Raw genomic sequence first — 181,473 nt, 5'->3', positions numbered from 1 at the left:
TCGGCGCAGAGCCGCGCCTCGGCCTCCTGCAACGCGCGGTGGGACGCGGCAAAGGCGGCCCGCGGGTGCAGCACCAGGACCAAGGCGTACTCCGGTTGCAGCTGGCGCACGATGTAGCTCTTGCGGTGGGCGCGCACCGTGATCTGGCGCGACACCCCCAGGCGCGAGCCTGCGACCTCGGCCAGCACGATCTGCCAGTGGGCCGCGGTCACCTTCACATCGTAGGGCTCGAGCCCGCCGGCGTAGTCGATGGTCTCCCCCTCGAAATCCACGAGCGCGGCGGCGTGAGCGCCCGGGATCGCGCACAGGAGATCCTCGAGGATCGACGTGAAGGAGGACGGCGCCTGGTCACGTGGAAGCCGGCGTCGGGCCCGGTTGCGACCTCCGTTGCGCGAGGTGGTCATGGCTCGATCCGCACGAGCTCGAGCAGCGCGTCGACGGGCCCCGCGAACTTCGGCTCGCGCCGTGCCACCTCGAGCAACCTCGACTGGGCGGCGCGCGCGCGGTCCGCCACGACCTCGTCGCGCACAAGGCCGCGCCGCTCCTCGACAGGCACCACCTGCGCCGGGATGCGCTCGAGGAGCATGATGACATGCACGCCGAAGGCCGATTTGATCGGTGCGGTGAGATCGCCGCGCGCGACGAGGGACGCGGCCGCGCGGGAGAAAGCGGGGTCAAACTGCTGCGGCTCCGGCGTGAGCACGCGGCCCGCCTCCGTCACCGGCGCGAGCGCCTGCGCCACGACCTCGAAGCCCTCGGCGGGGACGCCCTTCGCGGCGCTGATGAACACCTCTGCAGCCGGATCGGGGGGCGGTTGCGGTGTCCCCGCGGCGCGGGGCGGCTCGGTGCGCTGAGCGACCTCGCGCGAAGACGACACGGCCGTCCGGATGGCGTCGGCGATCGCCTTCGCCTTGTCACGGGTGGCCTCGCCAGCGTCTTCCGAGAGCTTCACGACGGCGTGCACGGTGCGGTACCCCTCGGGACGATCGAGATCGAGCCAGTGGCGCTCGGTGGCGACGCGCAGCTCGTCGTCGGTCACCGGGCCGGCGTTCGCCGCCTCTTCTTTCAGGCCGTGGAGCATGCGACGGGCGAGCACCAGGCTGATCTCGCGCTGCACGTCGGGCTCCTGTTCGAGGCCGCGGGCTCGTGCCTCGGCGGCCCAGAGCGCGTCGCGGACAGCCGCGTCCCGGGCCTGCGCAGGCGGGAGCTGCTGCGCCGCCGCGATGCGAGCTACCGAGTCGACGGCGACGTCGCTCGCGCCCACGCGGGCCGCCACGTCGGGCGGCAGCGGCGCCGCCCCCCTCGCGGACGTCGATAGAGCAGCCCAGGCCGCACACGCGCACAGGCACGCGACGGCCGCGATCGCTCGGCGCCCGGGGCTCACGCGCTACCCCCGCGGGGACGAAGGATCTCCGTGGACGCCTTGAGCGAGAGGCCGCCGATCACGAGGAGGTAGATCGCCTTGAAATCCTGGCGATCACCGAGCGCGTGAACCCCGAAGGCAAAGGAGAACGCTGCGGCGACGAGGAGCAGGACCGCGAACACATCGACTGCGCGGGACACGCCCATGAGTGTAACGCGATTTGATGGGGAACCGGCGGGGATGCGGGACACCAAGGAGCGGCAGCCGGGAGGCCACGGCCGCGCCCCTCGCTCATCGCAGCGTCATCGCGACCGCCCCCAGGACGGCAAAGACGATCAGGACCACCAGGTGCCGAACGGCTCGGTGGGGGAGCCGCCGTGCGCCGGCCGTGTGCCGGCGGCCACGGGCCACCGCGACGCCGGACGCCGCCGTGATCAGCCCGACAGCGCAGGCCACCGCGACGGCCTGGGCCAAGAGGGCGCGGTCCGGGTCCCGGACGCGCCACGCGAGCACGAGGATCGCGAGGCTCACGAGCGCGCCGAACGCGACGATCGCCGTCGCGAGCGGAGGAAGGTGGGCTCGGGCCTGCAGGAGAGGGGCGTCCGGTTCCGGCTCCGGCTGGCGCCGCACATCCCAGCGATCGCGCCAGGAAAGCGCGAAGATGCCCCAGGCGATCGCGCCGATCGCCGCGCGGACCGGGTCGAGGCGGGAGGGCTGAAGGGAAGGAGAAGCCAGCAGCCAGGTCAGCGTGACCAGCGCGAGGAAGACGGAGATGCCGAGGTGCCGCGCGAGCCGGCGGTGCGTGGCGGCGAGCAGCGGCGCAGCGACGCCGCACAGGAAGGCGAGCGCGGCGGCGATGCTGGCGAACACCGGCGCGCCACGACCGAAGCCCGCAGGCGCGACCGTGATCATCCAGGCGACGACCGCGGCGAGCAACGCCTGCGGGGCGCGCCCGCCGCCCAGACCCAGGTCGAAGCGCGCCGGCCCCGGCAGCGGCGCCTCCGGGCGGTTCGAGCCCGACGCCTCGTCGACCTCGCGCGTAAACGAACCGCCGCGATCGACGGCGGCCGACGCGGTGGACTCCTCCTCGCGCGGAGCGCCGATCGAGATGGCGCCGGGGGCATCCGTGCTCATGAGCGAGCGCTAGGCCAGGTTTCTCAGGAGGTTGCCCACGGGCAGCACGTCCGGCGCTGGCGCAGCCGCGCCAGCTTCGTCGGTTGCGCTCCCCTCTTCCCGGGCGACCTCGAGCCCGAGCCGCTTCCAAAGGCCCGTGTCGAAGAGGTGGCTCGGGCGCACATTGCCGAGGGCGGCGAGCATGCTCTGCCGCGTCCCGGGGTGACGCGCGTCGAGCTCCGCGAGGAGCTGGCTCACCGCCTTGCGCTGGAGGTTCTCCTGGGACCCGCACAGGTCGCAGGGGATGATCGGGAACCGCTCCTCGGCGGCGAACGCGGCGAGCTCGGCCTCGGCGCAGTAGATCAGCGGACGGATCACGATGTTGTCGCCGTCGTCGGAGATGAGCTTCGGCGGCATCGATTTCAGCTGACCCGCGAAGATCAGGTTCAGGAGCAGCGTCGTCACGGCGTCGTCACGGTGGTGGCCGAGGGCGATCTTCGAGCAGCCGAGCTCGCGCGCGATGCGGTACAGGATGCCCCGGCGCAGGCGGGAGCAGAGGGAGCAGTACGTCTTGTTCTCGGGGATCTTCTCGGTGACGATCGAGTAGGTGTCCTCGGAGATCATCCGGAACTCGTGGCCGCCCGCCGCCATGTAGTCGGTGAGGAGGTGTCCCGGGTAGCCAGGGTGCCCCTGGTCGATGTTGACCGCGATCACGCTGAACCGGACCGGCGCGCGCCGCGCGAGGTCGACGAGGAGCGCGTGCATTGCGTAGCTGTCCTTGCCCCCCGAGACAGCACAGAGGATCCGATCGCCGTCGGCGATCATGTCGAAGTCGGTGATGGCGCGCCCCATGGCGCGCGCGAGCTTGCGGCGGAGTTGCACGGTTTAGCCGGTGAAGCCTTCGATGAGGCGGAGGAAGGTAAGCACGCCGTGGCCCGTCCCGCCCTTGGAGAAGATGCCGTACGGCTTGCTCGCCATGGAGGGGCCGGCGATGTCCACGTGAATCCAGGGGACGTCTCCCACGAACTCGCGCAGGAACAAGGCCGCGGTGATGGCCCCTCCCCAGCGGTCGGCCGTGTGCTTGATGTCGGCCCAGTCGCTCTTGAGGCCGTCGCGGAGCTCTTCGATGAGCGGGAGCTGCCACATCGACTCGCCCGCGGCCTTCGCGGCGCTCCGCAGGCGCTCCGCGACCTCCTCGCGGTTCGAGAAGAAGCCCGACACGGTCGGCCCGAGGGCCACGACGCACGCGCCCGTGAGGGTCGCGTTGTCGACGATGAGGTCCGGCTTCAGCGCGCGCGCATAGGCGAGGCAGTCGGCGAGGACCAGGCGCCCCTCCGCGTCGGTGTTGATGATCTCGACCGTCCTGCCATCCAGAGAGCCGAAGATGTCGCCGGGCCGGTATGCCGCGCCGTCGGGCATGTTCTCTGCCGCGCCGATGACGCCGTGCACCTCGACGTTCGGCTTGGCGGCCGCGACGGCGGCCATCAGCGCGATCACGTTCGCGGCGCCGCCCATGTCGCCCTTCATTTCTTCCATGCCCTGAGCCGGCTTGATGCAGAGCCCGCCGCTGTCGAAGGTCAGCCCCTTGCCCACGAAGACCAGCCTCCCCTTCGGCTTCCCGGAAGGAGCGTAGACCATGTGCACAAGCCGGGGGTCCCTCGCGCTCCCCTGCCCCACCGCCATGATGAGCTTCATGCCCCGCTTGATGAGCGCGGCCTTGTCGAGCACCGTCACCTTGAGCTGGTGCTGCTTGCCCACGTCCACCGCGACACGCGCGAGCGCCTCCGGATAAACCTCGTTCGGCGGCTCGTTGACGAGGTCGCGCGCGACGCAGATCGCCTCCCCGACCTGCTGGCCGAGCGCGACGGCATCGCGCGCCGCCTTGCCCACCTTGCCCTCGATGACCACGGTGCCGCGCGAGAGCTCGACCTTGGGCCGACGATCACCCGTGAAGTAGCGGGTGAACCGGTACGCCCCGAGCACGAGCCCCTCCGCGGCGGCCCGCTCCGCGCGCTCGACGCCGGGGGGCACCACGACCGCGACGCTCTCGGCGCGCACGCCGTTCGCGAAGCGCGCTCCCTTCGCCGCGAGCAGCCTGCACTCGACGTCGGTGACCTTGCCCGACCCGAGCCCGAGCAGCAGCACCCGGCCGGGCTTCAACGCGCCGTGCGTCGCGAAATCGATGCTCTGATCCCTCTTCCCCGTGAAGTCGTCACGCTTGACCTGGTGGGTCACCGACTCGCCCAGCGCCGCCACGAGCCTCGCCAGCACGCCCTCACCCGTCGATGCGCCTTCGGGCACGCCGATGACGACGACGTCGACGGCGATGCTCAGCGGATCGGACGAGGCGAGGTTCAATTTGATCGGCATGCGGTCTCCTGAGCCCGGGATGTGGAGGGTGTCCAGCGCGGCATCTAATCACGAAGGGCTAACCCCGTCGACGTGGACGATGCCCGCGGGCGGTCGGCCCGAGGTGCGGGCGGGAGAGCGCTCCCGCTCCCGGGCGCGCGGTCCCGCTCCCGCCGCGCGGTCCCACAACGGTCCTGCGCGGTTCCGCGTGGTTCCGCGCAGGCTTAGCGCTCGGTGGCGCGCCGTCGGAGCGCCGAGCGCAGCGCTGACCGCCGGACTGCGGGTCCGAGGAGGCCCGGCGCGAGCGTCGGATCGAGGGGCGTCAGCGCGCCGACCTGTAGATCTGGATCACGCCGGCGAGGAGCTGCAGCGCCTCGGCGCGTGGGCGCTGGAACGCGTTGCGCCCCATGATCGACCCGAAGGAGCCGCCCGCGGCCATCTCGCGCACCTCCTCGAGGACGGCATCGGTCGCCTTGGACTCGCCGCCGGAGAAGATCACCACGCGCTTGCCGCCGAAGGTCGCCTGCACGACGTGCCGGGTCCGGTCGGCGAGTGTCTGGATGGGAATGCTGTATTTCTCGTACATCTTTTTCGCCTCCTCCTGCTCGATATGAGCCGTCGGCGGCTTGACCTTGATGATGTGTGCGCCGAGCTGAGCCGCGATCGTCGCCGCATAGGCGCAGACATCGATCGCCGTCTCGCCCTGCTTCGACAGCCCGGCGCCGCGCGGATAGCTCCAGACGATGACGACCAGACCTCTTCGCTTGGCCTCGAGGGTGATCTCGCGAAGATCCTCGTACATCCTGTTTCTCGCGCCGGACCCAGGGTAGATCGTGTAGCCGACGCCGACGCAGCCGAGGCGGAGCGCGTCCTCGACCGAGCCGGTCACCGCCGACACGGGCTGCTCCACCTTCGCCAGCGTGTCGCTGTTGTTCAGCTTCAGGATCAGCGGGACCTGCCCCGCGAACCTGGCCGCGCCCGCCTCCAGCGACCCGAGCGGCGCCGCATAGGCGTTGCACCCGGCGTCGATCGCGAGCTGAAAGTGGTAGTCGGGGTCGTAGGCCTCGGGGTTGGGAGCGAACGATCGCACCGGACCGTGCTCGAAGCCCTGGTCCACGGGCAGGATCACCAGCTTTCCGGTGCCCGCGAGCGCGCCATGGTTGAGCAGCCTGACGAGGTTCGTCAGCGTGCCTGGGTTCTCGGAGGCATACCAGGAGAGGATCTGCTCTACACGGGTGGTGAGGGCCATGAATCACTCCGTCGAGGATGCTGCTGCGCCGGGAGCGCGTGACCCGCCTGGGGCGTGGACTCCCCCGCCCTGCCCGCGGCTCCGTGTCTCGGGGTGCTCGGACGAGCGGGCTCGGGCCGCATCTTCAGGACTTGGACGAACGTATCGAGCCCAACGCGCGGGCGGTCCAGCGCTCCGAGGATGTTGTACGAAGGCATCGGATACGCAATTCTCGAAACTGCGCCGGTCCGCCTCGGGGGCCACAGCGGCGGACGCGAGCGCGAGCACGTGGCGGGGCGGTAACGTCCTCGCCGACAACGCGGAGGGATCATGTCGGACCAACGGGATCTGAGCTGGAAGCCGCCGGAGGCGCCGTCGCGCATCGGGATCACGCTCGAGACGTACATCCTCGAAGGAATGCTCGGGTTCCCCGCGGCGACAGGGGCGTTCACCTCCCTCCTGAACCAGTTCGGCCTGGTGGCGAAGCTCGTGACGTCCAAGGTCCGGCGGGCCGGCCTCGCCAACGTGCTCGGATACACGGGACAGACCAACGTCCAGGGCGAGGTCGTGCAGAAGCTCGACGAGGTCGCCAACGAGACGCTGCTCAGCGTGCTCGGAAGGCGCGGGCACTGCGCGGCCGTGGTGAGCGAGGAGCTCGGTGAAATGAGGCTCCTCTGCACGGACCCACGGGCCAAGTACATCGTCGTCGTGGACCCGCTCGACGGCTCGTCCAACATCGACGTGAACATCTCGATCGGCACGATCTTCGGTGTGCTCCGGAAGAGCGACGCAAAGATGGGCGCCGATCCCTCGGATTTCCTCCGCCCCGGCCGCGATCTGGTCGCGGCCGGCTACGTGCTCTACGGCTCGTCGACCCTGCTCGTCATCACGACCGGCCTCGGCGGCGTGCACGGCTTCACCTACGACCCGACCGTGGGAGAGTTCTTTCTCTCTCACGAGAACATCCGGATCCCCGAGCGCGGCTCGACGTACTCCATCAATGAAGGCCACAGCGCGCGATGGCCGGAGAGCGTGCGCCGCTGGAACGCGTGGATCAAGGAGGACAGCAAGCACGAGGGGCGGCCGTACGGCGCACGCTATGTGGGATCGCTGGTCGCGGACGCGCACCGGACGCTGCTCAAGGGCGGGATCTTCGCGTACCCCGCCGATCGAAGCGGCCAGGGAAAGCTGCGGCTGCTCTACGAGGCGAACCCGTTCGCGTTCATCTTCGAGGCCGCGGGCGGAAAGGCGAGCACAGGGGCCGAGCGCATCCTCGACAGGGTCCCGAGGTCGCTCCACGAGCGCGTGCCGCTCGTCCTCGGCTCGCCCCGCGACGTCGAAGATTTCGAGCAATTTGTGCGCGGCGAGGGCTGAGGCTGCGAGAGAAGGACGCCGCCCTCACCGCCACGAGCCGCAGCGCGGGGGGCCACCCGCGGGTCAGACCCCCTGCGCGTCCGCTCCCCAGATCACCTTGTGGAGCTGGACCTGCACCCGGACGCGGAGGCCGTCGTCGAGCACCCACTGGACGAGCTCCTTCGGCGACAGCTTGCCCCAGACGCACGAGGCGAGCAGCGTCACGCCGCGCGCGTCGAGGCGCCGCTCGCGGATGGTTTCCCGCATCCACGTATAGTCCGCCCGATCGGCGAGCACGAACTTGATCTCGTCGCGCGGCGTGAGGTGATCCAGGTTCGACCAGCGGTTCCGGTGGGATTCCCCCGAGCCAGGTGCCTTCAGGTCCATGATCTTGTGCACGCGCGGATCGACGCGCGACACGTCTGCCTCGCCGCTGGTCTCGACGAGGACCGTCCGGCCCGCGTCGCAGAGCTCCGCGAGGAGCGGGAACGACCCGGGCTGAAGGAGAGGCTCGCCCCCCGTGAGCTCGACGAGCGGCGTGCCGAGGGCCAGCGCGCGCTCCAGGACCTCGCCGCGGCGGATCCGCTTGCCGCCGTAGAAGGCCTGCGCCGTGTCGCACCAGGCGCAGCGCAGGTTGCAGCCGGTGAGCCGGACGAAGGTGCACGGCAGCCCGGCGAACGTCGATTCGCCCTGCACGCTGGCGTAGATTTCGTGGACGACGAGGGTGTCTTCTTTCAAGGAAGCGACGCCTCCGAGGAGCCTCGGTCGGCCTCGGCGGCGCCGCGCCGCCGGCGACCCGAGGTGGGGCGGAAGCTTTGGCCGCGCCGAGCGCGCAACGCAAGCGGCTCGGGGCGCTCAGCTGGAGATGACGCTGACCTCGCCCGCCGCCACCGCCCGGAGGATGCCGTCCGCGCCGCGGACGAGCAGGTGTCCCTCCGGATCGATCCCCGCCGCGACGCCGACCACACCCGCGACCTCGACGCGCCGGCCGCGCAGCCAGTCCATCCGGGCGAGATCCTCCGCGAAGGGCGCGAGCTCTCCTGCCTCGAACCTCGCCGCCGCGTCGCCGATCGCCTGGAGCAGCTCCGCGGCGAGGAGCTCGCGCGGGACGTCGGCGATCCCGAGCATCGCGAGCGACGTGGCCCGCGCCGACAGATCCGGCGGGAAGCTCGACGCATGGACGTTGAGCCCGACGCCGACGATCACGCTGCTCACGGACTCGCCGCGCAGCTGGGCCTCGACGAGGATCCCCGCCAGCTTGCGGCCCCCGGCGAGCACGTCGTTGGGCCACTTGAGCCGGACCTCGACGACGGGGCCGTCGGCCGACGCGCCGCGGGACGGAAGAGGCGCGAGCCGCCGCTCGATGACGGACGCGACGGCGAGCCCCATGACGAGCGCGATGGGGGCCACGCGGCTCGCCGGCAGGCTCGGGCGCAACACCACCGACAGGTAGAGGTTCTCGCCGGGCGGAGAGTGCCAGGAGCGCCCGCCGCGCCCCCGACCCTGCGTCTGCGCGTCGGCCAGAAACGCAGCCCCGTGCGGGGCGCCGGCAGCGGCCGCGCTCCGCGCGTCGTCGTTCGTCGACGCGGTCTCGGCCGCCACGGCCAGCGGCTTCCCGAACGACGCGCCCAGCCGCGAGAGCTCGCGCTCGATCGCCTCCCCGTCGAGCCGCCTCACAGCGAGAGATCCAGCGCGATGTCGGCGGCGCGCGCCGAATGCGTCAGCGCCCCGACGCTGATGACGTCGATGCCTGCCGCGACGAGCTCGGGGATGCGCTCCAGCGTGATGCCGCCTGAGACCTCGAGGAGAGGCCGGCCGTGCTGCGCCGACCGCACGCGCGCGGACGCGACCTTGACGTCGGCCAGCGTGAAGTTGTCGAGCATGATGATGTCGGCGCCGGCGGCCAGCGCCTGATCGAGCTCCTGCAGCGAGGCGACCTCGACCTCGACCTTCGTCGTGTGCGGGGCGCGCGCCCGCGCGCGGGCGATGGCGGTCGCGATGCCGCCCGCCGCGACGATGTGGTTGTCCTTGATGAGCACGGCGCTCCCCAGGCTGTCGCGGTGGTTGTGCGCGCCGCCGACGCGCACCGCGTAGCGCTCCAGCCCGCGGAGACCGGGCGTCGTCTTGCGGGTGTCGGTGATGCGCACGCCCGACCCGGTCGGGATCGCCTCGGCGTAGCGACGCGCCTCGGAGGCGACGCCGCTCATCCGCTGCGCGAGGTTGAGCGCGGTGCGCTCCGCGCTGAGGAGCGAGCGCGCGCGGCCACGCACCGCCCACAGCACGGTGCCGGCGCCGACGGCCGTGCCGTCCGCGACGAGCACCTCGCCCTCCACCTGCCGATCCAGGCGCTGGAAGACGCGCAGGAACACGTCGCCCCCGCACGCGACGAGCGGCTTGCGCGCGACCGCCTTCGCGGTCGCGCGCGCGGAAGCCTCGACACACGCCTCGGTGGTGAGATCACCCCCCGCGAGGTCTTCTTCCAGAGAGCGATCGATCAGGGCATCGAGCAACGGCGCAGCCAGCACAGGCATCTCCTCGGCGCCGCTCCCACGCGGCGCTCCCAGGTATACTCGGTCCCGCACGCGCGCATCAGCGCTGTCGCGCCCACACGAACCCCGACAACGCATCGCGTCACCACAGCTCCTTGCAGGGGCACGTGCATGCTGGAGCGTTCGACCTCAGCCGTAGGGGCGCCCTGGACGGGACGCGGGCGGGAATGGATGGGGCTTGCGGCGCCGAAAAGCAGGGCGGATCGCGATCATCGCGACGCTGTGTCGCACAAATGGGGCTGACGTTCGTCTACCAGCCTGTGAGACTCTCCGAGCAACTCCAGCGCCCTCAACGGAGATCGATGCGTCCGCAGGCAGGCCAGGTCATCAACAACAAGTACCGACTCGTGCGCCTCATCGGCGATGGCGGCATGGGGAGCGTCTACGAAGCCCGCCACGAGGTGCTGGGGACGACGGTCGCCCTCAAGTTTCTCCACCCCGAGCTGTCCCGCCGCTCCGGCCTCGTGCAGCGCTTCCTTCAGGAGGCGCGCGTCTCCGCGCAGATCCAGAGCGCGCACGTGGTTCGCGTCAGCGACGTCGACCAGACGGCGTCCGGCCTGGCGTTCATCGTGATGGAGTACCTGGAGGGGAAGACGCTCCAGACCCTCTACGAGGAGCTCTACCGCGCAGGCGTCCGTCTCGGGTACCCCGACGCGCTCGAGTACACGATGCAGATGCTCGAGGGCGTCGAGGCCGCCCATCGCGCGGGCGTCGTCCACCGGGACCTCAAGCCGGACAACGTGATCATCACGAAGACGGCCAAGGGAGAGCCGCTCATCAAGCTGCTCGACTTCGGCATCGCCAAGCTGAAGGTCACGGGGGAGCTCGATCGCGGGCTGACGCGCCCCGGCGTGATCATGGGCACCCCCGAGTACATGGCGCCCGAGCAGGCCTACTCGGCGGACTCCGTCGACGCGCGCGCCGACATCTTCTCGCTGGGGGTCATCATCTTCGAGATGCTGGCCGGCCGCCGGCCGGTCGGCGGCGATGAGCCGCAGCAGATCGCGGGGGCCTACCTCTCGGGCCAGATCTCGCGGCTCTCCGACCTGGCGCCGGAGCTCGCGCCCGGCCTCTGCGCCGCCGTCCACCGCGCCATGGCGGCCTCGCCGCCGGATCGCTTCGCGACCACCGCCGAGTTCCGCAGCGCCCTGGAGCCGTTCGCCCGGGCCGCCCGCGCCCCGTCGGCGCTCACCCCTGCGCCGTCCGAGGTCAGCATGGCGCGGTCGTCCGGGGCCGCCCTGGCAGCAGCCCTCGCAGCGCCCGGCATGCTCACGCCCTCCGCGGCGGCGCCCGCGACCAACGCGATGGGGGACGGTCGCACCAGCTCCGTTCCCAAGACGATTCCGCCGGAGGACGGCGGCGCGCAGCACGCGTCGAGCGGCCCCCCGGGCGGTCTCGGGCCCTCGACCCCCATGGGCGGCTTCTCCTCGGATGCCCGTGGTTCCTCGGCGTCGGCTCCAGGGTTCACGCCGAGGCCAGAGCCCGCCTCAGGCCCGTACTTCGCCCAAGGGGGCTATCCCCAGATCGCGCAGCCGGCGACCGTGAGCGCCGCCCCCTACGCTCCCCCCCAGGGGGTGCCTGCCACGAGCCACGAGCCGGGACCGTTCGATGCGTCGCCGCGCCCGGGAGGGACGGCGGTCGGAGGCGCGCCGTTCATGGACAGGAGCGGGGTCCCGGGCGGCGGATTCAACGGCGGTCCAGCGCCAGGGTATGGCGGTGCGTATGGCGGCGGCGCGCAGGGCTACATCCCTGGGACGGCGCCGATGGATCCGCTGCCGAGGATCTCGCAGAGCGCGTCGGCGCACGGCGCGCAGCGGCCCGCACGACGCGGGACTTCGCTGTTCGCCATCCTGCTGCTCGCCACGGGGATCACGGGAGCCGTCGTCGGCGGTCTGTACATCGCCAACGAGCTGAGCCGGAAGGAGCAGGCCGACGTGGGGCCGGCCCTGCCGACCCTCCAGCCGGCCAACACGGTGCCTTCGGATCCGAGCCCGCCCGCGACGACGCCCACCGCCGTGACGCCCCCGGCGGTGACGCCGCCTCCTGTTGAGCCGCCCGTGGTCGCCAAACCTCAGCCCCGGCCGACCACGACGGCGAAGCCGCCGGCGCCGCCGAGCACGACGGGAGCGCCGACGACCACGACGGCGCCGACGACGCGCCCCAGCGGGACGACGATCATCCCCCAGCTTCCCTGGGTCATCCCGTCGACGCTGCCGCCGTTCCCGTTCCCCGCGCCGACCAGCGCACAGCCGCCGGCCAACCCCCAGCCGAACACGACGAGCCCGCCAACGACGAGCCCGCCGACGACGAACCCGACCACCACCACGCCGCCGGACAGGCCTCGACGACGCGTGATCATCGTACCCAACAACTGACGCGCCCGACGCGTACGGTAGGTAGGATGCGATCTCGATGAGCAACCAGAATAGCGGTCCGCCGCCGGGATGGCCTGCGCCCCCGAGCGGCATGTACGGCCCTGGCAAGACCGTGCCCGGCGAGCCTCCGCTCGCAGGGCTCAACTCGCCGCAGGGCGCCTTTCCCGTGCCGCCCGGCACCGCGCCGCATGATCCGAACGCCGCTGGCGCAGCCGTCCCGCGGACCCTCGTCGAAGGCGGGACCAACAGCGCGCCCCCCGGAACGCCCGGCCCTTACGGCGCTCCCGCAGGCCCTTACGGCGCGCCGCCGCCCGGAGCACCCGGCCCGTACGGCCCCGGTGCGACAGCGAATTACGGCGGCCCTCCTGGAGCTGGGAGCGCTTACGGGCAGCCGCCCCAACCTCCCAGCCCGTACGGCGGCTCGCCGTTCGGGGCCCCGAGTGGCCTTGGAGCCGGCGGACCGCCGGGCTTTCATGCCGGCGGCGCTCCCCAGCCGCCGGGTGGCGGCGCGCTGTACCCGGCGCCGATCCCCGCACGGCCTCGCGCGAAGAGCTCCGGCCCGACGCTCGCGCTGATCGGGATCGGCGCGTTCGTGCTCATCGGAGGGCTGACGACCGCCTTCTTCGTGATCCGCAGCCGAGGGTCGTCCGAAGATGCCGCAGCGCTGACGCCCATCGAGGCGCCCCCGGCGCCTGCGTCGGTCGCCGGCGATCCGGCGCCTCCCCCGCCGACGGCCGCCACCCCCGCGGCGACCGCGCCGCAGCCGCCCGCGGCGGAGCCGGCCCCCGTGGCAGCCCCGAAGCCGACGGCGCAAACACAACCCAAGCCGACGGCGACGACCCCTGCACCTACCGCCACGGCGACGACCCCTGCGCCTAGCGCCACAGCGACGACCCCGACGCCCACCGCCACGGCGACGACCCCTGCACCCACCGCCACGGCGACGACCCCAGCGCCGACCCCTTCCACGTCCTCGACGGGTCGTCGAAGGATCGTCCTGCCAGGCAGCCACTGAGCTGTCCTGCGCCGCCCGCTGTGCCGCTCGCAGCGGCGCGGCGGGTCCGTGCCGAGGTTGCACGAGCCCGCTTGACAGGGCGGTCACGGTGATCAGGTTCCGATGCCATGAGCAAATCCGGGACCGCCGCCGTGCTTTCTTTCCTTATTCCGGGCGTTGGACAGCTCTACAACGGCGCGTTCCTGCGCTGCATTTTCTGGCTGATCGTCACCCCCGGCCTGTGGATCGGCTCGGGCGGCTGGCTCGGCTGGATCTGCCACGTGATCTCCGCCTACACCGCGTACCAGTACGCGAAGCGCGCCGGCGGCTGAGCCGCGCTCCCCGGGACGGCGCGCCGGTTCGCGCGGCGCGCCCGCTCAGGTAGCCTTCGCGAAGATCCGCTTCAGCACCTCGCCCGTCGCCGTCGGCTGACGCGCCACCTCGCGCGGGGTGCCCTCCGCCACGATGCGCCCGCCGCCGGCGCCGCCCTCCGGGCCGAGCTCCACCACGTGATCCGCGCACGCGATGACCGCCGGGTGGTGCTCGATGATCACCAGCGTGTCGCCGCGCTCGACGAGGCGATCGAGCACGCGGACCAGGCGCGTCACGTCCGCCAGATGCAAGCCGGTCGTGGGCTCGTCGAGCACATACAGCGTGGGCTTCGGCCGCGCGCCGGCCGTCAGCTCCGCCGCGAGCTTGAGACGCTGGGCTTCGCCGCCCGAGAGCGTGTGCGAACCCTGGCCGATGTGGAGATAGCCCACGCCGAGATCGCACATCGTCGAGAGCGGGGCGCGGATCTTCGGGTGGGCCGCGAAGACCTCGACGGCCTCCTCCGCGGTGAGATCCAGGAGCTCGCCGACGGACAGGCCGAGGTAGCGCACGTCGAGCGTCGCCGGCTCGAAGCGCGCGCCGCCGCACGCCTCGCAAGGCGTGGTCACGTCCGGCAAGAACGACATCTCATGCGCGATGACGCCCTGCCCCTCGCACGCGGGGCACCGCCCGCCGGAGGCCGTGTTGAAGGAGAACCGCGCAGGGCCGTAGCCGCGCACCTGCGCGTCGGGGCAGGCAGCGTAGAGCTTGCGGACCTCGTCCCAGACGCCAAGGAACGTCGCGGGGATCGAGCGCGGCGTCCGCCCGATGGGCGACTGATCGACGGCCACCGCCCGCAGGATGCCCTTCGGCAGCCGCAGCGCCTTGTGCGGGCCCGGCTCGGGGGCCTCCAGCTTCAGCGCGCGGCGCGCGGCGGGGTAGAGCACCTTCTGGATCAGCGTGCTCTTCCCCGAGCCGGACACGCCGGCGATCACCGTCATCCGCCCCGCGGGGATGCGGAGCGTGTCCCCCTGGAGGTTGTGCGCGCGGGCGCCGAGGAGCTCGATCTGCTCGCGCACCTGAGGGCGCGCCGGGCGCGCGCTGAGCAGCGCGTCCTCGCCGGCGAGCGCTCGGGCGGTCGGCGAGTCGGGGTTCGTGAGCACCGCGCGCGACGGCCCCGCCGCGACGATCCGGCCGCCTTTGCGCCCGCCCGAGGGGCCGAGGTCGATCAGGTGATCCGCCGCGCGGATCGTGTCGGCGTCGTGCTCCACCATGAGCACGGTGCTCCCCATGCTGGCGAGCCTCCGGAGGTTGCCGAGCAGCCGGTCGGTGTCGCGCGGGTGCAGGCCGATGGTCGGCTCGTCGAGGACGTACAGCGCCCCGGTGAGGCCGCTGCCGAGCTGCGCCGCGAGCCGCAGGCGCTGCATCTCGCCGCCCGAGAGGGTGGCCGCGCGCCGATCGAGCGTGAGGTAGCCGAGGCCCACCTCGCAGACGAAGTCGAGCCGGCGGCAGAGCTCCTTGTGCGGCGCCTCGGCGATCAGCGCGCGGTCGCCCGTGAACTGTAGCCCCCTCGCCCACGCGGCCGCGGCCGCGACCGAGCGGCCCGACGCCTGGTGGTAACGCTCTCCGGCGAGCCGGACCGCGCGCGGGATCGGCGCGAGGCGCGAGCCGCCGCAGTCCTCGCACGGGTCGGGCGTCGCGAGCGCGTCGTCGTCGAAGTCCGAGGCGCCCGTCCCCTCGCACGACGCGCAGCGGCCCTGCTTCGTGTTGAAGGAGAACCAGCGAGGATCGAGCTCCGGGACACCGACACCGCAGCGCGGGCACGTGCGCGTCGTGGAGAGCAGCTGCTCTCCGCCTCGGCCGCCGACGAGCTTGACCGCGCCGCGACCGAACGAGAGGGCGCGATCGAAGAGGGCGCGATCCAGCCCGTCCATGCGCCCCTCGTACATCACGAGATCGATCGAGTGCTCGCGGCGCTTGTCGAGGCGAGGAGGGCTGTCGGTCGCGCACGGCTCGCCGTCGGCGAGCGCGCGGGTGATGCCGGCCCGGGCGGCGGCGGTGAAGACGTCGAGGTACGTCCCCTTGCGCGCCACGACGGCGGGGGCGAGGAGCGTCCGCGCGCCGCGCGTCGAGACGAGCGAGCGGTAGACCTCGTCCGGCGATCGCGCCTCGATCGGCACGTCGCAGTCCGGGCAGCGCGCCTCGCCGACCTTGGCGTAGAGCAGCCGCAGGTAGTGCGCGATCTCGGTCACGGTCGCGACGGTCGAGTTGGCGCCGGAGCGCGTGGTGCGCTGCTCGAGCGCGATCGAGGGGGGGACGCCGGTGACGCGATCGACGTCCGGCCGCGGCAGCGTGGGGAGGAACTGGCGCGCGTAGGGGGTCAGCGTCTCGAGGAAGCGCCGCTGCCCCTCGGCGAAGACCACGTCGAACGCGAGCGTGCTCTTGCCAGAGCCGCTCGGGCCGGTGACGACGACGATCTCGCCGTGCGGGATCACGGTCGAGACCTCGGCGAGGTTGTGCTCGCGGGCGCCCTCGACCTCGATCCGCCCCCGGTCGAGCGACGCGCGCGCGAGGCCGCCGCCGCGCTTGCCGGGCTTCGGGGCCGCAGGGGCCGCCGCCGTACCGCGCCGCGGACGCCGAGCGCCGCCGTCGCCCCGCTGCGCGAACCACTCCGCCAGCGAGACGCCGGTCCGCGTCGCCGTCCTGGCCACCGCCTCGGGCGTCCCCTCGGCGACGACGCTCCCGCCCTCGCTGCCCGCGCCCGGGCCGAGATCGACGACCCAATCCGCCGCGGCGATGACGTCGAGATCGTGATCGACGACGATCACGGACGCGCCCTCGGCCACGAGCACGGAGAGCGCGGCGTTGAGGTGCGTCACCTCCTCGGGGTGAAGGCCGGCGCTCGGCTCGTCGAGGAGGAAGAGCGCGCCCGCGCAGGGCTCGCCGAGCGCGCGCGCGATCTTCAGCCGCTGCGCCTCACCGCCGGAGAGCGTCGAGAGCGGCTGGCCGAGCGTGAGGTAGCCGAGGCCGAGCTGCTTGAGCGGCGCGAGCGCCCGCCGGACCGCGGGCTGCCCCATGAAGACCTCGAACGCCTCGTCGATCGAGAGGTCGAGCACGTCGGCGACCGAGCGGCCGTCGAGCTTCACCTCGAGCACCTCGTCGCGGAACCGCTTGCCCTTGCAGGTCGGGCAGGTCAGCGACACGTCGGCGAGGAACTGCATCTCGATCGTCTCGCTCCCCTCGCCCGCGCACGCCTCGCAGCGCCCGAGCGCGACGTTGAACGAGAAGTGGCCGGGCCCGAGATCCCGCGCCGACGCCTCCGGTTGCTCGGCGAAGAGCGCGCGGATCCGGTTCCACGCGCCGGTGTAGGTGGCAGGGTTGCCCCGCGAGGTGCGCCCCAGCGGCGCCTGGTCGACGAGCGTGACGGTGCGGATGTCGGCCGTGCCCTCGATGCGCCTGTACAGGCCGGGCGCCTCGACGTCCTTGTAGCCGCGCGCCCTCGCGACGTGCCGGTAGAGCACGTCGTTCACCAGCGTGCTCTTGCCCGAGCCGCTCGGCCCCGTGATCGCCACGACGACGCCGAGCGGCACGTCGACCGTGACGTCGCGGAGGTTGTTCTCGCGAGCGCCGTGGATCGTGATCTTCCCGCTCGGCGCCCGGCGCTCCGCGCGCGCCGGCGCCAGCGGGCCGCGCGCGGCGAGCCCGTCGGGCGGGCCGTCGAAGGTGACGCGCCCGCCCTGCTTGCCCGCGCCGGGGCCGAGCTCGACGACGCGATCGCTCGCCCGGACGACGAGGGGCTCGTGCTCGATGACGAGCACGGCGTTGCCGCGATCGGCGAGCTCGCGCATGGCCGCGATGAGCGGCGGGATGTCCGTCGGGTGCAGCCCGACCGTCGGCTCGTCGAGCACGAAGAGCGCGCCCGTCAGCGACGTGCCGAGCGCCGCGGTGAGCGCGACGCGCTGCGCTTCGCCGCCGGAGAGCGTACGCGCCTGGCGGGCGAGCGAGAGGTAGCCCAGCCCGACCCGCTCGAGGTACCCGAGCCGCGCGATGAGCTCGCGGCGCGCCATCTCCCCCTGGCCCGTCTGGGGGCGCTCGGCCTCGAGGCGCGCGCGGGCGTCGCGGAGCTCGAGCTCGTGCCAGGCGGCGAGATCCAGGCCGCCGACGCGGTAGAGGAGCGACTCGGGGGAGAGCCGCTTGCCGTTGCACGCGACGCACACGTCGTAGGTGCGGTAGCGCGCGAGCAGCACGCGGACGTGCATCTTGTACGTGCGCGTCTCGAGCCAGCGGAACCAGGCCTTCACCCCGGGGTACTTCCCCTGCGTCCATGAGCCCTCCCCCTCGAGCACGAGCGCGCGCTGCGCGTCGGAGAGGTCGCGCCACGGCTTGTCGGTGCGGATGCCCTTCCGCTCGCAGAACGCGCGGAGCAGCTTCCGCTCCCACGTCGTCGAGCGGCCGTTCCAGGGCCGGATCACGCCGCCCGCGATCGACTTCGAGGCGTCCGGGATCACCTTGTCGTAATCGATGCCGAGCGTGCGGCCAAAGCCGCGGCACGAGGGGCACGCGCCGGTCGGGGACTGGTACGAGAACAGCCCGGGGCGCGGCGGATCGAAGGCGCGCGCGCACGAGGGGCAGGCGAGCCCGCGCACGAGCCGGAGCCGCGTGGGCCCCGCCCCTTGGCCGACCTGCTCGTCGGCCTTGCGCTGCAGGTGGAGCGAGGCGTCGCCCCCGCTGCCCTTCCACGCCTCCTCGATGGCGGCGCCGAGGCGCCGGCGCTCCCGGGGGGCGACCCGGACGCGATCGACGATGACCTCGACCTTGTCGACGCCGCTCATCGCCTCGGACGGCGCCACGGTGTCGATGTCGCGCGCCTCGCCGCGGACGAGGAGGCGCCGGTAGCCGGCGGCGAGCAGCGACTCGCGCACGTCGAGGAACCGCTCGGTTCCGGCGACCGGGATCGGGTACGTGACGAGCGCGGTCGCCCCCTCGTGCGCGCTCGCGGCGAGGTCGGCCGCGCGCGCCGGATCGGTCCGCGCCGCCGGCACCTCGCAGGACGGGCAGACAGGCACCGCCTCGCGCGCGAAGAGCGCGCAGAAATACGGCTCGAGGTCGGCCATCGTGGCGACGGTCGACCGCGAGCTCTTGACCGGCGCGCGTCGATCGACGGCGACGCCGGCCGCCACCGGCTCGAGCGCGTCGATCGGCGGCCGCTCGAGCCGCTCGAGGAACTGGCGAGCGTACGGGCTGAAGCTCTCGACGAACCGGCGCTGTCCCTCGGAATAGAGCGTATCGAGCGCGAGCGACGATTTGCCGGCACCCGAGACGCCGGCGATGGCCACGAGCTCGCCGGGCCGGAAATCGAGGTCGATGCCCTGGAGGTTGTGCGTGCGGGCGCCGCGGAGAGAGATCGAGTGCATAGGAGGCGCGGTAGGGTGAACCCGCGGGGACGCCGTCCGGAGTGGACACGCCCGCGTGAAAACCGCGAGTGTTTAGCCCCCTTTCAGCCCATCGTCGCGGACGATCGTACGAGGGGGGCGCGCCGACCGAGCGCGCCGCAGCATTGCGTTCTGCGCCGTCGAATTATCAGGGCACGTGGCGAGGGACCCGGGGGCGGGTGCGCACGACGCTCGGGCGCGCCCGGCAGGCGCTGCGGCTAGCCGTTGACGAGGACGATCGAGAGGTAGCCGTAGTCGTTGCTGGTCCAGTTCGGGCTGAAGGTCTGGCCGCACATCCCGATGTTGTACGTGCCCGCGGCGAGGCCGGTGATGACGGCGCTGAGCCCGAAGGAGACGCGGGTCTCCGCGGGAAGCCGGCCGCCGGCCATACCGAGGCCGACCGCCTGGACCTCGTCGAGCACCGTGCCAGACGGCCCGGAACGAACCCGCTGGTAGCACATGTAGAGCTTGAGGGTGTCCGCGGGCGAGCCGTCTGTGCCCAGGTACCGATGCGCGGTCGCGTAGATGGACTGGCTCGTCGACGAGACCGCCACCGACGCTGTCGGTCCGAAAAAGTCGACAGGCTTCCCGGCCGGCAGGGAGGAGTACGGACCGACGCCCTGGACCGTCAACGTCAGCACGACCCCCTGGGGCCCGGTCGGACCAGCAGGACCGGTAAACCCGCGTGGTCCCTGCGGACCGGTAGGGCCCACTGGTCCCTGCGGGCCGGTAGGGCCCACGGATCCCTGCGGGCCGGTAGGGCCCGCTGGTCCTATCGAACCGGCAGGACCCGCTGGTCCCATCGGACCGATCGGCCCCTCTGGCCCGAGCGGGCCCATTGGCCCCTCCGGTCCCATCGCGCCCACAGGGCCTTCTGGTCCCCTCGGGCCCATCGGCCCCTCCGGTCCCATCGCGCCCACCGGGCCTTCTGGTCCCCTCGGGCCCATCGGCCCCTCCGGTCCCATCGCGCCCACAGGGCCTTCTGGTCCCCTCGGGCCCATCGGCCCCTCCGGCCCCATCGCGCCCTCCGGCCCCTCTGGTCCCCTCGGGCCCTCCGGTCCGGTCGCGCCCGCCGGGCCCTCCGGCCCGATCGGACCCACCAGGCCCTCTGGTCCCATCGGACCTGCTGGCCCCGTGGGCCCGATGGGACCTGCGGGCCCTGCCGCGCCCTCCGGCCCTCTAGGGCCAGCCGCGCCTTCCGGCCCCGTGGGCCCGATGGGACCTGCGGCGCCCGTTGGCCCGACCGCTCCAGGCGGCCCGGCCGGCCCTGTCGGACCCGCAGCACCCGCAGGGCCGGTCGCACCGACCCTCCCCTCCGGGCCCGTAGGTCCAGGCGGGCCTGCTACGCCGGCAGGACCGATCGGCCCAGGCAGCCCTTGCGGTCCCTGAAGCCCCGCCGGCGAGCCGACCCACTCGCCGTTCTCGTCGATCACGAGGACGCCGTTCACGATGACCCCGCGTTCGCCGAGCACCAGCGTGTTGCCGCTCGTGGTGTTCACCGTGACCGAGGTCGGCGTGATGTCGCCGTTCACATTGCCGGCGAGCAGCGCATACGGAACGCTCGCGACCGTCGCGCGTGGCTCCAGCTCGACATCGTCACCGACGGTGATGCCGAGGTACCGCTCGGCGCCGTCGAAGATCGCTCCCTCGAACGGGACGATCGAGCCGAGGCGCACCGAGAAGAAGCCGTCCTCGAACGTGATCGAGTGGACCTCGCTCCACAAGGGCGTCGAAGCGTCGCGCTCGTCGTAAAGGGCGAACACGACATCGAGCGTCGCGCTGATGGGCGCGTCGCGCTCGTCGTAGAGCCGGCCTTGATGGGTGATGGTCGCCGGAACCGCCGCAGCCGCGGTCCCTGCGCCCATGACCGCGCCCGCCGCCAGGGCGGATGCCGTCATGCATCGCGCGATCATCGACGTCCGCATCACCAGCTCCTCGTCATGGCAAGCTCCCGTTGGCTCCGATGAGCCCTCCTCGCATCCGAACCTTGGGTGAGGTCGACGTGCCCTGGTTCTGCGTCGGCTGGCCGAGCGTGAACACCATGCGGTAGCGCGAGTTCCTCGCGACCTCGCCGGCCGTCACCGTCTCGGTCGCCCCGAGGCGCCTGGGAGTCTGCGTGCCCCCGCCCCGCCCGTCGCCGCCCTGCCCATCGCCGCCGCCCCGCCCGTCGCCGCCCTGCCCATCGCCGCCGCCCTGCCCATCGCCGCCGCCCCGCCCGTCGCCGCCTTGCCCGTCGCCGCCCCACCCCCCATCGCCGCCCACGGTGCCGCCATCCGCGGCGACGCCGCAGCTGCAGCTGCACGCGGGGAGCAGCGCAGAGCTGACCACGATCGCCCCGAGCCAGGCCGAAAAGCGCAGTCCGCGATTCACTGAGTCCTCCAGGCCGACGGCAGGTCGTGCGAAAGGACCATTGGACGAGCGGCGGCGATCGGCGTCAAGCGATGACGCCGCCACCGCAGCGGGACGCGCCGCGCGAAGCGGCGCGCAGCCGCGGGGCGCTCGCGCCGCCCCGTGAAGCGGTGTGGACAGGCGGCGGCGCGCGCGCTATGCGGCCGCGTGAGCCGCGCTGGCAAAGAGAAGGAGCGAGAGGGGGAGAAGCTCATCGTGCGCAACAAGCGCGCGACGTTCGACTACACCCTCGACGATCGGTTCGAGGCAGGGTTGGTGCTGCTCGGCAGCGAGGTGAAGATGCTCCGCGAAGGCGCGGCCGAGCTCACCGACAGCTGGTGCGCCATCGAGAACGGAGAGGCGTTCCTGAAGGGGGTCAACATCCCCGTGATGCCCGGCGCCGCCTTCGGGCACGAGGCGAAGCGCCCGCGCAAGCTGCTGCTGCACGAGAGCGAGATCGAGACGATCCGCAAGAGCGTGGAGCGGGAGGGCATGACCGTGATCGCGACCCGCCTCTATTTCAAGCACGGCCGCGTGAAGGTCGAGATCGCCCTCGCGAAGGGGAAGAAGACCGTCGACAAGCGCGAGAGCCTGAAAGAGAAGGACGCCGCCCGTGAAGCCCGCGCGGCGATCGAGCGGGCCCGCGGCGGCGCCGCCCGCGGGCGGAGCGCCGGGCTGCGGAGGCCGGAATGACATCGCACCTCACCTGGTCCAAGGGCGGCGAGGCGGAGCTCGTCGAGCTCGACGGCGATCGCGTGCGGCTCCACTCGACCGCCTCCTCGGCGCCCGGAGCGCGCGTGGAAGGCTCGCTGCAAGCGACGGGGACGGCGATCCGCGTGAAGGTCGCCCGGTGCCGCCTGCGCACACCCACCGAGCCCAACGGCGCAGCGCCCGGTGAGCGAACCTACGAGCTCGAAGGCCGGCTCATCGATGCGACGCGCGAGGTCCGCGCCGAGCTGGCGCGGCTCGTCGGCGGCGAACGTACGGGCTGAGCCACGACGATCCGTCCAGCAGCGAACGCCACGCCGTTCTGCAGGGGCAACGCGGCGTGGCTCGTCCGGCGGCCAGAGTTGCGATGGCTCAGCGCGACCCATACGCTGGCTTTCTATGAAAATTACGTCGCGCCCTCGTGTAATTCTGCGCCGCTGCTCGACGTATGACGTTGCGAAGATCCGCAGCATCGTGCGCAGCGGTCTCGAAGAGCTCTCGCTCCGCCCGCATGGCCGGACGCTCATCAAGCCCAACGTCGTCGCGTCGGGCGCGCACTTTCCGCACGCGTACACGCGGCCCGAGTTCGTCGAGGGGGTGATCGGCGCGCTCAAGGATCGCGACGACGGGCGCGTGAGAGAGCTCGCCGTCGGGGAGCGGTGCGGCATCACGCTCCCGACCCGCATGACGTACGAGAGCGCCGGCTATTACCCGATGTTCCGCCGGACCGGGGTCAAGCACTACCACTTCGAGGAAGAGCAGCAGGTCGAGATCCCGCTCACGCACGAGGGCCGGCTGCGCGACTACGTGTTCACGCCGGAGCCCGTCGCGAAGGCCGACTTCTTCGTGAACTGCCCCAAGTTCAAATCGCACCCCTGGACCACGGTGACCTTCTCGATGAAGAACTACATCGGGATCCAGGACGATCGGCACAGGCTCATCGATCACGATCACCGGCTGAACGAGAAGGTCGCCGACCTCCAGTACATCGTGCAGCCGCAGTTCATCGCGATCGACGCCATCACCGCCGGCGAGGGCCGGATGCTCACGCCCTCGCCGTTCGACCTGGGCCTCATCATCATGGGGAACAACCAGGTCGCGTTCGACTCGGTCTGCTGCCAGATCATCGGCGTCGATCCGAGGAGCGTCGAGCACATCCGCCTGGCGTCGGAGCGCGGCTTCGGCCCGATGGATCTCGGCGACATCGAGATCGCGGGGGACGTGACGCTCGAGGAGGCGAAGCACAAGGCCAAGGGGTTCAAGGTGGGCCTCGTCCGCGTCGAGAAGTACTTCGAGGGCACGAACATCACGGCCTACGCGGGCTCGCCGCCCGAGCCCGAGCGCACCGACTACTGCTGGGGCGGCTGTCCAGGGGCCATCGAGGAGGCGATCGAGATCCTGCGCGAGTACGACAAGGAGTGCGACGCGAAGATGCCGCGGATGCACGTCGTGTTCGGCGCCTACGACGGCCCCATCGACGCGAAGCCGGGCGAGAAGGTGATCTTCATCGGCGACTGCGCGACGTACAAAGGGAAGATCGGCGATCAGCTGGTCAGCATCGAGAGCCTGTACCGGGAGCGGAGCGCGCGGGACCCCTACACAGCGAAGCACGACGACGTCCTCGCGAAGATGGTGAAGGTGACGACCAAGCTCGCGATGGCCCGGAACGAGACCACCCTCCGGCTCGAGGGCTGCCCCGTGAGCGTGGCGGAGCAGGTGCTCACGCTGGTCACGCTGGGCAAGACGAAGAACCCCTACTTCGCCCCCGACCAGCTGCTCGACTTCAACAAGGCGTACGTCGCCTGGCGCGGGGCCTCGCTCGCGAAGCGGCTCGCCGGCAAGCCCTACCAGGTCCACGGCGCCTGCCCGCGCGGCGAAGCGGCGCCCGAGCTCCCGTCCGAGCCGCCTAGCCCGCCGGACGCAGAGTGAGATCGAAGAGGACGTCGAGCTCGTCCCGCACCTTGAAGGCGCCGAGCGGCCCCTTGACCTCCCGCACGCCGAGCGCAGCCATCGACAGCTGACAGGTGCCCGTCACCCCGATCGCTCCGTCGCCGCGATCGCGCGAGGAGAGCCGCGCCACCAGGGCGGCGCTCCCCGAGGCGACCTGGACGCGCACCTCGGCGCGGTCACGCGTGGCCCCCGAGGCGCGCACCTCCACGATCTCGGTCCCCGCGAGCACCTCGCCGCGCAGGCGCCGCTCGATGTCGCCGCGATCTCCCGCGGAGAGCGCGTCGGGATCGACGCGATCGCCGCGCAGGACCCCCGCGACGGAGAGCCTGGCCACGGGGATCTCGAGCTCGGCGGTCCATGACTCGCCGTCGAGACGCGCCCGACCGCGCAGCTCGGACGCCGTGATCTCGAGGTCGTGCGCCAGGCGCGCGAGCATCCCCACGGCTCGGGTGTGGATCGTCAGGCGGGACGCGTTCGGATCGAGGTGCAGCGCGCTCATCGGATGGAGCTCCTTTTCGTCGTCATGCAAGGGCGCGCCGGTCAGCGGCGCTTGGAGCGGCGGGGGCCGTCGGGCACGAGCACGTAGCGGCTCGACGACGGCTCGGGCTGCCGGAGGAGCTCGGCCCGGAGCAGCGCCTCCGCGAGCCGCGCCTCGATGACCTCGTCCGTGACGCCTGGCTCGAGGGTCACCACCGCGGCCTGGATGTCGCGCGCCAAGGCGTCGAACTCCGCGCTGTCGAAGGCGTAGATGTCGTCGGGGAACAAGAGCGCGAGCGGCTTCCGCTCCACGGCCGTGTTCGTCAGCGCCGCGAGGTCGCTCTCGACGATGAGCATGACGCGAGCCCGCAGGCACATCCCCCTGCAGCGCGCCGCCAGCGCCTCGGACGAGCCGACGAGCAGGACCGATCGAGGCGCGTTGACCGCCTTGGTGGCCTCGTCGTCCCCGTGCTCCTGAGTCATTCCCCGAAGAGTACGTGAACGAGCGGATGAAGCCATCCCTCTTGCGCCGCTCGCGCCATCGCCGTGAACGTCAAGCAGCCGGTCGGGGCAAGGCGAGCTGAGCCCCGCCGCCCCGGCCCGCGCGCTATTCCCTGCAGCGAGCCGCCGCGGCGAGCGCGAGGACGAGGGCGCTCGACGCGAGCAGGGCGGCGCTCGCGGGCTGCCCGAGCCCGAGCGGCGACGGGCCGCCGAGGAGGTTGACGGCGCTGCCCCGGGGCAACAGTGCGCCGATCACTCCGGCCGAGCCACCGAGCAGGAGATCGACCGCGAGCGGCACGAAGCGACCGACGCCGCGCCGGAAAAAGGTCGCGCCGAGCGAGAACCAGCCAGCGTAGGCGGCTCCGGTGAGCGCGCCGATCCACCCACTGACGAGCATGTCTCGGACGAATGGCGCAGCGCCGGGACCATGGGCGACGGCGACGACGACGGCGGCGAGCAGCGCTCCCACGAGGGCGGAAGCGAGGGCCGTGGCCAGGGCGATGCCGAGCGCGACATGGTGGGACGGGGCGCCGAAGCGGGCCACCGGCCAGGCCGCGTCGCGCAGCGTTGTGCGATCGGCGGCGTCGGCGGCGAGGGCGAAGATCGTGAGCGGCGTGGCGAGGCGGAACGTGGAGAGCAGCGCCCGGTCCACGGCCCCGGAAGACCCGAACGCGACCTCGATGACCGCGGCCGCGAGCGCGAGCGCGGCGCCGAGCCCGAACGCCAGCAGCGGACGCCGCGCGCGGAGGCGGCTCAGGGTCATCTCCATCCCGAGGCGGACGGCCGTCAGCGCGGGCCCGCCCCGCTCGGCCCCTCCTTCCGCGGGAGGCAGCGGCCGCGCAGCGGCGCTCGATGCGCTCTCACCCACCATCGTGGCGTCCTGTCTCCGTGGCGCGCGGCGAACCGTCGGCCCCCGGCGGGTTGGCCCCGATCCGTCCGCCGAAAGCGGCATCACCGGGCGCCGACAGCGGCTCGCCAGCGGGCGTGGGCGGGCCGTCCGACGGCCGGCTGGGCGGCGCTGCCGGGCCGGGCGGCGCCGGTGCGTCGAAGGCCGCCACGGCGAACGGCCCCTGGGGCGCGCCCGGCAGCGGGGCAGCGCCCTCGATCGCAGGTGCGCCGAAGGGCCGGCGCGAGCGAACGGCGGCCAGATGCAGCGCGGTCGCCGCCCGCACGTCGTGCATCGACGGGGGCGGCGAGGAGATCGCGATGAGCGTGACGTCCTCCCTCGCGGCCGCATCCAGGATCGCGAGCGCGGCCGCATCCCTGTCCGCGGCCCGGATCCGCAGCGTCGACGACGCCTCCGCCGGCCCCTGCTCCCATGCGCCCGCGCGCACGGCGGGAGCGCACGCGAGCGCCGCGGCGAGCGCGCGAGCGCCGGGCGCGTCGGGCGCCCGCTCGTGGACGAGCACGTGGATCTCGACCTCGGGCCGCCCCGCATCCGGTGGGGCCGCGCCCGGGGCGGCGGCGAGGCGCTCGCCGGCGCCGGGCTCGGTTCGCGCGATGACGCCGCGATCGAGCACGTGGATGCGGTCGGCGAGGGAGATCGCGTCGACGGTCGAGGACGTGACGAGCACGACGCAGGCGCCAGCTGCCGCGAGGGCGCGCAGGCGCTCTCGGACCGGCTCCGGAGACGGCACGGCGACGTCGGCGAACGGCTCGACGAGGCAGAGCAGGAGCGGCCGCGGCACCCCGAGGGCAAGCGACAGCTCGACCGCCCGGGCCTCGGAGAAGCTCAGCGAGGCGGCGCGGCGGGCGAGGAGCGGCGCCACGCCGAGCGGCTCGAGGAGCGCCGCGGCGCCGATCGCGGGCGCGCCGCGGGCCCGGAGCGCGACCGATACGCAGGACGCCACCGACGCGCCGTCGGGCAGCTCGGGCGTGGCGGCAAGGACGCCGATCTGCGCCCGCGTCGCCGCGCTCCGGCGCGGGTCGCGCCCCGCCACGAGGACGCGGCCGGCGAGGGGCGCCGCGCGCCCTGCGAGCACCTCCGCGAGGGCGAGCGTCCCGTCCTCCGGGGCGCCGAGCACCGCGTGCACGCCCGGGCCGAGCACCAACGACAGGCCGGAGAGGCCCCCGCGAGGGCGCCCTTTCTCGCCGGCGCCGTCGCGCGCGCGCACGCCCTCGAGCACCACGACGGGCGCGTCCGGGCTCATCCTGCAGGGCCTCCGGCCGAGCGGGCCGCAAAGGAGAGGAACGCGCCGAGCGCTCCCGGGATCGACCACCTCGAGTCGCCGGCGAGATCGGCGAGCCCCCAGGGGACGAGGGTCAGCGCCAGGAACAGGGCGCGCCCCCGCGCCCCGGCGACGCGGCCGCTCGCCGCGGCGAGGCCGCCGAGCGTCACACCGGAGACCACGCCGAACAGGGCGAGCGCGGCGCCGAACGCGAGGTGCTGGAGGCCGAGCAGCAGCGAGCCGGAGAGGAGCGCCGCGAGCACCGAGAGCGCGGCCAGCGGGAGCGCGACGACGCGCGCGACCTCGAGCATCGCGGCGAGGCTGCGGACGCCGTGGAGCACGGCCCGCGAGATCCCCCGCGCGGCGGCGAGCGCCTCGATGCCGTCGCGGCGGTCGGCCCCCGGGCGATCGTGCGCCGCCGCGAGGGCGATGGGGCCAGCGGCCGCCCACGCGAGCCCGCGCGCCGCGGATCCGAGCAGCCCCTCCAGCGAGGTCGTCCCGTCGTCCAGCCGGAGCACGAGCGCCGTGACGCCGCACCCCAGCGAGATGAGCGCCGCCATGGCGAGGCCGAGCCGCCCGCCGCGCGCGCCGCGGAGCTGCGCGCAGCCGAGCGCCACGGCTGCGCGCAGCGAGCGCCGCGCAGCCGCGCGCCGCCGCGCGGGATCGTCCGGACGCTTGCTCGGCGCGTCGCGCGGTTCGGGGTCGTGCGGGCTGGTCATCGGAGGGAGCGCGCGGACGGCGCGGGGCGGCGACGCGCGCTGCTAGCGCTGCCCTTCCAGGCGCCCGGGCGCAAGGCGAATGTGCCACGGGCCGGAGCGCGCCGCCGGAATGTGGTGCCGCCGCGCGCCAGCGCCAGCCGTCGCGACTGCGTTGCGACCGCGAGCCCCGGCGCGCGCCGCGCGGGGCCGAGGGGCCTCAGTCGTACGAGAGCCCGCGGCGCCCCTTGTGCTTGCGCTTGCGCTCCTTGTCGGCGACGCCGATCTTGCCCCACTCGTAGGTGATTCGGCGGCGGAAGGCGCCCAGCGCATCGCCGCCGTACAGGAAGAGCTCGCGCGGCGAGTCCGTCTCGCCGATCGTTGGCTCCCAGAGATCCGACGGGACGAACGCGAGCAGCGCCGGCGCGCTCATGCGCATCCGGGCGACGAGGAGCCCGCACGTCGTCCCGTCGCCCGGGCGCGCCCGCTTCGCGCGCTTGGCGCGGCTGCGCGGCGCCCCGTTCACCCCGGCCGGCCGCGCGCAGCCGCCGCCGAGCACGAGCTCTTCGTTGCCCCGGGGGTGCCAGGTCCACGTGCGGTCCACGCTGAACGCCCCCGCGGCCGACCCGGCCCGGGGCGCGTTGCGCGCCTCCTCCGGCGCGAGCTCCGCGAGCTGCGCCGCCGCGCGCGGGTCGACCAGCGGCTCCAGCCGGAGCGGACGATCGCGCGTCACATCGAGCACCACCTCGAAGCTGTTCACCTCGCCGGCGCAGCAGCGGACGCCGACCTCGGGGCGGCGCGTGTCCGGCTTGGCGCCGCGCCCGTGGGCGCATCGCCCGACGAGCTCGCCCGCCGGCCCGTTGCCTCCGCGCAGCGTGACGAGCCCCGGCTTGCCGCTGTCCCGCTGCCACTGGCTCGATGTCCAGGTCCATACGCCGCCATGGAGATCGTGCACCCCGAACGCGCTCACGCACCCGGCGTTCACCCCGTTGGGCGTCAGGACCCGGCTCTGGCCGGTCGCGCAGACCGGCGCCTTGTACGTGTCGCCGTACTCGTACGTGGTGTTGTCCGGCCCCTTGCAGGCCCGCTCGATCTCGAGCTCCGTGCAGAGGCGCTTGCCCTGCGCCTCGCACAGCGCGCGCGCCTCGTCCTGCGCGATGTTCGTGCTCGGGATCGCGCCGACCTCGTTGGGGTACGAGAAGATGTCGATGTAGAAGCCGTGCATCACGACCTGCGCGCCCGCCATCTCCTCGTCGGCGATGCGCGGCAGCCGGTCCGGCGGCGTGCCCGCGATGAGCACGCCCTTCGGGATCCACGCCATGCCGGGGCGCGGCTCCGGCTCGTTCTGGCTCACGTCCCAGGGCGGGGCGGCGTCGAGATCGGCGTCCGCGCCCGGCGGGGCGCCGCCGCGATCGCAGCCGGGAGAGGCCGCGAGGAGGCCGGCGAGCGAGGCGGCGGCGGCGAGGGCCTTCCCCCCCGGCGCGCGGCCCGGTGCGCGGCCCAATGCGCGGCCCAATGCGCGGCCCAATGCGCGGCCCAATGCGCGGCCCAATGCGCGGACTGAGCGCTGCTCGCCGAGGCCCACGGGCTCACTCGGCGTCGCGCTCGCGGAGGTTCAGCTCCTTCATCTTGAGCTGGAGCCCCTTGCGCGAGATCTTGAGGAGCCGCGCGGCGTGGGTGACGTTGCCGTGCGTCTGCTTGAGGGCGCGCTCGATGAGGTCGCGCTCGAGCTTGCTCATCGCCGCCTTCACCTGCTCCTTGAGGCCGTCGGGCGTCGACGGCGCGGCGGAGGTGTCCACGGCAGCGGCCGCGAGCGGCAGCGACGCGCCGGGCAGAGGCGCGGCGCCGCTGCGGATCTCCTCCGGCAGGTCGTCGAGGCGGATGCGCGCGCCGTCGGCGAAGAGCAGCGCCCGCTCGACGACGTTCTCGAGCTCGCGGATGTTGCCCGGCCAGGCGTGCGAGGCCAGGCGCTCGAGCGCCTCGGGCTCGATGCCCTCGATGCTCTTCTTGAGGCGCGCGTTGAACTTCGCGACGAAGTGGGCGCAGAGGTGGGGGATGTCGCTCCTCCGGTCGCGCAGCGCGGGGAGCGCGATCGGGACGACGTTGAGCCGGTAGAAGAGGTCTTCCCGGAACGTGCCCGCCGCGATCTCCCGCTTGAGGTCGCGGTTGGTCGCGGCGACGAGCCGGACGTCGACGTGGATGGTCTTGATGCCCCCGACCCGCTCGAACTCGCTCTCCTGCAGGACGCGCAGGAGCTTCACCTGCATCTCGTTCGGGATCTCGCCGATCTCGTCGAGGAAGAGCGTCCCGCCGGAGGCGAGCTCGAAGCGCCCCGGCTTGGAGGCGACCGCGCCGGTGAAGGCCCCGCGCTCGTAGCCGAAGAGCTCCGACTCCATGAGGTCCTTCGGGATGGCCGCGCAGTTGACCTTGATGAACGGCCGGTCGCGGCGGCTGGAGTTCTCGTGCAGCGCCCGCGCGACGAGCTCCTTCCCGGTGCCGCTCTCGCCGCTGATGAGCACCGTGGTCGGCGTGTCGGCGACCCGCTCGAGGATCGCATAGAGCTCCTGGATGGGCGGGCTCTCGCCGATGATGCCGAACCGGTCGGAGCCCCCCCGGGGCAGCGCCGCGGAGACGTCCCGCGTCGCGTCCGCGCTCGCGAGATCGCGGGTGCGGAGCGCCTTCTTCACGACGACGCGCACCTCGTTCTGATCGAACGGCTTCGTGATGTAGTCGAACGCGCCCGTCTTGAGCGCCTCGACGGCGTTGTCCACGGTCCCGTGCGCCGTGAGCAGCACCACAGGCCGCGACGGGTCGTCGCGGAGCGCGGCGCGGAGCAGGTCCATGCCGTCGACCTTGGGCATCCGGAGATCGGTGATGACCAGGTCGATGTGGTGCTCCTTCAGGAACGCGAGCCCCTCCTCGCCATCTTCGGCGGTGTGGACCTCGTAGCCATCCCGGCCGAGCTGGGCGCTGAGGACGCGCCGGAGGTTCGCCTCGTCATCCACGACGAGGATCTGCTTCTTTTCGGGGAGCATCACCGGGCGAGACTAGCAGAACCGGAAACCAAGCAAGCGCCGGGACCGTCCCTCGACGCTCCAGTCGGCCGCGTCGCCCGCCCTCGCGCCGCGCAGGCGCGAGGGCGGCGCTCCTGCCCCGTTCCCCTGCCCGCCGCTTCGCCCGGCGTTCGCCACGCCGGTCGCCAGGCCGAACGCATTGCCTCGAGGTCGGCAATGATTCCTTTTTCTCGCTGCCGGCGAAGCGGATCAGTATGCTGCGGCCACTTCTCGCGGAGGGCGGCTCGGATGCGTGTGTCTCGGACTTGGCTGGTCGGTCTCGGCGCGGGGATATTCCTCGCCGCGGGGTTGGCCTTAGCAGGAGATCCGGCCATCGAGTACCCCGAGTGCTACCGCACGGCGACCGCCGCCGACCTCGAAGGCGCCAAGGGGGCGCACAAGGCCGCCACGCAGTTCTACGAGCGCGCTGACTACGATCGCGCCATCCAGTACTGGAAGGACGCTTACCAGCTCGACTGCTCGGCGCACGGCGTGCTGATCAACATCGCCAACGCCTACGAGAAGAAGGGCGAGCGGGGCGAGGCGATCACGGCGCTGGAGACGTACCTGGCCCGCACGCCGGACGCGAGCGACGCGCAGACGATCCAGGACAAGATCCAGAACCTCAAGAACGCCCTCCGGCCGGCGCCGAGCGCCAGCGCGAGCGCGTCCGCGTCGGCGCCGCCGGTGCTCCCGACGGCCCCCACCGCCTCGGCGATCCCGGACCGCCCCAAGGAGGAGCCTCCGCCGCAGCCTCCCTACGGCTATACGCCGTGGGTCGCGACGGGCGCCGGCGTCGTCACGCTGCTGGTCGGCGGGATCCTGACCTCGAGCGGCTTCGCCGATATCGGCGCCGCCGAGGACCGTTGCCCGTCGCGCCAGGGCTGCACGCAGGACACGGCCAAGCAGGGCAATCGGGGGCGCACGCACGCGACCGTCGGCGGCGTGCTCCTCGGGTTGGGCGCCGCCGGCGTCGCCGGTGGCCTCATCTGGGAGCTCGGGTTCAACCAGCCGTGGCCCAGCAAGATCCAGCTGACGCCGGTCGCTGGACCAGGCGCGGCCGGGCTCGGCATGGCCGGCCGCTTCTGAGGGCCTGCTCCCTGGCGAGCCGTCGCCTCCTGCTGGGCGCGACGGCGGCGTGACCGGGCGCACCGGCCGCGCGCCACGGCGAGAAGGCTGAGGCTGGCGAGCGAGCGCCGCCCCGCGAGCGGGCGCTCACGGGCGCATCGTCTACTCTCCTGTCGTGCGTTTCAGCTCCTACGCCCGCTCGCCCCTGACTCGGCGCCGTCTGAACAGGATCGCGCTCCCCTGCGCGCTGCTCGCCGCGCTCACGGGTACGATGACGGCGGTGCTCGCCGATGGCGGTGCCCCTGCGCCCGCGATCTCGCGGGTCGGCCGTCTCCTCGTGCCCACGGCCGTCGCGGCGCCCGCCGCGCCCACCGCTCCCTCCTCTCCCCCCAGCGTCGCGATCCTCGCGACGCCTCCGGGAGCGTCCCGGACCACGCTCCACATCGCGCCGGTCGGCGGCGCCAAGGCCGGTCCAGCGCTCGCCACGCTCCAGCACCTGAGCGACGCCGTGGTCCGGGCCCGCGTCGTCCCGCGAACGCGGCTCGTGGTCGCGACCGCCGAGACGAGCCCGTCCCGCGACCGCTCGTTCAACGCGACCCTCTTCCGGATCCAGCCGGGCGCAGAGCCCGTCGCGCTCTGCGACGGCGTGGTCCACGCGAGCCGCCCGCTCGTCACCGCCGCGGGGCGCGTCTTCGTCTCGCGCGGCGTCGCCGGCCAGGAGCCGCAGCCCGACAACGACCCCGCGCAGCTCCGGGTCGACGCGCTCACCATCGACGAGGTCGACCTCGCCACCGGCGCGATCCGCACCGTGCACCGACACACGGGCCACCTCGCCTTCCTCGCCGGCGAGTGGAAGGGCGAGCTCGTCCTCTACCGCGTCTCCCCGGCGTCGGCCGACATCGTCCTCGTGGACCCCGACTCCGGCGCGGCGCGGGTGATCGCCCCGTCGATCCCGCCGTTCGCTCGGGATTTCTCGATCGACGCCGCGGCGGGCGCGCTCGTGTTCCAGGAGCGGCACGAGACCGACCCCGGCACGTGGGTCATCGATCGGCTCGATCTCACCTATGGCAAGCGCACCCGGCTCGAGGCGAGCGCGAGCCACGGCCTCGCACCGTACGCCTGGCCGGGCGGAGGGCTCGCGTACACGCCCGAGCGCGCCACCGGCTTATTCGTCATCGGCGCGCGCGCCACGGTCCGCAGCCCGCTCGGCCCCGGCATCGACGCCATCCAGGCCGTCTCGCAGGACGCGGCGTGGGTGGCGGCGCTGCACACGAACCCGTCCGCGTTCGCCGTCCCCTTCGCGATCCGCGTGGAGAGCGGCGAGGTCGCCACGATCCCTGCGCCCCCCGGAGCGCGCATCGCCGTCGCCGGCTTCACCTCCGCGAAGGAGGAGCCGTGACGGGCCGCCTTCTCCTGATCCCCGCGGCGCTCTCCGCGGCCGCGCTGGTCGCGCCGGCCGCGCGCGCCGCGTACTGCCCCTGCTTCACGGCGTCGAGCGCGTACAACGATCGCGGCTGCGCGATCGAGGCCGTGCCCGGGATCAACCCCTCCGTCGCGGAGTGGAACGCCATCTTCGACCGCGTCTCGCGGGGCCCCGCGGGCTGGGGCGACGCCGGTCCGGCGGCGTTCAACCTCGGTCAGGGCTGCGATCTGCCCGAGGCGCGGCGCGACGTTCCCGCCACGTTCCCCTGCGAGCTGATCAAGGCGATCGCCATGCAGGAGTCGGGGTGGCAGCAGTTCTGCGCGCCGGACCGGCCCATGGACCAGGCGGGGGGGAGCTCGAGGACGATCATCTCCTTCGACTGCGGCTACGGCGCCTCGCAGATCACGAGCGGCATGCGGAGCGGCGACAGCCCGGATTTCGATCCGCGCCGCGTGGCCGCGGAGCCGACCTACAACGCGGCCACCGGCACCCAGATCCTGGCCATGAAGTGGAGGGCCACGCGCTGCATCGGCGACCGGCAACCCGCGTTCATCGAGCACTGGTACAGCGCCGTGTGGGCCTACAACGGGCTCGCGTACGTCAACAACCCGAACAACCCCAACTACGACGCGGGCCGCGGCGTCTACGACCCGGCGATCGGCGGCGCCGTTCCGTACCAGGAGCGGGTGTTCGGCTGGATGGAGCACACCGGGGGACGGTGGGAGAAGACCGAGGTCGCCTACCCTGACCTGGGCGAGATCGGCGGCACAGGCGCGCCGCCGGCGCTCGCCGATCCCCGCTGCGCGTCGCCGACGGACTGCACGCGCAAGCGTCCCCTCCATCTCACGCGCTGCGCGGACGACGGCGGCGAGACGGGCGGCGGCGGCGGCACAGGCGGCGATGGCGGCGCAGGCAGCGGCGGCGGTCGAGGCGGGAGCGGCGGTGAAGGCGGCGGCACGGGCGGCCGCGGCGGCGCAGACGGGAGCGGCGGCGGCGCCGGTGACGCCGGCGGCGCGCCCATCACGACCGCAGGGCACGGAGGCGCTGACGGCCCGCTGGGCGACGACGACGACGAGTCGACCTCGACGACGGTCGGCGTCTACGGCCGATGCTCCTGCGACGCGCCCGGGAACGGCGCGGCCGCTGGCGCGCTGTCCTGGCTCTCGCTCGGCGCCGGAGCGCTCGCGGTCGCGTGGCGCCGGAGGCTTCCGAGGCGACGCCGCGCGGACTAACCTCGCCATCCATGCCGCCTCCGCTGGGATCCGAGCACATCGCGGCGTGGGCTGCCCGGCGCCGCCTCGCCTTCACCGCGCACCCTGACGAGGCCTGGTTCCGCCGCTGGGAGCCCTACGACACGATCGCGCCCCCCTCCGCCTACCTGTCCGCGTGCACGTGGACGGCGAACCCCGGGCACGCGGTGATCGCCGAGCCCTGGTACGCCGAGGGCGAAAGCGAGCCCCTCGAGCGGACGCTGCTCGGCTTCGCGGCGCACCCGGCGCTCCAGCGCCGCGCCTCGATGCGCGTCGGCGAGCACTTCCTGACGCGCGTCGCCTTCATCGAGAGCGCTCCCCCGCCCCGGGTCACCCTCGACGATGCGCTCTGGGACGCCCACGTGACGACCTTCGCCGCCTCCCAGCGCGAGGCCGCAGGCGCGTTCCATCCGCGGCTGCGCAAGCTCCTCGCCCGCCGCGGCTTCCAGGGCCACCTCGAGCTCCGCCCTGGCGGGCTCGTCGTTCACTGCGCCGGCCTGCGGCCCATCCCCGAGCACTACGAGCGGCTGCTCGGCGTCGTGCGCGAGCTCGTCAACGCGGCGATCCCGCACGCCTGAGCGCGCGCGAACGCGGCGATCGCGACGCCCGCGAGCGCCCGCAGGGGCGGGGCCGGCCCGGCCCGGCCTGCCGACCAGCCCTGTCGACGCGTCCGCCGCGCCGTTCTAGGCTCCCCGATCATGGCCAAGGTCCTGGTCGTCGAGGATGAGCCGGCCATCGCCGAGTCGATCGCCTACTTCCTGCGCCGCGACGGGTTCGCGGCCACCGTCGCCACCACGCTCGCGGCCGCGGAGCGGGAGATCGACAACGCCGACCTCATCATCCTCGATCTCATGCTCCCCGACGGCAGCGGCTTCGACCTGATCGGCCAGGCGCGGCGGAGCGCGGCGCGCGCCGCGATCATCGTCCTGTCGAGCCGCGACGGCGAGGCCGACCGCGTCGCCGCGCTCGAGACCGGCGCCGACGACTACGTCACCAAGCCGTTCTCACCGCGGGAGATCGTGGCGCGGGTGCGGGCCGTCCTGCGCCGGGCCGCGCGGCCCTCGCCGTCCGCCGCCGCGCCGGCGCCGCTGCCGCTCGTCGTCGACGAGGCCACGCGGCGCGCGTACGTGAGCGGCCAGAAGGTCGACCTCACCCGCGTCGAGTTCGATCTGCTCGCCTGCATGCTCGCCGCGCCGGGCAGGGTCTTCACGCGCGCGCAGCTCATCGATCGCGTCTGGGGCGACGGGTTCGCGATCACCGACCGGACCATCGACTCGCACGTGAAGGGGCTCCGGAAGAAGGTCGTCGAGGCCGGCGGCGACGCCGACCTCATCGAGACGGTGCGCGGCGTCGGCTACCGCGTCGCGGACAAGCCGGGCCCCGCGGAAGGCGGCGGTTGACGCGTGCTGCGCCTCGTCGTCACCGCGGCGGCGGCGGTCTCGCTCATCCTGCTCGTCGCGCTGTTCGCCTCCCGCCTCGTCCGCGCCCGGACGGCGGGGATGAGCATCCGGATGCAGATCTTCATCGCGCTCGGCGGCATCGTGGGCGCGTTCGCGTTCGGGCTCGGGCTGCTCGTCATCGATCGCATCGAGGCGCGCGCGACGCTGCTCGCCGAGGGCAGCGCGCGCGACGAGGCGGCCGCGTTCGCCGCCGTGGCCGCGATGGAGATGGAGGTGCGCGGCGTCGATCTCGCGGCCGTGCGCGCGCTCGACGGCGAGGCCGAGGGCCCGACCGCCCAGAGCATCGCGCTGCTCGATCCCGAGGGCCGCGTGCTCCGGGCGCGCGGCGCCTCGCCGGGGGAGCCCGGGACCGTCTTCGTGACCGCGCCCATCGAGGTCGGCGGCCAGCGCGTCGGCAGCGTGCAGGTCGTGAAGCCGACGATCGTCGTGCAGCGCATGGTCGCCGACTTCGCCCCGCCGATCCTCGTGATCAGCACGGTGCTCGGCGCCGCGGCCGCGATCTCGTCGTTCCTGATCGGCCGCACCATCGCGACCCCGATCGAGGCGCTCACCGAGTTCGCGGTGCGCGTGAGCGAGGGCGAGGTGCGCGCGGCGACGCCGCCCGCCCAGGGCCGCGAGGTCCAGCGGCTGACGCGCGCCATCGACTCGATGCGGCGCCAGATCGAGGGCCGCCCCTTCGTCGAGACGTTCGCCGCGGATCTCTCGCACGAGCTCAAGAACCCCGTCGCCGCGATCCGCGCGAGCGCCGAGGTGCTCTCCGAGGGCGCGCTCGACGACCCCGAGGAGGCCGCCCGCTTCGTCGCGCGCATCCGCGAGGCGACCACGCGGATCGAGGCGCTCCTCGGGGAGCTCCTGTCGCTCGCGCGCCTCGAGGCGCGCGGCGTGGAGCAGGCGGCGGTGGTCGACCTGGTCGCGATCGCGGAGGCCGCCGCGGCGCGGGCGCGAGAGCGCGGCAGCCGCGTCGAGCTCGACGCGCCGAGCTCGGCGGCGGTGCGCGGCGACGAGCAGTGGCTGTCGCGCGCCCTCGACAACCTGCTCGACAACGCGCGCACGCACGGCGACGCCGCGGCCCCCGTCCAGATCGCCGTGTCTCGCGTGGGCGGACAGGTCGCCATCTCGATCCGCAACCGCGGCGAGATCGGGCGACACGTCGCGGGCCGCCTCTTCCGCCGCTTCGTGACGACCCGCGCCGACCGGGGCGGCACCGGCCTCGGCCTCGCGATCGTGAAGGCGATCGCCGAGGCCCACAGCGGCTCGGCCGAGTGCACCCACCGCGGGCCGCCCGAGGTCGAGTTCAAGCTCTCGCTGCCGGGGGCCTGATCCTGTGAAAGGATGAGCTCTCTCGCCATGCTGCCCTCCCCGGCAACCATTTTGGTTTCCGGGAGGTTTCCTCGGTTTGACAGCGCGCCGGATCGATGGTGCGAAGGCGCGCCGGTGGTCTTCGGGCGAGCGAGCGCGTGCGCGTGTCCGAGCGCGTGCGCGTGTCAAAGAGCTCGCGCTACTGTCAGAGTCGGCGGAGCGCCTTGAGCTCCCCTGCGTCATCCTCCACAGAACCTCCACAATCGCATCACCGTCGGCCCCCCTACCGCGCCCATGCTCGGCGCAGAGTCTTTCGTCGTCCCCACCCAGGAAAGCCCATGACGTCCAGCAATCTCCCCAAGCACGTCGCGATCATCCTCGATGGCAATGGCCGCTGGGCGGCGGCGCGGGGGCTGCCCCGCATGCAGGGGCACCGGCACGGGGCGCAGGCCGTGCGCCTCTCGGTGCGCGCCTGCCGCGATCGCGGCATCCCGTACCTCACGCTCTACGCGTTCAGCGTGGCGAACTGGTCGAGGCCCAAGGACGAGATCGACGCGCTGATGCGCATCTGCCAGGAGTTCGCCGAGGGGGAGCACGACGAGCTGATCCGTCGAGGGATCGCGGTGCAGGTGGTCGGCGATCTCGAGGACATCCCGACGCCGACGCGGCGCGCGATGGAGAAGCTCGTGGAGGACACCGCCGGGGGCACCGAGATGACCCTGGCGCTCGCGCTGAGCTACGGCGGTCGCCGCGACATGGCGAACGCCATGCGCGCGCTCGCGGTCCGCGCGCGGGCCGGGCTGGTCATCCCGGAGGAGATCAACGAGAAGTCGCTCCGGAACTTCCTGACGACCAGCTCGATGCCGGATCCCGATCTCATCATCCGCACCGGCGGAGAGAAGCGGCTCAGCGACTTCCTGCTCTTCGAGGCCGCGTACGCGGAGCTGTTCTTCACCGACACGCTCTGGCCCGATTTCACCGAGGCGACGTTCGATGAGGCGGTCGCGACCTACAGCCGGCGACAGCGGCGTTACGGCCGGACCGGCGAGCAGGTCCGACGCCTCGATGCGTCGACCTGAGCGGACGTCGCGTGGGGGTTCCCCGCGCCCACCGGCGCTCGTAACGCTCGTAACGCTCGATTCCGCGTCCGCGATGCAGTACGAGAGATGCGCTTGTCGTCCAAGCGCCCGTAGCTCAGCTGGATAGAGCAGCGGCCTTCTAAGCCGCGGGTCGCAGGTTCGAATCCTGCCGGGCGTGCCGAACGTCCTCGGAGCGTCGCTTGACGCTCCTGCCCGGCGCGGACCACGATGTCCCCGACGCCATGGACAAGAGGGTCGTGCTCGTGCTGGGCGGTCTGGTGCTGGGAGCGGCCGTCGCGCTCGCGACGGGGCGAGTGCGCGCCCAGGTGCTCATGCCGAGCGTCCCCCCGCCGCGGTGGGAGCAGGACTGCGAGCAGACGCACGGCGTGGACGAAGCCCGCGCCATCGCCAAGGCGCGGGGCGAGGGCGGCTGGGAGCTCGTGGCGCTCGACGCAGGCGTGATGTGCTTCAAGCGGCCGGTCCCGGCGCCTCCGAAGCCGGCCGATCCCTGGCCGGGCTACTGACGCATCGCCGCCCCCTGCCCGCCGTTCGAGGCGGAGGAGCGCCCGTGGCGGCGCAGCGTCGGCCCTTCTCGGCCCGCGCGCTGCGTGTCAGCGTTCGGCATGATCGAACTCGGCGATCGGCGCTACGCGCTGCCCGCGCGCAAGACGGTGGTGTTCTGCGTCGACGGCTGCGGGCCGGAGTACCTCGACCAGGCGCTCGCGGACGGGCTGATGCCGCGGGTCGCGGGCACGCTCGCCGCCGGCGGCCTGTACGTGCGCGGCCGAGGCCAGGTCCCCAGCTTCACGAACCCGAACAACGTGTCCATCGTGACCGGCCAGCCGCCGCGGGTGCACGGCATCTCGGGCAACTACTACCTCGACGCCGCCACGGGGGAAGAGGTGCCGATGAACGATCCCCGGTTCCTGCGCGTCCCGACGCTCTTCGAGAAGATGGAGCAGGCGGGCGTCAGGACCCTCTGCGTCACGGCCAAGGACAAGCTCCGCGCGCTCCTCGGCGCGTGCCGCGAGGGGGGCCCTCGCCCGATCTCGCTGTCGGCGGAGAAGGCGCACGAGCAGGCCATCCCGGAGCACGGGATCGGCTCGATCACCGCCGCGGTCGGCCGCGAGAACCCGTCGATCTACGACTGGGACATCTCCCACTACGCCATGGAAATGGGCCTCGCGCTGCACGAGCGGCTCTCGGCCACGCTGCTCTACGTGTCGCTGACCGACTACGTGCAGCACAAGGAGCCGCCGCGCGGGCCGATGTCGGATCGGTTCTACGCCCGCTTCGACGCCCTCTTCGGCGAGTATCTCGACGCCGGCTTCGTCTGCGGCATCACCGCGGATCACGGCATGAACGACAAGACCGCGGAGGACGGCTCGCCGAACGTGCGCTACCTGGACGACGCGCTGCGCGAGGCTGGCCTCTCGGGCTTCCGCGTGATCCTGCCGATCACCGACCCGTACGTCGTGCACCACGGCGCGCTCGGGTCCTACGCGACCGTGTACCTCGGCGCGCCGGACGACGGCGCGCGCGCCGCTCAGATCCTGGCGCGGCTCCCGGGCCTGGAGCTCGTCCTGACCCGGGAGGAGGCCGCGCGGCGCTTCGCGCTGCCGCCGGATCGGATCGGCGACCTCGTGATCCTCGGCGATCGGCACACGGTGCTCGGCAAGAGCGCGGCCTACCACGACCTCTCCGCCGTGCAGCGCGGGCTCAGGTCGCACGGCGGCCTGCACGAGGCGGAGGTGCCGATCCTCGCGAGCCACCCGCTCCGGCCCGGAGAGCGCGCGTGGCTCCTCGGCGCTGAAGCGGCCAAGGAGGACGAGGACGCCGCGCGCGGCCGGCCGAGCGCGCTGTCGAACGCGGACGTCTTCGATCTGGTGCTCAACCGACTCTCGACCGCCATGGCCTAGCGCCGACGATCGAGCGCCTGAAGGGGGGACAGGGATGGGCTCGATGCTCTCAATCGATCGACCAGCGTTCCATTTTCCGTGCGTGATCGGGGGAAGACCGGTGAGCCGGGACGAGCGCATCCTCGTGCGCTACCCGTTCACGGGCGAGGTGATCGGCAGCGTGCCGAGGCTCGACGAGGAGGCGGTGCTGGAGGCGCTCGCGAGCGCGTCCTCCGGCCCGCCGCGGCTCTCTCGCCACGAGCGCAGCGAGATCCTGCTCCGCGCCGCGGCGCACATCGAGGCGCAGGCGGGGGCGGTGGCGCGGCTCATCACGTGGGAGAGCGGGCTCTGCCTCAAGGACACGGCCTACGAGGTGCGTCGCGCGGTCGACGTGCTCCGCTTCTCCGCGTACGAGGCGCTCCGCGACGACGGCCAGTGCCTCGCGTTCGACATCTCGGCGAACGGCAAGCCCCGGCGGGGCTACACGCTGCGCGAGCCGCTCCGCCTGGTGACGGCGATCACCCCGTTCAACCACCCGCTCAACCAGGTCGCCCACAAGGTCGCGCCGAGCGTCGCGAGCGGCAGCTCCATGGTGCTCAAGCCGTCGGAGAAGACGCCCCTCTCCGCGATCTACCTCGCGTCCGTGCTCCACGAGTCGGGGCTGCCGCCCGGCATGCTCAGCGTCGTGACCGGCGATCCGGCCGAGATCGGGCGGGCGCTCGTGACCCACCCGGCGGTGGAGCTCGTGAGCTTCACCGGCGGGGTCGAGATCGGCAAGCGCATCGCCGGCCTGCTCGGCTACCGGCGCGCGGTGCTCGAGCTCGGCGGCAACGACCCGCTCATCGTGCTCGACGACGCGGATCTCGACGAGGCCGTGCGGCTCGCGGCGTACGGCTGTTACAAGAACTCGGGGCAGCGCTGCACGGCGGTGAAGCGGCTCATCGTGAGCGAGCGCATCGCCGACGAGCTCGCCGGCCGCCTCGCCGCCGCGTCGGCGCAGATCAAGGTGGGCGATCCGCTCGATCCGGCGACCGACATGGGGACGGTGATCTCCGAGGCCGCGGCGCGGCAGCTCGAGGCGGCGGCCGAGGACACGCTCGCGCGGGGCGCCCGGCTGCTGTTCGGGAACGAGCGCCGCGGGGCCCTGTACGGCCCCACCGTCATGGATCACGTCCCGCCGGACGCCCCCTCCGTGCAGCGCGAGACGTTCGGCCCGCACGCGCCCATCCTGCGGGTGAGGGACATCGACGAGGCGATCGCGGTGGCGAACGGGACGAGCTACGGCCTCTCGGCCGGCGTCTGCACGAACGACATGGGGCGCGTCCACCGGCTCGTGCGGGAGCTCCGCTGCGGCACGGTGAACGTGCGCGAGGTGCCGGGGTACCGGTCCGAGCTGTCGCCGTTCGGAGGGATCAAGGACAGCGGCATCGGGATCAAGGAGGGCGTCGTCGAGGCGATGAAGGCGATGACCAACGTGAAGCTCTACACCGTCCCCTGGGAGTGAGGGGGTGCCGGCGCTTCCCCGTACCGCCTCGGCGCGCGCCGTTGTAAGCGGATCGGCATGAGCGGAGAGCCCCTATCGGAGCGAGAGTTCGACGACGTGGCCGATCGGTCGCTGCGCGCGCTGGATCGAGCGATCAACGAGATCCCCGACGGCGTCGAGGCCGACCTGCAGAGCGGCATCCTCACCCTGGAGTTCGAGGACGGCATCAAGTACGTCGTCAACAGCCACCGCGCGGCGCGGCAGGTCTGGATGGCCGCCGAGCGGGCCGCGTGGCACTTCGACTACCGGCCGTCCGAGGGCCGCTGGGTGGCCCAGAAGTCGGGCGACGAGCTCTGGAGCACGCTCGAGACCGTGCTGTCCCGGAAGCTCGGCCGCGCCGTGAAGCTCGCTCGCTGAGCCGCGCGGCCCGCGGGGCGACGCGCATCACAGGGCGAAGCGTATGCCGAGCCCTCCGAGCAGGCCCGTCACGGAGGCGCCGACCCGGAGGTCGAACGCGACGCGGTCCCACGGGCGGAGCGCGAGCCCGATCTCGGGCAGGACGAGCCACGGATAGACGAGCGGCCGCAGGCCTTGAGGCCGCCCCTTGGGGCGGGTGAACCAGCTCGGCTCGACATAGCCGGGGTAGTGATCGGCGTCGTAATCGAGCTGGTTGCAGTACCGGAAGCTCCCGATCGGGTTGTTGGGCCCGCGGCATTTCACATAGCGGTACGGGTCCCCCGGCACGAAGGAGCCCGCGTCGCCGGGCACCGCGTCCCCGGGATAGGCCTGCGTCCGGTAGAGGTCGCCCATGAACGTCCAGCCCACGCCAAGGCCGGCGCCGACGCGGAAGGCGAACAGCTCGTCCCGATCGAGCGGGATGTTCCAGACCAGGCGGACGCCCGCCTGGAGCGCCTGGAGATCGCTCTCGACGATCTCGTAGTCGGTGTCCGGGTGTCCCTTCGGCTTGAACGGCGTCTCTTGCATCCGGAAGCGCGCGTAAGCGACCGAGAAGACGAGATCGAACCGCCGCCCGAGCCGCGTGGACAGCGAGATGTCTCCGCCCGGGACGAGGACGTCCCGCCCCCCTTCTCCGAGGAGCTCGAACATGAGCTGAGGGATGAAGAAGCCCTGGAAGCCTGCGCCGAGCCACACGTCGCGCTGCCTGCGCGGGCTGGGCGGCGTGGGCTCGGGCATCTCGACGGCGGGCTTCGGCTTCTCCTCGGGGCCCGTCGCGACACGCGGCTTCTCCTCGCCCGGCTTCTCGGCGGCGCGAGGCGGCTTCTTCGTGGGCGGCTTCTCCGCGACCGGCTTCTCCGGAGGCTTCTTCCCCGGCGGCTTCTTCGCGACCGGCTTCTCCGGCGGCTTCTTCCCCGGCGGCTTCTTCGCGACCGGCTTCTCGAGCGGCTTCTTCCCCGGTGGCTTCTTCGCGACCGGCTTCTCCGGCGGCTTCTTCTCGACCGGCGTCTCCGCGACCGGCTTCTCCGGCGGCGTCTTCGCGACCGGCTTCTCCGGCGGCTTCTTCGCGCCGGGCTTCGGCTTGAGGCGCAGCTTGATCTCGCGCCGCTGCTTCTCTTTCAGCGTGATCTTCTGCGACGCCTCCTCGTGGCCCTCGGCCCTGGCGACGATCACCAGCACCTTGCCCGGATCGAACCGATGCGGCGTCGACGGCTCGCTGATCACCTCACCGTCGACCTCGACCACGAGCCCCTCGTACGGCTCCGCCGGCGTGACGACGAGCGTCGGGATGCGCGCATCGAGCTGAGTTGCCTTCTTCTTGGCCGATGTGATGGCCGCGACATCCCGCGCGTTGTAGCCGGGCGCCTTCTTCTCGCTCGCGACCTTGTGATAGATCTCGCTGGCCTTCAGCAGCTCGCCCGTCTTGACGTAGCAGTCGGCGAGCGGAACCGCCGAGCTCGGGCGATGCCGCTGGCTCTCGGCGGACTCGAGCAGCGGGATCGCCCGCTTGCAGAAGCCGCCTCTGGCCGCGTTGATGCCCTGGTTCGCCTCCTTGTCGCCTGGTCCGGCGAACACCGGAGGGGCGAACAGCACAGCCAGGAGGCCGAAGAGAAAAGCGATCGGAAGACGCAAGAGGCGCTCAGTCTACCATCGCCCCCACGAGGCGCGCGGGGCGGACCGGGCGCTGCGATCACGGATGTCGCGAACGGCGCGGCCCGAGGTAAGGAGCAGCGCCAGGGATCGCCCACATTGGCCCCTGCGTCGCCTGGCGGCTGGCTCGACGGAGCGAGCGGGGCCTGGATCGCCCACCGTCCGGGCAGATACCGCGGCCCCGGCGAAAGCGCGGGGCCTCGTCAGGATCCGAAAGCGCTCCCCGGCGCGCCGAGCGCCGCAGACGAAAAGCTCGACGGTTTCCTCTTTACACCTTCGACGCTGGCCGAGAGCCCCTGTAAGCTCCCCCGGAATGGCTTCCGGCGCAGGTATCGAAGGACCGCACGGGCTGGGCGAGAGCACCAGCGCAGAGGGATCGGGCGGCGGTGTTTTGTCCGGGCCCGTGCGACGAACATTGAAGGCAGGCGAGATCCCGAACACGCTGATCGAGTGCACGCACTCGGTCGAGTGCGCGGGCTGTCCGCTCATCGCGGGTGATTACGCGGAGCAGCTCGGCACCAAGCGTGCGCGGGTCGTGTCCGCAGCCGCGCACTACCCATCGCTCGGGCTGGTCCAGACGAGCTCGGTCATCCCGGCCGATCCGATCACCGGCTACCGCGGTCGAGCGAAGCTCATCGTCGCCGCCTCCGGCGCGATCGGGCTGTACGGCCGCACGGGGCATCACGAGGTCGTCGACATCCCGGGCTGCCGGGTCCTCACCCCGGCCCTCGCCGCGGTCACCTCGCGGCTGCGCGAGCTGATCGCGTCGCCGCCGCCGGAGGTCCGGCCGCTGCTCCTCCCGTACGATCCAGCGAGGGGCGGCGTGCTCCGCGCCCTCGATCTGCGCGAGGTCCACCTCGCGCCCGGGACGCCGCTCTTCGCGGAGGTGGGAGCGACGGAGGACAACCCGGCGTTCGTGCTGGTCACGTTCGTCCTGCAGCGCGAGCGCGCGTGCACGCGCGACGAGCTGCGGGAGGCCGGCCGCGCCATCCGCCCGATGCTCCCGCGCGTCATCGGCGTCGCGGCGAACTTCCACGACGCGGAGGCGCCGCAGATCCTCGGGCCGGAGACGACCGTGCTCGACGGCACCGCGCACGCGGAGGACCGGATCGGGCAGACCTACCACATCGCCGCGTTCGGCTCGTTCGTGCAGGCGCACCGCGCGCAGGCCGCGCGCGTGCACGCCCTCCTGCTCCGCGAGATCGCGTCGCTCGAGAACGACGGGCCCGTCATCGAGGGAGAGGCCGCGCTCGGCCCCGCCTCCCGGCGCAAGGAGCCGCCGCGCATCCTCGATCTGTACGGGGGCTCGGGCGCGATCTCGCTCGCCCTCGCGCAGGGCGGTAACCGCGTCCTGATGGTCGAGTCCTTCGCGCCCGCGGCGGCGAACGCTCGCGCCGCGGCCGAGGCCCAGGGCCTGAGCCAGCGCGTGGAGGTGCGCACCGGCGACGTCGCGGAGATCGTCGGCTCCCTCGTCAACAGCTCGGAGAAGTTCGACGGCATCGTGGTGAACCCGCCGCGCCGCGGCGTCTCCCCGACGGCGCGCGAGGCGATCGCGCGCCTCGGCGCGCCGCTGCTCGTCTACGTCTCGTGCGATCCCGACACGCTCGCGCGCGACCTCGATCACTTCTGCCGCCTCGGGTACTCGTCGACGGAGCTCACCCCGCTCGACATGATCCCGCTCACGGAGGAGATCGAGACGATCGCCGCGCTCCGCCGGACGCCCCCGCCCGCGCCGAAGGTCATCTACGACGACGACGGCGTGCTGGTCGTCGAGAAGGGCCCCCACGAGCCGGTGGCGACGCAGCCGGAGTACCTCGGCTCGCTGCTCGCCCGGTGCGCCCGCATCCCGGGCAGCACGACGACGCCCATCATCGTGCACCCGCTGGATCCGGGCACGAGCGGCCTGGTCATGCTCGCGCGGAGCGAGGAGGCGGCCGCGCGCTGGGGCGAGGCGCTCACGAAGACGGGGCGCCTCATCTACCTCGCCGCGGCCAAGGGCGTCACCCCGGGCAAGGGCGCGATCACCCGCGATCTCCGCGAAGGGACGCGCACGTACACGGCGCGCACGCGGTACCGCCGCCTCGCTGTCGCCTCGGGCCACTCGATCCTCCGCGTCATCCCGGACGGCGGGCGCACGCACCAGATCCGGCGGCACCTCGCCGCGATCGGGCACCCGATCCTCGGCGACGAGCGCTACGGCCACGTGCCCACGAACCGGTACTTCGAGGAGAAGCACGGGCTCGATCGCTCGTTCGTGCACCTCGTGCGCATCGAGATCGAGCACCCCCGCACCGGGGTGAAGATGATCATCGAGTCGACGCTGCCCGGGGATCTGCGCTCCGCGCTGGAGCGCTCGACCGGCCCCTCGGTCCTCCGCTTCCTCGAGCAGAAGCACGCCCTCGGCGAGCAGCGCGCCGTGCCCGTCCTGACGACCACGAGCGACGAGCCCGCGCCGAGCAGCAGGATGATCCCGCTGCGCCCCGAGGACGCGGAGTCCGCGCCTCCCCCCTCCATCCGCAGCCCCGGGCCCATCTCGATCCGCGTCCCGGATCTGGACGAGTCGCCCCGGACCATCCGGCACCCCATCATCTCGACCGGCGACGAGGACTGAGCGGCCCGCGCCTCCGCGCGGCCACCCCGGCGAGGCGGGTCCGCTCCTGTGCCCGACCCGCCCACCTTGGGGCGATGCGCTGCGAGCGGATCTGGTAGGCTTACCGGCCGCATGTCCACGTTTCCAGAAGACCGCCCTCGCATCCTCGTCGTGGACGACGAGAAGGTCATCCGCGACATGCTGGCCGACTTCCTCGGCATGGAGGGCTACTACGTCCGCACGGCGGAGGACGGCACCAGCGCGCTGAGCGAGCTCACGAAGGGCCACTACGACCTCGTGATCAGCGACCTCAAGATGCCTCGGATGGGCGGCATCGCGCTGCTGGACGAGATCGGCAAGACGGCGCCGAACGCGCTCACGGTCATCATGACGGGCTTCGGCACCGTCGAGACCGCGATCGACGCGATGAAGCGCGGCGCCTACGACTACGTGCTCAAGCCGTTCAAGCTGGACGAGGTGGTGCACGTCGTCCAGCGCGGGATCGAGAAGCAACGGATGGCCGCCGAGAACATCCGGCTGCGCGAGGCGGTGTCGCTCTACAAGGTGAGCGAGGCCATCGCGGCGAGCCTCTCGCTCGACCAGGTGCTGGAGACCGTCGCCGACAGCTGCCTCCACGAGGTGTGCGGCGACCTCATCTCGACCTGGCTCGACGACGGCGAGGGGGGCTTCTTCGAGCGCCAGCACCTCCGCGGCCCGTCCATCCCGGCGGGCACCGACCTCGGGCGGCTCGACCCGACGCTCGTGATCGAGCACTTTCGCCCCGACGCGCAGCTCCTGGAGCAGGGCATGAAGGGGCTCAGGTTCTTCGCGGCGGATCCGGCGCTCCCGCTCCAGTCGCTCGTCGCCGTGCCGCTCCGCATCCAGAAGCGGCTCATGGGCTTCCTCGCCGTCGCGTCGTTCACGCGGACGAGGCGCTTCGACGAGGGGCAGCGCAAGCTGCTCAGCATCATCGGCTCGCGCGCCGCGGCGGCGATCGAGAACGCGCGCCTCTACCAGGATCTCCAGGCGACGTTCCAGCAGACGATCGAGGGCCTCGCCAAGGCGATCGACAAGATGGACCGCTACACGTCGGGCCACTCGGATCGGGTCGCCGTCTACGCCGTGATGCTGGCGCAGCGGCTCGGCCTCGGCCCGCACGAGATCGAGATCGTCCGGCAGAGCGCGCTCATGCACGACATCGGCAAGATCGGGTGCGTGCTCAACCTGAACAAGCCGGGCAAGCTCACGAACGACGAGTACGAGGTGTTCAAGCGGCACCCCGCCTACGGGCGGGACATCCTCGACCCGATCAAGTTCCTGCACCCGCTCATCCCCGGCGTGCACCTGCACCACGAGCGCTGGGACGGGCGCGGCTACCCGCTCCGGATGCGGGGCAACGAGATCCCGATCATCGCGCGCATCATCTCCGTGGCCGACACGTACGACGCCATGACGAGCGACCGCTCGTACCGACGCGCGCTCCCCCACGAGGTCGCGGTGACCGAGATCGAGCGGTGCTCGGGCTCGCAGTTCGACCCCGAGGTCGCGGCCACCTTCACGACGCACATCGAGGCCTACCGCGAGGAGCGGCGGGCGCGGGGCGACAAGGTCCCGGAGTAGCCATGCCGAACACCTCGCTCCGCGACCTCCTCCAGCCCGCGAAGGGCCAGACGACGACCACCGAGGCGCCCCGGCCGAGGCGAGCGCGCGCCGTGTGGATCGGCCGGCGCCGCTACGCCCCGATCCACGATCTGCAGAAGCAGCTCGTCGAGGCGCGGGCGCAGGGGCGGATGGGCGACACGATCCTGCTCCTCGAGCACGATCCCGTGATCACGCTCGGCCCGCGCGCGAACCCCGAGAACGTGCTCCTCGACGCCCGCGCGCTCGACGAGCGCGACATCGACCTCGTCGCGACGGGGCGCGGGGGCGACGTCACCTACCACGGCCCCGGCCAGCTCGTGTGCTACCCGCTGCTCGATCTCAGGCCGGACCGCTGCGACGTGCGCAGGTACGTGCGCTCGCTCGCGGAGGTGATGATCCTGCTCGCGCGCGAGCACCACGTCGAGGCCGGCGTCGTCGACGGCATGATCGGCGTCTGGGTCGATCGCGCCGCCCCGGAGGCGTGGGGCGGCGCCGAGTGGGCGCGCGAGATCGCGAAGCTCGGCGCCATCGGCGTGCGCCTGTCGCGGTGGCTCACGATGCACGGCTTCGCCTTCAACATCGCGGTGGACCTCAAGGCGTTCGAGCTGATCGTGCCCTGCGGCATCCGAGATCACGGCGTGACGTCGCTCCACCAGCTCACCGGGCGGAAGCTCACCGTCGCCGAGGTCGCCCTCGCCAGCGCGCCGCAGCTCGCCCGCGGGCTCGATCTCGAGGTCGCCTGCGTCGAGGATCTGTCGGCGGTCACGGATCTCGCGGGCGCGCTCCTCACCCCGGAGGTCGGCGCCGCCGAGGGCCGGAGCGCGCCCTAGCCGCGCGCGCCGGCTCGGCGCGCGTCGACATCGCACGTCGCACGGCGCGCGCTCCGCGGGCGACGCCGGCTTCCGGGATGTGGAACACGCCGCGTCGCGGAGGCAGTGTCGCTCGGCCGTGGCGTGGGCTAAAAGCCGTCCCGTGTGCGCGCAGCCCACCCCACGGCCCCGCGAGCGCGACGGGAGCTCCCCCCTCCACCGCGACGCCTCGCCCGCGCGGCCGCCCTGGCGGCGGCCCCTCGCCCTGGCGCTCGCCGCGGCGGCCGTGGCCGTGCCCGCGCTTGCGCTCCTTGGCCCCGTGGCGGCGGTCCTCGTAGGCACGCGCACCGCCGCCGCGTGCCTCGCCTCGATCGAAGCGCCGCGCGGCCCGGCCCTGCCCGACTGCAGGCCCGAGATCCGCTGGTTCGCGCTGCCGTCGCGGCTGCCCTGGACCTACAGGACGGCGAGCGCGCTGGCCGAGGAGCTCGGCGTGCGCGCAGCGGTCGCCGACTACACCGACGCCGCGGTCGGCCGGCCGGATCCCGCGGCGCTCGCCGGCGCGACCGAGGCGGTGGCGACGGCCCAGGCCATGGTCGCCGCCGGGACAGGGCGCATCACCTTCGATGAGCTCGGGCCCGCCTGCGGCGCGCCGAGCCTCGGCCGCGAGGCGGCGAGGCTCGGTGATCGCCGCGCGCTCCTCTCGCAGCCGGACCGCTGGACCGACTGGCACGTGCGGGTGCACACCCTCCGCGCGGCGCTCACCGAGGGCGACCTGCAGCGCGCGCTCGCGATCGCCAAGGGGTACGCGGCGATGGAGCCCCGCGACGAGGATCTGCGCACGACCACCGGCGCGATCCTCTGCCTCGGCGCGAGCGCCGAGGCGAAGCGCGGCGTCGAGCTCCTGACCCTCAACCAGGACGACCGGGCGTCGAGGCGCTACGCCGGCATGGCGCGCAACTGGGGCGAGGTCCGCGCCGTCCTCGTCGCCTGCGCCGCCCGCGCCGGCGTGGAGCCTCCGCCGATGCCAGAAGACCCGGAGGCCGGCGTCGCCGACGCCGTGGAGGTGCGGCTCGCGCAGCGCGCCCGCCTCGCCGCCGCCCGGAAGGACGCCGCCGAGGCGACGCGGCGCGCGACGCGCGCGATCCGCGACCTGCTCGGCGCCTCGGCCACGCTCGATCCCGAGGTCCGCGGCGATCTGCTCGCCGTCGTGCTGGCGGAGGACGAGACGCTCGACGCGGCCGAAGCCGCCGCGCTCGCGCGGCCGGAACCGGAAGACGATGGCGTCGAATCCGCGGCCGGAGAGGCAGGCGCCCAGCGCGCCCCGGCGCGCGCGGAGCCCCGCGCGCCGACGGCGCTGCCTGCGGGCTCGCTGCGCGCGCTCGACTGGCTCCCGGAGCGCGGGCTCGCGAGGCCCGTGATCGCCGGGGCGTTGCGCGCGCGCGCCGCCGCGCGCGCCGCCGAGCTGGCCGCCGCCCCCCAGCTCTCGCCGTCCCAGGCCGACGCGCTGCGCGCCGCCGCGGGAGCGCTCGCGCTGCGCGCCGCCCGCGAGCTCGCGCTCGAAGGCGACGCGCCCCGGGCGGTCGACGTGCTGGATCGCCTTGGCCCGCTCGCCCCGGAGCTCGCGCCGGAGGCGGCCCGCGCGCTCGCGCGATCGAGCGCGTGGGCCCTCGTCGGCGAGCGCGATCGCGCGCTCGATCTCGTCGAGCGCGTCGACCTCTCCGCCGCGCCGCCGGCGCTCCGCGCGGCCGTGCTCCTGCAGCGCGCCGAGCTCCTCGCCTCGCGCGGGCGCCGGCGCGACGCCGCGCGCGCGGCCGTGCTCGCCGACGAGGAGGTCGCCGCTGCGCGCGGCGTCGCGCCGGCGCCCGCCGGCGAAGCGCCGCCTTCCCGCGCGGAGCTCGCCGTCCTCGACGCGCGATCGCGGTGGACCCGGCTCTCCCTCGCCCTCCCTCCGGGCGACGCGCCGCTCCGCCAGGGCAGCCCGCCCGCCCAGCTGCCCGCGGACCACGCCGCCGCCTGGCCGTGGGTCGGCTTCGCGAGCCTCGACGCGCCCTGGGCGCGCGACGGCCAGCCGGCGCTCTCGCGCGCGCTCGCCGCCTGGAGCGCCGCGCGCGACGCGCCACCGCCCACGCGCCGCGCGCTCCGTTACGCCGCCCTCCGCCGGCGCGGCGACGCGCCGCCCGCGCTCGTCCCGTACGCCGCGCTGTCGGCCCAGCTGCTCGGCGACGGCGAGGGCGATCCCGAGGTGTGGCTCGACGCCTTCCTCGCGCTCGACGCCTCGCGCTTCTCGCTCCGGCACCACGCCTTCGCCCGCGCCGAGGCGGCGCGATGGCGCGGCGACGAAGGCAGCGCGGCCGCATGGCAACGCCGGTACGACGCCCTGCGCGCCCTGGCCTCCGACCCGCCCCGCGCCGAGATCGCGCGTTACCTCGGCATCTGACGCCGACCGACGCCGACCGACGCCGACCCGCGCGGCGTGCCGCCAAAAACCTGGAGATCCCGCGGCCGCACACCTGGCGGCGGAGGGCCTTCATTCCTACGCTACGGCCTGGCTCGCGAAGATCTGCTCGCGGGGGAGTCCTCATGTGTCCTCATTGCGGAAAGAACGCGCCCGTCATCCACCGCGGGCTCGCCGCGTACTGCACCGCGTGCGGTCGGGAGCGCCTACCGTTCGCGGGGAAATCGGTCAGCCTGGCGGGGCAGCCGTCCAGGGTGGGCGGCGCCGTCGCCGGCGTGCTCGGCTGGCTGGTCCTCATCGGCGGGACCGCGCTGGCGCTCCTCCTCGGACTGGGCGCGGCCGCGCTGTTTCCGGGGTCGATCGCCGGCCTCGCGATCGGCCTGCCGATCGGGTTCCTCGCCCTCACCCTCGGCCTGCTCCTCCTGCTGGGCGGGCGGAAGCTCTCTCGCTCCGGGGCGAAGGCCTCGCGCGACGCCCAGGTGCAGGCGATCTTCTCGCTCGCGTCGCACCGCCGGCGCCCGCTCACGGCGCAGGAGGTCGGCGTCGCGCTCGACCTGCCGGCCCCGGAGGCGGACGCCCTGCTCACCGAGCTCGCCAAGGAGCGGCCCGGCGACGTCGGCGTCGAGATCGGCGAGCGCGGCGAGATCCTCTACACCTTCCCCGGGATCTCGGGGGCGGCCGCCGTCCGCTTCCCCCAGCCGTCGCTCCGCATCGATCCGGGCGAGGGCGCGGCCGACCCCGCGGCGCGCATCTACGCCGACGAGCTCGAGGACGAGGATGCAGGAGCGTCGCGGGCCCCCCGTCGCCGCGAGCAGCTCCGCTGAACATGTCCTGCGGCGCGCGTGCTAGCCTCGGCCGCGCGCGCCCATCGAGCGCCCGGCGCGCGCCGTCGTCGCCCTCGATCCCATGGTTCGTCGCGGGGGCGCTCCGGGCTGCTCATCGCAACCGACCATGAGATGCTCCCCTGTCGCCCTGCTGACCTCCGCCGCGATCGCGCTCCTCGCGCTCCTGGCCCCCTCGCGGGCCGACGCCTTTGAACGGCAATGGCACGCCGGCGCCAGCGTCGGGTACGCGCTCCTCGCGGACGGCGGGACGTACCCGGGGATCGGCGGCAGCCTGCACCTCGCCTACGGGCTCACGGACGCCTTCAACGCGGTCGCCGAGGTCAACACCGCGTCCCATCCGGGGGGCGATCTCATGCTCCTCGGCGCATCGGCCGGCGCCACGTACGTCATCGATATCCTGCAGTGGGTCCCCTACGTCGGCCTCATGACCGGCGCATACGACAGTGTGCGCCTCGCGCCCTGCGGCTCGTCTGGCCAGCCGGGCTGCCACCGGGGGCAGTTCGGGGTCTCCATCCCGTTCGGCATCGACTACGCGTTCAACCGCGAGTTCGCCGCCGGCTTCGCCGGCAAGTACACGCTGCTCCTCCCTGGCGCGGGCGACGGTCCGGGGAGCTATTTCACGGCGTTCGCCCGCGCGGAGTTCCTCTGGGGATACTAGAGCGGGGGTCAGATTCGTGGGATACGGGCTCAGCCGCCAGGCAGGCGAGTGAGGCGCGCGAAAGTACGCCGCAGCGAGCCGAACGGGGCGGATGAGCCCGTAGCGCACGACGATGCGCCCCGCTCTGGGCCGTGTGCGCCTGGAGAGAAGAGGAGCGGACCGTGGAACAGCTCTGGCAGCGCATTTCCGAGGGCCGGCACACGGCCTTGCTGAACATCGTCCCCGGGGATCCGCCGGCGCGGCTCGGCCTGCGGATCGTGCGCGTGCGCTGCGACGTCCCCGAGATGACGCTCGGGCCGCTGCGCGACGCGCGGACCCAGATCGAGCGCCTCGCCGGCGGGGCGCAGCCGACGGTCGAGCAGGCGCGCAGCCGCGCCGCCGCGGGGCTCCGGCGCCGCCTCCTCGGCGACGTGCACGAGCTGATGGTGGACGCCGAGTTCATCGAGACCGCCAACCGCCTCACGCAGCAGGCCGATCGCGCGTGGGCCATCGTGTTCGACGCGGTCGAGCACGCCGATCCTGCCACGCTCGACGTGCTGCGCCGGGTGGTGTCCCGCCCCGACGCGCTCCGCGTCGCGCTCGTCCTCTCCTTCCGCCTGCACGCGCCGACCGGCCCCGCCGGCGGCCTGGTCGACGCGGTGCGCGCCGCCTGCGGGGCCGACGCGATCCTCCGGCCGGCCGACGGCGCGACCACGCTGACCAGCGCGACCACGCCCCCCCCGCCGCCGCCGCAGGTCGCGGTGCGCGAGCTGCCCGGCGAGGTGCTCCGGGTGCTCCGGGCCGGCGCGATCGTCGGCTCGGGGTTCGAGAGCGAGCTCGTCGCCGCGCTCCTCCGCGTCGACGCGCTCGACGTGCTCGAGGCGCTGCAGCGCGCCGCGGACGCGGGCGTTCCGGTCGAGGACCGCGGCGACGGGCGCTTCCATCTCCCGCCGGAGACCGTCGAGGCGCTCCGCGGCTCGATCCTCCCGTCGCTCGCCCGCGTGTGGCACCGGCGGCTCGCGACGCTGCTCAGCGAGGAGCGGACCGAGCTGGACGCCCTGGCCGCGCGCGAGCCGCGCGCTGCGTCGAGCGCCGTCGCGGCCGATCACCAGGCGAGCCACGCCGCGGCGGCGCAAGCCCACGCCGCGGCGGCGCAAGCCCACGCCGCGCCGCCGACCCAGAGCGCGGCCATCCTCGCGTCGGCCGTCGAGCGGCACGTCATCGGCGGAGCGAACCTTGGCGTGCCTCGCGGCGACGACCCGACCACGAGGGCCGCCGCCGCGCAGACGAAGGCCGGGGCGCCGCTCTCGACCGCGCCGCCGTCCGCGTCGTTGCCCGCCATGGCGACGCCGCGCACGATGGCCGCCGCGCCCCCGCCGGCAGGCCCCTCGCCGGCGCCGGCAGCACCGGCGGCCGCTTTGCCCGGCGCGCCCATCGCCGGCGGGCCGACCCCCGAGGCCGGCGGCGCGGCGACCGCCGACGAGCGGGAGAAGACCGCAGACCCCACGCTCTCGGGGGCGCGCGGCGGGGTGCCGCGGGCGGCCGAGACGCTGAGGCCGCCGCCAGCCATGGCCTACATGGGCGGTGGATCCACGAGCAACTCGCGCCGCGCGCCGCCGCGCGTCACCCAGGACGGGCCCGCGCCGATGGCCCCCGCCGGGCCCGGCAATCCCGCGTGGCCCTACGCCGATCTGTTCCACCGCGGCCCCGAGAGCCGCCGCGTCTCGGAGCCGCCCGAGTCCATCCTGTTCGACGCCCCGCCCGACTCGCTCGACGCGCCCATCCCGGGGCCGATGCGGGTGCCCCGCGATCTCGCGTCCATCGGCGGCGCCTTCCTGGACGAGCCGAGCCGCTCGGCCCGCGGGGCCTCGCTGCGCGTCCCGGCCGCGCTGTCCGAGCGAGCGTCTTCTGGATCCCGCCACTCCTTCTCCTGGCCGGCGCCGGCCGACTCCGTCGCCGGGCGCGCGGCCGAGTCCCTGCGCGCCGCGGCGCCGCTCGGCGTGTCCATGTACCCGGCGCCCGCGGCGCCCGATCGCGCCGAGGCAGCGAGCGCGGCGGCGCACGGCGCCGGGCGCCACCTCCACGACGTGCGCGCGGCGGCGCACCTGACCGAGGCGGGTGAGCACGAGGAAGCGGCGCAGCGCTACTGCGCGGCCGCGGTCGAGGCGGCGGCCATGGGAGCGTACGCCCAGGCGCTGAGCTACGCGCGGAAGGCGCTCTCGCTGCTCGACGGCATGCCGGCCACGCCCGCGCGCCGCCGGCTCCGCATCGGCGCGCTCTCGGGCATCGCCCGGGCGCAGTGGCAAGCCGCCGGCCCGGACCCCGCCAGCACGCTCTCGGGCGCGCTCGAGGTGCTCGACGCCGCGCGCGCGCTCCTCGCGCAGGGCGACCCGCCGGAGCTGCACGCCGAGGTCGCCGCGCTCATCGCGGGCGTCTGTTACGACATGGGCGACGCGCGCTCGCTGGAGCGCGCGCTGGAGGAGCTCGCGATCGCGAGCCGCCTGCTGCTCGACGCCGGGGACGCGCTCGGCGCGGCCCGGCTGCTCAACGATCAGGCGGCGGTCCACGTGCGCATGGGCGATCCCGTCCGCGCGACGCACCTCCTGATCGAGGCGCGCCGGACCTTCGAGGAGCGGGCCCGGGTCGATCCATCGGCGCGCGTCGAGCTCGCCGAGACCGACCACCTCTTCGCGCGGATCCCGCTCCACGTCCCCGCCCGCCCCGGGCGCGAGTCCGACGCGCTGTCGATGGGCCTCGACCACGCGCTCGCCGCGGAGCGCGCCTACAAGCAGCTCGGCGACACCCGGGAGCTCGCCCGGGTGTGGGAGACGATCGGCCGGCTGGAGCTCCGCAACGGCCGCCTCGACCGCGCGACGCAGCGCCTGACCGCGGCGATCGAGGCCGAGGAGGCGCACGGCGACCTCCTCGGCCTGGCCCGCTCGACGGCCGCGCTCGCGGAGGTGCTCTCGGCGAAGGGGCTGCACCGGGAGGCGCTGGCGGTGCTGGCCGAGTCGATGGTGATGAACCTCGAGAAGGGCTCGCCGCTCGGGCTCGCGTACAACCGCCGCGCCCTGAACGCGCTCGTCCCGAACATCTCGCTCCAGGGCGAGGAAGCCGAGGAGCTGAGGAAGCTCGCGGCGCAGCTGGCGGCGGCGGAGGCGGCCCTCGGCCGCGCGAAGCTCCCCGGCGAGCCCGACTGAGGCGGGCCCGCACCGCGCCGCCTTTGACCTTGCCCGCGCCGCGCCGCCTTTGACCTTGCCCGCGCCGCCTTTGACCTTGCCGGCGTATGCCCGCTCCGGCGAAATGCGCCGCATGTCGTCCTCCTCGGCGCCGCGCGGGCGCCACGGCGCCGCGCGGCGCTCCTTGCTCGGCTTGCTCGGCCCCCTCGCCCTCTCGGCGGCGTGCGCGCCGGTCCCGCCGGGGCCGCCGGCGGCTGCGCCCCGGCCTGCCGCGTCCGCGCCGCCGGCGCCGCCTTCGCCCGCCGGACCGCCGCGGCCTGCGCCCGCGCCGGAGCGGCCCGGGTACGAGGGGCACGGCGCGGCGAGCGTCTCTCCGGAGATCCTGGCTCGCTACGCGCCGCCTCCGCTCCCGGACGACGTCGCGCGCCGCATCCAGGCCATGCTCGACGTGCGCGCTCCTTCCGGGGGCGTCCTCGGGCCGGACGGCAAGGCGCTTTACTTCACCTGGACCATCACGGGGACGAGGCAGGTCTTCCGGCTCGACGGGCCGCAGCGCTTCCCGCTGCAGCTCACGGGCGGCGAGGATCCGACCGTGGTCGAGGCCGTCACGCCGGACGGCACGCGCCTCGTCCTCTCGCGTGACCGCAAGGGCGAGGAGAACCCAGGGCTCTACCTGCAGGACGCGAAGGGCGGCCCGCTCGTCGCCATCCAGCACGCGCCCGGCGTGCAGACGCAGCTCCAGTTCGTCTCCGACGATGGGCGGCACGTTTACTATCGGGCCAACGACGTCAAGAAGGACGCGTACGTCATCTACCGGTACGACATCGCGTCGAGGCAGCGAGAGGTCGTGTTCGATCGCGAGGGCATCTGGCGCGCCGTGGACGCCGCGGGCGACGGCCGCCTGCTGCTCGCGAAGGACGTGGGCTCCAACATGAGCGAGCTCTTCGAGTGGGCGCCCGGCGCGAAGGCCGCTCCGGGCGCCGACGCGCTGACTCCCCTCTTCGGGCAGGGCGAGCGCGAGGACTACGAGGCCAAGTACGGCGCCGCGCCCGGCGAGGTCCTCGTGCTCACGCCGCGCCTCGGGGAGCACCGCCGGCTCTACAGCTGGAAGGCGGGGAAGCTCACGCCGATCTCGCCGGAGATCCCGTTCGACGTCAGCGCGTTCTCCATCGATCGGGCGAGGAAGAGGATCCTCTACACGGTGAACGAGCGCGGCTACACGCGGCTCCGCGCGCTCGACGCGAGGTCGCACCGCGAGATCAAGCTGCCCGCGCTCCCGGCGGCGGATCACGTGACCCCGGTCTCGACGACGCGGGACGGCCGGTTCACGACGCTGCTCCTGGAGACCTCGACGTCGCCGGCGACGGCGCATGTCCTCGACTGGACGACTGGCAAGCTTTCGCAGTGGCACGCTCCGAGCATGCCCGAGATGGCGCCGGGCGCGTTCTCGGCGACAACGCTGGAGTCCTATCCGGCGCGCGACGGCGCGCAGATCCCGATGTTCGTGCGCCGCCCTGCGCGGTGCGAGCGGCCGTGTCCTGTGATCGTCCATTTCCACGGCGGCCCGGAGGCCCAGACGAGGGCTGGGTTCAGCGCGCGGGCGCAGCTCTTCGTGGACGCGGGGTTCGTGTTCGTCGAGCCGAACGTCCGCGGGAGCGACGGTTACGGCAAGACATGGCTGCACGCCGACGACGGCGCGAAGCGGCTCGACGTCATCACGGACATCGAGGACGCCGCGAAGTTCGTCAAGGCGAGCTTCGGCCACGAGGGCCGGCCGCCGAGGGTCGGCATCTTCGGCGGCAGCTACGGCGGCTATTCCGCGCTGATCGGCATGACCATGTTCGCCGGCGCCTACGACGCGGGCGCCGCCGTCGTCGGCATGAGCAACCTCGTGACGTTCCTCCAGAACACGGCGCCTTACCGGCGAATCCTCCGGATCTCCGAGTACGGCGATCCCGAGAAGGATCGGGACGCGTTGCTCAAGCTCTCGCCGATCACGTACCTCGATCGGGTGAAGGCGCCTCTGCTGATCGTGCAGGGAGCGTCGGATCCGCGGGTCCCTGCGGGCGAGTCGGTGCAGATCCAGCAGGCGCTGGAGGCAAGGAAGATCCCGTCCGAGCTCATCCTGTTCGCCGACGAGGGGCACGGCGCGCAGAAGCGGGACAACCAGGTTCTCCAGTACGGGCACCTCGTGAGGTTCTTCCGGGCGCACCTGGGGGGCGGGGGCGGTACGTAGGAGCGTGTTCCGGGCCGCCCGACCCGAGGAGATTGTGCGGTCACGCTCAGAGGGCGAAGCCCGCCCCCTTCCCCCCACCATCGGTCACGAACGTTCACGTGAACGTGAACGTGAACGTGAACGTGGTCGTGGTCGTGGTCGTGGTCGTGGTCGTTTACGGCCTATCGTTGACGACCACGACCACCTCCACGACCACGTTCACGTTCACGACCACGTAAACGTTCACGACCACGACCACGTAAACGTTCACGACCACATAGACGTTCGTATGTAGGAGAACGCGGCGCGAAGCTTGGTTAACGCCTATGGCTCCGCCCCGAGACCCCCTCTCCTCGGGCCTACCGCTTCTTTATTTCCTCATATCCGCGCGGGTCAAGCTCCGGAGTGAGCCGTGGAATCGTCACGCGAGCGCAGACGCGCTCGCCGGTGGGCGTCGCGCTGCGCTGGTCCCCGCGGCGGCGCGGGGTGCGCGCGGGAGATCTCCGAAGATCTCCGGCATCAACGACGTCTTGCCGTGGAGCCGGAGCACGCACTCCACGAGGAGCTTCGCCGCGCCGTAGGTGGTGATCCACTCGTCGCGCGCGGCCTTCATCTCCGGGGTCATCGTGCGGCGCGCGAGCCGGGTCTTGCGCACGCTCCTGATGAGCGGCTCGAGGGCGTCCCTGGAGCGCTCGAGGTCGGCCGTCCACGCCTCGCGCTCGGGCAGCTGCCCCTCGTGCCGCTCGAGCACCTCGATCGCGTGCGTCAGCGCCGCGGCGAGCGCCGCGGGGCGGCGGCGCAGCACGGTGGCGAGCGTCTGGCCCTGGAGGAGCCCTCGGGCCAGCGCGGCCCCGTTGGGCCGCGAGGCGGCGTGCTCCACGAGGCGGCGCAGCAGGCCGCGGCCCGCAGCGACCGGATTGGCCCGGCCGCCCCTCGATCCGCGGGACGCGCTGGGAGGCCCAGGAGCGGCCGTCGCGTCCAGCGTCGCCTTGCGCAGGGCCTCGGTCGCGGCGTCGAGGCGCGCCGTGACGGTGCGCAGCGCGCTCCCGAACCCCGCATCGACCGGCAGGACGAGCTTCCGGATCTGCGACGCGGTGAGGCGGCCGTACGTCTCGATGTCACGCTGGTAGATGTAGGGATCGGGCATGGGAGCGACTCCACCGCGCGCGGGCGCGTTCAGGGCGGGCGCCATGATACCCATCGCCGGCGTCGACGAAAGGAGCCGTCGCGCTGGCCTGCCTGCCGGTCCCTCCGCCAGGCAGGCCCGCGGCCGCTGCTCACGGGCAGCAGGTGAGGAGCGCGCTCGTGTCGTACGTCTCGGGGCAGATCGTGCCGCTGGAGTTGTGCCAGATGTGGAAGATCTGCTGGCCCGTCTCTCCGCACAGGGCGCTGGCCTCTGCATCGAGCGTCGAGTGCGCCTGGCACTCGTCCCCGTGGTCGATCTTGGTCGTCCAGCACGTGGGCGACGGCAGCGGCTCCGCCGCCGGGCAACACGCATAGACGGCCCCTGTCGTCTCGCTGCCGCTGCATCCAGGGAGTTCCCGCTCGTAAGTGAACTCGGCGAGATCCGCGCCCTGGTTCCTGCAGGTGATGTAGGCCTCGTCCTTCAGGTCGCTGCTGTCACTGCATGTGACGCCATCGCCCAGCTCGCCGCTCCAGCACGTCTCCGGCAGGGGCGGCGGAGGGGGCAGGGCCGGCGGGGGCGGGAGCGACGGGGGCGGCGCGGGCGTCGCCTCGCCATCGTCGGACGGCGGGGGCGGCGGCTTCGCCTCGCCATCGCCGCTCGAGCCGTCCTCCACGCCGTCGCTCTTCGCGCTCTTCACGCCCGCGGAGCCCGTTCCGCTGTCAGGGTCCGGCACCTCGGCGCTGATGCAGCCCGCGCCGGCGAGAAGACCCGAGATCGACAGACAGAGCGAGAGACCGGTCGCAACGAAAAATCGCATGGAGTCCTCCATCAAGCCCGGCCCAGCCCGGGACAGCTTCGACGCGCGCGCCGCCGGAGCCCCGGTCGGCGCGCTCTCCTCGTCGTTCCGCTCTTCATCAACCGCGGCGGGCCTGCCGGTTTCCTCCGTCAGGCCACCTCGCGATCGCCGCTCACGGGCAGCAGGTGAAGAGCGCGCTCGTGTCGTGCGCCTCGGGGCAGATCGCGGTGCCGGAGTTGTACCAGATGTGGAAGATCTGCTGCCCGGCGTCCGCGCACATGGCGCTGGCCTCGTCACCGAGCGTCGACTGCGCCTGGCACACGTCCCCGTGGTCGATCTTGGTCGTCCGGCACAGGCGCGACGGAAGCGGCTCCGCCGCAGGGCAACACGCGTAGACGGCCCCCGTCGTCTCGCTGCCGCTGCATCCAGGGACGCTCCGGTCGTAAGTGAACTCGGTGAGATCCGCGCCCTGGTTGCGGCACGTGATGTAGGCCTGATCCTTCAGATCGCCGCTGTCATGGCAGGTGAGGCCGTCGCCGAGCTGGCCGCGCCAGCACTCGGTCGGCTCGTCGTCGACGCACGTGTGCTCGACGCTGCGGTAGCCGCCGTCTCTGCACGGATCGAGCAGCCTGACGTCGTCGAGGACGAGGCCCTGCGCGTCGCACATCGCCTCGACCTCGCTCGTCAGATCCTCCGCCGTCCGGCAGCCCGCCTCTTCCTGCGGACCCGTCGGCTTCTCGTGGGGCTCCGCGGTCGCCGCGCCGTCCGCCCCCTCGGCGCTGTTCTCGGCGCTTCGCTCGCCCTTTTGCCCAGCTGCCCCCGCCGGAGCGCTGGCGCCGCCGGTGCCTCGGCTCGACGAGGGGAGCTGGCCGCGCGACGGCGACGCGTGGACCGGCGGACGTTCCAGGGCGTCGACCCACCCCGGGCTCGACGGGAGCGCGACGGCCGGCGGCAGGGCGCGCGCGCGCGACGGCGGGACCGGGGCGCGGCTCTCGGGGAGCTCGCTGTGGCGCTGGTCCACGGGCGCGTCGCGCGCGTCCGGCGGCGCTGCCGAGCCGTGCGGCGCAGGCGGCGAGGTCCTCGGCGGCGGAGCGAGCCGGCGGGGCGGCTCCCGGAGGAGCGGGGCGTAGATCCGGGGCGGCGCCGGCGGGTGGCCGTCTGCCGGCGTGCGCTCCGGGATCCCGCCGTCCCCGTGGGGGCGATCGCCGACGATGCCGACCGCGGGCTCGACGGCGGGGCTGCGCGCGGAGACCTCGGGGGACGCGGGGCGCTGGAGGGCGGCGGCGAGGGCGACCGCGGCCGTTCCGGCGGCGAGGGCCAGCGCGAGCGGGCGCCCCGCGCGCCCGGCGAGGGACGGGCGCGCCCCGCGCAGCCGCGCGCCGAGGCGCGCCGCGAGCCGGGGTGACGGCGTCGCCGCCGCGAGCCGCTCGTCGACCTCGTGCAGCAGCGCGAGCAGGTCGCGGTCTCGCGTCATTGCCCCACCTCCCACCCGGCCTCGCGGAGCCGCGCGACGGCCTTTTGAATCAGCTTGCACACGTAGCTTTTGGAGTGGCCAAGGACGCTCCCGATCTCCTCCTGCTCCTTGCCGTCGAGATAGAACATCGAGAACGCGATCTGCTCCTTGGGAGGCAGCTTGCCCAGCGCCTCGAACGCACGGCGCAGATCGTCGCGCGCGATGGCCACCTCCTCCAGCATCGGGCGCGGGTCGGCCTCGTCCTGCCCGAGCAGCCAGCGGATGGGCGCGAGATCGAGGAACCGGTCCCGCCGCAGGCGGTTCAGGCAGCGATTCGAGGTCGCCCGGTACAGCCATCCTTCGAGGTTGTCTCGATCGGTCAGCGTCGCGAGCGCCTTCATCAGATCGAGAAATACATCCTGCGTCACATCCTCCGCCCAGGCCACGTTGCCGCGGCCGTAACGGAGGGCGAGTCGGTACACAAGGTGATGGTGGCGGCGGTAAAGCGCCTCCGCGTCCAGGGCCGCTGCGCTCGAGATCCGCACCCCGGACGCCGGGAGGCCCGAGGACGACATGGGAGCGACGTGCTCTGGCGGGTCGTACCGCTCGCCGTCTCCGGGACGGGGGAGCAGCTCCTCGGCCCTGGCCTGCGGGCCGAGCCGGGATCGCGCGGCGAGGTTCACGGCAGCCTCGGCGCGAGGGATCCGTCCGCCGCGATGCACCACGAGCCGACCACGAGCGCCGTCATCTCGCACTCTACACAACCGAGATCGCCGCCGGTTTCCTCTCGGCGCGCCGGCGATGACGATCGCGCGGCGGACCCGGAGACGCTCGCGGCGCGCGCCCCGTCACGGAGCGCGCCTCCGGCTCGCAGCGGCTGACGCCACCCGTCGCTCGACCATCGATCCGATCACCGCAGCCGCCAAGGTCTCGATCTGGCCGAGCCCTCGTCGCTCCCCTGCCCCGGAGGCCTCGACCTGACCAGCCCCTCGTGTCCAACCTGCCGTCGAGATCGCGATCTGACCGAATCCTCCTCTGCCGCCCGCCGCCGAGGCCGCGATCTGGCCGAGCCCTCCTCTGCCACCCGCCGCCGAGGCCGCGATCTGGCCGAACCCTCCTCTGCCGCCCGCCGCCGAGGCCGCGATCTGGCCGAGCCCTCCTCTGCGCACCTGCCGCCAAGGTCTCGTCCTCGCGGAATCCTCCCCTCGGACTCGCCCGGAAGGTCTCGACCTCCCCAGGGCACGCGTCACGACGCAGCTCCAGGTCCGGATCTGGGCTTTGGTTCAAAATTCTACCAAACCCCAGATCGTCTCCCCCGCACCTCCACGGTGATGAACGCGCGCGCCCGCCCTCGCGCAGAGCGCGTCCGGCGCGCTGTCGAACGAGCCTTCACCGGGGTTCCCCCGCGAGCGAGACCCGCGCGCAACGGCTGAACCCGACATCGTTCCGCGGAGACGATCGTCGACGAGGGGGGCGCATCGACCGCGGCGATCGGCCCGATCTATCAGTTCATCTAGGTTTTTATCCCATGGGATAGACAACGGACCGGCGGGGGACGTCAGCGACCCTCGCTCTCGGCCGTTCCCCCGGGGTTTCTGCGGTCGGCACCCGCGGAGACCGCCTTGGCATCCGCCCTGCAATACCCCCCAGCGTCCACGCCAGAGTAGCTCAGCGGTTAGAGCGCGAAAACAACTCCGGACGGTGTTCTCCGGCGCGATGAGCGCCGGCAGTGAGCTCCGGGGTTACTTCCCTTCTCAGGACGAGGTCGCGGGTTCGAGTCCCGCCTCTGGCACCAGGGCGCAGCGCGGCAGTGAGGTCACGGTTCCTTCGTTTTGACACGACCAACCCCGTGACCACCATCCTCCGCGCTGCGCCCGTTTTCTACGAGCGGTGCGCATATCGAATCTGCACCCCGCTCTCGATCCCTCGCCGCGCATGCGTCGAGGATGGAGGTGGCATCATGGCGTTCTTTCAGCATCTCAAGCGTCAGGACAAGCGCAGCGCCGACTCGCACCTGAACTGGATGGGCGGCCGCTCCTACGACATCACCGATCCGCTGAAGCGCCTCCGCCTCGCGGCCTCGTCGTGCTTCTTCGGCGAGCCGATGTACTACCACCTCGATCCCGCGGATCCGCGCCCGGCGAAGACCGTCAATGCGGCGAAGGCGAAGGCGTCGGTGAAGGCGGCGAAGAAGGCGGCCGCCCGCGCGCGCCTCTCGGACGCCGAGGTGCGGCGCCTGCGCGAGACGCTGGGCGCGGTGGATCCGGCCGAGTGGCGCAAGCTCTCGCCGGCCGCGCTGATCGAGAAGGCCATCGACGAGGCGCTCGCGGCCGATCCGGAGGCGACGCTCGCCGAGGCGGCGCGGCTGCGCGAGGAGGAGCACATGCGCACGACGCCCCAGGTCATCCTGGTGCGCGCGGCGAACACCGCGTCCGTGCGCGGGACGGGCCTCGTGCGCAGCTACGCGCCGCGCATCCTGAAGCGCGCGGACGAGCCTGCGGTCGCCCTCGCGTACCAGCTCTACCGCTTCGGCAAGCCGGTGCCGAACGCGCTGAAGCGCGCGCTGCGCGACGCGCTCGAGCGGTTCGACGATCACGCCCTCGCGAAGTACCGGCTCGAGGGCAAGGGGAGCAAGACCGTGGACGTCATGAACCTCGTGCACCCGAAGAGCCCCAGCGTGGACCGCCTCGCGAAGGGCGCGCTCCGCGCGACCGGCCGCACCTGGGAGGCGATCGTCTCGGCGCGCGGCTCGAACCGGTGCGCGTGGCGCAAGGCGCTGCCGGTCATGGGCCACATGGCCCTGCTGCGCAACCTGCGCAACCTGATCGAGGCGGGCGTGCCGTTCGACCAGTTCCTGCCGAAGCTCGTCGAGACGGCCGCGGAGGGCAAGCAGCTGCCGTTCCGGTACTACAGCGCCTACCGCGCCGTGAAGGGCTGCGCGCCGGGCGCCGTGCTCGACGCGGTGGAGAAGTGCCTGAGCCGCTCGCTCGGCCAGGTGCCGTACTTCCCCGGCCGCGTGATGGTGCTCTGCGACAACAGCGGCTCCGCGCAGGGCACGACCACGAGCAGCCTCGGGACGATGCAGATCTCCACGATCGCGAACCTCACGGGGGTCGTGGCCGGGATGCGCGCGAGCGACGGGCACCTCGGCGTGTTCGGCGACCGGCTGGAGACGTTCGCGGTGCGCAAGCAGGAGAGCGTGTTCTCGCAGCTCGAGAAGGCGGAGCACGTCGCCCGCACGATCGGGACGGCGACCGAGAACGGCGTGTGGCTCTTCTGGGATCGCGCGATCCGCGAGCGGCAGCGCTGGGACTCGGTGTTCGTGATGAGCGACATGCAGGCCGGCCACGGCGGCCTGTACGGTACGCGGCCGAAGGACTACGCGGACTTCGCCTGGAACGGGCACTACATCGACGTGGCGAAGCTCGTGGCGACGTACCGCGCGCGGGTGAACCGCGACGTGCGCGTGTTCCTTGTCCAGGTCGCCGGGTACCAGGACACGCTCGTGCCCGAGTTCTATGACCGCACGTACATCCTCGGCGGCTGGGGCGAGGGGCTGCTGCGCTTCGCCGCGGCGATGGCGCAGGAGCAGCAGTAGGCGCGCCGGGCCGCATCAGGGGCACATCGGGTTGGCCGCGGCGCGATCCCCGCTCCGCGGAGCGATGTCCGTGCGCTCGACGCCACAATGCGACACGCCGCGAGCGGCCTCACCGACCGGGTCGGGGCCGCTCACGGCGAGCGCATCACGACGGTAGAACGGGTTCGGTCAGGCCTTGCCGCCGAGCCCGAAGCCATCGTGCAGCGCGCGGACGGCGAGCTCGGCATACTTCGTCGAGACGAGGCACGAGATCTTGATCTCGCTCGTGGAGATCGCCTGGATGTTGATCCCCTCCGCCGCGAGCAGCTGGAACATCCGCGCCGCCACGCCCGCGTGCGTCCGCATCCCGAGGCCGACGATCGACACCTTCACGATGTCCTCCTCGTAGCGGACGCTCATCGCGCGCACGCCGCTGGAGATCTTCTCCATCACGAGCTTCGCCCGCGGGAGATCCGCCTTGCCGACGGTGAACGTGACGTCGGCCTTCACCTCGCCGGACGTGCCGCGCGTCTCCAGGCCGTAGCTCGGCGCGTTCTGGATGATCATGTCGACGCTGATGTTCTCCTCGGCCAGCGCGCCGAAGATCTGCGCCACCACGCCCGGCTTGTCGTCGACGCCGACGAGCATCACCCGCGCCTCGTTCCGGTCGAGCGCAACGCCCGTCACGGTCACGCTCTCGAGAGACTGCTCCTCGCTGACGACCCACGTGCCCGGCACGTCCGAGAACGACGACCGCACATGCACCGGGACACCGTACTTCATCGCAACCTCCACGCTCCGTATCTGAAGGACCTTCGCTCCCAGCGAGGCGAGCTCCAGCATCTCTTCGTAGCTGATCCGCTCGATCTTCCGCGCCGTCTTGCAGATGTTCGGGTCCGTTGTGTAAACGCCGTCGACGTCCGTGTAGATCTCGCACTCGGCGCCCACCGCCGCCGCGATCGCCACGGCGCTCGTGTCGCTGCCGCCTCGGCCGAGCGTCGTGATGTTGCCCGCGTCGTCCACGCCCTGGAACCCGGCGACCACCGCGATCTTCCCCCCGGCCAGCGCCTCGTGCAGCCGCTGGGCGTCGATCGCCTTGATCCGCGCCTTCGTATAGGCGCTGTCCGTCAGGATCTTCAGCTGGTGGCCGAGGAAGCTCCGCGCCTTGCCCCCCTGCGCCTGGATCGCGATCGCCATCAGCGCGGCCGAGACCTGCTCGCCGGTCGCCGCGAGCGCGTCCATCTCCCGCGCGTCGGGCACGGGCGCGATGTCCGACGCCAGCTTGAGCAGCCGGTTCGTCTCGCCGGACATCGCGCTGACGATGACCACGACGTCATGACCGGCCTGCTGTGTGGCGAGCGCCCGCGCGGCCGCCCGCTGGATGCGCTCGATGGACCCGACGGACGTGCCGCCGAACTTCTGGACGATGAGGCTCACGCGAGGTGTGGCCAACTAGTCCAACACAGACACTCGGGTCAAGGAGAAATTCGGCGGCCGCGCGCGCCAGGCGAGCCCGTCCCACGCACGACCCGTCGCCGAGGCGCCGCCGCCACCCCGCCAATCCGGGGATAGCCCGGACAACCGCGCCGGGTGCAGCCCCGATCGCCGGGAATAAACACCAGGTTCAGCCGCTTCGGGTCGGCGCTGTTGACAGAGATCCACCCGCCGCTACGATGGCGCCGCCTTTCGCCTGGGTAATGGGTGATCCAGGGTGTCCCAACGGCGCGCCCGCCGGCCAAGGCGGGGGGGATCGCCAGGGGCGAACGACGGAGCAGGGCGCTCCGCTTCTCAAGGAACCATCTAAGGAGGTCATTTTGGCTAGCGATGTGATGATCGAGGCGAGCTCGCTGACCAAGCGCTATGGGTCGCTGCGCGCGCTCGACAAGGTGAGCTTCGAGGTCCATCGCGGCGAGGTCGTCGGCTTCCTGGGACCGAACGGGGCCGGCAAGTCGACGACGATGCGCATCCTCACCTGCTTCCTCTCGGCGTCGGCCGGGACGGCGCGGGTCCACGGGTACGACGTCTTCGACGACCCGCTCGATGTCCGGCGCAAGCTCGGGTACCTGCCCCAGCGCGCCCCGCTCTACGGCGAGATGAACGTGTGGGAATACCTCTCGTTCGTCGCCGACATGCGCGGCCTCGATCACTCGCTCTTCAAGAAGCGGATGAAGGGGATCGTCGAGGTATGCGGCCTCGCCCAGGTGCTCGGTAAGGACATCGGCACGCTGTCCCACGGCTATCGCCAGCGCGTCGGCCTCGGCCAGGCGCTCGTCCACGATCCCCCGATCCTCATCCTCGACGAGCCGACGAGCGATCTCGACCCGAACGAGAAGGCGGAGGTCATCCGTTACATCAAGGAGATCGGCAAGGAGCGGACGATCCTCCTCTCCACCCACAACCTCTCCGAGGTCGAGGCCGCCTGCGCCCGCGCCATCGTCGTCTCCAAAGGGCGTGTCGTCGCCGACGGCCCGCTCGACGACATCCGCGCCAAGAGCGGCAAGGTCCGGTACGTCGTCACCGTCCACGAGAAGAAGGTCTTCGAGGGCGGCGACGGCTACCGGTCGGGCGCGCGCAAGCCCCCGACGGCCCAGGAGGTCCAGGAGGCGCTCTCCGGTCTGCCCGGGGTCACCAGCGTCACCGAGCTGCCGACGGGCGACAGCGCCCACAGCTTCCAGCTCCTCGGCGCGCTCGGCGGCGACATCCGGCCCGAGCTCTTCCAGCTCGTCGTGCAGAAGGGCTGGCTCCTCCTCGAGATGCGGCGCGACTCGCAGAGCCTCGAGGACGTGTTCAAGGCGCTCACGCGCGGCGACGAGCGCAAGGACCGCGGCCGCAAGCTGATCACCGACGACCTCGACGACGAGGACGAGGCGAGCGCGGCGGCCGACGACGAAGAGGACGACGAGGACGACGAGGACGACGACAGCGCCGGCGACGAGGCCAAGGACGGCAGCGACGGCGGCGAGGACGAAGGCGCGGAGGAAGAAGCGCCCGGCAAGAAGAAGGGCTGAACGGTATGAGCACCACCCTGACCATCGCGAAGCGGGAGTTCCGCTCCAACTTCGATTCCCCACTGGCCTATGTCGTGATCTGCTTCGGGCTGATCGCGCTCGGCCTCATCTTCTTCTTCATGAACGGCGGCTTCTGGCAGGCGGATCGCGCCTCGCTCGTGCAGCTGTTCAGCTGGGCGCCGATAGGGCTCTCCTTCTTGATCGTCCCCGTCATCACGATGCGGCTCCTCGCGGAGGAGAAGCGGAGCGGCACGCTCGAGATGCTGATCACGCTGCCCGTGCAGGACCACGAGGTCGTCCTCGGCAAGTTCCTCGGCGCGTGGGGGCTCGTCCTCGTGCTCGTCTTCTCGACGATCCTCTACCCGATCATGATGTTCGTGTGGCCCTGGCACCTCGGCGCGCTCGACAGCGGGCCCGTGCTCTCGGGCTACATCGGCCTCGTGCTCTACAGCGCGGCGGCGGTCTCGATCGGCCTCCTCATCTCGTCGCTGACCGACAGCCAGGTGATCGCGTTCTTCATCACCTTCCTGGTGCTCGGGTTCCTGCACGGCGTGGACAACTTCGCCGACTACGCCCCGTCGTTCCTCCGCGACTTCCTCTCCTTCATCAGCTTCGACACCCGCCTCACGCCGTTCGCGCGCGGCATGGTGTCCACTCGAGACATCGTCTTCTTCCTCTCGGTCACCGCGGGCAGCCTCATGGCCGCGTTCAGGGCGCTCGAGCGCAGGAAGTGGGCGTAAGGACCAACCATGGAACGGAAAGCCAAAGCCGCGACGCAGACAGGCGTCTACCTGGCCATCGTGGCCGCCATCCTCGTGGTGGCCAACGTCATCTCGTACGGCGCCTACAAGCGCTTCGACATGACGAAGACCGAGAGGTTCACCCTCTCGAAGGGCTCGGCCCACCTCGTCCGCGAGGGGCTCAAGCAGGATCTCCAGATCGACGTCTACGTCACCCGGGGGCTCCCGAAGCACGAGGCGTTCATCCAGGACCTCACCGACCTCATGAACGAGTACGAGCAGGCCTCGAACGGCAAGCTCCACTACGCGATCATCGAGGCGAAGACGGACGAGCAGCGCGCCGCCGCCAAGGAGGCGGGCCTGCAGGAGGCCGCGTTCGGCGAGGGGAGCGAGACCGGCCAGGATCAGGCCACGATCACCCGCGGGTTCATGGGCATCGCCTTCAAGTACGGCAGCGAGAAGGAGGCGATCCCGATGCTCTCGCCGGACCAGGCGCAGGGCCTCGAGTTCTGGATCACGAACACGATCCGCGAGATCCGCGACAAGGCGGACGCCATCGACACCAAGATCGGCATCGTGACCGGCAAGGACGAGATCAAGCTGACGGACGCGAACCTCGTCGCGGCGCAGGGCGGCCGGGGGGGCGGCCCGTCGATGCGCGCGCTGCTCGAGCACCACTTCCCGTTCTACAAGTTCGAGGACGTCGACCTGAAGGGCGGCGACAGCGAGATCAACAAGGAGCTCGCCGGCCTCGTCATCACGCAGCCGGGCAAGGAGTTCACCGAGAAGGAGCTGCGCCGCATCGACCAGTTCATGATGCTGGGCAACAAGGCGCTCGCCGTGTTCGCCGGCGCGGTGAACCTCAAGGCGTCCGATCCGGCGATGAAGGCTTCGCTCAACACCTGGGGCCTCGAGAAGCTGCTCGACGGCTACGGCGTCGAGATGAAGAAGGAGGCGATCCTCGACTGGAGCCGCTCGATGGCCATCCCGGTGCAGACGCAGTCGGGCCAGATGATGTGGTTCCGCGCGCCGGGCATCCTCCAGCTCCAGGAGGACAGCCGCTTCGACGAGAAGGAGCAGATCCTCGACTCGTCGTTCCCCGGCTTCTTCCGCCTCCCCGAGCTCTCCTTCCCCTTCCCGTCGACCCTCGTGCCGCACCCGGAGAAGCAGCCCGAGGCGACGATGAAGGTCGTCGCGCGCTCGACGCCGAAGACGACGGTCGACGTGTCCGAGGCCATCGACATGAAGTTCTCGGCCGACTGGAAGCCGAAGGGCGAGTACGCGCAGCGCGCGATCGCCGTGACCATCGAGGGCAAGCTCAAGAGCGCCTTCGGGGGCCAGGAGGGGCTCGGGATCAGCGCTCCCGCGGAGAGCGCGGACAAGGGCCGCATCCTCGTGCTGTCGGCGTCGCAGTTCCTCGCGAACCCGTTCGCGCGGGCCGGCAACCCGCCCCCCATGCCGCCTCAGATGGCGATGATGGGCGGGATGGGCGGCGACGAGGATCTCCTGATGCTCTCGCAGCCGTACGCGCAGAAGTACCTGACCGCCACCATCCTGGCGTTCAAGAACACCCTCGACTGGATGGCGGGGGACAGCACGCTGCTCGCCGCGACCGCGAAGATGTTCGGCGACACGAACCTGACCTACGCGGGCATCGAGAAGCCGAAGCAGGAGGCCACGGACGACGAGGCCACCCTGGCCAAGAAGGCCGAGGAGTACCGGGCGGAGCGCAAGACCGTGCAGCAGCGCGTGCAGTGGTCGCTGACGCTCCTGCCGGCGGCTCTCTTCGCCGTGTTCGGCCTCATCCGGTGGCGGCGTCGCGAGAGCGCCCGCGAGAACATCACGCTCGACTGAGCCAGAGCCCCATCGGGTGAAAGAGCCATGAAGACCGAGCACAGAATCTACATCGCCCTCGCCGTCCTCGCGCTCCTCGGCCTCGGCGTGTACTTCACGCAGAAGAAGCAGAAGGACGAGCTCGCCGCGCACTCGGCGACCGCCGCCACGGCGGATCTGCCGAAGGTGGGCGTCTCGAAGGAAGACGTCGAGAAGGTCACGAAGATCGCGATCAAGAACGCCGACAAGTCCGACGTGACGCTCGAGAAGAAGGGCGACACGTGGGAGGTCACGAAGCCCGTCAACGCCAAGGCGAACGCGGCGAACGTGCGGAGCCTCCTCGACAACCTGAAGGAGCTCAAGCTGAAGGAGGTCATCGACCGGACGAACGGCACGTACCCTCAGTACGAGCTCACCGACGAGAAGGCGGTCCACGTCGTCGCGTACAAGGGCGAGGAGAAGGCGCTCGACCTGTACCTCGGCAAGAGCGGCTCGCGCGGCCAGATGGCGCGCGTCGACGGGAAGGACGGCGTCTTCGTCGCGGGCGGCTACTCGAGCTACCTCTACACGCGGGAGCCGAAGAACTGGCGCGAGACGTCGATCCTCAAGTTCGAGGACGAGAACGCCATCCAGGTCTCGGTCGAGAACAAGAACGGCCTGTTCAGCTTCTCGAAGAACGGCGACAAGTGGGCCGGCACGTTCGCCCAGCGCGACAAGGGCGGCAAGCTGGGCGCGGCCTCCGCGAAGTGGGAGAAGTTCGACGAGGCCAAGGTGAAGGACCTGCTGCGCGCCTACAAGAACCTCGGCGCGGAGGACTTCGGCGACGAGAAGTCGGACACCGGGCTCGACGCGGCGGTCTCGAACGGCGGGATCATCACGATCAAGCTCAAGGACAACGCGGGCGACTTCACCGTCAAGGTGGGCAAGACCGCGAAGGGGTCGAGCCGCTACGCCACGAAGGAAGGCGGCGATGGCACGATCTACGTGCTGTCGTCGTGGTCGGCCGACTGGGCCCTCGCAGAGCCGAAGAGGTTCGAGAAGACCGAGAAGAAGGACGACAAGAAGGGCGAAGACGCCCATGAAGACGAGGCGGCGGGCCACATGGGCCTGGACGACGGCGAGTAGCCGGCGACGTCGCGCATGAGAGCGGGAGGCGCTGGGAGACCGGCGCCTCTTTGCATTTTGTGCGCCCGCAGCTCGAAGCCGGGTGGCCATCTCACCGGCGCAACCAGGCAACCTCAACCTGGGTCGACCCAACCTCAACCTGGGTCGGCCCAACCTCAACCTGGGTCGGCCCAACCTCAACCTGGGTCGGCGCCGGTGACCTCAACCTGGGTCGGCAACCTCAACCTGGGTCGGCCCAACCTCAACCTGGGTCGGCGCCATCTGCCGGCACCATCTGCCGGTGTGACTCCCGCACCATGCGAACCTCGATTCGCACTCGAGGGCCGATGTGACGAATATTCGACGCACTCTGCGCACGATTTTTCGTCACCCGTGACTATCGCGCCCTGGCGAATCCGAAGCGTACACGGCGGAATCAAGCTCAAACCCTGGATTCCCGTGTTTTCTGTTTGCCCTGGCTCGATTTTCGCTTATGGCTGCGCTCACTCAGGCCCCCGTTGTCCTTATCGGACGGATCACTACGTCCGGCCGGCCTGAGCCGCCAGAGAGCCTATGCGCACGTTCGTCGAAGTCCTTCAGCAGAATTCGGTGCACGCCGACCGCGCAGTCACGTTCGTTCGCAGCTCGGGGGAGGAGCGAGCGATCACCTACGCCGAGCTCTGGATCGAGGCGAGGCGCAGGGCCTACGCGCTTCGCAAGCTCGGGCTCCGCAAGGGCGACCGGGTCGCGCTGATCCTGACGGAGGCCGACGAGTTCGTCCTGACCTTCGTGGGCGCGCTGACCGCAGGCATCGTCGCCGTCCCGATGTACCCGCCGCAGTCGCTGGCCAAGCTCGAGGCGTACGGCGAGACCGTCCAGCACATCCTCGAGGCGTCAGGCGCCAGCGTGCTCGTCACGAACGAGCAGCTCAAGGAGATGATCGACGCCTACCTCGCGGCGAACAGCGAGAGCCGCGATGCCCTGCCGGGGCTGCGCGTCGTCCTCGAGCGTGACCTGCGCGCGCCCGACGCGTTCGACGCATCGGACGCGGGCGAGCCGTGGCGCGTGTCCCTCGACGACCTCGCGTTCCTGCAGTTCACGTCGGGGAGCACCTCGCGGCCGAAGGGCGTGATGGTGACCCACCGCAACCTGACGGTGAACAGCCACGCCATCATGTTCGACGGGCTGCGCTCCACCCCGGAAGATCGCGGCGTCAGCTGGCTGCCCCTCTACCACGACATGGGGCTCATCGGCTTCGTCATCGCGCCGCTCTACGCGCTCGTGCCGGTGATGTTCCTGCCGACGACGGCGTTCATCCGCCGCCCCTCGCTCTGGCTCGACGCGATCCACAGGTTCCGCGGCACGATCACCTTTGCCCCGAACTTCGCCTTCGCCCTCGCCACGCGCGCCGTCACCGACGCGCAGGCGGGCAGCTGGGACCTCTCCTGCGTGCGCGCGCTCGGGTGCGGCGCCGAGCCGATCCAGGCCGACGTGCTCCGCGCGTTCCTCCGCCGCTTCGGCGAGCGGGGGCTCCGCCCGGAGAGCATCCTGCCCTCGTACGGCATGGCCGAGGCCACGCTGGCGATCACGTTCAGCGACCTCAAGGCCCCGCTCACCACCGACCGCGTGGACGCGAAGGCGATGCAGGCCGGCAAGGCGTGGCCCGCGAACGGCGGCGCGTCGCTGGAGCTCGTCTCCTGCGGTCGCCCCCTCCCCTGCCACGAGCTCATCATCGCGGGCCCCGACGGATCGCCGCTCGGCCCACGCGAGGTCGGGGAGATCTGGGTGCGCGGCCCGAGCGTCGCCGCCGGCTACTTCAACGAGCCAGAGGCGACCGAGGCCGCATTCGGAGGGGGCTGGCTGCGGACAGGCGATCTCGGCTATACCGTCGCCGGCGAGGTGTACCTCTGCGGCCGCTCCAAGGATCTCATCATCCTGGGCGGCAAGAACTACTTCCCCCAGGACATCGAGCGCATCGCGTCCTCCGTCGAGGGGGTGCGCGAGGGCCACTGCGTCGCGTTCTCGTGCCTCACCGCCGAGGGGGCCGAGCGCGCGATCGTCGTCGCCGAGGCCAAGCGGAGCGTCGCCGGCGTCGCGCAGGCGATCACCCAGGCCGTGCGCGCCCAGCTCGGCGTGCAGCTGTCCGAGGTCGCGCTGATCAAGCGGGGGACGCTGGCGAAGACGTCGAGCGGCAAGGTGCGGCGCCGCGAGATGAAGCGGCGCTTCGAGGCCGGCGAGCTCGAGGTCGCCTCGGACATTGACGAGGGCGCGACGCCCTCTCCCCATGGCGACGTGGTCCGCGCGGGCGGCCCTGGGTCGCGAACCGAAGGGGGCCGCGCGGGCGGCGCCCCGGCACGTGTCGAAGGAGTCATCGATGGGATCCAGTAAGGCCGAGGTCGAGGTCAGCTACGACGTCTCGAACGAGTTCTTCAGGCTCTGGCTCGACGAGCGCATGAACTACACATGCGCCGTCTACGAGTCCCCCGAGCAGTCGCTCGAGGCCGCGCAGCTGAACAAGCTCCGGATCCTGTCGGACTTCGCCAAGGCGGGGCCCGGGAAGAAGGTGCTCGACATCGGCTGCGGCTGGGGCGCGGCGCTCGAGTACGTGGCCACGACGCGCGGCGTGACGCGCGCGGTCGGCGTCACCCTGTCCACCGCGCAGGCCGCCGAGGTGAACGCCCGGAAGATCCCCGGCGTCGAGGTGGTCGGCGGCGACTTCCGGACCTTCGCGACGGCCGAGCGGTTCGACAGCCTCATCTCGATCTGCATGATCGATCACCTGTGCTCGCCGGAGGAGGCGCGCCAGGGCAAGGCCATCGACATCTATCGGGCTTACTTCAAGAAGGCCTGGGAGCTCACGAGCAAGGGCGCCTGGTTCGGCCTCCAGACCATCCTCCGCAACCGTACGCCGCGGATGACGCCCTGGGGTGGGCTCCCCGGCGGCACGAAGAAAGAGCTGGAGGACATCTACTTCGTCACGCGGGAGATCTTCCCCGGGGGCCTGAACCCTCGGCTCGAGGACATCATCCAGGCGGCGAACCCCTACTGGGAGGTGATGCAGGTGAACACGCGGCGCGAGCACTACCAGCGCACCACCGCGGAGTGGCTCCGCCGGCTCAAGCTGAACGAGAAGACCATCCGGTCGACGTGGGGGGACAAGGTCTTCGACGACTACGATCGTTACCTGTCGACGTGCGTGAACGCGTTCGACAAGCACTACAGCTCCCTCGCTCAATACGAGCTTCGCAGGATCGACTGAACCATGACGGACAAGACCAATCTGCTCGAGATGTTCAAGACGGTTGCCGCCCGGGTGGACAAGCGCGAGTTCCCCAATGTCACCGCGACGTCCGTGATCACCGAGCTCGGCATCGACTCGCTCTCGATGATGCAGATCGTCGGAGAGATGGAGACAGAGCTCGGGATCATGATTCCGGACGAGGATCTGGTCGAGCTCATCACCGTGGGCGACCTCTGCAAGAAGGTCGGGGAGCGGCTGGAGGCGATCGTATGAGCCGGCTGGAGGAGAAGATCTTCCAGGAGTACATGACGTTCTTCGAGAAGGCGGAGCGCGAGCGCCGCTGGAACGTCTTCCAGGACATCCCGTGGGAGCGCGTGAACAGGGACGCGAGCGAGGAGCTCGCCCTGTGCGCGGAGACCTTCTGCTCGGTCGAGATGTACCTGCCGGACTACGTGGCGAACGGCATCAACCTCGTGCGGAAGTACTTCGGCCAGGCGTGGTTCCAGGCCAACTGGGCCTATGAGGAGTCGAAGCACTCGCTCACGCTGATGCAGTACCTCCTGCGCTCCGGCAAGCGCACGGAGGAGCAGCTCACCGATCTACAGAACCAGATCTTCGCGAAGAAGTGGGACCTCCCGTTCCACACGCCGCGGCAGATGACGTTCTACGGCTGCGTGCAGGAGATGGCGACGTTCGTCATCTACGTGAAGCACCGGGAGCGGGCCGCGGCGGAGGGCGACGAGTGCCTGCGGGCGATCTACGACTACATCGCCCGCGACGAGATCGCCCATTGCCGCTTCTACCAGAGCGTCATCAAGGTGCTGCTCGAGGAGGACCGGCCGGGGACGCTCGCGGACATGGCGCACGTGTTCGCGAACTTCGAGATGCCGGGCGTCGGGATCGTCCCCGACTACGACTCGCGCATCCTGAAGATGCGCGAGGCCGGCGTCGACCGGAACGTGTTCATCCAGAAGGTCTACATGCCGATCCTCAAGTACCTCGGCGTGAGCCGGCACGAGATGCTCGCCGCCCAGCGCACAGCGCTCGAGCTTCGCCGCGGCGGTGAGGGCCGCCGTGACGCCTCGATCGAGGGCCGCGCAGGCGCTCCCAGCCTGGACAACGCCGCGCCCCAGGTGCTGTCCGCCTGAACCCTTCCACCTCCCCTCCCCCAACGAACACGAGCAGTCCGATGCGAAGGCGGGTCGTCGTGACCGGGATCGGCGCCGTTTGCCCGCTGGGCAACGACGTCGCCACCACCTGGCAGAACCTCCTCGCGGGCCGGTCCGGCGTGGACTACATCCGCGATTTCCCCGTCGACAGGCTCCGCAGCGACATCGCGGCCAGCGTGAAGGGGTTCGATGTCGGGAGGTACCTGTCGCCCAAGGAAGCGGAGATCTACGGCCGCGTGACCCACTTCAGCCTCGCGGCCGCGGTGGAGGCGCTGCGCGAGGCCGGCATCGTGCCGATCGAGCGCGCCCCTGCCGCAGACGACGAGGCGGAGCGCGCGGGCGCGCGGGCACAGGGCGCGCCGCCGCTCGCCACCGCGGCGCTGGCGAGTGGCCTCGACCGGACCCGCATCGGGTGCCTGATGTCCACGGGCATGGGGTCGGTCGAGATCTTCGAAGAGCAGGTCGCCAGGAGCGCGGCGCGCGGCCCGCGGGCCGTGTCGCCCTACTTCATCCCGGGCGTCATGCCGAACGGCGCGGCGGCGCTCATCTCCATGCGATACGGGCTCATGGGGCCGTCGTACAACCTCGCGAGCGCGTGCGCGACGGGCACGCACTCGATCGCGACCTCGACCCTCATGATCGAGGCGGGCGAGGCCGACGTGATGGTCGCGGGGGGCGCCGAGGCTGCGACGCGGCTCAACACCGTCGCGGGGTTCGGCAATGCGAAGGCGCTCGCCAAGGCCGTCGACGGCGACCCCACGCGCGCGAGCCGTCCATTCGACCGGCGCCGCCAGGGCTTCGTGATGGGCGAGGGAGCAGGCGCGCTCGTGCTCGAGGAGGAGCAGCACGCGCTCGCGCGCGGCGCGAAGCCGCTCGCCGTCGTGGCCGGCTTCGGGATGACCACGGACGCGGAGCACCTCACGCGGCCGCACTCGGGGGGGCTCGGGCTCGCGCTCGCGGTGGAGCGCGCCCTCGCCATGGCCGGCACGGCGCCGGAGGCGATCGGCTACATCAACCCGCACGCGACCTCGACGCCGCAGGGCGACGCCGCCGAGGTGCTGGCGCTGCGGCGCGTCTTCGGCGAGCGCCTCGCGCGCATCCCGATCTCGGCGACCAAGTCGATGATCGGGCACCTGCTCGGCGGCGCCGGCGCCGTCGAGACGATCGCGGTCGTGTGCTCGCTGCGCGACCAGCTGCTGCACCCGTCCATCAACGTGGATGAGCTCGATCCGGAGTGCTCCCTGGACGTCGTGCGGGAGCGGCGGGCGGTCGATCTGCGTCACGCGGTCAAGTGCTCGGCGGGCTTCGGCGGGCACAACTGCGCGCTGGTGCTGGAGCGGGCGTAGCGCTGACGACGGCCGCGGGGCGGCTGGCGGACGGCTGGCGGCGCCCCGCGTCCGGCCCTACGTGGGGCCCATGGCAGCCCACAAGAACAGGCTCGCGAGCGAGTCGTCGCCGTACCTCCTGCAGCACGCGCACAACCCGGTCGCGTGGTACCCGTGGGGCGCGGAGGCGCTCGATCTCGCTCGCCGAGAGGACAAGCCGATCCTCCTGTCCATCGGCTACGCCGCCTGCCACTGGTGCCACGTGATGGAGCGCGAGTCGTTCGAGGACGAGGCGATCGCCCGGCACATGAACGACCTCTTCGTGAACATCAAGGTCGACCGGGAAGAGCGGCCCGATCTCGATCACATCTACCAGCTCGTCGTGCAGCTCATGGGCCGGAGCGGCGGCTGGCCGCTGACGGTGTTCCTCACCCCGGACCAGCGCCCCTTCTTCGCGGGCACGTACTTCCCGCCGAAGGACGCGCTCGGCATGCCCGGCTTCCCGAAGGTGCTCGACAAGATCGCCGACGCCTTCAGGAACCGGCGCGACGACGTCGAGCAGCAGGCGCAGGAGATCACCGAGGCCATCGAGCGCGCGCAGCGCGCGCCGGCGCGCGCTGCAGCCGTCGTCGCGCCCGCGTCGTCGGATCTGCTCCGGCGCGCGTCGCGGCAGCTGCTCGCGCGCCTCGACCCCCGCCACGGCGGCATCGGATCGCGGCCGAAGTTCCCGAACACGATGGCGCTCGACGTGCTGCTCCGCCGCGGCGTGCTGGAGGGCGACCGCGTCGCGGCGGAGGGCGTCGAGCTCACGCTGGACAGGATGCGGGACGGCGGCATCTGGGATCACCTGCGCGGCGGCTTCCACCGCTACTCGACGGACGAGCGCTGGCTCGTGCCCCACTTCGAGAAGATGCTCTACGACAACGCGCTCCTCCTGCGCCTCTACGCCGACGGGTTCCGCGCGTTCAGGAAGCCGATCTACGCCGAGACGGCGCGCGAGATCGTCGGCTACCTGTTCGCCGAGATGCGCGACCCGGAGGGCGGCTTCTACGCGTCGCAGGACGCCGACTCGGAGGGGAGCGAGGGCAAGTTCTTCGTGTGGACGCTCGATCAGCTCCGCGACGCCGTCGGCGAGGATCGACTCGCGTACGACGTGGCCCGCCTCGTCTTCGGCATCACCGAGGAGGGCAACTTCGAGGAAAGCGGCGCGACGGTGCTCTCGCAGCACCGCACGCTCGAGCAGGCCGCGGCGGTCATCGACGAAGGCGCGGGAGGGGGCTCCTCGACCCACCTCGATCGGTGCCGCGAGGCGCTCGCGCGCGCCAGGGCCGCGATGCTCGCGGCGCGCGAGGCGAGGCCTCGACCGGCGCGCGACGACAAGGTGCTCGCGAGCTGGAACGGGCTGCTCATCGGGGCGCTCGCCGACGCGGGCCGCGCGCTGGACGAGCCCGCCTGGGTCGACGCCGCGGCGCGCGCCTTCGCGCTGCTCGAGCGGAAGCTCATCCGCGGCGGCCGCGTCGGCCGTTACCTCAAGGACGGCGCGCCCGCAGGCGCGAAGGGCGAGCGCGGCGGCTCCGGCGCGGCCCCGGGCGACGTCCGGCCAGGGTTCCTCGACGACCAGGCGTACCTCGGGAACGCGGCGCTCGATCTGTACGAGGCCACCTCCGACCCGCGCTACGTCGGCGTCGCGCGCGCGATCGCGGACGCGATGATCGCGCACCACTGGGACGAGGCCACGCCCGGGTTCTTCTTCACGCCGGACGACGGCGACGCGCTGATCGCGCGCACGCAGGACATCTACGACCAGGCCGCGCCCTCGGCCGCCTCGATGGCGGCGCTCCTCTGCCTTCGCCTCTCCGAGATCGCCGACGAGCGTTACCTCTCACCGGCGGAGCGGCAGCTGGAGGTCCTCGCGCCGACGGCGCTCGAGAACGCCTTCGGTCTCGGCCAGACCGTGTGCGTGCTCGACCGCCTGACGCGCGGCGCGGTGACGATCGTGGTGATCGGCGAGGCGGGCTCGACGGCGGCAGCCGAGCTCGCGCGCGAGGCGTTCAAGGCGTACCTGCCGAACCGGGCGATCGTGCTCGTGGATCCGGGTCGGCCTGAGAGCGCCGCGGCGGTGAAGGTCGTCGCCGAGGGCAAGCCCGCGCGCCCTGGCGAGGCGGTCGCCTACACGTGCCGCGGGCGGACGTGCTCGGCGCCCGTCACGACGCCGGCCGACCTCAAGGCGCTGCTGGGGTAACGCGGCACGCGCTGAGCTCGCACGGGCCGCGATCCGGGGCGCTCCTGCAGGTGCATCCGGACACCGGGCCCGGCGCGTGCGTCTGCGCGCATCCACGCCCGACGCCTTCGGCGCGGCCCTCGCTCGGCGCGCAGACCTCCACGTCGAGCCTCGAGTCGTCGTCGAAGTCCGTCACGAAGGTGCAGCTGCAGCGGTAGGGCGTGCCCTGCTCAGGGCGGCACGCCGACGAGAGCGCCACGCACAGCAGGGCTCCCGCGCGCGCCGCCCGGGCGGGCCATCTACGGCGTGACGGTGCCGCCACCCTTGTCGCCGCCGGCCTTGTTCCCACCCGTGTTGCTCTCGCGGATGTGGAACTCGACGCGCCGGTTCTTCTGGCGCCCGGCCTCGGTGCTGTTGTCCTCGATCGGCCGCTTCGGACCAAAGCCCGCCGCCGTGAGCCGCGCCGGATCGATGCCGCCCCGCTCGATCAGGTACGTCCTCACCGAGTGAGCGCGATCGTTCGAGAGCTTCTCGTTGAGCTGGTCCGAGCCCCGGTTGTCGGTGTGGCCCTCGATCGCGACGAGCGTGATCTCGGGGTTCACCTTGAGGAGCCGGACGACCTCGTCGAGGATGCTGTAGCTGTTCGGCAGGATCCTCGCGCTGCCGGTCGCGAACTGCACCTGCTTCAGGATCTGGATCTCGCTCGACCCCGTGATGCGACGGATGAACTGCGGGCAGCCGTTCTTCGTCGGCTCGGGGCTCGGCTGGCCCGGCTCCTTGGGGCAGGCGTCCTTCGCGTCCGGGATGCTGTCCTCGTCGGCGTCGTCCTCCGGGCAGCCGTCGGCGTCGTTGATCTTGTCGAAGTCCTCGGGCTGATCCGGGCACTTGTCGCTCGTGTCGGGGATGCCGTCGCCGTCGCGATCGGGCAGCGCCGGGCAGCCGTCGTCGGGGTTCGGCGGCTTGCCGTCCTCGGGATCGGTCGGGCAGAGATCGATGTCGTCCGGGAGCCCGTCCTTGTCCGTATCCGCGGCGCGCGGCGGGACCGCCTGGAAGCGCCTGCCGGGAGACACGGGCTCGACGTCCGAGATGCCGAACGAGTAGCCGATGGCCGCGACCATCCGGAAATCCGGCGCGTAGCCGCCCGACAGCCGCGTTCCGGCGCCGGCCCCGAGCCACCCCTTCTTGCGCTGATCGAGCGCGAGCCGCCCCTCGGCCATCCACTCCAGCGGCGTGTTGTCGCCCGTGAACGTCGTGCCCCGGCCGAGGCCCGTCGATCCGAAGATCTGCGCGCCGAGCCGCAGCGTCCCGTTCCGGAGCGGGAGGAAGCCGCCGATCCCCCACCTCCACTCGTTCGTCACGGCGAAGTCGTTGAGCGATGAGTACGGACGGAAGTGCACCCCGGTGTTCAGGACGAAGAACATCGACTTGAGATCGATCTCGCCGGAGAGCCCGATCATCGCGCTCGCGGCGTTGTCGCCCGAGAACGAGAGCTTGCTGCCGGTCGGCACCCACGCCGTCGCGTTGGCGCCCAGCTTGAAGAAGCGATCCTCGGTGCGGTACAGGATCGCCCGCCCGTCGAGCCGTATGTCCATGAGCGCGGCGGTCGAAGGGCTCGCCGCGTCCTCTGCGCCGGCGACGCTCGGGTCGTTCGTCGGGTTGCTCGTCTGGAGGGCGATGACCGGCAGCCCCACCTGGAACGAGAAGCGGTCGAGGAGCTCGACGCCCCCGTTGAAGTAGCCGATGAGCTGCGAGGACACCGGCGAGCCGTGTTCCCTGCTGAACCGCCCCGCGGCCTGCTCGTCGTTCAGCATGTTCTCGACCCGGAAGGGATTGAGGCCGAGCCCGAGCCCGAACTGCCCGAAGAAGCGCGTCTCCGGCGCCACCTGCGGTCGCCAGAGCGCGATCGAGTCGTCGGGAGCGCCGGCCATGTAGAGCCGGTCCAGGTAGAACGTTCTCGTCTGCGCGCTCACAGGGAGCGCGCTCAAGAACAAGGCTCCCGCCGCAGCAGCCCCCAGCGCGCGTCGCTTGACGCCCCGTGCGGGCGCGTGCTGCTTTTCCCCCTCATGTCCTCCGGTGCGCGTCAAATTCCCTCCTGTGACCCGCTTTCGAACGGCCGTCGCGGTCGATCGGAGGCTACACGCTAACCCAGGCGTCTAGAAAGGTGAGAGAGAACGGCGAACCCGGGCAAGGCGCGTACAAGGCGCGTACGTACAAGGCGCGGTAAAGGCGCGGTAAAGGCGCGGTGACCGCGCGTCACCACGTCATCCGGTGTTGACCTGAGCCGAACGTCATGCTTTCTTGCGCGCCCGCTTGACGTGCGGCCAGGATGCCGCCGTTCGCGGTCCAGACCGAGGGACCACCAGCCATGAAGCGCACCTACCAGCCCCATAACACCCGCCGCGCCCGGACCCACGGCTTCCGTGCGCGTATGGCGACCGCCGGCGGTCGCAAGGTCATCAACAACCGTCGCCGCAAGGGCCGCGCCCGGCTCTCGCCCACCATCTACAAGAAGTAACGCGGCGGTGATGGCGCCAGCGCACCCGCGCTCCTCGGCGTCCTCCTCCTCGTTCCCGCGCGAGCGCCGCATTCGCAGGCGGGCTGAATTCGTCCGCATCCAGAACGGTGGTCATCGCGTCAGCACCCGTCACCTGCTGATCCTCGTCGCGGCCCCCACCGAGGGCGCCGCTCGCGGCGGGGCCCCCCGCGGCGGCGACGTGAAGAGCGCAGCCGCGCCCGTCCCATCGGGGCCGTCTCGCCTGGGCCTCGTCGCCTCGCGCAAGGTGGGCGGCGCCGTGTCACGCAATCGCGCGAAGCGCCTGCTCAGGGAGGCGTTCCGGAGATTCCCGGAGCTCTTCCCGGAGCGCGTCGACATCGTGGTGATCCTCCGCACTGGCGCCGGCTCGCTCGGCCTCGATGACGTCCTCGCGGAGCTTCGGGGCGTGGTTCCGGTGCTCCGCCGCCGGGCGAGGGAGGCGCTCACCGCCGCGCCGCGCGCGCGAACGGAGCTCATGGCCGAGCGCAGCGCAGGCGATCCGCCAGCGCGCGCGCCAGACCAGACTGACCAGACCGACCAGGCCGACCCAACCGACAGCTAGAAGATGGCGGGGCATACCTTGCGCCGTGGTGCGCTGGGCCCCAAGCTCATCGCTCTCTCACGGCTCACCGCATGCTGGCGACGCTCCTCCTCGCGCTGATCCGCGCCTACCAGATGACGCTCTCCAGGCTCATCGTGGCGTTGATGGGCCCGGTCTGTCGGTTCGAGCCCTCCTGCTCGCGCTACGCCGCCGCCTGCATCGTGGACCACGGGGCGCTCCGGGGGAGCTTGCTTTCGCTCAAGCGACTGTGTAGGTGTCACCCGTTTCATCCAGGCGGGTTCGACCCTCCGCCGCCACCTCGTCTTCGCCGTGCCGCGGCTGCCCGGATGCCGCGGCAACGGGACGCTGACCCGCGGGATACGACACGCTGTTCGTCTACTGGCGCGGAGCTCGCCTCGCACGCCTCATCCCCTTGTCGAGCGGGCTTCAGCGGCCGGGTCACCCTCATGGACTAATCCCGCTCGGCCATCGACAAGGCCCCCTGCGGCACGGCGCACGACACACCGCGGAGCGAAGCCCGCACGGAGCGACCCTGGGCAGCCTCGTGAGGCGTCACGAGACGCCCGCAGCGAAGGGCGCGGCTCGAGATCCTGGGATCGACGAAGGACTTCATGGAACGCAGCAATATCGCCAAATGGCTGTTCCTCGGCCTCGCCATCATCCTGTTCTTCCAGTTCGGCAAGCCGCTCCTCTTCGGCCATAGCGCGCCGCAGCTGCAGCCGCTCGACGTCAACGACAGCACGGCCCCCGCCGAGCGCGCGCCCGCCGAGGCGTGCGTCATCGACGGAGATCGCTTCAAGGCGGAGCTGTCGACGCACGGCGGGTCGCTCCGGCACCTGTGGATGACGGACCCGAAGTACACGACGGGGAACGGCGAGCGCAGGCCGATGGACCTGGTCACGACCTCGCTCGAGTCGCGGATGCCTCTCAGGACGGATCTACGCCTGCCTGGTGGCAGCACGCCGCAGGTGCCGTTCGACGATCTCGACTGGAAGCTCTCGGCGCAGGACGGCAAGAGCTGCACGTTCACCTACGCCGACGACGCGACGAGGCTCACCAAGGTCGTCGCGGCCACGGGACGTCCCTTCGAGCTCTCGGTGCAGATGACGATCGAGAACCTCGCGCAGGAGCCGCGCAAGCACCGGCTCTCCGTCGAGCAGACGTCGTGGCGAACCCAGAAGGAGACGGAGGGCCACCTCGGCCTGATCTCGGAGTGGATCACCGAGACGGTCGCCGCGACCGACCAGAAGACCGAGCGTCAGCACCCCGACGCCTTCGAGCCCGGCGACTTCAAGGACCCGGAGTTCACCGCCGAGCGCTGGCGGCGCACCCCGGGCAACGCGCGGTTCGCCGCGGTCTCGAGCAGCTACTTCAGCAAGATCGCGATCCCGCTGGAAGGGCCGGGGCAGCCCACGGCCGAGACGCAGATCGAAGACATCTGGGATTCAACGAAGTTCCAGGACAAAGGCAAGGACCCGAACTTCGGGCACGTCTATCGCGCGCGGCTCGCCTATCCGGAGCAGGAGCTCGCGCCCGGCGGCGCGGTGACCTACAAGCTCCTGTCCTTCACCGGGCCGAAGGAGCGCGATCTGCTCGCCGCCGTCGACCACGGGGCGAGCGAGGTCATCAACCTCGGCTGGTTCTCGCCGATCGCGAAGCTCCTCGTCTCGTACCTCTATGTCCTCCACCGCGCCGTGGGCAGCTGGGGGTGGGCGATCGTCCTGCTCACCATCACCGTCCGGCTCCTGCTCTTCCCGCTGAGCATCCAGCAGATCAAGAGCGCCGCGGCGATGCGCAAGCTCAAGCCGGAGATGGATGAGATCAACGCGAGGTACAAGGACGACGCTGCCCAGCGCGGCGTGGCGATGCAGGAGCTCTGGCGCAAGAACAAGGTCGCGAACCCGGTCATCGGCTGCTTCCCGATGCTGCTCCAGATGCCGGTATGGTTCGCCCTCTACACCGCGCTCCAGACCGCGGTGGAGCTCTACCACACCCCGTTCGGCCCTGTGATTCCGGACCTGTCGGCCCCGGGGAAGTACTTCATCATTCCCATCGTCCTCGGCGGCTCGAGCTTCATCCAGCAGAGGCTCATGCCCCCGCAGGGCGACCCGGCGCAGCAGAAGATGATGATGTACCTGATGCCCGGCATCTTCACCGCGATGATGCTCTTCCTCCCGGCCGGCCTCGGCGTTTACATGTTGACGAACACCTGGCTCGGCATCGGGCAGCAGGTGCTCGTCGAGCGCTACCTGAAGGCGAAGAACGAGCGAGCCGGCGGCATCAAGGTGCGAGAGATCGCGAGCGCGGAGCCCCAATCCGCGATGAAGAAGACTCCGGGCGACGACGACAAGTCGGCCCCTGCTCTCGGAAAGGGAAAAGCACGTGTCCGTGGATAGTGAAGTTGCCGAAAGGGGAATCGACGCGGCGGACGTCGATGCCGAGGCGCAGGGCGCTGGCGACGCGGCCGAGTTCGAGGAGGACGGGCGCGCCGATATCGCGCTTGACTTCGTGATCGATGTGCTCGCGGCGATGGGCATGGACTGCACCGTCGACCTCCTCGAGAACGAGGAGGAGGATCCGCCCGAGGAGATCCGGCTCGAGATCGAGGGGAAGGACGCGGGCCGCGTGATCGGCAAGAAGGGGCAGACGCTCTCGGCGCTGCAGTTCCTCGCCAACCGCGTGATCAACCGGCCGGGCAAGAAGCGGCGTCATGTGATCATCGACGCCGAGGGCTACCGACAGCGGCGCGAGGACACGCTCTCTTCCATGGCGCGCAGGCTGGGCAAGCAGGCGGTCGAGGAGGGCAAGATCATCACCTTCGAGCCGATGAACCCGCAGGACCGCCGCGTCGTCCACCTCGCGCTGGCGAAGTTTCCCGGCGTCGTCACCAAGAGCGACGGCGAGGGAGAGGCCCGCCGCGTGCAAATCATCCCCGTCCGCCGCTGAGGCAGAAGGCCCGGCACGAAGCGCGCACCCAGCGCGCACGGGCACCAGGAGCGCGCATCAAGAGCGACTGCGCCGCTGCCAGCGTTGACACCGGATCGCCCGCATGCATAATGCCGCACCTCTCCGGTACCCCCCGGGGAGGTGCGCGGGCACGCGCTCGCGCCCATGTTCTGCGGAACCGCAACCGGGTTCCGTCTGCGTTCATCGCGTGAAGCACGAGGGCCGCGCGCGGCCCCCGCTCCGCCGGACGCAGTCCACGAACGGCGGCGGCCCTGCCCCCTTGAGCACGGGCACGGGACCGCGAAGACGGATCCCCGACCCTTTGAAGGATTGACCGACCATGCAGACCTCGAACATCCTCGCGAAGATCGAAGCTCCCCTGTTCCGCGAGGGGATCCCGGATTTCCGGGTCGGCGATACGGTGCGCGTCCACTACCGGATCGTCGAGGGCGAGAAGGAGCGCATCCAGGTGTTCCAGGGTGTCGTGCTGAAGCGCCACCGCGCCGGGGTCCGGAGCACCTTCACCGTGCGCAAGGTGAGCTTCACGGTCGGCGTCGAGCGCATGTTCCTCCTCCACAGCCCCCGCATTGACAAGGTCGAGATCGTCTCGCGTGGCGTGGTCCGCCGCTCGCGGCTCTTCTACCTGCGCAACCTGGCAGGCAAGGCCGCCCGCGTCCGCGACGCAAAGGATTGATCCCGCCGTCCGGCACCATCCATCCCGCGCGAGAGCGCTCCCGCAGAGCAGATGGCCAGGGGGGCAGCCGGCTCCCTGCTTCGATCGCGCGCGCAAGCATCCATGGCGCAGCGCGGAAGCGGCTGCGCGCTGGACGGTGACGTGTGCATGCGCGCGCACGCACCGCGTTGCCGGCCTGTAGCAAGGGTTCCCGCATACTTCTTCCTTGATCCTCGGCCGAGCGGCCACGGTATGCTCGCGGCGGCGGTGCCCCCGGCGCCGCGAAACCCGAGAAGGATCACCATGCTCTGTCCGCGTTGCGGTGCGCCCGCGACCCCCGCCGATAAATTCTGCGCTGTGTGCGCCTCGCCGCTCGCCCCGTCCGGGCCTGGAGCGTTCGGGGCTCCGCCTCCGCCGCCGCCTCCTCCTCCGCCGTTTCCTGCTCCGGGCTTCGGGGCGCCCCCCGAGCCTCCCCCGAACTATGGCTCACCGAGCGGCGGTTTTGGTCCGCCCCCGCCGGCGCCGTTCGGGGCTCCTCCAGGCTCGCCTCCCGGGTTCCCGCCGGCGCCCGACGGCGGCCCGGCCGGCTTCGGTCCGCCTCCGCCCTTCGGGCCGCAGCCGGGTGGCTACGGCGCGCCCCAGCCGCCCCCTCCTGTTCCGCTGAAGCCGCCGCCGTTCCCGCCGGAGCCGCCGATCTACGGCGCACCGGGCGGCGGCTATGGCTCGGCCCCGAGCTTCCCTGAGCAGCAGCAGGGCAGCTATCCCGGCCCTCCGCTCCCGCGGCCCGGCTTCGGCCCGCCCCCGCAGCCCGGGTTCGGTCCGCCTCCGCAGCCGCAGGGCGCGCGCTGCGTGCAGGGGCACGCGATCCCGGCGGGCGGCTCGTTCTGCATGGAGGGAGGCCACCCGATCGCCCTCGACGGCATCCAGATGAGCGGCGATCCCTTCAACCAGACGGCCTATGCGCCCAACCAGCAAGGGGCGTCCGCGCCGCCGCCGATGCCGCAGGCGAGCGGCAGCGGAGCCTACGGCGAGCCGCCGCAGCCACAGCAGAACCTCGCCCCGCCGGGCCCGCCGCCCGCGTACATCCCGCCTCCTCCCGCGGTGCGCGCGCCGACGCCGGCGCCGCCGAGGGCCGTGGGGCAGGAGAGCCGCCGCGCCCTCGCCGGCTTCCTCGTCAGCTTCCAGGACGACGCGCTCGGCAGGTTCTGGCCGCTCTGGCAAGGCAAGAACATCGTCGGCCGCGCCGAGACAGGGCAGAAGGTCGACATCGAGATAGCGCACGGCACGACCTCGACGCATCACGCGATGCTCGAGGTCGACGGCGGTCGGATCGTCCTCGCCGACCTCGGCTCCACCAATGGGACGTTCCACAACGAGGAGGCGATCGGCTTCCAGGGCCGGCGCGAGCTGCGCGATGGCGACAAGATCCGCTTCGGCGGGTTCAGCGTCATCCTGCTCAGCGTGGCCGCGCGGGCCTGACGGGCCCATCGCACGAGGAGAGGCGTTGCCGAGCCTGGCCCCCTTCCCCCGCGACGTTCGACCGGCACTTGGCGCCCCTGCCAGGCTGCGTGAAAACCAACCGGATAGCCGCCGCCAGCGCGCGGCGGCCGCCCCGCTCGCGCAGGGAGCGCTCCTCGGCTCCCTCGCGCCCGCTGGAGATCCCCACGCATGACTCCCTCTCATGACGCGACTCGCCCGATCCACTCCATGAGCGCCTCCGCCCGTCGCGGCAGGCGCGAGGGCAAGGCCCTGCGCTGCGCGAAGCTCCTCGCGCTCGCGGCCGCTGTCCTCGTGCTCCTCGCCGGACAGCGCCGCGCCGAGGCCGCGCCCGAAGCGCACCTGCTCCGCATCGACCCGCGCGCGAGCACCGTGGACGGCTCGCCCGTGCTCACGACCGTGCTCGAGGTCGTGCAGAACAAGCGCCTCAGCGACCTCACCCGCAACTGCGCCGCGCTCACGGGCAACGCGAACCTCGACTGCGTCGCCGACGCGATCGAGCAGCCGTCGGCGCTCTACTCGTCGTTCGACTTCCCGGACAAGAACGCGATCCTCTCCGTCACGGTCGACGGCACGGATCTGCCGGCGAAGTTCGAGTCGAAGGCGCGGTGGGGCGACAGCGCCGGTCAGCCGGGCGTCGGGACGGCGTGGCTCATCCTGATCGACGCCGCGTCGAGCATGGGTGCCCGCTTCGACGAGGCGAAGTCGGTCGCGAGCGCGTTCGTCAACGCGATGCAGCCGAACGACATCGTCGACGTGATGTTCTTCAACGATCGCGGCATCGTCGAGGACTCGAAGTGGGTGAGCAACAAGCAGGCGGCGGCGCAGGCGATCGCCGGCGTCGCGCGCACCTACCCGACGCAGGGCCGCACGCGCCCGCTCTTCACGATCATCAAGAACGCCGCGACCGACGCGTTCAAGGAGCTCGGCAACGCAGGTCAGGGCGTCCAGGTGCCGATGCACCAGGCGATGGTGGTCCTCTCGAACGGCTCCGCCGGCGCGGATCCCAGCTCGACCGCCGCCGCGTCGAACCTCCTCCGCGACTACCTGACGAAGGGGCGGTTCCCCGAGAACAACGACGTCCTGCCGAAGACGCCGGTGCCCGTCATCTCGATCTGGTTCCCGAGCCAGCTCGTCGAGGAGTTCACGGCGAACGCCCGCGAGTTCATGGAGGGCATGGCGAACACCGAGATCGGCGGCTTCTTCAGCGTGGTGCGCGACGGCCAGCAGCGGCGCGCGGCCAACATCGTCAACGCGATCCGCACCCGCTTCAACAAGATGCACATCGTGAAGTGGCGGGTCTCGTGCGTCGCGCCGAGCATCACGCAGACGTTCAAGCTCGCCTTCATCAACACGGATCCGCCGATCGCGGGCGACGCCACCTTCCAGAACGTCCCCGTGGGCATCGATCCGACCGCGTGGCCGCTCGACATCGATCGCGACGCGACCGACCGCGCGGCGAAGAAGACGCCGATCTATCCCGGCGGCACGGTCAAGATCTTCGGCAACTTCTGCTGGGGTGGCAACGCGCAGCGGGCAGAGATCTACATGGTTCCGAAGAACCAGGCGGCGCCGCAGTCGCTGCAGGGCGGGAACATCGAGGACGCGAAGAAGGCCCAGCGCACGCTGATCGAGGGCGGGATGCGCGGCAAGGCGGTCTCGGCCGGCGACAGCGTCGTCGAGTTCGAGCTCCCGGACACCGACAAGTTCCTCGTGGGCAAGGGCGACCAGACGACGGCGCGCCTCATCATCTACGACAACCAGGCGCGGCGGACGAGCGCGGTCACGGCCGACAAGATCCTCACGCTGAAGGCGAAGGAAGCGCCGCTGCCGTACTTGCTCATCGGGGGCGTGACCTTCGGCGGCGTCGTCATCGTGCTGCTCCTCGTCTCCATCTTCCGCGGCGGCGGGAAGCGGCGCGGCGGCACCGTGGCGGCCGCGCCCCCGAGGCCCATCGTGGCGGGGAGCGGGCCGCCTCCGCCTTACGCGCCCGCGCCGCCGCCCCCGGGCGACTTCGGCGGCTACGGCGGCGGCGGGCCGATGATGGGGCCCCCCATGGGCGGGGTCAGCCGGGCGACGCTCTCGGGCCCGGCGGGCATCTTCACCGTGCACCCCGGCGCCGAGGTGCGCGCGGGGCGCGACGGCGCGTCGTGCCTGATCGCGCTGTCGGAGCCGCGCGTGTCCGGCACCCATGCGAGCGTGAAGCTCGAGGCCGGCCAGCTGTTCGTGCGGGACGAGAACTCCAACAACGGGACCTACGTGAACGGCCAGCGAATCGCCGCGGCCGTGTGGACGCTCGTGCCGCCCGGCGCGTCGTTGCGGTTCGGCCCCGTCGAGTTCAGCGTCCGTTTGGAGTAGCGTGTCCGGGGCCCGTTCTCGCGCCCCGAGCGACGCCCACCCATGATGCCCCCGACCGAGTCCTCTCCCCACCTCAAGATCGAGTTCGCCCAGGCCAGCGATGCGGGTCGGGACCCGAACAAGCAGGTCAACGAGGATTCCTGCGGCTACGCCGAGACCCAGTTCGGTTACCTGTGCGTCCTGTGCGACGGCATGGGCGGCCACTATGGCGGCAGCGAGGCGAGCCGCACCGCCATCAAGACCATCTTCGAGATGATCGAGCACACGCCGGCCGCCGTGGGCCCGAGCGGCGCGCTCAAGGCCGCGATCGAGGAAGCAGGGCGCCGCGTCTACCAGCTGGGCGGGCCGCCGGAGAACCGCGTCCGGCCCGGCTCGACCGTCGTCGCGATGATCCTCCACGATCGCGGCGTCGATGTCGCGCACGTCGGCGACAGCCGCGCGTACGTGATCCGGAGCCACCAGATCTACCCCCTCACGCGCGACCACTCGATGGTGCAGGGGATGATCGACGCGGGCATGATCACGGAGGCGCAGGCGATCGGCCACCCCGACGCGAACAAGATCACACGCGCGCTCGGGATGAAGCCGGAGGTGGAGGTCGAGGTTCGACCCGAGCCGATGGAGCTCTACCCGGGAGACGTGCTGATCCAGTCGAGCGACGGGCTCACCGATCTCGTGCTCGCCGGCGACATCCTCGGGTGTACGCGGCAGGCGCTCGCGTCGGGCTCGGTCGATCACGCGTGCAGGATGCTCGTGCAGCTCGCGAACCACCGCGGCGGTCACGACAACATCACCGTGCAGATGGTCCGGGTGCTCGAGACGGGCAGCCGCTCGCTGACCATCGCGCACGGGCCGCCGGGGGCGGCTGGCCCCGGCGACGGCGCCGGCCCTGCGCGCGCTTCGCGCCCTCAGGAGACCGTCGCGATGACCCGGCCCGAGGCGGCGGCGCTCGGCCAGCAGCACGCCACGAGCACGCCGCTCCCCCACGGCCATGGCGCCCCTGCGGCCGCGAGCGGCGCGGCGGCCGCGGGAAAGGCGCCGGCGCCGTACCCGGCGTCCATCAACAATGCGATCACCGTGGTCCCTACGGGCTCCTCGGACACGCCGCGCCCCGCATCCATCAACAACGCGATCACCGTGGTCCCGGCGGGTTCCATCGGCACGCCCGGGCCGCGTCCAGCGTCCACCAGCAACGCGGTGACCTCGGTCTCGTCGGGCTCCGATGACGTGCCGGCCGTCGCGCCGACGGCCACGGACAACGTGCCGGTCGTCGCGCGGACGGCCACCGACAACGTGCCGGCCGTCGCACCGCGCGCTGCCGCTGCCGCCGCTGCCCATGGCGCGCCGGCGCTTCGTCCCACCGTCGACAGCACGCCGGCCGTGAGCCCCACGGCCACCGACGAGCTGCCTCCCGTGGCGCCAGCCGCCGCCCCCATCGCGCCGGCCGTGAGCCCCACGGCCGCCGACAGCGGGTCGCCCATGACGCCCACACCGATGGACTCCGCGCTGGCGCTTCCTCCAACCGTGCCAGGGGCCCATCCCCCGGTGGCTTACCCGAACGCGCCCGACGCACCCGCCGTGCTGTCTCCCCTCCCCCTGAGCGCTCCCGCGGCGGCTCCGATGGGCCGCGCCGCGCCACCCCAGCCTGGTTCGTTCGGGGCGCCGCCTCACCCAGGCGCCGCCTACGGCGCTCCGCCCCACCCTGGCGCCGCCTACGGCGCACCGCATCCTCCTGGCGCCCCCTACGGCGCACCGCACCCTCCTGGTGCCCCCTACGGTGCGCCGCCCCCTGCTGGCGCCGCATACGGCGCTCCAACTCACGTCGGAGCCGCCTATGGTGCGCCTCTTCAAGCGACCGAGCAGGACGTCCCGCCGCCTTCGGTGGCCTTCCCGGGGCACAACCCCGCAGCGCCCGGCGGTCCCCCTGTCGCCGCCGCCCCGCCCCCGCACCTCGCGCCCGCGCCGTTGCATGCTCACGCGTACGCCGCAACCGGCCCGCGCCCCGCGCCAGCACCGAGCTTCTCCGGACCCGTGTCGTCGTCTGGGGCATCAAGCGTGCCGACCACCGTGCGCGCCCCGCGTGGCGTCTACATCGCCCTCATCGCCTCGGCCGTGGCCGTGCTCCTCGTGCTGTTCGTCTTCCTTCTCTGGAAGCTCCTCGGCAGCTGAGCGCGGAACGGAAAGGCCGCCCCACCCACCGCCATGCACGGATGAGCGGAAACAGCGGCGGACACGAGGACGCGGATCGAGCTCAGCGCAAATAAACGCGGACGCGCGGACGCGCGGACGCGCGGACGACAGATGCGTGACGCGCAACGGTCCCGCTCGCGGAATGCGATTGAAGAAGGACCAGATTCCGGATTAGCCTAACTTTCCGGAGGTCCCTCCATGCCTGGCGACCAAGAGCTCGAGGACGGCGACGACATGGATGGCGCGCCTGAGGATCTGGAAGACGTGCCGGAGTCGACCCCTGCACCCTCTCTCGAGGAGGCCCGCGCCGGCTTCATGCTGCTCGATCTGTGACCCGCTGAACCACCTGGTTCCCGGAGGTCACGACGCTCCGCGCTGACGCTCCGTTCGTCCAGCGGGCGAGAGTCTCCCGCCGAACGGCGGCCGTCGCAGCGCGCGCGCAGACGAGCGCTCCGCTTCCGCTTCCGCGAGCGACGCCGCGCCAGCGTGGCGACGGGCGGCGCACGGCACGCGCCTCTTCCCTTGCCCTCCCCGACGGCCTGTGGTGAAACGCGGCCCGCATGATCCCGGGGCTAGGTAAACAAAGCATCACGATCGGCAGCGCCCCCACCTGCGATGTGGTGCTCGTCGCACCCGGCGTCCTGCCCGAGCACGCGCGCCTCGTCAACCAGGGGGGTGGCAAGCTGCTCTTCTCTTGCGGGCAAGGGCCGGCGTCGGCGAACGGGCGGCCCCTCTCGCCGGGGGAGCAGGTGCCGTTCGACTTCCGCACCCAGTTCGTGGTCGCGCAGACGCCGGTCCCGCTGAACCACCCGGCCATCACGCTGATGCTGGCGTCGCCGGGGAACCTCGCGCCCGCGCCCGGCCAGGTCGTGATCGGACGAGACCCCGGGCGCGCCTCCTTGGTGCTCCAGCACCCGAGCGTCTCGAGCCAGCACGCGACCGTCACGCTCGATCGCATGATGGTCATCGACCACAACTCGACGAGCGGCACGTACGTCGGCGCGCAGCGCATCGCCGCTGGCACGCCGACGCCCATCGATCCGCAAGGCGCCATCGCCTTCGGGCCCGTCCCTGTCCAGGTCAGCCTGCTCGTCCAGCTCGCCCAGGCCGCCCGGCAATCCGCGCTGCCGGCCGCCTCCGGCGCCCCGCCCGCAGCCAGCGTCCTGCCGCCGCAGCCTGCCGCCGGCGGCTACGCGCCGCCGCAGCAGCCCGGCGCCGGGGGTTACGCGCCGCAGCAGCCCGGCGCCGGGGGTTACGCGCCGCCCGGCGTCGCCGGTTACGCGCCGCCGCAGCAGCCCGCGCACGCGGCGTCCTCGGTGCCCGCCGCCGGCGCGCCCGGGAGGAAGAACAAGACGGTCCTCGGCCAGCTCGACTTCTCCGGCGGCGGATCGAACGTCAAGAAGATCGGCCGCACCCCCGACAACGACATCGTGCTCGCCCACCCCCAGGTGTCGAGCCACCACGCGCTCCTGCACTCGATCAACGGGCAGCTCTACGTCGAGGATCGCGGCAGCGCCAACGGGACCTACGTCCGCGGCAACCGCATCGCGCCCGGCCAGAAGATCGCCGTGCAGAGCGGCGAGAAGATCTACATCGGGCCCATGCCCCTCCAGATCGAGATGGGGGGCGCGGGCGCCGTCGAGGTCGTCCAGGAGGAGTACTCCGCCGATCGGTGGGCAGGGCGCCCGCTCTACGAGATCGAGGCGTGGAGCCTCGCCCTCCAGGTCCCCGATCGGGACAACCCGAACGAGCAGAAGACCCTCCTCGACAACGTGTCGTTCAAGGCGCTGCCGGGCGACATGATCGCGCTCATGGGGCCGTCGGGCGCAGGCAAGACGACGCTCCTGCTCACCCTGAACGGCTACCTGCCGCCGACGAGCGGCGTCGTCCGCATCAACGGCGAGGACCTCTACAACATCTACGACACGCTCCGCGGATCCATCGGCTACGTGCCGCAGGACGATCTCGTCCACCCGGAGCTCACCGTCTTCGAGGCCGTCCGCTACAGCGCGAAGTTCCGCCTCCCGCCCGACTACACCGAGGCGGAGATCGACGCGCGCGTCGAGCAGACGATCAAGGATCTCGGCCTCGAGGGCGTCAAGAACCTCCAGATCGGCAAGCCCGAGAACAAGATCCTCTCGGGCGGGCAGCGCAAGCGCGTCAACATCGCGCTCGAGCTCGTCACCGATCCCGTCATCCTCTTCCTCGACGAGCCGACCTCGGGCCTCGCCGCCGACGACACGACCGCGCTGATCAGCCTGCTGCATGACCTCACGAAGGCCACCGGCAAGACGATCATCATGACGATCCACCAGCCGGCGAAGGACGAGTTCGAGAAGTTCAGCCACGCGCTCATCCTGGGCTACGGCGGCATCCCGATGTTCTTCGGGCCGACCCGGCCCGACGCGTACCGCTTCTTCGGCAGCTGGAAGGAGCGGCACGGCCAGCAGAACGACGTCGACAACCCGCGCGACATGTTCGAGATGCTCGCGCTCCGGGAGCGGCCCATCTTCGATCAGCTCCGCGCGCGGAACCCGAACGCGTCGCGCGGCGAGGCCAGGAAGCTGGCCGCCATCGAGTGGCGCAAGGAGTTCTTCAGCGACGGCAACCCGACGTACCGCCGGATGTACTCCGGCCGGCGCGAGATCGGCACCGGCCAGGGGCAGCGCGGCATCCCCGCCGGGCGCGCCACAACGAAGGGGCAGCTCGGCCTGCTCCTGTCGCGCTACTTCAAGGTGAAGAAGCGCGACATCGGCGGCACCCTGATCATGCTCCTCCAGGCCCCGATCATCGGCATCCTGCTCGCGATCGTCTTCGGCGGGCAGGAGAAGGCGATCCCGGCGTGGTGCCTCGGCGCGCTCCAGGAGCTCGGCCGCCGCGCGGGCGGCGCGGACAAGAGCACCGACGTCATCAAGGGCATGGAGGTCACCACCGACCACACCGCGGCGATCTTCTTCCTCGTCGTCGCCGCGGTCTGGTTCGGGACCTCGAACGCGGCGCGCGAGATCGTCAGCGAGCGGGCCATCTACCTCCGCGAGCGCATGGTCAACCTGGGGCTCGTCAACTACGTGCTCTCCAAGTACCTGCTGCTCGCCGGCTTCTGCCTCGTCCAGTGCACCGTCCTGCTGGCGATCGTGTTCTTCGCGCTCGGCTTCCACGGCGGCATGCAGGCGTTCGGCATGCAGCTCGCCGCGCTGACCGCCACCTCGCTCAGCGCCGTCGCGATGGGGCTCCTGCTCTCCACGGTGGTCGCCTCGTCCGAGGCGGCGATGGCGCTCACGCCGATCGCGCTCATCCCCCAGGTCGTGCTCGGCGGGCTCATGGTGCCGATGACGACCGTGCCGCACCTCCGGCCGCTCATGTACATCATCCCGGCGCGCTGGGGCTTCGAGGGCGCGATCGCGCCGGAGCGGCTCGCGACCGCGGAGGATCCGGCGTGGGTCATCGATCTGCACCGCACCGACACGAGCGCCGCGGACTTCATCGAGGGCGGCAAGTTCAAGTGCGCCATCGCGCAGATGGCGGCCGACAACTACGCGGGCGCGTGGGGCTTCACCACCTACGATCAGACCTGGATGCCCTATGCGGTGCTCGCCGGGATGACGTTGATCATCCTCGTCACGCTCTGCGCGGTGCTGAAGCGGCGCGACCCGGTGTGACGTCGTGACCGCGCAGGAGCCCTCCGCTTCCATCCGCATCGATGACCGGCGCGCGCGCCCGCGCGCTGACCGCAGGCCGGCCGCCGCGGTGCTCGTCTCGCTGCTCGCCGCCCTCTCGCCCTCCCCGGCGCGGGCGCAGCAGCAAGGCCAGGAGGGGCAGGCGGCGCCGCAAGCGCCGGAGGGCGGGGCGGCCGTGCCCCGAGGCCCGGGCGGCGCGATCGTCACGCCGCCTGCCTCCACGGCCGCGCCGACGGGGAAGGCGACGCCGCCGCGAGCGCTCAACTACACGCCCCCGGCGTACCCGCCGGAGGCCGAGAAGCAGGGGCGCGAAGCGTCGGTGACCCTGCAGCTCGACATCGACCGCGACGGGCGCGTGAAGCACGCCGTCGTCGTCGAGAGCGCGGGGCACGGGTTCGATGAGTCGGCGCTGGCCGCGGCCCAGAAGCTCGAGTTCGAGCCCGCCCGCCGCGCCGACGGGACCCCCGCCCCGGCCCGCATCCTGTACCGCTACTCGTTCACCCTGAAGGCGGCCCCGCCGCCGCCGACCGCCGGCGAGCCCGCGAAGCCCGCCGAGAGCCTCCGCGGCACCGTGCTCGCCAGCGGGGGCGACGTCCCGCTCGCCGGCGCCACCGTCTCGGTCGCGCGCGTCGCCAGCGCGGGCGCGGGCGCGGGCACAGCGACGGCCGCCGCGCCGCCGGCGCTCACGACCGACGAGGGCGGCGCCTTCGCCTTCGCCGATCTGCCGCCGGGGCGATACCAGGTCACCATCGCGGCGCCCGGCTTCGAGCCGCTCTCCATCGAGGAGGCGCTCGGCCCCGGGGAGCAGCTCGAGGTGAAGTACCGGCTCCTGCCGCAAGGCGACGGCCTCGAGGTCACGGTCCGCGGCACGCGGCCGCCGCGCGAGGTCACGAAGCGCACGATCGAGCAGCGCGAGATCAACCGCATCCCCGGCACGAACGGCGACGCCCTGCGCTCGCTCCAGAACCTGCCGGGCGTGGCCCGCCCGCCCGCCATCGCGGGCCTGCTCATCGTCCGCGGCTCCGGCCCGCAGGACACGCAGACCTTCGTCGACGGCACGCAGGTGCCGCTCATCTACCACTTCGGCGGCCTCTCCTCGGTCGTGCCGACCGAGATGCTGGATCGGATCGACTTCTACCCCGGCAACTTCAGCGCGAAGTACGGGCGTGTGCAGGGCGGCATCGTCGACGTCGCCCTCCGCTCGCCCAACGAGGACGGTAAGCTCCACGGCCTCGCGCAGATGGACCTCATCGACGCGCGCGTCCTGCTCGAGGGCCCCGTGCCGTTCCTCGACAACACCCGCTTCATGGTGGCAGGACGGCGGAGCTACATCGGCGAGTCGTTCGGCCCCGTGCTCGAGGCCGCGGGCGCGGGCGTCACCCAGGCGCCGGTCTATTACGACTACCAGGTCCTCCTGGAGACCGAGCCCACGCCCTCCGCGCGGCTCCGCCTCACGTTCTTCGGCTCCGACGACGCCCTCGAGCTGCTGCTCAGCGACCCGGCGCCCAACGAGCCGGCCCTCTCCGGCAACGTCGGGCTGCACACGGCGTTTCAGCGGCTCCAGGTCCGCTACGATCACGAGCTCACCGACAAGGACCGGCTCGACGGCGTGCTCGCGCTCGCGCGCGACGACGCCGATTTCGGGATCGGGCCGATCTACTTTCAGCTCGATCTCAAGACGATCTCCGGCCGCCTCGAGTACGCGCGGCGCATCTCGAAGGGCACGGTGTTCAACGCGGGGCTCGACGTCTTCGCCGGCCTCTACGCCGTGAACCTCCGCGCCCCCGGGCCGAACCGCCCCGGCGAGCCGCCGAACCAGCCGTTCTCGACGCGCACCCTCCAGGAGGTCTCGCGCGACGGCGAGTTCTTCTACCCCGCGGCGTACGCGGAGCTCGAGCTCGCCCCGACCCCCCGGGCGAAGATCGTCCCGGGCCTGCGCGTCGACTACCAGGACCTGAACCAGCAGGTCACCGTGAGCCCGCGCGTGAACGGGCGCTTCGACGTCGTCCCCGGGTTCCCGCGGACCACGGTGAAGGGCGGCCTCGGGGTGTTCCACCAGCCGCCGCAGTTCCAGGAGGTGATCCCGCCGCTCGGCAACCCCGGCCTGAAGTCGACCCGAGCGCTGCACTACGCGGTCGGCGTCGAGCAGGAGCTGACCCGGCACATCGAGGCGTCGGCGGAGGGGTTCTACAAGCAGCTGGACGAGCTCGTCGTCGGCGTGAACCGACCCGGGACGATCCAGCTCGACTACCAGAATGTCGGCTCGGGCAGGGTCATCGGCGGCGAGTTCCTGCTCAAGTACAAGCCCGACGATCGCTTCTTCGGCTGGGCCGCGTACACGCTGTCCCGCAGCACGCGGGTGCCGGAGCCGGGCGAGCCGGAGCGGCTCGTCTCGTTCGATCAGACCCACATCCTGACGGTGCTCGGCAGCTACCGCCTGGGCGACGGCTGGGAGTTCGGCGCCCGGTTCCGCCTCGTCTCTGGCAACCTGGTCACGCCCAACGTGTGCAACGTCAACGAGCAGAGCTGCGACCCGTACCGCACCAACGCGCTCTTCTACGCGCCCACCGGGACCTATACCCCCATCCCGTTCTCCGGCCCGAACAGCGAGCGGCTCCCCGCGTTCCACCAGCTCGATCTGCGCCTGGACAAGACGTGGAAGTTCAAGACCTGGCGGCTCGCGGCCTACCTCGACGTGCAGAACGTCTACAACAACGCGAACAGCGAGGCGATTCAGTACAATTACAACTACACAGCCCGTCAATACGTCACGGGGCTGCCCATCCTGCCGAGCGTCGGGATGCGAGGAGAGTTCTGAGATGCGCGGGGCGCAGGCGATGAACGGCGCGTCGAAGCGCGAGCGCCGCGGGCGCCGGTGGCGGCGCGCGGTGCTGGGGACGCTCGCGCTCGCGGCGATCGCGTCGCCGGCGATCGCCTCGGGGTGCGTCGCGGGCTTCGATCCGCCGAGCCTCGTGGGCGGGCTCCGCGTCCTCGCGGTGGTCGCCGACAAGTCTTACGCCAACCCCGGAGACCAGGTCACCTTCCGGATCCACTACCAGGACGGGCTGGGCGGCCCCGAGGACGGGTCGCGCCCTGTCTCGGTCTACTGGTTCGGCGGGTGCGAGAACCCCGTCGGGGACGACTACTACGGCTGCTACGCGCAGCTCGAAGGCATCGCCTCCGAGCTCGAGGCGTGGTTGGAGCGAGGCGACCCGATGGTCCCGCTGCCCGACCTCAACGGCGTGCGCCCCGGCTTCGGGGACACGTACACGATCACGATCAGCGACGACATCCTCGCCGACCGCAAGCCGCCCGCGACGGGGGGTCCGGCCTCCGGGAGCGCGTACGTCTTCTTCGTCGCCTGCACCGGCGAGCTCGATCTCGTGGAGGACCAGGGCACCGGCCGCGCCGGGACGTTCCCCGTCGCGTGCTTCAAGGACGGGCGCCGGCTCGGCCCGGACAGCTTCGTGCCCGGCTACACGCAGATCTACGCCTTCGAGGGGGGTCGCGCGAACGCGAACCCGGAGGTGCAGGGGCTCACGCTCGACGGCGAGCCCATGCCAGAGGACTTCGCCGACATCCCCACCGTCCCGCGCTGCCGCGTGAGCGCGGAGGCGCGGCGCGAGGCCGGCTGCAGCGCGGAGGATCCGTTCGTCGAGTGCGCGGCCTACGAGCTCGACGCGATCGTCGATCCCGAGGTGGCCGAGGACGATCCCAGCGCGCAGCAGCAGGCGCTGAAGGAGATCGTCTGGGTCGATTACTTCGCCGATCTGGGCGATCTCGACGGGGGCATCAAGCTCGTGAGCGACGCGAACGAGGGGTACATCGGCGATCACGCCGTGAAGTGGATCCCGCCGGCCGAGCCGGGCGTCGCCACGATCACCGCGGTCCTGCGCGATGCGCGCGGCGGCTCGTCCGTGGTGCGGCGCCTCGTCCGCGTCGAGTGACGGCGGGCCCCTCCGGCCGCCCGCGGCGGGACCGCCGCGATCAGCCGCAGCCCGCTTCGATCTGCGAGAGCTGGTCGATGAGCTGCGCGGGGTCGCGCGCGGCACACAGCGCATCGGCGGCCCCGAGCCTGGCGAGCCGGGCCGCCTGGGCGAGCAGCTCGAGGTGCGCGCGGCCCCCCTCGGCGCAGACGAGGACGACGAACAACCGGAGCGGCGCCCCGCCGGGCGTCGGCACCGCGAGCGGCTCGGCCAGCGTCGCGACCACGGCCGCCAGGCACGCGCCGGGGACGATCGCGTGCGGAACCGCGACGCCGTTGCCGAGCGCCGTGGGCGACTCGCGCTCGCGCCGCAGGATCTCCTGGGCGAGCGCGCTCGCCGCGAGCACGCTGCCGGGAGGCGCCAGCCGGGATGCCGCGACGTCGATGACGTCCTCGATGTCCGCGCACGAGAGGTGCAGCACGACGCGCTCGGGCGTGAGCAGCTCGCAGAGCCGCCGCGCGGGCCGCCCCCCGAAGGCCGCGCTCGCCGGGAACTCGGCGTCGATGAACGCCTTGACGCGCGCGAGCTGCGGGCCGCTGAGGTTGCGCCGCGCGAGCTCCACGCAGAGCGCCTTCGCCGACGGGACGCGGTCGAGGTAGCGGGAGACGAGCGGCTCGACCTGGTGGCCGAGCTCGAGAAGCACCGCCGGCGGGAGCTCGAGCGCGCCCGCGATCGCCGTGAGCCGGTCGGGCGTGGGGATGGCGTCGTGCCCATGCTCGACGCGGCTCAGGTAGGCGCTGGAAACGCCGATGCGGTGCGCGAGCGTGCGGAGGCTCAGGCCGGCCTCGACACGGAGGAGCCGCAGCGCGGCACCGAACTCGGCGACCGCGCGGGCGCGCGCGGCGCCATCAGCGTCGGACATCGCTGGCATGGGCTTCAGGAGCGATCGGGCTCGACCGCGAGGGCGGCCGAGAGGACTTTCGGGACGGGCGCCGTGGCGGGGGCGGACACGGCGGCGGGCTCGTAGTGGCGCACGACGAGCAGCGAGGTCGGGCACCCCTGGATGATGTGCTCGGCGCGGATGCCGAACCGGCGCTGCGCGAGGCCCCACTCGGGCCCGACGCCGACGAGGACGAGATCGTAGCCGCGCTTCGCCTCCTCGAGGGCCGCGTCCGCGGGGGAGTCGTGCTCGACCACCTTGAGCACCACCTTGGACTTCTGCAGCGCGCCGCCCTCCTCGCCCTCGAACACCTCGTCGACCGCCTGCTGCGCGCCGAGCGTGTCGTCGGACCTGCGCTTCGGCTTGACCACGTGGAGGATGGTGACGTCGGCGCCGATCTGCTGCGCGAGCCGGCGGGCCAGCGAGAGCGCCGCCCTGTCGTGCAACGTGCCGTGGAACGGCACGAGCAGCTTGCGGACCGCGGCGAGCCCGCGATCGATGAGCACGCCGACGTCGGTGTGGGCGCCGCGCATGACCTCGTAGACGGTGCCGCCGAGCACGGTCTGGCTGAGCAGCGGCTTGTGCCACCCGACGAGCACGAGGTCGGCCTGCTTCACGTCGGCGACGTTGCAGATGTCGTGGCTCGGCTTGGGCGAGACGAAGGAGAGCGGCCGGACCTCGGCGCCCAGCTCCTTGGCCCGCGACAGGAGCGGCGCCAGCGCGGCCGCCCCCTGCCGCTCGGGCCCTTGGTCGAGGTAGAACGAGCCGCGATCGGTCGGCGGGATGAGGCGCAGGGCGTAGAGGCGCCTCGCCTCGGGGCCGCTGCCGGCGAGCGCGCTCGCGAGCGTCACCATGCCGGGGCCGGAGCGCTCGTACGAGACGCACATGAGCACGGTGAACACGTCCGCCGCGACGGGGAGCGGCGTGCGCTCCGGCACGTCGGCGAGCTCCTTGGCGAGCTCCTCCGGCGGGTAGATCCAGCGCAGGAGCGGCGTGGTCATGAAGGTGGTGACCAGCGCCATGAGCACCATCATCGTGAACAGCTTGGGGGAGATGATGCCCAGATCGAGCCCGAGGTTCAGGACGATGAGCTCCATCAGGCCACGGGTGTTCATCAGGATGCCGAGCGCGCTGGCCTCCCGCCAGCTCTGGCCGGTGAAGCGGGCGGCCACGGCGCTGCCGCCGAACTTGCCGAGGCAGGCGACCACGATGATGAGGCCGCACATCATCCAGCCGTCGGCCGAGTTGAGCAGCCCGATGTGCGTGCGCAGGCCGCTGTAGGCGAAGAACAGCGGGAGCAGGAAGACCACGGCGAAGTCCTCGAGCTTCTCGGCGAGGCTCTTCGCGAAGCCGGTGCCCTTCGGCATGATCGCGCCGAGCATGAAGGCCCCGAACAGCGGGTGGATGCCGATCATCTCGGTCATCCAGCTCGACACGATGAGCAGGAGGAACGTGACGGCGACGAGGTCCTGCGAGAGCCCTTCCTTGCTGGAGCCGCGCTCGCCGAGCCGGACGAGGAAGGGGCGGACAAGGAACAGCATGCCGGCGATGTAGGCGACGGCGAAGACGGTGGTCCAGACGGCGCCCACGAGGCCCGTGGCACGCGCGATCGAGACGACGAAGGCGAGGATGCACCAGGCGGTCACGTCGTCGACGGCGGCGCACGTGATGGTGAGGGCGCCGACCTTCGTGCCCAGCAGGCGCCGCTCGGTGAGGATGCGCGCGAGCACCGGGAACGCCGTGATGCTCATCGCCACGCCCATGAACAGCGTGAACGACGAGAACGGGACGGAGCTGTCGGAGAGCCGCGGGTACAGGTAGAGCGCGAGCAGCCCGCCCAGCGCGAACGGCACGACGATGCTCGTGTGGCTGATGATGACCGAGGCGTGGCCGCGCCCGCGCAGGAGCTTCGGGTCGAGCTCCAGCCCGATGAGGAACATGAAGACGATGAGGCCGACCTCGCTCACCAGCTTCAGGAGCGGCAGCGACTCCTTGGCGAACAGGACCGCCGACGCATCGGGAAAGAGCCAGCCGAACAGCGACGGGCCGAGCAGGATGCCCGCCGTCACCTCGGCGACGACCATCGGCTGCTCCATCCGGCGGGCCACCATGCCCACGAGCCGCGCGCAGGCGATGATCAGGAACGCCTGGATGAGGAAGCGGGCCAGCGAGTTGTGGATCAGAATCTCCATTGGGAGCGCTCCCTCCTGGTGGTAAGTGTTAAGTTATCGCTTATCAGCGGGCTCTCTCGGCTGTCAAGAAAGGATCCGCAGGATCGAGCGGCCTCAACAGCCCACGAAGGAGCAGCGCGCCGGGCGCGGGCGGCGCCTACCAGTCGGTCGGCATGTAGTCTTTGAAGAACTGGCCGTACGCGTGCTGGCCGCTGAGCAGCCCGGAGAAGATGGGATCGCAGATGCGGGCGGCGCCGTCGACGATATCGAGCGGCGGGTGAAAGCCGTGCTCCTCGAGCTTGCGGGCGGCGAGCGCCGCGGGGTCCTCGTCGGTGACCCACCCGGTATCGACGCTGTTCATGAAGATGCCGTCCTTCGCATAATCGGGCGCGGACGTGCGTGTCATCATGTTGAGCGCGGCTTTCGCCATGTTGGTGTGAGGGTGCCTGTCCGTCTTGTAACGGCGGTAGAACTGCCCCTCCATCGCCGAGACGTTGACGATGTGCCTGTCGAACGTGGGCCGTCGCATCATGAGCGGCTTCAGCCGGGAGTTCAGGACGAAGGGGGCGACCGCGTTGACGAGCTGCACCTCGAGCATCTCGACGGTCGGGACCTCGGCGAGCGTGAGCCGCCAGCTGTTCAGCGTCCGGAGATCGACCTGCTGGAGATCGGCGTCGTAGCGCCCCTTGGGGAAGAGCAGCTCGTCGAGGCGCTCGTCGCCCGGCGCCGGGATCTGGGAGAGCAAGGCGGGCTCGCGCAGGCCCGCGGTGGGATCGGCGCCGGCGACGAGGGGGAGCGTGCCGCACGCGCGGAGCGCGTCGTACTCGCGGAGCGGGGGCTGAGCGCCCTGCGGGAGGGTGTGGACGGGCGCGGTCTCGCCCTCGATGAGGTGGCCGTAGAAGCCCGGCGGTCGCCGCACGGTCTGACAGGCGTTGTTGATGATGAAATCGAGCCGGTCGAGCGTGTGGAGGAGGTGGCGCGTGAAGAGCTCGACGCTCGGGGTGTGTCGGAGATCGAGGCCGTAGATCGCGACCCGTGATCCCCAGGCGTCGAAGTCGCGCTCCGCCGAGAAGCGGCGAGCGGCGTCGTGCGGGAAGCGGGTCGTGACGATCACCCGCGCGCCGGCGCGGAGGAGCAGGATCGCCGCCTGATAACCGATCTTGACGCGGGCGCCCGTCACGAGCGCGACGCGGCCGTCGAGCGGAGCGGTCTGGCTGCGTTTGCCGTAGTTGAAGTCGCCGCAAGCGGCGCACATCGCGTCGTAGAAGAAGTGGACCCTGCGGAACTCGGCCTTGCAGACATAACACTTGCGCGGCCGCGCGAGCTCCGGCGCGCCGGGCTCGGGCGACGGCTCGGGCTCCTCGGCGGGCCCGGGCGGCGGCGCGGGCTCCTCGGCGGGGTCGGCCCATGACAGCGGGGGCGCGACCGGGGCGAGCGCGTCCGGCGTGCGAAACACCGGCTCTCGGCGGGCGACGCGGATGCCGACCGCATCGAGCAGGGCGGCGTCGGCGGACCTCTGCGCGTGCCGGTCGCGCTTGCGGAACGCCCTGGCGAGCTCTCGCTGCTCGGCGCGCTCGGGGCGCGAGACGCGGCCGGCGGCCAGGAGAAGCCGGCGGCGGTCCTCGGCGCTGATGGAGGCGAGCTCCGCGCGATCGAGGGCCAAGGCCTCGAGCACCTTGAGGCAAACGTCGAGATCGGCGGCAGTGAACGGCCGGCCTGCGCCGGCGGCTTCGCGGTCGGGACTCATCGAAGCGTGCGTGCATAGCACGCGGGAGACCGCGCGCGAACCGCAGCGGCCCTTCGGGTCCTGCCGGCACCGCCGCTGGCCGCGGCGCGCCTCGCCTCGCCTCGCCTCGCCCAGAGCGCCCGCGCCCAGAGCGCCGCCGACGAGCCCCGCGCGTCGCGTCCTGTTCGCCAGCTGAGGATTGTACACTACGTTCGTACATCGTCCTGAGCCCTCGGAAACTCCAGCAGAGGATCTTATGCTCGAGTCGCCACACAGTCTGTTCGCGACGGAATTCATGCCCCATGGCCATTGCTACTTCTGGCAGCCGGGCATGGTCTGGCTGCAGGTCATCACCAACCTGGCGATCGGCTTCGCCTACCTCTCGATCTCCCTGACCCTCGCCCATCTGGTCCGGCGTATCCGGGACATCCCCTTCCGGTGGGTGTACCTCGCGTTTGGCACCTTCATCGTTGCCGGTGGATTCACGCACTTCATGGATGTGTGGGTCATCTGGCAGCCGTTGTACTGGCTGGATGGGGCCATCCGGGCCATCACGGCGATCGCCTCCGTCGGCACCGCCATCCTGCTCTTTCCGCTGCTCCCCAGGGCGGCGGCGCTGGCGGCAGCCGCGCGCGTCACACGCGAGCACGAGCTCCGCAGGGAGGAGCTGAATCGCCAGCTCTCGGCGCTCTACGAGGAGCAGAAGCTCGCGGCCGAGGAGCGCGAGGTGATGCTCCAGCAGGCGCGAGAGGCCGTGAGGGCGCGAGAGATCTTCCTCGCCGTCGCGGCCCATGAGCTCAAGACGCCGATCACGCCGCTGCGCGCCGAGGTGGAGAGCGTGCTGCGCGCGGCGCGCGCCGCGCGCGCAGACCGCCTCACGCCCGAGCGCCTGGTCATCAAGCTATCGGTCGTGGAGCGGCAGATCGATCGCCTGGAGCGGCTCGTCTCCGACCTGCTCGACGTCTCGCGCATCGCCGCTGGACGGATCGAGCTTCAGATACAGGAGGTCGACCTCGCGGAGGTCGTGTGCGAGGTGGTCGAGCAGCACAAATACGACCTCACCAGGAACTCGATGTCGCTCCAGCTCGCCGCCGACGCCACGGGCAGCTGGGATCGCAGGCGGCTCGACCAGGTAGTGAACAACCTCCTCACGAATGCCCTCAAGTACGGTCGTGGGCGTCCGATCACGATCACCGTATGGGCGAATGATTCACGCGCCTGGCTCACGATCACGGACCAGGGCATCGGCATCGCGCCCGACCAGCAGGCCATCATCTTCAACCAGTTCGAGCGCGCGGTCTCGGAGCGGCACTACGGCGGGCTCGGCCTCGGGCTGTGGATCGTGCGGCAGGTCGTCGGGGCGATGGGAGGGACGGTGTCCGTCGCGAGCGAACCTGACGTCGGCTCGACCTTTACTGTGGAGTTGCCTCGACGACGTGGAAACATCGATGACGCCGAGACGAAATCCCCTTAAGCTGACATGATGAAGCACATCCTGTTGGTGGAGGACAACGAGGATATTCAGCTCTCTCTCCGCGACGCGCTCGAGGAAGACGGTGCTTACAGCGTCGTGACGGCCGGAAACGGAGCGGAGGCGCTCGCGCTGCTCGAGCGCGGCGAGCGGCCGAACATGATGCTCGTCGACCTCTTGATGCCCGTCATGGACGGTGTGGAGTTGATCGACCGGATGCGGCGCGACGCGCGGTTCGCTGGCATCCCGGTCGTCGTCCTGTCAGCCGCATCGATCACGTCCCCGCCACCCGGAACGCCGTTGCTCAGGAAGCCGATCCGCTACGAAGCCCTCCTTGGAGCGGTCCAGAAGGCGTGCGGTTGCTGAGAGCGGTGCGCTCGCGCGCTGAGGGCGCTACTTGGCGGCGGGCTCGTAGGGGCAGGGAGCGCCGCCTTCTCCGGTCTCGGCGAGGGCGCCCGTCGAAGGATCGATGGTGAGCGTGGTCGGGAAAGGGTGAGCGCCCGGCCCCTGCGAAGCTTCGGAGACCGAGAGCAGGAGGGTCCTGTCGGAGCGCTTGAACGCCCCTTTGCGATGGACGATGCCCGACCAGATGCACGCCACCTTCGGCGGGCAGGGGGAGACGCGATCCTCGGCGGCGAAGCTGCCGTCCCTCGCGAAGGAGAGCAAGCGCTCGTACTTCCGCGGTCCGCACGCGGCGGAGCTCCACGTGCCGAACAGGGCTTCTTCGCCGGGCGCGGTGGTCGAGGTCCGCGCTGTCGTGGCCGGCGCTTGCGTCGTCGCGGCGGTGACCGTGGCCGAGGCGTGCGGCGCGGGCGTGACCGGCGCCGCGGTGGAAGCGGTGGAAGACGGCGCGGAGGGCCCCGCGGGAGACGACGGCTCCGGCGCCGGCTCACGCGGACCGTTGACGGTGCACGCAGCGAGCGGCGCCAGCAGCGCGGCGAGGGGGAGGATGAATGTTCGCATCACACCCGCTCATCCCATGGCGGCTCAAGGCGCGCAACGCGTGCACCGCCAGAGGCCGGGGCGATACGCCCGGCCCGCGAGCGGCGACACCATGGGGAGCGCCAGGCGCCGACCGCGATCGATGTGCGCTACCCCAGCAGCGCGAGCAGATCGTCCCGCGTCAGCGAGGCCGCCCTGTCCGCCTCGCCAAGCGCGGCGCCCGCGATGGCGCGCTTCCGCTCCTGCAGCGCGAGGATCCCCTCCTCCACCGTGTCCTTCGCGACGAGCCGGTGGACCATCACCGGCCGGTGCTGCCCGATACGGTGGGCCCGGTCGGCCGCCTGATCTTCGACCGCCGGGTTCCACCAGGGATCGAGCAGGAAGACGTGATCCGCCGCGGTCAGGTTCAGGCCGGTGCCGCCCGCCTTCAGCGAGATGAGCATCACCGGGGGGCCGCCCGCCGACTGGAACGCCGTGACCACCCCGGCGCGATCGCGCGTCCCGCCGTCGAGGCGGCTCCACGGGATCCCCGCCGCGACGAGGTGCGGCTCGACGAGGTCGAGCAGCGAGGTCCACTGCGAGAACACGAGCGCCTTGTGGCCGTCGGCGACGCACTCCTCGAGCGCCTCGATCAGCCGCGTCACCTTGGAAGAGGGCGCGGTCCGCGCCGCCTGCGCGGCACCGCCGGCGCTCGAGCCCGGGATCAGCGCCGGATGGCAGGCCGCCTGGCGCAGCCGGAGCAGCGCCTCCAGCGCCGCCATGACGCTCGCCCCCTCCGCGAGCTTCTCCACCACGTCCTTGCGGGTGGCCGCGCGCACCGCATCGTAGAGCTCGCGCTCGGCCTCCTCGAGCTCGCAGTAGAGCACCATCTCCGAGCGCGGCGGCAGCTCCGGCGCCACCTCGCCCTTCAGCCGCCGCAGCACGAAGGGGCGGATCTTCTGCCGCAGCTCGGCCGCGGCGCCCTGCACGCCCTCGGCGATCGGGCGGCCGTAGCGCTCCTGGAAGGCGCTCCGCCCGCCGAGAAGGCCGCGGTTCGTGAAGTGGAGCAGGCTCCAGAGCTCCTCGAGCCGGTTCTCGACCGGCGTGCCGCTGAGCGCCACGCGCAGCTCGGCGCGGAGCGCGAACGCCGCGCGCGCCGCCTGGCTGTCGGGGTTCTTGATCGCCTGCGCCTCGTCGAGCACCACCGCCTCCCAGGCCTGCGCCGCGAGCAGCTCGGCGTCGTTGCGGAGCACGGCGTACGTCGTCAGCGTGATGTCGGCCGCAGGGTCGATCGTGCGCCGCGTGCCGTGGTAGACAGCGAACCGGAGGCCCGGGCGGAAGCGCCGGATCTCGTCGGCCCAGTTGTGGACGACGCTGCGCGGGCAGACGACGAGCGTCCGGCCGCGCAGCGCGCAGAGCGTCTGCAGCGTCTTGCCGAGCCCCATGTCGTCGGCGAGCACCGCGCCGAGGCCGGCGTCGCGCAGGAACGACAGCCAGTCGACGCCGCGGCGCTGGTACGGGCGCAGCGTCGCGGTCAGGTCGGCGGGCAGCGGCGCCTCCGGGAGCGACGCGAAGCCGTCGAGCAGCGGCATGAGCCTGTCGAAGCCCGACGGGCGCGGGTACTCGATCTCGTCGCACAGCGCGGCCAGCGCCGGGAGCGCCGCGGGCGGCACCTCCTTGTCTTCGCGCCGCGCCGCGAGCAGATCGGCGACGCGCGCGCCGTACTTCTCGAGCCACGCGGAGGGCAGCGGCGCCCACCCGCCGTCGAGGAGCGGCACGAGCGGCAGGCCGTCCTGCCACGCCCGGATCACGGCGGTCGCGTCCGCGCGCTTCGTGGGCGCGCCGGCGCCATCGCCTTCGTCGTCTTGCCCCGTCGAGAGCTCGAACTCGACGTCGAAGGCCCGGTCGTGGATGACGAAGCGCGGCACGAGCGCGGCCTTGCCGAAGATCTCGCCGCGCGCGTCGGCGAAGGCGCGGGCGTCCCAGGACTCGAGGCGCGAGGCGAAGCGGATCGCCTCGACGCCGTCGAAGTCGACCCGACGGCCCGGGATGAGGTGGAGCTCGTCGCGCAGCCGGACGAGCAGCATGCGCTCCGCGGCCTCGTCGCGGACGGGCACGGCGCCGGACAGGTGCACGAGCCGGCCGTTCTCGATGCGCGCCTCCGGCGGATCGCCGTACACGAGGCTGGGCACGACGGAGAGCGTGTGCTCCTTCTGGCTGAGCTCCAGGAGGATCCGCGGCCGGGACGCGCCGCCCGCGCGGGGCAGGCGCTGGCTCTGGACGGTGACCGGGACGCGCTTGGTCAGCTCCGGCAGGACGCCGGTCACCAGCTTGCCGAGGTCCCCCCGCGAGAACACCCGCCGGAGCGGCAGCCGCTCGAGCTTCGGCCCCGTGAGGTCCGTCTCCCGGAGCAGGTGCAGCGTGCCGCCGCACCGCACGACACCCGACGCGATCACCTCGTCGACGCGCGGGTCCCGCTCCACGACGAGCGCCGCGCCGTCGTCGTGATCGCGCACCGTCGCGCGGGGGCCGATCGCCTCGCTGGAGATGCGCACGGGCGCGCCGTCGAGCTCCACGTCCGCGACGCCCGCCAGCGCCGCGAAGAGCTCGGGCTGACGATCCGAGGGGAAATAGCCGTGCTGCTTCGTGCCCACGAGCCGGTCGATCGCCAGGTCCTCGTGCGTCGGGTAGAGCTCGGGCAGCCTCGGCCCCGGCCGCTCCGGGCTCGCTGGAGCCCTCACGGCGCGGCCAGCGAGGCTGGCGAGCGAGATCCGGAGCGGCTCCTCGGCGCCGCTCGCGTGCACGATCATCCGCTCGAGCGCGAGCACGAGCCCCTTGCGCCGGAGCCGGTACCGCAGCCGCGCCGGCGGCGGCGCCGCGGCGATCGCGCCGCCTTGCGCGGCCGGCTGCCCCTGCGCCCTCGGCTGGCCCTGCGCCGATGGCTGCCCCTGCGCCGCCGGCTGGCCCTGCGCCGCCGGCTCGTCCTGCGCCGATGGCTGGCCCTGCGCGACCGGTTGCGAGAGCGACAGCGTCGCCGCGACAGCGTGCGCGCAGGGATCGATTTTTCCACCGCAGTCGCACGTCCACTCGGCGTCCGCTGGGTAGAGGGTGACGGTGGGTGCGACGGGCTGCCCGGCCGCCTTGATGCGGACCACGATGGCATCGCCGCGATCCTCGCGTCCGAAGGCAGCGCCCTCACGGGCGAGCTTGACGCCCTGGGACCAGAGGCCCGGAAGACAGGCTTTTCTGATGGCTTCGAGAAGACCCTGCACTGAGACTCCAGACACCGACGACCGGCCGCGGTAGCTCGCGCGCTCTCCCGGGACCAGCGCCACTTCTTGGGATGTTCACAGAAAGACGAAGATGACGGAAAGAGGTTCGGGCGTCTTTTTCCGCTGTCGCGTCTTCCAGATTCCAGGAGCTTGCCCGGTACGAGCAGGGCGCTGCTGTAGCAGGTATCCGCGCGGCGTGGCGCCGCGAGCTCTACCGGCGCGTCAGGTGCTCGCGGTAGCGCGTCGTGAGCTCCATCCAGCGCAACGTGAGGATCGGCTCTCGCTCGAGCCGATCCTGCCAGCTGCGATCGACGGCCTTCCACAGGTCGCGGTCGGCGATGCCGTGGCGCAGGAGCGCCTGGTCGAACGACGAGGCCGCTCCGAGCGACGACTCGGCGCAGAGGACCGCGTACTGCTGAAGGCTGAGCGAGGGGAGCGCGCTCCGCGTGCCCGGAAGGTCGCTCCGCGACGCGGGCGCAGGGGCCGCGACGCTCGCCGGCGCCGGCGCGGCCGGCCCGGCGGCGCTCTCCTCGAGCTCGCCGGGCGATCGCCGGAGGGTGACCCCCGACCGCGCGTTGCCGCCATCGAGCTCCAGCAGGTCGGCCTCGGGCGGGACCTTGATCGAGGGCAGCGGCAGGGCCCGCGGCACCTCGACGGCCTCGTCGGCCTCGCCCTCCGAGGGGAGGCGTTTCCCGCTCGACATGGGGACGATCACGGACTGCGGCGGCGAGGCCGCGCGCCGCGGCGGCGCGGAGGAGCCGCTCCCCTGGCCGCCTCGCCGTGAGCCGGCGCGCTCGCCGTCGGGCGCCGCGAACGACAGCACCGGGCCGGCGTCGGTGATCTCCATCTGCAGGATGATCTCACCGGTCCTTCCGCGGACGACGAGCCGATCGCCCCCCAGCGTCACCTCCATCTCGTAGCGCCGCCCGGAGGAGAGCGAGATGGTGGCCGAGGGGACCGGCGCGCCGCTCGCCGCCCCCCGTGAGCCCGCCTCTTCCTGAGGACGGAGCCCGGCCTGATGCAGCCCACGCTCGGTATCGGGTGGATCCCCACTCATCAGGATCGGAGCCTAACGCAGCAAGCGCACGCCCCGCGAGCGCTTTCGACGCTCTCGACGTGTGATTCAAGCGTCTGAGCCCAGAGGGCCTGGGGACACTCGGCTCGCCTTCGCCTTCGTGCGGCGCATCCGAGCCCAACCGACCCCCTCCGACGCGGTGCGCTCGGTCACCCTGGCTCGCGCCTGAGCGCCGCGGCCAGCGCTCGGTCGCGCAGGGTCGCGCAGGAGCGCGCTCGGTCACGCAGGGGTTGGGTCGAGGGGGCACTCCGACACCGGGCGCTTACGTGGCTCAGCGTGTCTTCGTTTCACAAGGTGCGTCGCTGCGCTCAAGCCCAGGCTGCGCTGACAAAAATCGCCACTGTTGACGTTCTCTTGGAATTCGCCGGCGCTGATCGCAATGCGTCCAGAGAGGTCATTCCTGGCGTGCCCCGGCCCATCTTCGCTTGAAACGGTCGGCTCTGTAGTAAAGCGGGCTGCGAGCTCTTCCCGACAGGTGGTCTATGAAGAATACCTTTCTCGCGATTGCGCTGCTGTTCACCGCGTGCCTCCCAGGCTGCTTCTACACCAGACAGACTATCGAAACATGCGACACCGAGTGTGAGGACGTGCCCAACCAGGACGCGTGTCTAGCGGAATGCGGGACGTGCGTGGATCAATGTAAAAGCGAGCCCTACGGGTCCGACCGTTGGGATTGCATAGCGGAATGTCGGACATGCGCGAAGGTGTGTAGAAACCAGCCCGACCGCGACGCGTGCATCTCGGCATGCGGCACGTGCAGCGGTGACCAGTGTGTCGAGCCGGCTCCAGAGGGCTTCTATGGCCCCGCGCTGCTCTGGGTCGGCAGGACGGTGGACGAGCCGCAGTGCCCCCACGGCGCCCAGACCACCGTGTACAGGGGGTACGAGACCGCTGACTTCCCTTTCGCGTGCAGCCCATGTCGGTGCGGCGAGCCGGCCTGCGCCCTGCCCGACGATCTCCGGACGGCCGCTTCGCTGAAGTGCGGTGGCCCGGCGGTCTCGGTGCATGAGCCCCGGGACATCCTGAACGGCACCTGCGTGGTGCCCAGCAGCGCCCTCGTGAACGATCACCAATCGCTCGTCCTCGGCGCGACCCGAGTGACGCCTTGCGAGGCCAGCGTCGAGCCCCCCCCGGTGCCGCAGTTCACCTTGCGGTGGTATCGCTCCGGCGTGGCTTGCGGAGGCAGCCTCCAGGAACGCACGTGCCCCTCTCCGTCGAAGACGTGCGTGCCGCCCGATCAGGAACACGGCTTCGCTCAGTGCATCATGTACCTCGGCGAGGGCGAGGTGACCTGCCCGGAAGATTACCCGGAGGACGTCGTCCTCTACGACGGCATGAGGGACGAGCGCCACTGCACGTCGTGTGAGTGCGGTCCTCCGACAGGCAGCGAGTGCTCCCTGATGCTCGTTTCCTTCCGGGACGGCGCGTGTGACGAGCAGCTCACCGCCGGCACCGCTTCGAGCGATGCCCCGGGCTGCGTCGCCGCCACACCCGGGGAGACGCCCAAGAGCATGAGGGCCATCTGGCAGGTCGACCGGCCCGGAAGCTGCGAGCCGAGCGGCGGCGAGCTGCGAGGCGAGATCGTCCTCACCGGTCCGAGCACGTTTTGCTGCCAGACACGTCCAGGCGAGAACGGGTGACGATCATGCGCCTCGAAGGGCGGCGCAGCGCCGCCCGAGCCGCACGATTCGGGCTTTTCCTGAACCACGGTAAGGGCTGACCAGAACCTGCGATGTCAGGCAAAAGGCGCCAAAATCAGGGATCCGCGGGCATGACGAAAAACCTCTCGAAACGGAGAAACGGACGAGCCAAAATGCAATGCGATCCGCGCGCTCGAGAGCGCACACAAAAGCCTTTACGTGCGCTCCAAAGTCAGTATCTACAGGATCACGACGTGGGAGCGGCGACGTCGAGCCGGCCTCCGTCACGCGGCAGAGGTGCACTGTCCTACGGGCGCTGGAGACGTTGAAGAGGGGGGCCACATGGCGGGGTGTTGCGGCCGGACGGGAAGCAGCGGCGTGCATCGGGTCGAGGTGTCCACTCCGCTCCGTACCGCACCGATCCCGCCCTAGCCGGGACGCCGATGCGACGCGCCGGTTGTGCCGCCGTGTTCGTTGTCTCGATGGCGACGACCCCGGCGCACGCGGATACGCCTCGGTCTGAATCGGGACGGGAGACTCAGGAGGACGACCACATGTTCCGCGGCGAGATCTCCGCGTCACCGCTGCTCGCAATGGGCCTCATGCCCGCGCTCGGCGGAGGGGCCTCTTTCGCCACGGCGTTCCGCTGGCCCAGCCTGTCGATCGGCGTCGAGGCGCGGATGTTCACCTCCCTGGCAGATACCTTTGCGGACGGCGTCCTGGTCCATGCGAGCCTGGCGATGCCGACGCTCGACATCTGCGGTCATCGCGGGGTCCTGTCGGTGTGCGCCGTCTTCGACGCCGGCGAGCTGCGGATCACGAGCGACCCCGGCGTCAGCATTCAAGCGCGCCAGCCTTGGGTCAGCTCGGTCGGCCTGCGGGTCGGGGGCGACTGGCGCTTCTCCGAGCAGCTGTCGCTGCGCGGGTTCGCCGAGCTGCACACAAACCACAGCCGCCCGTCCCTCTGGGTGAACAACAGAGAGGTATGGCGGGTCCCTCCGCTCTCCGGTGTGGTCGGCGTGGGGCTCGTGCTCCCCGTGGATGCCTTCTGAGGGAGGCACCCTGGCCGCTCCCTGGATGGGAATGCGGCCGACACCACCTGGCCTGAACAAGCGGTCACCACGCCGCGATGAGCACCATGTCAGCAGCATCAGCAAGAGACACCGGGGCTGACGCGGCAACACGGGACCGACCGAGGATCCGGGCGCCGTGGTCGCTCGTCGCTGCGGCCGCGGCCCTGCTGTGGCCCTGGCGCGCCGGGGCCGCGCCGCCCCGCGCCGCGGTGCAGCTCGAGTACCGGCGCGCGCCAGGGGCCGAGCGCTGCCCGGGCGAGGGGCTCCTGCGCGAGGAGATGGCCAGGCAGCTCGGCTATGACCCTGTGGAGCCCGAGGCGGCCGCGCAGGCCAAAGCCCTTGTTTTCCGCGGACCAGGGAGGGAGATACACGCCACCATGGATCTCTACGACGCGGATGGATCCATCGCGTGGTCGCGCCACCTGGTCGTCTACCATGACGATTGCCGAGAGCTCGTCATGAACATGGCGCTCTCGCTCCGGGTCGCGCTCGATCCGAGCCTCTACGTGCCGCCCGCCCCGCCACCGCCGCCGCCCTCCCCTGCCCCGCCCCCAGCCGACGCCGCTGCCGCCACGCCCGCGCGGCGCGGGTGGCCCGACGTCAGCGTCGGCCTCGCGGGGGCCGCTGTGTTCGGAACCCTGCAGGAGACGACCGCCGGGACGGCGCTCCACGTCGCGCTCCGCTATCCATCCTTCTCCCTCGGCATAGAAGGCCAAGTTCAATTGCCCGTCACGATTCCGCTCGATGAGACGACGAGCATCTCGACCTGGCTCGCGGCGGCGAACGTGATGCCGTGTTCGCGGCAGCGTCACCTCTTCGCTTGTGCCGTCGTGTCGGTCGGCGTCGTGACCACCTCCAGCACCGACGCCAGGATCATCGACACGTCGGCGCTCTGGCTCGCCACGGGGCCGCGCGCCGGCATCGAGATGCCGATCTCCGATCGGCTCGCCATCCAGTTCTATGGCGACATCGTGCTCCGCCTCTCGGAGCTCCGGGTCGAGAACCAGGAAGGTGTGCTCTGGACCCCGCCCGCCTACGGCGGGCTCGTGGGGCTCCGTCTGGACGTCAATCTCGATCCGCGGAGCGAGGCGCCCGCGCGGCGCGCTGCCCTCCCTCGGGGTGCCGAGGCAGCGCATTGACCAGCTTCGCGACCACGCCGTCGCCACGCTGGAGGGGGGAACAGAGATGGGGTCACAGTCACGCAAAAACACGTCCGCAGAACCTTCCCACGCCCGCATGGCGGAGATCGCCGACGAGCACTTCTCGTTCATCGCCCGCTACCTCGCCCGCCTCGGGGTTCGCGCGCAGGACATCGAGGACGTCGCCCAGGAGGTCCTCGCCGGCGCCTACCGGGCGCTGCCGCGGTTCGATCCCAGCAGGGGCACCGTGCGGTCGTGGCTCATGGGCATCGCGACCCACCAGGCGTCGAATCATTTCCGACGGGCCCACCGCCGCCACGAGCGCCTCCGGCCGTTCGACGATCTCGCGGCGCTGCCTGACGTCACCCCCGACTCCGAGCAGCACGCCATCGCGAGAGACCGGCGCTGCGTGCTCCACAAGCTGCTCCAGGAGCTGCCCATGGAGCGCCGCTGCGTGTTCGTCGCCCATGAGCTCGAGGAGATCGACATGGCCGAGATCGCCCAGCAGCTCTCGATTCCCCTGAGCACCGCGTGGAGCCGGCACCGGCTCGCCTGGGTGGACATCGAGGCGGCCATGCGTCGCTGGCAGGCGCGGCAGCGCGGCCGCGGGCTCGCGTTCATCCCCTTCAGCGCCGGCGCGCTCGTCCAGGAGGCGCGCACGGGACGCGAGGGCGCGCCGACGTTGCTCGCGCGGCTGTGCCGCCGCGCCCGCGGGGTGTTCTCTCCGTGGAGGCTCCCGATCGAGGGCGGCACGCCGACGCGGGCAGGCTGGCTCCATCTCGCGGCGAGCATCGCAGTCCCGCTGGCGAGCGCCGCCGCCGTCATCGCGCTCACGCTGAGCGCGCTGCGCGCCGCCTCGACCCCGACCGCCGCCGGACAGCGCGCCGCGAGCGGGCTCGCCATGGCGGCCATCCGGACGCCGGCGCCCCCGGAAGCGTCGCCGCCGTCCCCGGCCGCGCTGCCGCCGCTATCCCCGGCCGCGCTGCCGACGCCGTCCCCGGCCGCGCTGCCGACGGTGCCCGGCGCAGCTGCAGCGGCGGGAGCCCTGCAGGGCGGCGAGATCGCGGGCGCCGGGAGCTCGCGAGCGACCAGCGCGGCGCCGCTCGCCCGGAAGTCCGCGCCCCGTCCGGCCGGCAGATCGACCTTGCCTCCCGCAGGACCGTCTGGGGCGTCGAACGATCAGGAGATCGCCGCGGAGCGCACCCTCATCGACGGGGCGATCACCGCGTTGTCGCGCGGCCATTATGCGGAGGCAAAGAGCCTCCTGATCGAGCACCGAACGAGGTTCCCTGCTGGCCGCCTCACCGCCGAGAGGAACGCGGCGCTTCGCGCGCTGCGCTCGAGGACGGCTGCCGCCGGGCCCCGCCCGCTCCTGTAGAGCACTGCTCGGATGGCGAGGATTCGAACCGCCGAGGACACCAAGAGTCGAGCCCTGGCCCCTCTCGACCTCTCGTCTCTCTGAGCCGCCGTAGCACGCGCAGCCGAGAGCCGGTCGAGAGCGATTCCCCCGTTCAGCTCCCCACGACCTCAGTGCTGCTCTCCTGCACAGGAGACGATCCATCCCAACCGCCGCCGAGCGCTGCTCTCCCGCACAGGAGACGGGCCCAGATCGACGTTTTCGGCGCGCAGGCGTGCTCCAGCACGCTGAGCACCGAAAACGCCGAGGTGGGCCCGTATCCGAAGCGGGAGAGCAGCGCTCCCGTCCTTGGCGATTGAGGATGAGAGGCGGGGGATCGCGCGCGCACAGAAGATCATTTTTCAGAGCCGATGGCTTTTTTTTGAGATGGGAGATCTGCTCCTCCTAATTAAGCGAGCATGGGACAACCGCATCGCACTCTCGCACCGTCGATGCCGCTGGATAGACAGCGGGCCTTCGTCCGGCTCTTTCGGGGGAAGACCTACGATTCCGTATGGAATTGGCTTAGGCGGCTCGGGGTCCCACGCCGCGATCGGCGAGACATCCTCCAGGATGTGTTCCTCGCCGGATACCAGAGCTTCCCTTCCTACGACCCGCTCCGCGCGCGACCGGAGCGGTGGCTCAACAGGATCACGGTCCACGTGGCGGCCCACTACCGCGACCGCGCGCACCACCGGCGCGAGGAGCTGTCCTCCGGCCACGCCCCGCGCCGCGTCGCCGACGAGCGCCCGAACGCCGAGGAGCAGATCGACGCAGAGCAGACGCGCTCCCTCATCCTCTCGCGGCTCAGGTCGCTGCAGGCCGAGGAGCAGCAGATCCTCATCCAGCACGACATCGAAGGCGTGCCGATGGCGACGGTCGCCGAACAACACGGGATCCCGCTGTCGACGGCGTACAAGTGGCGCACGCGCGCGCTCGCGTCCCTGCGTGCGCTGATCGAGGAGCCCCGCGCGGAGCGCAGGCATCAACGACCGCCGCGACCGACGGCGAGCAACGTCGCCGAGGCGGCGGCGCACCCGGCGAAAGGCGCACGATCGGCGAACACGCCACGCCGGACGGCGCTGGCAGAGCGACCCGTCCGCTCGACCACGGCGGGCGCGAACCGGCCCGCGGCGCCCTGCCGTGCGCAGCCGAAGGGCGCGCCGTTCCTGCGGCGGCCGGGCGGGGACCGGGCGCACTCGCCAGCGCGCGCATAGCATGGCGAGACAGATCTTCAGGCCGACCGCAAGCCGTAAGGGAGTACGGGGCGCCGTACAACGACCAGAAAGTGCCTCCGGGCCACGCACGGGTAGTCGGGGCGTATGTCGTCCGCTATGCTGGAGCCTCAACGATGTACTACTCGACCGACGACCTTCGTATTGCAGGGCTCAGGCCCTTGATCCCCCCGGCGATCCTTATCGAAGAGATCCCCGTCAGCCCCGCGGCCTCCGAGACCGTGGCCTTCACGCGCAAGGCCGCCGAGCGCGTGATCTCGGGCGACGACGACCGGATCATCGTGGTGGTGGGCCCCTGCTCCATCCACGACCCCAAGGCCGCCCTGGAGTACGCCGCGCGGCTCCGGGAGGCGCGCGACCGGCTGAGCGACGATCTGCTCGTGATCATGCGCGTGTACTTCGAGAAGCCGCGCACCACGGTCGGCTGGAAGGGGTTGATCAACGATCCCGACCTCGACGGGAGCTTCTCGATCAACAAGGGGCTCCGCGTCGCCCGCGGGCTGCTCCGCGACATCGCCGAGCTCGGGCTCGCGAGCGGGAGCGAGTTCCTGGACACGATCTCGCCGCAGTTCATCGCCGATTTCATCTCCTGGGGCGCGATCGGCGCGCGCACGACCGAGAGCCAGATCCACCGCGAGCTCGCCTCCGGGCTCTCGTGCCCCGTGGGCTTCAAGAACAGCACCGAGGGCGACGTCCAGATCGCGGTCGACGCGGTGCGGGCCGCGCGCGAGGCGCACCATTTCCTCTCCGTGACGAAGCAGGGGATCTCGGCGATCGTGGCGACGCGCGGCAACGCGTCGTGTCACGTGATCCTGCGCGGCTCGCAGCGCGGCCCCAACTACGCGGCCGAGCACGTCCGCGAGGCGGCCGACCGCCTGACCAAGGCGGGCCTACCGCGCCGGCTGATGGTCGACTGCAGCCACGGCAACAGCCAGAAGGATCCGGCGCGGCAGAGGACAGTGGCCGAGAGCCTGGCCGACCAGCTGCGCTCCGGCTCGCGGGACATCCTCGGCGTGATGATCGAGAGCCACCTCGTGGGAGGCCGGCAGGATCTCGCGCCGGGCAAGCTGCCCATCTACGGCCAGAGCATCACCGACGCCTGCCTCGGCTGGAACGACACCGTTCCGGTGCTCGAGCTGCTCGCACAGGCGGTGCGGGACCGGCGAGCCAGCAAGGCGGCGTGAGCCCTCCGCGCGTCGCCTGCGGCCGTGCGTGACAGCGGCCGTGCGTGACCGCGCCGCGGCCACCGTGTGTGGCGGATCCCTCAGAAAATTTCATCATAAACGCAATTCACGACCCGCGGCACGCTGCAGCCACGGCCGCCGGGGTTTCGTGCGCCGCGGGCCCGGCGCCACTGCCGTGCGGGCGAGCGACACGCTATGCCTGCACCCGGGAAAGCCGCGGAGGGAGCCGCCATTCTCTCGGAAATCCTCATCATCCTGGCCCTGGTGCTCGTGAACGGCGTCTTCTCGGGCGCCGAGATCGCGGTCGTCACGGTCCGCAAGACGCGGCTCGACCAGCTCGTCCAGTCGGGGAGCCGCCGGGCGCGGGCGGTGAAGCGCTTGCGGGGCAACCCGGAGCGCTTCCTCGCCACCGTGCAGATCGGCATCACCGTCGTGGGCGCGACCGCGAGCGCCTTCGGCGGGTCGACCCTCGCGAAGGACCTCGCGCCGGTGCTCCGCGCGGCGCCGTGGATCGGGGACGTGGCGGACGAGCTGGCGTTCGCCGCCGTGGTCGCGCTCGTGTCCTTCCTGTCGCTCGTCCTCGGCGAGCTCGTCCCGAAGTCGCTCGCGCTCCGCGCTTCCGAGCGGTACGCGATGCTCGTCGGCCCGCCGCTCCGCGGGCTGTCGTCGCTCGCCCGCCCGCTCGTCTGGCTGCTCACCGCCAGCTCCAACCTGGTGCTGAGGCTCTTCGGCGACCGCACGAACTTCGTCGAGGCGCGCCTCTCCCCCGAGGAGATCCAGCAGATCGTCGACGAGGCCGCCGAGGCGGGCTCGGTCGACAAGCGCGCCGGCGAGATCGCGTCCCGCGCCATCGATTTCGCCTGGCTCACCGCGCTCCAGGTGATGCTCCCCCGCGGCCGCGTCGTGGCCCTCCCGCGCGACGCCGCCGCCCAGGAGGTCCAGCGCGCGGTGCTGGAGCACGGCCACACGCGGATGCCGGTCTACGAGGGGTCGAACGACAACGTGATCGGCTACGTCACGATGCCCGAGGTGCTCGCGCTCCTGTGGGGCGACGGCCAGTTCTCGCTGGAGAGCATCCTGCGCCCGGCGTACTTCGTGGTCGGGTCGATGCCGGCCGTCGATCTCCTCGCCGAGCTGAAGCGGCGCCGGCTCCAGCTCGCCGTGGTCGTGGACGAGCAGGGCGGCATGATCGGCATCATCACGATGGAGGACCTCGTCGAGGAGCTCGTCGGCGAGATCTTCGCCGAGAACGAGGCGCGCCCGCCCCACGCAGAGACGATCCGGCGCGAGCCGGACGGGTCGGCGCTCGTGCCCGGCGACATGCCGGTCCACGAGGTCTGCCGGCAGCTCGCGATCGCGCTGCCGGACGACGTCCGCTGGTCGACGGTCGCGGGGCTCTGCCTGGGGCTCGCCCGGCGCATCCCGGCGCCCGGCGACGTCGTGACGACCCCGGACGGGGCGGAGCTCCACATCGTCGACGCGAGCCCCCGGCAGATCCGCACGGTGCGGGTCCGCATCCCGCCCGCGCTCGCGAGCGAGCCCGAGGACGAGGAGCCGCGCGGCGAGGGCTGAGCCGGCGCGGCGCGTCAGGACGCAGGGACGGACGCGCCCGCGGGCCTCCGCTGGAAGTAGTCGACCACCACGTAGCGCCGGGCGAGGAGGCCGAAGACGACGGCCGCGATCAGGATGAGCGCCGCGAAGAAGAGGTATTGGAGCGCGCCCGTGAAGACGTTGAGCGCCGCGACGGCGGCGGTGATCAGGTTGCCCGTGATCGCCATGCCGGCCGAGCGCCGTGAGGTGGACGCCGCGCACAGGTGGTAATTGGCCTTGGCCACGTGTTCGTGGATCAACATGGTGTTGATCATGAAGAACGTTAAGATGTTCTTCATCCCGTAAAAGCTGAAGCGCTCGCACCCCTCGTTTCCGATGATGTACTTGATCTGAGGGGGAAATCGGTTGGTGCTCGGAGCGATTGGCGTCATGGCGGGCCCTCGCGCGCGCCATCCATGCGTAGACCGCCTCCCGCGCCAGGGTAATCCGCGCTGCCTCCCTCCCCTCCGGAGAGCGCCGGCGCTGGCTGGCTCATCAGCCTAGCCGCGCGAGGCTAGGCTGGCCCGAGCAGCGCACCCTGTGGTCAAGGTGTACGACGGTGGCAAAACGGCGCGCGCGCGCACCGACGAGGATCGACGATCTGCGCGCGGGATTCAGGCTGCAAGGATTGACATCCTGGAAGGCCATCGTCGTATCCTCCCGGTAGCTCCGCGTTACGACCCCCGTCGTCGGCAACCCTGCCGAGGGAAGGTTCATGGAAAAGCTCAAATCGCGCTTCAGGCTCGCGCCGACGTATACCCTGCTCTGGCTCGCCGCGGCGGCGCTCTCCGCCGTGGCATCGTGTTCGGACGGCGGCCCCAGCACGAGCGCGTGCGTCGCGCCGGAGACGGAGTGCGACGGCATCTGTATCAACACGGGCACGAGCACGAGCCACTGCGGCGCGTGCGGCGTGGCGTGCGGCGACGATCAGACCTGCCGCGACGGCGAGTGCGTGGCCGCGTGCGACGACGGCCTCGCGGCGTGCGGCGACAGCTGCGTCGACACCCAGAGCGACGAGGCGAACTGCGGCCGCTGTAACAACGCCTGCGAGGAGGGGCAGACATGCCAGGCCGGCGCGTGCCAGGACCAGGGCGGCTGCCCCACGGGGCGCACCGACTGCGGCGGCACGTGCGTCGACGTCTCGTCCGATCCGAGCAACTGCGGCGAGTGCGGCGCCGCGTGCACGGACGACCAGACCTGCGAGTCGGGCGAGTGCCAGGACGGCGAGTGCTCGCAGGGGCTCACCGACTGCGACGGCGCCTGCGTCAACCTCCGGAACGACGCCGGGAACTGCGGCGAGTGCGGCACCGCGTGCACGGGCGATCAGACGTGCGTCGCCGGCCAGTGCGAGGACGGCTGCGGCTCCGGGCTCACGGCCTGCGACGGCGTCGACGTCTGCGTCGACCTCCAGACCAACGCCGAGCATTGCGGCGAGTGCGGCGCCGCGTGCAACGACACGCAGGTCTGCCAGGCCGGGGCGTGCGCGTGCACGGTGAGCCCGGGCCACGACCTCGGCAGCGCCGTGCCGCAGATCGTGAACGGCACGACCGCGGGCCTGCCGAACACGTATTCCCCGACGTGCTCCGCCACGAGCTCGAGCGAGCGCATCTACTCGTTCACCGCCGCGACCGCGGGCGTCTACTCGTTCGACAGCACGAACTCCGGCTACAGCGTCGTCCTCGCCCTCCTCGACGCGACGGGCTGCTCCGAGATCGCGTGCAGCGCCGACCCGAGCGCGGTCATCACGGCCGACCTGGCCACGGGCCAGACCGTCTACATCGTGGTCGACGGCGCGGAGGGCCAGGCGGGCACCTTCGAGCTGAACGTGACGCGGGCGAGCGCGCCGAGCTGCCCGGCGGGCACCCTCGCCTCGTCGGTGCCGCAGACGATCACCGGCAGCACGGTCGGCCGGCCCAACAGCGTGCGGCCGACCGCGACGACGGCCTGCCGCGCGTCGGGCAGCCCCGACGCGGGATACGCGTTCACGGCGCCGGTCGCCGGCGACTACACCTTCGATACGTTCGGATCGGCGTTCGACACGATGCTCCACGTGCACGACGCGACGTGCAGGGGGGCTCAGCTCGCGTGCAACGACGACACGGACGTCGAGCAGTCGGAGGTCACGGTGACGCTCGCGGCGGGTCAGACCGTCGTGATCGTGGTGGACGGCTCGACCGACACCAGCGATGGCGCGTTCACGCTCAACGTGAAGCGGGCCGTCCCGCCGCCGGTATGCGACGGCTCGGGCACCTGCGGCGACGGCAGCTCGGGGTGCGTCCGGTGCGCGCTCGAGACCCGCTGCGCCGACGAGCTCTCGGCGTGCACGGAAAGCACCCCGTGCATGGAGTACGTGAGCTGCTTCCGTACGTGCGACACGGCCGCCTGCAAGGAGACCTGCAGGACGGTAGACCCGGCCAGCGCGGCCCTCTACGAAGCGATACTCCAGTGCGCCCTCTGCGACGTGTGCCGGAACGATTGCAGCGGCTCGCCGGAGGTCGTGTGTCGCTGAGCGAGCGCGTGAAATAGAAACGCTGCGTCGCCCGTGTTACGAACGGGATGATGCAGCGCATCCTCCACGGCCACTTCTGGACGGTCGCTCCCTGGCTCAAGCATCAGATTCGCGCCCCGCGGCTCGCTCCGTCTTCCCCCTTCGCGGTCCACGTCGATGAGACTCCTGCCGGGCCCGTCCGGTTGCTCGGCAGGATCCGCCACCGAGAAGGCGCGAGCTCGATCCTCGTCGTCGTCCACGGGCTCGGCGGTACGAGCGAGAGTTATTATATGGTCGAGGCCGCTCTGAGGGCCGAGCGCGCCGGGCTCGCCTGCCTGCGCGTCAACCTGCGCGGCGCCGGGGGCGACGGAGACGACATCTACCACGCTGGCCTGTTCTCCGATCTCCACGCCGCCATCACCTCCCCCGAGCTCGACCGGTACGAGCGCGTGCTCGTCCTCGGCTACTCGCTCGGCGGGCATATCGCCCTCCGGTACGCGGCCTCGGGCTCGCTCGACGGGCGCGTCCACGCCGTGGCGGCCGTCTGCCCGCCGCTCGACCTGGAGCGATCCGTCGCCGCGATCGATCAGCCCGAGCGGTGGGTGTACCGCAGGCACGTGATGTCCGGGTTGAAGGAGATGTACACCGCCGTCGCCTCGCGCCGCGCCGTGCCCGTGCCCCTCGACGAGGCGCTCGCCATTCGCACGATCCGCGAATGGGACCGGCGCATCATGACGCGGCGCTTCGGCTATGAGAGCGTGGAGGCCTACTATGCGAGCGAGAGCGCCGCCCCGCGCCTCCGCGACATCGCCGTCCCGTCGCTGATCGTCGCGGCGGAGGCCGACCCGATGGTGCCGCTCGACACGGTGCGGCCGGCGATCGAGGCCCACCCGCGCTCGCCGCTGCTCGACGTGCAGTGGCTCCGGCACGGCGGGCACGTGGGCTTCCCGCGGACGCTGAGCCTCGGGTTCGGGGCGGCCCCGGGCCTCGAATCCCAGGTCATCCACTGGCTCACGAGGCATTGACGCGCAGGAGTGGCCGCGGCCGTGCCCGCGGCTCGGTGGGCTCGGCTCCCCGGGGCATCGGGGCGCGGGAGCGCGATCGGAGCACCGCGCGGCCACGGCGCGGCGACGTCACCCGCGTGGAGCGGCCGGGGTCAGCGCATAGACGTCGACGTCCACGCCTGGGCTATAGAGCACGTGCGGCGCCCCCGTCGGGGCGGGCAGGCCGGCCGCGGCGACGACGCTCTCCTCGACGTGGGTCACCTCGGCCCGGTGGAGCGGATAGGGCGCGTGGTGCACCTGCCCGATCCTGAGCGCGTCGCCGCTCGCGGCGAACAGCAGGTAGCGCTCGGCCAGGAAGTGCTCGAAGGTCCCCGGCGCCGCGGCGCCGCCCTGGATCGCCGCGCCGACGCGATAGCGCGCCTCGAAGCGCGCAGGCACGGGGCCCGGCCAGCGCCGCGCGCTGCGGTAACGGACCTCCCCGTCCCTCGATTCGAGATCCATCGAGGCGTGGTGATAGGGCAGGTGCCAGCCGACCCGGGCCGCTACGACCGCGATCGCCTTGGCCGCGTCCAGGCTGAAGAACCAGACGCCCGGCGCTCGCCCCTCCTGGTGAACGTAGGTGCGGACGTTGAGCTCGTGGAAGTTCGAGATCCCCGGCACGCTCGGCGACCACCAGGGGCTGACGTCGCGCATGGTGAAGGCGACGACGCCGACGTAGGCCTTGCCCTCGAAGGTGTCGAGTTCGAGCGCAGGCGGCACGACGGCGCGGAGCGCGGCGATGGGCGTCTCCCAGTGCAGGAAGAGCAGCTCTCTCCAGCGCTGGAAGCCCGCCGGGCGGCCAGGGGGGCGGAGCGTCGGGGCGATTCGATCCACGGCGACCTCAGCATAGGACGGCGCGGTCAGAAGATCTCCTCTCGCAGCGGGCAATGGCATGGGGATATCCTGCGCGCGGAGCCGAACGGGCACGGAGCGGAGGCAGGATGAAGAAGCTCATCAATGCGCCGGACGATCTCGTCGATGAGGCGCTCGAAGGCATGGCGCTCGCTCACGCCGAGCTCCTCCGGGTGAACGCCGCGCCGCGCTTCGTCACGCGCGCGGAGGCGAAGGGCAAGGGCAAGGTCGCGCTGCTCTCCGGCGGCGGCAGCGGGCACGAGCCGCTGCACGCCGGGTTCGTCGGGCGCGGCATGCTCGACGCCGCCTGCCCCGGCGCCGTGTTCACGAGCCCGACGCCCGACCAGATCTTCGAGGCGACGCGGACAGTCGACGGCGACGCCGGCGTGCTCCACATCATCAAGAACTACACCGGCGACGTGATGAACTTCGAGATGGCCGCCGAGCTCGCGCGCGAGGCGGGAATCCCGGTGGAGGGCGTGCTCGTGAACGACGACGTGGCGGTCGAGGACAGCCTGTACACTGCCGGACGGCGCGGCGTGGGGACGACCGTCCTCGTCGAGAAGATCTGCGGCGGCGCCGCCGAGGCGGGCCGCCCGCTCGAGGAGGTGGCGGCGCTCGGTCGACGGGTCAACGCGCGCGGCCGAAGCATGGGGGTCGCGCTCTCCGCCTGCACGGTGCCGCACGCCGGCAAGCCATCGTTCGAGCTCGGCGCGGACGAGATGGAGGTCGGCATCGGCATCCACGGCGAGCCCGGCCGGCGGCGGGCCAAGCTGGAGCCGGCCGACCGGGTGGCCGAGATCCTGATGCAGCCGATCCTCGACGACCTGCCGTTCGAGCCGGGCGACGAGGTGCTGCTGTTCGTCAACGGCATGGGCGGGACGCCGCTCCTCGAGCTCTACGTCGTGTACCGCAAGGCGCGCGCGATCGCGCAGGGCCGCGGCCTCAAGGTCGCGCGCAGCCTCGTGGGGTCGTACATCACGTCGCTCGAGATGGCCGGCGCGTCGGCGACCCTGCTCAAGCTCGACGACGAGATGCTCCGCTGGTGGGACGCGCCCGTGCACACGCCGGCGCTGCGCTGGGGGACCTGAGCCATGGACGCCTTGAGCGGCGCGCACATCGCGGCGTGGATCGAGCGCGCGGCCGACGTCATGGAGCGCGAGAAGGCGCTCCTGACCGAGCTCGACGCGGCGATCGGCGACAGCGACCACGGCGTCAACATGGCGCGCGGCTTCACGGCGGTGCGCGCCCGGCTCGGCGGCCTCGATCACGGCGACGTCGGCGCGCTGCTGAAGGGCGTCGGGATGATCTTGCTGTCGACCGTCGGCGGGGCGAGCGGCCCGCTCTACGGCACGCTGTTCCGCGACGCGGGCCAGCGGGCGGCCGGTGCGGCGGCGCTGGACCTCGCGGCCCTGGCCGGGTGCCTCGAGGCGGGCCTCGACGGCGTGAAGCGGCGAGGCAAGGCATCGCCCGGCGACAAGACGATGGTCGACGCGCTCTCCCCTGCGGTCGACGCGCTCAAGGCCGCGCTGAGCGCGCCGGCGCCCACGGGCGGGCCGGCGCGCTCCCCGCTCATGGACGGGCTCGCCCGCGCCGCCGAGGCGGCGCAGGCCGGCGCGCTCGCGACCGTGCCGCTCATCGCTCGCAAGGGCCGGGCGAGCTACCTCGGAGAGCGCAGCGCTGGGCACCAGGACCCCGGCGCCACGTCGTGCTCGCTCTTGCTGCGGAGCCTGGCCGCGACGGCAGGCGTATGAGCGGGGCGGCGGGCCGCGTCGGGCTCGTCCTGGTCTCGCACAGCCGAGCGCTCGCCGAGGCCACCGAGGCGCTGGCCCGCCAGATGACCGGCGAGGCGGTCGCCATCGCCTGCGCGGCGGGCGCGGGCGACGGCGGCGCCGAGCTCGGCACCGACGCGACCGCGATCGCCGCGGCGATCGAGCGCGTCTGCGGGCCGGCCGGCGCCGTCGTGCTGATGGACATCGGCGGCGCGATCCTGAGCGCCGAGACGGCGCTCGAGCTCGTCGATCCGGCCGTCGCCGCGCGGACGCGCCTCTCCGGCGGGCCGATCGTGGAAGGGGCGATCGCGGCCGCCGTGCGGGCGGCGGCGGGCGGCACGCTCGATCAGGTCGCCGCGGAGACGCGGCAGGCGCTCGCTCCGAAGGCCGAGCATCTCGGCGAGGCGGAGCGCCCCGCGGCGGCGGCCGGGGCCGCGACCGCGCCGGCCGCGACGGCCGCGACGGTCGAGCTGGCGATCGCCGATCCGAGCGGCCTCCACGCCCGCCCTGCCGCGCGGCTCATCACGCGCGCGGCGGCCTTCGACGCGGCGATCACCCTGGAGAACGTGACGGCCGCGCGCGGTCCGGTGCCGGCCTCGAGCCTGATCGCGCTCGCCTCCCTCGGCGCGCGCCGGGGCGACGTGCTGCGCCTGCGCGCGACCGGACGGCAGGCGGGCGAGGCCGTCGAGGCGCTCGCTGCGCTCCTGCAGCGCGATGCGCCAGCGGGCGCGCATACGGCGCCCCCCGCGTCGTGCCACGCGATCCCCGTCGCGCCCGGCATCGCGCTCGGCCCGATGGTCCGGCTGGTGCGATCCGTCCCGGAGGTCCCCGAGACAACGGTCGACGATCCTGTGGCCGAGGCCGAGCGGCTGCGGCGCGCGCTCGATCTGGCAGCGCAGGACCTCGGCAGCGCGCTGCGCGGCACCGACATCCTCGACGCGCATCAAGCGCTGCTCTGCGACCCGGCGCTCGTCGACGAGGCGATCGGGCGCATCGAGCGGGAGCGCTGCAACGCCGCCTGGGCCTTCCGCCAGGCGATCGACGCTGCGGCCGCGATCTACCGGCAGCTCGACGACCCGTACCTGCGGGCGCGCGAGGCCGACGTCCACGACGTGGGCGACGCCGTGGTGCGCGCCCTGCTCGGCGGCGCCGCGGCGGTGCTGCCCGAAGGTCCGCCGGCCGTCGTCGTGGCCGAGGACCTCACGCCGTCGGAGGCCGCGCGGCTCGAACCGGGGCGGGTGCTCGGCGTCATCGACCGGCGCGGCGGTCCCACCTCGCACGCCGCCATCCTGCTGCGGAGCGCCGGCATCCCCGCGGTCGCCGGGGCCGCGGCGCTGGTGCCGGACATCGGCGGCGCGCGCGCCGGCCTCGACGGTGCGACCGGCGAGGTGTGGCTCGACCCGGATCCCGAGACCACGATCGAGCTCGAGCGGCGGCAGGCGGCCCTCCGCGCGTCACGGCGGCCGCCAGGCGCCCGGGACGGCCGGTTGCGCCTCGCCTGCGGCCGCGAGGTCGAGCTCTGGGCGAACGTGGCTGGCGCCTCGGACGCGCGCGCCGCGCGCGAGGCCGGCGCCGTCGGGATAGGGCTCCTGCGCACCGAGATGCTGTTCCTGGACCGCGTGGACGAGCCCGGCGAGGCCGAGCAGGCGGAGCTGCTCGCGGAGATCTTCGCGGCGTTCGCCGGCGCTCCGATCGTGGTCCGAACGCTCGACGTCGGCGGCGACAAGGCGCTGCCGTACCTCGAGCTCGAGGCAGAGGCGAACCCCAGCCTGGGCGTCCGCGGCGTCCGCCTCTCCCTCGCGCGGCCGGCGCTGCTCGAGGCGCAGCTCCGCGCGATCCTTGTCGCTGGGCGCGGCCATGACATCCGGGTGCTGGTCCCGATGGTCTCGACCGCCGCGGAGGTGAGCGCCGTGCGCGCCGCGCTGGAGCGCGCGCACGAGGCGCTCGCGGCGACGGGCGCGGCGCACCGCTGGCCCGTGGCCACGGGCATCATGGTCGAGGTGCCGTCGGCGGCGCTCATGGCGGAGCGCCTCGCGCGCCAGGCGGACTTCTTCAGCATCGGGACCAACGATCTGACGCAGCACACGCTGGCGGCCGAGCGCGGTCACCCCCGGCTGCACGCGCTCGCGGATCCGGCGCACCCGGCCGTGCTGCGGCTCGTGCGCGCGGTGGTGGAGGCGGGGCACGCCGCGAGGCGGCCGGTCTCTGTGTGCGGCGAGGCCGCCGGCGATCCCGGCGTCGCGCCGCTCCTCGTCGGGCTCGGCGTCACGCGCCTCAGCATGTGCGCCTCCGCGTTCGACGCGGTGGAGGACGCGCTCGCCGGTGCGTCGTTCGCCGATCTCGCCGCCATCGCCGAGGAGGCGCTCGCGGTCGACGACGCGGCGGCGGCCCGCGCGGCGGCGCGGCGTCCGGGCTGACGTCGCTGCCGTGACCGAGCCGCCAGACGCCTGGCGACGGACAGCCAGACGTCCGGCCGGCCCGGCGCCCAACCTCCAGGGCGATCCGGGCCGCGACCGTCGATCGCCGCCCGTTACGGCGCTCCCGCCGGCGCGGCGCCCTCGTGCGCGGAGCGCGCGGCGGCGTCGCCCGAGGGCTGGCTTGCCCGCGCCGGGTGTCCCAGCAGGCACGCGCTGTCGTCGGGCAGCTCGGTCGCCGCATCGCACGCCGCGAGCTCCCAGCCGATCGCCTGTTCTGTGTCGCTCCCGGTGAGGTCGGCGCCTCGGAGGTTGGCAGCGGTCAGATCGGCGCTCCCGAAGGTCGACTCCATCAGCGCGGCGTTCGAGAGGTCCGCCCCCGCGAGGCGCGCGTTCCGGAAGCTGGTCTGGGTGAGATCGGCCCGGGAGAGGTCGAGCCCCGACAGATCCAGCCCCTCGAAGCTGCGGTGACCGCTCCGCGCGAGGAGGCGTACGGCGGCCGACCGTTGCGCGGCGTCGCCCGAGGCGAGCGTGGCGCGCAGCCGGAAGACCGCGAGGCGCGACGGATCGAGGCCGTAGACGAGCGTCGCGGCGAGCGCGGCGAGCACGAGGCGGGCGCCCAGGGAGCGCGCGGCGTCGCGCTCGGTACCGAAGAGAGGCAGCGCGAACGTCATGAGCGCCGCGCCCAGCACGCTGCCGGCGTGCGCTACCACGAGGAGGCCGTGCGGAGGGATCTTGGCCAGAGCGACGGCGGCCGCGAGGACGAGGAGCAATGCGCCGCCGGCGAGCGCGAGGCGCAGCTCGGTCGGCCGCGCGAGCAAGGGCGAGTCTGGCGCCCTCCGAGGGCCACCGGACACGCCGGGGCGGCGGACCGGCGGAGCCTCGCGCTCACCGGCAGCGCGGCGCGAGGCGCTGGCGGCCGCGCCCTGGCGAGGCCCGTCGGTCGCGATGGACATCCGCTGCGACTCGGGTATCCGCTGCGACTCGGGTGGCGCCGAGATCCGTTGCAATGACCACGCCGCCTCCATCCGTCGCGAGTCCGGCGCTGCCTCCATCCGCCGCGAGTCCGGCGCTGCCTCCATCCGCCGCGAGTCCGGCGCCGCCTCCATCCGCGAGTCCGGCGCCGCCTCCATCCGCCGCGAGTCCGGCGCCGCCTCCATCCGCCGCGAGTCCGGCGCCGCGGGGAGACGGCTCCGCTCCGCGCTCTCGGGGACCGCGTCGGCGCTCGCGAGGGCGTCGCGCAGCGGCGAAGGGAACGACGCGATGTCGTCGAACGACGCGCCCGCGCTCGCCAGCGCCAGGATGGCCTCCTCGTCGAAGCCGGAGCGCGCGCACGCCGACGGATCGACGCGCGCGCCCACGAGCGAGCCCGCCGAGGAGAACGAGCGCGGGAGCTTGGCCCCGCGCAGGTCCGCGGCCGCGAGCAGCGCCCCGCCGAGCAGCGCCCCCGAGAGATCGGCCCAGCGCAGGTCGGCCCCGGTGAGGTCGGCGTTGACGAGCGACGCGGCGTCGAGCCGCGCCCCCCCGAGGTTCGCGCCGGTGAGCTTGGCCCCGTCGAGGCGCGCACCCGCGAGGTTCGCGCCCTGGAGGTCGGCGCAGCGCAGGTGCGCGGCCGCGAGGTCCGCGCCCGGGAGCTCGATCGCGGTGCTATCGCCGCCGCGACGCGAAGACAGGGCACCGAAGAGCGTGTGGAGAGCTGCGGTGTCCATGGCGGCGCCGCCTACTCATCCGGGTCGATGGTGCCGATCGTGCTGGCGAACACCACCTGCCCGTCCTTCATGTAGCCGTCCAGCGCGAACCACGCGTGCGTATTGTCCCCGTCGAGGTCGCCTCGCGCATAGGCGGCCCACCTGCGATCCTCCGGCACGTCCTCCGGAAAATGATTGACGGAGACGGGCATGGGAGAGCCGCCGAGTCGATATCGATACTGGTACGACTGGGGCTGGGTGATCGCGAACCCAAGGCACTTCCAGCCCACGGTCGGACTGCCGGTGTTGTAGTCAACACCCGGGCTGGGGTCGGGCTGATACTTCTTCCCCTGGACACGAGAGAACCCGTTGGGCACCGTGACCGCATCGCTGCACAGCGGCTGGATCGCCGTGGTGCCCGACATCGCCTGGAGGCGCTCGACCGAACCGACGACGGCCCTGGCGATGCCGCCGATCGTCTGCTTGGCCTCGGCCGATTTGGCGAACACGAGGTACTTGGACACCCCCTGGGTCGCCAAGGCGGCCAGGATCGTCACGACCCCGCCCGCGACCATCACCTCGACGAGCGAGAAACCTCGTTGACCTCGCCCTCGAGCCGCCCACTCCACGCCAGGTCGAAAATTTCTTGCCACGATACAACTATATACCGGGGCTGTTCATCGATAAACAAGCACAACCCAGAGCGCTCCGGCCCATGGAACGCTGTTTGGTCGGGGGTTGTGGGGAGTGTGGTCGCGCCGGCGGCTCGACTCCCACGTAGGCCACGGAAGAAGCGATGTGGCGCGCGGTGAGCGCGCGTGGTGCATCCTGCGCTCGGCGTCGCGTCAGTCGCGTCAGTCGCGTCAGTCGCTCCCGCCGCACCGGCCGCTCCGGGACGGCGGCGAGCGCGGACGGGCGGTGGGCTCAGGCGCGCGGGCCAGCGGTCTTGGGCGGCGGATCCCCCGCGAGGAACGCTTCCAGCGCATCGGCGATGCGCTCGCCGGTCTTGCCGTCCCATCCTTCGGGTACGGAGCCTCGCTTGGCGCGGCCGTCGAGGATGGCGTCGACCTCGCGCGCGATGAGCGCGGCGTCGAGCCCGACGACGATGTTCGTGCCCTGCGTCACGGTGATGGGCCGCTCGGTGCCCTGACGCATCGTGAGGCACGGGATCCCGAGCGCGGTCGTCTCTTCCTGGATGCCGCCGGAGTCAGTGGCGACGAGCAGCGCATTGCCCATCACGGTCACGAAATCGTCGTATCCGAGCGGCTCCATGATCCGGAGCCCCTTCGTCTCGCGGAGGCGCGTCGACAGCCCGAACGACTCGGCGCGGGCGACGGTGCGCGGGTGGACGGGGAACACGGTCGGCAGGCGCTGCGCGATCGCCTCGAGCGCGTCGAGCGTCTCGGAGAGCCGCTCGGCGCTGTCGACGTTGGCCGGGCGGTGGAGCGTCGCGATCGCGTACTTCTTCGGCTCGAGCCCGAAGCGCGAGAGCGCGTCCGTCTGGCGCTTGAGGGCGTAGTGGACCGAGTCGATCATCACGTTGCCGACGAACCGGATGCGCTCGGGCGCGATGCCCTCGGCGAGCAGGTTGGGGTGGGCGTCGTGAGAGGGGGTGAGCAGGAGATCGGAGAGCTGGTCGGTGAGGACGCGGTTGATCTCCTCGGGCATCGTCCAGTCGCGCGAGCGCAGCCCGGACTCCACGTGGACGACAGGAATGCCGAGCTTGGACGCCGCGAGCGCGCCTGCGAGGGTGCTGGTGACGTCCCCGACGACGACAACCACCTTGGGCCGGTGCTCGATCATGTCGGCCTCGGCGCCGACGAGGACCGCCGCGGTCTGCTGGGCGTGCGAGCCGCCGCCTGCCTTCAGCGTGTGATCCGGCGTGGGCAGGCCGAGGTCCCGGAAGAACACGTCGCTCATCGTCGTGTCGAAGTGCTGCCCCGTGTGGAGCAGCCGCATCGGTAGGCGGCGCGCCTTGAGGGCGCGGCAGATGGGGGCGAGCTTCATGAAGTTCGGGCGCGTCGCGGCGACGAGGTAGATCATCTCGACCGAGGATGATGCCGTGGTACCCGGCGCAGCACCAGCGTTTTGACGGAGCCGCGGGCGAGGCCGATCCGCGATTCTGCTCGCCTGCCTCCTCGTTCCCCGCGCCTCGCCTCCGCCGCGGCCGGCGCTCGATATCCTCACTACCTACGATGCCTACGCGCCGCGGTTCACCATCGCGCCCGCGACGCCGCCCACGTCGGACGCGTCGGACCTGCGCTCGCGCTGCGCCGAGCGCCGCGCCCGGCGAGTGCGCCACCACCGCTCGGCGCTCATCACCGGCAAGATCGTCATCGCCACCAGCGTCGACTTCACCCACGCGTCGAGCGAGAGCGGCGCCGAGCCGAACAGCGTGTGCATGAACGGCGCATAGACGAAGCAGAGCTGCAGGGCGAGCAGCGCGCCGATCCCGACGTAGACCCAGGGATTCGAGAACAGCCCGATCTTCAGCATCGAATCGCGCAGCGACCGGCAGTTGAGCACGTAGAAGATCTGGAACAGCACGACCGTCGTGACCGCCGCGGTCTGGGCCTCGCGGTAGGCGATCTCCGAGACGACGCCGCCGCGCACCTCCATGAAGTACTCGTAAAAGAACAGCCCGATCGCCCCGGCCGTCATGAGGACCGCGACGATCGCCGTTCGCACGAGCATGAACCGGCTCAGGATCGGCTCGCTCGGATCCCGGGGCGGGCGGCTCATCACGTCCTTCTCCATCGCCTCGAACGCGAGCGGCAGGGAGAGCGCCACCGTGGCCACCAGGTTGACCCAGAGGATCTGGACGGCCGTGATCGGCATGAGCGGCGCGCCCCCGACGATCGGGAAGCTCATCACCGCCACGAGCAGGATCAACGCCTCGCCCAGGTTCGTCGGCAGCACGAACGCGAGCGCCTTGACCAGGTTGTCATAGACGCGGCGCCCCTCCTCGACCGCCGCCCGGATGCTCGCGAAGTTGTCGTCCGTCAGCACGACGTCGGCGGACTCCTTCGACACCGCGGTGCCCGTGATCCCCATGGCCACGCCGATGTCCGCCTGCTTGAGCGCCGGCGCGTCGTTCACGCCGTCGCCGGTCATCGCGACGACCCTCCCCTCGGCCTGCAGCGCCTTCACCAGGCGGAGCTTGTGCTCCGGCGCGACGCGCGCGAACACGTGCGTGGAGGTCGCCGCCGCGCGCAGCTCGCCCTCCGAGAGCCGCGAGAGCTCCGTGCCGTTCATCGCGCGCGCCCCGTCGGGCACGAGCCCGAGCTGCCCGCCGATCGCCCGCGCGGTCGCCAGGTGGTCGCCGGTGATCATCTTCACGGTGATCCCGGCCGCGTGGCACGCCTTGATCGCGTCGATCGCCTCGGGCCGCGGCGGGTCGATCATCCCCTCCAGGCCGAGGAGCTCGAACCCCTCCGGGAGGTGCGCCTCGTCGAGCGAGGCCGCGTCGCGGCCCGCCGGCCGCGAGGCCACGGCGAGCACGCGCATGCCCTGCGCCGCCATCCGCTCGACCTGCGCCATCACCTGGGCCCGCCCCGCCTCGCCGAGCGCGGCGCGGCCGAGCACCGCCTCGGGCGCCCCCTTCATGAAGATCACCCGGTCTCCGCCGGGGGCCTCGTGGAGCGTCGCCATGAGCTGCCGCTCCGAGGAGAACGGGACGACATCGACGCGGGGGTGCTCCCGCCGCGTCCCCTCGACGTCCACGCCGAGCTTCTGGGCCGCGACGACGAGCGCGCCCTCGGTCGGGTCGCCCTCGATGCCGCAGGCGTCCGCCTCGCGCGTCATGCGGGCGTCGTTGCAGAGCAGCCCCGCGCGGAGCAGCGCGCGCACCGCCTCGGGCACCTCGCCGACCGGCGCGCCGTCGCGTCGGAGCTCGCCTTCGGGCGCGTAGCCGACGCCGGTCACCTCGAGCGCCGCTCCGGCCTGCTCGAGCGCCACCTCCCCTTGCGCGCCGGCGGCGGGCGTCCACAGGGCCCGGACCGTCATCTCGTTCCGCGTCAGCGTTCCTGTCTTGTCCGAGCAGATGACTCCCGTGCTGCCCAGCGTCTCGACCGCGGGCAGCTTCCGGATCACCGCGCGGCGCCGCGCCATCCGCTGCACGCCGATGGCGAGCGAGATGGTGATGATCGCGGGCAGCCCCTCCGGGATCGCGGCGACCGCGAGCGAGATGCCCGCGAGCATCGCGTCGACCGGCGGGTAGCCCCGGAGCAGCGCGACCCCGACGATGAGCAGCGCGACGGCGACGATCGCGATGGTCAGCACGCGGCCGACCTTGGCCATCGAGCGCGTGAGCGGCGTCTCGATCTCGGTCGCCTCGTGGAGCATCGAGGAGATGCGGCCGAGCTCGGTCGCTGCGCCCGTGGCGACGACCACCGCGGTGGCCGCGCCGCTGGTCACGAGCGTCCCGCCGAAGGCGAGGTTCTTTCGATCGCCGACGCCGGCGTCCTCGGGGACCGCCGCGACGTGTTTGTCCGATGGCACCGACTCCCCGGTGAGCGCCGACTCGTCCACGTGGAGGTTCTTCACCGAGAGCAGCCGGGCGTCGGCGGGGACCTTGTCGCCGGCGTCGAGCACCACCACGTCGCCGGGGACCACGTCGGCGGCGGGGATCACGCTCCGCTGGCCGCCGCGCACGACCGTGGCCGTCTGGGGCACCATGTCGACGAGCGCCTCGATCGCCTTGCCCGCGCGGAGCTCCTGGACGAAGCCGATCGCCGTGTTGAGCACCACGACCGCCAGCACGACCGACCCGTCGATCGCCTCGCCCATGGCCATCGCGAGGGCCGCCGACGCGAGCAGCACGTAGATGAGCGGGTCGTTGATCTGACGGAAGAGCAGCTTGAGCGGGCCGTCGCCCTTCGCGCGCTGGATCACGTTGGGCCCGACGTCCTTGAGCCGCCGGGCGGCCTCGTCGCCCGCGAGGCCGGCCTCGGCGCTCTCGATCCTGGAGAGCACATCGGGGACAGGCAGGCTGTGCCAGGCGATCGCGGCCGATGGGGGGAGGACGCGTTGGGACATGGAGTCATCTCCTGCGGCGGCAGCCGCGCTGTGCGCGCTGATCCGGCCGGCTGTGGCTGCTCATCACGTGGTCTTCACGTGGCTGGCGCGTGGTTTCCCCCGTCATTCGGCACGTCTCATGCCAGACCACGCCAGAGCGGAGCCGGGCTGTTCAGCACCTGGGGGCCCGCGCGGGCAGGCTGCCGGCGGGACCTTTTCACCCCGCCGAGGAATTTTGCCCCACAACGCTCGCCTCGCGCGCCCGGCGGCGCGTCAGCGGGCGTGGGCTCGCGGCGCTTGCTGGTGGCCTAACCGCGCGCGTACGCGAAGGTGCCGTCGATGTTGAGCAGCCGCGTCGCCTGGACGAGCTCGGCCACGGTCACGCCGAAGCGCCGCACGAGCCGGTCGGCGACGTCGCGCCGGAGGATGTCCCTGCGAAAGACGTGCAGCGCGCGGGGGGCGAAATACCCCTCGAGCTCCGCGAACGTGAGGCGCTGGTAGTCGGCGGTGCCGGGGACGGGCCGCCGCGACACGACGTCGTAAAAAAAGAAGATGCCGCCCGGCCGGAGCAGGCGGAGCGCCTTGTCCATCAGGCCTCGCTTGAGCTCCGCGTTGGTCACCGACGACAGGACGGCGAACATCATCACCACGTCGAACGGGCCCCCGACGTCGGCCGTCAGGAAGTCGCCCGCGACGAAGCGGATGCCAGCGAAGCGCGAGCGCGCGGCCTCGGTGCGCTGCGCGACGAGGTCGATGCCGGTGAGGCGCGTCGGATCGGCACCGAGCTCGACCAGCCACGCCAGGTTGGATCCCGACCCGCAGCCCACGTCGAGCACCGACATCTCGCGCAGCGCCTCGGGCGTGCGCACGCCGCACGCGACGAGCGCCTCGCGCAGGCGGCGCTGCCGCTGCCGCGCGACGAGGTACGGGTGGGCGTTGAGCAGGCTCGCCCAGGGGTTCGCGGGCAGGAAGCGCTCGGTGTAGTGCCGGTTGATCGCCGCGAGATCCCGCTCGAAGCCGCCCTCTTCAGCCATCGGTCCGCCTCCCTCCCCGCGCGCGCCGCCTGCCTGTTCCATCAAGGCTGCCCCACGGCCCACGCCGGCAGGCGCTGGACCCCCCAGCGCACCGCCTTGAGCAGCCCGAGCGCCACCGTTTGCTCCACCGTGAGCCGGCGGTGCGGCTTCCGACGCGCGAGGTACGCGTCGAGGTAGCGCAGGAACTCGGGGTCCGGCTCCATGCCGCCCACCTCGCGCCGGATGCGCCGGTACTTGCGCGTCTTCCAGATGAAGTTCTCCCAGCTGTCGAAGTAGTCGTGCCGCATCAGGAGATCGGGCACGTAGACGACCCGCAGATCGGGGAAGTCCTTCGCGATCCGGTAGACGAGGTAGACCCCCTCGGCGCCGTAGAACTGATCGGGAAAGCCCCCGGTCGAGAGGTAGACGCCGCGCCGGATCGCCATGTGCCCCTCGGTCGCGAGGACGTCGTCGACGACATCGTCGCCGCGGTCGTAGTGCCCCGCGAGCGTGCAGAAATAGGGGTGCTCCTTGGGGATGATCCGGCCGCGCATCGCCGCGATGCGGGGGTCCTGGAAGACGCGGCAGACGACCTCGACGAACGTCGGCGCGATCAGCCCGTCGTCGTCGATGAACGCGACGTACTCGCCCCGCGCCCAGGCGATGGCGGCGTTGCGCGCGGCGTTCAGCGGGATGCCGTCGGTGAGGCGCAGCTCGACGTCGACGAGCGGGGCCGAGCGCGGCCGCAGGTGCTCGATGCCGCCGCTGTCCGCGAGCAGGATCTCGAACGGCACGTCGAGCGCAGCCGTCTGGCCGCGGGCGTGCTGGAGGCACTCGATCAGGTAGTCCTTCGCCTTGTAGGAGATGACGATCAGCGTCAGCTTCGGCGACGGGACCTCGCGCCGCACGATGAGCTCCTTCACCTCGGGCGCGTACTTCGCGCGCCACGCCTCCTGATGGGCGCGCTCGGCCTCGGGGAGCCCCGCTCGATCCTGGAGAAGATGGTCAGGCATCGCGGGCTCGCATGCCACGGGGGCCGCCGCGCAGGCAAGGATGTCGCGCGGGCGCCGCCCGGGGAGCGGCGTCGGCGCGCGCGCTCAGCGCGGAAAGCGCGGCTTCAGGCGCGCGCGCTCAGCGCGGAGAGCGCGGCGTCAGCCCCTCGGGCTCGCCGCGACGCGCTCGAAGAGGCCCGCCAGCGCCCCCGCGCTGGCGCGCGCGCTCAGCGCGGAGAGCGCCGCGCAATCGGGCTCGACGAGCGGCCGACCGGCCGCGCGCGCGTCGAGCGCGTCCTCGATGCGGCGCTCGATCGCCGCGGCGTCGCCGGCCGCGTGCGTCCAGCCAAGGCGGGTCGCGTCGAGGATGCGCGCGACCTCGGGGGACGGCGAGACCGCGAGGATGGGCGCGCGCGCGAGGAGGTAGTCATAGAGCTTGCCTGGCAGGAGGTGGGGCTCGTCGCCGAAGCCTGTGAGCAGCGCCAGATCGGCGCCGGCGATGATGCCGAGCCCCTCGGCGTACGGCAGCACCGTGCGGTGCTCGAAGAGCCGCGACACCCCGAGCTCCTCGGCGAGGCGGAGGTCGCTCTTCGCGACGCGCCCCAGGTTGAGCAGCCGGATCGCGCCTGGGCCGAGCGACCTCCGGCGCGCGACGGCCGCCAGCGCCCGGACGAACGGCGCGAGGGTGCGCTCGCTGTAGCAGTTGCCGAAGTGCACGAGCGTCACCGCCTCGCCGCGCCGCGGGGCGACCGCCGCGTCCGGATCGAAGCCCGTCCGGATGCACTCGACGCGGCGCTCGATCCCCCGCTCGGCGTAGGCGTCGCGGGTCATCTCGGACGTCACCGTGAAGGCCGCGGCGGCGCCCACCACGGCCCGCTCGACGAGCGCCGCGGCCGCGCGGCTCCACGCGGGCCGCGTCGCCATCACCGGGCCGAACGACCACGGATCGCGGAAGTCGACGACGACGGGCCGGCCGATGGCCCTGCCGGCCAGCACGCCCGCGAGCACGGTCTCCCACGGCGCCCCGCTCGCGAAGATCACCTCGGCCCCGACCTCGCGGGCGAGGCGCGCGACGCGGACCGCCAGGGCCGGGACGCGCCCCGTGTTCGGTCCAATCACCGGGACGTAGCGGACCTCGGCGGCGAGGCGCGCGAGGCCTCTGCGGCGCGCGATCGGCGGCGCGGCCTCGGTCGGCGCCTCGAGGGTGCCGTCCGAGCCGAGCGCCCGGCGCGGCATGCGCGCAAGCTCGGCCTCGGAGAGGTAGCCGCGGCGCACGTCGCCCGCGGGCAGCGAGCCCTCCGCGAACGACGGATCCAGCCGCTCTCCTGGAGGCGGCCTCGCGGTGAGCACCGTGGCTGCCCAGCCGTGCTCCGGCAGAAATTTCGCGAAGCGGTACGCGCGCTTACCGCCGACGCTGAACCGCGGTGGAAAGTAGTAGCTCACGAGGAGCGCGCGCCTCATGGCCGCGCCTATATCACGGCCGACCCTCGCGCCGCGCGCTCGCCTCGGGAGGCCGCTCCTCGCCGCGCATGTGCTACCGAGCCGCCATGCAGGACGAGCAGCCCGCCCCGGTCGAGCCGAGCGCGCCCACGCGGGCCCCGGAGGTCGCGCCGGCTGCCAAGGAAGCGCCGCGCCCCGGCGAGTCGCAGAGCACATCGCTGGCCGACCGGATCGGGATGATCGTCGGAGGGCAGGTCGTCAACACGCTGATCGTCCTCGTGCAGGGCATCGTCGTGGTGCGGCTGCTCGGCAAGGCCGAGTACGGCGTGCTCGCGTTCGCGACGATGCTGTTCGTGACGGGGCGCGATTTCGCGCAGCTCTACCTCCCGGAGTCGTTCCTCTATTTCGCGCCCAAGGTGACCCGCGCCGAGCTCCGCGGCCTGGTGCGGCAGAGCATGCTGCTCCTGGTCGGCCTCGGGGCGCTCTCCGCGCTGGCCTTCTCGGTGTTCGCGCTGGTCCCCAGCGTCTTCCTCGATGGCCGCGAGGGCGTCACGCGGCTCCTCCTGCTCATCGGCCTCATGAGCGTGATCTCCTACCCGGCGAGCGTGTTCGGCCCGCTCTTCATCGCGACGAACAACCACCGCAAGTCGGCGGGGGTCGCGCTGGTCGTCACGCTCTCGAGCGCCGCGGGGGCGATCGTCCCCGCGGCGCTCGGGTGCTCGATCGCCTGGATCGTGGCCGCCCAGTGCGCGGCGCAGGCCCTCCGGCTCGGGCTCTCGTACCGGCTCTACGCGCGGCTGTTCCAGGACGTCGCCGCGGCCCCGTTCCCTGGCGGCGTCAAGGCGCAGCTCGCCTACGCGCTCCCGCTCTCGGTGACGCGCTTCGCCGGCCTCTTCAACCAGAAGCTCGACAAGTTCGTCATCGGACTGTTCTTCAGCGCGGGCCTTTACGCCGAGTTCTCCGTCGGCTCGCAGGAGCTCCCGCTCGTCGGCGTCCTCGCCTACTCCGTCGCCTCGACGATGCTCCCCGACCTCGTCGCCCGCGTCGAGAACGGGCGGACGCCCGCGGAGGGCGCGAGGGCGGCGATCGACCTGTGGCACTCGGGCATCCGCAAGACGACGCTGATCATGCTCCCGGTCGCGGCGTTCCTCCTCCTCTTCGCCGAGCCGCTCATGCGCACCATCTACGGCGACGCCTACGCCGGCGCCGCCGTGCCGTTCCGCATCTACTCCGCGCTCCTGCCGCTGCGCGTGACCGCGTACGCGATCATGCTGATGGCGTTCGGCAAGACGTCGTTCATCCTGCGGATCCAGGTGCTGTCGATGGTGTTCAACACCGCGGCGAACCTGGTCCTCCTGCCCACGATCGGCATGGTCGGCGCGCCGCTCTCGGCCGTCCTGACCCAGGTGCTCGTGATCACCGCGACGGTGGCCTGCATCGCGCGCTTCTCGGGCGTGGGCCTCCGGGGCGTCTTCCCTTGGGGCCATTACGGGCGCGTCGCGGCCACCGCGATCGTGGCCGCGGCGCCGCTCGCCGCGTTCCTGCTCACGGGCGCGACCAACAGGCGCCCCGCGCTCTGCCTCGCGCTCTGCGCCCCGCTCTACGCGGGCCTCTACCTCGTGGCCGCGCGGGTGACCGGCGTGCTCGCTCCCGAGGACCGGGCGTTCGTGGCGCGCTGGCTGCGCCTCGAGCCGCTGCGGAGTCGCCACGGCTGACGCGTCCGCGCGCGTCGCCCCCTCGCTGTCTCGGGCGGCGAACGAGGGCTGCCGGCGTGGAATCGGCGCAGACTGATTCAAAGGGCCCTCGCCCGGAAGGCGGAAAAGATTGACAGTCGTCCCGTCGTCTCCCGCGTGGCGCCCGCCTTCGGGTGGATTTCCCGCCGATCGGTGTTCTAGGCTTACTTGCCGGCCTCATCGGCGCCTTGTGCGATGGAGACGACCATGAGCGAAGACCAGGAAGCAGGGCTCGTCCTCCGGGTCATCTCGGGCCCTCTGGCCGGGCAGACGGCGCGTATCCCAGGCGACCGTCCGCTGCTCGTCGGCCGCGCTCCCGAGTCGGATCTCTCGATCACGAGCGACGTAGAGCTCTCTGCGCTGCATTTCTCGGTGGAGCAGATCGACGGCAGCTACCTCCTCCGCGACCTGGGGAGCCGCAACGGGACTCAGGTCAACCGGGAGCGGGCGCGCGAGGTGTCGCTCCGGGACGGCGACGAGATCCGCGCGGGGGGGACCGTGTTCGCGGTGGCGCGCCGCGAGGTGAGCCGCCGCTACGCGCCGACCGAGCCCGCGCCGCCCTCGCGCCGCGCGCGGAGGACCGCAGTGCTCGCGACGGGAGCGCCGTTCGCCACGTCGGCGCGGGCGCGGCTCCGGCAGGAGCGCTCGCCCCTCTTCGCGGTGCTCGACGCCGCCCGCGACCCGCGCATCCGGCTGCTGCTCGGCGAGGCGGGCGAGCAGACCGCCTCGCTCTACACCGGCTTCCAGGGCGAGATCCTCGCGGACGTCGGCCCCACGCTCGTGCACCTCCCGCACGGGTCCAGGCTGCTCGACGCGCTGGTCGACGGAGGCTGGGGCGACTGCTGGGGCGTCTTCCTGACGAGCGACCGCCCGTTCGGCGACGTGCGGAAGCACCTCCGCCGATTTCTCCTGGTCGAGAGCGGGACAGGCAAGCAGCAGTATTTCCGGTTCTACGATCCACGCGTGCTCCGCGGCTTCCTCCCCACGTGCGGTCCTCGAAAGATCGAGGCGCTGTTCGAGGAGGTCGAGGCCTTCACCATGGAGGCCGAGGATCCGGGGAAGCTGCTCCGCTTCACCGCCCGGGGCGGCAAGGCGGTGCGCGAGGAGTCGGCGCTGGAACGCGAAGGCTGAAGGCGCACGCCGGCCCCGCGGGCCGGCGTGGATCAGCGCGGCGGCGCGCCCGCGGCGCTGCCCGGCTCCAGGGCGGGCAGATCCCAGGCGATGAGGCGCAGGAGCTCCGCCACGCTGAAGGCCTGCGCGAAGCTGCCACCAGGGTGGTGCGGCGGCTCGCCGGAGGCGATCTCCGGCACCTGGCCGAGCGCGATCTCGTTCGCGGCCGCGGAGGCCGCGAGCCGATGCAGCAGCGGGATCACATGCTCGCCGAGCGTGGAGAAGCGCCGGGCGGCGCGCGCGTAGAACCCGAGCAGGAACGGCCAGGCCGTGCCCTGGTGGTAGGCGCTGTCGCGCGCCTCGGGGCCTCCCTGGTACCGGCGCGCGTAGGCGGGATCGGCCGGCGAGAGCGTGCGCACGCCGGCGGGGGTCACGAGCTCCAGGCGGACCCGATCGAGCAGCGACGCGGCCCGCTCCGGCGTGAAGCAGGCGGGATCCACGGCGACGGCGATCAGCGCGTTGGGGCGGATCGACGCGTCGCGGAACGCGCCCTCCCCCTCCGCGTGCTCCGAGATGACGTCGTACGGGTAGCCGGTCTCCTCGCACCAGAAGCGGGCGGCGAAGCCCTGGCGCGCCGCGCGCGCGGCCGCCTCCGCCCGCCTCGCCAGCCGATCGTCGCCGGCGGACCGCGCGAGGCGCGCAAGCGTCTCCGAGCCCTTCGCCCACAGCGCCGTGAGCTCGACCGGGCAACCGGCGCGCGGGGTCACCGCGCGGCCCGCGACGCGCGCGTCCATCCACGTGAGCCCGTCGACGGCGCCCTCGCCGAGGCGCCCGGCGGCGAAGAGGCCGTCGGCCGTGACGTGGATCCCGTTCCGGGTCCCGCGCACGGCGGCCTCGAAGGCGTCGCGGAGCGCGCCGAGCAGCTCGCCCGTCACGAACGGGTGCGTGTCGCCGACCGCGTCCGCGAGCAGGCGAGCCGCCTCGAACAGCCAGAGGGTCGCGTCGGCCGCGTGGAAGTCCGCGGGCTCGCCCGCGTCGGGGAGCCGGTTCGGCACGAGGCCGTCCTGCATGGCGTCGATCATCGAGCGGAGGACTCGGATCGCGGCCTCGGTCTTGCGCGGCACGAGGTAGAGGCCGGGCAGGGAGATCAGCGCGTCGCGGCCCCACACCTCGAACCAGGGGTAGCCCGCGATGACGCCGGGCCGCGCGGCCGCGTCGGCGCGGAACGCCTCGGCCGCGATGGACAGCTTCCGCTCCAGGAGCGGGCGCCGGGGCCCCGGGTCCTCGGCGCGGATCGCCGCGCTCGCCGCCGCGAGGAGGTTCTCCGGCTCGTCCTCGGGCAGCGCGCCCACCGCCACGAGCAGGTGAACGGGCTCGGTGCCGATGACCGTCTCGAAATGGCCCGGCGTCCAGAGATCCTCGAGGAAGTCGAGGCCCCGATCCTGCTCGCCGAGGTACTCGAAGCGTCGCCACCAGTCCTGCGAGCCGACGAACGTGCCCTGGTAACGGAAGCAGATCCTCGGCAGCGCGCGGTTCGGCTGCACCCGGACCTCGCCCATCACGGGGCGGTCCCGCCCCGAGCCGGGCTCGCCGCGCGCCGCCCCTGCGCGCAGCTCGACCTTCTGGGAGATCCCGCCGTTCTCGCGGAGCAGCTGGTGAATGTGGCGGGCGGCGAGCAGCGGACGCAGCGTCAGCATCACCGGATCCGCCCCGCTCCAGGCATAGCGGAGGACGGCGGCGTTCTCGCCGCGCACGAGGCCGAGCGTCACCTCGAGCTCGCCGCCCGGGACGGCGTACGCCCAGCGCGGGAGCGGATCCTGATCGAAGCGCTCGAGGTAGAACGAGCTGCTCTCCGGATCGATGCCCGGGAACTGGTGCTTGGCGAGGTCCCAGCGCGGCCACGAGGCGCGGCGCTCGGACGGCGCGCCCTGCTGCCGTACCGGGCGGACGCAGACGTCGACGTGCGAGAGCATGACGTGCCGGCGCCGCGGAGGGTCGAGGGCCGCGACGAGCAGGCCGTGGTAACGGCGGGTGTGCATGCCGGCGATCGTCGAGCTCGCGTAGGCCCCCGCGCCGTTCGTGTGCAGCCACTCCTTGCGCGCGATCGAGAACTGGCCCCGCACCTCGACGTGCGGCCACGGCGAGGCGTGCTCCAGCGCGGCGCCCTGGCCGCGGGGCGCCGCGGGCGTGGACGACAGCGCGTCGTGGGTCGGGGAGTGCCGCCGGGGTCCGTCCGAGCTCATCGACCGCCGGTTGCCTTCCTGAGCGAATCCTCGGCGGCGGCGCGCATCACCTCGACCGGCGCCGGGAGGCCGGTCCAGAGCGTGAAGGACTGCGCCGCCTGGCCGACCAGCATCCCGAGCCCGCCTTCGGCGCGGAGCCCTCTCTCGCGCGCCATCCGGAGGAAGGGCGTCACCGGGGGGTTGTAGACGAGGTCGTAGAGGCACACGCTCGGCGAGAGCGCGTCCCACGGGATGATGCTCGTGACCTCGTCCCCGGGCGGCCCCCCGAGCATGCCGGCGCTCGTGGCCTGGATGATCAGGTCGGCGGCGACGGTGAACTCGCTCCAGTTGAGCCGCAGCGCCACGGAGGACTTGCTGCTGATCGACCTGTCGGTCGGGATCGGCCAGGGCGCGGTGAGCGCGCCGAGCTCGGACGCGCGCTGCCCCGCGGGCGACTCGAGCATCGCCTCGGTGCTGGTCCACGAGCGGGTGGTCACGCTGATGAGGTGATAGCCGAGCATCTTGCACGCGGCGATCGCCGCGAACGCCGCGCCGCCCGCGCCGATGATCACCGCGCGCTGGCGCGGGCTCGAGCGCGCGCCGTACGGCCCCTCCGGATCGTCCCCGCGGGGCGGGGCGGATCCCAGGAGCAGCGCGAGCTCGTCGCGGAGCGCGGCCACGTCGGTGTTGTACGCCGTCACGCGCCGCGCCTCCGTCGCGCAGAGGACGTTCGCGGCGCCGACGTCGGCCGCGCTCGCGTCCACGTCGTCGACCATCGACATGATCGCGCGCTTGTGCGGGATCGTGACGTTCGCGCCGGCGATGAGGCCGCTCCGGATGTCGCTGACGAAGCGCGCGAGCTCCGGGCCGGTGGGCACGTCGAAGGCGCTGTAGATGTGCGGCAGGTGGTGCGCCCGAAACGCGGCCGAGTGCATCGCCGGCGAGACCGAGTGGCCCACCGGGTGCCCGACAAGACCGAACATTCGCCGCTCAGCGTTCGACATGGTGCCTCTCCTCAGGGCCGGCCTCCGCGCCGCCCTGCCCCACCGAGACCTGGCCGGCGGCGCCCGTGCGACCGAGGGTCGGGGCGCGCTCCTCGGCCGCGAAGCCGAGCCCGAGCTGCTCGCACGCGGGCGCGCCGGGCTGCGTCCTCTTGCGCCTCGGCGCGCGGCCGGACGCGGCGCGCGGGCCGCCGCCCTGGCGCGCAGGCGGCGCGGGCGCCGCCGCGGCCGACGCAGCCGCCGCTGCCGGCGCGGGCTCGTGGCCGTCGACGAGCGGCTCGTCCGGACCCGCGGTGACGACGACCCGCACGAGCAGCGCGCCGTGGTGCACGCGCACCGCGATCGGATCGCCCGGCGCGACCTCGCGGTGATCGCGGACCGCGCGCCCCGACGCGTCCGTCGCGATGGCGTAGCCGCGCGCGAGCACGCGGAGCGGCGACATCGCCTCGAGCCGGGCCACGTCGCCCGCGAAGCCCTCCCGCAGGAGGGCGACGTGGCGGTGCGCGGCGGCGGCGAGGCGCACCGACAGCGGCCGGAGCGCGCCGCGGGCGCCCGCGAGCACCGCGCGCGGGTGGCGCGCGGCGAGCCGTCGCTCGAGGCGCTGGAGCGCGGCGCGGTCCTCGACGAGGATGCGCTCCATGCGGCGCCGGAGCCTCGCCATGGCGTCGTCGATGCGCTGCTGGGGCTCCGCCAGGATCTGCGCGGGCGAGCCGAGCCGGGCGCGCTGCCGGTCGAGATCGGCCCGAGCGCCCCGGATCCGGTGGGCGATCGCGCGGCGCATGCGGGCCTCGAGGTGCTCCAGCGCCGCGCGCCGCGCGGCCGCGTCCGCGACGAGCATCTCAGCGGCCTGCGAGGGCGTGGCGGCGCGCGCGTCGGCGGCGAGGTCGGTCAGCGCGACGTCGATCTCGTGCCCGACGGCGCTCACGATCGGCACGCGCGCGGCCGCGACCTTCCGGACGACGATCTCCTCGTTGAACGCGCTGAGGTCGTCGGCCGAGCCGCCCCCGCGCCCCACGATGATCACCTCGATGCCCGGGAACTCCTCGAGCAGCGAGATCGCGCGCACGATCCGCTGCCCTGCGCCGGCGCCCTGGACCGGCGTGCGCGCGAGGATCAGCCGGGCGCCGCCGCGGCGGAACGCGACGGTCACGATGTCGTGGATCGCCGCGCCGTCGCCGCTCGTGACGACGCCGATGATCTGCGGATCGACGGGCAGCTTGCGCTTGCGCTCCGGCGCGAAGAGCCCCTCGGCGGCGAGCTTCTCCTTGAGGCGGAAGAGCGCCTCGAGGAGCGCGCCGCGGCCGGCGAGGCGCGCGTCGTCCGCGGAGAACTGGAGCCGGCCCCGAGGCACGTAGACGGTGGCGCGGCCCGTGAGCACGACGCGCGCTCCATCGGCGAGCAGCTTCCGCGCGCGCGGCGCCGCGGTCCTGTACATCACGCAGTCGATGGCCGCCTCTTCGCTCTCGTCCTTGAGCGTGAAGTAGGCGTGGCCGCTGCCCACGACGCGCAGGCCCGAGATCTCGCCCTCGACGCGCACGTCCGCGGTCGACCCCTCGAGGATCCGCTTCAGCCGGCGATCCAGCTCCGCGACCGAGACCACCTCCGGCTCGGCGCCCCGCTGGCGGCGCGAGGGCGGCGGGCTCGTGAGCTCGCGAGGCTCGGCGACGGGAAGGGCCGCGAACGAGAGCTCGGGCGGGATATCGCGGCGCTGCACAGGGCAGACGTACCCTTTTGCTCGGCCTGTGGAAAGACTCTCGCGGGCCTGATCCCGCGTCAGGCGAGCCCGCCGTCGGGCGCGCTGCGAGGCTCGGCGCGGAGCGGCGGAGCGACGGGCCGTTCGCGGAGGCGATTTCGTGTGAGAGGGCCAGCCCGCGATCCGCAAGGTCCTCCTCTCCCACGGCGGCGAGATAGCCGTCCGAGTCCTCCGATCGCTGCATGAGGTCGGCCTCCGGCGCATCGCCGCCTGCAGCGATGCAGACCGCGACGGCCTCCATGTCCGCCTCGCGAGCGCGTCGTACGCCATCGGCCCCGCGCCTGCGTTCGAGAGCTACCTCCGCTTCGGCCGGATCCCCCGCGTCACCAGGCGTTCCGGGGCGGGCGCTATCCATTTCGGGTACGGAAAACCGCGAGTTCGAGGAAGCATACGAGGCGAGCGGACCTCGTCGGGTTCCTCCTTGCCGAGGAGGGATTGCCTTGATGGCCCTCGCAGAAGCCGGCCGCCCTCACTAGGGCGCCCCTTCCCGCAGCCGCTCCCATGGGAGCGCGCTCGCCGGCGTGCGCGTCCTGCAGCGCGGCGTGACACGTCGCAGCGCGCGCCGTCCGCGACCCGCCGGGGACGTCCTCGGTAGGTCGTGACCGATCGTAACAGGTCGTACGAGGTCGCAACCGATAGTAACAGACCGGCATGCCAACAACGCGCAGCCCCCTACGCAGCGCGTTGTCCTAAAGTCCCCTCGCTCCGGCCTCGGTCAATGCTATTCTACCGCGAACTTTCGGCCGGGGTGGAGGTGCGATGGGACGCGAGGCGAAGGGCCAGAAGGACCCGCTTGGGTCCGTCGCGATGCTCCCGTCGATCGAGGTCCGAGCCCACGAGCCTCCCTCTGCGACAGGCAGGTCGGCGACGCAGCGCGCGGGCGAGCCGGTGAGCGACGCCGCCGTGACGCCTTCCCCACGAGCCCGGTGGTTCGACGCGACCGCTCCCGCCGTGACGCCGGCGGGGGGCCCGGACACCCGGCGGCGCTGGGCGATCCCGCTCTTCCTGGCCGCGCTCGTGCTGGTGGTGACCGCGCGCGGCCTGATGCTCCGTGCGCTGTTGCCGGTCGCCCTCGTGACGGCGGCGGTCACGCTGCTGGCGCGGGGACGACGGCACCTCCTGCCCCCTCCGCAGGTGAGCCGCCGCGGGCTGAGCCTCGAGGGCGATCAGCTGCTCCTTCGAGGCCAGGGCAGCGCCGCGCCGCACGTGCTGCTCACCACCCGCGAGCGGTTCGGCGTCACGCTCCTCGCTACGCCGCGCCGCGATCGCATCGTCGCCCTGCTCAGCTCCAGCGCCGGGATGTCCTCCATCGGGGCCGGCTTCGACGGCCCCTCGCGGCGCACCTTCGCCGCGCTCCTCGACCACGCGTCGGTCGTGGGCTCCGACGAGGTCGGGCTCGAGGCGATCGGCCCGGACGGCGAGCCGATCTCGCTCAGCCCAGCGGCGCTCGCCGCGCTCCTCGAGGAGCTCACGCTGCGCTCGCCCGGGTGCCTCGATCGCTTCCTCCTGACCGACGCGCGCGGCGCCGCCCTCGGCCTCGACAGCCGGGAGCTCCGCGCCGGGGGCCGCGTCTTCGATCTGGCGGCGCCGCTCGAGTGGCGCGCGTTCGTCTTCCAGGAGGCGCTCGGGCAGGCGATCGCGGTGTACCAGGGAACGTGGGTACGCCAGGGTACCAACGAGCTCTCCCTCGTCTGCCTGCTCCCCGCGATGACGCCGGCGCTCGACGGGCTGGGGGCATCGCTCGGCCCGCTCGATCGCGGCGCGCTCCGCGACCTCCGGCTGATGCAGGGCATACCGGAGAGCCCGCCGCCCGCCGATCAGCGCGTCGCCATCGATCGCCTGCTGATGGTCCCGATCCGATCCGCGCTGGACAAGGCGCCCCGGCCCGCCGCGCAGGCGCCGCGCGCGCGCGCATGACGCATCGACCGTGAGTGAACGCAGCGCCAGGGTTGTCCTGATGGGTCGACGGACAGCGCGCCAGGGCTGTCCTGACGGAGCGACGGGCCCGTGCGCGGGCGTCGTGCTTCGCTTGACTCCCGCGCGCGAGCACGGGTAAACCGCGCTCGGTATTCAGGCGATTTCGAGTCACCACGTCCCACACGACATCCGGAGGCGATCCATGGCCGTCGATATCCAGAAACTGTTCAACGAGGAGCTGCCCGCTGCGCTGGCGAAGCATACCGACGCGGCCAAGCAGATCGGCGGGAAGTACCAGATCAACGTGACGGGCGAGGGCGGCGGCGAGTGGCTGATCGACCTGTCCGACAGCGGGCCCAAGCTCTCCTCGGGCAACCCTGGCAACGCGGATGTCACGATCTCGCTCACCAGCGAGGATTTCCAGAAGCTGCACGAGAACCCGCAGGCCAACTCGATGCAGCTCTTCTTCGCGGGCAAGCTGAAGGTCACGGGCAACCAGATGCTCGCGATGAAGCTCCCGAAGCTGTTCCAGCTCAACGCGGGCTGATCCGGGCGCCGGCGGAGATCCGGCGAGCCCCACCTGCGCCGCCGTGCGCCCCCTCACCGACACGCGCATCCTCGATCTTTCGAGGCTCTTGCCTGGCCCCTTCGCGACCCTCGTGCTCGCGGATCTCGGGGCAACGGTGGACAGGATCGAAGACGTCGCCGGCGGAGACCTCCTGCGCCAGCTCCCCCCGCAGATCGCCGGAGAATCCGCGGCGTTCCAGCTCTTGAACCGCGGCAAGCGAAGCGCCCTGCTCGACCTGAAGAGGCCCGAGGGTCGCGACGCCTTCCGCCGGCTCGTCGCCAGCTACGACGTGCTCTTCGACCAGTTCCGCCCGGGGGTGCTCGATCGGCTCGGCCTCGGTCACGCGGCGCTGCGCGCGGACAACCCGCGGCTCATCGTCTGCGCGCTGACCGGCTACGGTCAGACGGGCGCCCTGGCGGCGCGCGCGGGGCACGATCTGAACTACATCGCGCGCGCGGGGGTCCTCGGCGCGCAGGGGCCCGTCGAGGGGCCGCCGCAGGTACCGGGCTTCCAGGTGGCCGACATGAGCGGCGGGATGTGGTGCGTGATCGCCATCCTCGCCGCGCTGCGCGAGCGGGAGCGGACCGGGCAGGGCGCGGTGCTCGACATCGCCATGACCGACGGCGTGCTCGGCTTCGCCCTCCCCACGCTCGCCGCCGCGCTCGCGAGCGGCGCAGGAGGGGCCGGGGAAACGTCGCGCGCGGCGGGCGGCGAGCCGCTCACCGGCGGGCTCGCGCCGTACAACACCTACCTCTCGAAGGACGGGCACGCGATGGCCCTCGCCGCGCTGGAGCCGAAGTTCTGGGTCTCGTTCTGCGAGGGCGCCGGGCTCGATCCCGATCCGAGCGCGCTCGTCCCCGGGCCGCACCAGGCCGAGCTCAAGCGCAAGCTGGCCGCCGTCGTCGCGGAGAGGACGCGCGCCGAGTGGGAAACCCTCGCCGCCGAGCGCGACTGCTGCCTCGAGCCGGTCCTCGATCCGCGGAGCGCCGCGGCGGATCCCCACCTCGCCTCGCGCGATCTCCTGTTCGAGATCGCCTCGCCGCGCGGCCGGATCCCCCAGATCAGGACGCCGGTCACGCCGGCGGGCGTCGCGTTCGCGCCCGCGCCTCGCGCCGGCGAGCACACGCGCGCCGTGCTCCGCGACGCGGGCTTCTCGGAAGGCGATATCGATGCGCTGATCCGCGCCGGCGCGGCGCGGGAGGCGCGCTGACGGCCGCCGTTCGCGAGCGCGCCACGCGCCGGCAGCGGCGACCGACGCTCCTGCTTCGCGTCAGATCTTCTTCAGCTCGTCGACGAACTCCCAGTCGGCGATGAGGTGCTTCTTGAGCATCAGCGACAGGAGCGCGGCGAACATCGCCTCCCAGCGCACGTTGTTGCCGAGGATCTCGCTCGCGTCGGCCCCGTGCGACACCGCGCGCAGCGCGGAGACGAGATCGCGCGCGGTGAGGCCCGAGTCGTCCGCCGTGGGAGGAGGAGGCGGCTCGGAGGCCGCGGTGGCTCGGGGGGACGGAGCCTCTTTCCGCGGCTGCTGCTGCTGCTGCTGGGACTTGCTCCCGCGCGCGGGGAGCGTGATCGTCGTCCCGTCGAGGAGGGTGAGCGAGACCATCCGCCGGCGACCGCGGCCTTGCGGCGCGGGGATGTTGCGCACCTCGCGCTCGCTCGGGGGCTCGTCGCCGTAGTCGGGCACGCTCTCCGGGACGGCGCGCGCCGCAGCGCTGGCGCGTCCGAGCACGGCGCCGAGGAGGGCAGCGGCCGGCGTGCTCGACGTCGGGGCCCCGTCCACGCTCGGCGCCGCGTCGCCGGCGGGCCCCGGCGCGGCGCTCGGGCGCAGCGTCTTCCGGCGCTCCGGCTGCGCTGCCTGCGTGGACGGCGCCTGCGCCGCCTGCGTGGACGGCGCCTGCGCTGCCTGCGTTGTCTGCGCAGCTTGTGCTGGCTGCGCGGCTCGCGCTGCCTGCGCCGCCGCGAGCAGCTCGGGCGTCGGCGCGACCTTCAACGTCGGCCGCGAGCGCTCGTCCGGGCGGCCGCGGATCTGCCGCTCCTCCGGGGAGCTGCGGACCTCCCTGGCCGCGGGGCGAGGCGGTTCCCACGCCAGCTCGTCATCCATGACCCCCACGTCGGAGGGGTCGACGTCGGAGGTCTCGATCGCCGGCCCCGCATCCTCGACCAGCCGCGACCCGGATCGCATGACGGGCCTGGTGAGCAGCAAGGGCTCCGGCGTCGACGTCGGCATCGGCGTCGACGTCGAGGATGGCTCATCGGCGTGGCGCGCGGTCTCGGGCGCTCCGGAGAGCTCGGACGAAGGCGGCGGGTCGGCGGGGCGCGCCCGCGACTGCGGCTCGCTCACCTGGGCTTGCTTCGCGGGCGCGGGCGGCGGCACCGAGCGGGCGCGCGCACCGTAATAGACCCGGATCGCGTTCCGGATGTCGCTCGGCGGAGCGATCATCGCGCGCACGGGAAGGCCGGAGAACGCCATGCACTCCTTCATGCCGTCCTCGTTCGTCGGATCGTCCATCGCGACGTAGAGCGTCTCGCCCTGGTTGCGGACGTGGCGAACGTAGATCGGGACGAGGCAGTAACGCTCGGCCACGTCGTGCGGCACGAGGTTGAGCAGTTGCCGCGAGAACTCGATGTGCAGGAGCGACACCCAGGGGACAGCGAGCTGGTGCGACAGGATCTGCGTCAGCTGGGTTTCGTTGATGAGACCTTGCTCGACAAGGAGCGTCCCCAGCCGCCGGCCATCCGTGCGCTGCTGCTCCAGGGTCCTCTCGAGGGCGTCCTGGGTGATCATCCGCGCGTCGACCAGGAGCTGACCGAGACGTAGGCGAGGCGTAACCATCGCGCCCGAGGTTACCCCAAGAAGGATCCAGGACCTAACAGACGGCTGGACGAGCCTCCCCGCCCCCTCCAGACGGCGCCCCCGCGGGCCGAGGGAGACCTCGACTCCAATCGCTATCCCGAACGTGGTAAGGTCCCGCGCGTGTCCACAGTGGTCTGCCCGCAATGCGCGAATCCGTGCGAGCAGGCGCACAAATTCTGCCCGGTGTGCGGCTTCCCGATCTCGGAGTTCAACCGGACGTCCGACGATCCGCTGATCGGGACGACGCTCCCGGGCAACTACGTGATCCTGGAGCTCGTCGGGGTGGGCGGCATGGGCCGCGTGTACAGGGCCGAGCAGAAGGCCCTGGGGCGCACCGTGGCCGTCAAGATCATCCATCCCCACCTGCTCGGCGACGAGAGCGCGTCGGTCCGGTTCATCACCGAGGCGCGCGCCGCGAGCCGCCTCAACCACCCGAACTCGGTCGGGGTCATCGACTTCGGTAAGAACGGCGGGCAGCTCTACCTCGTCATGGAGTTCCTGCGCGGGCGCGACCTCGCCCGCGTCGTCTACGAGGACGGTCCGCTCCCGTTCCGCCGCATCGTCGACATCCTCTGCCAGGTGCTCGCGGCGCTCGCCGAGGCGCACCACCTCGGCATCATCCACCGCGATCTCAAGCCCGAGAACATCGTGCTCGAGCCGATGCGCTCGGGCGGCGACTTCGTGAAGGTCGTCGACTTCGGCCTCGCGAAGCTGAAGGGGGAGGTCGCGACGTCGAACATCACGAGCCCCGGCATCGTCTGCGGGACCCCGGACTACATGGCCCCGGAGCAGGGGCGGGGCGATCCGATCGACGCGCGGAGCGACCTCTACGCGTGCGGCGTCATCCTGTTCCAGCTGCTCACGGGCCGGCTCCCGTTCGAGGCGGAATCGCCGACGCAGGTGGTGCTGATGCACCTCTCCTTGCCGCCGCCCGATCCCGCCCTGCTCGCGCCGGAGCGTGAGATCCCCGAGCCGCTCGTCGAGGTCACGCTGCGGGCGCTCGAGAAGGACGCGGCGCGGCGCTACCAGTCCGCGGACGAGTTCGCGGCGGCGCTGCGCGCGGCGCTCGGGACGTTCGACACGCCCTCGGGGCGCTTCTCGTTCGCCGACGCGACGGTCATCTGCGGCTCGTGCCGGGCCATCGTGCCGCGCGGCCAGAAGTTCTGCGGCGAGTGCGGCGCCAGGATCGCGCAGGCCCACTCGCCCGCCCCTGCGCCGCGCGCAGCGCCCCAGGCCGCCCGGCGCGATCGCGCCCCCTCGGCCCCCACGCTCCCGCTTCCGTTCGCGGCGCGCGAGGACGACCTCGCGTGGCTCGACACCTGCCTCGCCGACGTCGAGGGCTCGGTCGTCGCCGCGCGCATCGTCGGCGAGCACGGCGTCGGCAAGACCCGGCTCCTCCGCGAGTTCCTCGACGTCGCCGCGAGCCGGGGCGACATCGTCATCCAGACCGGCCCGGACCCGTGGGGCGCGGAGGTCGGCTACTACGCGCTCCGCTGGGCGATCGCCGGGCTCGCCGAGCTCCCGCCCGACGGCGGTAACGCGTCGAACTGGAACGGCGCGACGCCGGAGGCGCGGCGCGGGCTGCTCGAGATCTTCGGCAAGGGCGATCGCGGGGGCGACGTGCGCAGGCACGCGTGGAACAAGCCGACGGCGGGGGGCCTGTCGCCCGACGATCGCCGCTTCATCGCCGCGGAGGCCCTGCGCTGGGCGCTCTCTCGCGCGCAGCAGACAGCGTTCCCGCACCGGGTCCTGCTCGCGATCGACGATCTTCACGCCGTCGACGGCGCGAGCCGGAACGCGTTCGCCGACGTGATCGCGGAGCCGCCGCTCGCGGCGCTGCTCATCGTCGCCAGCCACACCCCGGGCTTCGAGCCCGAGTGGGGCGGCGCCGTGCGGGCGCTCGGCGGCCTCCCGAAGGACACCGCGCTCTCGCTCCTCCGCGGCAGCGTGGGCCTCGACCACCGCGCCGCCCGCAAGACGCCGCCGAGCGTGGGCGGCCTGCGGCTGTCGCCGCGGCGCGCTCCGTCGGACGGCGCCGCCGATCAAACCCCGCTGGCTCTGCCGCCGAGCGCGGCGACGCCGGCCGTCCTCGGCGGCGAGGCCGCGACGGTGCCGCCGCTCTACATCGACCAGCTGGTCCGCTACACGCTCGAGGGGGGCAGCGATCCGCCCGCGCGGATGGCCGACCTCGTCGCCGCGCGGATCGAGCGGATGCCGCAGGACGCGCGCCGCACGCTGCAGGCGCTCGCCGTCATCGGCGACGCGGCGGACCGGGCCACCCTGCAGCGCCTGCTCCCGGACATCCGCGCCTTCGACGACCTGCTCGGCAAGCTCGCGGCGGCGGGCATGATCGAGGAGCACTCGAGCGGCATCCGCACGGCGCACCCGCTGCTCCGCGACGTGACGCTCGCGACGATCCCGGCCGGCGTCCGGCGCGATCTCCACGCCAAGGCGACGTTCGACAGCGCGGGCGACCCGCTCGCGCTGCCGCTCGAGGTGCAGGCGATCCACGCCTACCACGCGCAGAACGCGTTCGTCGCGCTGATGCTCCTCGAGCAGGCGGCGGACCGCTCCGCCGCGCGCGGGGACAGCGCCGGCAGCGTGCTCGCGCTGCGCCGCGGCCTCGATCTGGCGCGGCGGGAGATCTTCCGGGGCGAGCTCGACGATCCGGTGCGCGCCGTCCTGATCTTCAGCCGGAAGCTCGGCGAGGCGCTCGCGCGCGCCGGCGACCTGACCGACGCCGACGGCGTGCTGCGCGAGGCGCTCGACCTCGCCGGCCCAGGCGGGCCGGATCGCGCGCTCGTCCTGGGCGCGCTCGCGCACGTGGCGCACCAGCGCGAGCGCACGGGCGAGGCGTCGATGTACCTCCGCGAGGCGATGGACCTCGCCCGGCAGGGCGCCGACAGCGACGTGGTGCAGTCGCTCGACAAGATGCGGCGCGAGTGGATGGCGCGCTGAGCGAGAGACGGTGAACGACGAGGAACGACCGCGAGGGCCCCGAGCGCCGGCGAACGCAGCGGCGTCACCGCCGCGCGCGCCGTTCATCGCGCGGTGGGACCTCGACAAGACCTACCTGCGGACCGACTTCGACACGCTGCGCGACCTCGTGCGGACCGCGATCGAGCGGCCGGATCAGAAGCGCACCGTGCCGGGCGCGGGGTCGCTCTTGCGCGAGCTCGGCCGCGCGGGCGTCGAGACCCACATCCTGTCGGGCAGCCCGGAGCAGCTCCGCTCCCGCATCGAGCAGAAGCTGCGGCTCGACGGCGCGCGCTGGGCGTCGCTCACGCTGAAGCCCAACCTGCAGAACATCCTCCGGCTGCGCTTCCGCGCGCTGCGCGGGCAGCTCGGCTACAAGCTGCCCGCGCTGCTCCAGCGGCGCTGCGAGCTCTCGGATCAGCGCGATCCGAGCGGCGCGCTGATCCGCGAGGTGCTGCTCGGGGACGACGCGGAGGCCGACGCGTTCGTCTACTCGCTGTACGCGGACGTCTGCGAGGGCCGGGTCACCCCGCTGGAGCTGGGCGAGGTGATGCGGCTCGGGCACGCCTACGACGACACCATCCTCGATGCGATCCGGTTCGCGAGCTACGTCGAGAAGGGCCCCGTCGTCGAGCGCATCCTGATCCACCTCGACCGCCAGTCTTCGCCCTCGGATTTCAGGATCTTCGGCGACCGGGTCGTCCCCTTCTACAACTACCTGCAGGCGGCGTTCGTGCTCCACGAGGACGGCCGGATCGCGGCGCACGCCGTGCTCCGCGTCGCGCAGTCGCTGGTCGTCGCCCACAATTTCGACAGCGTCGCGCTCGCGCGGAGCTACGTCGATCTGTCGCGCCGCGGGCACGTCTCCGGCAGGGGCATCGCGTCCCTCGCGGCCGCCTACGGCGAGCTCGCGCAGCGCAGGGCCGCGGGCGCGAGCGATCTCGGCGCGATGGTCGCGGAGCTCACGCGGCTCTGCAGCGATCTGCGCCCCGCCGTGAGCCGGCCGCACGCGGAGATCGACTACCGCGCGCTCGCCGCCGGCCACAACCGCCGCTCGAAGCGCGGCCGCTGACGGCGGGCGTGCGAGGTGGCCGCGCCTGCCGCGGCGTCGCGCCGCCGCGGCGACGCCCGCGCGCTCACAGCCAGGCGTTGTTGAGGATCTCGCCGACGCCGCCGGCGCCCGGGACGATGTACTGGATGCCGTTCAGTCCGCGCTCCTCGTCCCAGTGCGTGCCTGGCTCGGTCTTGAGGACGCGCGCCGGCGAGAGGCCGCGATCGAGCCGGAGCGCGTAGATGATGGCGTCCGGGTGAGCCTCGGTGACGCGGCGGATGTACTCGGGCGTGACGATGAGGTGCATGGCGATGCACTTGGCCGGCCGCCCCTCGAGCGCGGTCTTGTAGTACGTCATGGCGCTGACCATGGACGAACCGGTGGCGCCCATCGGGTCGGGGAAGAGCACGTGGCGCCCGTCGACGTCGCGGCCGATCTTGGCGTCGTGCCAGGTCGCGCCGACGACCTCGCCCTGCTCGTTCGTCTGCCGGCTCATGAACAGGTGATCCTGCCGCACCAGCGCCGGGTCGAGGACCTCGTTCAAGAGCTCGTAGACGACCTGGGATGGCATCGTCCCGGCGCGCGCGATGCCCACGGTGACGGCCTTGGTCGCGCGCGAAAGCGCGGTGCCGCGATAGACCGCCTCCGGGTGGGACGAGATCATCCGGGTCGGGACATCGACACGCGCGCGCCCCAGCTCGGCGGCGAGGACGGCGCGCGCCAGGTTCTGGTAGAGAACCCCGACGAGACGCCCGACGTCGGGCTGGACCGTCTCCGGGGAGCAGGCTCGAGCCAGCAGAGTCCATGCGAGCGGGTCATCGAGCAGGTGCACACCCGGACCGTACCGATGGGCGATTTCGGGGGGCCGGAATCGACTCTCAGCGTACGCAACGTCGACCATCGTTTTTCTGTTACACTACCTGGCCCGGCGCGGGGTATTCCTCCGGGTGCGCGCCGGTGCTCTCCCCGGGAGCGGAGTGGTTTCGAAGCGATGAGGGCGCCCGCCCAGCGGGCTGTCCCGGTGGACTTGCAAAGGAAGGGATGTTCGGTGGATAGCGACCTTGCCGAGTCGGTTACGGCGCTCAAGGATGCCTTTGTCCGAAGAGGCATCCCTGCGAGGTTCGGAAAGGCGGCTCCAGCGGCGGTGGAAGAGCTGCGCAAGACGCTGCGGGTGCCCGCGAGGTACCGCGCTTTCCTGCAGGAGGCCGACCCGCTCGACGTCGAGACGGTGACTCCGGTCGAGCGTGTACGCCTCATTCCCTCCGAGAAGCTCGCGGCCGAGCAGCAAGCGAACGGCGGCGACAGCTCCCTCCCGGGCTGGCGCAAGAGCTGGATCCTCATCGCCCGCAGCGCCCTGCTGGGAGATCCCTATTTCCTCGACATCTCGAAGCTCGACGCCGAGGGGGACTGCCCCGTGTTCACCTGTATGACGGGGACCGAGTCGCTCAAGCCGGAGCTCTGTGCGTCGAGCTTCCAGCAGTTCCTGCGCATCCTCGCTACCTCGATGGAGGTCGCGTCCGGCTTCGGAGAGAGCGGCCTCGACGACGACGACGAGGCCATCTTCCGCGAGGCGCTCGCGCCCAAGATCAAGACCATCGACTCCGCGGCCCTCCGCGCGGGCCACTGGACCTGACGTAGCGTCCACGGCGCGCTGCTCGCCGGGCGCGCCGCGGATCGAGCTGATCGCGCCATGGCCAGGTGCCTCGTATGCAACGCGGAGAACCCGGGCTCCGCCCGGTTCTGTGTCGCGTGTGGCGCGTCGCTGGCCGCGAAGGAGGCGGGCGGCGGCGCGGCGATCTCTGCGCCTCCTGCGCCCGGCGCGCGGACGACCGTCCCTGGGCAGCCGCTGCTGGGCGCGCTGCTGCCCGAGGATCCGGCGCACAGGGCCAACCTCGCGGCCGGCAGCGCAAACGGGCCGGCGGCGGACGTCCGCGCGCCGCATGTCGTCCCGGCGCCGATGGCGGGATCGCTGCCGCGGCGCGCGCCGGGCGGCCACCTGCCGGCGGGGACGCTCGTCGATCAGAAGTACGTCGTCGAGCGGGTGCTCGGCGAGGGGGGCATGGGCGTCGTCTACCTCGCTCGGGACGTCCACACCGGCCTGCACGTGGTGCTGAAGGCGGTGCGCCAGGAGCTCGGGCACCGGCCGGACGTGCGCGCGCGGACGCTCGCCGAGGGCCGCGCGCTTGCGCAGATCGATCACCCGAACGTCGTCCACCTGAAGGCGGTTGTGGCGGAGCGAGACGACCTCTGGCTCGTCATGCAGTACATCGACGGCGAGAGCCTCGAGCAGACGCTCGCCAGGTACGCCGAGGAGCACCGGCGGATGCCCCTGCCCGAGGCGCTCTCGATCTTCCGGCAGATCGCCTCCGGCATCGCGGCCGCGCACCGCGAGGGGGTGATCCACCGCGACCTCAAGCCGGCGAACGTGCTCATCCGCGGCAAGGACGGCGTCGCGAAGGTCACCGACTTCGGCATCGCCAAGGCCGAGGCGGACGCGCTCGCGGGGCGCGGGCTGACCAAGGGGATCATCGGCTCGCTCTATTACATGTCGCCGGAGCAGGTCCTCGGGCGCCGCGAGCTCGACAAGCGGGTGGACATCTACGCGCTGGGCGTCGTGCTCTACGAGATGCTGGTGGGGCAGGTGCCGTTCGACGCCGAGAGCGACATCGAGATCATGCGGCAGCACGCGGAGGTGCCGCTCCCCCTGGTCAGCGCCGTGCGTCACGATGTTCCTCCGGCGCTCGACGCCTTCCTCCAGAAGGCGTGCGCCAAGGAGCGGGCGGATCGCTTTGCCAGCTGCGAGGAGCTGCTCGCCGCGCTCGACGCGATCGCCCACCCTGCGCCGGCCACGACCGCTGCGCCGCTCGGCGCGTCGAGCCGCCCGCCGCCGCCCGCGGCCACGACGGTCGACGAGGTCCGCGACGGGCTGCGGTCGCCGTCGGGCGCCGCGCTGGCCAGCGGGCCCGCGGGGTCGCCGCGCGCGCGCGGCTCGTGGCTCGCGATCGGCGCCGGGGCGCTCGTGATGTTCGGCGGGGCCGCCGCGCTGCTCGGGCTGGGCGTGCTCGACAGGCCGCGGGACGGTCGCCGGCGGGCCGTCTCGTCGAGGGAGCAGCGCCCGGCGGCCAGCGCGAGCAGCACCACCCCGGCGGCGAGCGCGGAGCAGCCGCAGCCGTCGCCGCTCGCGACCCTGACCGGGCTGTGGGTCGGCAACGGGCGCGAGCTCGAGGCCGTCCTTGCCGGCGAGTCGCTCGAGTTCCGGGTCCGCCGCCCGGAGCAGTTCGCGCCGCAGGACTATGCCGAGGGCGAGGCCCGCTTCTCGCTGCGCGAGATCCCCGGAGAGACCGCGGTGTTCGCCGTCGAGGACCGGCTCCGCTTCATCGCCCCCGAGTCGCGCAATTTCGATCCGGCCCGCTCCCGGGGCACCTGCCAGGACGTCCGCAGCGCGGTGGAGGGCCGCCCCCTGCGCGCGAGCTTCGACGGGGCCCGGCTGAGCGTCGAGTTCGCGAAGATCGAGCCCTCCACGAGCAACTTCGTGGTGGAGCGCGGCAAGGTCGTCAGCTGCGTCGGCCTCAGCGCCCTCCCCGCCACGCGCGTCGTGAGCACGCTGTCGCGGCCGTAGCGCGGCACGCCTCGCTAGAGTCCACCGACGGCGGGGACCGGCTGCGGCTTTCCGGCGTGGATGACCGCGCACCGGACGGTGGTCGACGACGTCGGCGCGCTCGCGCGCCCGCCACCCAGGACGAGCGTGCCGAAGATGTTGCGCGCCGCCGCATCGACCTCCGCGGCGCCGCGCGGCGGCACCGGGTTCCCGCTCGCATCGAACACCGTCACCGCCTGCACGACGCCGCGGGCGATCTCGCCCTCCGGGAAGGACATCATCACCGTGGCGCGGACGTAGGCCGAGGCCCCCTCGACGATCCCGAAGCTGTACGGCTTCTTCGCGAAAGCGCCGCAGAAGCCGCTCGTACCCATGCCCCCGTCGGGCCCGTAGTTCGCCGACGCCCACTGCCCGACGTTCACCGTGAGCCCGCTCTCACCCGAGCCCTGCGCGTACTGGACGCACTGGGCGAGCGCGGGATCCCACATCGAGCCCGTTGGGCAGCGCCCTACCTTCGCGCAAGCCTGGCCGGTCCAGACCTCGTCGCGCGCGCAGGTCTGCGAGAGCGGGACGCACGCGGCGGTCGGACCGTCGACGATGAGCTCCTGGCCGGGCGGGCACCCGAGCTTCTGCCCGGCGCCGACCGCGACGCCGATGTTGGTCGCCACCTGCTCGCGCGACACGCAGTAACCCGTGCTCTGGTCGATCTCGTCCCCGGGCCGGCAGCGATCGGGAGCGCAGCCGCCTGCCTCGTAGTGGCGGCCCACGCCGCAGTAGGCGTTCGCCGCCTGGGGCGTGAGGCACTGGCCCGCGATCGAGAGGTAGCCCTTCAGGCATCGGCAGCGGTTCTGCTTCGTGTCGAAGCCGGCGCCGTCGCTGCACGACGAGATCGAGCAGCGGCAGCTGCTGCCCTGGCAGATCTTGAGGAAGCAGGAGTTCTCCGGGCAACCGACGAGCACGGCAGGCGCCAGCGCGAGGAGCACGACCGAGAGCGCGGCGGAGGCGAGACCAAACGAGCCGGACCGCATCGGGCGACCCTACTCGATCCGCTCAGGCCGGGGAACTCGGGGAGCGACTCGCTGCAGCCGCCGCGATGCGCTGCTTCGGCTGCAGCGCGCGTGGCGCTGTCGACCGCGCGGCCGACGTACCGGCGGCCGGGGTGGTGTGGTACGGGGTGTCGCCGTCCACGCGGAGATTCCACCGCGCCGGTCCATATCAAGCCATGCTGCCCATCTACATCGAAGGTTCGCCTCAGTTCGAGTCCACCCTGTCAGCCCTGCGCACCCGCGGCACGGGCGACCTCGCGAACGTCACGCCGGCCGTGACCGAGATCATCGACAACGTGCGGCGCGGGGGCACGTCCGCCGTGCTCGGCTACATCGAGAAGTTCGAGCGGAGGACGTCGAAGGCGCTCGTCCGCCACGCAGGCCCGGAGGCGGAGGGCGGCTTCGGCGGGGCCGAGGCGCTCGCGAGGCTCCCGCCGGAGGTCCGCGCCGCGCTCGAGACCGCGGCGGCCAGGATCGCGCGTTACCATGAGCGGCAGCGCGACGCGGGCGATCTCGGCCCTGCGAGCGTGACGGCGAACGGGCCCGCCCTGCAGGCCGGCTTCAGCTACGAGGAGGAGGGCGTGCTGCTGGGCATGCGCGTGCGCCCCCTGCGCCGCGTCGGCGTCTATGCGCCGGGCGGCAAGGCCCGCTACCCCTCCAGCGTGCTCATGTCGGCCCTCCCCGCGCGCATCGCCGGCGTGCGGGAGATCGTCCTCGCGAGCCCGTCGGCCGACGACGCCACGCTCGCCGCGGCGCACCTCTCCGGCGTGACGACCCTGCTCGACTCGGGCGGCGCGCAGGCGATCGCGGCCTTGGCCTACGGGCTCCCGGAGCTCGCGCCGGTCGACAAGATCGTGGGGCCCGGCAACGCGTACGTCGCCTGCGCGAAGAAGCTGGTCTTCGGGGACGTGTCGATCGACGGCATCACCGGGCCGAGCGAGATCCTCGCGCTCGCCGACGAATCCGCGGATCCCCGGCTCGTCGCCGCCGATCTCCTCTCGCAGGCCGAGCACGACGAGGCGTCCTACGCCCTCCTCGCGACGACCTCGGCGAAGCTGGCGGAGGCGGTCGCGCGCGAGCTCGACGCGGCGCTCCCCGAGCTCACGCGGCGCGCGATCGTGGAGGCGTCGCTCTCGACGCACGCGGCGGCGCTGGTCGTCGGCTCGCGCGCTCGCCTCGCCGAGATCGCCGATCAGCTCGCGGTCGAGCACGTGGCCTTCCACGTCGCCGACGCCGAGGGGTTGTTCTCGGAGATCGGCACGCTCGGCGCCGCGCTGCTCGGCGACCTCACCCCGGTCGCCGCGGGCGACTACCTCGCGGGGCCGTCCCACGTCCTCCCGACCGGCGGCTCGGCCCGCTTCGGCGCGCCGCTCGGGGTCTACGACTTCGTGACGCGCGCGAGCCTCATCCGGTACTCGGGCGCGGCGCTCCGGACGCAAGGCCCGATCATCGAGAAGCTGGCCCTGGCCGAGGGCCTGCAGGCGCACGCCCGCGCCGTGTCGCTCCGCCTCGCGAGCAAGGCGATCGACCCCGCGAAGCGCGGCACGTCGCAGTCCTGACACCACGCTGCCGCCCTGCGCGCCGCGCCTTCGGGAGCGCGGCGCGCGAGGACGCGCTCCTCACCGCTCTCCCCTGACCTATCGATCTCGGTTCAGCCGAGAGCCGCGCGCACCGGCGCGCTAGGCCGCATCGCGCGGCCTCGCGACACCGTGCGCTCCCGCCCGGCTCACTCGGCGCGGAGGTAGCCCGCGTTGATCATCTTCAACACGGACTGCGCGGTCTCCAGATCCGTCGCGGGGCTCTTGTTGAGGACCATCGCGAGGTGCCCGTGGTTGTAGACGACCTGGAGGACGTCGAGATCGACGGGCGAGAGATCGCGGAGCTGCGGCTTGAGCGGCTGGGGGATGACCAGGCGCGCCGACAGGTCCGGCAGCTGGTGGCGGATGTTGTTCAGCTCGTCGATCTGCCGGAGCCCCTCCATGAGGAGCTCCTGCACCGTCGCGCTGATCTCGCCGGTCATGACCCGCTCCTCGGCCGCCTCGAGGTCGAACGTCCCGCCGGCCCAGGTGAGGATCCGGTAGACGCTCTTCAGCGGCGGGACGTCGGTCAGATCGTTGATGGTCGCAAAGGTCACGATGCCCTTGCGCAGGTAGATCTTGCCGACGTCGTCGTCGGAGCGGACCACGAGGACGCCGCTCTTCTTCGACGTGCCGAAGAGCTGCAGCAGATCCGGGAGCGGGATCTCGTCGATCGACCCGGACATCGACCGGGTCTGACCGCTCCTCAACGATGGCTCGTCCATCCGTTTCCGCGCCGGTGGCGCGCCTGGGTCGGTGGAGACGACCTTGAGGATGCTGGTGCCGATGAGCACACGATCGCCCTCCTTCAGGGTCGTCTTCTTGATCTTCTCGCCGTTGACGAACGTTCCGTTCGTCGAGCCGAGATCCTCGATCACAATCGACTGTTCGGTGCAGGCAATCCGGGCATGGCGCCGGGAGACCATGTCCTCGACGAGGACCATGTCGAGGTCGCTGGAGCGACCCACGACGATCTCCTGCTGCTCCCCGAGGGGGAATTCGCCGCCTTGGTACTTCCCGGAGATGAAGCGCAACGCTAGTTGCCGCGTTGCCGACACCTTGGGAGCGTGGTTATCCATCGCAGGGAGTAAAAACCTTCGTGCGCTTACGAGAGCGCCAGCAGGGGGCAAAGCTTAGTTTCACCGAGCAAAGGTGGTCAAGAGATCCGGTCCGTTCTTTCAAATGAGTCGGCTCGTCCGATCCTGACGCAACGCGCCGGCCCCCCTCCCTCGGCCGCCACAGAGGCGCGCCGCGGGGGTAAGGGCCAACGTACTCGGCGCACGCGAGTGTATCCAATTTGAGGGAAAGAGGGCGATTGGCTCCGTCGAAACGGTCGGCACCGACGGTTTTCGGGGCCTCCGGGCCCTGGGCGGAGCGCCGGGCCGCCTCAGCGAGGAATCCTGCGGCCGCTCGGCTCATTGCCCTTGCTTTCGAGCCCGGCATGTTGAACGGCCTCGGCGTGAGCTCCGCAGCGACGCGACCCACCCTTCCCGCAGGCGATCCGCTGGGCACGCACCGCGTGCTCGATCCACCGGGGGCGATGCCGCAGCCGGCGGAGCGGCTGGACGCCGACGCCTCGCGCCACTTCGAGACCGAGATCGTCGTCGATGTGCAGACGCTGAACATCGACGCCGCGAGCTTCCGCCAGATGGAGGAGGCGTCCGGCGGCAGCCCGGACGGCGTGGCGCGGCTCGTCCTCGATACGGTGGCGCGCCGGGGCAAGCAGCACAACCCGGTCACCGGCTCGGGCGGCATGCTGCTCGGCGTCGTGCGCCGGGTCGGCTCGCTCGCCGAGCACCGCGGCGTCGCCGTCGGCGATCGCATCGCGACGCTCGCGTCGCTGTCGCTCACGCCGCTCTCGCTCCGCCGGATCATCGCCGTGCGGCCCGCGTCCGCGCAGATCGACGTCGAGGGCACCGCGATCCTCTTCGGGTCGGCGCCGCTCGCCCGGATGCCGACCGACATGCCCGAGCGGCTCGCCCTCGCGCTGCTCGACGTCGCCGGCGCGGCGCCTCAGGTGGCGCGCCTCGCCGGCCCGCGCGACAGCGTGGTGGTGCTCGGCGCAGGCGGAAAATCGGGCCTCCTGTGCGCGGCCGAGGCGCGGCGCTGCGTCGGCCGCGCCGGGCGCGTCATCGGGATCGAGGCGTCGCCGGAGCTCGCCGCCGACCTGCGCTCGCTCGCGATCTGCGACCACGTCGCGGTCCTCGACGCGCGCGACCCCCTCGCCGTGCGCGACGCCGTGCTGCCGTTCACCGGCGACGCGGGCGCCGACCTCACGCTCTCGTGCGTGAACGTCCCGGGCGTGGAGCTCAGCGCGATCGTCGCCACGCGCGATCGCGGCAAGACGTACTTCTTCGCGATGAGCACGAGCTTCACCGCCGCCGCCCTGGGGGCCGAGGGGATCGGCAAGGACGTGGACCTCTACATCGGCAACGGCTACGCCCACGGACACGCCGAGCACACGCTCGAGCTCGTGCGCGAGCACGTCGCGCTGGAGCGGCTCATGACCTCGCGCTACGGCTGAGCGCGCCGCTCGACGCAACGCGCGCAGCGCGCATGCGCCCGGACGCCGCGGGCGCTCCACGGGCGCACCGGACTCAGCCGGGCCGCTCCTGAGGGGCCGGCTCGGCAGGCGCCAGCGCCGCGGGCGACGGCTGCGGCGCGCCCAGCTTGTCGACGGCGGCGGGGAGGATCACGGCGAAGGTGCTCCCCTTCCCCTCGTACGACCGGACCTCGATGCGGCCGCCGGCGCTCTGCGCGATGCGCTGGCTGATGGACAGGCCGAGCCCGGTCCCCTTGTCCTTCGTCGTGAAGAACGGCAGGAAGATGTTCGCGAGCACCTTCTGGGAGATCCCGGGGCCGTTGTCGGTGACGTTGAGCTCGACGAACGGCTCATCCGAGCCCGAGCCGGGCCGCGTGCCGCGGCCGAAGCGGACGCGCGTCGAGATCACCACCTTGCCCCGGCCCTTCATGGCCTGGACGGCGTTGCGGAACAGGTTCATCAGCACCTGCCGCAGCTGCTCTGGATCGATGGCGACGCGGGGGAGACCAGGATCCAGCGTGACCTCGACCTCGAGCTGGTCGTTCCTGCGCTCGATCGAGAGCACCTGCAGGGTGCGGCGCACGATCGCGTTCACGTCGGTCGGGACGACCGAGCCCTGCGCCGGCCGCGCGAGATCGAGCACCGAGCCCACGACGCGATCGAGCCGGTCGACCTCCTCGAGGATGATCCCGAGGAACTCGCGCGACGCCGCGTCGATCTGCGCCTCCGGCACGGGATCGGCGAGCAGCTGCGCCGCCCCCTTGATCGCGCCGAGCGGGTTCCTGATCTCGTGCGCGAGCCCGGCCGCCATCTGGCCGAGGAGCGCGAGCCGGTCTCGCTCCTTCATCTGCGCGTAGAGCCGCGAGTTCTCCAGGACGACGCCGATCTGCGCGGCGAGCGTCTCGAGCAGGGTCAGCTCCTCGGGCGAGAACGCGTCGCGCACGCGCGTGTCCGCCACGACCAGGAGCCCGATGGGCTCGCCTTGCTCGTCGCGCGCGCAAAGCACCACGCCCGAGCAGAGGCTGCCGAGCACCTCGGCCGCCGCGAGCACCGCGTCCTCGGGGACCTGGGGCCGCACCTCCGTCCGCCGCGCGAAGTTGCCGTCGTCGTCCGCGTCGCTCTGGCTGCGGCGCGCTCGCCGCTCGCGGGCCTCGCGCTCCAGCTCCTCCATCGCGAGCGGCCCCCGGTCGAGGCGATCGAGCAGCGCCCTCGCGGTCGCCACCTCGATCCGCTCGGGGACCCGCGGCCCGAGCGAGGCGAGCCTGTCGAAGCCCGTCCCGTCCTGGTCGCGCAGGTAGAGCGCGGCCGCCGTGACGCGGCGCGACTGCTCGAGCGCGCTCATCACGATCGAGCCCATCTCGTCCACCTCGAGCGTGTGCACGAGGCGCCGCCGGGCCTCCGCGAGCGAGCGATCGAGATCGAACCGCTCCCGCAGGAAGAGGCGCTGGAGCTGCTCCTCGACGCGCTCCCGCAGCGGGTCGAACAGCACCAGGATGACGATCGCGGCGAGCACCGCGTTCAGGTACATCGTGTTGAAGCCGCCGATGAACGTGAGCAGGAGATAGAAGATCAGCGCGATCAGGAACGCGACCGCCGTGGCGACGAGCAGGCGCGCGAGCATCTCGTAGGCGTCGAGCAGGCGCTCGTGGCGCAGGGCCTGGGCGAGGACGAACAGGAACACGATCGAGAGCGCCGCGCCGACGGGCGGCGGCTCCGCGCCGAGGAACCAGGCGAAGTCGGCGACGCTGGCGAGCCCGGCGAGCGCGCCGATCACCACGAGGAACCGCACGCGCCGCTGCGTCGCGCGCGAGGAGCTCTGCTTGCCGCGCTGGCCGAGCGTGTACAGCCCCGCGGTGAGCAGCGCGAAGACGTAGAGGAAAATGCAGCCGCGCGTGAGCCAGTCGAGCCACGAGCCCGGCTCCCGGCTCACCAGCACGAGGATGAACAGCGGGATGACGAGCACCCCCGCGAACCGGAGCAGCCGCGAGCGCCGATCCGGGTCATGGGGGATCATCGCCTCGAAGAGCTGCAGCGCGAACTGCGGGAGCAGCACGGCGAGGATCGCCGTGAAGCGCTCCCAGATCGAGGCCTGGAAGAAGCCGAAGAGCGACTGCGAGAGGTACCAGAGCCCGACGTCGGCGGCGAACGCGGCGAAGAAGAGGTGGACGCGGCGGACGCGGCCCCGCAGCAGCGTCGACGCCGCGATGGCGAGGGCGAGGGCCCCGCAGACAAGGGTCGTCCGTGTGCGGAGATCGATCCCGAGCGGCGCCACGCGCGAAGGCTACCGCGGCGAGCCGCGCGGCGACCGCAAAACGCGCCGGGGAGCGGCGCGCGGCGACAGCAAGACGCGCGCCGAGGCGCGGGCGCGCTCAGGCCGCCCGGGCGCGCGGCTCAGCGCGTCCCGTCGCTCTCGGAGGGAGCGCTGTCGCGTCTGTCCGCGCCGCTGGGGTTCCACGGGAGCGGGTCCGGGTTGCAGCGCCCCTGCGACCGAGCCTCGATCGTCGTGGGCGCGCCGTCATCGCTCGACGCGGGCGCGACGTCGCGCGGCCGGAGCGACGCAGGCGTGACGAAATCGGTGACGGGTACGACGACGTCGCCCTCCGCGCCGTCGCTCGATCCGGACGCCTCTTCGGAGATCATCGGGTCGAGATCGCCCCACGCTTCCACGCTCTGCTCCTCGTGCTCTGCGGACGTGATCGCGCAGCCCGCCAGCAGCAGGGGCGCCGCGAAGCCCCCCGACAGCCAACTCGTCCAGCAACCTCGCATCACTTCAATCCTCCGAAGTCCCGCCAAAGCCATACTGCTTCACAAGCTGGGAAAGCCGTGGGCGCTTCATGCCCAGGAGCACGGCGGCGCGTGTGATGTTCCCACGACTTTCGTCGAGCGCCCTAGCAATGCACTCGCGCTCGATCTCGCGCTTCATGTCGCTGAGGCTGACCCCTCCGCGGACCTGAGCGTACGCGAGCTCCAGCGGCGTGCGATCCGCAGGCGTCGACGGGGAATGTGACACCGACGTCGCCTGCTCTGGCGCCGACGAGCGTGGGCCGCTGGTCGGCTCTCTGGGCAACTCTCGGGACGACTCTTTCGACGAGTCTCTCAACGACTCTTTCGACGAGTCGAAAGCAGGGTGCATGCCAGCCCTCGGTGTCATCGGAGCGCTCGCCAGCTCCGCGGCGTCGAGCTCCCGCAGCCCTTCGACGTTCGTCGTGAAATCCTCGAGATCGATCACCTGGCCGTCCGCGAAGATCGCCGCGGCGCGCAGGGCGTTCTCGAGCTCGCGCACGTTCCCCGGCCAGGAGTGCCGCGAGAGCGCCTCGACGGCCCGGCTGGAGAGGCGCTTCGGCGCCACGCCGCGCTCGCCGCCGATCCTCTCCAGGATCGCTGCCGCGATCGCGGGCAGATCCCGCGGCCGGTGGCGCAGCGCGGGGACCTCGAGGACGACCTGCCGGAGCCGGTAATAGAGATCTTCCCGGAACTCGCCCCGGGCAACCATCGCACGCAGGTCGCGGTGGGTCGCGCAGAGGATCCGCACGTTGGCGCGCAGCGGCGTGACACCCCCGACCCGCTCGAAGGTCTTGTCCTGCAGGACGCGGAGCAGCGCGACCTGCGTGCGCGGCGAGATGTCCCCGATCTCGTCGAGGAAGAGCGTTCCCCCCTCGGCGAGCTCGAAGCGCCCGCGACGGCGCGACGCCGCGCCGGTGAACGACCCCTTCTCGTGGCCGAACAGCTCCGACAGCAGCAGCGTCTCGACGAGGGCGGCGCAGTTGACCTTGATCAGCGGGCCCGCGCGCCGCGCGCTCACCTCGTGGATCGCCTCGGCGACGAGCTCCTTCCCGGTGCCGCTCTCGCCATGGATCAACACGGTCGCGTCGCTCGCCCCGACCTTCTCGATCTGGTGGATGAGGCTGAGCAGCGCGGGCGTCGTCCCGACCATCCGCTTGATCGCGGGGACCACGCTCGCCGGCCTCGGCGCGCGGGCGGCTCCCCTGGCGCACCCGGCGCACGCGCTGGAGCCGCAGAGCTCGCAGCCCCTCGGCTCCGCCTCGGCGGCGCTGCGCGCGCACGCCTCCAGCCGGGCGAGCTCGGCGAAGCTCCGGCGCGAGAGGAACTTGCGGGCGATCTCGGGCGGGAGCGACGCGGCGATGCGATCGCGGAGGACGATCGCCGCCTCGAGGTGCGAGCGCGCCGCCGTGGGCTCGTCCTCGAGGGCGCGCGACACACGGTCCCCGGCGGACGAGGCGTGGTGAAGCAGCACGTGCGCCTCCAGGGCGCACTCGTGGCTGTGGGCCCGGCGCGACAGCGCGAGCGCCTCCGCGGCGATCTGCCCGAACGGCGCGCCGGCGGCGCGGGAGCACATCGCCTCGAGGAGCGCGACCTCGGCGCGGTGCCGGTCGGAGGTCGCCTCGGCGCGCGCCCGCTGGATCATCTGACCGGCCTGCAGGAGGTCGCCGTCGTGCAGCGCGATGCGCGCGGCGGTCGCGTAGCACTCGCCGAGCTTCGAGCCGGCGCCGCAGGCGAAGGCGGCCGTGAGCTCGGACCAGGCGTCCACCGTGCGCCGGCACTCGAAGTGGATCTGCGCCGCGACGTAGGCGACGTGCGTCACGCGAACGCCAGGGACGACATGGCCGCAGGCCTTCCGCGCGAACGCGAGCGCCTGCTCGGCCTCCTCGATCATCCCGAGCTGCAGCCGGATCTCCGCGAGGTTCGTGATGAGGTTCACGAGCGCGACCTTGTCGCCGATCCTCCGGAAGATCTCGATCGCGCGCTCGAAGAGGCGCAAGGCCTCCGGGTACTCGTGCTTCAGGTGGGCGATGACCGCGAGGTTCGTGAGCGCATAGCCGCTCGCCGCGCGCTCGCCCCGCCGCTCGCCTTCCTCGAGCACGCCGGCGAGCATCGTGCGCGCCTCGTCGAGCCGGCCGCTGGAGAGCAGCGAGATGGCGCGGTTCAGCCGGGCGCGCAGCTCGCTCACGTGCTCGCCCGCGCACGCCGCCTCCCAGGCGTCGGCCGCGAAGTGCAGCTCCGCCTCGGCCCAGGCCTGCTGCGCGAGGAGCAGCTTGCCGAGGATGTTGCGCGCCTGGAGGCGCGTCGCGATCTCCCCCGCGCCGGCGAGCCCTTCCTCCGCGCGCGCCTTGGCCGCCGCGAGGTCGCCCGTCTTGCAGCAGAGCTCCGCCATCTCCACGGCGCCGCGCGCCCGCTCCTCGGGCGTGGCGGCGAGCGACAGCGCCCGCGAGAGCACCATCGCGGCGGTCGTCAGGTCGCCGCGCGCGCTCGTCGCGCGGCCCCGGACGAGCAGCGCGGCGAACGTCTCCCGCTCGCGCTGGGCCGCGGACGAGAAGTCGATGGCGAACTCGATGTCGCCGAGCCGGAGCGCGAGCTGCGCCGCGCGGAGCAGCCGCTCGCCCGACGCGGCGCTCTCGCCGGAGAGCGTCCGCATCGTCCGGGCCCAGCGCTGCCAGAAGTCGGCGCGCGCCGACGGCTCGCCGACCGAGGAGATCGCGAGCATCGCCGCGGCCTCGGCCCGCTGGTCCTGGCCCAGCGAAGCGAGGAGCTCGCTCGCGCGCGAGAGGCTCCACGGATCGGACGACTGCTCCTCGAGCGCCTCCGCGATCGCGAGCACATCCTCGGGGTCGACGTCGGCCGGATCGACGACCGCGCGCGGCGCGGCGACCCACCCTCGATCGTCGACCTCGATCAGGCCGAGGGCGGCGAGCTCCTGGGCGGCCCCCTGGCACGCCGCGTCCCCCGGCCCGGGCTGCGCGCGCCGCGCCGCGAGCTGGCGGAGCTGCGCGGACGGCCAGGGCCGCTGGCTCAGCGCGAGCCGATCCAGCAGGCGCGCGGACTCGCGGCTCGGCGGCTGCCGCGCGGCGCGCTGCTCGGGCGGCGCGGCCAGCACCGCGGAGCACCAGCCCTCCAGCGCGTCGAGCCGCTCGATCTTCGCGACGACCCGGCGCTCCGCGTCCGCCGCGAACGCCTCCCAGAAGCGGTGCAAATCGTCCGGCGACGCGATGCCGTCGATCGTGAGCGCGCTCGTCCAGGGCCGCATCGCGGCGTCGCTGCACACGATGACCAGCGCGGAGCACGACCCCTCCGCGATGAGGCGCGTGACCTCGTCCAGCACAAGGCTCCCCCAGCTGGTGGCCTCTCGCTCGGCGACCAGCAGGATCGCGCCTTGCGCGGCGGCGCTGATGCCCTGCGCGGCCGCGGCCGGATCGGCAGAGGTGACGGCGCAGCGAAGCGCGAGATCGCGCCAGGGATCCCGATCCGCGGCGTGCGCGGCCGAGATCAGCGAGCGTCCCACACCTCGAGCGCGGCGCGCGAGGTGGGAACAAACCGCGTCCAGGACCGGCCGCTGTCCATGGACGTGGAGCACCCCACGCGACGCGGCATCACGGACGCGCTCATCGAGCGCCCGGAACCCCCCGGAGTCGCTCGTGATGACGGAAGGAACGCAGGCTGCGGCAACGGATCCCAAGGCAACAAAAGCGTACCTCTCCGCCGGACCTCGCATCAACGGATCCCGCCGTTATCTATAATGAGGCCATTACCTCATCATAGGAAAATTACACTCTTATTGCTGTATTCCGTCCAGAACCCGCTGGATGGCGTCGAACGCATCCGCAGGTGCTTCGCCCAGGACGCGGGCCAGCGGGAGCTGCGTCGCCGCGGCGGCCACGTAGAACGGCACGAGGTGCGGCGCGAGCCGGCGGAGCGTTTCGAGGTGCCGCGCGACGCCGGCCGCGTCCCCGCGGCGCACCGGCCCCGTCAGGGCTTCGGGCACGCCGAGGACCTCGACGTTGTCCGCGACCGTGCGGAGCAGCGGGCCGAGCATCTCGGCGGCCGTCCTTCGGTCGATGCCCGCGCGCTCGAGCAGGTCGACGCCGGCGGCGGCGAGCGCGGCAGCGCCGTTGGCGACCAGGCCCGCCGCCGCGTGGTAGGCGACGCGGTCGAGACCCGAGAACGTGCGCGGCGTCATGCCGAGGCACACCCCGAGCGAGCGCGCCGCGCGCACGGCGGTCGGATCGCCGTCGATGTGGAGCTGGCCACGCTCGAGGAAGGGCGCGAACGAGGGCGAGGCGAACGAGATCATCGGGTGCATCTGCGCGACCGAGACGCGGTCGCCTCGCACCGCCGCGAGCGCCTCCGGGCCGAGCGCGCCGGCGCAATGCACGACCGCGACGTCCTTGTGGCCGACCAGCCGGCGATCGCGCAGCGCCTCGGCGCAGGGCGCGATGTCCCGATCGCGCACGGCGAGGATCACGAAGTTGGCTTCGATGCGCTCCGACGGCAGGCCATCCCGCGCGGGCCGGAGGGTCACCCGCAGCCCCGCGTCGCGGATCGCGCGCGCGAGCCCGCGGCCCACCTTGCCGCCTCCATAGATGAACACCTCGAGAATGGTGTTGTCCTCCGGGTGCATCGGCGACGGGCGCGTGCTGTCCATCTCGGTCATGAGCCGCTACCGTATAGCCGGTGCGCGATCACGTAATCCAGCACGGCGCGCGGCACGCGCTGGTGGACGGCCTCGAGATCGCCGGCCGCGAGCGCCCGGCGGATGTCGCTGCTCGAGATCCGAGGGAGCTCCACGTCGGCGGGGCGCAGGTGAGGACGAGCATCGGCCGGCCCCGCATCGAGGCGCTCCGCGGCGGGCGCGACGACGCCGGAGCGGCCGAGGACGATCGGCGGGGCGAGCTGCTCGATGCGGTCGAAGCGGTGCCACCTCGGCAGATCGGGGAGCACGTCGGCGCCCACGAGCAGGCGCATCGCCCAGTCCGGGTGCGCCGCGGCGAGGTGCTCCAGCGTGCGCAGCGTGAGGCTCTCGCCGCCCAGATCGCGCTCGACGGGCGACACCGACACGCGCGGGAGCCACCCGAGCGCGAGGTGGCACATGGCCAGGCGATGCTCGAACGGCACGAGCTCCTTCGAGAAGGGGTGGCGGTAGACAGGGACGACGAGCACCTCGTCGATCGGCGCGATGGAGAGCGCGTAGGTGGCCGCGAGGACGTGCGCGACGTGGGGCGGGTTGAAGCTGCCCCCGAAGATGGCGACGCGGCGCGCCTCGGGCGCGGGCGCGGCCTGGGCGCGGGCGGGCGCCTCAACCGTGCGAGCCACCTTGAACCCTCAGCCTGGGGCCGGCCGCGGGCGGGCCCACGATCTCGCGCGCCGTCACCGCGCCGCTCGCGTTCATCACCTCGATCCGCACGCCGCCCTGCCCATCGTCGAGGAGCGCCGTGCCGCCGTCGGAGCCGATCGGCCCGGGAGAGAAGAACGTCCGAGAGCCGACCCTCTTGATGAGCGGCTCCGTGCTCTTGCCGAAGACGAGGAGCGACGCCGCCACGATGTCCTCCTCGTCGAGCGCCGCCTTGTCGAACACGAAGAGCGCGACGCGCCCGTCCAGGATCTCGATGGTGCGCCGGCCCGACGGCAGGCTCATCAGCACCCGGAGTCGCAGCCGAGCGCGCTCGGACGCCACGAAGGCGTCGATCTGGTCCGGGGTCGCGGCCGCGCACCGCGCGGCCCGATCGAACAGCGCGCCCTCGGTGGGGTCCGCGCCGACCAGGCGCTGCGCCCAGCCCACGACGACCCGGTCGAGCGCGTCGTCCTCGGCGACGTAGATGACCCGCTCGGCGTGGCCTTCGTCGAGCAGGTGCTGCGCGCCGCGAGCGAGCGCGGGCAGATCACCCTGAGCAGGGCCGAGGACGCCGAGGCGCATCGGACACAGCATAGATCACCGCGCGAAGGTGAGGACACCTTCTCCACTCCGCCCGCTCTGCGCGCTCCCGCGCCTCCGCTGCCTCCCAGGCTTCCCGCGCCTCCCATGCTTCCCGCGCCCTGCGCGATTGCGCGCCTCGCGCTTCGGGCGCCTGCCGCCGGCGCTCGTCTGTCTTTCCCTGCTCCGACCTCTCTCCGTCTCTCTCCTCCTGCTCGCTCTCTCCTCGTGCTTGCCCCCGCGCCCTCCTCTGCCGGCGCGGCGCGCGTCTGCTAGCGTCCGCCCATGTTTCGGCGAGGTCGCGCGCTCCAGCATCCGGTCACCATCACCCTCGACGGGGCGGCCGTCCCGGCGGAGCTGGGCGAGCCCCTGGCCGTGGCGCTGATCGCCTCGGGGCGCGTGACGCTCGCGCGGAGCCCGAAGCTGCACCGCCCCAGGGCGCCGACCTGCCTGCGTGGAGGCTGCGACGGCTGCCTCGCGCGGGTCGACGGCGTGCCCAACGTGATGACCTGCCTGCGGCCGGCGGCCGGTGGAGAGCGCATCGAGGTGCAGAACGTCGTGGGCTCGCGGCAGGCCGACCTGCTCCAGGTGACCGACTGGTTCTTCCCGCAGGGGATCGATCACCACCACCTGATGGCCGGCGTCCCCGGCCTGTCCGGGGTCATGCAGTCGATCGCGCGCAAGCTGGCGGGGCTCGGGCAGCTGCCGAGCGCGGCGCTCTCACCCGAGCGCGCCGCGCGGCTCGACGTGGACGCGGCCGTGATCGGCGCCGGGCCCGCCGGCATGGCGGCTGCGTCGACGCTCTCGGCGCGCGGCCTCCGTGTGGCGCTGGTCGACGACGGCCTCGCCCCCGGCGGGTCGCTCGCCGGCGCGCCGCGCCGCGCGGCGGAGCTCCTCGCGCGATACCCGCTCGACGGCGTCCGCGAGCTCCGCCGTCACGTGGCCGCCGGCGTTTACCTCGGCGAGCTCCTGGTCGCCGGCGACGCGGGCGCGACCGTGATCAGGGCGCCCGCCAAGATCTTCGCCACCGGGGCGCACGACGGCGTCGCGGCGTTCCCGAACAACGATCTGCCAGGGGTCTTCTCGGCGCGCGCGTTCTGCCGGCTCCTCGCGTGCGGCGTCGAGCCGACCGGCCCCGTCGCGCTCGCGGGAGAGGGCCCCTGGGCCGACGAGCTCGCGAGCGCCCTCGGCGCCCGCGTCGCGGTCCGGATCCCGCTCGCCGCGCTCGCCGCGGTGAACGGGATCTCGCAAGTGAAGAGCGTGACGGTGCGCGACGCGCCGTTCGCCCCCGACAGCCCGACGAGCGACGTCCGCGTCGTGGCCGTCGCGGTGGACGCGCCGGCCGCGCCCGCGTTCGAGGTCGCCGCGCAGGCGGGCGCGCGCGTCGAGATTGACCCGCGCGCGGGGTACGCGGTGCAGGTCGACGCGCGCGGCAGGGCCGGCGACGGCCTGTGGGCGATCGGCGAGTGCACCGGCGCGTCGCTCGATCTCGCCGGCGTCGAGCGGGCGGCGACGATCCTCGCCGACGACGTGCTCGCGGCGCGCGGCGCGCCCGCGTGAGCTCGAGGGCGTCCGGCGACCGCGCCGCGGCTCAGCCCTCGATGATCAGATCGAAGAGGCCGATCCCGCCCGCGAGGAACACGACGTCGAACACGCCCATGAGCGCCACGTAGTCGGTGAGCTCGCCGATCGCCGCGCCGCCGAAGAGCTCCCGCGTCCCCGCGACCGCGGCGAGCAGGGTGGGCGCGAGCAGCGGGAAGAGCACGCTCGCGAGCACGAGGTCGCGGGCGCGGGTGCGCACGGTCATGGCCCCGAAGAGGGTGCCGCTCGCGGCGATGCCCGGCGTCGCCGCGAGGCAGAAGAGCGCGAGCCCCGCGCCCGTCTTCACGAGGTCCACCGCGAAGAGGAGCGCCGCGACGGGGATGATGATCGCCTCGACCGCGATGATGAACGCGCAGAGCCCGAGCGCCTTGCCGGCGAAGAGCGCGCTCCTCGCGATGGGCAGCACGAGCAGGCCCGAGAGCGCGCCGTCCTCGCGTTCCCGCTGCCACGTGCGGCTCAGCGCGAGCACCGACGCGAACGCCACGCTCACCCAGATGACCCCCGGCGCGACCCGCTCGGCCGCGTCCTGGCCCGCGTAGAACGCGAGCGACGCGATCACGGCGACGAGCACCGCGAAGAACCCGCTCGTTGTGACGATCTCGCCCGTGGCGAGCTCGATCGCGAGGTCCTTCCGCGCGACGAGCGCCGCCTGGCGCGCCCACCCGGGCCGGCGCCGGGGGAGCGACGCGCGGACCGCGGGCGCCGTGCTCTCCGACATCACGGCGCGGAGGTGAGGCTCAGGTACGTCTGGTCCTTGAGCCCACGCTCGTAGTCGGCGAGGAGGCGCATCCCCTCCGTCGGCTTGAGGAGGTCCTGCTTGATCGCGCCGTCCACCTGGGCCTTCACCTTCCCCACGAGATCGCGGTTGTCGTACTGGGTCAGCGCCAGCACCTCGTGGATCTTGTTCCCGGCGATCGTCTCCTCGATGTAGTACCCGCTCTCCTCGTCCTCATCGAGGAAGACGTGCACCTCGTTGACCCGGCCGAAGAGGTTGTGGATGTCGCCCATGATGTCCTGGTACGCGCCGGTCAGGAAGATGCCGACGTAGTACGGCTGGTCGCCCGAGATCGGGTGCAGCGGGAGCGTGTCCTTCACGTCGTTGAGATCGATGAACTTGCTCACCTTGCCGTCGGAGTCGCAGGTGATGTCGACGAGCGTGCTGTCCGACGAGGGGCGCTCGTTCAGCCGGTGGATCGGCACGATCGGGAAGAGCGCGCCGAGCGCCCAGTGATCGAGCAGCGACTGGAACACCGAGAAGTTGCAGATGTACTGGTCGGCGAGCTGCTTGCGGAGCTCGCCGAGATCGTCCGGCACCTCCTCCGGCTCGAGCGACGACGCGATCTTCTGCATACTCTCGGCGATCTCCCAGAAGAGGATCTCGACCCGGGCCTTCACGTCGAGGTTGAGGAGGCCGAGCTCGAACATCTTCTGCGCCTCCTCCTTGATCTGGAGGAGGTCGTGCCACGACTCACCGAGGTTCGGACCGGAGATGTTGTCCTTGATGTAAAGGAGGTTCTGGATGAGCTTGTGCTCCTCGGTCTGGATGTCGATCGGCGACATCGGCGTCTTCTCGATCGAGCCGAACGCCTGGACGACAAGCACCGAGTGGTGCGCGACGATCGCTCGCCCGGACTCGGAGACGATGTTGGGGTGAGGCACCCGCTCCTCGTCGCAGATGTCCGCGATGTTGTGCACGATGTCGCGCGCGTACTCCTCGACCGAGTAGTTCATCGAGGAGTGGAAGGTCGAGCGCGAGCCGTCGTAGTCGATGGCGAGCCCGCCGCCGACGTCGATGTACTCGATGCGCTGCCCCATCTTGCGGAGCTTCGCGTAGTAGCGCGTCGCCTCGCGCACGGCGCGCTTGATGATCAGGATGTCCGGCACCTGCGAGCCGATATGGAAGTGGAGGAGCTTGAACGAGGAGCTCATGCCCGCCTCGTCCATGATCCTGATCGCCGCGAGGATCTCCGCGGTGGAGAGCCCGAACTTCGCGTTCTCTCCGCCCGAGGTCTTCCACTTGCCCGCCCCCTCGGTGAGCAGCCGCACCCGGAGCCCGATCATCGGCTCGACGTTCATCTCCTTGGCGACGCGGGTGATCATCCGCACCTCGGAGAGCTTCTCCGCGATGAGGATCACCTTCTTGCCGAGCTTGCGCCCGATCAACGCCGTCCGGATGAAGTTCTCGTCCTTGTAGCCGTTGCAGACGATCAGCGACTCCGGGTCGCTGTGGACCGACAGGCCGGCGAAGACCTCGGGCTTGGAGCCGACCTCGACGCCGTAGTGATAGGTCTTTCCCGCGTCGAGGATCTCCTCCACGACCTCCCGGAGCTGGTTCACCTTGATCGGGAACACGCCGCGGTACGTCCCGCGGAACTTGCTCTCGGCGATCGCCCTGTTGAAGGCCTCGTTGAGCGCCCGCACCCGGTGATGGAGGAGATCCTGAAAGCGGATGAGCAGCGGCGTGCGGAGCCCTTGCTCGAGCGCCGCGTCGACGACGTCGCGGATCGCGATCTTGCTGCCGCGCTCCTGGAGCGGCGCGACCGTGAGGTTGCCGTCCGGGCTCACATCGAAGTAGCCGCGACCCCAGCGGTCGATCATGTAGAGCGACTTGGCGTCTTCGGTCGTCCAGACGTCGGTCTCGGTCTCGTGCGCGCTGCTCACAGTCGTTCTCCTTGGCGGGGGCCGCGGCCGGCGGCGCCCACACCTTCTCTGGGAGGGCCCCCAGGAGGGGGCTTCTGGCTCATCAGGGGGACGTCAGATCGTCGGTCCGACGCAGGACGGCTGGACGCCGCGCGCTGGCGACGCGGCTCATTACGATAGGAACGCCGGACCTTCAAGGGCAGGCAGCCCGGTCACAACCGGCGGGAGGGGGCTCCGAGCAGCGCGCGCTCAGGCCTGGGCCTTCGAGGCCGCCTTCGCCCGCTTCGAGGCCGACTGGTAGAGATCGTAGAGGCGCGGGACGGGGTACGCCTCGAGGCGCTTCCTGTACCCCTGGTCCTTCGACCGGTTCAGGACGGTCAACGTCTCGTCGATGAGCTTCGCCCGGGTCCCGAACTTCTCCTTTACAACGCTGAACGTCGCGTGCAGACGGAGGAGCTTGGCGTTCGAGACGTGGTCGAGACCCTTCGTGCCGCCCCGATCGGAGCTGACGCGCCCGAGCCAGAGGTCCTCGGTCGCGAACCCTTTCACGGCCTCGACGAGCTTCGCCTTGTCGCCGAAGCGCTCCTTCACGATCGCAAGCGGATTTTTGCTGGCCATTGCTGAGACTCCCACGGGCAGGCGAGGCCTGCGCCGGACATGCGCGAGATGACTCGCGCGGCTTTGAAGAGGGGCGCGATCTAGCAGAGCCGGGCGGGGCGCCGCAAGGCCGCGCTGCGGAAGGGCGGCGCCGGCGGCGGTCGAGACCCCGCGTCGCCCGCGTGTCGCCGCTGTGCTGGGCCGCGGATCGTGGTACACGGCGCGCCGATGCTCAACCTGGGGAGCTGGCTCGTGGCGCACGTCGACCGGCTCCGGCCGCTGCAGCCACCCCTCTCGGACGTCAGCTCTCGCCTCGCCGGGCCCTCGTCGGCCCTGGGGAGCACCGTCCTCAAGGCCCTGTTCCCGGTCATCGCGTACATCGCGCTCGCGCCCGTCCTCTGGCTCTTCTTCCGGCGCACCTGGCGGGAGCTCGACGTCGAGGCCCACGAGCACCAGCGGCGCACCCTGGCCGCCGGCGGCTACGACCGCCGCCCCGCCGTCCTGTTCACCATCACCGCGGTCGTGCTCATGCTGCAGCAGTACTACGGCGGCCGCGCCGTCTACGACGAGCACATCCGGCCGTGGCTGCGGGAGATCGAGCTCGCTCAGACGCTCTCGCCGGCCGGGACGCTGCTGCCCGTCTCGCTCCGCCGCTACGACGAGCTCTACGGCTACGTCTGGTGGTCGTTCACCCGCGTCTTCGGCTACGTCGCCATCCCGATGGTCGCGTGGAAGGCCTGCTTCCCGAAGGACAGCCTGCTCGACATGGGGCTGCGCGTCCGGGGGCTCGCGAAGCACGCGTGGATCTACCTGCTCTGCCTCGCCGTCGTGGTCCCGGCGGTGTTCGTCGTCGCGAGCGCGCCCGACTTCGGGACCTATTACCCGTTCTACAAGCAGTCCTCCCGCTCCTGGTTCGACCTCATCGCGTGGGAGACGATGTATTTCGCCCAGTTCTTCGCGCTGGAGATCTTCTTCCGCGGCTTCTGGCTCGCCGGCCTGCGGCACACGCTGGGCTCCGGCGCGATCTTCGCGATGATCGTCCCCTACTGCATGATCCACTTCGGCAAGCCGTACCTGGAGGCGGCCGGCGCCGTGGTCGCCGGGATCGCGCTCGGCTCGCTCGCGATGCGCACGAAGAGCATCTACTCGGGCTTCCTGGTCCACGTGACGATCGCGCTGCTCATGGACCTCGTCTCGCTGTCGAACCGGGGCGCGCTGCCGCGATCGTTCTGGGGGACGTGACGTCTCCTGACATCTTCGCACGTCCTCGCGCCCGGCCGGCTGCGCGCCCGATGACGCGCCCTCGCGCCGCGGGCTCAGCCGAGCGTCCGGGTCAGCTTGCGCATGATCTCCGCCCGGCTGCGGTCACGGATCCCGCGCCGGTAGAGCGCCTCCAGCCCGCCGGCGGCCGCGCGCACCGCGTCGCGGTGCTCGCCGTCCCAGGGGAGCACCGCGAGCCTCCGCCAGAGGATCTTCTCGAGGAGCCGGGGCTTGCGCTTGGCCAGCGCGCCGCTCGCGAGCTCGATGACCCGGGCCGAGGTCGGGTCGGCGCGCATCGCGCGCACGAAGAAGCCCACGGCCGCCGTGACGCGGCGGCCGCCGTGCATCGCCTGTACGCCAGCGTCGCACAGGGCCTCGGCTCGCTCGCGCGGGGTCGCGGCGCGCCGCGCGCGCTCCCGCGCTGCCTGCACCTCGGCGCTCAGCGCGTCCCGGCGCCGCCGGGCAGGGCGCATCTTGACGACGAGGAACAGGATGAAGAGGGCCGCAACCCCCGCGAGCACATGCCGCCAGCCGATCTCCATGGCGCCCGCCTTACTACAGCGCCCGGGACGTGCTCACCAGACCGAGCTTCTACGACTGGGGCGCGGCGCGCCGGATGGCCTCACGACGGCGTCCTCGGAATGACGGCGTAGGCCCGCGGCGTTGCTCTCCAATTCGGCTTCCTCCGATTCCACCGGCACGACGATTTCCGCCGATACGGTGCGGTTTGCGCGAGCGGACGATCGCAACCTATGCTGAACCGAGAGATGC

At 72.3% G+C, this 181,473-nt stretch carries 139 protein-coding genes and 2 tRNA genes (2 of these 141 only partly in view); 81 read left to right on the top strand and 60 right to left on the bottom strand.

Annotated elements, in window-relative coordinates; genetic code table 11:
• The 7 genes from WMF14_RS14760 to WMF14_RS14730 all read right to left on the bottom strand — a co-directional run.
• Positions 1-404: the 5' portion of a hypothetical protein gene (locus tag WMF14_RS14760; RefSeq protein ID WP_272103505.1), read on the bottom strand. The gene continues 250 nt to the left of window position 1, outside the view; 404 of the gene's 654 nt are visible here — the first part of the coding sequence; the start codon lies at positions 402-404; its stop codon lies off the left edge, out of view.
• Positions 401-1,264 carry a peptidylprolyl isomerase gene (locus tag WMF14_RS14755; RefSeq protein ID WP_437801551.1) on the bottom strand — a complete coding sequence of 288 codons (864 nt, stop codon included), beginning with the start codon at positions 1,262-1,264 and terminating at the stop codon, positions 401-403. The genes WMF14_RS14760 and WMF14_RS14755 overlap by 4 nt, the downstream gene beginning before the upstream one ends.
• A gap of 116 nt (positions 1,265-1,380) precedes the next feature.
• Entirely contained in the window at positions 1,381-1,563 is a 183-nt protein-coding gene (locus WMF14_RS14750) for a hypothetical protein (RefSeq protein WP_157906650.1), read from the bottom strand.
• Between the two features lie 91 nt (positions 1,564-1,654).
• Positions 1,655-2,497 (bottom strand): hypothetical protein, encoded by an 843-nt coding sequence (locus WMF14_RS14745; RefSeq protein WP_437801550.1) that lies wholly within the window; start codon positions 2,495-2,497, stop codon positions 1,655-1,657.
• 9 nt (positions 2,498-2,506) lie between these two features.
• Positions 2,507-3,358, bottom strand: a complete 852-nt coding sequence (gene ttcA, locus WMF14_RS14740; protein WP_437801549.1) for a tRNA 2-thiocytidine(32) synthetase TtcA — start codon at positions 3,356-3,358, stop codon at positions 2,507-2,509.
• Positions 3,359-3,361: 3 nt separating this feature from the next.
• Complete coding sequence (locus WMF14_RS14735; RefSeq protein ID WP_272103498.1) at positions 3,362-4,846, bottom strand: leucyl aminopeptidase; 1,485 nt, start codon at positions 4,844-4,846, stop codon at positions 3,362-3,364.
• A 301-nt stretch (positions 4,847-5,147) separates the two neighbouring features.
• Positions 5,148-6,074 carry a class I fructose-bisphosphate aldolase gene (locus WMF14_RS14730; protein WP_437801548.1) on the bottom strand — a complete coding sequence of 309 codons (927 nt, stop codon included), beginning with the start codon at positions 6,072-6,074 and terminating at the stop codon, positions 5,148-5,150.
• A 309-nt stretch (positions 6,075-6,383) separates the two neighbouring features.
• Between WMF14_RS14730 and fbp the strand changes: the two genes are divergently transcribed.
• Complete coding sequence (fbp, locus tag WMF14_RS14725; RefSeq protein WP_437801547.1) at positions 6,384-7,427, top strand: class 1 fructose-bisphosphatase; 1,044 nt, start codon at positions 6,384-6,386, stop codon at positions 7,425-7,427.
• 63 nt (positions 7,428-7,490) lie between these two features.
• On the opposite strand, the gene WMF14_RS14720 is transcribed toward fbp, so the two are convergent.
• The 3 genes from WMF14_RS14720 to nadC all read right to left on the bottom strand — a co-directional run bounded on the left by WMF14_RS14720 (position 7,491) and on the right by nadC (position 9,931).
• Positions 7,491-8,144 carry a radical SAM protein gene (locus WMF14_RS14720; protein ID WP_437801546.1) on the bottom strand — a complete coding sequence of 218 codons (654 nt, stop codon included), beginning with the start codon at positions 8,142-8,144 and terminating at the stop codon, positions 7,491-7,493.
• A gap of 117 nt (positions 8,145-8,261) precedes the next feature.
• Complete coding sequence (locus WMF14_RS14715) at positions 8,262-9,083, bottom strand: biotin--[acetyl-CoA-carboxylase] ligase (protein ID WP_437801545.1); 822 nt, start codon at positions 9,081-9,083, stop codon at positions 8,262-8,264.
• Positions 9,080-9,931, bottom strand: a complete 852-nt coding sequence (nadC, locus tag WMF14_RS14710) for a carboxylating nicotinate-nucleotide diphosphorylase (protein WP_437804211.1) — start codon at positions 9,929-9,931, stop codon at positions 9,080-9,082. Before nadC ends, WMF14_RS14715 begins: the two co-directional genes overlap by 4 nt.
• Positions 9,932-10,257: 326 nt before the next feature.
• Here nadC and WMF14_RS14705 point away from each other — a divergent pair, with 326 nt between their 5' ends.
• Positions 10,258-12,330, top strand: a complete 2,073-nt coding sequence (locus WMF14_RS14705; RefSeq protein WP_437801544.1) for a protein kinase domain-containing protein — start codon at positions 10,258-10,260, stop codon at positions 12,328-12,330.
• 471 nt (positions 12,331-12,801) lie between these two features.
• Here the strand turns inward: WMF14_RS14705 and WMF14_RS14700 are convergent, their stop codons facing one another.
• Positions 12,802-13,299, bottom strand: coding sequence for a hypothetical protein (locus WMF14_RS14700; RefSeq protein WP_437801543.1), 498 nt, complete (start codon positions 13,297-13,299; stop codon positions 12,802-12,804).
• A gap of 153 nt (positions 13,300-13,452) precedes the next feature.
• Between WMF14_RS14700 and WMF14_RS14695 the strand changes: the two genes are divergently transcribed.
• Positions 13,453-13,656: a hypothetical protein gene (locus tag WMF14_RS14695; protein WP_272103487.1), complete on the top strand. Its 204-nt coding sequence runs from the start codon at positions 13,453-13,455 to the stop codon at positions 13,654-13,656.
• Between the two features lie 45 nt (positions 13,657-13,701).
• Here the strand turns inward: WMF14_RS14695 and uvrA are convergent, their stop codons facing one another.
• Positions 13,702-19,047, bottom strand: coding sequence for an excinuclease ABC subunit UvrA (gene uvrA, locus WMF14_RS14690; protein WP_437801542.1), 5,346 nt, complete (start codon positions 19,045-19,047; stop codon positions 13,702-13,704).
• Between the two features lie 236 nt (positions 19,048-19,283).
• Positions 19,284-19,706 (bottom strand): hypothetical protein, encoded by a 423-nt coding sequence (locus tag WMF14_RS14685; protein WP_437801541.1) that lies wholly within the window; start codon positions 19,704-19,706, stop codon positions 19,284-19,286.
• An 808-nt stretch (positions 19,707-20,514) separates the two neighbouring features.
• Here WMF14_RS14685 and WMF14_RS14680 point away from each other — a divergent pair.
• Positions 20,515-20,817: a hypothetical protein gene (locus WMF14_RS14680; protein ID WP_437801540.1), complete on the top strand. Its 303-nt coding sequence runs from the start codon at positions 20,515-20,517 to the stop codon at positions 20,815-20,817.
• 186 nt (positions 20,818-21,003) lie between these two features.
• Here WMF14_RS14680 and WMF14_RS14675 read toward each other — a convergent pair whose 3' ends face one another.
• The gene (locus WMF14_RS14675) at positions 21,004-21,435 is read right to left on the bottom strand and encodes a hypothetical protein (RefSeq protein ID WP_437801539.1); all 432 of its coding nucleotides are present in this window, start codon (positions 21,433-21,435) and stop codon (positions 21,004-21,006) included.
• Between the two features lie 186 nt (positions 21,436-21,621).
• Here WMF14_RS14675 and smpB point away from each other — a divergent pair, with 186 nt between their 5' ends.
• From smpB to WMF14_RS14660, 3 genes are all read left to right on the top strand, one after another.
• Positions 21,622-22,146, top strand: coding sequence for an SsrA-binding protein SmpB (gene smpB / locus WMF14_RS14670; protein WP_272103479.1), 525 nt, complete (start codon positions 21,622-21,624; stop codon positions 22,144-22,146).
• A complete protein-coding gene (locus tag WMF14_RS14665) occupies positions 22,143-22,445 on the top strand; it encodes a hypothetical protein (RefSeq protein WP_272103478.1) in 303 nt (100 codons plus the stop codon). The genes smpB and WMF14_RS14665 overlap by 4 nt, the downstream gene beginning before the upstream one ends.
• A 190-nt stretch (positions 22,446-22,635) precedes the next feature.
• Positions 22,636-24,090, top strand: a complete 1,455-nt coding sequence (locus tag WMF14_RS14660; protein WP_437801538.1) for a DUF362 domain-containing protein — start codon at positions 22,636-22,638, stop codon at positions 24,088-24,090.
• On the opposite strand, the gene WMF14_RS14655 is transcribed toward WMF14_RS14660, so the two are convergent.
• The 7 genes from WMF14_RS14655 to WMF14_RS14625 form a co-directional block, all read right to left on the bottom strand.
• Positions 24,068-24,610: a hypothetical protein gene (locus WMF14_RS14655; RefSeq protein ID WP_437801537.1), complete on the bottom strand. Its 543-nt coding sequence runs from the start codon at positions 24,608-24,610 to the stop codon at positions 24,068-24,070. The two genes, WMF14_RS14660 and WMF14_RS14655, sit on opposite strands and share 23 nt — an antisense overlap.
• Before the next feature lie 41 nt (positions 24,611-24,651).
• Positions 24,652-25,071: a hypothetical protein gene (locus tag WMF14_RS14650; RefSeq protein ID WP_272103474.1), complete on the bottom strand. Its 420-nt coding sequence runs from the start codon at positions 25,069-25,071 to the stop codon at positions 24,652-24,654.
• Positions 25,072-25,195: 124 nt separating this feature from the next.
• The gene (locus WMF14_RS14645; RefSeq protein ID WP_437801536.1) at positions 25,196-25,960 is read right to left on the bottom strand and encodes a hypothetical protein; all 765 of its coding nucleotides are present in this window, start codon (positions 25,958-25,960) and stop codon (positions 25,196-25,198) included.
• On the bottom strand, positions 25,950-27,239 hold the full coding sequence (locus WMF14_RS14640) for an ABC transporter ATP-binding protein (protein ID WP_437801535.1): 1,290 nt from the start codon (positions 27,237-27,239) through the stop codon (positions 25,950-25,952). The genes WMF14_RS14645 and WMF14_RS14640 overlap by 11 nt, the downstream gene beginning before the upstream one ends.
• On the bottom strand, positions 27,236-27,976 hold the full coding sequence (locus WMF14_RS14635; RefSeq protein WP_437801534.1) for a hypothetical protein: 741 nt from the start codon (positions 27,974-27,976) through the stop codon (positions 27,236-27,238). The genes WMF14_RS14640 and WMF14_RS14635 overlap by 4 nt, the downstream gene beginning before the upstream one ends.
• Before the next feature lie 196 nt (positions 27,977-28,172).
• Entirely contained in the window at positions 28,173-29,456 is a 1,284-nt protein-coding gene (locus WMF14_RS14630; protein ID WP_437801533.1) for a formylglycine-generating enzyme family protein, read from the bottom strand.
• Positions 29,457-29,541: 85 nt separating this feature from the next.
• On the bottom strand, positions 29,542-30,987 hold the full coding sequence (locus WMF14_RS14625; protein WP_437804209.1) for a sigma-54-dependent transcriptional regulator: 1,446 nt from the start codon (positions 30,985-30,987) through the stop codon (positions 29,542-29,544).
• A 273-nt stretch (positions 30,988-31,260) separates the two neighbouring features.
• Between WMF14_RS14625 and WMF14_RS14620 the strand changes: the two genes are divergently transcribed.
• The 12 genes from WMF14_RS14620 (at position 31,261) to cyaY (ending at position 42,382) form a co-directional block, all read left to right on the top strand.
• A complete protein-coding gene (locus tag WMF14_RS14620; RefSeq protein ID WP_437801532.1) occupies positions 31,261-32,094 on the top strand; it encodes a tetratricopeptide repeat protein in 834 nt (277 codons plus the stop codon).
• A 154-nt stretch (positions 32,095-32,248) separates the two neighbouring features.
• Positions 32,249-33,472, top strand: coding sequence for a hypothetical protein (locus WMF14_RS14615; protein WP_437801531.1), 1,224 nt, complete (start codon positions 32,249-32,251; stop codon positions 33,470-33,472).
• Positions 33,469-34,728 carry a hypothetical protein gene (locus WMF14_RS14610; RefSeq protein WP_437801530.1) on the top strand — a complete coding sequence of 420 codons (1,260 nt, stop codon included), beginning with the start codon at positions 33,469-33,471 and terminating at the stop codon, positions 34,726-34,728. The genes WMF14_RS14615 and WMF14_RS14610 overlap by 4 nt, the downstream gene beginning before the upstream one ends.
• A gap of 11 nt (positions 34,729-34,739) precedes the next feature.
• Entirely contained in the window at positions 34,740-35,324 is a 585-nt protein-coding gene (locus WMF14_RS14605) for a hypothetical protein (RefSeq protein WP_437329256.1), read from the top strand.
• 120 nt (positions 35,325-35,444) lie between these two features.
• The gene (locus WMF14_RS14600; RefSeq protein WP_272103461.1) at positions 35,445-36,146 is read left to right on the top strand and encodes a winged helix-turn-helix domain-containing protein; all 702 of its coding nucleotides are present in this window, start codon (positions 35,445-35,447) and stop codon (positions 36,144-36,146) included.
• Between the two features lie 3 nt (positions 36,147-36,149).
• Positions 36,150-37,526, top strand: coding sequence for a histidine kinase dimerization/phospho-acceptor domain-containing protein (locus WMF14_RS14595; protein ID WP_272103459.1), 1,377 nt, complete (start codon positions 36,150-36,152; stop codon positions 37,524-37,526).
• Positions 37,527-37,843: 317 nt separating this feature from the next.
• Positions 37,844-38,584 (top strand): polyprenyl diphosphate synthase, encoded by a 741-nt coding sequence (gene uppS / locus WMF14_RS14590; RefSeq protein WP_272103457.1) that lies wholly within the window; start codon positions 37,844-37,846, stop codon positions 38,582-38,584.
• A 104-nt stretch (positions 38,585-38,688) separates the two neighbouring features.
• Positions 38,689-38,762 (top strand) — tRNA-Arg (locus WMF14_RS14585).
• A gap of 22 nt (positions 38,763-38,784) precedes the next feature.
• Complete coding sequence (locus WMF14_RS14580; RefSeq protein WP_437329252.1) at positions 38,785-39,108, top strand: hypothetical protein; 324 nt, start codon at positions 38,785-38,787, stop codon at positions 39,106-39,108.
• Between the two features lie 99 nt (positions 39,109-39,207).
• Complete coding sequence (gene phnA, locus WMF14_RS14575) at positions 39,208-40,503, top strand: phosphonoacetate hydrolase (RefSeq protein WP_437801529.1); 1,296 nt, start codon at positions 39,208-39,210, stop codon at positions 40,501-40,503.
• Between the two features lie 43 nt (positions 40,504-40,546).
• Positions 40,547-41,986: a phosphonoacetaldehyde dehydrogenase gene (gene phnY, locus WMF14_RS14570; RefSeq protein ID WP_437801528.1), complete on the top strand. Its 1,440-nt coding sequence runs from the start codon at positions 40,547-40,549 to the stop codon at positions 41,984-41,986.
• Between the two features lie 57 nt (positions 41,987-42,043).
• Positions 42,044-42,382, top strand: coding sequence for an iron donor protein CyaY (gene cyaY / locus WMF14_RS14565; RefSeq protein ID WP_272103450.1), 339 nt, complete (start codon positions 42,044-42,046; stop codon positions 42,380-42,382).
• A gap of 27 nt (positions 42,383-42,409) precedes the next feature.
• Here the strand turns inward: cyaY and WMF14_RS14560 are convergent, their stop codons facing one another.
• Positions 42,410-44,053 (bottom strand): hypothetical protein, encoded by a 1,644-nt coding sequence (locus WMF14_RS14560; protein ID WP_437801527.1) that lies wholly within the window; start codon positions 44,051-44,053, stop codon positions 42,410-42,412.
• Between the two features lie 421 nt (positions 44,054-44,474).
• Between WMF14_RS14560 and WMF14_RS14555 the strand changes: the two genes are divergently transcribed.
• From WMF14_RS14555 to WMF14_RS14520, 8 genes are all read left to right on the top strand, one after another.
• Positions 44,475-46,682 (top strand): pseudouridine synthase, encoded by a 2,208-nt coding sequence (locus tag WMF14_RS14555; RefSeq protein WP_272103448.1) that lies wholly within the window; start codon positions 44,475-44,477, stop codon positions 46,680-46,682.
• A gap of 111 nt (positions 46,683-46,793) precedes the next feature.
• Positions 46,794-48,281: an HD domain-containing phosphohydrolase gene (locus WMF14_RS14550; protein ID WP_437801526.1), complete on the top strand. Its 1,488-nt coding sequence runs from the start codon at positions 46,794-46,796 to the stop codon at positions 48,279-48,281.
• A 2-nt stretch (positions 48,282-48,283) separates the two neighbouring features.
• Entirely contained in the window at positions 48,284-49,132 is an 849-nt protein-coding gene (lipB, locus tag WMF14_RS14545) for a lipoyl(octanoyl) transferase LipB (protein ID WP_437801525.1), read from the top strand.
• Between the two features lie 142 nt (positions 49,133-49,274).
• Positions 49,275-51,548 (top strand): hypothetical protein, encoded by a 2,274-nt coding sequence (locus WMF14_RS14540; RefSeq protein ID WP_437801524.1) that lies wholly within the window; start codon positions 49,275-49,277, stop codon positions 51,546-51,548.
• Positions 51,549-51,691: 143 nt separating this feature from the next.
• Entirely contained in the window at positions 51,692-52,390 is a 699-nt protein-coding gene (locus WMF14_RS14535) for a hypothetical protein (protein WP_437329243.1), read from the top strand.
• A gap of 127 nt (positions 52,391-52,517) precedes the next feature.
• Positions 52,518-53,069 (top strand): hypothetical protein, encoded by a 552-nt coding sequence (locus WMF14_RS14530; RefSeq protein WP_272103438.1) that lies wholly within the window; start codon positions 52,518-52,520, stop codon positions 53,067-53,069.
• 161 nt (positions 53,070-53,230) lie between these two features.
• The gene (locus WMF14_RS14525) at positions 53,231-56,248 is read left to right on the top strand and encodes a hypothetical protein (protein ID WP_437801523.1); all 3,018 of its coding nucleotides are present in this window, start codon (positions 53,231-53,233) and stop codon (positions 56,246-56,248) included.
• Between the two features lie 112 nt (positions 56,249-56,360).
• The gene (locus WMF14_RS14520; protein WP_437801522.1) at positions 56,361-58,463 is read left to right on the top strand and encodes a S9 family peptidase; all 2,103 of its coding nucleotides are present in this window, start codon (positions 56,361-56,363) and stop codon (positions 58,461-58,463) included.
• 400 nt (positions 58,464-58,863) lie between these two features.
• Here WMF14_RS14520 and WMF14_RS14515 read toward each other — a convergent pair whose 3' ends face one another.
• The 4 genes from WMF14_RS14515 to WMF14_RS14500 all read right to left on the bottom strand — a co-directional run bounded on the left by WMF14_RS14515 (position 58,864) and on the right by WMF14_RS14500 (position 62,500).
• Positions 58,864-59,589, bottom strand: a complete 726-nt coding sequence (locus WMF14_RS14515; RefSeq protein WP_437801521.1) for a hypothetical protein — start codon at positions 59,587-59,589, stop codon at positions 58,864-58,866.
• A 130-nt stretch (positions 59,590-59,719) separates the two neighbouring features.
• Positions 59,720-60,385 carry a hypothetical protein gene (locus tag WMF14_RS14510; RefSeq protein WP_437801520.1) on the bottom strand — a complete coding sequence of 222 codons (666 nt, stop codon included), beginning with the start codon at positions 60,383-60,385 and terminating at the stop codon, positions 59,720-59,722.
• A gap of 151 nt (positions 60,386-60,536) precedes the next feature.
• Entirely contained in the window at positions 60,537-61,838 is a 1,302-nt protein-coding gene (locus tag WMF14_RS14505; RefSeq protein WP_437801519.1) for a hypothetical protein, read from the bottom strand.
• Complete coding sequence (locus tag WMF14_RS14500; protein ID WP_437801518.1) at positions 61,835-62,500, bottom strand: RNA polymerase sigma factor; 666 nt, start codon at positions 62,498-62,500, stop codon at positions 61,835-61,837. Before WMF14_RS14500 ends, WMF14_RS14505 begins: the two co-directional genes overlap by 4 nt.
• 974 nt (positions 62,501-63,474) lie before the next feature.
• Between WMF14_RS14500 and WMF14_RS14495 the strand changes: the two genes are divergently transcribed.
• Positions 63,475-63,612, top strand: a tRNA-Arg gene (locus WMF14_RS14495).
• A 165-nt stretch (positions 63,613-63,777) separates the two neighbouring features.
• Positions 63,778-65,415 carry a TROVE domain-containing protein gene (locus tag WMF14_RS14490; protein WP_437801517.1) on the top strand — a complete coding sequence of 546 codons (1,638 nt, stop codon included), beginning with the start codon at positions 63,778-63,780 and terminating at the stop codon, positions 65,413-65,415.
• 168 nt (positions 65,416-65,583) lie between these two features.
• Here WMF14_RS14490 and WMF14_RS14485 read toward each other — a convergent pair whose 3' ends face one another.
• Positions 65,584-66,831 (bottom strand): aspartate kinase, encoded by a 1,248-nt coding sequence (locus tag WMF14_RS14485; RefSeq protein ID WP_272103423.1) that lies wholly within the window; start codon positions 66,829-66,831, stop codon positions 65,584-65,586.
• A gap of 377 nt (positions 66,832-67,208) precedes the next feature.
• Here WMF14_RS14485 and WMF14_RS14480 point away from each other — a divergent pair, with 377 nt between their 5' ends.
• From WMF14_RS14480 to WMF14_RS14435, 10 genes are all read left to right on the top strand, one after another.
• Positions 67,209-68,402: an ATP-binding cassette domain-containing protein gene (locus tag WMF14_RS14480; RefSeq protein WP_437801516.1), complete on the top strand. Its 1,194-nt coding sequence runs from the start codon at positions 67,209-67,211 to the stop codon at positions 68,400-68,402.
• 5 nt (positions 68,403-68,407) lie between these two features.
• Positions 68,408-69,142 (top strand): ABC transporter permease, encoded by a 735-nt coding sequence (locus WMF14_RS14475; RefSeq protein WP_272103419.1) that lies wholly within the window; start codon positions 68,408-68,410, stop codon positions 69,140-69,142.
• A gap of 9 nt (positions 69,143-69,151) precedes the next feature.
• A complete protein-coding gene (locus tag WMF14_RS14470) occupies positions 69,152-70,996 on the top strand; it encodes a GldG family protein (protein ID WP_272103418.1) in 1,845 nt (614 codons plus the stop codon).
• 27 nt (positions 70,997-71,023) lie between these two features.
• Entirely contained in the window at positions 71,024-72,100 is a 1,077-nt protein-coding gene (locus WMF14_RS14465; RefSeq protein ID WP_437801515.1) for a DUF4340 domain-containing protein, read from the top strand.
• Between the two features lie 588 nt (positions 72,101-72,688).
• Positions 72,689-74,467, top strand: coding sequence for a fatty acyl-AMP ligase (locus tag WMF14_RS14460; protein ID WP_437801514.1), 1,779 nt, complete (start codon positions 72,689-72,691; stop codon positions 74,465-74,467).
• The gene (locus tag WMF14_RS14455) at positions 74,454-75,338 is read left to right on the top strand and encodes a class I SAM-dependent methyltransferase (RefSeq protein ID WP_272103413.1); all 885 of its coding nucleotides are present in this window, start codon (positions 74,454-74,456) and stop codon (positions 75,336-75,338) included. Before WMF14_RS14460 ends, WMF14_RS14455 begins: the two co-directional genes overlap by 14 nt.
• A 3-nt stretch (positions 75,339-75,341) precedes the next feature.
• Complete coding sequence (locus WMF14_RS14450; protein WP_272103411.1) at positions 75,342-75,593, top strand: acyl carrier protein; 252 nt, start codon at positions 75,342-75,344, stop codon at positions 75,591-75,593.
• Complete coding sequence (locus WMF14_RS14445) at positions 75,590-76,468, top strand: acyl-ACP desaturase (RefSeq protein WP_437801513.1); 879 nt, start codon at positions 75,590-75,592, stop codon at positions 76,466-76,468. The genes WMF14_RS14450 and WMF14_RS14445 overlap by 4 nt, the downstream gene beginning before the upstream one ends.
• A 41-nt stretch (positions 76,469-76,509) precedes the next feature.
• The gene (locus WMF14_RS14440) at positions 76,510-77,835 is read left to right on the top strand and encodes a beta-ketoacyl-[acyl-carrier-protein] synthase family protein (RefSeq protein WP_437801512.1); all 1,326 of its coding nucleotides are present in this window, start codon (positions 76,510-76,512) and stop codon (positions 77,833-77,835) included.
• Positions 77,836-77,905: 70 nt separating this feature from the next.
• Positions 77,906-80,056, top strand: coding sequence for a thioredoxin domain-containing protein (locus WMF14_RS14435; RefSeq protein ID WP_437801511.1), 2,151 nt, complete (start codon positions 77,906-77,908; stop codon positions 80,054-80,056).
• 278 nt (positions 80,057-80,334) lie between these two features.
• On the opposite strand, the gene WMF14_RS14430 is transcribed toward WMF14_RS14435, so the two are convergent.
• A complete protein-coding gene (locus WMF14_RS14430; protein WP_437801510.1) occupies positions 80,335-82,020 on the bottom strand; it encodes an OmpA family protein in 1,686 nt (561 codons plus the stop codon).
• 380 nt (positions 82,021-82,400) lie between these two features.
• Between WMF14_RS14430 and rpmH the strand changes: the two genes are divergently transcribed.
• The 13 genes from rpmH to WMF14_RS14365 all read left to right on the top strand — a co-directional run bounded on the left by rpmH (position 82,401) and on the right by WMF14_RS14365 (position 100,418).
• On the top strand, positions 82,401-82,550 hold the full coding sequence (gene rpmH / locus WMF14_RS14425; protein ID WP_272103402.1) for a 50S ribosomal protein L34: 150 nt from the start codon (positions 82,401-82,403) through the stop codon (positions 82,548-82,550).
• Positions 82,551-82,560: 10 nt separating this feature from the next.
• Positions 82,561-83,130 carry a ribonuclease P protein component gene (gene rnpA / locus WMF14_RS14420; protein ID WP_437801509.1) on the top strand — a complete coding sequence of 190 codons (570 nt, stop codon included), beginning with the start codon at positions 82,561-82,563 and terminating at the stop codon, positions 83,128-83,130.
• A gap of 71 nt (positions 83,131-83,201) precedes the next feature.
• Positions 83,202-83,585 carry a membrane protein insertion efficiency factor YidD gene (yidD, locus tag WMF14_RS14415; RefSeq protein WP_276598071.1) on the top strand — a complete coding sequence of 128 codons (384 nt, stop codon included), beginning with the start codon at positions 83,202-83,204 and terminating at the stop codon, positions 83,583-83,585.
• 156 nt (positions 83,586-83,741) lie between these two features.
• Positions 83,742-85,526: a membrane protein insertase YidC gene (gene yidC, locus WMF14_RS14410; protein ID WP_437801508.1), complete on the top strand. Its 1,785-nt coding sequence runs from the start codon at positions 83,742-83,744 to the stop codon at positions 85,524-85,526.
• A complete protein-coding gene (locus WMF14_RS14405; RefSeq protein ID WP_272103397.1) occupies positions 85,519-86,076 on the top strand; it encodes a protein jag in 558 nt (185 codons plus the stop codon). The genes yidC and WMF14_RS14405 overlap by 8 nt, the downstream gene beginning before the upstream one ends.
• A gap of 340 nt (positions 86,077-86,416) precedes the next feature.
• The gene (rplS, locus tag WMF14_RS14400; protein ID WP_012235149.1) at positions 86,417-86,770 is read left to right on the top strand and encodes a 50S ribosomal protein L19; all 354 of its coding nucleotides are present in this window, start codon (positions 86,417-86,419) and stop codon (positions 86,768-86,770) included.
• 282 nt (positions 86,771-87,052) lie between these two features.
• Positions 87,053-88,228, top strand: a complete 1,176-nt coding sequence (locus WMF14_RS14395) for an FHA domain-containing protein (RefSeq protein WP_272103396.1) — start codon at positions 87,053-87,055, stop codon at positions 88,226-88,228.
• A gap of 228 nt (positions 88,229-88,456) precedes the next feature.
• Positions 88,457-90,604 carry an FHA domain-containing protein gene (locus tag WMF14_RS14390; RefSeq protein ID WP_437801507.1) on the top strand — a complete coding sequence of 716 codons (2,148 nt, stop codon included), beginning with the start codon at positions 88,457-88,459 and terminating at the stop codon, positions 90,602-90,604.
• Between the two features lie 42 nt (positions 90,605-90,646).
• A complete protein-coding gene (locus WMF14_RS14385) occupies positions 90,647-92,773 on the top strand; it encodes a protein phosphatase 2C domain-containing protein (RefSeq protein ID WP_437801506.1) in 2,127 nt (708 codons plus the stop codon).
• 219 nt (positions 92,774-92,992) lie between these two features.
• A complete protein-coding gene (locus tag WMF14_RS14380) occupies positions 92,993-93,127 on the top strand; it encodes a hypothetical protein (protein ID WP_437329220.1) in 135 nt (44 codons plus the stop codon).
• A gap of 227 nt (positions 93,128-93,354) precedes the next feature.
• Entirely contained in the window at positions 93,355-96,453 is a 3,099-nt protein-coding gene (locus WMF14_RS14375) for an FHA domain-containing protein (protein WP_437801505.1), read from the top strand.
• Between the two features lie 4 nt (positions 96,454-96,457).
• Positions 96,458-99,289, top strand: a complete 2,832-nt coding sequence (locus WMF14_RS14370) for a TonB-dependent receptor domain-containing protein (RefSeq protein ID WP_437801504.1) — start codon at positions 96,458-96,460, stop codon at positions 99,287-99,289.
• A 1-nt stretch (position 99,290) separates the two neighbouring features.
• Positions 99,291-100,418, top strand: a complete 1,128-nt coding sequence (locus tag WMF14_RS14365; protein ID WP_437801503.1) for a hypothetical protein — start codon at positions 99,291-99,293, stop codon at positions 100,416-100,418.
• 40 nt (positions 100,419-100,458) lie between these two features.
• Here the strand turns inward: WMF14_RS14365 and WMF14_RS14360 are convergent, their stop codons facing one another.
• From WMF14_RS14360 to WMF14_RS14350, 3 genes are all read right to left on the bottom strand, one after another.
• Complete coding sequence (locus WMF14_RS14360) at positions 100,459-101,328, bottom strand: PTS sugar transporter subunit IIA (protein ID WP_437801502.1); 870 nt, start codon at positions 101,326-101,328, stop codon at positions 100,459-100,461.
• Positions 101,329-101,333: 5 nt separating this feature from the next.
• Complete coding sequence (locus WMF14_RS14355; protein WP_437801501.1) at positions 101,334-103,529, bottom strand: cation:proton antiporter domain-containing protein; 2,196 nt, start codon at positions 103,527-103,529, stop codon at positions 101,334-101,336.
• Positions 103,530-103,665: 136 nt separating this feature from the next.
• Complete coding sequence (locus WMF14_RS14350; protein ID WP_272103381.1) at positions 103,666-105,255, bottom strand: SDR family NAD(P)-dependent oxidoreductase; 1,590 nt, start codon at positions 105,253-105,255, stop codon at positions 103,666-103,668.
• Between the two features lie 274 nt (positions 105,256-105,529).
• Here WMF14_RS14350 and WMF14_RS14345 point away from each other — a divergent pair, with 274 nt between their 5' ends.
• Positions 105,530-106,708 carry a sensor histidine kinase gene (locus tag WMF14_RS14345; protein ID WP_437801500.1) on the top strand — a complete coding sequence of 393 codons (1,179 nt, stop codon included), beginning with the start codon at positions 105,530-105,532 and terminating at the stop codon, positions 106,706-106,708.
• Between the two features lie 6 nt (positions 106,709-106,714).
• Complete coding sequence (locus tag WMF14_RS14340) at positions 106,715-107,071, top strand: response regulator (RefSeq protein ID WP_272103377.1); 357 nt, start codon at positions 106,715-106,717, stop codon at positions 107,069-107,071.
• Between the two features lie 27 nt (positions 107,072-107,098).
• Here WMF14_RS14340 and WMF14_RS14335 read toward each other — a convergent pair whose 3' ends face one another.
• The 3 genes from WMF14_RS14335 to WMF14_RS14325 all read right to left on the bottom strand — a co-directional run bounded on the left by WMF14_RS14335 (position 107,099) and on the right by WMF14_RS14325 (position 111,955).
• Positions 107,099-107,668, bottom strand: a complete 570-nt coding sequence (locus WMF14_RS14335; protein ID WP_437801499.1) for a hypothetical protein — start codon at positions 107,666-107,668, stop codon at positions 107,099-107,101.
• 128 nt (positions 107,669-107,796) lie between these two features.
• Positions 107,797-110,898 (bottom strand): DEAD/DEAH box helicase, encoded by a 3,102-nt coding sequence (locus WMF14_RS14330; RefSeq protein ID WP_437801498.1) that lies wholly within the window; start codon positions 110,896-110,898, stop codon positions 107,797-107,799.
• A 211-nt stretch (positions 110,899-111,109) separates the two neighbouring features.
• Positions 111,110-111,955, bottom strand: coding sequence for a hypothetical protein (locus WMF14_RS14325; RefSeq protein WP_437801497.1), 846 nt, complete (start codon positions 111,953-111,955; stop codon positions 111,110-111,112).
• Positions 111,956-112,677: 722 nt separating this feature from the next.
• On the opposite strand from WMF14_RS14325, the gene WMF14_RS14320 reads away from it, so the two are divergent.
• From WMF14_RS14320 to WMF14_RS14290, 7 genes are all read left to right on the top strand, one after another.
• A complete protein-coding gene (locus WMF14_RS14320) occupies positions 112,678-113,613 on the top strand; it encodes a hypothetical protein (protein WP_437801496.1) in 936 nt (311 codons plus the stop codon).
• Between the two features lie 554 nt (positions 113,614-114,167).
• A complete protein-coding gene (locus WMF14_RS14315; protein ID WP_272103368.1) occupies positions 114,168-114,665 on the top strand; it encodes a hypothetical protein in 498 nt (165 codons plus the stop codon).
• Positions 114,666-114,751: 86 nt separating this feature from the next.
• The gene (locus tag WMF14_RS14310) at positions 114,752-115,825 is read left to right on the top strand and encodes a hypothetical protein (protein ID WP_437801495.1); all 1,074 of its coding nucleotides are present in this window, start codon (positions 114,752-114,754) and stop codon (positions 115,823-115,825) included.
• Between the two features lie 97 nt (positions 115,826-115,922).
• The gene (locus tag WMF14_RS14305) at positions 115,923-117,203 is read left to right on the top strand and encodes an RNA polymerase sigma factor (protein ID WP_437801494.1); all 1,281 of its coding nucleotides are present in this window, start codon (positions 115,923-115,925) and stop codon (positions 117,201-117,203) included.
• Between the two features lie 437 nt (positions 117,204-117,640).
• Complete coding sequence (locus tag WMF14_RS14300; protein WP_272103363.1) at positions 117,641-118,438, top strand: RNA polymerase sigma factor; 798 nt, start codon at positions 117,641-117,643, stop codon at positions 118,436-118,438.
• A 134-nt stretch (positions 118,439-118,572) separates the two neighbouring features.
• Entirely contained in the window at positions 118,573-119,640 is a 1,068-nt protein-coding gene (locus tag WMF14_RS14295) for a 3-deoxy-7-phosphoheptulonate synthase (protein ID WP_272103361.1), read from the top strand.
• A gap of 195 nt (positions 119,641-119,835) precedes the next feature.
• Positions 119,836-121,212 carry a hemolysin family protein gene (locus tag WMF14_RS14290; protein ID WP_437801493.1) on the top strand — a complete coding sequence of 459 codons (1,377 nt, stop codon included), beginning with the start codon at positions 119,836-119,838 and terminating at the stop codon, positions 121,210-121,212.
• A gap of 14 nt (positions 121,213-121,226) precedes the next feature.
• Here the strand turns inward: WMF14_RS14290 and WMF14_RS14285 are convergent, their stop codons facing one another.
• Complete coding sequence (locus tag WMF14_RS14285; RefSeq protein WP_437804476.1) at positions 121,227-121,622, bottom strand: hypothetical protein; 396 nt, start codon at positions 121,620-121,622, stop codon at positions 121,227-121,229.
• 323 nt (positions 121,623-121,945) lie between these two features.
• On the opposite strand from WMF14_RS14285, the gene WMF14_RS14280 reads away from it, so the two are divergent.
• Both WMF14_RS14280 and WMF14_RS14275 read left to right on the top strand, forming a co-directional pair.
• A complete protein-coding gene (locus WMF14_RS14280) occupies positions 121,946-123,739 on the top strand; it encodes an MXAN_6577-like cysteine-rich protein (RefSeq protein ID WP_437801492.1) in 1,794 nt (597 codons plus the stop codon).
• A gap of 47 nt (positions 123,740-123,786) precedes the next feature.
• Positions 123,787-124,743, top strand: coding sequence for a YheT family hydrolase (locus tag WMF14_RS14275; protein WP_272103355.1), 957 nt, complete (start codon positions 123,787-123,789; stop codon positions 124,741-124,743).
• A gap of 108 nt (positions 124,744-124,851) precedes the next feature.
• Here the strand turns inward: WMF14_RS14275 and WMF14_RS14270 are convergent, their stop codons facing one another.
• A complete protein-coding gene (locus tag WMF14_RS14270) occupies positions 124,852-125,595 on the bottom strand; it encodes a YqjF family protein (protein WP_437801491.1) in 744 nt (247 codons plus the stop codon).
• Positions 125,596-125,702: 107 nt separating this feature from the next.
• Here WMF14_RS14270 and dhaK point away from each other — a divergent pair, with 107 nt between their 5' ends.
• From dhaK to ptsP, 3 genes are read left to right on the top strand one after another with little or no spacing between them, the layout of a single operon-like run.
• Positions 125,703-126,704, top strand: coding sequence for a dihydroxyacetone kinase subunit DhaK (gene dhaK, locus WMF14_RS14265; protein ID WP_437801490.1), 1,002 nt, complete (start codon positions 125,703-125,705; stop codon positions 126,702-126,704).
• A 3-nt stretch (positions 126,705-126,707) separates the two neighbouring features.
• Positions 126,708-127,367, top strand: a complete 660-nt coding sequence (gene dhaL, locus WMF14_RS14260; RefSeq protein ID WP_437801489.1) for a dihydroxyacetone kinase subunit DhaL — start codon at positions 126,708-126,710, stop codon at positions 127,365-127,367.
• Positions 127,364-129,802 carry a phosphoenolpyruvate--protein phosphotransferase gene (ptsP, locus tag WMF14_RS14255; protein WP_437801488.1) on the top strand — a complete coding sequence of 813 codons (2,439 nt, stop codon included), beginning with the start codon at positions 127,364-127,366 and terminating at the stop codon, positions 129,800-129,802. Before dhaL ends, ptsP begins: the two co-directional genes overlap by 4 nt.
• A gap of 113 nt (positions 129,803-129,915) precedes the next feature.
• Here the strand turns inward: ptsP and WMF14_RS14250 are convergent, their stop codons facing one another.
• From WMF14_RS14250 to WMF14_RS14220, 7 genes are all read right to left on the bottom strand, one after another.
• A complete protein-coding gene (locus tag WMF14_RS14250; protein ID WP_437801487.1) occupies positions 129,916-131,508 on the bottom strand; it encodes a pentapeptide repeat-containing protein in 1,593 nt (530 codons plus the stop codon).
• 11 nt (positions 131,509-131,519) lie between these two features.
• Positions 131,520-132,116, bottom strand: a complete 597-nt coding sequence (locus WMF14_RS14245) for a pilin (RefSeq protein WP_437801486.1) — start codon at positions 132,114-132,116, stop codon at positions 131,520-131,522.
• 295 nt (positions 132,117-132,411) lie between these two features.
• Positions 132,412-133,530, bottom strand: coding sequence for a non-hydrolyzing UDP-N-acetylglucosamine 2-epimerase (gene wecB / locus WMF14_RS14240; RefSeq protein WP_437801485.1), 1,119 nt, complete (start codon positions 133,528-133,530; stop codon positions 132,412-132,414).
• 156 nt (positions 133,531-133,686) lie between these two features.
• Positions 133,687-136,524 (bottom strand): cation-translocating P-type ATPase, encoded by a 2,838-nt coding sequence (locus tag WMF14_RS14235; RefSeq protein ID WP_437801484.1) that lies wholly within the window; start codon positions 136,522-136,524, stop codon positions 133,687-133,689.
• Positions 136,525-136,811: 287 nt separating this feature from the next.
• Complete coding sequence (locus tag WMF14_RS14230; protein WP_437801483.1) at positions 136,812-137,537, bottom strand: class I SAM-dependent methyltransferase; 726 nt, start codon at positions 137,535-137,537, stop codon at positions 136,812-136,814.
• 41 nt (positions 137,538-137,578) lie between these two features.
• Positions 137,579-138,529: a glycosyltransferase family 2 protein gene (locus WMF14_RS14225; RefSeq protein WP_437801482.1), complete on the bottom strand. Its 951-nt coding sequence runs from the start codon at positions 138,527-138,529 to the stop codon at positions 137,579-137,581.
• A 138-nt stretch (positions 138,530-138,667) separates the two neighbouring features.
• Complete coding sequence (locus tag WMF14_RS14220; RefSeq protein WP_437801481.1) at positions 138,668-139,969, bottom strand: glycosyltransferase; 1,302 nt, start codon at positions 139,967-139,969, stop codon at positions 138,668-138,670.
• Positions 139,970-140,055: 86 nt separating this feature from the next.
• Between WMF14_RS14220 and WMF14_RS14215 the strand changes: the two genes are divergently transcribed.
• Positions 140,056-141,663 carry an oligosaccharide flippase family protein gene (locus tag WMF14_RS14215; RefSeq protein WP_437801480.1) on the top strand — a complete coding sequence of 536 codons (1,608 nt, stop codon included), beginning with the start codon at positions 140,056-140,058 and terminating at the stop codon, positions 141,661-141,663.
• Positions 141,664-141,888: 225 nt separating this feature from the next.
• The gene (locus tag WMF14_RS14210) at positions 141,889-142,812 is read left to right on the top strand and encodes a DUF4123 domain-containing protein (protein ID WP_437801479.1); all 924 of its coding nucleotides are present in this window, start codon (positions 141,889-141,891) and stop codon (positions 142,810-142,812) included.
• A 32-nt stretch (positions 142,813-142,844) separates the two neighbouring features.
• Here WMF14_RS14210 and WMF14_RS14205 read toward each other — a convergent pair whose 3' ends face one another.
• Genes WMF14_RS14205 through xseA form a run of 3 tightly spaced genes read right to left on the bottom strand, consistent with a single transcriptional unit; the run spans position 142,845 to position 147,728 of the window.
• Complete coding sequence (locus WMF14_RS14205; protein WP_437801478.1) at positions 142,845-145,034, bottom strand: amylo-alpha-1,6-glucosidase; 2,190 nt, start codon at positions 145,032-145,034, stop codon at positions 142,845-142,847.
• Positions 145,031-146,017 carry a shikimate dehydrogenase family protein gene (locus tag WMF14_RS14200; RefSeq protein ID WP_437801477.1) on the bottom strand — a complete coding sequence of 329 codons (987 nt, stop codon included), beginning with the start codon at positions 146,015-146,017 and terminating at the stop codon, positions 145,031-145,033. The genes WMF14_RS14205 and WMF14_RS14200 overlap by 4 nt, the downstream gene beginning before the upstream one ends.
• Positions 146,004-147,728 (bottom strand): exodeoxyribonuclease VII large subunit, encoded by a 1,725-nt coding sequence (gene xseA / locus WMF14_RS14195; RefSeq protein ID WP_272103328.1) that lies wholly within the window; start codon positions 147,726-147,728, stop codon positions 146,004-146,006. Before xseA ends, WMF14_RS14200 begins: the two co-directional genes overlap by 14 nt.
• A 160-nt stretch (positions 147,729-147,888) precedes the next feature.
• On the opposite strand from xseA, the gene WMF14_RS14190 reads away from it, so the two are divergent.
• From WMF14_RS14190 to WMF14_RS14175, 4 genes are all read left to right on the top strand, one after another.
• Complete coding sequence (locus WMF14_RS14190; protein WP_437804207.1) at positions 147,889-148,362, top strand: biotin carboxylase N-terminal domain-containing protein; 474 nt, start codon at positions 147,889-147,891, stop codon at positions 148,360-148,362.
• 164 nt (positions 148,363-148,526) lie between these two features.
• Positions 148,527-149,684, top strand: coding sequence for an IMP dehydrogenase (locus WMF14_RS14185; protein WP_437801476.1), 1,158 nt, complete (start codon positions 148,527-148,529; stop codon positions 149,682-149,684).
• Between the two features lie 202 nt (positions 149,685-149,886).
• The gene (locus WMF14_RS14180) at positions 149,887-150,231 is read left to right on the top strand and encodes an SCP2 sterol-binding domain-containing protein (protein WP_272103323.1); all 345 of its coding nucleotides are present in this window, start codon (positions 149,887-149,889) and stop codon (positions 150,229-150,231) included.
• A 43-nt stretch (positions 150,232-150,274) separates the two neighbouring features.
• Positions 150,275-151,462, top strand: coding sequence for a CaiB/BaiF CoA transferase family protein (locus tag WMF14_RS14175; RefSeq protein ID WP_437801475.1), 1,188 nt, complete (start codon positions 150,275-150,277; stop codon positions 151,460-151,462).
• 60 nt (positions 151,463-151,522) lie between these two features.
• On the opposite strand, the gene WMF14_RS14170 is transcribed toward WMF14_RS14175, so the two are convergent.
• Positions 151,523-153,040 (bottom strand): hypothetical protein, encoded by a 1,518-nt coding sequence (locus WMF14_RS14170; protein ID WP_437801474.1) that lies wholly within the window; start codon positions 153,038-153,040, stop codon positions 151,523-151,525.
• Positions 153,041-153,229: 189 nt separating this feature from the next.
• Between WMF14_RS14170 and WMF14_RS14165 the strand changes: the two genes are divergently transcribed.
• Both WMF14_RS14165 and WMF14_RS14160 read left to right on the top strand, forming a co-directional pair.
• On the top strand, positions 153,230-156,067 hold the full coding sequence (locus WMF14_RS14165; RefSeq protein ID WP_437801473.1) for a protein kinase domain-containing protein: 2,838 nt from the start codon (positions 153,230-153,232) through the stop codon (positions 156,065-156,067).
• A 10-nt stretch (positions 156,068-156,077) separates the two neighbouring features.
• Positions 156,078-157,157 carry a hypothetical protein gene (locus WMF14_RS14160; protein WP_437801472.1) on the top strand — a complete coding sequence of 360 codons (1,080 nt, stop codon included), beginning with the start codon at positions 156,078-156,080 and terminating at the stop codon, positions 157,155-157,157.
• Between the two features lie 64 nt (positions 157,158-157,221).
• Here WMF14_RS14160 and WMF14_RS14155 read toward each other — a convergent pair whose 3' ends face one another.
• Positions 157,222-158,037 (bottom strand): uracil phosphoribosyltransferase, encoded by an 816-nt coding sequence (locus tag WMF14_RS14155; protein ID WP_272103314.1) that lies wholly within the window; start codon positions 158,035-158,037, stop codon positions 157,222-157,224.
• Between the two features lie 147 nt (positions 158,038-158,184).
• On the opposite strand from WMF14_RS14155, the gene WMF14_RS14150 reads away from it, so the two are divergent.
• On the top strand, positions 158,185-158,769 hold the full coding sequence (locus WMF14_RS14150) for an SMI1/KNR4 family protein (protein ID WP_437592624.1): 585 nt from the start codon (positions 158,185-158,187) through the stop codon (positions 158,767-158,769).
• Positions 158,770-158,826: 57 nt separating this feature from the next.
• On the top strand, positions 158,827-160,755 hold the full coding sequence (locus WMF14_RS14145; protein WP_437801471.1) for a protein kinase domain-containing protein: 1,929 nt from the start codon (positions 158,827-158,829) through the stop codon (positions 160,753-160,755).
• A 14-nt stretch (positions 160,756-160,769) separates the two neighbouring features.
• Here the strand turns inward: WMF14_RS14145 and WMF14_RS14140 are convergent, their stop codons facing one another.
• Positions 160,770-161,762 (bottom strand): hypothetical protein, encoded by a 993-nt coding sequence (locus WMF14_RS14140; RefSeq protein ID WP_437801470.1) that lies wholly within the window; start codon positions 161,760-161,762, stop codon positions 160,770-160,772.
• Between the two features lie 194 nt (positions 161,763-161,956).
• On the opposite strand from WMF14_RS14140, the gene hisD reads away from it, so the two are divergent.
• A complete protein-coding gene (gene hisD / locus WMF14_RS14135; RefSeq protein ID WP_437801469.1) occupies positions 161,957-163,339 on the top strand; it encodes a histidinol dehydrogenase in 1,383 nt (460 codons plus the stop codon).
• 167 nt (positions 163,340-163,506) lie between these two features.
• Here the strand turns inward: hisD and WMF14_RS14130 are convergent, their stop codons facing one another.
• Positions 163,507-164,436 carry a DUF4388 domain-containing protein gene (locus tag WMF14_RS14130; protein ID WP_272103306.1) on the bottom strand — a complete coding sequence of 310 codons (930 nt, stop codon included), beginning with the start codon at positions 164,434-164,436 and terminating at the stop codon, positions 163,507-163,509.
• A gap of 362 nt (positions 164,437-164,798) precedes the next feature.
• Here WMF14_RS14130 and WMF14_RS14125 point away from each other — a divergent pair, with 362 nt between their 5' ends.
• On the top strand, positions 164,799-165,881 hold the full coding sequence (locus WMF14_RS14125; protein WP_437801468.1) for an L-erythro-3,5-diaminohexanoate dehydrogenase: 1,083 nt from the start codon (positions 164,799-164,801) through the stop codon (positions 165,879-165,881).
• Positions 165,882-165,954: 73 nt separating this feature from the next.
• Here WMF14_RS14125 and WMF14_RS14120 read toward each other — a convergent pair whose 3' ends face one another.
• The 6 genes from WMF14_RS14120 to WMF14_RS14095 all read right to left on the bottom strand — a co-directional run bounded on the left by WMF14_RS14120 (position 165,955) and on the right by WMF14_RS14095 (position 174,606).
• On the bottom strand, positions 165,955-168,171 hold the full coding sequence (locus WMF14_RS14120; protein ID WP_437801467.1) for an ATP-binding protein: 2,217 nt from the start codon (positions 168,169-168,171) through the stop codon (positions 165,955-165,957).
• A 119-nt stretch (positions 168,172-168,290) separates the two neighbouring features.
• The gene (locus WMF14_RS14115) at positions 168,291-168,665 is read right to left on the bottom strand and encodes a hypothetical protein (RefSeq protein ID WP_437801466.1); all 375 of its coding nucleotides are present in this window, start codon (positions 168,663-168,665) and stop codon (positions 168,291-168,293) included.
• A 4-nt stretch (positions 168,666-168,669) separates the two neighbouring features.
• Positions 168,670-172,197, bottom strand: coding sequence for a sigma 54-interacting transcriptional regulator (locus WMF14_RS14110; protein ID WP_437801465.1), 3,528 nt, complete (start codon positions 172,195-172,197; stop codon positions 168,670-168,672).
• A gap of 270 nt (positions 172,198-172,467) precedes the next feature.
• Entirely contained in the window at positions 172,468-173,346 is an 879-nt protein-coding gene (locus tag WMF14_RS14105) for a DUF2520 domain-containing protein (RefSeq protein ID WP_272103300.1), read from the bottom strand.
• Positions 173,343-174,005, bottom strand: coding sequence for a nicotinate (nicotinamide) nucleotide adenylyltransferase (nadD, locus tag WMF14_RS14100; RefSeq protein ID WP_437801464.1), 663 nt, complete (start codon positions 174,003-174,005; stop codon positions 173,343-173,345). The genes WMF14_RS14105 and nadD overlap by 4 nt, the downstream gene beginning before the upstream one ends.
• Positions 173,989-174,606, bottom strand: coding sequence for a hypothetical protein (locus tag WMF14_RS14095; protein ID WP_272103296.1), 618 nt, complete (start codon positions 174,604-174,606; stop codon positions 173,989-173,991). The genes nadD and WMF14_RS14095 overlap by 17 nt, the downstream gene beginning before the upstream one ends.
• Before the next feature lie 282 nt (positions 174,607-174,888).
• Here WMF14_RS14095 and WMF14_RS14090 point away from each other — a divergent pair, with 282 nt between their 5' ends.
• Complete coding sequence (locus WMF14_RS14090; protein WP_437801463.1) at positions 174,889-176,163, top strand: (2Fe-2S)-binding protein; 1,275 nt, start codon at positions 174,889-174,891, stop codon at positions 176,161-176,163.
• Positions 176,164-176,194: 31 nt separating this feature from the next.
• On the opposite strand, the gene WMF14_RS14085 is transcribed toward WMF14_RS14090, so the two are convergent.
• The 3 genes from WMF14_RS14085 to WMF14_RS14075 all read right to left on the bottom strand — a co-directional run bounded on the left by WMF14_RS14085 (position 176,195) and on the right by WMF14_RS14075 (position 179,463).
• Positions 176,195-176,923 carry a heme exporter protein CcmB gene (locus WMF14_RS14085; protein ID WP_272103292.1) on the bottom strand — a complete coding sequence of 243 codons (729 nt, stop codon included), beginning with the start codon at positions 176,921-176,923 and terminating at the stop codon, positions 176,195-176,197.
• On the bottom strand, positions 176,923-178,866 hold the full coding sequence (gene speA / locus WMF14_RS14080) for a biosynthetic arginine decarboxylase (protein WP_272103290.1): 1,944 nt from the start codon (positions 178,864-178,866) through the stop codon (positions 176,923-176,925). Before speA ends, WMF14_RS14085 begins: the two co-directional genes overlap by 1 nt.
• Positions 178,867-179,094: 228 nt before the next feature.
• Complete coding sequence (locus WMF14_RS14075) at positions 179,095-179,463, bottom strand: hypothetical protein (protein WP_012235084.1); 369 nt, start codon at positions 179,461-179,463, stop codon at positions 179,095-179,097.
• A 207-nt stretch (positions 179,464-179,670) separates the two neighbouring features.
• On the opposite strand from WMF14_RS14075, the gene WMF14_RS14070 reads away from it, so the two are divergent.
• Positions 179,671-180,684 carry a CPBP family glutamic-type intramembrane protease gene (locus tag WMF14_RS14070; protein ID WP_437801462.1) on the top strand — a complete coding sequence of 338 codons (1,014 nt, stop codon included), beginning with the start codon at positions 179,671-179,673 and terminating at the stop codon, positions 180,682-180,684.
• 74 nt (positions 180,685-180,758) lie between these two features.
• Here the strand turns inward: WMF14_RS14070 and WMF14_RS14065 are convergent, their stop codons facing one another.
• Positions 180,759-181,244 carry a hypothetical protein gene (locus WMF14_RS14065; protein ID WP_272103287.1) on the bottom strand — a complete coding sequence of 162 codons (486 nt, stop codon included), beginning with the start codon at positions 181,242-181,244 and terminating at the stop codon, positions 180,759-180,761.
• Positions 181,245-181,454: 210 nt separating this feature from the next.
• On the opposite strand from WMF14_RS14065, the gene WMF14_RS14060 reads away from it, so the two are divergent.
• Positions 181,455-181,473, top strand: the start of a protein-coding gene (locus WMF14_RS14060) for a transglycosylase SLT domain-containing protein (protein ID WP_272103285.1). It continues 683 nt past the right edge of the window; the window shows 19 of its 702 coding nt (coding positions 1-19); its start codon is at positions 181,455-181,457; its stop codon lies off the right edge, out of view.

The organism is Sorangium sp. So ce693 (assembly GCF_051521375.1).
Classification (GTDB): Bacteria; Myxococcota_A; Polyangia; order Polyangiales; family Polyangiaceae; genus Sorangium; species Sorangium atrum.
Note: the sequence above shows the minus strand (reverse complement) of the source record. Positions and strands in the feature narration are given on the sequence as shown.

What these genes read in the sequence shown, in the direction of transcription:
- WMF14_RS14745 (WP_437801550.1), bottom strand. Translation starts at nt 2,497, where the DNA reads ATGAGCACGGATGCCCCCGGCGCCATCTCGATCGGCGCTCCGCGCGAG.
- WMF14_RS14735 (WP_272103498.1), bottom strand. Translation starts at nt 4,846, where the DNA reads ATGCCGATCAAATTGAACCTCGCCTCGTCCGATCCGCTGAGCATCGCC.
- WMF14_RS14730 (WP_437801548.1), bottom strand. Translation starts at nt 6,074, where the DNA reads ATGGCCCTCACCACCCGTGTAGAGCAGATCCTCTCCTGGTATGCCTCC.
- fbp (WP_437801547.1), top strand. Translation starts at nt 6,384, where the DNA reads ATGTCGGACCAACGGGATCTGAGCTGGAAGCCGCCGGAGGCGCCGTCG.
- WMF14_RS14705 (WP_437801544.1), top strand. Translation starts at nt 10,258, where the DNA reads ATGCGTCCGCAGGCAGGCCAGGTCATCAACAACAAGTACCGACTCGTG.
- WMF14_RS14695 (WP_272103487.1), top strand. Translation starts at nt 13,453, where the DNA reads ATGAGCAAATCCGGGACCGCCGCCGTGCTTTCTTTCCTTATTCCGGGC.
- uvrA (WP_437801542.1), bottom strand. Translation starts at nt 19,047, where the DNA reads ATGCACTCGATCTCTCTCCGCGGCGCCCGCACGCACAACCTCCAGGGC.
- WMF14_RS14680 (WP_437801540.1), top strand. Translation starts at nt 20,515, where the DNA reads ATGACCCCGCGTTCGCCGAGCACCAGCGTGTTGCCGCTCGTGGTGTTC.
- WMF14_RS14665 (WP_272103478.1), top strand. Translation starts at nt 22,143, where the DNA reads ATGACATCGCACCTCACCTGGTCCAAGGGCGGCGAGGCGGAGCTCGTC.
- WMF14_RS14655 (WP_437801537.1), bottom strand. Translation starts at nt 24,610, where the DNA reads ATGAGCGCGCTGCACCTCGATCCGAACGCGTCCCGCCTGACGATCCAC.
- WMF14_RS14650 (WP_272103474.1), bottom strand. Translation starts at nt 25,071, where the DNA reads ATGACTCAGGAGCACGGGGACGACGAGGCCACCAAGGCGGTCAACGCG.
- WMF14_RS14645 (WP_437801536.1), bottom strand. Translation starts at nt 25,960, where the DNA reads ATGGTGGGTGAGAGCGCATCGAGCGCCGCTGCGCGGCCGCTGCCTCCC.
- WMF14_RS14640 (WP_437801535.1), bottom strand. Translation starts at nt 27,239, where the DNA reads ATGAGCCCGGACGCGCCCGTCGTGGTGCTCGAGGGCGTGCGCGCGCGC.
- WMF14_RS14635 (WP_437801534.1), bottom strand. Translation starts at nt 27,976, where the DNA reads ATGACCAGCCCGCACGACCCCGAACCGCGCGACGCGCCGAGCAAGCGT.
- WMF14_RS14625 (WP_437804209.1), bottom strand. Translation starts at nt 30,987, where the DNA reads ATGCTCCCCGAAAAGAAGCAGATCCTCGTCGTGGATGACGAGGCGAAC.
- WMF14_RS14605 (WP_437329256.1), top strand. Translation starts at nt 34,740, where the DNA reads ATGCCGCCTCCGCTGGGATCCGAGCACATCGCGGCGTGGGCTGCCCGG.
- WMF14_RS14600 (WP_272103461.1), top strand. Translation starts at nt 35,445, where the DNA reads ATGGCCAAGGTCCTGGTCGTCGAGGATGAGCCGGCCATCGCCGAGTCG.
- uppS (WP_272103457.1), top strand. Translation starts at nt 37,844, where the DNA reads ATGACGTCCAGCAATCTCCCCAAGCACGTCGCGATCATCCTCGATGGC.
- phnA (WP_437801529.1), top strand. Translation starts at nt 39,208, where the DNA reads ATGATCGAACTCGGCGATCGGCGCTACGCGCTGCCCGCGCGCAAGACG.
- phnY (WP_437801528.1), top strand. Translation starts at nt 40,547, where the DNA reads ATGCTCTCAATCGATCGACCAGCGTTCCATTTTCCGTGCGTGATCGGG.
- cyaY (WP_272103450.1), top strand. Translation starts at nt 42,044, where the DNA reads ATGAGCGGAGAGCCCCTATCGGAGCGAGAGTTCGACGACGTGGCCGAT.
- WMF14_RS14550 (WP_437801526.1), top strand. Translation starts at nt 46,794, where the DNA reads ATGTCCACGTTTCCAGAAGACCGCCCTCGCATCCTCGTCGTGGACGAC.
- lipB (WP_437801525.1), top strand. Translation starts at nt 48,284, where the DNA reads ATGCCGAACACCTCGCTCCGCGACCTCCTCCAGCCCGCGAAGGGCCAG.
- WMF14_RS14535 (WP_437329243.1), top strand. Translation starts at nt 51,692, where the DNA reads ATGTGTCCTCATTGCGGAAAGAACGCGCCCGTCATCCACCGCGGGCTC.
- WMF14_RS14530 (WP_272103438.1), top strand. Translation starts at nt 52,518, where the DNA reads ATGAGATGCTCCCCTGTCGCCCTGCTGACCTCCGCCGCGATCGCGCTC.
- WMF14_RS14520 (WP_437801522.1), top strand. Translation starts at nt 56,361, where the DNA reads ATGTCGTCCTCCTCGGCGCCGCGCGGGCGCCACGGCGCCGCGCGGCGC.
- WMF14_RS14515 (WP_437801521.1), bottom strand. Translation starts at nt 59,589, where the DNA reads ATGCCCGATCCCTACATCTACCAGCGTGACATCGAGACGTACGGCCGC.
- WMF14_RS14510 (WP_437801520.1), bottom strand. Translation starts at nt 60,385, where the DNA reads ATGCGATTTTTCGTTGCGACCGGTCTCTCGCTCTGTCTGTCGATCTCG.
- WMF14_RS14505 (WP_437801519.1), bottom strand. Translation starts at nt 61,838, where the DNA reads ATGACGCGAGACCGCGACCTGCTCGCGCTGCTGCACGAGGTCGACGAG.
- WMF14_RS14490 (WP_437801517.1), top strand. Translation starts at nt 63,778, where the DNA reads ATGGCGTTCTTTCAGCATCTCAAGCGTCAGGACAAGCGCAGCGCCGAC.
- WMF14_RS14475 (WP_272103419.1), top strand. Translation starts at nt 68,408, where the DNA reads ATGAGCACCACCCTGACCATCGCGAAGCGGGAGTTCCGCTCCAACTTC.
- WMF14_RS14470 (WP_272103418.1), top strand. Translation starts at nt 69,152, where the DNA reads ATGGAACGGAAAGCCAAAGCCGCGACGCAGACAGGCGTCTACCTGGCC.
- WMF14_RS14465 (WP_437801515.1), top strand. Translation starts at nt 71,024, where the DNA reads ATGAAGACCGAGCACAGAATCTACATCGCCCTCGCCGTCCTCGCGCTC.
- WMF14_RS14455 (WP_272103413.1), top strand. Translation starts at nt 74,454, where the DNA reads ATGGGATCCAGTAAGGCCGAGGTCGAGGTCAGCTACGACGTCTCGAAC.
- WMF14_RS14450 (WP_272103411.1), top strand. Translation starts at nt 75,342, where the DNA reads ATGACGGACAAGACCAATCTGCTCGAGATGTTCAAGACGGTTGCCGCC.
- WMF14_RS14445 (WP_437801513.1), top strand. Translation starts at nt 75,590, where the DNA reads ATGAGCCGGCTGGAGGAGAAGATCTTCCAGGAGTACATGACGTTCTTC.
- WMF14_RS14440 (WP_437801512.1), top strand. Translation starts at nt 76,510, where the DNA reads ATGCGAAGGCGGGTCGTCGTGACCGGGATCGGCGCCGTTTGCCCGCTG.
- WMF14_RS14435 (WP_437801511.1), top strand. Translation starts at nt 77,906, where the DNA reads ATGGCAGCCCACAAGAACAGGCTCGCGAGCGAGTCGTCGCCGTACCTC.
- rpmH (WP_272103402.1), top strand. Translation starts at nt 82,401, where the DNA reads ATGAAGCGCACCTACCAGCCCCATAACACCCGCCGCGCCCGGACCCAC.
- rnpA (WP_437801509.1), top strand. Translation starts at nt 82,561, where the DNA reads ATGGCGCCAGCGCACCCGCGCTCCTCGGCGTCCTCCTCCTCGTTCCCG.
- yidD (WP_276598071.1), top strand. Translation starts at nt 83,202, where the DNA reads ATGCTGGCGACGCTCCTCCTCGCGCTGATCCGCGCCTACCAGATGACG.
- yidC (WP_437801508.1), top strand. Translation starts at nt 83,742, where the DNA reads ATGGAACGCAGCAATATCGCCAAATGGCTGTTCCTCGGCCTCGCCATC.
- rplS (WP_012235149.1), top strand. Translation starts at nt 86,417, where the DNA reads ATGCAGACCTCGAACATCCTCGCGAAGATCGAAGCTCCCCTGTTCCGC.
- WMF14_RS14395 (WP_272103396.1), top strand. Translation starts at nt 87,053, where the DNA reads ATGCTCTGTCCGCGTTGCGGTGCGCCCGCGACCCCCGCCGATAAATTC.
- WMF14_RS14390 (WP_437801507.1), top strand. Translation starts at nt 88,457, where the DNA reads ATGAGCGCCTCCGCCCGTCGCGGCAGGCGCGAGGGCAAGGCCCTGCGC.
- WMF14_RS14385 (WP_437801506.1), top strand. Translation starts at nt 90,647, where the DNA reads ATGATGCCCCCGACCGAGTCCTCTCCCCACCTCAAGATCGAGTTCGCC.
- WMF14_RS14380 (WP_437329220.1), top strand. Translation starts at nt 92,993, where the DNA reads ATGCCTGGCGACCAAGAGCTCGAGGACGGCGACGACATGGATGGCGCG.
- WMF14_RS14375 (WP_437801505.1), top strand. Translation starts at nt 93,355, where the DNA reads ATGATCCCGGGGCTAGGTAAACAAAGCATCACGATCGGCAGCGCCCCC.
- WMF14_RS14365 (WP_437801503.1), top strand. Translation starts at nt 99,291, where the DNA reads ATGCGCGGGGCGCAGGCGATGAACGGCGCGTCGAAGCGCGAGCGCCGC.
- WMF14_RS14360 (WP_437801502.1), bottom strand. Translation starts at nt 101,328, where the DNA reads ATGCCAGCGATGTCCGACGCTGATGGCGCCGCGCGCGCCCGCGCGGTC.
- WMF14_RS14355 (WP_437801501.1), bottom strand. Translation starts at nt 103,529, where the DNA reads ATGGAGATTCTGATCCACAACTCGCTGGCCCGCTTCCTCATCCAGGCG.
- WMF14_RS14350 (WP_272103381.1), bottom strand. Translation starts at nt 105,255, where the DNA reads ATGAGTCCCGACCGCGAAGCCGCCGGCGCAGGCCGGCCGTTCACTGCC.
- WMF14_RS14345 (WP_437801500.1), top strand. Translation starts at nt 105,530, where the DNA reads ATGCCCCATGGCCATTGCTACTTCTGGCAGCCGGGCATGGTCTGGCTG.
- WMF14_RS14340 (WP_272103377.1), top strand. Translation starts at nt 106,715, where the DNA reads ATGATGAAGCACATCCTGTTGGTGGAGGACAACGAGGATATTCAGCTC.
- WMF14_RS14335 (WP_437801499.1), bottom strand. Translation starts at nt 107,668, where the DNA reads ATGCGAACATTCATCCTCCCCCTCGCCGCGCTGCTGGCGCCGCTCGCT.
- WMF14_RS14325 (WP_437801497.1), bottom strand. Translation starts at nt 111,955, where the DNA reads ATGAGTGGGGATCCACCCGATACCGAGCGTGGGCTGCATCAGGCCGGG.
- WMF14_RS14315 (WP_272103368.1), top strand. Translation starts at nt 114,168, where the DNA reads ATGTTCCGCGGCGAGATCTCCGCGTCACCGCTGCTCGCAATGGGCCTC.
- WMF14_RS14310 (WP_437801495.1), top strand. Translation starts at nt 114,752, where the DNA reads ATGTCAGCAGCATCAGCAAGAGACACCGGGGCTGACGCGGCAACACGG.
- WMF14_RS14305 (WP_437801494.1), top strand. Translation starts at nt 115,923, where the DNA reads ATGGCGGAGATCGCCGACGAGCACTTCTCGTTCATCGCCCGCTACCTC.
- WMF14_RS14300 (WP_272103363.1), top strand. Translation starts at nt 117,641, where the DNA reads ATGGGACAACCGCATCGCACTCTCGCACCGTCGATGCCGCTGGATAGA.
- WMF14_RS14295 (WP_272103361.1), top strand. Translation starts at nt 118,573, where the DNA reads ATGTACTACTCGACCGACGACCTTCGTATTGCAGGGCTCAGGCCCTTG.
- WMF14_RS14290 (WP_437801493.1), top strand. Translation starts at nt 119,836, where the DNA reads ATGCCTGCACCCGGGAAAGCCGCGGAGGGAGCCGCCATTCTCTCGGAA.
- WMF14_RS14285 (WP_437804476.1), bottom strand. Translation starts at nt 121,622, where the DNA reads ATGACGCCAATCGCTCCGAGCACCAACCGATTTCCCCCTCAGATCAAG.
- WMF14_RS14280 (WP_437801492.1), top strand. Translation starts at nt 121,946, where the DNA reads ATGGAAAAGCTCAAATCGCGCTTCAGGCTCGCGCCGACGTATACCCTG.
- WMF14_RS14275 (WP_272103355.1), top strand. Translation starts at nt 123,787, where the DNA reads ATGATGCAGCGCATCCTCCACGGCCACTTCTGGACGGTCGCTCCCTGG.
- dhaK (WP_437801490.1), top strand. Translation starts at nt 125,703, where the DNA reads ATGAAGAAGCTCATCAATGCGCCGGACGATCTCGTCGATGAGGCGCTC.
- dhaL (WP_437801489.1), top strand. Translation starts at nt 126,708, where the DNA reads ATGGACGCCTTGAGCGGCGCGCACATCGCGGCGTGGATCGAGCGCGCG.
- ptsP (WP_437801488.1), top strand. Translation starts at nt 127,364, where the DNA reads ATGAGCGGGGCGGCGGGCCGCGTCGGGCTCGTCCTGGTCTCGCACAGC.
- WMF14_RS14250 (WP_437801487.1), bottom strand. Translation starts at nt 131,508, where the DNA reads ATGGACACCGCAGCTCTCCACACGCTCTTCGGTGCCCTGTCTTCGCGT.
- wecB (WP_437801485.1), bottom strand. Translation starts at nt 133,530, where the DNA reads ATGATCTACCTCGTCGCCGCGACGCGCCCGAACTTCATGAAGCTCGCC.
- WMF14_RS14235 (WP_437801484.1), bottom strand. Translation starts at nt 136,524, where the DNA reads ATGTCCCAACGCGTCCTCCCCCCATCGGCCGCGATCGCCTGGCACAGC.
- WMF14_RS14230 (WP_437801483.1), bottom strand. Translation starts at nt 137,537, where the DNA reads ATGGCTGAAGAGGGCGGCTTCGAGCGGGATCTCGCGGCGATCAACCGG.
- WMF14_RS14225 (WP_437801482.1), bottom strand. Translation starts at nt 138,529, where the DNA reads ATGCCTGACCATCTTCTCCAGGATCGAGCGGGGCTCCCCGAGGCCGAG.
- WMF14_RS14220 (WP_437801481.1), bottom strand. Translation starts at nt 139,969, where the DNA reads ATGAGGCGCGCGCTCCTCGTGAGCTACTACTTTCCACCGCGGTTCAGC.
- WMF14_RS14215 (WP_437801480.1), top strand. Translation starts at nt 140,056, where the DNA reads ATGCAGGACGAGCAGCCCGCCCCGGTCGAGCCGAGCGCGCCCACGCGG.
- WMF14_RS14210 (WP_437801479.1), top strand. Translation starts at nt 141,889, where the DNA reads ATGAGCGAAGACCAGGAAGCAGGGCTCGTCCTCCGGGTCATCTCGGGC.
- WMF14_RS14205 (WP_437801478.1), bottom strand. Translation starts at nt 145,034, where the DNA reads ATGAGCTCGGACGGACCCCGGCGGCACTCCCCGACCCACGACGCGCTG.
- WMF14_RS14200 (WP_437801477.1), bottom strand. Translation starts at nt 146,017, where the DNA reads ATGTCGAACGCTGAGCGGCGAATGTTCGGTCTTGTCGGGCACCCGGTG.
- WMF14_RS14185 (WP_437801476.1), top strand. Translation starts at nt 148,527, where the DNA reads ATGGGACGCGAGGCGAAGGGCCAGAAGGACCCGCTTGGGTCCGTCGCG.
- WMF14_RS14180 (WP_272103323.1), top strand. Translation starts at nt 149,887, where the DNA reads ATGGCCGTCGATATCCAGAAACTGTTCAACGAGGAGCTGCCCGCTGCG.
- WMF14_RS14170 (WP_437801474.1), bottom strand. Translation starts at nt 153,040, where the DNA reads ATGATCACCCAGGACGCCCTCGAGAGGACCCTGGAGCAGCAGCGCACG.
- WMF14_RS14155 (WP_272103314.1), bottom strand. Translation starts at nt 158,037, where the DNA reads ATGGTCGACGTTGCGTACGCTGAGAGTCGATTCCGGCCCCCCGAAATC.
- WMF14_RS14145 (WP_437801471.1), top strand. Translation starts at nt 158,827, where the DNA reads ATGGCCAGGTGCCTCGTATGCAACGCGGAGAACCCGGGCTCCGCCCGG.
- WMF14_RS14140 (WP_437801470.1), bottom strand. Translation starts at nt 161,762, where the DNA reads ATGCGGTCCGGCTCGTTTGGTCTCGCCTCCGCCGCGCTCTCGGTCGTG.
- hisD (WP_437801469.1), top strand. Translation starts at nt 161,957, where the DNA reads ATGCTGCCCATCTACATCGAAGGTTCGCCTCAGTTCGAGTCCACCCTG.
- WMF14_RS14130 (WP_272103306.1), bottom strand. Translation starts at nt 164,436, where the DNA reads ATGGATAACCACGCTCCCAAGGTGTCGGCAACGCGGCAACTAGCGTTG.
- WMF14_RS14125 (WP_437801468.1), top strand. Translation starts at nt 164,799, where the DNA reads ATGTTGAACGGCCTCGGCGTGAGCTCCGCAGCGACGCGACCCACCCTT.
- WMF14_RS14115 (WP_437801466.1), bottom strand. Translation starts at nt 168,665, where the DNA reads ATGCGAGGTTGCTGGACGAGTTGGCTGTCGGGGGGCTTCGCGGCGCCC.
- WMF14_RS14105 (WP_272103300.1), bottom strand. Translation starts at nt 173,346, where the DNA reads ATGACCGAGATGGACAGCACGCGCCCGTCGCCGATGCACCCGGAGGAC.
- WMF14_RS14095 (WP_272103296.1), bottom strand. Translation starts at nt 174,606, where the DNA reads ATGCGCCTCGGCGTCCTCGGCCCTGCTCAGGGTGATCTGCCCGCGCTC.
- WMF14_RS14090 (WP_437801463.1), top strand. Translation starts at nt 174,889, where the DNA reads ATGTTTCGGCGAGGTCGCGCGCTCCAGCATCCGGTCACCATCACCCTC.
- WMF14_RS14085 (WP_272103292.1), bottom strand. Translation starts at nt 176,923, where the DNA reads ATGTCGGAGAGCACGGCGCCCGCGGTCCGCGCGTCGCTCCCCCGGCGC.
- WMF14_RS14075 (WP_012235084.1), bottom strand. Translation starts at nt 179,463, where the DNA reads ATGGCCAGCAAAAATCCGCTTGCGATCGTGAAGGAGCGCTTCGGCGAC.
- WMF14_RS14070 (WP_437801462.1), top strand. Translation starts at nt 179,671, where the DNA reads ATGCTCAACCTGGGGAGCTGGCTCGTGGCGCACGTCGACCGGCTCCGG.
- WMF14_RS14065 (WP_272103287.1), bottom strand. Translation starts at nt 181,244, where the DNA reads ATGGAGATCGGCTGGCGGCATGTGCTCGCGGGGGTTGCGGCCCTCTTC.